General features: G+C 67.8%; 198 protein-coding genes, 4 tRNA genes, 1 other RNA gene and 3 pseudogenes (1 of these 206 only partly in view). 116 read left to right on the top strand and 90 right to left on the bottom strand.

Annotation, left to right across the window (positions count from 1 at the left end; translation table 11 throughout):
- Both C474_RS04050 and C474_RS04045 read left to right on the top strand, forming a co-directional pair.
- On the top strand, nucleotides 1-1,054 hold a 1,054-nt coding region (locus C474_RS04050; protein WP_008384183.1), incomplete at its 5' end, for a hypothetical protein.
- A gap of 84 nt (nucleotides 1,055-1,138) precedes the next feature.
- Complete coding sequence (locus C474_RS04045) at nucleotides 1,139-1,876, top strand: CPBP family intramembrane glutamic endopeptidase (protein ID WP_239640372.1); 738 nt, start codon at nucleotides 1,139-1,141, stop codon at nucleotides 1,874-1,876.
- 91 nt (nucleotides 1,877-1,967) lie between these two features.
- On the opposite strand, the gene C474_RS04040 is transcribed toward C474_RS04045, so the two are convergent.
- Both C474_RS04040 and C474_RS04035 read right to left on the bottom strand, forming a co-directional pair.
- A complete protein-coding gene (locus C474_RS04040; protein ID WP_008384181.1) occupies nucleotides 1,968-2,426 on the bottom strand; it encodes an NOB1 family endonuclease in 459 nt (152 codons plus the stop codon).
- A 22-nt stretch (nucleotides 2,427-2,448) separates the two neighbouring features.
- Nucleotides 2,449-2,694, bottom strand: a complete 246-nt coding sequence (locus tag C474_RS04035; RefSeq protein ID WP_008384180.1) for a PRC-barrel domain-containing protein — start codon at nucleotides 2,692-2,694, stop codon at nucleotides 2,449-2,451.
- Nucleotides 2,695-2,965: 271 nt separating this feature from the next.
- Here C474_RS04035 and infB point away from each other — a divergent pair, with 271 nt between their 5' ends.
- Both infB and C474_RS04025 read left to right on the top strand, forming a co-directional pair.
- Complete coding sequence (infB, locus tag C474_RS04030; protein ID WP_008384179.1) at nucleotides 2,966-4,786, top strand: translation initiation factor IF-2; 1,821 nt, start codon at nucleotides 2,966-2,968, stop codon at nucleotides 4,784-4,786.
- Between the two features lie 124 nt (nucleotides 4,787-4,910).
- Entirely contained in the window at nucleotides 4,911-5,177 is a 267-nt protein-coding gene (locus C474_RS04025; RefSeq protein WP_049916690.1) for a hypothetical protein, read from the top strand.
- Between the two features lie 9 nt (nucleotides 5,178-5,186).
- Here the strand turns inward: C474_RS04025 and C474_RS04020 are convergent, their stop codons facing one another.
- From C474_RS04020 to C474_RS03995, 6 genes are all read right to left on the bottom strand, one after another.
- Nucleotides 5,187-5,567, bottom strand: a complete 381-nt coding sequence (locus tag C474_RS04020; RefSeq protein ID WP_049916689.1) for a DUF5811 family protein — start codon at nucleotides 5,565-5,567, stop codon at nucleotides 5,187-5,189.
- A gap of 89 nt (nucleotides 5,568-5,656) precedes the next feature.
- Nucleotides 5,657-6,127 (bottom strand): pyruvoyl-dependent arginine decarboxylase, encoded by a 471-nt coding sequence (locus tag C474_RS04015; RefSeq protein ID WP_008384176.1) that lies wholly within the window; start codon nucleotides 6,125-6,127, stop codon nucleotides 5,657-5,659.
- 103 nt (nucleotides 6,128-6,230) lie between these two features.
- The gene (gene pan2 / locus C474_RS04010) at nucleotides 6,231-7,460 is read right to left on the bottom strand and encodes a proteasome-activating nucleotidase Pan2 (RefSeq protein WP_008384175.1); all 1,230 of its coding nucleotides are present in this window, start codon (nucleotides 7,458-7,460) and stop codon (nucleotides 6,231-6,233) included.
- 206 nt (nucleotides 7,461-7,666) lie between these two features.
- A complete protein-coding gene (locus tag C474_RS04005; protein WP_008384174.1) occupies nucleotides 7,667-8,716 on the bottom strand; it encodes a PAS domain-containing sensor histidine kinase in 1,050 nt (349 codons plus the stop codon).
- A gap of 53 nt (nucleotides 8,717-8,769) precedes the next feature.
- Nucleotides 8,770-9,246 (bottom strand): deoxyuridine 5'-triphosphate nucleotidohydrolase, encoded by a 477-nt coding sequence (locus tag C474_RS04000; RefSeq protein WP_008384173.1) that lies wholly within the window; start codon nucleotides 9,244-9,246, stop codon nucleotides 8,770-8,772.
- Between the two features lie 79 nt (nucleotides 9,247-9,325).
- Nucleotides 9,326-9,730, bottom strand: a complete 405-nt coding sequence (locus tag C474_RS03995; RefSeq protein ID WP_394295413.1) for a hypothetical protein — start codon at nucleotides 9,728-9,730, stop codon at nucleotides 9,326-9,328.
- Nucleotides 9,731-10,014: 284 nt separating this feature from the next.
- Here C474_RS03995 and C474_RS03990 point away from each other — a divergent pair, with 284 nt between their 5' ends.
- The 9 genes from C474_RS03990 to C474_RS03950 all read left to right on the top strand — a co-directional run bounded on the left by C474_RS03990 (nucleotide 10,015) and on the right by C474_RS03950 (nucleotide 19,971).
- Nucleotides 10,015-11,994 carry an aconitate hydratase gene (locus tag C474_RS03990; protein WP_008384170.1) on the top strand — a complete coding sequence of 660 codons (1,980 nt, stop codon included), beginning with the start codon at nucleotides 10,015-10,017 and terminating at the stop codon, nucleotides 11,992-11,994.
- A 229-nt stretch (nucleotides 11,995-12,223) separates the two neighbouring features.
- Nucleotides 12,224-12,685, top strand: a complete 462-nt coding sequence (gene rimI / locus C474_RS03985; RefSeq protein ID WP_049916705.1) for a ribosomal protein S18-alanine N-acetyltransferase — start codon at nucleotides 12,224-12,226, stop codon at nucleotides 12,683-12,685.
- Between the two features lie 111 nt (nucleotides 12,686-12,796).
- Entirely contained in the window at nucleotides 12,797-15,970 is a 3,174-nt protein-coding gene (locus C474_RS03980) for a bacterio-opsin activator domain-containing protein (RefSeq protein ID WP_049916688.1), read from the top strand.
- A gap of 125 nt (nucleotides 15,971-16,095) precedes the next feature.
- The gene (locus C474_RS03975) at nucleotides 16,096-16,470 is read left to right on the top strand and encodes a HalOD1 output domain-containing protein (RefSeq protein WP_049916687.1); all 375 of its coding nucleotides are present in this window, start codon (nucleotides 16,096-16,098) and stop codon (nucleotides 16,468-16,470) included.
- A gap of 105 nt (nucleotides 16,471-16,575) precedes the next feature.
- Nucleotides 16,576-17,040 carry a DUF5810 domain-containing protein gene (locus C474_RS03970; RefSeq protein WP_049916686.1) on the top strand — a complete coding sequence of 155 codons (465 nt, stop codon included), beginning with the start codon at nucleotides 16,576-16,578 and terminating at the stop codon, nucleotides 17,038-17,040.
- A 223-nt stretch (nucleotides 17,041-17,263) separates the two neighbouring features.
- A complete protein-coding gene (locus C474_RS03965) occupies nucleotides 17,264-18,256 on the top strand; it encodes a hypothetical protein (RefSeq protein ID WP_049916685.1) in 993 nt (330 codons plus the stop codon).
- A gap of 153 nt (nucleotides 18,257-18,409) precedes the next feature.
- The gene (locus tag C474_RS03960; protein WP_008384158.1) at nucleotides 18,410-18,928 is read left to right on the top strand and encodes a DUF5809 family protein; all 519 of its coding nucleotides are present in this window, start codon (nucleotides 18,410-18,412) and stop codon (nucleotides 18,926-18,928) included.
- Between the two features lie 26 nt (nucleotides 18,929-18,954).
- Nucleotides 18,955-19,518: an NUDIX hydrolase gene (locus tag C474_RS03955; RefSeq protein ID WP_008384156.1), complete on the top strand. Its 564-nt coding sequence runs from the start codon at nucleotides 18,955-18,957 to the stop codon at nucleotides 19,516-19,518.
- Nucleotides 19,519-19,593: 75 nt separating this feature from the next.
- Nucleotides 19,594-19,971, top strand: coding sequence for a rhodanese-like domain-containing protein (locus C474_RS03950; RefSeq protein WP_008384154.1), 378 nt, complete (start codon nucleotides 19,594-19,596; stop codon nucleotides 19,969-19,971).
- A gap of 97 nt (nucleotides 19,972-20,068) precedes the next feature.
- Here C474_RS03950 and yciH read toward each other — a convergent pair whose 3' ends face one another.
- The 4 genes from yciH to C474_RS03930 all read right to left on the bottom strand — a co-directional run bounded on the left by yciH (nucleotide 20,069) and on the right by C474_RS03930 (nucleotide 24,708).
- Complete coding sequence (gene yciH, locus C474_RS03945) at nucleotides 20,069-20,362, bottom strand: stress response translation initiation inhibitor YciH (RefSeq protein WP_008384152.1); 294 nt, start codon at nucleotides 20,360-20,362, stop codon at nucleotides 20,069-20,071.
- Between the two features lie 140 nt (nucleotides 20,363-20,502).
- Complete coding sequence (locus tag C474_RS03940) at nucleotides 20,503-22,737, bottom strand: transglutaminase TgpA family protein (protein ID WP_008384150.1); 2,235 nt, start codon at nucleotides 22,735-22,737, stop codon at nucleotides 20,503-20,505.
- Nucleotides 22,734-23,729, bottom strand: coding sequence for a DUF58 domain-containing protein (locus C474_RS03935; protein ID WP_008384149.1), 996 nt, complete (start codon nucleotides 23,727-23,729; stop codon nucleotides 22,734-22,736). The genes C474_RS03940 and C474_RS03935 overlap by 4 nt, the downstream gene beginning before the upstream one ends.
- Before the next feature lie 4 nt (nucleotides 23,730-23,733).
- Complete coding sequence (locus C474_RS03930) at nucleotides 23,734-24,708, bottom strand: AAA family ATPase (protein WP_008384147.1); 975 nt, start codon at nucleotides 24,706-24,708, stop codon at nucleotides 23,734-23,736.
- Nucleotides 24,709-24,900: 192 nt separating this feature from the next.
- Here C474_RS03930 and mutS point away from each other — a divergent pair, with 192 nt between their 5' ends.
- Nucleotides 24,901-27,726 carry a DNA mismatch repair protein MutS gene (gene mutS, locus C474_RS03925; protein ID WP_008384144.1) on the top strand — a complete coding sequence of 942 codons (2,826 nt, stop codon included), beginning with the start codon at nucleotides 24,901-24,903 and terminating at the stop codon, nucleotides 27,724-27,726.
- Nucleotides 27,710-29,470, top strand: coding sequence for a DNA mismatch repair endonuclease MutL (gene mutL, locus C474_RS03920; RefSeq protein WP_008384142.1), 1,761 nt, complete (start codon nucleotides 27,710-27,712; stop codon nucleotides 29,468-29,470). Before mutS ends, mutL begins: the two co-directional genes overlap by 17 nt.
- A gap of 524 nt (nucleotides 29,471-29,994) precedes the next feature.
- Here mutL and C474_RS03915 read toward each other — a convergent pair.
- On the bottom strand, nucleotides 29,995-30,351 hold the full coding sequence (locus tag C474_RS03915; RefSeq protein WP_008384141.1) for a DUF7573 domain-containing protein: 357 nt from the start codon (nucleotides 30,349-30,351) through the stop codon (nucleotides 29,995-29,997).
- A gap of 130 nt (nucleotides 30,352-30,481) precedes the next feature.
- On the opposite strand from C474_RS03915, the gene C474_RS03910 reads away from it, so the two are divergent.
- Entirely contained in the window at nucleotides 30,482-30,727 is a 246-nt protein-coding gene (locus C474_RS03910) for a hypothetical protein (RefSeq protein WP_008384139.1), read from the top strand.
- On the opposite strand, the gene C474_RS03905 is transcribed toward C474_RS03910, so the two are convergent.
- From C474_RS03905 to C474_RS03895, 3 genes are all read right to left on the bottom strand, one after another.
- Nucleotides 30,672-31,703, bottom strand: coding sequence for a 5,10-methylenetetrahydromethanopterin reductase (locus C474_RS03905; RefSeq protein WP_008384138.1), 1,032 nt, complete (start codon nucleotides 31,701-31,703; stop codon nucleotides 30,672-30,674). The genes C474_RS03910 and C474_RS03905 overlap by 56 nt on opposite strands.
- Nucleotides 31,696-32,454 (bottom strand): coenzyme F420-0:L-glutamate ligase, encoded by a 759-nt coding sequence (locus tag C474_RS03900; protein WP_008384135.1) that lies wholly within the window; start codon nucleotides 32,452-32,454, stop codon nucleotides 31,696-31,698. Before C474_RS03900 ends, C474_RS03905 begins: the two co-directional genes overlap by 8 nt.
- A gap of 113 nt (nucleotides 32,455-32,567) precedes the next feature.
- Nucleotides 32,568-33,074: a metallophosphoesterase family protein gene (locus C474_RS03895; RefSeq protein ID WP_008384132.1), complete on the bottom strand. Its 507-nt coding sequence runs from the start codon at nucleotides 33,072-33,074 to the stop codon at nucleotides 32,568-32,570.
- A gap of 58 nt (nucleotides 33,075-33,132) precedes the next feature.
- Between C474_RS03895 and C474_RS03890 the strand changes: the two genes are divergently transcribed.
- Both C474_RS03890 and C474_RS03885 read left to right on the top strand, forming a co-directional pair.
- Complete coding sequence (locus C474_RS03890; protein WP_008384130.1) at nucleotides 33,133-34,401, top strand: NUDIX domain-containing protein; 1,269 nt, start codon at nucleotides 33,133-33,135, stop codon at nucleotides 34,399-34,401.
- A 384-nt stretch (nucleotides 34,402-34,785) separates the two neighbouring features.
- Nucleotides 34,786-35,895 (top strand): PAS domain-containing response regulator, encoded by a 1,110-nt coding sequence (locus tag C474_RS03885; RefSeq protein WP_008384128.1) that lies wholly within the window; start codon nucleotides 34,786-34,788, stop codon nucleotides 35,893-35,895.
- 16 nt (nucleotides 35,896-35,911) lie between these two features.
- On the opposite strand, the gene engB is transcribed toward C474_RS03885, so the two are convergent.
- Complete coding sequence (engB, locus tag C474_RS03880) at nucleotides 35,912-36,532, bottom strand: GTP-binding protein EngB (RefSeq protein WP_008384127.1); 621 nt, start codon at nucleotides 36,530-36,532, stop codon at nucleotides 35,912-35,914.
- 130 nt (nucleotides 36,533-36,662) lie between these two features.
- On the opposite strand from engB, the gene C474_RS03875 reads away from it, so the two are divergent.
- Together C474_RS03875 and C474_RS03870 are read left to right on the top strand one after the other, a co-directional pair.
- Complete coding sequence (locus C474_RS03875) at nucleotides 36,663-37,367, top strand: 5-formyltetrahydrofolate cyclo-ligase (protein WP_008384124.1); 705 nt, start codon at nucleotides 36,663-36,665, stop codon at nucleotides 37,365-37,367.
- Between the two features lie 250 nt (nucleotides 37,368-37,617).
- Nucleotides 37,618-39,318, top strand: coding sequence for a BCCT family transporter (locus C474_RS03870; RefSeq protein WP_008384122.1), 1,701 nt, complete (start codon nucleotides 37,618-37,620; stop codon nucleotides 39,316-39,318).
- Between the two features lie 27 nt (nucleotides 39,319-39,345).
- Here C474_RS03870 and C474_RS03865 read toward each other — a convergent pair whose 3' ends face one another.
- Complete coding sequence (locus C474_RS03865; protein WP_008384120.1) at nucleotides 39,346-39,918, bottom strand: hypothetical protein; 573 nt, start codon at nucleotides 39,916-39,918, stop codon at nucleotides 39,346-39,348.
- 86 nt (nucleotides 39,919-40,004) lie between these two features.
- Here C474_RS03865 and C474_RS03860 point away from each other — a divergent pair, with 86 nt between their 5' ends.
- The 3 genes from C474_RS03860 to C474_RS03850 all read left to right on the top strand — a co-directional run bounded on the left by C474_RS03860 (nucleotide 40,005) and on the right by C474_RS03850 (nucleotide 42,921).
- Nucleotides 40,005-40,703 (top strand): ERCC4 domain-containing protein, encoded by a 699-nt coding sequence (locus C474_RS03860; protein ID WP_008384118.1) that lies wholly within the window; start codon nucleotides 40,005-40,007, stop codon nucleotides 40,701-40,703.
- Between the two features lie 77 nt (nucleotides 40,704-40,780).
- The gene (locus tag C474_RS03855) at nucleotides 40,781-42,091 is read left to right on the top strand and encodes a TIGR00341 family protein (RefSeq protein ID WP_239640370.1); all 1,311 of its coding nucleotides are present in this window, start codon (nucleotides 40,781-40,783) and stop codon (nucleotides 42,089-42,091) included.
- A gap of 71 nt (nucleotides 42,092-42,162) precedes the next feature.
- Nucleotides 42,163-42,921: an SIMPL domain-containing protein gene (locus C474_RS03850; RefSeq protein WP_008384115.1), complete on the top strand. Its 759-nt coding sequence runs from the start codon at nucleotides 42,163-42,165 to the stop codon at nucleotides 42,919-42,921.
- A gap of 75 nt (nucleotides 42,922-42,996) precedes the next feature.
- Here C474_RS03850 and C474_RS03845 read toward each other — a convergent pair whose 3' ends face one another.
- A complete protein-coding gene (locus C474_RS03845) occupies nucleotides 42,997-43,971 on the bottom strand; it encodes an NOG1 family protein (RefSeq protein WP_008384113.1) in 975 nt (324 codons plus the stop codon).
- 165 nt (nucleotides 43,972-44,136) lie between these two features.
- Between C474_RS03845 and C474_RS03840 the strand changes: the two genes are divergently transcribed.
- Complete coding sequence (locus C474_RS03840) at nucleotides 44,137-44,505, top strand: DUF5518 domain-containing protein (protein WP_008384111.1); 369 nt, start codon at nucleotides 44,137-44,139, stop codon at nucleotides 44,503-44,505.
- A 17-nt stretch (nucleotides 44,506-44,522) separates the two neighbouring features.
- Here C474_RS03840 and C474_RS03835 read toward each other — a convergent pair whose 3' ends face one another.
- Complete coding sequence (locus C474_RS03835) at nucleotides 44,523-45,053, bottom strand: DUF367 family protein (protein ID WP_008384109.1); 531 nt, start codon at nucleotides 45,051-45,053, stop codon at nucleotides 44,523-44,525.
- A gap of 110 nt (nucleotides 45,054-45,163) precedes the next feature.
- Between C474_RS03835 and C474_RS03830 the strand changes: the two genes are divergently transcribed.
- Entirely contained in the window at nucleotides 45,164-45,592 is a 429-nt protein-coding gene (locus C474_RS03830) for a nuclear transport factor 2 family protein (protein ID WP_008384107.1), read from the top strand.
- A 66-nt stretch (nucleotides 45,593-45,658) separates the two neighbouring features.
- On the opposite strand, the gene serS is transcribed toward C474_RS03830, so the two are convergent.
- The gene (gene serS, locus C474_RS03825; protein ID WP_008384106.1) at nucleotides 45,659-47,041 is read right to left on the bottom strand and encodes a serine--tRNA ligase; all 1,383 of its coding nucleotides are present in this window, start codon (nucleotides 47,039-47,041) and stop codon (nucleotides 45,659-45,661) included.
- A 341-nt stretch (nucleotides 47,042-47,382) separates the two neighbouring features.
- Between serS and C474_RS21185 the strand changes: the two genes are divergently transcribed.
- From C474_RS21185 to C474_RS03805, 4 genes are all read left to right on the top strand, one after another.
- Nucleotides 47,383-47,874 (top strand): CHRD domain-containing protein, encoded by a 492-nt coding sequence (locus C474_RS21185; protein ID WP_083861940.1) that lies wholly within the window; start codon nucleotides 47,383-47,385, stop codon nucleotides 47,872-47,874.
- A 188-nt stretch (nucleotides 47,875-48,062) separates the two neighbouring features.
- On the top strand, nucleotides 48,063-48,977 hold the full coding sequence (locus tag C474_RS03815) for an MBL fold metallo-hydrolase (RefSeq protein ID WP_008384102.1): 915 nt from the start codon (nucleotides 48,063-48,065) through the stop codon (nucleotides 48,975-48,977).
- 90 nt (nucleotides 48,978-49,067) lie between these two features.
- Nucleotides 49,068-51,101, top strand: coding sequence for an AMP-dependent synthetase/ligase (locus tag C474_RS03810; protein ID WP_008384101.1), 2,034 nt, complete (start codon nucleotides 49,068-49,070; stop codon nucleotides 51,099-51,101).
- A gap of 135 nt (nucleotides 51,102-51,236) precedes the next feature.
- A complete protein-coding gene (locus tag C474_RS03805) occupies nucleotides 51,237-53,099 on the top strand; it encodes a cation:proton antiporter domain-containing protein (RefSeq protein ID WP_008384099.1) in 1,863 nt (620 codons plus the stop codon).
- A gap of 39 nt (nucleotides 53,100-53,138) precedes the next feature.
- On the opposite strand, the gene C474_RS03800 is transcribed toward C474_RS03805, so the two are convergent.
- The 4 genes from C474_RS03800 to nasA all read right to left on the bottom strand — a co-directional run bounded on the left by C474_RS03800 (nucleotide 53,139) and on the right by nasA (nucleotide 57,401).
- Nucleotides 53,139-53,738 (bottom strand): hypothetical protein, encoded by a 600-nt coding sequence (locus tag C474_RS03800; protein ID WP_008384097.1) that lies wholly within the window; start codon nucleotides 53,736-53,738, stop codon nucleotides 53,139-53,141.
- A gap of 134 nt (nucleotides 53,739-53,872) precedes the next feature.
- Nucleotides 53,873-55,006: a thiolase family protein gene (locus tag C474_RS03795; protein WP_008384095.1), complete on the bottom strand. Its 1,134-nt coding sequence runs from the start codon at nucleotides 55,004-55,006 to the stop codon at nucleotides 53,873-53,875.
- A gap of 88 nt (nucleotides 55,007-55,094) precedes the next feature.
- Complete coding sequence (locus C474_RS22295; protein ID WP_160166817.1) at nucleotides 55,095-55,244, bottom strand: hypothetical protein; 150 nt, start codon at nucleotides 55,242-55,244, stop codon at nucleotides 55,095-55,097.
- Between the two features lie 33 nt (nucleotides 55,245-55,277).
- Entirely contained in the window at nucleotides 55,278-57,401 is a 2,124-nt protein-coding gene (gene nasA / locus C474_RS03790) for an assimilatory nitrate reductase NasA (protein WP_083861943.1), read from the bottom strand.
- A gap of 278 nt (nucleotides 57,402-57,679) precedes the next feature.
- Between nasA and C474_RS03785 the strand changes: the two genes are divergently transcribed.
- Genes C474_RS03785 through C474_RS03775 form a run of 3 tightly spaced genes read left to right on the top strand, consistent with a single transcriptional unit; the run spans nucleotide 57,680 to nucleotide 60,171 of the window.
- Nucleotides 57,680-59,068, top strand: coding sequence for an ATP-binding protein (locus C474_RS03785; protein ID WP_008384092.1), 1,389 nt, complete (start codon nucleotides 57,680-57,682; stop codon nucleotides 59,066-59,068).
- 58 nt (nucleotides 59,069-59,126) lie between these two features.
- Nucleotides 59,127-59,951: an MBL fold metallo-hydrolase gene (locus C474_RS03780; RefSeq protein ID WP_008384090.1), complete on the top strand. Its 825-nt coding sequence runs from the start codon at nucleotides 59,127-59,129 to the stop codon at nucleotides 59,949-59,951.
- A gap of 7 nt (nucleotides 59,952-59,958) precedes the next feature.
- Nucleotides 59,959-60,171: a hypothetical protein gene (locus C474_RS03775; RefSeq protein WP_008384088.1), complete on the top strand. Its 213-nt coding sequence runs from the start codon at nucleotides 59,959-59,961 to the stop codon at nucleotides 60,169-60,171.
- Nucleotides 60,172-60,199: 28 nt separating this feature from the next.
- Here the strand turns inward: C474_RS03775 and C474_RS03770 are convergent, their stop codons facing one another.
- Nucleotides 60,200-61,183, bottom strand: a complete 984-nt coding sequence (locus C474_RS03770) for a DUF5787 family protein (protein WP_008384087.1) — start codon at nucleotides 61,181-61,183, stop codon at nucleotides 60,200-60,202.
- A gap of 105 nt (nucleotides 61,184-61,288) precedes the next feature.
- Between C474_RS03770 and C474_RS03765 the strand changes: the two genes are divergently transcribed.
- From C474_RS03765 to C474_RS03720, 10 genes are all read left to right on the top strand, one after another.
- Nucleotides 61,289-62,143, top strand: coding sequence for a DUF6517 family protein (locus C474_RS03765; protein ID WP_008384085.1), 855 nt, complete (start codon nucleotides 61,289-61,291; stop codon nucleotides 62,141-62,143).
- Nucleotides 62,144-62,287: 144 nt separating this feature from the next.
- Complete coding sequence (locus C474_RS03760; RefSeq protein WP_008384083.1) at nucleotides 62,288-63,517, top strand: translation initiation factor IF-2 subunit gamma; 1,230 nt, start codon at nucleotides 62,288-62,290, stop codon at nucleotides 63,515-63,517.
- Between the two features lie 65 nt (nucleotides 63,518-63,582).
- The gene (locus tag C474_RS03755; RefSeq protein ID WP_338035535.1) at nucleotides 63,583-63,957 is read left to right on the top strand and encodes a PIN domain-containing protein; all 375 of its coding nucleotides are present in this window, start codon (nucleotides 63,583-63,585) and stop codon (nucleotides 63,955-63,957) included.
- 7 nt (nucleotides 63,958-63,964) lie between these two features.
- Complete coding sequence (locus tag C474_RS03750; protein ID WP_008384079.1) at nucleotides 63,965-64,543, top strand: DNA-directed RNA polymerase; 579 nt, start codon at nucleotides 63,965-63,967, stop codon at nucleotides 64,541-64,543.
- Nucleotides 64,544-64,741, top strand: coding sequence for a transcription elongation factor subunit Spt4 (gene spt4 / locus C474_RS03745; protein ID WP_008384077.1), 198 nt, complete (start codon nucleotides 64,544-64,546; stop codon nucleotides 64,739-64,741).
- 6 nt (nucleotides 64,742-64,747) lie between these two features.
- On the top strand, nucleotides 64,748-65,281 hold the full coding sequence (locus C474_RS03740) for a GTP-dependent dephospho-CoA kinase family protein (RefSeq protein WP_008384074.1): 534 nt from the start codon (nucleotides 64,748-64,750) through the stop codon (nucleotides 65,279-65,281).
- 165 nt (nucleotides 65,282-65,446) lie between these two features.
- Nucleotides 65,447-65,764: a 30S ribosomal protein S24e gene (locus C474_RS03735; RefSeq protein WP_008384072.1), complete on the top strand. Its 318-nt coding sequence runs from the start codon at nucleotides 65,447-65,449 to the stop codon at nucleotides 65,762-65,764.
- A gap of 31 nt (nucleotides 65,765-65,795) precedes the next feature.
- The gene (locus C474_RS03730) at nucleotides 65,796-67,487 is read left to right on the top strand and encodes a bifunctional N(6)-L-threonylcarbamoyladenine synthase/serine/threonine protein kinase (RefSeq protein ID WP_008384070.1); all 1,692 of its coding nucleotides are present in this window, start codon (nucleotides 65,796-65,798) and stop codon (nucleotides 67,485-67,487) included.
- An 89-nt stretch (nucleotides 67,488-67,576) separates the two neighbouring features.
- On the top strand, nucleotides 67,577-67,864 hold the full coding sequence (locus C474_RS03725; protein WP_008384068.1) for a DUF5808 domain-containing protein: 288 nt from the start codon (nucleotides 67,577-67,579) through the stop codon (nucleotides 67,862-67,864).
- Nucleotides 67,865-67,930: 66 nt separating this feature from the next.
- Nucleotides 67,931-68,569: a non-canonical purine NTP pyrophosphatase gene (locus tag C474_RS03720; RefSeq protein ID WP_008384066.1), complete on the top strand. Its 639-nt coding sequence runs from the start codon at nucleotides 67,931-67,933 to the stop codon at nucleotides 68,567-68,569.
- 161 nt (nucleotides 68,570-68,730) lie between these two features.
- Here C474_RS03720 and C474_RS03715 read toward each other — a convergent pair whose 3' ends face one another.
- From C474_RS03715 to C474_RS03705, 3 genes are all read right to left on the bottom strand, one after another.
- Nucleotides 68,731-69,213, bottom strand: coding sequence for a DUF7384 family protein (locus C474_RS03715; RefSeq protein WP_008384064.1), 483 nt, complete (start codon nucleotides 69,211-69,213; stop codon nucleotides 68,731-68,733).
- A 458-nt stretch (nucleotides 69,214-69,671) separates the two neighbouring features.
- Nucleotides 69,672-70,346 carry a potassium channel family protein gene (locus C474_RS03710; protein WP_008384062.1) on the bottom strand — a complete coding sequence of 225 codons (675 nt, stop codon included), beginning with the start codon at nucleotides 70,344-70,346 and terminating at the stop codon, nucleotides 69,672-69,674.
- 89 nt (nucleotides 70,347-70,435) lie between these two features.
- Nucleotides 70,436-71,074 carry a hypothetical protein gene (locus C474_RS03705; protein WP_008384060.1) on the bottom strand — a complete coding sequence of 213 codons (639 nt, stop codon included), beginning with the start codon at nucleotides 71,072-71,074 and terminating at the stop codon, nucleotides 70,436-70,438.
- A gap of 116 nt (nucleotides 71,075-71,190) precedes the next feature.
- Between C474_RS03705 and C474_RS03700 the strand changes: the two genes are divergently transcribed.
- Nucleotides 71,191-71,814, top strand: coding sequence for a metal-dependent hydrolase (locus tag C474_RS03700; RefSeq protein WP_008384058.1), 624 nt, complete (start codon nucleotides 71,191-71,193; stop codon nucleotides 71,812-71,814).
- 65 nt (nucleotides 71,815-71,879) lie between these two features.
- Here the strand turns inward: C474_RS03700 and C474_RS03695 are convergent, their stop codons facing one another.
- On the bottom strand, nucleotides 71,880-72,737 hold the full coding sequence (locus C474_RS03695) for an MBL fold metallo-hydrolase (protein WP_008384056.1): 858 nt from the start codon (nucleotides 72,735-72,737) through the stop codon (nucleotides 71,880-71,882).
- Nucleotides 72,738-72,911: 174 nt separating this feature from the next.
- On the opposite strand from C474_RS03695, the gene C474_RS03690 reads away from it, so the two are divergent.
- A complete protein-coding gene (locus C474_RS03690) occupies nucleotides 72,912-73,919 on the top strand; it encodes a tyrosine-type recombinase/integrase (protein WP_008384053.1) in 1,008 nt (335 codons plus the stop codon).
- A 61-nt stretch (nucleotides 73,920-73,980) separates the two neighbouring features.
- Here C474_RS03690 and C474_RS21950 read toward each other — a convergent pair whose 3' ends face one another.
- Nucleotides 73,981-74,379: a hypothetical protein gene (locus tag C474_RS21950; RefSeq protein ID WP_152421587.1), complete on the bottom strand. Its 399-nt coding sequence runs from the start codon at nucleotides 74,377-74,379 to the stop codon at nucleotides 73,981-73,983.
- 435 nt (nucleotides 74,380-74,814) lie between these two features.
- Between C474_RS21950 and C474_RS03685 the strand changes: the two genes are divergently transcribed.
- Both C474_RS03685 and C474_RS21945 read left to right on the top strand, forming a co-directional pair.
- Nucleotides 74,815-75,516 (top strand): hypothetical protein, encoded by a 702-nt coding sequence (locus C474_RS03685; protein ID WP_008384051.1) that lies wholly within the window; start codon nucleotides 74,815-74,817, stop codon nucleotides 75,514-75,516.
- A 101-nt stretch (nucleotides 75,517-75,617) separates the two neighbouring features.
- On the top strand, nucleotides 75,618-76,013 hold the full coding sequence (locus tag C474_RS21945; protein ID WP_152421586.1) for a hypothetical protein: 396 nt from the start codon (nucleotides 75,618-75,620) through the stop codon (nucleotides 76,011-76,013).
- Nucleotides 76,014-76,230: 217 nt separating this feature from the next.
- Here the strand turns inward: C474_RS21945 and C474_RS03680 are convergent.
- Nucleotides 76,231-76,302: transfer RNA gene (locus C474_RS03680), tRNA-Thr, on the bottom strand.
- 82 nt (nucleotides 76,303-76,384) lie between these two features.
- Entirely contained in the window at nucleotides 76,385-77,062 is a 678-nt protein-coding gene (locus tag C474_RS03675; protein ID WP_008384048.1) for a DUF7114 family protein, read from the bottom strand.
- 60 nt (nucleotides 77,063-77,122) lie between these two features.
- On the opposite strand from C474_RS03675, the gene C474_RS03670 reads away from it, so the two are divergent.
- The gene (locus C474_RS03670) at nucleotides 77,123-77,836 is read left to right on the top strand and encodes an enoyl-CoA hydratase/isomerase family protein (protein WP_008384046.1); all 714 of its coding nucleotides are present in this window, start codon (nucleotides 77,123-77,125) and stop codon (nucleotides 77,834-77,836) included.
- A gap of 154 nt (nucleotides 77,837-77,990) precedes the next feature.
- On the opposite strand, the gene C474_RS03665 is transcribed toward C474_RS03670, so the two are convergent.
- The gene (locus C474_RS03665; RefSeq protein ID WP_008384044.1) at nucleotides 77,991-78,818 is read right to left on the bottom strand and encodes an NAD+ synthase; all 828 of its coding nucleotides are present in this window, start codon (nucleotides 78,816-78,818) and stop codon (nucleotides 77,991-77,993) included.
- Between the two features lie 257 nt (nucleotides 78,819-79,075).
- Here C474_RS03665 and C474_RS03660 point away from each other — a divergent pair.
- A tRNA-Gly gene (locus C474_RS03660) sits at nucleotides 79,076-79,146 on the top strand.
- A 258-nt stretch (nucleotides 79,147-79,404) separates the two neighbouring features.
- Here the strand turns inward: C474_RS03660 and C474_RS03655 are convergent.
- The 4 genes from C474_RS03655 to C474_RS03640 form a co-directional block, all read right to left on the bottom strand.
- The gene (locus tag C474_RS03655) at nucleotides 79,405-79,866 is read right to left on the bottom strand and encodes a hypothetical protein (RefSeq protein WP_008384043.1); all 462 of its coding nucleotides are present in this window, start codon (nucleotides 79,864-79,866) and stop codon (nucleotides 79,405-79,407) included.
- A gap of 66 nt (nucleotides 79,867-79,932) precedes the next feature.
- Nucleotides 79,933-80,679: an Nmad3 family putative nucleotide modification protein gene (locus tag C474_RS03650; RefSeq protein ID WP_008384042.1), complete on the bottom strand. Its 747-nt coding sequence runs from the start codon at nucleotides 80,677-80,679 to the stop codon at nucleotides 79,933-79,935.
- Between the two features lie 77 nt (nucleotides 80,680-80,756).
- Nucleotides 80,757-81,074, bottom strand: coding sequence for a DUF7577 domain-containing protein (locus C474_RS03645; RefSeq protein WP_008384041.1), 318 nt, complete (start codon nucleotides 81,072-81,074; stop codon nucleotides 80,757-80,759).
- A gap of 65 nt (nucleotides 81,075-81,139) precedes the next feature.
- Entirely contained in the window at nucleotides 81,140-82,072 is a 933-nt protein-coding gene (locus C474_RS03640; RefSeq protein ID WP_008384040.1) for an acyltransferase, read from the bottom strand.
- A 167-nt stretch (nucleotides 82,073-82,239) separates the two neighbouring features.
- Here C474_RS03640 and C474_RS03635 point away from each other — a divergent pair, with 167 nt between their 5' ends.
- A complete protein-coding gene (locus C474_RS03635; protein WP_008384039.1) occupies nucleotides 82,240-83,538 on the top strand; it encodes a glycoside hydrolase family 68 protein in 1,299 nt (432 codons plus the stop codon).
- A gap of 15 nt (nucleotides 83,539-83,553) precedes the next feature.
- On the opposite strand, the gene C474_RS03630 is transcribed toward C474_RS03635, so the two are convergent.
- Nucleotides 83,554-85,716: a GH32 C-terminal domain-containing protein gene (locus C474_RS03630; protein ID WP_008384038.1), complete on the bottom strand. Its 2,163-nt coding sequence runs from the start codon at nucleotides 85,714-85,716 to the stop codon at nucleotides 83,554-83,556.
- A gap of 139 nt (nucleotides 85,717-85,855) precedes the next feature.
- Between C474_RS03630 and C474_RS03625 the strand changes: the two genes are divergently transcribed.
- Genes C474_RS03625 through C474_RS03615 form a run of 3 tightly spaced genes read left to right on the top strand, consistent with a single transcriptional unit; the run spans nucleotide 85,856 to nucleotide 87,973 of the window.
- On the top strand, nucleotides 85,856-86,932 hold the full coding sequence (locus C474_RS03625; RefSeq protein WP_008384037.1) for an aldo/keto reductase: 1,077 nt from the start codon (nucleotides 85,856-85,858) through the stop codon (nucleotides 86,930-86,932).
- A 4-nt stretch (nucleotides 86,933-86,936) separates the two neighbouring features.
- On the top strand, nucleotides 86,937-87,125 hold the full coding sequence (locus C474_RS03620; RefSeq protein WP_008384036.1) for a hypothetical protein: 189 nt from the start codon (nucleotides 86,937-86,939) through the stop codon (nucleotides 87,123-87,125).
- A 59-nt stretch (nucleotides 87,126-87,184) separates the two neighbouring features.
- The gene (locus C474_RS03615) at nucleotides 87,185-87,973 is read left to right on the top strand and encodes a GHMP family kinase ATP-binding protein (RefSeq protein ID WP_008384034.1); all 789 of its coding nucleotides are present in this window, start codon (nucleotides 87,185-87,187) and stop codon (nucleotides 87,971-87,973) included.
- Between the two features lie 394 nt (nucleotides 87,974-88,367).
- On the opposite strand, the gene C474_RS03610 is transcribed toward C474_RS03615, so the two are convergent.
- Nucleotides 88,368-89,963, bottom strand: coding sequence for a heme-binding protein (locus tag C474_RS03610; RefSeq protein ID WP_008384032.1), 1,596 nt, complete (start codon nucleotides 89,961-89,963; stop codon nucleotides 88,368-88,370).
- Nucleotides 89,964-90,106: 143 nt separating this feature from the next.
- On the opposite strand from C474_RS03610, the gene C474_RS03605 reads away from it, so the two are divergent.
- On the top strand, nucleotides 90,107-90,628 hold the full coding sequence (locus C474_RS03605; RefSeq protein ID WP_008384030.1) for a PadR family transcriptional regulator: 522 nt from the start codon (nucleotides 90,107-90,109) through the stop codon (nucleotides 90,626-90,628).
- Nucleotides 90,629-90,652: 24 nt separating this feature from the next.
- Here C474_RS03605 and C474_RS03600 read toward each other — a convergent pair whose 3' ends face one another.
- Both C474_RS03600 and C474_RS03595 read right to left on the bottom strand, forming a co-directional pair.
- Nucleotides 90,653-92,464 (bottom strand): site-2 protease family protein, encoded by a 1,812-nt coding sequence (locus C474_RS03600; protein WP_049916682.1) that lies wholly within the window; start codon nucleotides 92,462-92,464, stop codon nucleotides 90,653-90,655.
- Between the two features lie 45 nt (nucleotides 92,465-92,509).
- Nucleotides 92,510-92,773, bottom strand: coding sequence for a DLW-39 family protein (locus tag C474_RS03595; RefSeq protein WP_008384027.1), 264 nt, complete (start codon nucleotides 92,771-92,773; stop codon nucleotides 92,510-92,512).
- Nucleotides 92,774-92,934: 161 nt separating this feature from the next.
- On the opposite strand from C474_RS03595, the gene C474_RS03590 reads away from it, so the two are divergent.
- On the top strand, nucleotides 92,935-93,471 hold the full coding sequence (locus C474_RS03590; RefSeq protein WP_008384025.1) for an LURP-one-related/scramblase family protein: 537 nt from the start codon (nucleotides 92,935-92,937) through the stop codon (nucleotides 93,469-93,471).
- A 43-nt stretch (nucleotides 93,472-93,514) separates the two neighbouring features.
- Here the strand turns inward: C474_RS03590 and lysS are convergent, their stop codons facing one another.
- Together lysS and pyrH are read right to left on the bottom strand one after the other, a co-directional pair.
- Nucleotides 93,515-95,218 carry a lysine--tRNA ligase gene (gene lysS, locus C474_RS03585; RefSeq protein ID WP_008384023.1) on the bottom strand — a complete coding sequence of 568 codons (1,704 nt, stop codon included), beginning with the start codon at nucleotides 95,216-95,218 and terminating at the stop codon, nucleotides 93,515-93,517.
- Nucleotides 95,219-95,222: 4 nt separating this feature from the next.
- On the bottom strand, nucleotides 95,223-95,942 hold the full coding sequence (gene pyrH, locus C474_RS03580; RefSeq protein WP_008384022.1) for a UMP kinase: 720 nt from the start codon (nucleotides 95,940-95,942) through the stop codon (nucleotides 95,223-95,225).
- A 146-nt stretch (nucleotides 95,943-96,088) separates the two neighbouring features.
- Between pyrH and C474_RS03575 the strand changes: the two genes are divergently transcribed.
- The 3 genes from C474_RS03575 to C474_RS03565 all read left to right on the top strand — a co-directional run bounded on the left by C474_RS03575 (nucleotide 96,089) and on the right by C474_RS03565 (nucleotide 98,782).
- Nucleotides 96,089-96,868, top strand: a complete 780-nt coding sequence (locus tag C474_RS03575) for a molybdopterin synthase (RefSeq protein ID WP_008384021.1) — start codon at nucleotides 96,089-96,091, stop codon at nucleotides 96,866-96,868.
- 317 nt (nucleotides 96,869-97,185) lie between these two features.
- On the top strand, nucleotides 97,186-97,443 hold the full coding sequence (locus C474_RS03570; RefSeq protein WP_008384020.1) for a DUF7123 family protein: 258 nt from the start codon (nucleotides 97,186-97,188) through the stop codon (nucleotides 97,441-97,443).
- Between the two features lie 199 nt (nucleotides 97,444-97,642).
- Nucleotides 97,643-98,782, top strand: a complete 1,140-nt coding sequence (locus tag C474_RS03565) for a site-2 protease family protein (RefSeq protein ID WP_008384019.1) — start codon at nucleotides 97,643-97,645, stop codon at nucleotides 98,780-98,782.
- 17 nt (nucleotides 98,783-98,799) lie between these two features.
- On the opposite strand, the gene thiL is transcribed toward C474_RS03565, so the two are convergent.
- On the bottom strand, nucleotides 98,800-99,678 hold the full coding sequence (thiL, locus tag C474_RS03560) for a thiamine-phosphate kinase (protein ID WP_008384018.1): 879 nt from the start codon (nucleotides 99,676-99,678) through the stop codon (nucleotides 98,800-98,802).
- A 117-nt stretch (nucleotides 99,679-99,795) separates the two neighbouring features.
- Between thiL and C474_RS03555 the strand changes: the two genes are divergently transcribed.
- The 7 genes from C474_RS03555 (at nucleotide 99,796) to C474_RS03525 (ending at nucleotide 106,376) form a co-directional block, all read left to right on the top strand.
- A complete protein-coding gene (locus C474_RS03555) occupies nucleotides 99,796-100,830 on the top strand; it encodes a lysylphosphatidylglycerol synthase transmembrane domain-containing protein (RefSeq protein ID WP_049916681.1) in 1,035 nt (344 codons plus the stop codon).
- Between the two features lie 87 nt (nucleotides 100,831-100,917).
- Entirely contained in the window at nucleotides 100,918-101,373 is a 456-nt protein-coding gene (locus tag C474_RS03550) for a 30S ribosomal protein S19e (RefSeq protein ID WP_008384016.1), read from the top strand.
- A gap of 109 nt (nucleotides 101,374-101,482) precedes the next feature.
- The gene (locus C474_RS03545) at nucleotides 101,483-101,842 is read left to right on the top strand and encodes a DNA-binding protein (RefSeq protein WP_008384015.1); all 360 of its coding nucleotides are present in this window, start codon (nucleotides 101,483-101,485) and stop codon (nucleotides 101,840-101,842) included.
- 5 nt (nucleotides 101,843-101,847) lie between these two features.
- Nucleotides 101,848-102,438 (top strand): DUF7411 family protein, encoded by a 591-nt coding sequence (locus C474_RS03540; RefSeq protein ID WP_008384014.1) that lies wholly within the window; start codon nucleotides 101,848-101,850, stop codon nucleotides 102,436-102,438.
- A 55-nt stretch (nucleotides 102,439-102,493) separates the two neighbouring features.
- Nucleotides 102,494-103,423: an EamA family transporter gene (locus tag C474_RS03535; RefSeq protein WP_008384013.1), complete on the top strand. Its 930-nt coding sequence runs from the start codon at nucleotides 102,494-102,496 to the stop codon at nucleotides 103,421-103,423.
- Between the two features lie 72 nt (nucleotides 103,424-103,495).
- Nucleotides 103,496-104,791 carry a histidine--tRNA ligase gene (gene hisS / locus C474_RS03530; RefSeq protein ID WP_008384012.1) on the top strand — a complete coding sequence of 432 codons (1,296 nt, stop codon included), beginning with the start codon at nucleotides 103,496-103,498 and terminating at the stop codon, nucleotides 104,789-104,791.
- A gap of 154 nt (nucleotides 104,792-104,945) precedes the next feature.
- Nucleotides 104,946-106,376, top strand: a complete 1,431-nt coding sequence (locus C474_RS03525) for a sulfatase-like hydrolase/transferase (RefSeq protein WP_008384011.1) — start codon at nucleotides 104,946-104,948, stop codon at nucleotides 106,374-106,376.
- A 4-nt stretch (nucleotides 106,377-106,380) separates the two neighbouring features.
- Here the strand turns inward: C474_RS03525 and C474_RS03520 are convergent, their stop codons facing one another.
- Nucleotides 106,381-107,829 carry a sulfatase gene (locus tag C474_RS03520; protein ID WP_008384008.1) on the bottom strand — a complete coding sequence of 483 codons (1,449 nt, stop codon included), beginning with the start codon at nucleotides 107,827-107,829 and terminating at the stop codon, nucleotides 106,381-106,383.
- A 175-nt stretch (nucleotides 107,830-108,004) separates the two neighbouring features.
- On the opposite strand from C474_RS03520, the gene truA reads away from it, so the two are divergent.
- Complete coding sequence (gene truA, locus C474_RS03515) at nucleotides 108,005-108,823, top strand: tRNA pseudouridine(38-40) synthase TruA (RefSeq protein WP_049916701.1); 819 nt, start codon at nucleotides 108,005-108,007, stop codon at nucleotides 108,821-108,823.
- 9 nt (nucleotides 108,824-108,832) lie between these two features.
- Here truA and C474_RS03510 read toward each other — a convergent pair whose 3' ends face one another.
- Entirely contained in the window at nucleotides 108,833-110,167 is a 1,335-nt protein-coding gene (locus tag C474_RS03510) for a M28 family peptidase (RefSeq protein ID WP_008384005.1), read from the bottom strand.
- Between the two features lie 145 nt (nucleotides 110,168-110,312).
- Between C474_RS03510 and C474_RS22500 the strand changes: the two genes are divergently transcribed.
- Nucleotides 110,313-110,468, top strand: coding sequence for a DUF7563 family protein (locus C474_RS22500; RefSeq protein ID WP_008384003.1), 156 nt, complete (start codon nucleotides 110,313-110,315; stop codon nucleotides 110,466-110,468).
- A gap of 526 nt (nucleotides 110,469-110,994) precedes the next feature.
- Nucleotides 110,995-112,800, top strand: coding sequence for an oligoendopeptidase F (gene pepF / locus C474_RS03505; RefSeq protein WP_008384001.1), 1,806 nt, complete (start codon nucleotides 110,995-110,997; stop codon nucleotides 112,798-112,800).
- Nucleotides 112,801-112,825: 25 nt separating this feature from the next.
- On the opposite strand, the gene C474_RS03500 is transcribed toward pepF, so the two are convergent.
- From C474_RS03500 to C474_RS03480, 5 genes are all read right to left on the bottom strand, one after another.
- The gene (locus C474_RS03500; protein WP_008384000.1) at nucleotides 112,826-113,818 is read right to left on the bottom strand and encodes a hypothetical protein; all 993 of its coding nucleotides are present in this window, start codon (nucleotides 113,816-113,818) and stop codon (nucleotides 112,826-112,828) included.
- A gap of 14 nt (nucleotides 113,819-113,832) precedes the next feature.
- Nucleotides 113,833-114,651, bottom strand: coding sequence for a hypothetical protein (locus C474_RS03495; protein ID WP_008383997.1), 819 nt, complete (start codon nucleotides 114,649-114,651; stop codon nucleotides 113,833-113,835).
- The gene (locus C474_RS03490) at nucleotides 114,648-114,986 is read right to left on the bottom strand and encodes a hypothetical protein (RefSeq protein WP_008383995.1); all 339 of its coding nucleotides are present in this window, start codon (nucleotides 114,984-114,986) and stop codon (nucleotides 114,648-114,650) included. The genes C474_RS03495 and C474_RS03490 overlap by 4 nt, the downstream gene beginning before the upstream one ends.
- Nucleotides 114,983-115,867: a hypothetical protein gene (locus tag C474_RS03485; protein WP_008383993.1), complete on the bottom strand. Its 885-nt coding sequence runs from the start codon at nucleotides 115,865-115,867 to the stop codon at nucleotides 114,983-114,985. The genes C474_RS03490 and C474_RS03485 overlap by 4 nt, the downstream gene beginning before the upstream one ends.
- Before the next feature lie 247 nt (nucleotides 115,868-116,114).
- Nucleotides 116,115-116,188: transfer RNA gene (locus C474_RS03480), tRNA-Lys, on the bottom strand.
- A gap of 123 nt (nucleotides 116,189-116,311) precedes the next feature.
- On the opposite strand from C474_RS03480, the gene C474_RS03475 reads away from it, so the two are divergent.
- Nucleotides 116,312-117,607: a M20/M25/M40 family metallo-hydrolase gene (locus C474_RS03475; protein ID WP_008383992.1), complete on the top strand. Its 1,296-nt coding sequence runs from the start codon at nucleotides 116,312-116,314 to the stop codon at nucleotides 117,605-117,607.
- Between the two features lie 83 nt (nucleotides 117,608-117,690).
- Here the strand turns inward: C474_RS03475 and C474_RS03470 are convergent, their stop codons facing one another.
- Together C474_RS03470 and C474_RS22290 are read right to left on the bottom strand one after the other, a co-directional pair.
- A complete protein-coding gene (locus C474_RS03470; protein WP_008383991.1) occupies nucleotides 117,691-118,428 on the bottom strand; it encodes a DUF7119 family protein in 738 nt (245 codons plus the stop codon).
- Nucleotides 118,429-118,551: 123 nt separating this feature from the next.
- Nucleotides 118,552-118,722, bottom strand: a complete 171-nt coding sequence (locus tag C474_RS22290; RefSeq protein WP_008383989.1) for a hypothetical protein — start codon at nucleotides 118,720-118,722, stop codon at nucleotides 118,552-118,554.
- Between the two features lie 313 nt (nucleotides 118,723-119,035).
- Between C474_RS22290 and C474_RS03465 the strand changes: the two genes are divergently transcribed.
- From C474_RS03465 to C474_RS03455, 3 genes are all read left to right on the top strand, one after another.
- A complete protein-coding gene (locus C474_RS03465) occupies nucleotides 119,036-119,347 on the top strand; it encodes a hypothetical protein (protein WP_008383988.1) in 312 nt (103 codons plus the stop codon).
- A 92-nt stretch (nucleotides 119,348-119,439) separates the two neighbouring features.
- Nucleotides 119,440-121,212 carry a nitrite/sulfite reductase gene (locus C474_RS03460; protein WP_008383986.1) on the top strand — a complete coding sequence of 591 codons (1,773 nt, stop codon included), beginning with the start codon at nucleotides 119,440-119,442 and terminating at the stop codon, nucleotides 121,210-121,212.
- A 95-nt stretch (nucleotides 121,213-121,307) separates the two neighbouring features.
- A complete protein-coding gene (locus tag C474_RS03455; RefSeq protein ID WP_008383984.1) occupies nucleotides 121,308-121,613 on the top strand; it encodes a DUF6360 family protein in 306 nt (101 codons plus the stop codon).
- Nucleotides 121,614-121,920: 307 nt separating this feature from the next.
- Here C474_RS03455 and C474_RS03450 read toward each other — a convergent pair whose 3' ends face one another.
- Both C474_RS03450 and C474_RS03445 read right to left on the bottom strand, forming a co-directional pair.
- A complete protein-coding gene (locus tag C474_RS03450; protein WP_008383982.1) occupies nucleotides 121,921-122,118 on the bottom strand; it encodes a heavy-metal-associated domain-containing protein in 198 nt (65 codons plus the stop codon).
- A 121-nt stretch (nucleotides 122,119-122,239) separates the two neighbouring features.
- On the bottom strand, nucleotides 122,240-123,451 hold the full coding sequence (locus C474_RS03445) for a PKD domain-containing protein (RefSeq protein WP_008383980.1): 1,212 nt from the start codon (nucleotides 123,449-123,451) through the stop codon (nucleotides 122,240-122,242).
- Between the two features lie 244 nt (nucleotides 123,452-123,695).
- On the opposite strand from C474_RS03445, the gene C474_RS03440 reads away from it, so the two are divergent.
- Nucleotides 123,696-124,289 (top strand): AsnC family transcriptional regulator, encoded by a 594-nt coding sequence (locus tag C474_RS03440; RefSeq protein WP_008383978.1) that lies wholly within the window; start codon nucleotides 123,696-123,698, stop codon nucleotides 124,287-124,289.
- Nucleotides 124,290-124,341: 52 nt separating this feature from the next.
- Here C474_RS03440 and C474_RS03435 read toward each other — a convergent pair whose 3' ends face one another.
- Nucleotides 124,342-124,986 (bottom strand): archaellin/type IV pilin N-terminal domain-containing protein, encoded by a 645-nt coding sequence (locus C474_RS03435; protein WP_008383976.1) that lies wholly within the window; start codon nucleotides 124,984-124,986, stop codon nucleotides 124,342-124,344.
- A gap of 492 nt (nucleotides 124,987-125,478) precedes the next feature.
- Here C474_RS03435 and C474_RS23480 point away from each other — a divergent pair.
- From C474_RS23480 to C474_RS03420, 4 genes and pseudogenes are all read left to right on the top strand, one after another.
- Nucleotides 125,479-125,571 (top strand): annotated as a pseudogene (locus C474_RS23480) (hypothetical protein); the annotation flags it as partial.
- A 77-nt stretch (nucleotides 125,572-125,648) separates the two neighbouring features.
- Nucleotides 125,649-127,108 (top strand): annotated as a pseudogene (gene glpK / locus C474_RS03430) (glycerol kinase GlpK); the annotation flags it as partial.
- 103 nt (nucleotides 127,109-127,211) lie between these two features.
- Nucleotides 127,212-128,282, top strand: a complete 1,071-nt coding sequence (locus tag C474_RS03425; protein WP_049916680.1) for a hypothetical protein — start codon at nucleotides 127,212-127,214, stop codon at nucleotides 128,280-128,282.
- A gap of 60 nt (nucleotides 128,283-128,342) precedes the next feature.
- Complete coding sequence (locus C474_RS03420) at nucleotides 128,343-129,509, top strand: Cdc6/Cdc18 family protein (protein ID WP_008383971.1); 1,167 nt, start codon at nucleotides 128,343-128,345, stop codon at nucleotides 129,507-129,509.
- 188 nt (nucleotides 129,510-129,697) lie between these two features.
- On the opposite strand, the gene C474_RS03415 is transcribed toward C474_RS03420, so the two are convergent.
- From C474_RS03415 to C474_RS03405, 3 genes are read right to left on the bottom strand one after another with little or no spacing between them, the layout of a single operon-like run.
- Nucleotides 129,698-130,912: an ABC transporter substrate-binding protein gene (locus C474_RS03415; protein ID WP_008383969.1), complete on the bottom strand. Its 1,215-nt coding sequence runs from the start codon at nucleotides 130,910-130,912 to the stop codon at nucleotides 129,698-129,700.
- 49 nt (nucleotides 130,913-130,961) lie between these two features.
- The gene (locus C474_RS03410) at nucleotides 130,962-131,804 is read right to left on the bottom strand and encodes an ABC transporter ATP-binding protein (RefSeq protein WP_008383967.1); all 843 of its coding nucleotides are present in this window, start codon (nucleotides 131,802-131,804) and stop codon (nucleotides 130,962-130,964) included.
- Nucleotides 131,804-132,946, bottom strand: a complete 1,143-nt coding sequence (locus tag C474_RS03405; RefSeq protein ID WP_008383965.1) for a FecCD family ABC transporter permease — start codon at nucleotides 132,944-132,946, stop codon at nucleotides 131,804-131,806. The genes C474_RS03410 and C474_RS03405 overlap by 1 nt, the downstream gene beginning before the upstream one ends.
- A gap of 169 nt (nucleotides 132,947-133,115) precedes the next feature.
- On the opposite strand from C474_RS03405, the gene C474_RS03400 reads away from it, so the two are divergent.
- Complete coding sequence (locus C474_RS03400) at nucleotides 133,116-134,303, top strand: AI-2E family transporter (RefSeq protein WP_008383963.1); 1,188 nt, start codon at nucleotides 133,116-133,118, stop codon at nucleotides 134,301-134,303.
- A 78-nt stretch (nucleotides 134,304-134,381) separates the two neighbouring features.
- Nucleotides 134,382-135,476 carry a YihY/virulence factor BrkB family protein gene (locus tag C474_RS03395; RefSeq protein WP_008383961.1) on the top strand — a complete coding sequence of 365 codons (1,095 nt, stop codon included), beginning with the start codon at nucleotides 134,382-134,384 and terminating at the stop codon, nucleotides 135,474-135,476.
- A gap of 16 nt (nucleotides 135,477-135,492) precedes the next feature.
- Here C474_RS03395 and C474_RS03390 read toward each other — a convergent pair whose 3' ends face one another.
- Complete coding sequence (locus tag C474_RS03390) at nucleotides 135,493-136,725, bottom strand: MBL fold metallo-hydrolase (RefSeq protein WP_008383960.1); 1,233 nt, start codon at nucleotides 136,723-136,725, stop codon at nucleotides 135,493-135,495.
- Nucleotides 136,726-136,849: 124 nt separating this feature from the next.
- On the opposite strand from C474_RS03390, the gene C474_RS03385 reads away from it, so the two are divergent.
- Nucleotides 136,850-138,742, top strand: a complete 1,893-nt coding sequence (locus C474_RS03385; protein WP_049916700.1) for an ABC transporter ATP-binding protein — start codon at nucleotides 136,850-136,852, stop codon at nucleotides 138,740-138,742.
- A complete protein-coding gene (locus tag C474_RS03380) occupies nucleotides 138,735-139,037 on the top strand; it encodes a hypothetical protein (protein ID WP_008383956.1) in 303 nt (100 codons plus the stop codon). The genes C474_RS03385 and C474_RS03380 overlap by 8 nt, the downstream gene beginning before the upstream one ends.
- Before the next feature lie 78 nt (nucleotides 139,038-139,115).
- Here C474_RS03380 and C474_RS03375 read toward each other — a convergent pair whose 3' ends face one another.
- From C474_RS03375 to rnpB, 5 genes are all read right to left on the bottom strand, one after another.
- Nucleotides 139,116-139,418, bottom strand: a complete 303-nt coding sequence (locus C474_RS03375; protein WP_008383954.1) for a hypothetical protein — start codon at nucleotides 139,416-139,418, stop codon at nucleotides 139,116-139,118.
- A 49-nt stretch (nucleotides 139,419-139,467) separates the two neighbouring features.
- The gene (locus C474_RS03370; protein WP_008383951.1) at nucleotides 139,468-140,337 is read right to left on the bottom strand and encodes a hypothetical protein; all 870 of its coding nucleotides are present in this window, start codon (nucleotides 140,335-140,337) and stop codon (nucleotides 139,468-139,470) included.
- A 57-nt stretch (nucleotides 140,338-140,394) separates the two neighbouring features.
- On the bottom strand, nucleotides 140,395-141,468 hold the full coding sequence (locus tag C474_RS03365; RefSeq protein WP_049916679.1) for a matrixin family metalloprotease: 1,074 nt from the start codon (nucleotides 141,466-141,468) through the stop codon (nucleotides 140,395-140,397).
- 112 nt (nucleotides 141,469-141,580) lie between these two features.
- Nucleotides 141,581-144,250: a heavy metal translocating P-type ATPase gene (locus C474_RS03360; protein ID WP_008383948.1), complete on the bottom strand. Its 2,670-nt coding sequence runs from the start codon at nucleotides 144,248-144,250 to the stop codon at nucleotides 141,581-141,583.
- A gap of 110 nt (nucleotides 144,251-144,360) precedes the next feature.
- Nucleotides 144,361-144,887: RNase P RNA component (rnpB, locus tag C474_RS04055), an RNA gene on the bottom strand.
- 154 nt (nucleotides 144,888-145,041) lie between these two features.
- On the opposite strand from rnpB, the gene C474_RS03355 reads away from it, so the two are divergent.
- Complete coding sequence (locus C474_RS03355; protein WP_008383946.1) at nucleotides 145,042-145,644, top strand: TIGR00296 family protein; 603 nt, start codon at nucleotides 145,042-145,044, stop codon at nucleotides 145,642-145,644.
- A gap of 116 nt (nucleotides 145,645-145,760) precedes the next feature.
- On the opposite strand, the gene C474_RS03350 is transcribed toward C474_RS03355, so the two are convergent.
- The 3 genes from C474_RS03350 to C474_RS03340 form a co-directional block, all read right to left on the bottom strand.
- Nucleotides 145,761-146,912: a nicotinate phosphoribosyltransferase gene (locus tag C474_RS03350; protein WP_008383945.1), complete on the bottom strand. Its 1,152-nt coding sequence runs from the start codon at nucleotides 146,910-146,912 to the stop codon at nucleotides 145,761-145,763.
- 79 nt (nucleotides 146,913-146,991) lie between these two features.
- Nucleotides 146,992-147,405, bottom strand: a complete 414-nt coding sequence (locus C474_RS03345; RefSeq protein WP_008383943.1) for a hypothetical protein — start codon at nucleotides 147,403-147,405, stop codon at nucleotides 146,992-146,994.
- A 96-nt stretch (nucleotides 147,406-147,501) separates the two neighbouring features.
- Nucleotides 147,502-148,872 carry an Hvo_1808 family surface protein gene (locus C474_RS03340; protein WP_008383942.1) on the bottom strand — a complete coding sequence of 457 codons (1,371 nt, stop codon included), beginning with the start codon at nucleotides 148,870-148,872 and terminating at the stop codon, nucleotides 147,502-147,504.
- An 88-nt stretch (nucleotides 148,873-148,960) separates the two neighbouring features.
- Here C474_RS03340 and C474_RS03335 point away from each other — a divergent pair, with 88 nt between their 5' ends.
- A complete protein-coding gene (locus C474_RS03335) occupies nucleotides 148,961-149,665 on the top strand; it encodes a hypothetical protein (protein WP_008383941.1) in 705 nt (234 codons plus the stop codon).
- 52 nt (nucleotides 149,666-149,717) lie between these two features.
- Here the strand turns inward: C474_RS03335 and C474_RS03330 are convergent, their stop codons facing one another.
- Complete coding sequence (locus tag C474_RS03330) at nucleotides 149,718-151,184, bottom strand: Hvo_1808 family surface protein (RefSeq protein ID WP_008383940.1); 1,467 nt, start codon at nucleotides 151,182-151,184, stop codon at nucleotides 149,718-149,720.
- A gap of 148 nt (nucleotides 151,185-151,332) precedes the next feature.
- Between C474_RS03330 and C474_RS03325 the strand changes: the two genes are divergently transcribed.
- Nucleotides 151,333-151,914: a cysteine hydrolase family protein gene (locus C474_RS03325; RefSeq protein ID WP_008383939.1), complete on the top strand. Its 582-nt coding sequence runs from the start codon at nucleotides 151,333-151,335 to the stop codon at nucleotides 151,912-151,914.
- Nucleotides 151,915-151,924: 10 nt separating this feature from the next.
- Here the strand turns inward: C474_RS03325 and C474_RS03320 are convergent, their stop codons facing one another.
- Nucleotides 151,925-152,428, bottom strand: a complete 504-nt coding sequence (locus tag C474_RS03320; RefSeq protein WP_049916678.1) for a PaaI family thioesterase — start codon at nucleotides 152,426-152,428, stop codon at nucleotides 151,925-151,927.
- A 147-nt stretch (nucleotides 152,429-152,575) separates the two neighbouring features.
- Between C474_RS03320 and C474_RS03315 the strand changes: the two genes are divergently transcribed.
- On the top strand, nucleotides 152,576-153,034 hold the full coding sequence (locus C474_RS03315) for a DUF4385 domain-containing protein (RefSeq protein ID WP_008383935.1): 459 nt from the start codon (nucleotides 152,576-152,578) through the stop codon (nucleotides 153,032-153,034).
- Nucleotides 153,035-153,051: 17 nt separating this feature from the next.
- On the opposite strand, the gene C474_RS03310 is transcribed toward C474_RS03315, so the two are convergent.
- Entirely contained in the window at nucleotides 153,052-153,978 is a 927-nt protein-coding gene (locus tag C474_RS03310; protein WP_008383934.1) for a hypothetical protein, read from the bottom strand.
- Nucleotides 153,979-154,031: 53 nt separating this feature from the next.
- Here C474_RS03310 and C474_RS03305 point away from each other — a divergent pair, with 53 nt between their 5' ends.
- Nucleotides 154,032-154,748, top strand: coding sequence for a lipoate--protein ligase family protein (locus C474_RS03305; protein WP_008383933.1), 717 nt, complete (start codon nucleotides 154,032-154,034; stop codon nucleotides 154,746-154,748).
- A gap of 58 nt (nucleotides 154,749-154,806) precedes the next feature.
- Nucleotides 154,807-156,099 (top strand): dihydroorotase, encoded by a 1,293-nt coding sequence (locus C474_RS03300; RefSeq protein WP_049916699.1) that lies wholly within the window; start codon nucleotides 154,807-154,809, stop codon nucleotides 156,097-156,099.
- 127 nt (nucleotides 156,100-156,226) lie between these two features.
- On the opposite strand, the gene C474_RS03295 is transcribed toward C474_RS03300, so the two are convergent.
- Nucleotides 156,227-156,562 (bottom strand): DUF7268 family protein, encoded by a 336-nt coding sequence (locus C474_RS03295; RefSeq protein ID WP_008383930.1) that lies wholly within the window; start codon nucleotides 156,560-156,562, stop codon nucleotides 156,227-156,229.
- 90 nt (nucleotides 156,563-156,652) lie between these two features.
- On the opposite strand from C474_RS03295, the gene C474_RS03290 reads away from it, so the two are divergent.
- Nucleotides 156,653-157,189: a DUF7529 family protein gene (locus C474_RS03290; RefSeq protein WP_008383929.1), complete on the top strand. Its 537-nt coding sequence runs from the start codon at nucleotides 156,653-156,655 to the stop codon at nucleotides 157,187-157,189.
- 11 nt (nucleotides 157,190-157,200) lie between these two features.
- On the opposite strand, the gene C474_RS03285 is transcribed toward C474_RS03290, so the two are convergent.
- Nucleotides 157,201-157,950: a DUF5806 family protein gene (locus C474_RS03285; RefSeq protein WP_008383927.1), complete on the bottom strand. Its 750-nt coding sequence runs from the start codon at nucleotides 157,948-157,950 to the stop codon at nucleotides 157,201-157,203.
- Between the two features lie 121 nt (nucleotides 157,951-158,071).
- Between C474_RS03285 and C474_RS03280 the strand changes: the two genes are divergently transcribed.
- Together C474_RS03280 and C474_RS03275 are read left to right on the top strand one after the other, a co-directional pair.
- Nucleotides 158,072-158,440, top strand: coding sequence for a universal stress protein (locus C474_RS03280; protein ID WP_008383918.1), 369 nt, complete (start codon nucleotides 158,072-158,074; stop codon nucleotides 158,438-158,440).
- Complete coding sequence (locus tag C474_RS03275; protein WP_008383913.1) at nucleotides 158,437-158,976, top strand: GNAT family N-acetyltransferase; 540 nt, start codon at nucleotides 158,437-158,439, stop codon at nucleotides 158,974-158,976. The genes C474_RS03280 and C474_RS03275 overlap by 4 nt, the downstream gene beginning before the upstream one ends.
- Before the next feature lie 36 nt (nucleotides 158,977-159,012).
- On the opposite strand, the gene C474_RS03270 is transcribed toward C474_RS03275, so the two are convergent.
- The gene (locus C474_RS03270; RefSeq protein WP_049916676.1) at nucleotides 159,013-159,471 is read right to left on the bottom strand and encodes a universal stress protein; all 459 of its coding nucleotides are present in this window, start codon (nucleotides 159,469-159,471) and stop codon (nucleotides 159,013-159,015) included.
- Nucleotides 159,472-159,597: 126 nt separating this feature from the next.
- Here C474_RS03270 and C474_RS03265 point away from each other — a divergent pair, with 126 nt between their 5' ends.
- Nucleotides 159,598-160,059 carry a universal stress protein gene (locus tag C474_RS03265; RefSeq protein WP_008383911.1) on the top strand — a complete coding sequence of 154 codons (462 nt, stop codon included), beginning with the start codon at nucleotides 159,598-159,600 and terminating at the stop codon, nucleotides 160,057-160,059.
- 27 nt (nucleotides 160,060-160,086) lie between these two features.
- On the opposite strand, the gene C474_RS03260 is transcribed toward C474_RS03265, so the two are convergent.
- A complete protein-coding gene (locus C474_RS03260; RefSeq protein ID WP_008383909.1) occupies nucleotides 160,087-160,548 on the bottom strand; it encodes a hypothetical protein in 462 nt (153 codons plus the stop codon).
- A gap of 235 nt (nucleotides 160,549-160,783) precedes the next feature.
- On the opposite strand from C474_RS03260, the gene C474_RS03250 reads away from it, so the two are divergent.
- Nucleotides 160,784-162,019, top strand: coding sequence for a DHH family phosphoesterase (locus tag C474_RS03250; RefSeq protein WP_008383908.1), 1,236 nt, complete (start codon nucleotides 160,784-160,786; stop codon nucleotides 162,017-162,019).
- 142 nt (nucleotides 162,020-162,161) lie between these two features.
- Here C474_RS03250 and C474_RS03245 read toward each other — a convergent pair whose 3' ends face one another.
- Nucleotides 162,162-163,238 (bottom strand): hypothetical protein, encoded by a 1,077-nt coding sequence (locus C474_RS03245; protein ID WP_008383907.1) that lies wholly within the window; start codon nucleotides 163,236-163,238, stop codon nucleotides 162,162-162,164.
- A gap of 183 nt (nucleotides 163,239-163,421) precedes the next feature.
- Here C474_RS03245 and C474_RS03240 point away from each other — a divergent pair, with 183 nt between their 5' ends.
- Together C474_RS03240 and C474_RS03235 are read left to right on the top strand one after the other, a co-directional pair.
- On the top strand, nucleotides 163,422-163,811 hold the full coding sequence (locus tag C474_RS03240; RefSeq protein ID WP_008383906.1) for a hypothetical protein: 390 nt from the start codon (nucleotides 163,422-163,424) through the stop codon (nucleotides 163,809-163,811).
- A 175-nt stretch (nucleotides 163,812-163,986) separates the two neighbouring features.
- Entirely contained in the window at nucleotides 163,987-164,184 is a 198-nt protein-coding gene (locus tag C474_RS03235) for a DUF4177 domain-containing protein (RefSeq protein ID WP_008383905.1), read from the top strand.
- Nucleotides 164,185-164,248: 64 nt separating this feature from the next.
- On the opposite strand, the gene C474_RS03230 is transcribed toward C474_RS03235, so the two are convergent.
- From C474_RS03230 to C474_RS03220, 3 genes are all read right to left on the bottom strand, one after another.
- The gene (locus C474_RS03230; RefSeq protein WP_008383903.1) at nucleotides 164,249-164,746 is read right to left on the bottom strand and encodes a DUF5807 family protein; all 498 of its coding nucleotides are present in this window, start codon (nucleotides 164,744-164,746) and stop codon (nucleotides 164,249-164,251) included.
- A gap of 78 nt (nucleotides 164,747-164,824) precedes the next feature.
- Nucleotides 164,825-165,259: a DUF7112 family protein gene (locus C474_RS03225; protein ID WP_008383901.1), complete on the bottom strand. Its 435-nt coding sequence runs from the start codon at nucleotides 165,257-165,259 to the stop codon at nucleotides 164,825-164,827.
- 13 nt (nucleotides 165,260-165,272) lie between these two features.
- Nucleotides 165,273-165,689, bottom strand: coding sequence for a 30S ribosomal protein S6e (locus C474_RS03220; protein ID WP_008383899.1), 417 nt, complete (start codon nucleotides 165,687-165,689; stop codon nucleotides 165,273-165,275).
- Between the two features lie 134 nt (nucleotides 165,690-165,823).
- Here C474_RS03220 and C474_RS21940 point away from each other — a divergent pair, with 134 nt between their 5' ends.
- Nucleotides 165,824-165,958, top strand: coding sequence for a rubrerythrin-like domain-containing protein (locus C474_RS21940; RefSeq protein WP_008383898.1), 135 nt, complete (start codon nucleotides 165,824-165,826; stop codon nucleotides 165,956-165,958).
- Nucleotides 165,959-165,992: 34 nt separating this feature from the next.
- On the opposite strand, the gene C474_RS03215 is transcribed toward C474_RS21940, so the two are convergent.
- Together C474_RS03215 and C474_RS03210 are read right to left on the bottom strand one after the other, a co-directional pair.
- Nucleotides 165,993-167,090: an aminopeptidase gene (locus C474_RS03215; RefSeq protein WP_008383897.1), complete on the bottom strand. Its 1,098-nt coding sequence runs from the start codon at nucleotides 167,088-167,090 to the stop codon at nucleotides 165,993-165,995.
- A gap of 49 nt (nucleotides 167,091-167,139) precedes the next feature.
- On the bottom strand, nucleotides 167,140-167,538 hold the full coding sequence (locus C474_RS03210; protein WP_008383896.1) for a CBS domain-containing protein: 399 nt from the start codon (nucleotides 167,536-167,538) through the stop codon (nucleotides 167,140-167,142).
- 108 nt (nucleotides 167,539-167,646) lie between these two features.
- Here C474_RS03210 and gnd point away from each other — a divergent pair, with 108 nt between their 5' ends.
- Nucleotides 167,647-168,543, top strand: a complete 897-nt coding sequence (gnd, locus tag C474_RS03205) for a phosphogluconate dehydrogenase (NAD(+)-dependent, decarboxylating) (protein ID WP_008383895.1) — start codon at nucleotides 167,647-167,649, stop codon at nucleotides 168,541-168,543.
- Between the two features lie 55 nt (nucleotides 168,544-168,598).
- On the opposite strand, the gene C474_RS03200 is transcribed toward gnd, so the two are convergent.
- Complete coding sequence (locus tag C474_RS03200; protein WP_008383894.1) at nucleotides 168,599-168,778, bottom strand: hypothetical protein; 180 nt, start codon at nucleotides 168,776-168,778, stop codon at nucleotides 168,599-168,601.
- A 99-nt stretch (nucleotides 168,779-168,877) separates the two neighbouring features.
- Between C474_RS03200 and C474_RS03195 the strand changes: the two genes are divergently transcribed.
- On the top strand, nucleotides 168,878-169,648 hold the full coding sequence (locus tag C474_RS03195) for a sulfite exporter TauE/SafE family protein (protein WP_008383893.1): 771 nt from the start codon (nucleotides 168,878-168,880) through the stop codon (nucleotides 169,646-169,648).
- A gap of 16 nt (nucleotides 169,649-169,664) precedes the next feature.
- Here the strand turns inward: C474_RS03195 and C474_RS03190 are convergent, their stop codons facing one another.
- Entirely contained in the window at nucleotides 169,665-169,862 is a 198-nt protein-coding gene (locus tag C474_RS03190; protein WP_008383892.1) for a hypothetical protein, read from the bottom strand.
- A 101-nt stretch (nucleotides 169,863-169,963) separates the two neighbouring features.
- A complete protein-coding gene (locus tag C474_RS03185; protein WP_008383891.1) occupies nucleotides 169,964-170,740 on the bottom strand; it encodes a sulfite exporter TauE/SafE family protein in 777 nt (258 codons plus the stop codon).
- A 279-nt stretch (nucleotides 170,741-171,019) separates the two neighbouring features.
- Here C474_RS03185 and C474_RS03180 point away from each other — a divergent pair, with 279 nt between their 5' ends.
- The 3 genes from C474_RS03180 to C474_RS03170 all read left to right on the top strand — a co-directional run bounded on the left by C474_RS03180 (nucleotide 171,020) and on the right by C474_RS03170 (nucleotide 174,747).
- The gene (locus C474_RS03180) at nucleotides 171,020-172,294 is read left to right on the top strand and encodes an NRAMP family divalent metal transporter (protein WP_008383890.1); all 1,275 of its coding nucleotides are present in this window, start codon (nucleotides 171,020-171,022) and stop codon (nucleotides 172,292-172,294) included.
- Nucleotides 172,295-172,413: 119 nt separating this feature from the next.
- Nucleotides 172,414-173,001 carry a 2Fe-2S iron-sulfur cluster-binding protein gene (locus C474_RS03175; RefSeq protein WP_008383889.1) on the top strand — a complete coding sequence of 196 codons (588 nt, stop codon included), beginning with the start codon at nucleotides 172,414-172,416 and terminating at the stop codon, nucleotides 172,999-173,001.
- A gap of 327 nt (nucleotides 173,002-173,328) precedes the next feature.
- Nucleotides 173,329-174,747, top strand: a complete 1,419-nt coding sequence (locus C474_RS03170) for an MATE family efflux transporter (RefSeq protein WP_049916698.1) — start codon at nucleotides 173,329-173,331, stop codon at nucleotides 174,745-174,747.
- A gap of 63 nt (nucleotides 174,748-174,810) precedes the next feature.
- Here the strand turns inward: C474_RS03170 and C474_RS03165 are convergent, their stop codons facing one another.
- A complete protein-coding gene (locus C474_RS03165) occupies nucleotides 174,811-176,463 on the bottom strand; it encodes a DNRLRE domain-containing protein (protein WP_083861939.1) in 1,653 nt (550 codons plus the stop codon).
- 209 nt (nucleotides 176,464-176,672) lie between these two features.
- On the opposite strand from C474_RS03165, the gene C474_RS03160 reads away from it, so the two are divergent.
- Nucleotides 176,673-177,671: a DUF3466 family protein gene (locus C474_RS03160; RefSeq protein WP_008383886.1), complete on the top strand. Its 999-nt coding sequence runs from the start codon at nucleotides 176,673-176,675 to the stop codon at nucleotides 177,669-177,671.
- A gap of 81 nt (nucleotides 177,672-177,752) precedes the next feature.
- Nucleotides 177,753-177,825, top strand: a tRNA-Arg gene (locus tag C474_RS03155).
- A gap of 380 nt (nucleotides 177,826-178,205) precedes the next feature.
- Here the strand turns inward: C474_RS03155 and C474_RS03145 are convergent.
- Nucleotides 178,206-180,218, bottom strand: coding sequence for a PA domain-containing protein (locus tag C474_RS03145; protein ID WP_160166816.1), 2,013 nt, complete (start codon nucleotides 180,216-180,218; stop codon nucleotides 178,206-178,208).
- A gap of 424 nt (nucleotides 180,219-180,642) precedes the next feature.
- Between C474_RS03145 and C474_RS03140 the strand changes: the two genes are divergently transcribed.
- From C474_RS03140 to C474_RS03125, 4 genes and pseudogenes are all read left to right on the top strand, one after another.
- Nucleotides 180,643-180,846 (top strand): hypothetical protein, encoded by a 204-nt coding sequence (locus C474_RS03140; protein WP_008383882.1) that lies wholly within the window; start codon nucleotides 180,643-180,645, stop codon nucleotides 180,844-180,846.
- Nucleotides 180,839-181,319: pseudogene (locus C474_RS03135) on the top strand (hypothetical protein). The gene C474_RS03140 and the pseudogene C474_RS03135 overlap by 8 nt, the downstream one beginning before the upstream one ends.
- A 393-nt stretch (nucleotides 181,320-181,712) precedes the next feature.
- A complete protein-coding gene (locus C474_RS03130) occupies nucleotides 181,713-182,099 on the top strand; it encodes an ArsR/SmtB family transcription factor (RefSeq protein WP_008383877.1) in 387 nt (128 codons plus the stop codon).
- A gap of 275 nt (nucleotides 182,100-182,374) precedes the next feature.
- Complete coding sequence (locus C474_RS03125) at nucleotides 182,375-183,328, top strand: permease (protein WP_049916673.1); 954 nt, start codon at nucleotides 182,375-182,377, stop codon at nucleotides 183,326-183,328.
- Between the two features lie 387 nt (nucleotides 183,329-183,715).
- On the opposite strand, the gene C474_RS03120 is transcribed toward C474_RS03125, so the two are convergent.
- Nucleotides 183,716-184,531 carry a DUF7839 domain-containing protein gene (locus C474_RS03120; protein ID WP_008383874.1) on the bottom strand — a complete coding sequence of 272 codons (816 nt, stop codon included), beginning with the start codon at nucleotides 184,529-184,531 and terminating at the stop codon, nucleotides 183,716-183,718.
- Between the two features lie 148 nt (nucleotides 184,532-184,679).
- Here C474_RS03120 and cbiT point away from each other — a divergent pair, with 148 nt between their 5' ends.
- The 11 genes from cbiT to C474_RS03065 are packed head-to-tail and all read left to right on the top strand — an operon-like array spanning nucleotide 184,680 to nucleotide 193,658.
- A complete protein-coding gene (cbiT, locus tag C474_RS03115) occupies nucleotides 184,680-185,252 on the top strand; it encodes a precorrin-6Y C5,15-methyltransferase (decarboxylating) subunit CbiT (protein ID WP_008383873.1) in 573 nt (190 codons plus the stop codon).
- Nucleotides 185,249-186,064, top strand: coding sequence for a cobalt-factor II C(20)-methyltransferase (locus tag C474_RS03110; protein ID WP_008383872.1), 816 nt, complete (start codon nucleotides 185,249-185,251; stop codon nucleotides 186,062-186,064). The genes cbiT and C474_RS03110 overlap by 4 nt, the downstream gene beginning before the upstream one ends.
- Nucleotides 186,057-186,923: a cobalt-precorrin-4/precorrin-4 C(11)-methyltransferase gene (locus C474_RS03105; RefSeq protein WP_008383871.1), complete on the top strand. Its 867-nt coding sequence runs from the start codon at nucleotides 186,057-186,059 to the stop codon at nucleotides 186,921-186,923. Before C474_RS03110 ends, C474_RS03105 begins: the two co-directional genes overlap by 8 nt.
- 2 nt (nucleotides 186,924-186,925) lie before the next feature.
- Nucleotides 186,926-187,963, top strand: a complete 1,038-nt coding sequence (cbiG, locus tag C474_RS03100; RefSeq protein WP_008383869.1) for a cobalt-precorrin 5A hydrolase — start codon at nucleotides 186,926-186,928, stop codon at nucleotides 187,961-187,963.
- A 1-nt stretch (nucleotide 187,964) separates the two neighbouring features.
- Nucleotides 187,965-188,867 (top strand): precorrin-3B C(17)-methyltransferase, encoded by a 903-nt coding sequence (locus C474_RS03095; RefSeq protein WP_008383867.1) that lies wholly within the window; start codon nucleotides 187,965-187,967, stop codon nucleotides 188,865-188,867.
- A 2-nt stretch (nucleotides 188,868-188,869) separates the two neighbouring features.
- Nucleotides 188,870-189,865 (top strand): precorrin-3B C(17)-methyltransferase, encoded by a 996-nt coding sequence (cobJ, locus tag C474_RS03090; RefSeq protein WP_008383865.1) that lies wholly within the window; start codon nucleotides 188,870-188,872, stop codon nucleotides 189,863-189,865.
- Nucleotides 189,855-190,106: a ferredoxin gene (locus C474_RS03085; RefSeq protein ID WP_008383863.1), complete on the top strand. Its 252-nt coding sequence runs from the start codon at nucleotides 189,855-189,857 to the stop codon at nucleotides 190,104-190,106. The genes cobJ and C474_RS03085 overlap by 11 nt, the downstream gene beginning before the upstream one ends.
- A complete protein-coding gene (locus tag C474_RS03080; RefSeq protein ID WP_008383862.1) occupies nucleotides 190,099-190,815 on the top strand; it encodes a hypothetical protein in 717 nt (238 codons plus the stop codon). Before C474_RS03085 ends, C474_RS03080 begins: the two co-directional genes overlap by 8 nt.
- Nucleotides 190,812-192,038 carry a CbiX/SirB N-terminal domain-containing protein gene (locus tag C474_RS03075; protein ID WP_008383854.1) on the top strand — a complete coding sequence of 409 codons (1,227 nt, stop codon included), beginning with the start codon at nucleotides 190,812-190,814 and terminating at the stop codon, nucleotides 192,036-192,038. The genes C474_RS03080 and C474_RS03075 overlap by 4 nt, the downstream gene beginning before the upstream one ends.
- 14 nt (nucleotides 192,039-192,052) lie before the next feature.
- Nucleotides 192,053-192,424: a DUF3209 family protein gene (locus tag C474_RS03070; RefSeq protein WP_008383852.1), complete on the top strand. Its 372-nt coding sequence runs from the start codon at nucleotides 192,053-192,055 to the stop codon at nucleotides 192,422-192,424.
- Nucleotides 192,417-193,658, top strand: coding sequence for an outer membrane protein assembly factor BamB family protein (locus tag C474_RS03065; RefSeq protein WP_008383850.1), 1,242 nt, complete (start codon nucleotides 192,417-192,419; stop codon nucleotides 193,656-193,658). The genes C474_RS03070 and C474_RS03065 overlap by 8 nt, the downstream gene beginning before the upstream one ends.
- A 169-nt stretch (nucleotides 193,659-193,827) precedes the next feature.
- On the opposite strand, the gene C474_RS03060 is transcribed toward C474_RS03065, so the two are convergent.
- Both C474_RS03060 and C474_RS03055 read right to left on the bottom strand, forming a co-directional pair.
- On the bottom strand, nucleotides 193,828-194,193 hold the full coding sequence (locus C474_RS03060; protein ID WP_008383848.1) for a (2Fe-2S) ferredoxin domain-containing protein: 366 nt from the start codon (nucleotides 194,191-194,193) through the stop codon (nucleotides 193,828-193,830).
- Nucleotides 194,193-194,281: the final stretch of a CbtA family protein gene (locus tag C474_RS03055; protein ID WP_008383847.1), read on the bottom strand. Its footprint extends 655 nt past the window's final position; the window shows 89 of its 744 coding nt (coding positions 656-744); its start codon lies off the right edge, out of view; its stop codon occupies nucleotides 194,193-194,195. Before C474_RS03055 ends, C474_RS03060 begins: the two co-directional genes overlap by 1 nt.

Here is a 194,281-nt window from a genome sequence, read left to right as displayed (position 1 = left end):
CGCCCTCGGCGCGGCGACGCTCTCCTCGGCGCTGTCGGAGCCCTCGGACCCGGACGCCTACTACCTCGACAACGTCGACCCCGAACGCGTCACCCGCCTGCTGTCGACGCTCGACCTCTCGGAGACGGTGGTCAACGTCGTCTCGCGGTCGGGGACGACGGCCGAGACGCTGGCGAACTTCCTCGTCGTCCGCGAGGCGATGGACGACGCCGGCGTCGACTGGACCGACCGGACGTTCGTGACGACCGGGGAGGAGGGGAACCTGCGCAATTTGGCCGCGAAACACGACCTGCCGTCGCTACCGGTGCCGGACGGCGTCCCCGGCCGGTTCTCCGCGCTGTCGACGGTCGGACTCGCAGTGTCCGCGATTCAGGGCCACGACCTGGACGCCCTCCTCGCCGGGGCGCGCGCGGAGTCCGACCGCCTCTCGGGGTCGCTGTTCGAGTCGCCCGCCTACGCCTACGGCGCGGCGTCGTACGCCCTCGCCAACCGCGGCGCGCTGACGAACGCGATGATGCCCTACAGCGAGGACCTAGAGTACTTCGCCGAGTGGTTCGCGCAACTGTGGGCCGAGAGCCTCGGGAAGGACGGACTGGGACAGACGCCCGCGCGCGCACTCGGCGCGACGGACCAACACTCCCAACTCCAACTCTACCGGGCGGGGCCGCGGGATAAACTGGTGACGCTCGTCCGCCCGACCGACCGCGACGACCGAGCGATTCCCGAGACCGACCTGGAGGGCCTCTCCTATCTCGGCGGGTCGTCGCTCGGCGACCTTCTGAACGCGGAGTTCGAGGCGACGGAGGCGAGTCTCGCGGCCGCGGGCGTCCCGAACGTGCGCGTCGAGATAGACGCGGTGGACGAGCGAGGACTCGGGGAACTGCTGTACGGGATGGAGGCGGCCTGCGTGCTGTACGGCGAACTCGCCGCCGTCTCGACGTTCACCCAACCGGCCGTCGAGTGGGGCAAGCGCGCCGCGCGCGGACTGCTCGGCGGCGGCGACTTCGAGGAGGCCGACGCGGTGTCCGAGAAGACGCACCTCGTCGTCGAGTAGCCGGCGGAAGTGGGACGGGTGACCGGGGACCGGCATCCCTATCCGCCGCCGCCGCATATCGCCGGCAACGAAATGGCATCCGACGTGTCCTCCGCTACCCGCTCGGACCTCCGGACGGCCCTCCGCGCGTTCGGCGGCGTCGTCGTCGTCGTGCTCCTCGTTCTCGTCTGCGCCACGATATTCGTCTCGCTGGCGACGGCGCTCCTCCGGGCCGTCGGTATCGACCCGGACGGAGCGCTCGGGACGGCGCTGGTCAGCGCCTCCCAGTTCGTCGGGTTCGGCGTCGCCGCCGGGGGCTACCTCACCGCGACCGACCAGTGGGGGCTGATACACCGCCGCCTGCCGTCCGGCCGGGACCTGAAGTGGACCGCCGTCGGACTGGGAGTCCTCGTCGGCCTCTATCTGCTCATCAGCTTCGGTCTCACCCGGTTCGGCATCGACAGCGGCGACAGCGCAGTCGCGGCGACGGCGGAGGGCCAACCGGTCCTGTTTCTCTACTACATCCCGGTGACGCTGCTGCTCGTGGCGCCGACGGAGGAACTCGTCTTCCGCGGGGCCGTCCAGGGGCAGTTCCGGCGCGAGTACGGCGTCCCGTTCGCCGTCGCGGCGTCGAGCGCGGTGTTCGCGTCCATCCACTTCACCTCCTTCACCGGGTCCGGCGCGTTAGTGTCGCTGGCCGTCGTCCTCGTCCTCGGCGGGGTGCTCGGCGTCGTCTACGAGAAGAGCGAGAGCCTGCTCGTCCCCGTCGCGGCCCACGGCCTCTACAACACCGTCCAGTTCGCCGTCAGTTACGCGCTGGCGGTGGGACTGATTTCGGGCTAGGGGAGGGGGCGCCGCACCACCTCCCGACGCGTCGCTCGGGGATCGAAAAGCGGGAGAATCGAACCGCACGGCACCGCACCGCGGCGGTCGGTTACGCGGGGTTCTTCCGAGCGAGTTCCGTCCCGCAGATGGGACAGCGCTCCTTGTGCTCGTCGAACTCGCGGCCGCAGCCCTGACACTGGAACCGCCAGTTGCGCTGTTCGTCGATACCGTCCTGGGCGATGACGTTCACCGTCACGTTGACCCGTTGGGCGACGTTCTGCATCGCGTAGTCGTCGGTGACGAGGGTGGCGTCGAGTTCGAAGGCGGCGGCTAAGAGGCGGATGTCGGTGTCCGAGAGCGTCTCCCGGTCGCCCGTCTCCTCGGCGGCGCGGCGAATCTTCTCGACGGTACCCGACGCGGGGATGTGGATGTGCATCCCCGCCCCCTCCATCGCGTCGAAGCGGAAGGAGGCCTCGCCCTCCAGTTCGTCTGCGACGAGGGGAATCGAGGCCGTCTGGTCGTCGGTGTGGTACTCGTGGATGAACGCGGAAGAGTCGAGAACCTGCATCGGCACGTGTCTGTATTACTGCTTAACGCTGGACGACGATGTAGTCTTTTACGGCCTGAACGCTGGAGACGGGGACGTGGAACCGCCCGTCTTCGTCCTGTTCGAAGGCGACTTTGTCCGCGCGGACCTCCTCGTGCGGCGAGACGAGCAAGTCGTGCAGCGTCCCGGTCTTCAGATTCATCGTGATGTTGTACAGCATTCCGAGTTCCGTCCCGTCGGCCCCCATGACGGCCTTCCCGGAGAGGTTTTCGGCGAGTACGTCGGCCATGACCGGAGATATTCGACTACGGTTACATAAGTGCCACGGGGTTCGTCCGCCGGCCGTCGGACGGCGCGGCGGGCGAGCGACGCCGTACGGGACCCGAGTTCGCCGCGTCGGACCCCGACGGCGGCGGTTCCGAGGCGAGTCCGCCGCACCTCGATTCGGCCGAAATCGGCGGACTCCCCGTGTCTCGCGTTCACGCGCGTCCGCCCGTGACGATGGACTTAACTTCGACGCACCCCGCCTATCAGTACAGAACTTCTCGGAGTGACTTTTCATGTCTGACACCGACGCCGACGCTGACGCCTCTCCCGCAACCGAATCGAACGCACTCCGGACACCCATCGTCGCAGTGCTCGGGCACGTCGACCACGGCAAGACGACGCTGCTCGACAAGATACGCGGCTCGGCCGTCTCGGAGGGCGAAGCGGGCGCCATCACCCAGCACATCGGCGCCACGGCGGTCCCCCTCGAAACCGTCTCGCAGATGGCCGGGAGCCTCGTCAAACCGGAGGACTTCGACCTTCCGGGGCTCCTGTTCATCGACACGCCGGGGCACCACTCGTTCTCGACGCTCCGTTCGCGCGGCGGCGCCCTGGCCGACATCGCCATCGTCGTCGTCGACGTGAACGACGGCTTCCAACCGCAGACGCTCGAGGCCCTCGACATCCTCAAGCGGACGGGGACGCCGTTCGTCGTCGCCGCGAACAAGATAGACACGACGCCCGGGTGGAACCCGCAGGACGGGTCGCCCATCCAGGGCTCCTACGATAGCCAGTCCGATAGCGCCCGCGGACGACTGGACGAGAACCTCTACGAGATAATCGGCAACCTCTCGGACGAGGGCTTCTCCGCGGACCTCTACTGGCGCGTCCAGAACTTCCAGAAGAACGTCGGCGTCGTCCCCCTCTCGGCGATGACCGGCGAGGGCATCCCGGACCTCCTCGCCGTCCTGATGGGCCTCTCCCAGCGCTACATGAAAGAGGAGATGGAAATCGACGTCTCCGGCCCCGGCGCGGGGACGGTCCTCGAAGTGAAAGAGGAACGCGGGTTCGGCGCGACCGTCGACGTGGTGCTGTACGACGGGAGCGTCCGCGAGGACGACGTCATCGTCGTCGGCGGCGTCAACGGACCGATAGTCACCGAGGTGCGCGCCCTCCTGCAACCCCGCCCGAACGCGGAGATTCGGACCGAAAAGCGGTTCGACAAGGTCGAAGAGGTGCGCGCGGCGGCCGGTATCAAGATAGCCGCGCCGGACCTCGACGACGCGATGGCGGGCGCGCCCATCCGCGTCGTCCGCGACCGGAGCGAGGAGGAGGTCATCGAGGACGTGACCTCCGAACTGGCCGAGATAGAGGTCGACACCGCCGACGAGGGCGTCGTCGTCAAGGCCGACACGCTCGGCAGTCTGGAAGCGATGGCGAACGCCCTCAAGGAGGCGGAGGTGCCCATCCTCCGCGCCGAGGTGGGCGACGTCGCGCCGCGCGACGTGGCCGTCGCGTCGACGGCCCGGGAGATGGAGAACAAGGTCATCCTCGGATTCAGCGTCGACGTCCTCCCGAACGCCGAGGACGAACTCGAGACCAGCGAGGTGCGCCTGTTCCGCGACGACGTGATATACCAACTCGTCGAGGAGTACGAGGAGTTCATCGACGAACGCCAGCGCGCACAGCAGGAGACGGTGATGGACAAGATAATCCGCCCCTGCCGGTTCCGCATCCTCGAGGACCACGTCTTCCGGCAGTCCGGTCCCGCCGTCGTCGGCGTCGAGGTGATGTCGGGCACGCTGAAGAACAACACGAACGTCGCCAAGTGGGAGGGGAACAAGCCCACCCGCGTCGGACAGCTTTCGGGCATCCAAGAGCAGGGCGAGGACGTTTCGGAGGTCCGCGCCGGCAACCGCGTCTCCATCGCCATCGACGGCCCCACCGTCGGTCGGCAGATAGAGGAGGGCGACGAACTGTGGACCGAACTGCCCGAAAAGCACGCGAAGATACTCGAACAGGAACTGTCCGACGAGATTCCGGCCGACGAACTCGAAGCGCTGACCGGGTATCTGAACAAACACCGGCGGCGCGACCCCTTCTGGGGGAAGTGAGGACGCAGGAACCGGACCGAAGCCGAACCGGACCGGACCGGAACTGGGCGGACGCCGGCGACAGTCCCCTCAGGAGTAACGTTTAGTACGAATCCGCCGGTAGTGGTTCGTGACGGTGAGTACAATGAATGTCAAAAACACCCCCAGCGGCGCGACTACCGGACCGACTCTCGCATCGCGGTACGATTGGCTCTTGCTGCTGCTCCCGGTTCCGATGCTTCTCGGCGCCGTCGTCGCGGCGGCCGTCGGCGTCCGCACCGCGTTCGGCGTCAGCGTCGGCGGACTCCCCTCCACGGCGATGCTGGCGTACGCGCTGTTCGTGGACCCGCCGCTCTCGAACGTCCCGAACGGAGAGCGCGGGAGAGAGCGGGGCGGGACGGCGCGGAACTGAAAACGCGTCTTATCGCGCGGTCGGCGTCAGGTCGTCGCCGACGGCGTTCATCACCTGAAACGCCGCGGAGGCGGCGAGGCCCCGGGCGACCTCGTCCCGATCGTCGTCGGTGAGACCCGACTCCAGGTCCTCCTCGTCCGGGGTGAATCCGGCGCTGATGGGCCGACCGACCGGCGGGCGGACGGCGACGGTGGCCTGCGGGCCGTTCGACCCGTAGGAGAGTTCCGAGCCGACGGCGTAGCCCTCCGGAAGGTACGTCTGCGTGCGCGAGACGATTCCGGCGACGGCCTCGCGGAGGTGCCGTACCTCCGACGTCGAGAGTTCCGATTCCTCGGGGTGACCCGCGTCCACCACACCGGGCGCGCCTGCGTAAGGGTTGTTTCCGTTCATGAGGATGAGTCGTGGAGGCTACGGGAACGCGAAAGATAAAGCCGTCGGAGGGGGCGGAGAACCGCCGTCGTCGGAAGGGCGAGGCGCGGTCAGAAGACGGACTCGCTCGGGCCGTAGGCGGCGAGTGCGACGGCGGTGGTGTAGCCCTCCCCGTCGTTCTCCGCGGTCGCCAGCGAGACCCGCTCTTCCTCGAACGTCCACTCGCGGAGGCCGCGGCCCGCGTCGAGGCCCTCCTCGACGGCGCGGCGGACCGCGTCGGGGTTCTCGCCGGACGCCTCGTAGAACAGGCCCGGACCGGGGCCGGTCGTCCACCCCAGGCCCGCCGAGACGGTGCCGACGCCGCCGGTGGTCGCCCGCGCCTGCACGACGGTGAGTCGGTTGCCCGCCGGACCGAGGTCCGGGGCGACGTCGACCTCTTCCACCGTCGCCTCCGCGGGGATGACCGAGGAGACGGTAACGAGGTTGTAGTTGTGGACGTTGGCCGCCGCGAGCGCGGCGTCGTAGGACGCCATCTTCGTGGGGGCGGTTCCCACGCCACGAACGACGTAGATGGTGCTCATCGTCGGAGAACGTCGCCGCGGAGAATAAGGGGTTACGGAACGCCGGTCGGCGCGAACCGCGGGGACGCGGCGCGCCGGTGATGCCCCTCGGACTCGGCGTCAGCTAGTACTGGTAGTCGGTGAGGCCCGGAATCGACGTCGACTCCTCGGAGTCACGCAGTTTCTCGAGGGCGTCGTCGAAGTCCTCGCGGCGGACCTCGGTGCGTTCGTCGCGGATGGCGTACATGCCCGCCTCCGTCGTCAGCGAGGCGATGTCGGCGCCGGAGTAGCCGTCGAGTTCCTCCGCGAGTTCCTCGAAGTCCACGCCGTCGGCGACGTTCATGTCGCGCGTGTGTATCTCCAGGATCTTCACGCGACCCTCGGGGCCGGGGTTCGGCACCTCGATGAGGCGGTCGAAGCGGCCCGGTCGAAGGATGGCTTCGTCCAGCATATCGAAGCGGTTCGTCGCCGCGATGATGCGGATTTCGCCTCTGTCGTCGAAGCCGTCCATCTCCGAGAGCAGTTGCATCATCGTGCGCTGGACCTCCGCGTCGCCGGACGTCTTCGAGTCCGTGCGCTTGGAGGCGACGGCGTCTATCTCGTCGATGAAGATGACGGCGGGTTCGCGGTCGGCCGCGAGTTCGAAGAGGTCGCGGACGAGGCGGGAGCCCTCGCCGATGAACTTCCGGACGAGTTCGGAGCCGGCCATCTTGATGAACGTCGCGTCCGTCTCGTTGGCGACGGCCTTCGCCAGCATCGTCTTCCCGGTTCCCGGCGGGCCGTGCAGGAGGACGCCGGACGGGGGTTCGACGCCGACCTTCTCGAACATCTCGGGGTTCGTGAGGGGGTCCTCGACGGCCTCGCGGACCTCGCGGACCTGCTCGTCGATGCCGCCGATGTCGTCGTAGGTGACGTCGGGAGAGGCGTCGACTTCCATCGCCTGCGCGCGGGAGTCGGTCTCGTCGTCGAGGACGGACTGGATGGCGAAGGAGTCGTTGATGGCCACCCGGTCGCCCGCCTCCACCTGCGATTCGAGGTGCGGCGAGGTGTCGGTGAGGACTTCCTGGTTGTTGCCGTGTTGCTTGATGACGACGCCGTCGTCGGTGGCTTCCTCGACCGTCGCGATGTAGAGAGACGAGGTCTTCAGCGTCTCGTTGCGACGCTTCAACTGGTCGACCTCGTCTTGAAGGTCGTCCCGACGGTCTGTCGCCTCCGAGAGGCGGTCGTCGAGTTCTCGGTTGACCTCGGTGAGACGTTCGAAGTGCTGCCGGAGCGCAGACAGCCGTTCGGCGTCCGACATCTCGGGGTCGAGGTCGAGCCGAGGACGTTCGGGAAGCGAGGGGCTTCTGGACATCTGCTATCGAGACTTGGAGGTGCGCATAAATGTGCCTTTGGGTACCCCGGCGGTTTTGTGACCGCGCGTCTCCGAGGGCGAACGTCCGAAACCGTCAAGTAGCGCCGCAGCGGCGCCCCGTCGCGACCGACCGTCTGTGGGAGTTCGCGACGGTTATGGATACGCGTGCAATCGGTGACGTGCGCGTTCGGCGCGCGCGGGGAGGTTTAGAGAGGCGAGTCGACGCGCCGAAATCGGAGTTCGAAGACGCTGCCCGTCGGGTCGCGCGGCCGGTAGTTCACCGACCCGCCGTAGAACGCCAGCAGTCGGTCGACGAAAAAGAGGCTGAGTCCCTGTCCGTGCCTGAGTTGGGACTCCTCGGTGCGGCCGAACAGGTACTCCGACCGATCGGCGTCGATTCCCGGCCCGTCGTCCTCGACGGTCAGCGTCACCGCCGCGTCCGTCGCCGTCGCCGAGAGCCACACCATCGCCTCCTCGGCGTCGTTGTACTCGACGGCGTTCTCCACGACGGCGTCGACGGCGCGGGGGAGCGCCTCGTCCGCGAGCACCCAGAGGGGGACGTCGGGGAGGTCGAGGTGGAAGGCGACTTCGTCGTCGGCCCGCGCCGCGTGCGCCGCGACGCTCCCGTCCCCGACGCCGTCGACGACCGCTTCCACCGTCTCCCCGAGGTCGACGGGGGCGAGCACCGCCGAGGAGCGTTCGAGGAGTTCGTGCAGGTCGCGGGCCGTCTCGGCCCGTTCGAGCAGTCGGTCGACGCGGCGAATCGCCCGGTCGACGAGTTCGCGCTCCTCGGGCGGGACGGCATCCCTGACCGTCGAGAGCACGCCGCCGACGACGTTCGCGTCGTTCCGGACGTTGTGTCTGAGCACCCGGTTCAGCACGTTGACCGTCTGCTCGCTCCGGCGACGTTCCGAGAGGTCGATGAAGATGCCCGTGTAGCCGAGCAGTTCGCCGTCGTCGAAGAGCGGAAACGTCGTGCCGCGGCCGTAGACGCGTTCGTCCGACTTCGTGACCGCCTCCAGTTCCCCCTCCCACGGTTCGCCGGCGGCCAACCGGGCGGTCATCGACTCGTACGTCTCGGGGTCGTCGACGAGAAACAGCGGAAGCGTTCCAAGCATCTCCTCGCGGGAGTAGCCGGTGAAGTCCAAGCAGGCCTGATTCACGTCGACGATGGCGAACGACTCGTCAGTCACTACCGTCGGGTTGGGCGTCTCGTGGAGTATCAGCGGGTAGACTTCTGGCGGTGGCGATCTCATATCATGTTGCGGACCTATCGAGGACTGAACGTATCGAGGGGATAGACCCGAATCTATCTTTCGGTGGAACCGACGCGTTCGCCCTGGTAGCTACCGTCGTACACGCCGTCGTGGTTCGCCCGCCCGAGGACCAGTTGGGCGACGCGCGCGCCGGGTTCGAGTTCGACGTCGTAGTGGACCTGCAGCAGACCCTCCCCGCGCCCCTCATACCCGGCGTCCCAGACGGCCGTGTTGAGCATGCAGGAGTTGCGCATGAGCGACGACCGGGGGTAGAGAAACCCGACGTGTCCCTCGGGGATTGTTATCGTCTCGGCGTACTGGAGGACGTACCCGCCCGGCGGGAGGGCGTAGGCGCCGTCGGTGAGCGAGATGTGCTCGCGGTCCCCGATTCGCTTTCCGTCGACGCCGAGTCGCCCCGGTTCGACCTGTTCGAGCACCGACTCCAGCGTCAGGTCGACGCCGTTCGGTTGGACCTGCGAGTCGGCCGTCGGTTCGACGTGGTCGGCGACGAACGCCCCCGAGCGGAACATACCAGGGGGCGTTCGAGGAGACGCAAAGCGCTGTCGTTCCGCGTCGCGGACGCCGGCGCCGAAGCGGCCGACGACCGAATCACCCCGTGCGGGGCGCAATCTCCGTATCGAGGTAGTCGATGCACCACTCCAGGTCGTCCATCGACGCCGTCTCGCCGTCCCGGTCGATGGAGACGATGAACCCCGACTTCTCTCGGAGCGACTTCGTCCACGCCAGGACCCACGAATCGTCGAAGACGCGGATGAACGCCCGCAGTTGACCCGCCTTGAACGCCCCCTCGGTAGTCCGACCGCTCAACTGGTGGACGATGGTGTCGTCGACGATGGACTGGCTCTCGCCGGGGTCGTACAACTCGCTCATGTCCTCGCGCATCCGCGCTTCGTGCTCCGTGGCCCTGTACTCCGTGACCACCCGCAGGTCGTCGCCGACCCGGTCTGAAATGTCGTCCCACACGGTATCCACGAGCGAATTCTCCACGTTCATTCGTCGGACGAGAGCGAGGATATCATGGTTTTCTATCCTCGTCGCGTCCGACACCGGTCGGAGAACGCGGGTCACCGTCTACATCGTCGTTCGGACAGTTCTGCCGCGACGGCGACGATTCGCGGGGGTTCGAGGTGGAACCGCTCCCGGCGCCGGGAGTGCGACCGCCCGACGCCGCGTACGTCCATCATTATCTAAGGCGGATTGAATATGTGTATAAGGAACATACCTCCGACCTCAAACACGCGGGATTTATAATCGTAGACGGTCGAAATTAGGACGATATGGGACAGACGCTTACGGAAAAAATTCTCGACGATCACCTCGTCGAAGGGGAACTCGAACCCGGAGAGGAGATCGGAATTGAGATCGATCAGGTCCTGACACAGGACACGACGGGTACGATGGTCTGGCTTCAGTTCGAGGCGCTCGAACTCGACGAAATCCAGACGGAACTGGCGGCGCAGTACTGCGACCACCAGACCTACCAGTTCGACTTCAAGAACACGGACGACCACCGCTTCCTCCGCTCGGCGGCGGGGACGTACGGCGCGCACTTCTCGCGCCCCGGCAACGGTATCTGTCACAACGTCCACAAGGAGAACTTCGCCGCGCCCGGCAAGACGCTCCTCGGGTCGGACTCGCACACGCCAACACCCGGCGGCCTCGGCGAACTCGCCATCGGCGCCGGCGGTCTCGACATCTCCGTCGCCATGGGCGGCGGCGCGTACTACGTCGAGATGCCGGAGGTCGTCAACATCCGTCTCGAAGGTGAGCTCCCCGAGTGGGCCACCGCGAAGGACGTCATCCTTCACCTGCTCCGCGAGCTCTCCGTGAAGGGCGGCGTCGGCAAGGTGTTCGAGTACACCGGTCCCGGCGCGGACTCGCTGACCGTCCCCGAGCGGACGACCATCACCAACATGGGCACGGAGCTCGGCGCGACCTCGTCCATCTTCGGCACGGACGAGAAGACGAAGGACTACCTCGCCCGGCAGGACCGCGAGGACGAGTACGTCGAACTCTCGCCCGACGAGGACGCCGAGTACGCCGACCAGATCACGGTCGACCTCTCGGATCTGGAACCCCTCATCGCCAAGCCGTCGATGCCGGACAACGTCGTGCCCGTCAGCGAAGTCGCGGGCGAGTCCGTCGACCAGGTCATCGTCGGTTCCTGTACGAACGGTGGCTACGAGGACATCCTCCCGGCCGCGAAGATGCTCGAGGACCGCGAGATCAACAAGAAGACCGAGATGATCGTCGCGCCCGGTTCGAAGCAGGCCTCCGAGATTCTCGCGCGGCAGGGCTGGACGGCCGAGATGATGGCCGCCGGGGTCAACTTCTCCGAGGCGACGTGCGGTGCCTGCATCGGCATCGGTCACGTTCCCGCCTCCGACTCCGTCTCGCTGCGGACGTTCAATCGGAACTTCGAGGGTCGCTCCGGTATCGAGGACGACTCCGTCTACCTCTGCTCGCCGGAAGTCGCCGCCGCCGCGGCGCTGAAAGGCGAAATCGTCGACCCGCGCGACCTCGCCGACGAACTCGGCGACATGGAAGCGCCGGGCATCGAACTGCCCGACCAGTACGACGGCTCGAAGGCAGACCTCATCTCGCCCGACGAGGCCGTCGACGACGAACTCATCAAGGGGCCGAACATCGGCAACGCACCCATCGGCGAACCGCTGGGCGCCGGTATCCACGGTGAGGCCCTCCTGAAGATGGAGGACAACATCACCACGGACCACATCATCCCGGCCACCTCGGACATCCTCAAGTTCCGCTCGAACATCGAGAAGCTCTCGGAGTTCACGCTCTCGCGCGTCGACGACACGTTCGCGCAGCGAGCGATGGACTCGGACGGCGGCGTCCTCGTCGCCGGCGAGAACTACGGTCAGGGGTCCTCCCGCGAGCACGCCGCCATGTGCCCGCAGTTCCTCGGTATCGATGCCGTGCTGGCGCAGTCGTTCGCCCGCATCCACAAGGCGAACCTGTTCAACTTCGGCATCCTGCCGCTCGCCATCGACGAGGAGACCTACGAGAAGATAGAGCAGGGCGACGACATCGAAGTCGTCACCGACGTCTCCGAGGCCGTCGACGCCGGCGAGACCGAGTTCACCGTCCGCGTGAACGACGACTGGGAGGCCACCGCGACGCTCAACGCCTCCGAACGCGAGCGAAGAATCCTCTCGGCCGGCGGCAAGCTTCGCCTCACGAAGGAGCAGTACGCCGACGAGGGCCGAGGCGGCGCGACGCCCGCCGACGACTGAGCCCGAAGACCGAGCGGTACCCGACGCACCCGGATTCTTTTTCGACGCCCCGCCCGGAGAGCGGCGTCGCCGTCCGCGTCCGTCCCCCGGCGGATGCGAGCGACCACCGCACTTTTGCGCACTCCCCGCCTACCGACAGAGAGTGAGCGAGGGAACTCCGAACGCGGGACGCGACGCGACCAACGGGTCGGCCGATACCGACGCCGACGTCGACGCGGCGAGCGACCCGCTGGTGGACGTCACGGTCCGTCGCGTGGAGCGCGCGGACCTGCTCGACGTGCTCCGAATCGAGAAGCGCTGTTTCACGGAGCCGTGGCCGTACGCCGCCTTCGAGTCGTTCCTCGACGAACCGGGCTTTCTCATCGCCGAACGCGAGGGGAGCGTCCTCGGTTACGTCGTCGCCGACGTGATGCCGAACCACGGCCGCGACATCGGCCACATCAAGGACCTCGCCGTCGCCCCCGAGGCGCGCGGACTCGGTCTCGGGCGGCGCATCCTCCGGCGGGGACTTCTCTCGCTGTCGTTTTCGGGAGCCGCCGTCGTCAAACTCGAGGTCCGCGTCGAGAACGAACCGGCGCTGTCGCTGTACCGGGAGGTGGGGTTCGACCCCGCTCGGCGAGTTCCCTCCTACTACGCCGACGGCGAGGACGCCTACCTCATGGTGCTCGACCTGAGCGAGTGGCAGGGCTGAGGTCCGCCGTCGCTCCCGTTTCCGTCGCCCGTCCCACCTGCTCGGTCCCCGCGTCCGACCGCCGCACCGTCCTGCGACAAGGTGATAGTTCTCGGTCACGAGTACCCGCCAGTGAGCGATTCGTACACCGTCCGCATCGTCGGCACACTCCCCGAGGCGTTCGACGTCGACGGCTTCGAGTCGGAGTTCGACGCCGTGACGCTCGAGTGGGGTCTCAACCCGGGGGGCGACTCACTCGACGACGGCGTCGACTGCATAATCGCGTCCCCGGCGGCGGTCACGACGTTCGACCCGGGGGCCGTCGCCGCGCCCGTTCTGCTCGTCGGAGAGGATTCGGACGGACTCGCCGAGAGAGCCCTCTCGGCCGGCGTCGCGGACTATCTCACCGTTTGCGGGACGGACGCGGAGGTGACGTGGTTAGCCTACCGCGTGCGGACCGCCGCCGACTCCTACCGCACCGACGAGAAGCGCGCGCGACTGGACAGACAACAGCAGGCGCTGTCTGACCTCGGGGCGTTCGCCCTCTCGGGACCGGGGCGCGAGGAGGTGTTCGACGAGACGGTCCGCTGTGTCTCCGACGCCCTCGGCGTCGACAGGGTGGCGCTCTTCCGCTCGCGCGTCGAGCGGGGAGACCTGTCGGTCGTTGCCGCCGAGGGGTGGCCGCGAGCGTACGTCGGCGGCGTCGCCGTCGGCCTCGACTCCGGACCGGGGCGGGCCCTCGCCGAACGGCGGTCCGTCGTGGAGAACGACCTGGCGGGAGGGGAGACGGCGCTGACGGCGAACTTCGACGCGCGGAGCGAGTTGAACGTCGTCGTCGGCGGAGCCAACGAGCCGTGGGGCGTGCTGTCCGTTCACAGCCCGACGCCCGGCGCGTTCGACGGGACGGACACGCGGTTCGTCGAGAACGTCGCCGCACTCATCGCCGCCGTCATCGAACGGGAGACGCTGCGGACGACGCTAGAGGAGACGTTCGTGCGGATGGACCAAGGGTTGCTTGGCGTCGACGAGGAGTGGCGCGTCACCTACGCGAACCCGGAGGCGGAGCGACTGCTGGACCGCACGCGGCGGGACCTGGTGGGCGAGCAGTTGTGGGAGGTGTTCGGCGAGGAGTCCGAACCGCTCCGCGACCGGTACGAGGAGGCATTGCGGACGGGCGAGAAGGCGTCGTTCGAGTGGTACTATCCGCCGCACGACCGGTGGTACGAGATGGAGGCGTACCCCTCCTCGGCCGGCCTCTCCATCTACTTCGCCGACGTGACCGACCGGGTCGAACGCGAGATGGAACTGCTCCGCTACGAGCGGATGGTCGAGGCGGCCACCGACGGCGTGTACGCCCTCGACGCCGAGCAGTACGTCGTGCAGGCGAACGAGGCGTTCGCGAAGATGTTCGAGTGGGACCTCGAGGACCTCATCGGGACGCACGTCTCGGAACTCACCGGCGCGGTGGCGGCCGAGGCGGGGGCGAACGCCCGGCAGGAGACCGGCGCGATGGGCGAACCTCAGCGGATGGAGTTCGAGGTCGAACTCGGGGACGGCAAGGAGATGTGGGTGGAGACTCACTTCTCGGCCATCGTCGAAGAGGAGACGGGACAGTTCGTCGGTACGGTCGGCGTGACCCGCGACGTGACCGACCGGCGACACCGCGAGCGCTCGCTCACGACGCTCCACGAGTGGACGCGCGAAATCGCACAGGCGGACGACGCCGGCGACGTGGTCGAACGCGCCCTGGAGGCCAGTCACGAACTGTTCGGTCCGTGCCGCGCGGCGTTCTTCGACTACGAGGCCGCGACGAGGCGACTCGTCCGACGCGAGGGGTCCGACCGCCTGCACGGGCGCGAGTCGGTCGAACCCGGCGAGGACCCCTGCTGGGTCGCCTTCACCGAGGAGCGGACGACCCGGACGGAGGCCGACGGGGACGTCGTCGAGTTCGCCCCGGTCGGCCAGTACGGCGTCCTCGCCGTCGAACGCACCGCAGAGGCGACGCAGCGGGAGACGGACAGGGAGGTGCTCAGACTGCTGGCGGCGACGACGAGCGAACTGCTCGGGAGCGTCGAAGCGAAGGAGGCGCTCCGGGACCGAGACCAGCGCCTCGGACAGCAGAACGAGCGGCTGACGCAACTGAACCGCATCAATCGGACGGTGAGGGGAGTGACCCGCTCTGTCGTCCACGCGGCGACGATGGAGGAGGCGACGGCGCGGGCGTGCGAACGGTTGGTCGAGGCCGAACCGTACCAGTTCGCGTGGCTCTGCGAGTACCGCGAGTCGGCCGCCGGGGACGAACCGTCGATGACGCCCGTGACGACGGCGGGCGTCGAAGACGGCTACGCGGCCCGCCTTCCGGAGGTCGCGCGAACGTCGCCGTTCCCCGAACTGCTCTCGCAGGTGGCTTCAACCGGTCGCCGCGCCGTCGTCGACGACGTGCTGAACGACCCGGCGTGGGAACCGCACCGACGCGACGCCCTCTCGCGGGGGTTCCGGTCGCTCGCCGTCGTTCTCGCCGGCGAGGACAGACTGCTCGTGGTCCACGGCACGCGCCCGGAGACGTTCGTCGGCGAGGACGGCGACGTGCTCGTCGAGTTGGGCGAGACGCTCGGCGCCGTCATCGACCAACTGGGCCGGTCTCAACCCATCCTCGGCAACCAGCAGACTGAGGTCGAGTTGGAGATTCGCGACGACCGACATTTCCTCATCCGCCTCTCGGAGGCGACGGGGCACCCGGCGACGGTGACGGGCGTCGTCCCGACGACGGAGGGGGAGTACCGAGCGTTCGTCCGCACCGTCGCCCCGCGGGAGGCGGCGACGGACGCGCTTCCCGCCGGAACCGTCGTCCGCGAACTGACCGACAAGGACGACGGCGAACACCTCTACGAGATTCGGCCGTCGGACACGACGCCGTTCGAGACGCTGTACGCCAAACGGGGGAGACTCCACGAGATGCAGGCCGACGGCGACGTCTGCACGGTGACGCTGACGATACCCTCCGACGTGAGCGTCAGATCGGTCGTCGAGACGTTCGACGCCGTCTACCCGGGGACGACGCTCGCCGCCCGACGGACCGTGACCGAGACGCCGGAGACGAGGCAGGGCTTCCGCGCCCACCTCGACGAGGTGTGGACCGAGCGTCAGCGCGAAGCCATCTCGGCCGCCCTCCACGGCGGCCTCTACCAGTGGCCCCGGAAGACGTCCGTCTCGACGCTCGCGGAGGCGTTCGATATCTCCTCGCCCACGTTCCAGTACCACCTGCGGGCGGCCGAGAGAAAACTGCTCGAACTCGTATTGGAGTGAGAGACGAACGTGAGGTACTATTCGAATAGAGTCGTCACTGGAGTACACTATACGATAGTAGTGACGAAGACTATTACCCGAGAAGCTAACAGTGATATGTCGGCGTGGGGGCCGACGAGCAAACTATGGATGACACAATGACGCACGAGGCGGAACCGAGACTGAACGAAACGTCCAAGATAGTCGTCGAGCACGACTGGGACGGAGGGGACTGCCTCGCGGTCACGATCGCCCGCGCCGCCGCCGAAGCGTGGACCGGAAACCCGGACGACGCCATGACGCTCCCGCCCGTCGGGAGCGTCGTCGACCCCGACGCGCTGGAGTCGCTGTTCGCGCCGACGCGCAACCGCGGCCGCCCCGCGACGGACGGCGGTCACCCGACCGCCGACGAACACGCGTCACCGTCCCGCGTGCGCTTCACGTACGTGGGTTACAACGTCACGATATCCGAAGACGGCGTCGTCGTCGTCGAGGACCCGACCTCGCCGAACGAAGCCTGATTCGCGTCCCCACCCGCTGACGCTCCGGGGGGAGCACGGGGGAAAGGGAGGGAACTCGACCGACCGACCGCACGACCCTTGTACCGCGACGCCCAACCGACGAGCATGGGCTACGCGTGTCCCGTCTGCGACGTGCCGCAACAGGACGGAGAGCACTTGGCGGACCACATGGCGTTCACCGCGATGACCTACGGCGACGAGCACGAGTCGTGGTTGGACGAACACGTCCCCGACTGGTCGTCGTCGGGGACCGCCGAACTCGCCCCGCGCGTGACCGAGATAGCCGAGGAGGCGCCCTACGAGACGGTGTTCGAGGACACCGTCCACGACCACGCCGACGCGCACGAGCAGAACTCGCTGTTCGACGACGAGGCGACCGCCGGGGGGAAAGGCGTGAACGCCGCCGACGCCCGAGATCGGGGGTCCGGAGCGCTCGACGCCGAGGCGCAGGCGGTCCTCGAGGAGGCGCGGGAGATGACCCGCGAGATGCTCGACGGCGAAGAGGAGGGAGACGCCGACTCCGACGACGGAGAGACAAAGGGCGACGAGTCGGACGGCACCGATTCGTGACGACCGACGACGACCCGTGAGTGAGGGCTTCTGAGGGTAGTTATCTCGGTTACAGCGTAGTCGCGAGCGAATCAGCCACTCGAGAGAGTCAGCGTACCGACCGTCGTTTTCAATCGAATCGCCAACTGGCCCCTCGTATTATGCTTCCGTGACGCCTTCGTCCTTCGAGAGATGAGATTCGAATCGTCTTCCCCTCGCAACTCGCCCGCAGATCTGGAATATAATGACTGACGGGCGATCGGTCAGAGACTGGTTCTTGTTCGATGCGACCCGCGTAACCGTCGCCGGAGTTCTGACGGTCGCCTGTTTTGTTCTCCTTACGGCTTTCAGTATGCTCAACATACCGTTCCTGTCGGTATTGGGCGAGGGCGACACGATCGAAACGCTGTTTCAGACCCTCATCGGTGTTCTAATCACTGGAATGACGCTCGTCGTTTCGATCAATCAACTCGTACTCTCCGAAGAGTTCGGATCGCTGGGGCGACAGCGTGAGCGAATGGATAAATCGATGGCGTTCAGGAAAGACTCCGAGCGAGAGTTCCAGTGGACCGGGCCTCCAGAGCCAGAGCGGTTCCTCAGTACGCTTATCAACACGAGCGTCGACCGGGCTAAGGCGGTTCAGGAAGCCGTGAAAGGGAGCTCCGATCAACGTCTTCGGAGTCGGGTCGATCAACTAGTCGACCGGATCGCTACGAGCGCCGACGAAATCACCGACGAGTTGGAAGACGCACCGTTCGGGGAGTTCACGATCATGCAGGCCGCCCTCTCGTACAACTACTCGTGGAAGATCTACCTCGTCCGTCGACTGTACTGGGAGCACCAAGAGCATTTGAGCGAGAACGAACGAGGAGCGATCAACGACCTAGTCGATATCTTGGAACTGTTTGGCCCGGCGGAGGAGTTTTTCAAGGCCCACTACCTCCAGTGGGAACTGGTCAACCTCTCTCGACGAATCCTCGTAACGGGACTCCCCGCACTCATCGTCTCGATTTTCGGTGCGCTCTATCTGAAACCCGATATCGTCTCGGGAACGGTACTCGGCGTTCCCGTACTCGTTTGGCTGATCAACGGCGGAGTCACGTTCGCGCTGATTCCGTTCTTCATCTTTACCGCGTACGTCCTTCGGACGGCGTCGATCGCGAAGGAATCGGGGGCCATCGGCCCGTTCGTCCTCCACGAATCGGAGCGAGCGCCCCTCATCGACTGGGATGAATAACGCTTCGCGACGTCACGTACAGCCCTCGTTCGGTCCGGGTTCGCTCGGGAGCTGAATCGAAGGTCAGCCAGTCTCCAGAACGGGATACCCGCGCCGCGTCGAACGGAGGCGTCGACCGAAAGCGGTTCCACTTCTCGGCGGGATTCGGTGACCATGGAGACAGAGGGTTCGTTCGCCCCCGAGAGCGAAGAGGAGGCGCGCGCGGCGTTCGAGTCGGCCGGACCGACCGCACGGCAGGTCGTCCGCGAGGCGGCCAAAGCGATGTCGTTCGACCGCGAGGAGTACCGAGAGCGCGTCACCAGCGACGTGGTGGAGACGGCACGAAACGTCCTGTTCGCCGACCGACTGGCCGTCCGCGTCGGCACGCGCGAGGAGTTCGAGACGTGGACCGACGAGCACCCCGAGTACGAGGTGACGGAGGTGGGCAGTCCGAACGTCGAACGCGTCGTCTGGCACGCCGCCCCGTTCTCGAAGGAAGCCGTCGCCGCGACGTACCAGAACGAACGAGAGGCGGCCGTCGGGACCCTCCGCAGACAGGCGTTCTCGCGACTCTACCGGCCGCGGTTCGAATCCGAGGAGGAGAACACGGAAACCGAGGCCGGGGACGACACCGAAAGCGGTGCGGAGGACGGAGTCGGGGAGGCGGACGAGGAGATCGGTCCGGGGAGTTAAGCCGCGAGCGACCGCACCGTCCCACGATGAACGGAGACGGACGCCGACACGAGGAGTTGCCCGACCCGGAGTGGCCCGTTCTGGAGTCCGAAATCGAGTACGAGACGGGGTGGTTCACCGGCGGGTACGACCTCGTCGAGCAACCGAACGGGAGCACGAAGCGTTACTACTGGGCGGAACTCGCCTCGGCCGTCGTCATCCTCGCCGTGCAGGACGACCGGATGGTGTTCGTCGAGCAGTACCGCCCGACGGTCCGGGAGACGCAGTTGGAACTGCCCGCCGGCATCGTCGAGGGCGGGGAGTCGTACACGCAGGCGGCCGAACGCGAACTCCGCGAGGAGACGGGGTTCGAGGCGTCGAGCAGTTCGCTCGTCGAGGACTTCTGGTGTTCGACGGGACTACTCCGACATCGACGCGCGTTCGTGTTCTGCGAGGGCCTCTCGCCCGTCGACCGGGAGTTGGACGACAACGAGTTCCTGTCGGTCCGGTCGGTGTCCATCGAGGACGCCCTCGACGTGGCGCGGGGGGACCCGACGAACGACGCGACGATAGAGGGCGTCCTCCTCGCGCGCGAGGACGGACTGCTTTAGAGTGCGGACGCTACGATAGCCGACGCCCGGACCGCCACCCGCACGCTTATCTCTCGGCGTCCGCTCTGCCCCGACGTGGACGACGAGATAGACCCCGCGGAAGTCGAATCGTTGCTCGACGGCGCGGACGCGCCGCGCGTCGTGGACATCCGGTCGCCGGACGCGTTCGCCCGCGGTCACATCCCCGGCAGCGAGAACGTGCCGTTCGCGGAGTTGTCCGACCGCGTCGCCGACTTCGAGGGCGAAGAGCGCATCGTCACCGTCTGCCCGCACGGGAAGGCGAGCGTGCAGGCCGCCCGCCTCATCGGTTCGTACGAGGGGACCGCGGACGCCCGCGTCGAGAGCATGCGCGGCGGCCTCGAAGCGTGGGAGGGACCGCTCGACGAGAGGGAGTCCGAAACCGAGACCGAAATCGGAACCGAGGCCGACGAAGGACCGAACGCGCCGTTCTGAACCGAACCGCGCCGAACCGGGCGACGCACTCGTGGCCGTCGCTCGCGGCGGAGAAATACGGAGAATCGGAACGCTCGGAGTCCAGAGGTACGGTCGGTTAGGCGACGTTGAAGCCCTTGTTGCGGAGGAAGTCCTCCACGCGTCCGGTGTGATTGCCTTGGAGTTCGATGGAACCGTCCTCCACCGTCCCGCCGCAGGCGAACTTCGACTTCAGGTCGGAGGACAAGCTGTCCATATCGACGTCTCGCGGGTCGAACCCTTCGATGACCGTTACCTCTTTTCCGTAGCGGCGCTCGTCGATGCGGATGGTGATCTCCTGGGACTCTTTGGCCACGTCCTCGCAGACGCAGAGTTCCTCAGGGAGCCCGCACGTCGAGCAGACTTCCGACATTACAATCCGAACGTACAAGATGGGGATATTAAACAGTATCGGGAGTTCGCTCGGCGCGCACACTCGTCCCCGACGGCGATTTCGGCCGTTTGGCGGCGGGGACGCCGGCAACGAGAACGGGCGGAGCGTGCGACCCCCGGTCAGTCGAACAGTCGGCCGACCACCGGCGTCGACCGGCGCACCAGGCGGTCCACGACGGCAGCGGCCTCGTCCGCCTCCGCGCGCGAGACGCCGTCGCCGTAGCGGGCGCGCTCGTACGCCTCGCCGACCCGGGCCGCCTCGTCGCCGAGACCGACCCGGGAGAGCGAGCGGAGGTACGCCCGCGGCGTCTCCCCCGTCCGTCGCGGGCGGTACTCCCGTTCGAGCAGGTACTCCAGCCGTCGGTACGCGCGGACCGCGTCGTCCTCGGGCGTCTGCCCGCCGCCCTGATACCGGAGCCACAGCGACCGGTACGCGCGGTCGGTCAGCCCCGTCCGCCGCGCGCCCGCGGCGAGTCCCGCGAGGGCGACCAGACCGACGACGAGCGTCCGCCGCGGCGGCAGGTCGGGGACCGGCGACCCGCCGCCGTCGGCGGTGGTCGTCGCGCCGGCGCCGGGAATCGACCCGTCGCTCGGCGTCGTGATGCCGTCGGGGGCGACGGCGGTCGAAGAGTCCGGCGTGTCGTTCGCGTCGGCGCCGGCGTCTTCCGTCTCGGCCGTGGGCGTCGGCGTGGGCGTCGGCGTCGCCGTCTCCTCGGATTCCGCCACGTCGACGCCGGGTTCCTCGTTCTGCCGGGCCTCCGCGAGGCGGGCGCTCTCGGCCGTCTCGCGGGGACCGCTCGGCGTCGGGTCGAACCGGACCCAGCCCACGTCCTCGAAGTACACCTGGACCCACGCGTGCGCGTCGAGGCCGCGGACGACGTACTCGTCCTCGGCAACCTGCTGACCGGTCGTGTAGCCCGTGACGAGTCGGGCGGGCACGTCCTGCGCTCTGAGCATGGCGACCATCGTCGTCGCGTAGTAGGTGCAGTAACCCGCGTCCATCTCGAACAGGAACGTGTCCGCGATGTCGCCCGAGGGCTCCGGCACCGACAGCGAGTAGCGCTTCTCGGACTCCAGATACTCCTCGACGGCGACGGCCTTGTCGTAGGGGTTGTCCTCGCCGCCGGCGACCTGCGCGGCCCGCTCTCGCACCCGGTCGGAGGTGCTGTCGGGGAGTTGGAGGTAGCGTTCTTCTATCTCGTCGGGGTACTCGGTGCCGGAGCGGCGCAGTTGCTCGGTCGTGTGCAGGGGCACCTCGCTGGTGACGCGGTAGGACTCGCCCGTCCGCAGCGATATCGTCGGGCGGAGGTTACCCTGCGTGGTCACCTCGGTGTTCTCGGCGACCGGACCGTCGAGGGAGACGGGCTTCCACGCCGCCGGGACGATAGACAGAGAGCCCTCTGCGGTGACCTGTTGCTCGACGGTTCGGGAGGCCCCGGGCGGCCCGCGCAACTGCCCCTCGTAGGGGTTCGTGTTACCCGTTCTGACCCAGCCGTCGCCGGTGTATCGGTCGTAGGCGGCCGTCTGCCAGTAGGAGGGTCGCGGGCTGTCGACGGTGAAGCGGACCTGCGGCGAGAGCCTGATGCTGCCGACGACGTTCAGTCGGTCCTGCGCGTCGACGAGGCTCCCCTCGACGGTGGGCGACCCGCGGTTCGGAAGCAACGGCGCGGCGCCCGCGCCGGGGACGACGGACACCGTCGCCGAGAGCACGATCATCGCCGCCAGCACCATCGTCAGCACGTCCAACTGGGCGACGCCCGCGTCGTAGCGGTCGAGCGTCGCCGCCGCGACGGCCACCGCGCCGCCGGCGACGCCGACGAGCGTGGTCACCTGTCCGGCGTCGCTCGTGAGGACGAACAGGCCGAGGGCGACGCCGCCGGCGGCGACGGCCCCGACGTAGCGGCGGCGGACGGCGAGGTACCAGGAGAGAAACACCGGTCCCGGCGCGACGGCCGTCGCCCAGACGCCCGCGCCGGTGAGACGCAGGATGGAGAGGCCGGTGAGCAGTGCGACGGTGTCCGAGAGGAAGCGGTCGGGCGTCAGCAGTTGGAGTTGGCTCTGCGGCAGCGTCAGCACGTAGACGGCGAACCCCCCCGCGAGGAGGACGCCGGTAACGGCGACGGCGGTTCTGAGGCCGACGAACGAGCCGACGACGGTCGCGAGGAGCAGCGACCCGACGACGACGAGCAGCAGTCGCGAGCGGCCGCCCACCACGTCCGTGACGTAGAGCAGGACGCTCACGTACGACCACGTGAGGGCGAGGACGCCGAGCAGGGCGACGGCGCGCGAGGCGCCCGCCGAGTCGAGGAGCGCGCCGAACCGGCCGCCGGCGCCGGCATCGGTGTCGGCGCTCACGCGACCGCCCCCTCGGTTCGTTCGTCGGCCGAGCGGTTCGACTCCTCGACGACGAGGCGGTCGAACGTCGTTTCGGTGTCGCCGAAGCGGACGCGGGTGGTCGACCCGTCCGCCGAGACGACGATGTCCGCCCCCTCGTCGGGGACGGGGCCGCCCCTGGCGCGGGCGAGGTGTTCCAACAGCGGTGTGTCGTCGCCCGCGGCCGCCTCGACGACGCCGGACGGCGTCGACAGCGTGACGGGGACGCCCGACCTGACGAAGGCCAGACAGAGCGTCGCCGCGGCCTCTGCCATCTCGTCGCCGGCGGCGCGCGCGCCGCCGGCGGCGACGCGGACCGCGGAGGCGTCCGCCTCGGCGACGAACTCCTTGACGATGAGGTCGCCGCGCTTCGCCGAGGACTTCCAGTGCACGTCGCGCAGGGAGTCCCCGCGGACGTACTCGCGGAGCCTGTCGAACTCCTCGCGGCGCGAGGAGAACTCGGCGTCGTGCAGCGTCCAGAGGTCGTGACGGGCCCCGGCAGAGAGGCGGCGGACGCGGGGGAACACCAGCACGGCGTCGGTGCCCGAAGCGACGAGTTCCCGTTCCGCCAATCCGAGCACGTCCGTGGCGACGACGGCGGCGGGGCCGAATTGGTGCTCGCCGCGCGACCGGTAGGTCACCGCGTAGGAGACGGGGTCGCCGCCGACGAGGGCGTCGATTTCGGCGTCGCCGCTGACGCCGGGCGGGAGCGAGTCGACGACGTGCGCCGGGTACGGGCGGCCGACGTCGAACGAGAGCGTCACCTCGCCCGTCTCGTCGGGGAAGCCGTCGGCGGGAAGCGTTCGCTCGACCGTCGGCGTCGAGGCGAGACGGACCTGGAGGAAGGCGGCTACGAGGGCGACGCCGGTCGGAAGGACGAGAGCGTTGAGGGCGCGCGGTCCGAAGCGGAGGCCGAGGGCGAAGCCGACGACGACCACGCCGCAGACCGCGTACCCGCGTCGAGTCAGTCGCATCGGGTCACTCGACCGCCACCGTGTCGAGTGCGCGGTCGACGACCGAGGCGCCGGTGTCGTCCCCGTCGGTGCGGATGCGGTGCGCCCAGACGCTCCGCGCTTCGGTCTGCACGTCGTCGGGGATGACGTAGTCGCGGCCCTCGAAGACGGCGCGGGCCTGCGCGGCGCGGACGAGAGCGATGGCGCCGCGCGGACTCGCGCCGAGTTGGGCGTGCTGGCGCGTGTAGCCCGCGAGGCGAGAGACGTAGGCGCGCACGGGTCGGCGGACGGTCACCTGCGAGACGGTCCGGCGGGCCTGAAGCACGTCCTCGACGGAGGCGACGGGGTCCAGCGACTCGATGGGGTGGTCGCCGGTGACGCGGCCGAGCAGTTCCGTCTCGTCGGCCTCCGAGGGGTAGCCGAGGCGGATTTTCTTCATGAAGCGGTCTATCTCGGCGATGGGGAGTTCGTACGTCCGACCCGGTTCCACGTCGTTCTGCGTGGCGATGACGGTGAACGGGTCCGGCACTTCGCGGGTCGTCCCGTCGACGGTCACCTGCTCTTCTTCCATCACTTCGAGGAGGGAGGCCTGCGTCTTCGGCGGCGCGCGATTTATCTCGTCGCCGAGGACGACGTTGGCGAAGACGGGTCCTCGCTGGAACTCGAACTCGCGGCTCTGCTGGTTGAACACGTTCACCCCGGTCACGTCGGAGGGGAGGAGGTCCGGCGTGAACTGCACGCGCTTGAACGACCCGCCGAGCGACACCGCGACGGACCGCGCGAGCATCGTCTTCCCGACGCCCGGCACGTCCTCCAAGAGCAGATGACCCCGAGCGAGGACGGCGAGAAGGATATCCTCGATGGCGTCCCGTTGGCCGACGATGACGCGTTCGACGTTCTCGGTGATCCGATTCGCGAGGTCGGCGGCGTCTTCGACCGGGAGCGGAGAGACGGCTGTTGCCTCCGGTTTCGAGTCAGGTACGGCGTCTGCGTCGGTCATGTATCAGGTTGAGAAGGCGGCGAACCGGCGAGGAGACTCTCGCCCCCTCAGAACGCACCTGTGAACGGTTCGCACGCACACAGTACACGCGTAAGACCCCGGCACACGTAACTTTGCTGGGTGGTCGAAAACGGACCGGTCGCCGCGCCGTCTTCCCGTCCGCTTTTGTCCGTCGGCCGCCCTCTACGGGACATGGAACACGCGGACGGGACGGAGACGCCGGACGCCGAGGCGGCGGGGAACGACCCCGACGCGGCGGACGGGCGGGACGACGCCCCGCGACCGGAGGGTCCGCCGCGCACGATGCTCGACGCCCGGGAGGAACTCACGCCGATGCTGTCGCAGTATCTCGACCTCTGTGAGACCCATCCCGACGCAGTCGTCCTGTTTCAGGTGGGCGACTTCTACGAGGCGTTCTGCGAGGCCGCAGAGGAGGTGGCGCGGGTCTGCGAGGTGACGTTGACCAAGCGCGAGGACTCGACGGGGACGTACCCGATGGCGGGCATCCCCATCGACAACGCGGCGTCGTACCTCGAAGCCCTCCTCGACGCGGACTACCGCGTCGCCATCGCCGACCAAGTCGAGGACGCCTCGGAGGCGTCGGGGCTGGTCGATAGAGCGGTGACGCAGGTAATCACCCCGGGGACCGTCGTCGACGACGAACTGCTGTCGGACGCGACGGCGACGTACCTCGGCGCGGTGACCGGGTCCGGCGAGAAGACGGCGCTGGCGACGGTGGACGTGTCGACGGGCGAGTGTCAGGTGACGAGCGGGTCCGAGCGGCGAATCGGCGAGGAACTGGACCGCCTCGCCCCCGCGGAACTGCTCTGCGCTCCCGACGCGCCCGCCTTCGAACTCGGGTTCGAGGCGATGGCGACGGACGCCGACCCCGAGGCGTTCGCGGCCGACGCCGCCCGCGAGACGCTCTCGGCGTACGTCTCCGCGCCCGATTCGGTCGTCGAGTCCGAGTCGGAACTCCGCGCCGTCGGCGGCCTCCTCGACTACGCGGAGTACACGCAGGGCGACGACGGCCCCCTCGAGTACGTCTCCCGCGTCCGCCGGTACGACCCCGAGCGGTCGCTGCAACTGGACGCGACGGCCATCCGGAGCCTCGAACTGTTCGAATCGCGGAGTCCGCGGTCCGGCGACACTCTGATAGCGGTGATAGACGAGACGGCCTGCGCCCTCGGCCGGCGGCGACTCGCCTCGTGGCTCCGCCGACCCTCGGTGGACGAGGCGGAGATTCGGCGGCGGCACGACGCCGTCGGGGAACTGCTGGACCGGCCGATGGCCCGCGAGACGGTGCGGGAGCATCTCTCGGAGGTGTACGACCTCGAACGCCTCGTCTCCCGCGTCTCGCGGGAGCGCGCGAACGCGCGCGACCTGCGCGCACTGAAGAACACGCTCGACGCCGTCCCCGAGGTGAAGGCGGCGCTCTCGGAGGTGGAGAGCGACCCCCTCCTGGACCTGCGCGACTCGCTCGACGAACTCGCCGACGTGCGCGAGTTGGTGGGCGAGGCGGTTCGGGCCGACCCGCCGCAGGAGATTACGGAGGGCGGCGTGATTCGGGAGGGGTTCGACGCCGAACTGGACGAGGTGCGCGCCACCGAACGCGAGGGGCGCGAGTGGGTGTCGGCCCTCGAAGAACGGGAGCGAGAGCGGACCGGCATCGACTCCTTGGACGTGGGCTACACGCAGGTCCACGGCTACTACATCGAGGTAACGAACCCGAACCTCGACCGGGTGCCGGACGACTACACGCGCCGGCAGACGCTGAAGAACTCCGAGCGGTTCTACACTCCCGAGTTGAAGCGACGCGAGGACGAGATACTCTCGGCGTCGGAGCGAGCCGACGCCTTAGAGTACGAGGTGTTCGCCGAAGTCCGCGCCGACGTGGCCGAGGAGGGAGAGCGCCTCCAAGCGCTCGCGGACTCACTGGCGACGCTGGACGTGCTGGCGGCGTTCGCCGCCGTCGCCGCGGCCAACGACTACGTCCGCCCCGAGATGGGCGCCGACGCCGTCGAGATCGAGGGCGGGCGGCACCCGGTGGTCGAACGCACGCAGGGGGAGTTCGTGCCGAACCCCGCCGACTTCTCCCGCGGGAACGTGGCGGTCATCACCGGCCCGAACATGAGCGGGAAGTCGACGTACATGCGGCAGGTGGCCCTCGTCTGCGTCCTCGCGCAGGCCGGGAGTTTCGTCCCGGCGCGGGCGGCGCGCCTGCCGATTCTCGACCGCATCTTCACCCGCGTCGGCGCCTCCGACGACATCGCCGGCGGCCAGTCGACGTTCATGCGCGAGATGGCCGAGTTGACCGACATCCTCCACAACGCCACCGGAGATTCGCTCGTCCTGTTGGACGAGGTGGGACGGGGAACGTCGACGACGGACGGCCTCGCCATCGCCCGCGCGACGACGGAGTTCGTTCACGACGAGGTGGGCGCGACGACCCTTTTCGCGACGCACTACCACGACCTGACCGCCCTCGTCGAGGACCTGTCGGACGCGTTCAACCTCCACTTCACCGTCGAGAAGACGGAGGGAGACGGCGGCACCCCCGACGTGACGTTCCTGCACCGCGTCGCCGACGGCGCCTCCTCGTCGTCGTACGGCGTCGAGGTGGCCGAGTTGGCGGGCGTGCCGCCGGCGGTGGTCGAACGCGCCCGCGAGTACGTGGGCGAGGGAGGCGGGACGATAGGGGCCGACGGGGACGAAAACGGAGACGAAACCAGCGGAGTCGAGGCACGGACCTCCCCGGACGACGACGCCTCGGCCGGCGAAAGCGATACCCCCGTCGACCCCCAAGCGTCGACGAACGGCCGGGCCTCCGAGGACGGGACGCTCGCCGCCTACGTCGACGGTATCGACGCGGACGGCGCGGCGGGCGGAGCGGCGACGGCCGACGCGGAAGCCGACGTGCTGTCGGAACTCCGCGAGCTGAACGTCGCCAAGACGACGCCGCTGGAGGCCCTGAACGCGCTCGACGAACTGAAACAGAGACTTGACGAGAGAGACTGAGACCGAGGCTGAAGCGGGGACCGGACGCGTCCGCCCCCTGGACGAGGAGACGGTGGCGAGCATCGCCGCCGGCGAAGTCGTCACGCGCCCGGAGGACGTCGTCGTGGAACTCGTGGAGAACGCCCTCGACGCCGGCGCCTCGCGGATAGAAGTGACCGTCGTCGGCGACGGCACGCCCCTGCTCCGCGTCCGCGACGACGGCCGGGGGATGAGCGAGGCGGACGCCGCGCGCGCCGTCGACCGACACACGACGAGCAAACTCGGCGACGCCGACGACCTGCGGACGGTGTCGACGCTCGGCTTCCGCGGCGAGGCGCTCCCGAGCATCGCCGCGGCCGGGACGCTCGAACTCGTGACGAACGACGGCGGCGCGCGGGGGACGCGGGTCCTCGTCGACGGCGAGAAGCGCGTCGAACCCGCGGGGCGGGCGCGCGGGACGACCGTCGAGGTGCGCGACCTGTTCGCGGAGATGCCCGCCCGCAGGCGGTCGCTCGCCTCCTCGCGCGCCGAGTTCGCACGCGTCTCCGACGCCGTCTCCCGCTACGCCCTCGCGCGTCCGGACGTGGCGTTCTCCTTGGTCCACGAGGCGGCGGAGGCGGACGAGTCCGGCGGCGGAGCGTCCGACGGCCGGCGCGGACGCGAGGTGTTCTGCACGTCGGGCAGCGGTGACTACGCCGACGCCGTCCTCGGCGTCTACGACCGCGACGTGGCCGGGCGGAGCACGACGTTCGAGTCCGAGCGAACGGTCGAGGACGACGGCGAATCCGCGACGGTCCGCGTCGAGGGCCTCCTCGCGCACCCCTCCGTCACCCGCGCCCGCCGGGACCACGTCTACACCGCGGTGAACGGCCGCGCGTTCCCCTCGGAGGCGCTCCGCCGGGCCGTCGTCGCGGGCTACGGCGACCTGTTGCCCGACGGCCGCGCGCCCGTCGCCGTCGTCAGCGTCTCCCTGCCCGCCCACTGGTGCGACCACAACGTCCATCCGGCCAAGCGCGAGGTACGACTCCGCGCGCACCGGGCGGTCGAACGCGCCGTCCGCGAGTCGGTGCGCGACGCCCTCTCGACGGCCGACCTGCGTCGGAGCGAGGAGGTGGCGATGGACCTCGACTCGACGTTAGAACCGGTCGACGGCGAGGCGTCCCGGTTCGACGACGTGCGCGTCATCGGTCAGTTCCGCGAACTCTACTTGCTCTGCGAGGCCGACGACGACCTGCTCGTGATAGACCAGCACGCCGCCCACGAGCGCGTGAACTACGAGCGCCTGCGGGCGGCGCGGGACGGCGAGGACGGCGATTCGGAGCCGTCCGTATCGGCCGACGTGGACCCGCCGGCGGCGGTGTCGCTGTCGCCCGCGCAGGCCGCCGCGGCCGACGAGTGGCGCGCGGAACTCGCTCACCTCGGCTTCGCCGTCGACCCGTTCGGCGGCGGCACCGTCCGGGTGAGCGCGGTGCCCGCGCCGATGGGTCGGGCCGCCGCGCCGGAGAGCGTCCGCGACGCCCTCGACGCGCTCAGAGGGGGGGAGACGCCCGGGGACGCGACGGACCGCCTCCTGAAGGACCTCGCCTGTCACCCGTCGCTGAAGGCGGGGGACGGACTCAGTTCGGCGGAGGCGACGCGACTCGTCGAGCGACTCGGCGCGTGCGAGACGCCGTACGCCTGCCCGCACGGCCGACCGACGGTGCTGTCCATCGAGGAGGAGACGTTCGTCCGCGGGTTCGAGCGGCGTTCGACGCGGATGGACTGAACTCCGTCGGGTCAGCCGTTCGTCGTCTCTTCGGGGTGAACCCACCCGAACTCGCGGCGGAGGCGCCCCCACCCGCCAGACGAGCCAGTAGCCGGGAACGCCGCCGAGTGCGAAAAAGAAGAGATACGAGCCGACGCCGAGGAACGGACGCTCGACGGGGAGCCACGGGGCGTTCGACCACACCGTGAAAGAGCGGAGCAGGACGGCCGTGAGGTGCGCGACGACGAACGTTCCGACCGCCCGTTCGGTCAGTCCGACGGGGTCGGGACGGCCGCCGATTTCGCTCCGGTAGAGGAGGTAGCCGAGGACCAGCGGTTGGACGACGACGCACCCCAACGACCACAGCAGCGCCGCGTCGCTCCCGTGCGCGTCGGCGTCGAGATAGATCCAGTAGCCGAGAAGCGCCGACATCAGGAGATGCGCGGCGGAGAACGGCGAGGTGAGGGCGTTCGAGAGCATCCGTCTCGGCAGTCGAATCGGCTGTTCGAGACATCAACTGTCTCCTCGTCGGGGAGGCCCCCGACTCACCACTCCTTACACGCTTCGCACACCTGCTCGCCGTCGTCAAGCCACAGGCGGTTAACCGTCTCGCCGCAGGCGGCGCAGGCGACGCCCTCGGGGTCCCAGCGGTAGGTTCCGACCGCGGGGTCGACCGAATCGGACGGCGCGGCCGAGTCAGTCGTCGGCGGTGCCGACTCGCCGGCGGCGTCGGTGCCGTCCGCCCGGTCGTGCGAGTCCGAATCGGAGTCTGAGCTCGAATCCCCGGTCGCGTCGACCGTCTCGGCGGTTTCCGCGCCGTCGCTCCCGGCTCCGCCGTCGCTTTCGTCGTCTCCGTCGCTCTCGCCGCCCAGGAAGTCGTCCAGCGAGCGGTCTTCTGTCACGTGGGGAGTGAGCAGACGGTCCGACTTAGCCGTACCGACGGCCGTCGCGGGCGCGGACGACGCCGACGACGGACGGCGGCGCCGTGCGCGAATCCTCAACACACAAGTACGGGGATTCCGAACGGGGCGTATGGTCACAGTCATCGACTTCGTCGTGGAGTTGCTCTTCAGCATCCTCGACCTCATCACGACGTTCGTTTTCGACATCTTCCTCTCCGGCGACCCGCTCACCGCCTTCTCGTTCCTGATGGGGGCGGCGTTCGTCGGCGTCTCGAGCCTCGTCTTCGGGTACCTCGTCCTCGGCGCGGCGGTCAACGCCGTCACGGGTCTCGGTTCGAGCGCCCCCGACGACGCGAAGCCGATGCGGCGAGTCTGATCGCCTCGTCGGGGTCCGGCCCGAGGGGCGACCCGACGACCACGCCGTCCGCGTGCTCGAACACCGCGTCCATCCGGTCTGCAACCGTTTCTTCGGTGCCGGCCATCGAGAACGCGTCTATCATCGCCGGCGTGACGAGGTCGAACGCCTCGGTGAACTCGCCCGCCGAAATCTTCTCTCCGATCTCTCCCGCGAGCGAGCGGTCTATCCCGTGCCTGTCGAGGGCCGGCGGCGCGGCCCCCGCGGCGATGAACGCAACCGGCGGACGGGCCGCCTCCCGGGCCGCCTCGCGGTCCGTTCCGACGCTCACGCTGGCGTACGCGAGGAGTTCGAACTCACCGCGGGAATCGGGACGGTCCTCGACCCCCTCGTCGACCCGGTCTCTGGCCCACGCCACGTCGTCGGGGTGCGAGCCGTTGAACAGCAGGCCGTCGGCGTGCTTGCCCGCCATCCGGCACATGTGCGGCCCCTCGCCGCCGACGTAGACGGGTATCTCGCCGGGCACCTCGAAGTTCGCGCCCGCGTCGTTCGCCTCGAAGGTGCCGTCGTGGCTGACGCGCTCGCCGTCCCAGATTCGCTGTGCGACCTTGAACGCCTCAAGCACCGATCGGAGGCCGCGTTCGTCGTCGAGACCGAGGTTCCGAAGGGTGGATTTGTCGCCCGGCCCGATACCGAAGGCGGCGCGGCCCTCGGCGAGTTCCGCGACGGTGGCCGTCTTCGTCGCCAGCGTGACGGGGTGCATCTCGTAGGGGTTGGCGACGCCGGGGCCGAGCCGAATCGACTCCGTCTCGCGCGCGAGACGCGCGAGGACGGCGAACGGGTCGCGGTTGTTGTAGTGACAGGAGACGAACGCCGCGTCGTAGCCCGCCTCCTCGGCGAGGACGCCGCGGCGAACGACCTCGGGAACGGGGTGTTCGGGCGTCAGTTCGACGCCGAGGGTGGGTGCGTCGTCAGGCCGGTCGGCGTCGTCACTCATGCTCGTACCCCCAGGCGCGCACGGCCTGCCGGACGAAATCGCCCTCGACGTCCCGGTAGAGGTTGTCGCTGCCGCCGTGGTCGCCCCACTCGAAGTCGCGGACGACGACGACGGGGGTGCCGCCGTCGCCCTCCCCGACGAGGAGGTTCGCGGCCGCGGCGAGTTCGTCCACGACGCTCTCGACAGTGACGCCGAGTTCCCGGCCGTCGCGGTCGGACTCCCCGCGCCAGTCTCTCGACGCCTGCATCCCCGCCCACCCGAGGGCGACGCCGCGTTGCCCGTGACGGAACGGGCGCCCGCAGGTGTCGGTGACGATTACTCTGTCCGCGGGCAAGTCCGCGCGGAGTCGCTCGGCGCTCTCGGACGGTCGCTTCGGCAGGAGCAACAGGTCGTGGTCCGGGACGTTCGAGCGGTCGATGCCGGCGTTGACGCCGACGTGGCCGAAGCGCGTCTCGGTGAGGAGGAAGGGCGACTCCATCAGGAGGTCGACGCTCTCTTCGAGAACGGCCTGCGCGAAGCGCGGGTCCTTCTCCTCGCCCGCGACCGCTTCGAGGTTCGCGGCAATCTCGCGGGCGCGCGGACCCGCCGGGAAGTCCGCGAGGTCGAACAGTCGGCCCTCGGCCTTCGAGACGACCGTCGAGGCGACGCAGACCACGTCGTCTTCGTGCAAATCGACCCGGTCGCGAATCGTCGCCGCGAGGTCGTCGCCCGGCCGGACCTCCGGCACGTCGGGGACGGCGAACAGTTCCATGTCCGTCGGTCGGAGCGAGGGCGTAAAAAGCGGACAGATGTTGGTGAGTGCGGCCGGTTCCTCGGACGCCCGAGGAACCTCGCATTCGGGGGTCAAGCCCGCCGCAAGCGACGCTACTCGTGGTGCAACGTCACGGAGACGTCCGACCCGTCGACGGTCAGTCGATACATCGTCGTCTCGGCGGCCGGTTCGGCCCCCGTCGCGCTCCCGGGGTTGAGGAGGCGGACGCCGTCGACGAACTCGTCCATCACGTCGTGGGTGTGCCCGCAGATGCCGACGGCGTCGGGCCCGCCCTCCTCGCGGACCACCTCGACGACGCGTTCCTGGTAGCCCTCCAGCGGCCCCGACCCGTGGGTGACGACGAACCGCACGTCCTCCGCGTCGAGCGTCGCCGCCTCCGGGAGGTCGAAGCCGCGGGGGTCGATGTTGCCGGCGACGGCCGTGAGGTTCGCCTCGCCGCCGGCGAGTTCGACCACCCGGTCGTACGCCGCCTGGGAGTCGAAATCGCCCGCGTGGACGACGTGGTCGGCCGCGCGGATGCGCCCTTCGACCCACTCCGGGATGCGCTCCTCGCGCGAGGGGACGTGCGTGTCGCTGACGACGGCGAGGTCCACGGACATACGAGGAGGTACGACCGTCGACCCAAAAACCGTTGTCCCGAGGGACGTAGGGTGTCGCATGGACCACGTCGTCACCTGTTTCGTCCGCAACCGCGGCGAAGTGCTGTTCACCCGCCGCAGCGACAGAGCCGGGACCTACTCCGGCCGTTGGGCGGGCGTCTCCGGCTACGTCGAAGAGGACAACGACGAAGCCGAGTTCGACGCGCGCCGGGAACTGCGCGAGGAGACCGGACTCGGTGGCGCGAGCATCCGACTGCTCAGAATCGGAGAGACGCTGACCGTCGAGGACGAGGAGGGGTCGTTCGTCGTCCACCCCTTCCTGTTCGAGTCGACGACGCGGGAGGTGCGGCCGAACGAGGAACTCGCCGCGGTGGAGTGGGTCGACCCGACGGCGATGCGGGACCGCGAAACCGTCCCCCGCCTCTGGGAGACGTGGCGGCGCGTCGCGCCGCGAGTCGACGACGTGCGGGACGACCGGACCCACGGGTCGACGTGGATTTCGGCGCGGGCGCTGGAGGTGCTCCGGGACGCCGCCGTCGAGGCCGACGACTGGGAATCGGTCGCCGGGGTGGGGCGTGACCTCCGCGACGCGCGCCCGAGCATGGCCGCCGTCGCGAACCGCGTGAACCGCGTCCTCGCGACGGCCGAACGCCGTCCCGAGGCGGTCTCCGCCGCGGCGGTCCGCGCGCTCTCGGACGCGTACGCCGCGAACGAGGGGTCGTCGTCGACGGTGGTCGAACGCCTCCGCGACGCCGGGGCGACGGGCGTGGCGACGCTCTCGCGGTCGGGGACCGTCGCCGAGTGCCTCCGCGAGTTCGACCCCGACTCGGTCCTCGTCGCGGAGTCCCGTCCCGAACGCGAGGGCGTCGGCGTCGCGGAGACGGTGGCCGAGGAGACGGCGGCGGCGGTGACGCTGACCACCGAGGCGGCGCTACCGGCGGCGTTGGCCGACGGCGACGTGGCCCCCGACGCCGTCGTCGTCGGCGCGGACGCGGTGCTCCCGGACGGGAGCGTCGTCAACAAGACGGGAACGACGGGTCTCGCGCTGGCCGCGCGGGAGGCGGGCGTCCCCGTCTACGTCGTCGCCGCGCGCGACAAGATTCGCTCGACGGGCGACGAACGGGTGGCGACGGAGGCGTCGCCGGCGGAGTCCGTGTACGACGGCGAGGAGAGCATCGGAGTGTTCGCGCCGACGTTCGAGCGGGTGCCGGACCGACTCGTGGACGGCCTCGCCACCGAGGACGGACTGCTCGACGGCGACGGCGCGCGGCGCGTCGCCGCCGAACACGCCGAACACGCGGCGTGGGACCGGCGGAACGACGAGTGACGGCGACCGGAGAGCGGCGGATAGGAGCGGAGATGCGGACGGGGGCGCCGGGCGGGCGCCGGAACGGCGATGGCAAGCGTGAAATGCGACGGTCCGCTACCGAGAGGCGGGCGACTGTGACGAGGGTTACCCCCACCGAGCCCCGTGTGACGAGGCAGTTAACGCCCGAGTCGCCCTTCCGAAACGGACGCGTTCTCGCGCTAACGCGACGATACCACAGTAGTGAGCGTCCGCGACGGTCGAGGGATGTACTTCTGAGTATCTGACAATTATCCGCTCAACTCCCGCCGGTTAACGCCGTCGTAAAACGAAACAGTGCGAAACGCAACGGTTCTGAAGAAATGGTCGCGGTGATTTAAGCAGTTCCCATCCCCGCACGGAAGCGTGAGCGAGCACGACCCGAGTTCGGACGAGGGCGTAGGGATACTGCTCGTCGACGACGACCCGGCGTTCGTGGAGGCGGCGGCGACGTTCGTCGGCCGCCACCTCCCGCGGGCGCGGACGTACACCGCCGGGTCGCCGGCCGACGCGCGCGAATTCATGGCGTCGCGCGGCGACGACGTCGACTGCGTCGTCAGCGACTACGAGATGACGCGCGAGAGCGGCATCGACTTCCTCCGGAGCGTCCGGGAGACGCGCCCGGATCTCCCCTTCATCCTCTTCACCGGAAAGGGCTCCGAGGAGGTGGCGGGCGAGGCGTTCCGGGCGGGCGCGACGGACTACCTGAAAAAGGAGATGGGAACCGAGCAGTTCGAGGTGCTCGCCCGGCGAATCGACCAGGCCATCACCGCCGTGTGCGCCGCGCGAGAGTTGGCGCGGAACCGCAAACTGCTCCACGCCGCCGTCGACGCCGTGGACGACCCGTTCTACGCGTTCGACACCGCCGGGCGATTCCTCCGATGGAACGACGCGCTGGTGACGCAGACGGGCTACTCCGACGAGGAGGTGGCCGAGATGCACCCGACCGAGTTCTTCGAGGGGGCGGACAGAGAACGGGTCTCGGAAGCCATCGACGCCGTCGTCGACGGGGAGGACGCGACCGTCGAGGCGTCGGTCCGGACGAAGGGCGGCGACAGCCGTCGGTACGAGTTCACCGGGTCGCCCGTCGTCGACGAAGCGGGCGAACCGTTCGCCGTCTGCGGCGTCGGCCGCGACCGCGTCGAGGAACTCGAAACCGTCCTCGACCGCCTCGGCGTCCCCGTGTTCGACGTCGACGCCGACGGGACGCTGGCGGGCGCGAACGCCGCCTGCGAACGCCTCGGGGTCGACCCCGACGACGCGGGCGGGTCCGCGTGGACGGTCTTGCCGTGGAGCGCCGACTCTCCGCTCGCGAAGGCCGTGGCCGAAGCCGTCGAGACCGGCGCGCCCGTGGAGACGACGGCGACGCTCCCCGAGGGGGGTTCCGCTCGGGCGGTGTGCGACCCCTTGGGGCCGGGGGGACCCGTCCGCGTCTCCCTCGGCGGCGTCGCGGACGCGTCGGCGGCGCGGAACTGAGTCGAATCTCGACGCCTCAGCTCACGAACTTCAGGAGGTCGTCGCGCTTCTGCTCGTGGAAGTGGGTCCGCAGCGCTTCTTCGAGGGCGTCGAGGTTCCCCCGCTTGGCGCTGATGGGCGCGACGATATCGGACCACTGCTTCCACGGCGGCATCAGCCCGAGTCGGTCGCAGAGGTCGTCCAGTCGCTCGTCCCGGTCGTCCACCTTGTCCATCTTGTTCACCGCGACGACGACGGGGATTCCGAGTTCGCGCAGGAAGTGGAACATCTCCACGTCGTGCGGTATCTCGTCCGGCCCGGAGTGTCGGTCAATGATGTCGACGACGCTCTTACCGTCGACGACGAGGACGCCCGCGAGGATGTCGTCGGCGTTCGACTCGATGTAGCGGACGATGGCCGTCTTTATCTCCTCGCGGCGGTCCTCCTCGACGCCGGACATGAATCCGAACCCCGGCAGGTCGGTGAACATGAAGTCGTCGCCGGCCCAATCGAAGTGGTTCGGCTGCCGGGTCACGCCGGGTTTCTTGCCCGTCGTGAACTTCGAGTGGCCCGTCAGCTCCCGCATCAGCGTCGACTTGCCGACGTTGGAACGCCCGACGAGGACGACCTCCTGTCGGTCCGGGCGGTCTTCGAACATGTGCGAGGGGACGCTATCGCGGCGGTTAACGCTGACGTTGCGGCCCCGAGCGTCTCGGTCCGTGGAGGAGTCGGGGCCGTGTCCGCTGCGAGGTGATGAGGTACTAGTACGCGGCCTCGTAACTGCCGGCATGGAAAAGCAGGAGCTTCGAGAGCGCGTCTGGGACGAGTTAGAGGAGAGCGGAGAGGCCCGGTTTCCCTATCCGCCGCACGGGAGAATCCCCAATTTCAACGGTGCTGACGAGGCGGCGGAGCGATTGGCGGCGAACGAGGCGTGGCAGGAGGCGGACGTAATCAAGTCCAATCCCGACTCCCCGCAACTTCCTGTGCGGCGAGCGGCGCTGCGACAGGGGAAGACGGTGTATATGGCCGTGCCTCGCCTGCGAGACGAGAAATGTTTCCTTCGGTTGGACCCCGCCGAAATCGAGGACATCGATCACGCGACGACGATCGGCGGGTCGTCGGAGGTCGGCGTGCAGGTCGGTCCCGACGAGATGGAACCGATCGACCTGATCGTCTCGGGGAGCGTCGCGGTGAACGACGAGGGTGCGCGCGTCGGGAAGGGTGAGGGATACAGCGACCTGGAGTTCGCCGTCCTCCGGGAGTTCGGACTCGTCGACGACGAGACGACGACGGTCACGACGCTTCACGAGACGCAGTTCGTCGACGAAGTTATTCCCACGACGCCGCAGGACGTGCCCATCCAGCGAGTGTGTACTCCGAAGCGGGACGTTCGGACGGACGCACCGAGCGAAAAACCCTCGGGAATCGCCTGGGGGGTTCTGACCGAGGAACGAATGAACGAGATACCGATTCTAAATCGCCTGAAGCGTTAGTTAGCGAGCGTCCTCGGCGGGCGTGTGTATCTCTCCTGTGTCGGCGGCGGCGCCGCGTCCGTCCGCACTTCGACCGACTGACCGGCGTTCGGCGGGGAACAAGACAGAAATCGTATATGACTGAGCGTGTGAAAAACACTTATCCAATTCTCTGCCGACATGAACGTCATGCTATCACCTAGCATATGGTGCGGGAGGCCGGCCCGTGGTCGAACGCCGTGTCGTCACTCGATTCAGGGGGTGAGACAGCATGAGTGACGGTAAAGGGGGACTCTTCGACGAGTTCCTCGAGGAAATCGACCCGACGGTCTTCCTGTTCGGTGCGTTGTTGACGGTGGGGGTCATCGTCGCCTTCTTCGTCAGCCCGAACGCGGTCGAAAGCGGGATTTCCTCGCTGAACAGTACGATGCTCGGGATGTTCAACTGGGCGCTCCTGCTGATCGTGTTCCTCGTCGTCATTTTCCTGTTGTTCCTCATCGTCGGCCCGTGGGGGGCCATCAAAATGGGGGACGAACCGCCGGAGTACAGTTTCTTCTCGTTCTTCTCGATGCTCTACTCCGCGGGCTTCGCCGCCGGCGTGGTGTTCTGGGGTCCGACCGAGGCGCTGTTCTACTACGCGAACCCCTCGCCGTTGTTCGAGGGCGTACAGGGGAGTTCGGCCGAGGCGATGACCATCGCTGTCCAGCAGACGATGTTCCACTGGGCGCTCCCCCAGTTGGCTGTGTTCACGATCATGGGAATCGCCATCGGCTACTTCGCGTACAACTACGAGAACGTCCCGCTGCGCGTCTCCTCGGCGCTGACGCCCATCATCGGCGCGGACAACCTCGACGGTCCGCTGGCGAAAGTCGTCGACATCCTCGCCGTCTTCGCAACCATCGGCGGGGTGGCGACGTCGCTGGGCTTCATCGGCAGCCAGTTCGTCACCGGGTTGGACTACCAGTGGGGAATCAGCATGGGGAACCTCGGCATCCTCCTCGTGGTGACGTTCATGACGCTTCTGTTCACGACGTCGATGGTGCTGGGCGTCGACAAGGGCATCCGCCGGCTCTCGAACTTCAACATGATTCTCTTCGTCGTCCTCATGCTCGCGACGTTCCTCGTCGGTCCGACGCTGTTCTTGCTGCTGCTCGGCACGCAGGCGTTCGGCGGGATGCTCTCCGATTTCGTCTCGATGAGCCTCTTCACCGGCGCGGGACCGATGGGCGCCGGGAACCCGGCGGAGACGAACTGGATGAACGCGTGGACGGTGTTCTACTGGGCGTGGGCGCTCTCGTGGTCGCCGTTCGCGGGCCTGTTCATCGCCCGCATCTCCAAGGGTCGCACCGTCCGCGAAGTCGCCTTCACCGGAATCGTCGCGACGTCGGCGGCGACCATCCCGTGGTTCACGTTCATCGGCGGCACCGCGGTCTGGGCCCAACACAACGGCGTCGCGGACTTCGGCGCGGTCATCTCCGGGGAGGCGGGCGCGGAGGTGGCCGGCTTCATCCTCTTCGAGGCGCTGCAGTTCACGCTGAACGTGGGCGGTACCTCGGTGACGCTCCCCGTGGGCACGCTCCTGATGTACATGTTCCTGCTGCTCGTGACGACGTTCTTCGTCACGTCCGCGGACTCCTCGACGCTCGCCGTCTCGATGATGACGACCGGTGGGAAGGCCCAACCGTCGACCATCAACCGCATCTTCTGGGGCGTCGTCCTCGGACTGACCGCGGCGATACTGATGATTCTCGGCGGCACGGGGAGCGCGAACACGCTCCAGCAGGCGGCTATCATCACCGGCACGCCGTTCGCCTTCGTCTGTTTTCTCGCCCTGCTGTCGTTGATAAAGGACTTCGGTTCGAACTACGGTCGCGTGCTCCTGCAGGACGAGACGGTCCTCGTGGGTTCGGGCCGAAAGAGCGAACGGGAGCCGTCCGGTCCCGGCGAACCGGCCGACTCGGACGACGACTGAGCGACGCGGTCCCGTCCCGGCGAGACCCTACTCGCCGTCGGCGTCCGCGGCGTCTTCGTCCTCCGGGGGAACGCGGTTCGGGTGTTCGTCGACGTCGGCGTCGACCGTGTACTCGGCCAGCCACGGCGGTTCGACGCGGTCCTTCGCCCACTCGAACAGGTGCGATTTCTCGTTGGCGTAGTAGTAGCGGTAGGCGTCCACGTAGTCGGCCGCCTTCCACCGTCCGGTCACCTGCGGCGGGTCGGAAGCGGCGTCGTTCGGCCAGTCGAAGCCGCGAACCCGTTCGGGGGCGAGCGTCTCGACGGTCGCCCAACAGCCGTGTCGCTCCTCGGGGCCGTGGTCCCACCGGTACCGCCACTCGCGATGCGCCGCCTCGGTGTACGCTCGGAGAGAGCGCCAGTTCTCGTACGCGTCCGCGGCCCACCGGGTGAGCGGGTGATTCTCGTGCGTGTAGTAGAGACGTTCCCCCGTCGCCCCGTTCAACTGCGCCGCGGTCGTCAACACCATCGAACACTCGAAGACGCTGCTCATCACGTGGTCGTCGACGAGCCACCTGGCCGCGGTGTCGACATCGCGGTCGAGCCAAAACGCGTTGACCATCCCTCGGAACGCGGGGCCGGCGGCAGTTAGTCTCTCGGGCGAACGGGCACCGGACTCATCACCGTCGCCCGCGTACCGCCCCACCGATGTCGCTCTCGGTGTTCGTCGACGACAGGGAACCGCCGGCCGTCGCGGAGGCGGTTCGAGCGCACGGGGACGTGGACGCGACCGAGGTCCGCCGACTCGACGCCGGCGACTTAGTGATGGGCGACGTCGCCGTCGAGCGGAAGACGCTCGCGGACTACGTGAACACGCTCGTCGGACGCCCCTCGCCCGACCTCTACGACCAGGTCCGTCGGCTGAGCGCGGCGTTCCCGTACTCGTATCTCCTCTTGGAGGACGAGTTCCCCGCGGATGTCGCCGAGGGACGCTCGGCGGCCCACCGGACGCAGTCCGGTGACGGCGACGGTGATGAAGGCGTCCCGGCGGCCGCCGTCCGCGGGTCGGCGGCGTCCATCACGGTCCGGTTCGGCACGCCGGTCATCCCCTGTTCGGACCTCGACCGCCTCGTCGACATCGCCGTCCGCCTGGGTCGAAAGCACGTCGAAGCGCCCGGCGCTCGGGCGCTTCCGAACGGGTCGGTCACGAGACGCGATGCGCCGACCGCCGAGCGGATGTACGGCTGTATCGACGGAGTCGGCACCGCCACGGCCGAACGACTGTACGAGTCGTACCCCGCCGTGGCCGACGCCGTCGCGGCGTCGCGGGAGGAACTGACGAGCGTCTCGGGCGTCGGACCGAAGCGGGCGGACGCGATACGCGCGGCGCTTCGAGACGGGGAGTGAGTCCGGTTCGGGAACGCGCGGAGTCCCCCGCCTCGAGGGCGTCGGGATTTTTACCGCACCCCTCGGAACGGTCGTGCGTGCGACTCGTACAGGTGATGGTGCCGACCGGCAAGCGCGACACTATCTTGCAGACGTTGGACGAGGAGGGCATCGACTACGCCGTCTCGGACGAGACGAGCGGACGCGGATACACGGCGCTCGTCTCCTTTCCCCTCCCGGCGCAGGCCGTCGAGCCCGTGCTGGAGCAACTGCGCGAGGTGGGTATCGAGCGCGACGCCTACACCGTGGTCGTGGACGCCGAGACGGTCGTCTCCAAGCGGTTTCAGGACCTCGAAGAGAAGTACGAGGAGGAGAACGAAGATAGCAACCGAATCGCTCGCGAGGAACTGGCCGCCAGCGCCGGCGAGTTGGCGCCGCCGTTCTCCTCGTTCCTGCTCATGACCATCGTGAGCGCGGTGGTCGCAACCGCGGGCGTCCTCCTCGATTCGCCGGCGGTCGTCGTCGGGTCGATGGTCATCGCCCCCCTCGTCGGCCCGGCGATGTCGACCAGCGTCGGCACGGTCATCGACGACCGCGAGATGGCGTTCAAAGGCATCAAACTGCAAGTCATCGGCGTCACTATCGCCATCGCGGCGGCGGCAGTCTTCGCTACGCTGTTGCGCGTGCTGGGTATCGTCCCGATGACGGCCGAGGAGGTGTTCGCCCTCGGGGAGGTGCACGAGCGACTCGCCCCGGACGTGCTGTCGCTGGTCATCGCCCTCGGCGCGGGCGCCGCGGGCGCCGCGGCCGTCTCCACCGGCGTCTCCGCCGCCCTCGTCGGCGTCATGATCGCCGCGGCGTTGGTACCGCCCATCGCCGTCGTCGGCGTCGCCCTCGCGTGGGGAGAGCCCGTGGCGATGCTCGGCCCGCTCGTGCTGGTCCTCGTGAACATCCTCTCGATCAACTTCGTCGCCCTCATCGTGCTCTGGCAGATGGGGTACCGCCCGCGGTTGTGGTTCCGCGAGGACGAGGCCCGGTCGACGACGGTGTCGCGGGTCGCCGCCATCGGCGCCATCCTCCTGCTGCTGTCGTCGGTGCTCGTCGGCGTCTCCTACGGCACCTACCGCACCTCGACGTTCGAACAGGAGACCGAACAGGTCATCATGAGCGAACTCCCGGCGGACGCCTCGCTGGTGTCGATGCACGTCGAGTACGAGGGGTTCCCGTTCCAGACGCCGAGTCGCGTCATCGTCACCATCGGCTACCCCCCGGGCGGGACGCCGCCGGACCTCGGCGACGACATCCGCCCCCTCATCGACGAACTCGCACCGAAACCCCTCGGACCGCTCGGAAGTCAGCACGTGACGGTCGAGATACGGTACATCGTGGTCGACGACCCCAGAAGGTGACCGCTCTCGAAGACTGAAAGAGCTCTTTGCGATTACGCGGGCTTGATATTCTGAGCCGACGTGTAAGAGGTATGCAACGTAGCTTCAGAACGTTCGTTCTCCCGCTCACCGTCGCGGCACTCGTCCTGCTGACCGGCTGTCTCGCCCCCCTGCAGGTCGACGGCGGAACCGACTTCGCCAACCAGGTCTCCAACGCCGACGCCGACGTCGGTCGCACCATCAGCGTCTCCGGGAACGGCGAGGTGACCGCCGACGCCGACCTCGCCGTCGTCACCGTCGCCGTCACCGCCACCGCGTCCTCGGCCGACGAGGCCCGCGCGCAGGTGGCCAACGACTCCGAACGGATGCGCCAAGCGCTCCGCGATGCCGGCGTTCCCGACGACGCGGTGTCGACCGCCTACTTCCGCGTCGGCCCGCAGTACGACTACAGCGGACAGGAGCGCAATAGGACCGGCTACCAGGCCGTCCACGCCTACACCGTCGAAGTCGCCCCCGAAGAGGCGGGCGAAGTGATAGACGTCGCCGTCGGCAACGGCGCCAGCGAGGTCCAGCAGGTCACGTTCACGCTCACCGACGAGACCCGCGCCGACCTGCGCGAGGAGGCCCTGAACGCCGCGATGGACTCGGCCCGCACCGACGCCGACACGCTGGCTGAGGCGGCCGACCTCTCCATCGCGGGCGTCCGCTCCGTCTCGACGACGGGCGGCTACCAACCCATCGACACCCGCGTCGCCTACGAGAGCGCCGACTCGGCCGGCGGGAGCACCTCCTTCGAACCCGGCCCGGTGACGGTCACCGCGACGGTCAGCGTGACCTACGACGCGGAGTAACGCCCGAACCGCTCTTCGGCTTCGACCCTCATTCTTCGTTCATCGCCCGTCATCCATCGCGCCGACCGTTCGGTTCTACTCCTGCCGCGACGGGGGGATGTCCGGACTCCACCCGACGGCGTCGACGGCCGCGTCGAGTACCTCCTCGACGCCCTCGTCCGTCTCGATGCTCATGTAGTAGTCCGCCTCCGCGTCCGTCGAACGGTCGCTCTTGTTGCAGACGGTGATGACGGGAACGTCCCGTTCGGCGAACCGCGCCGCCACGGCGTCGCGGAGTTCCATCTGCACGTCGAGGGGGTAGCCGCAGGCGCCGCTGGCGTCGACGACGAACAGGACGGCGTCCGCGAGGTGTTCGAGGGCGCTGGCAGCCTGCTTCTCGATGTCGTTTCGGTCCTCTTCGGGTCGGTCGAGGAGGCCGGGAGTGTCGATTATCTGATACCGTATCCGGTCGCGCTCGAAGTGGCCTATCTGGACGCCCTTCGTCGTGAACGGGTAGCGCGCTATCTCGTTGGAGGCGCGCGTGACGCGGTTGACGAACGACGACTTGCCGACGTTCGGGTAGCCGGCGACGACGATGGCGGGTTCGTTCGGGCGGATGTCGGGCAGGTTCTTCAGCGAGTCGCGCGCCTCGCCGACGCGCAGGAGGTCATCGGCTATCTCCTCGACGATGTCCGCCATGCGGGCGAACGCCTGCTTGCGGTGTTTCCGCGCCGTGTCGGGGTCGGACTTCCGCATCTTCGATTGGTACTCGCGGCGAATCTCGGCGATCTGACGGCTCGCCCACGTCACCTCCGAGAGGCTCTGCCGGAGTTCGTCGACGTCCACGATGGCGTCGGCGAGTTCGTAGTAGAACGGGTCGACGGTGCCGAAGTCGGGCCACTCGGTGACGACGTTTTCGAGGTTATCCGAGAGGATGGAGGAGGCCGTCTGAAGCATCGACTCCTGGGCTTCCAACCCGGACTTCGCCCGGCCGGACCGGGCCGCACGCGAGAACGCCTTGTCGAGAAGTTCCTCCGACCGCGGCGTCGTCGGTAGGGACTCGAAAATCATGTTAACAGTACTATTCGGCCGAAGCGTAAAAGCGCGTCCGTTCGGCGCTCGCGCGTCATCGTGGTCGCGTCCGGAGGGTCGCGGGCGGTCCGGCCGCACGATTCGAGTCGGGTGCGGGACCGTTCGGACGCGAGGTTTTTGCCCGCGAGGGACCTACCCGAGTACATGAATACGGACTGGCGCGCCGTCGGCGTCGGCTTCATCCTGATACTCGTCGTCGGCGCCGTCGGCCTCACGCTACCGGTGCTCGGCCAGATCGGCGCGGGCCTCATCGGGGGGTTCGCCGCGGGCTACCTCGCGGGCGGGAGCCTCGGCGACGGCGCGTGGAACGGCCTCCTCGCGGGGTCCATCTCGGGCGTCGTGCTCACGCTTCTCCTGAGCCTCGTGGGCGGCGTGCTCGGACTCGCCGGCGGCCCCCTCGGGGCGTTTCTCGGCGGCGCGGGCGTGTTCCTCGTCGGCCTGTTCGTCACCCTCGTGTTCGCCGTCGACAGCGCGATTGCTGGGGCGGTCGGGTCGTGGGTGAAGGGGCGCTGAGAGGCCGCGGAACCGAACTATTCTCGGTCCAGATACTCCTGCTGAATCTCGACCACCTCGGCCGAGTCCGCGCAGTCGGCGTATCTGCGGAGGGGCTCCTCGTTCAGTTCGAGAAACGTGTGTCCCCAGGTGAACTTCGAGAGCAGTTCCTCGGCGCGGTCCTCGCGCCCGAAGATGCACAGCGCCGCGGCGAGAGCCTCGACGGTGGTCAACTGCATCGGTCGCCCGAAGTTGACCGGGTTGCCCGCGACGAGGTACGGGAGCGCCCGGTGTTCGCCCGGGAGGGAGAACATCGCCTCGCCCGCGGACTCCCACGAGCAGTCGAGGGCGACGACGTTCGAGGCGTCCGCGTCGGCCGGCGAGAGCGCTCTGTCGGCGTGCGGGTTGAGCACGACGCCGTACGGCGTCGCCCGGTCGGAGCGGTGGAGTTCCGCGAGGTCGAACGACGCCAGCTTTCGGGCCGTGCACTTCTCCGGGTCGTCGTCGCCCTCGTAGCGGACGTGCACGCCGTACTCGACGGCGGCCGTCTCTGTCGTGTCCGCGGTCACGTCCGCCGGGAGGGTTCGCGCCGATAAAAGCGGTTCGTCGCGCGCCGTCGCTCCGCCGGGGACGCGCCGCGACCGAAGGAGGCAGGGACCTCGGGACCGGAAGCGAGAGTATGGACGCGCAGGACCCCGCCGAGGTCGGAGACGAAGCGAACGGAGAGCGAGCGGACCGCGAGGCACTCGTCCGCGGCTACTATGAGTCCGTCGACGACGGCGACTACGACCGTCTCGCGTCGCTGCTCGCCCCGGAGTTCGTCCACGACCGACCCGACCGGACGCTGTCGGACCGCGAGGCGTTCGTCTCCTTCATGCGCGAGGACCGCCCGGAGAAGGACACGGAACACGACCTGACGGCGGTGTACCGCGCCGTCGACGACGACGGAAACGGGGACGGCGACGGCGACGGCGACGCAGCAGAGGGATGGGTCGCCCACGGCCGACTCGTCGGCGCGGACGGCCGCGTCCGCTTCGAGTTCGTGGACGTGTTCGCCCTGAGCGACGACGGCGTGACGCGCATCGAGACGTTCGCCCGCGAGGGGTGACTGCTCCCGAACCGCGACGCCGCGGGTACGGCCGGCCGCGTCCGCTCGGGTCGAGTGGGCGTCGGGTCAGTCGCGCTTGCCCGCGCCGACGGCCGACTCGCCGACCGGTTCGTGCCCCTCGATGGTCTCCAGACCGCCCATGTACGGTCGGAGCGCCTCCGGCACCTCGACGGTGCCGTCGTCGTTCTGGTAGTACTCCAAGATGGCGACGACGACGCGCGGGACGGCGAGACCCGACCCGTTCAGCGTGTGCAGGTACTCCGCGGGTTCGTGTCGCTCCGGGCGGTAGCGCAGGCCCGCGCGGCGCGCCTGAAAGTCCTCGAAGTTCGACACCGACGACACCTCCAACCACCGGCCGCCCTCCTCGGGGCCGTCCTCCATGTCGTCGCCGGGCGCCCACACCTCGATGTCGTACTTCTTCGCCTGCGTGAACCCGAGATCCCCCGTGCACATCTCCAGAATTCGGTAGGGGAGTCCGAGGCGGCGGAGCACCTCCTCGGCGTCGTCCAGCAGTTCGTCGAACCGCTCGTAGGACTCCTCGGGGCGGACGAAGTTGACCATCTCGACTTTGTTGAACTGATGGACGCGAACGATTCCTCTGGTTTCGGTGCCGTGCTCGCCCGCCTCGCGCCGGAAGTTGGGGGTGTACGCCTGGTGTTTCACCGGCAGGTCGTCGTCGAGCAGAATCTCGTCGCGGTACATGTTCGTGACGGGCACCTCCGCGGTGGGGAGGAGCCACAGGTCCTCGTCGTCCCACTCCTCCTCGTTGGACTCGCCGATACGGTAGGCGTCGTCGGTGAACTTCGGGAACTGGCCGGTGCCGACCATCGACCGCGAGTTGACCGGAATCGGGGGGAAGATGTCGACGTAGTCCTGTTCGCGGTGCACGTCCATCATGAACTGGACGAGGGCGTGTTCGAGGCGCGCGCCGTCGCCCTTCGCGAAGTAGAATCCGCCGCCGGTGACCTTCGCGCCGCGCTCGAAGTCCAGGATGTCGAGGTCCTCACCGATGTCGTAGTGCGGGACCACCTCCTCGGGCAGTTCGCGCGGGTCGTCGAACCCCTCGCGGCGGCGTTCGACGTTGTCGGACTCGTCGTCGCCGACGGGGACGTCCTCGTGCGGAATCTGCGGGAGTTCGAGCAGACTCTCCTCCAACTCGGCTTCGAGTTCGTCCGCGCGGTCCTCGACCTCCGCTAACTCAGATTTCAGCTCCTGGGAACGCTCGATGGCCTCTTGGGCCTCCTCGTCTTTCCCCTCGGCCTTCAGGTCGCCTATCTTCGAGGACGTCTCGTTGCGCTCGTGCCGCAGGTCGTCGCCCTCCTGCTTCAGCGACCGCCACTCCTCGTCCACCTCGAGGATGCGGTTTAGGTCCACGTCCTCGATGCCCTTGTTCCGGAGCGCCTCCCGAACCGTCTCCGGGTTCTCGCGGAGGAACTGCCTGCTTATCATTGCGAAGTGCTACTGAAGGGGGCGCAAAAACCGTGTCGCATCCGCGTCAGGCGGCGAGGCGTCGACCGAGCGAGGTCGGACGCGCGACGGCGGCCGACCAAGGCCGCCGGAGCGAACGAGCGCAGCGGAGTTCCCGTGAGCGACGAGAACCGTGCTCGGAAACCGCTTCGCGATTTCGGCATCCAGAAGAGCTTCGCTCTTGCGCGACAGCGAGGGTTCCAGACCTCGACAAGGAATGTATAATACACACAGGTGTTCTGCTCATCAAACTAATCTACAGACGGATTTGGGTCGAAGTTTGGAAAATTGTTATTTGTGCTGTCATCCGTCTGTATCATGGTATGTTACCACACAGCATGACGAGACGGCGATTCGGAACCGCTGTTGGCCTCGGCGGACTCACACTCTCGGGTACCGGCGTAGCGACTGCCCGCAGCCATAACCGTAACTTCCGGGCACATCTCTCGGGGGAGAACGAGGTCCATCCCGTCGAGACGAACGCGCAAGGACAGGCCAACTTCCAGCTCGACAAAGCAGGCGGTGAACTGGACTACAAGTTGATGGTTGCAAACATCGACGACGTAGTCGCTGCGCATATCCACTGCGCTCCCGTGGGCCAGAATGGTCCAGTCGGTGTCACACTCTTTAGCGGTGGGCCAACCAGCGACAACGGAATCCTTGCAGAGGGAACGATAACGGCGCCGGACGACCGAAACGGTTGTGGATGGGAAACCCTCGCCGATGTCGTCGAGGCCGTGAGAAGCGGTAATGCCTACGTGAACGTCCATACCTCGGCACACCCAGCAGGGGAGATCCGCGGGCAGGTTCACTAACAGGGACATCCCCCTTCCCCGTGTGGACTCTCCCTGAATCAGTATCCTGCTGCAAGAGACGCGCGCTCTATTCAGCACGGTCTCGATAAACCACCGACGGCTGGGGATTTCAACGGAGCCGTTCGCGCCAGTTTCAGGCGATAGCCAGCAGCCGAACGCTTTTCAGCACGCGCGTCGGCCATCCGCCCATGACACGCGGCGACGTTTCGGCGGTGCCCGGCGCGGAGGACGTCCACTACGTCGACACCGGAATGTACGACACCGAGCAGTACGGCTCCGTCTACCTCCTCGACGCCGAGCGACCGGCGTTCGTCGACACCGGTATCGGAACGAACCGGGAGTTCCTCCTCGACGCCCTGGACGAACTCGACATCGCCCGCGAGGACGTGGCGTACATCCTGCCGACGCACGTCCACCTCGACCACGCGGGCGGCGCGGGCTACCTCGCCGAGGCGTGTCCGAACGCGACGGTGATGACCCACGAAATCGGCGTTCCGCACCTCGCCGACCCCGAGCGACTGGTCGAGGGGACGAAGGCCGCCGTCGGCCGGCAGTGGGAGTACTACGTCGAACCCGAACCGGTGCCGGAGGACCGCCTCGAACCGCTGAGCGACGGCGACGAGGTGGACTTGGGCGACCGGACGCTCTCGGTCATCGAAGCTCCCGGGCACGCCCCCCACCAGACGATGTTCCGCGACTCGGCCGACGACGTGCTGTTCACCGGCGACGCGGCGGGCATCTACGTCCCGCAGCAGGGAGCGATACGTCAGACGTCGCCGCCCTCGCAGTTCGACTTGGAGCGGTGTCTGTCGGACGTGCGCACCATCGAGGACATCGAACCCGAGACGCTCTGCTTCGGTCACTTCGGTCCGGTCGAGTACGACGAGGCGCTGATGGAGTCGTACAAGCGGACGCTGGTGGAGTGGGTCGAAGCGGTGCGGCAGAAGCGCGAGGAACTGGACGACGACGATGCCGTGGTCGACTACTTCGCCGAGCACACCCGGATGGACGAGGTGTGGGACGACCGGAAGGCCACCGAGGAGGAGAAACTGAACGCGCGCGGCGTCCTGGGCTACCTGGACTATCTGGCGAAGCAGGAGTGAGGGCGCACGGGTTCGGGCGCTCGGTCGAACGCTCGACGGCGTCGTTTTCGAACGTATATTCTTTTAAATTGTGAACGAATACGTAGTTGTATGAACTGGCGGGACTCCGAAGCGACCTTCGAGGACGAAGTCGTCGGCGACGGGACGCTGGCGCGGATGTTCGAGGACAGCGCGGCTCGAAACGCCGACGAACCCGCTCAGCGGTACAAAGGCGGCATCTACGACCGTTCGCTCGTCGGCGCCGGCGTCGTCCCCGCGGCGCCGGACGGCGAGTTCGCGTCGCTGACGTACGGGGAGATGCGCGACGTCGTCCGGAACCTCGCCGCCGGCTTCCGCGAACTCGGCGTCGAGGACGGGTCGCGCGTCGGCCTCCTCTCGCACACCCGGATGGAGTGGGCGCAGTGCGACTTCGCCCTCCTCGCGGCCGGCGGCGTCGTCACCACCGTCTACACCTCCTCCTCCGAACGCCAGGTGAAGTATCTGCTCTCGGACCCCGGGGCGTCCGGCGTCGTCGTCGAGAACCCCGAACTCCTCCGGCGCGTCCTCGCCGTCGAGGACGAACTCGATTTGGAGTTCATCGTCCTCGTGGACGACCCGGCCGACGGTAGCGGGATGGGCGGCGCCGTCCGCGACCGCCCGGACGTCTACACGCTCGGCGAGGTGCACGAACGGGGCGCGGCGTCGTTCGACGAGGCGGCGTACGAGTCGTGGGTCGACGGGAGCGACCCCGCGGACCTCGCCTCGCTCATCTACACCTCCGGGACGACGGGACGGCCGAAGGGCGTGAAGCTCACCCACCGCAACTTCCGCTCGAACGTGAACCAGTGTTACAAGCGGTTCGCCGCCCGACCGGACAAGGGCGACGACGTGCCGGTCATCGGTCGGGGGTCGGTCACGCTGTCGTTTCTCCCCTTGGCGCACGTCTTCGAGCGTCTCGCCGGGCACTTCATGATGTTCGCCGCGGGCGCCTGCGTCGCCTACGCGGAGAGCCCCGACACCCTCCGCGAGGACTTCGGACTCGTCCGGCCGACGACGGGGACGAGCGTTCCGCGGGTCTACGAGAAACTGTACGACGCGATTCGGGCGCAGGCGAGCGAGTCGGAGACGAAAAGACGCATCTTCGAGTGGGCCGTCGGCGTCGGCCGCGAGTACCACGAGGCGGACGCCCCCGGCGTGCTCCTCTCGGCGAAACACCGGGTGGCGGACCGACTCGTCTTCGAGCAGGTCCGGGAGGCGCTCGGCGGCCAAATCGACTTCTTCATCAGCGGCGGAGGCAGCCTCTCGCCGGACCTGTGCGCGCTGTACCACGCGATGGGGCTGCCGATTCTGGAGGGGTACGGCCTCACCGAGACGTCACCCGTCGTCGCCGTCAACCCGCCCGAAGAGCCGAAGATAGGCACCATCGGCCCGCCGGTGACCGACGTGGAGGTGCGACTGGACGACACCGTCGTCGGCGACGTGACGGGCGAGGCGGGCGGCGAGGTGGGCGAACTGTTGGTGAGAGGACCGAACGTCACCGAGGGCTACTGGAACCGCCCCGAGGAGACCGAGGCCGCGTTCACCGACGACGTCCCCGGCGACGACGCGAGCGAGGCGTCCGAAGGAGAGAACGGTCCGTGGTTCCGCACGGGCGACGTGGTGGAACTCCGCCCGGACGGATACGTCGCGTTCCGCGAACGCGCAAAGCAGATTCTCGTGCTCTCGACGGGCAAGAACGTCGCTCCCGGTCCCATCGAGGACGCGTTCGCCTCCAGCGACGTCATCGAGCAGTGCATGGTGCTCGGCGACGGCCGAAAGTTCGTCTCGGCGCTCGTCGTGCCGAACGTCGACGGCGTCCGCGAGTGGGCCGACCGCGAGGGGTACGACCTGCCGGACGGCCTCCGCTCTCTGTGCCGCGACGACCGCGTCCGCGACCGAATCCAAGCGGAGGTGGACGAGGTGAACGAGCGCTTCGAGCCGTACGAGCGGATCAAGCAGTTCCGGGTGGTGCCCGAGGAGTTCACCGAACACAACGACCTGATGACGCCGACGATGAAGAAGAAGCGCCGCAACATCCTCGACCGGTACGCCGACCAGGTCAAAATGCTGTACGACGAGCCCTCAGCGGACGTCAGCGGACGCTGACCGCATTTCCACAGGATATTCGTCACTTGTCCCATTTTCCGAACGATTGTTCAGTTTTACCCCGGAAAAGGGCGCCGTGAATGTGGGGTTTTATGTTCATTCGCCACATGACCGAAGATACATGGAGGAGATATAATGGCCGCCGGCTCGAATCTCATCTACATCGTCGCGGCCATCATCGGTATCGGCGTCGTCTCGCAGGTGCTCTCCGACCGGTTCCAGGTCCCGAGCGTCCTCTTTCTCATCGCCTCGGGTATCGTGCTCGGGCCGGAGGTGCTCGGCGTCGTCAACCCCGACTCCTTCGGCGGCGGTCTCTCGGCCATCGTCGGCCTCTCGGTGGCGATCATCGTCTTCGAGGGGGCGTTCCACCTGCGTATCCAGAAGCTCAGAGAGGCGCCGGCGGCGACGATTCGCGTCGTCACCGTCGGAGCGGTAATCGCGCTCGTCGGGACGGCGGCCGCGATTCACTACCTCCTCGGGTCGCCGTGGCCCCTGTCGTTCCTCATCGGCGCCCTGCTCGTCGCCACGGGGCCGACGGTCATCGCCCCCATCCTCGAAGTCGTCCCGGCGCGCGACCGCGTCGAGGCGCTGTTGGAGACGGAGGGTATCGTCAACGACGTGACGGCGGCCATCCTCGCCGTCGTCATCTTCGAGGCCATCATCGAGGGCGTCACCGAACCCGGCGCGCTCCTGACGCTGTTCGCCGAGCGACTCGGCGTCGGCGTCATCGTCGGCGCCCTGGTCGCCGCGGCGATGTTCTACGCCCTCCGGTACGTCGACCTCTCGCCGGGCAACGCGCCGCAGAACGCGCGCCTGCTCGTTCTCGCCGGAGCGCTCGTCGCCTACGGCGCCGCGGACTTCATCGCCACCGAAGCGGGCATCGCCGCCGTCGCCACGGCCGGCATCCTCCTCGGCAACGCCGACATCCCCTACGAGGAGGACATCTCGGCGTTCAAGGGCGACATCACCCTCATCGTGCTCTCGTTCGTCTTTATCGCCTTGGCGGCGCTGTTGGACTTCGGGACGCTCATCCGCCTCGGCCTCGGCGGCCTCGGCGTCGTCGTCGTCGTCGCCCTCGTACTCCGGCCCCTCCTCGTGTTCCTGTCGGCACGGGGCGACCGGTTCACGACGGGCGAAAAGTGGTTCATGAGCCTCGTCGGCCCGCGCGGCATCATCCCCGCGTCCGTGGCGACGCTGTTCGCCATCCAACTGCGAGCGGAAGGACTGACGCAGGCGGCCGACACGCTCGTCGGCACCGTCTTCCTCGTCATCCTCGTGACGGTCGTCTTCGAGGGCGGCCTCGCGCGACAGATAGCGGAATACCTCGACGTCATCCCAATGCGTGTACTCATCGTCGGAGGCGGTAAGGTGGGCCGGACGCTCGCCGAACGCCTCGAAGACCGCGGAGAGAACGTAGTGCTCATCGAACATGACCCGGATATAATCCAGATCGCCCGCAACGCGGGCCACACCGTCCACCAAGGTGACGGCACCGACACCGACGTGTTGCGCTCGGCGGGGGCGGGGAACGCGAAGATAGTCGTCGCCGCCACCGGCGACGACGACGTGAACCTGTTGGTCGCCCAACTGGCGAACTCGAAGTTCGACCCCGAGACCATCATCGCCCGCGCGAACAACCCGAACAACGTCGACGCCTTCGAGGAACTCGGCGTGCGCACCATCTCGTCGGTGCTGGCGACGGCGCAGGCCATCGACAACTACATCGAACGGCCCGCGATGATGAACTGGATGGGCGAGATCGGTCGCTCGGGCGACGTACAGGAGATAGAGGTCACCTCCGAGGAGATAGTCGGGCGGACCGTCCGCGACATCGGCCCGGAACTCCCGGAGGGATGTCTCATCGCACTGGTCGCCCGCGACGGGCAGACCAGCGTGCCGAGCGCCGACTACACCATCCAGCACGGCGACCGGATAACCGTCATCGGCGGCCACGACGCCGTCCGCGAAGCGATGGCGTTCGTCCACCCCGACGGCTGAACGGGGGAGAGTCCCGGACCGACTCGGAGAACCGTCGTCTCAGTCGTCCGACCGGGCGGCGGCCGCGCCGGCCGCCCCCAGTCCGAGCGCACCGGCGAGGAAGCCGAAGCCAGGAATCGATGACCCCGAACCCGACCCGGTCGAACCGGGCGTCTCGATGCTGCTGCTCCCCACTTCTTCGAGTTGCAGACTCACGTACCCCCCGCCGCAGGACGACTGGTCGTTCACCACGAACAGCTTCCCGGGTTGGACGGGGTTCTGCGTGACCGCGAACAGCACGATGGACTCGGACTCGTGGTTGTCGTTGTAGGTATCGATCATCTCGGCGTCGTAACCCGTCACGCTGTCCTCGCTCTGCACGAACGCGCAACTGCCGACGCCCTGGCTATCCGCGTCCCGGTTGTACCCCGATATCTGCACGAACAGTCCCACGTAGTCGCTGTTGCCGAACGTCGGCGCCGTGTTCTGTACCGCCGCGGACGGCGTCACGGACTCCTCGTCGTCGCCCGATTGGGCCGTCGCCGAGTCGGCGAACGCGGGCGTCAGCGCCGCCGTCCCGGCGGCCACGGTGCCGGCGAGGAGGCGACGACGGCTGAGCGTTCGGTCGCTGTCAGCGTCGAGTGAGAAGTCGCTCTCCATGAATATCTCGTACCTTGCACGGGGGCTCAAAAAGCGTCGTGGCCGAACGGCCGTTCGGAAATCCGCCGGCCCCCGAAGCGCGATGCACCTCGGGGGCGGGACGAGGCGGCGGAGCGAAGGAGGGTGCGACTACCCTACCGGCTGAACTCTATCGCGGCGCCCTGTCCGAAGCCGACGCACAGCGTCGCGAGTCCGCGCTCCTCGTCGCGCTTTATCATCTCGTGGATGAGCGCCACGGGCAGGCGGGCCCCCGAGGCGCCGAGGGGGTGTCCGAGGGCGATGGCGCCGCCGTTGACGTTGTACCGCTCGGGGTCGACGCCGAGTTCGTCCCGCGCGTAGACGCACTGGCTGGCGAACGCCTCGTTCAGTTCGACGAGGCCGTAGTCCTCGACGTCGCGGCCGTTGCGTTCGAGGAGGTTCCGCGTCGCCGGGACGGGACCGATGCCCATCACCGTCGGGTCGACGCCCGCGACGGCGTTCGCGCCCACCTCTGCGAGGACGTCGAGGCCGTTCTCCTCGGCGAACTCCCGGGAGGTGACGAGGACGGCCGCCGCGCCGTCGGTTATCTGCGAGGAGTTGCCGGCCGTGACCGTTCCGTCGCCGGTGAACGCGGGGTCGAGGCCGGCGAGCGTCTCCGCGGAGGTGTCCCGGCGGATGCCCTCGTCCTCGGTGACGACGCCGTCGTCGGTTTCGATGGGGACTATCTCGTCGTCGAAGCGGCCGGAGTCGGTCGCCTCGGCGGCGCGTTCGTGGCTCCGCGCGGCGTACTCGTCCTGTTGCTCGCGTGAGACGCCGTACTCCTCGGCCACCTTCTCGGCGGTCATCCCCATCTGCAGTTGGAAGACGTTGTACTTCTCGGACAGTTCGGGGTGGAGGTGCTCGTAGGAGTCGCCGTCCATCGGCACGCGACTCATGCTCTCGACGCCGCCTGCGAGGACGCAGTCGCGGTTGCCCGCGGCGACGGCGTCGGAGGCGGAGATGATGGCCTGCATCGAGGAGGCGCACCAGCGGTTGATGCTCGTCGCGGGCGTCCCCTCCCCGAGTTCGGAGAGGAGGGCGATGACGCGGGCGACGTTGTTGTCCTGTTCGCCGCGTTGCTGGGCGACGCCCCACATCAGGTCGTCGACGTCCTCGCCGTCGAGGTCCGTCTCGTCGAGGATGTGGTCGATGAGCGCCACGGAGAGGTCCTCGCTCCGGACGTCCTCGAAGACGCCGCCGGCCTTGCCGAACGGGGTGCGGTACGCGGCCGCGATGACTGGCTGAGGCATGTTCGTTCCTCGGGCGTCCGTGGTGATAAATGGGGCAGAACTTCGAGACACGGGCGCGGAGTTTCACGGGCTTGCGAGACGACGCGGGTCAGGGGTCGACGCCGGAGAGGTCGGCGCGGGGGACGGCGTCGGGGAGGTCGGTCCGAACGTCGACGTCTCGGAGGATGGCCGGCGCGCCGTGGGCGCGGGCGACCCGTTCGTCGACGACGACCCCCGTCCGGCGGACGTCAGCCGTCATCGGAGGGGCGTGCGGGCGTTCCGCGGGGGACCATCAGTCGCTCGCCTCCGCGACGGCGGAGGGTTCGGGGCGGTCGTTCGAGGGGTGTCGCAGTCGGACCGCACACTGCTTGACGTTCGCCTCCTTCGAGTGCGGGTCGACGGCGTCGACGGTGAGGCGGTTCGTCTCGGGGTGGTGGACGGAACACCACAGCAGACCGGCGGGGACCGTCTCGTCGGCCTCGACGACGGCCGGGACGGTGCCGCGGCGGGTGTCCAGCAGGGTCCGCGCGGGGCCGTCGCCGTCCGCGTCGGCGCCCTCGTTCCCGTCGGCGTCGACCGCGAGGGCGTCCGCGTGGGCGTCCAACGTCTCCGGGGCGGCCCGGACGACGAGCGGTTCGGGGTCGTCGCCGCGGGAGCGGACGCCGGTGTTGTAGCCGTCCTCCTCGCGGCCCGTGGTGAGGACGAGGTCGTACGCGTCGTCCGGTTCCTCGGGAAGCGCCGGGGCGTCGAAGGCGGGGGTCGAGACGCGCGCCAGACCCGAGGGCGTCTCGAAGGACCACGAGCCGTCGTCGTTCAGGTAGCGGTAGGCCGTGCTGTCGGTCGGTCCCTTCGCGGGCCAGCGGACGGCGTACTCCGCGTCGAGGCGGTCGTAGGTGATGCCCGCGCAGTCGGCCTTCGTGCCGGCGGTGAGCCGTCGGAACTCGTCGAACAGTTCCGCGGGGTCGGCCGGCGGGGAGGGCAGGAGACCGGGGACGACGCGGCGCGCCACGTCGCAGATGATGTCGAGGTCCGTGTGGACGTTCGTCGGCGGGTCGGTGGCCGCGCGGACGCGCGAGACGGTCCGCTCCATGTTCATCGCCGTCCCCTCGGTCTCGCCCCACGTCGCCGCCGGCAGCACCACGTCGGCGTACTCGACCGTTTCGGTCCGGAAGGCGTCCTGCACGACGAGGAACGTCCCCTCCAGGGCGTCGCGGACGGCCTCGCCGTTCGGGTAGCCCGCGGCGGGGTTCGTCGCTATCGTCCACAGCACCGTCGGGTCCGAGCGGAGTACGTCGACCGGACCGGGACCGGGGTCGTCGGGCAGTCGCTCGACCGGCACGTCCCACTCGTCGGCGATATGAGTCCGTTCCTCGGGGTCGTCGAAGGCACGGTGGCCGGGCCAGGAACCCTTCGAGGAGCAGACGCGCGTGCCCATCGAGTTCGCCTGCCCGGTCAGGGAGAACGGGCCGGAACCGGGGCCGAGGTTGCCCGAGGCGAGACAGAGGTCGACCAACGCGCCGGCGGTAGCGCTCCCGCGGACGCTCTGGTTGACGCCCATCCCCCAGTAGACGAGCGTCCTCGACTCGAACGCCGTCGCCAGTCGCTCCACGGCGTCGAGGGAGACGCCCGCGGCCTCGGCGGCGTCCTCGACGGTCGGCAGCGACCGGCGGAGGGAGTCGAAGCCGACGACGTTGTCCGAGACGAACGCCTCGTCCACCCGGTCGGTGTCGACGAGGCGGCGGAGAACCGCCTGCGCGAGGGCCAGGTCGCCGCCGGGGTCGAGAGCGACGTGTTCGTCGGCCAGCGCCACCGACTTCGTCTCGACGGGGTCGACGACGACCAGGTCGCCGTCCCGCGCGCTGTCGGTTATCCAGCGGAACATCACGGGGTGGGCGACGGCCGGGTTCGCCCCCCACACGACGTGCGACTCCGCCTCCGGGATGTCGTCGTACGACGGAGGCGGGGCGTCGCTGCCGAACGCGCGGTAGTACGCCGTGACCGCCGAGGCCATGCACAGCGTCGTGTTCGCGTCGTACATCCGGGTCCCGAGTCCGCCCCGCGCGAGTTTCCCGAGGGCGTACGCCGCCTCGTTCGTCTGCTGACCGCTTCCGAGGACGGCCACCTCGTCGGGGTTCTCCGCGGCGGCATCGGAGACGGCGCCGGCGACGAGACACATGGCGTTCTCCCACGTCGTCGGCACGAGTTCGTCGTCGCGTCGGACGAGCGGTCGTGTGAGCCACTCCCCCTCCGGATTCGCGGACTCGCGGATGCCCCGGCCGCAGGCGAGGCCCTGCGACACCGGGTGGGCGGGGTCGCCGGTGACGCGTTCGATTCCCATCCCCGATTCGACCTCGCGGTGGACGTGCCCGCACCCGACCGCACAGCGCATACACGTCGTCGAGACCTGTCTAGCCACGGACGCCACCTCCCCCGCCGAGAGTAGACAGTTCGCCACCGAAAGAGCGGATTTGCCGACCGCTCGAAATCTGAATCACGATACTTTGTGAAATACGACAGTACTTAGAGCTAATCGTTGGACAGATAAGCCTATAATTGATACTACACAACATCATCAAACACCTAATACAGTAATAGGTGTTCGTTCGTTTTACTCGGCGTCCGAATCAGTGGCTCCCCCCGCGCCGTCGGCAGTATTCGACGGTCTTATGCCGTCCGGACGGTAACGTTGTTGGGATGAGTGACCCGGCTCTCGAGGTGGTCGAGTTCCTCCTCACGGCGAATCTGTACACCGAAAACCGTGAGTTAGATGAGAACGACCTCCCGCCGCGGTATCGCCGCGTCTTTTGGACGGATCCGCCGGACGACGACGACGAGGACGACAACGACGAGACGGCCCCTATCGGCATCGAACGCCCCCTGGTGGTGACCGACAACATCGCCCGCAAAGCGACCGGTGTCGAACGCCCGTGGGAGGCGGTCTCGGGCCTCATGTTCACCCAGCGTGAGGATTTCTCCGGACGCATCTCTCTCACGCAACCGGACATGGCGGTCGATTGGTTCCTCGAACGCGCCGACCACGAGCGGTTGTCGACGAACCCGACGGTCGCCGCCGCCGTCGAGGGCCGCGACGACGTCGACGTGACCCACGCGGAGGCGCGCGAACAGACACGCTCCATCCAGGCCGACCGGGTCTGGATCGACAGTCTCCTCGATCAGTACTTCGACGAGGAGGAGGACGCCGAGATGCTGGATCTCGTGCAGGTCCGCGCGCCCGAGGAGATAGAGATGACTCTCACGGACCTCGTACTGACGCAGGACCAGGAGGGGGAGATTCAAAAGCTGATGAAGGCCATCGAACACCGCGAGTATCTCGCGGACATCGGCCTCCGCGAGATAGGCAAGATACTGTTCGTCGGCCCACCGGGGACCGGGAAGACGACCGTCTCTCGCGCCCTCGCGCACGAACTCGGCCTCCCGTTCGTCGAGGTGAAACTCTCGATGATAACGAGCCAGTATCTCGGCGAGACCGCCAAGAACGTCGAGAAGACGTTCGAGGTGGCCAAACGGCTCTCCCCCTGTATCCTCTTCATCGACGAGTTCGACTCGGTGGCGAAGACCCGCCGGTCGGACGAGCACGCCGCCCTCAAGCGCGCCGTCAACACCCTCTTGAAGAGCATCGACGACATCTCGCTCATCCGCGACGAGGTCATCCTCATCGGGGCGACGAACCACCCCGACCAACTCGACGCGGCGGCGTGGCGGCGTTTCGACGAGATTGTCAACTTCCCCAAGCCGGACCGCCAGATGCGCTCGGACATCCTCCGCATCATCACCAAGCGGATGGACGTCGCGGAGTTCGACCCCGACTCCGTCGCCGAGAGGACGGAAGGACTCACCGGGTCCGACCTCCGGATGGTCCTCCGCGAGGCGGTCCTCGAAGCCCTCACCGAAGAGCGGATGTCGCTCACGCAGGAGGACATCCTCGACGCCGTGGAGGACTTCGAGGAGCGGGACAACCTCAAGAACATGGACATGATGTCCGACGGCGAGCAGTTGGTGGCGGGCGACGGCGGCGGCGAGAGCGGTGACGGACACTCCCACGACCACGCCCACGACGACTGAGGGTCGCGGCCTTCTCCTTCGACTACCCTTATCACCCCGCCGTCCCCTACACCCGACGATGCGCGTCACCCTCCTCGGAACGGGCGACACCACGGGCACGCCGACCGTCGGGTGCGACTGCGACACCTGTCGCGAGGCGCGCGCCCGCGGCGTCGAGCGGTCGCGCTTTTCGGTCCACGTCGAGAACACGCGGACCGGCGAGTCGCTGCTCGTCGACTTCAGCCCGGACTTCCGCCAGCAGTTCCTGACGCACGACGTTCCGCTCCCGGACGCGGGACTCGTGACGCACGTCCACTTCGACCACGTCGACGGCCTCGGGAACGCCTACCGGGTGTTCGACGACCTGTCGGTCAACGCGGCCGACGAGGTGGACCCGAAGACGGGACAGAGCGTCGCCGGGACCATCGCCGAGAAGTACGACTACCTCGACCGAATCACGGTGCGCGAGCGGACTCCCTTCGAGACGTTCCGGACGTGCGGTCTCGACGTGACGCTCGTACCGGTCGACCACCCGCCCCTCGTCTGCTACGGGCTGGCCGTCGAGGACCCCGAGACGGGCGCGAAGCTCTCGCTGTCGGGGGATACGAGCTACGGCGTCCCCGAGGAGTCCAAGGAGGTGCTCGCGAACTCCGACCTCTTTCTGGCGGACGCCATCGTCCCGGCGTCGCTCTGCGAGCACCACCCGCTCGGCGGCAAGCACCACGACGCCGAGGGCGTCCCGCGGACGTTCGGCACGAAGCACATGACGCGGGAGGGGGCGCTGGACCTCGCCGAGGACGTCGGCGCCGAGCGAACCCGACTCGTCCACACGGCTCACTTCTACCCGGTCGAAGAGGCGTTCGAGGAACCGCTGGCGCTCGACGGCGAGCGCTACGAGCTCTGAATCGACCGTGGAGACCCCGCCCGGCCTCCCGTACGCCGTCGGCAGCGCCGTCGTGGGCGGCGTCGTCTACGCGGCCGTCTCGGTCGCACTGACGGGTCGCGTCGACTTCGTCGGCGGCGCCATCTTCGTGCTCGTTCTCGGATTCGTCGTGACCGTCGGCCTCGTCTACACCGACCGGAGGGAGCGCGCGGACGAACGCGAAGAGGACGAGGAGAACTGACCGGGTCCGAGTCCGAACCCGACACCGCTCAGAGAAACCGGTCCAGCCCGCTCTGTCGGCGCGCGACGCCCGCGGGGTCCGCGACCCACGGCGTCCGGTCGTCCCGGAGCGCAGCGACGTCGACGGCGGGCGAGTCGCCCGCCTCGAACGCCGGGCAGTCGCCGCCGCAGTCGCGGGCGGGGTCGACAACGCGGCCGAAGTGCGTGCAGTAGGGGCGGCCGTCGTCGGTGGCCCGCGCGTCGGCGCACGGGGGGAACTCGTACGTCCGCCAACCCTTGCCGTAGGTCCGCTCGGCGACGCGGAGTCGGGCGCGGCGCTTTTCTTCTTCCGAGACGACTGCCACGTCGGTCCGAAGGGGGTGCTCGGCGACGAGTTCGACGCCCGGAGCGGTCGTCTCCAGCGGCGTCGCTTCGCGGACGACCGTTCGCTCGCCCGCTTCGGGGTCGAACCGCCAGACGCCGACGGCATCGGGGAGGCGGTTGAGGTGCGCGCGGGTGACGTAGCTCTCCGTGGCGAGCACCACCTCGTCGAACAGGCCGAGCGAGACGTCCGTGCGGAGTTGGCGTTCGAGGTCGCCGGGGACGTCCAAGTCGGGTTTGTTCTCGACGCCGACGAGCGACGCGAACCAGTCCTCGGGATAGCGCGTCGTCCGTCGGACGTACTCGCGGCCGCCGCGGACCTCCGAGTCGAAGAAACCCGCCTCGACGGCGGCGTCCACCGTCTCCCGCGCCGTCTCGCGGTGGCAGTCGAAGGCGTCGCGCCAGAACACCGCCTCGCCGACGCCCACGTCGCTGGTCACCACGCGGACCGGAATCGTCCGCGCGGAGACGGCCGCGCGGTCGTCGAACGCCGGGCCGGGGACGAGACCGCACACGTCGACGATGCGGCGGGCGGGCGCGGCGACGGCGGCGCCGAGTTGCCGGCCGAGCACCCAGTCGGTCGCCTCCTCGAGGTGCGAACAGAGGGCGAGTTCGAAGGCGAACTCCCGCGGTCGGTCGGGGTCGGCGTGCACGTACGGGACTGTGGACGCGGAGCGGCAAAAAGCGACTCGCACGTCGTATATCAAATCAGATAATTCGCGGGAAGATACTTTAACGAACGGGGGCGAGAGGCGGCTATGGACGGGGACACAAAATCGGGTATCGAGACGAACGGATCGAACGGACCGAACGGACGGGAGGGGGCGACTCACCGACGGCGCGCGTTCCTCGGCCTCGCGGCCGCGGCGGGAACCGCGGCCCTCGCCGGATGTAGCGGCGCGTCGGGAACCGTCAGCGCGGCGCGGCGGCCGCCGGTCGTGCCGGAGCAGCGACTCTCCGAGGGCGGATGGGAGCAGGCGGACGACGTGACGCAGGACCCGGCGTTCGAGCAGGATGCCGGGCCGGTGACGGTGACGGCGTCGACGCGAACGCTCCTCTACGAGGACGCCGAACTGCGCACCGAGATAGCCGAGAAGACGCTCGGGCAGGCGTCCGGTCAGTTCGCCACGTTCTTCGCCTCGCGGGTGACGTTCGACCCCGACCTGACGAGTCTGCCCGCCGGCGCGGGCCGGAAGGAACTGCTCGGTCAGGTGGAGTCGCAGTCGCGGGCGCAGTTCGAGGCGCGCCTGAAGGAGGCCGGCCTCGGGCCGGTCGAACAGGTCGACACGGGGACGTTCGAGGTGGCCTCGGGCGCCTCGGCCCGCCTGACGGAGTACGAGGCGGCGTACGCCTTCGAGGGCTTCAGCGTCGACGTCGGCGCGGAGCCGATAACCATCGAGGGCGGCGAGATACCCGTCGCGGGCCACCTCGCGGCGTGGATAGCGAGCGACTCGGTGCTCGTCGCCGGCGGCGCCTACCCGGCGGCGAACTTCGCGCGCGAGGTGACGGAGTCGCCCTCGGCGGCCATCGACCTCAGCGTGGACATCGACCTCGGGTTGACGCCCGACGCGTACCGAGAGGAACTGTTCGGCCTGATGCGCCGCGTCGAGTAACGTCGGGCGGGGGACGCTGACGGGACGAATCGCGCGTTAATGCGTGTCTCGGTGGCACGCGACGCACTCGAACGGCACGAGAACAGCAACTTTATCAGTCGTTCGGGGCGAAACTTCCCCAAGATTACTCTCAGGAGGTCAATGGTGACACAAAATCCACAGCAACCGGAGGTGAACATCGGACTCGTCGGTCACGTCGACCACGGAAAGACGACGCTCGTGCAGGCGTTGTCGGGGTCGTGGACCGACCAGCACTCCGAGGAGATGAAACGCGGCATCTCCATCCGCCTCGGTTACGCAGACGCGACGTTCCGACAGATTCCCGGCATCGATCCGCCGGAGTGCTACACCGTCGAGGAGACGGACGAAGACGGCGAGGAGACCGACGTTCTCAGAACCGTATCGTTCGTCGACGCGCCCGGCCACGAGACGCTCATGGCGACGATGCTCTCGGGCGCGGCCATCATGGACGGTGCCGTCCTCGTCGTTTCCGCGACCGAGGAGGTCCCGCAGGCGCAGACCGAAGAGCACCTGATGGCGCTCGATATCATCGGCATCGACAACATCGTGGTCGCCCAGAACAAGGTCGACCTCGTCGACCGCGACCGCGCGGTCGAGAACTACGAACAGATCCAGGAGTTCGTGAAGGGCACGGTCGCCGAGGACGCCCCCATCGTCCCCATCAGCGCCCAGCAGGAGGTCAACATCGACCTCCTCATCGACGCCATCGAGCGCGAGATTCCGACGCCCGAGCGCGACGAGACGGAGGCCGCGCGGATGTTCACCGCGCGGTCGTTCGACATCAACCGACCCGGCACGACGTGGGAGGATCTCTCCGGCGGCGTCATCGGCGGGTCGGTCGTCGAAGGGAAACTCTCGCAGGGCGAGGAGATCGAACTCCGCCCCGGCCGCGAGGTCGACGAAGGCGGACAGACCGAGTGGCGACCCATCACGACCGAAATCCGCTCGCTGCAGGCCGGCGGGCAGATGACCGACGAGGTGCGACCCGGCGGCCTCTGCGGCGTCGGGACCGGTCTCGACCCGAGCCTGACGAAAGGTGACGCCCTCGCCGGACAGGTCGCGGGCGAACCCGAGACGCTACCGCCGACGCGCGAGGAGTTCACGATGGACGTGGAACTGCTCGAACGGGTCGTCGGCGAGGACGAGGAGACCATCGACGAGATATCGACGGGCGAGCCGCTGATGCTCACCGTCGGCACGGCGACCACCGTCGGCGCGGTGACGAGTGCGCGCTCGGGCGAGGCCGAAGTCTCGCTGAAGCGCCCCGTTTGCGCCGCCGAGGGTGCGAAGATAGCCATCAACCGCCGCGTCGGCGCTCGATGGCGCCTCATCGGTATCGGGACCCTCAAGTGACGACGGAGACACGACACCGGACGGACTCGGAGACGAACCCGGGCGCAGAGCGGGCAGCGACGACGGTGCTGCTCGACACGAACGCGCTGATGATGCCCGTGGAACTCGACGTCCGGGTGTTCGAGGAACTCGACCGACTGCTGGCCGCGAACGCCGACCTCGTGGTCCCGGAACCCGTCGTGAGGGAGTTGGAGAAACTCTCCGCGGGGGGCGGGACCGAGGCCGTCGCGGCGAGCGTCGGGTCGGACCTCGCCGCCGACCGATGTCGTGTCGTCGACGCCGAGGAGACGTACGCTGACGACGCCGTGGTGGAACTCGCAGAGCGCGGGGTCGACTACGTCGTCACGAACGACAGACCCCTTCGCGACCGACTGCTCGAACGCAGCGTACGGGTAATCGGTATAAGGGGGCGCAACAAACTGGACATAACAGAGCCTTAGCACTACGATGTACAAACGGGTACGACTCAAAGACACAGTGGAGGTTCCGCCGGAGCATCTCGCTGACGTGACCCCCTTACGGGTCAGGCGACTCCTGCAGGACAAGCTGGAAGGACGGATGGACGAAGAAGTCGGGAGCGTCGTGAGCGTCGTCGACGTACACGACATCGGCGAAGGGACGGTGCTGCCCGGACGGGCAGGCGTCTACTACGAGGCGGAGTTCGACGCCCTCACCTTCGACCCCGACATGCAGGAGGTCATCGACGGGCAGGTCGTCGAGGTGGTGGAGTTCGGCGCCTTCGTCGGCATCGGACCCGTCGACGGTCTGCTGCACGTCTCGCAGATATCCGACGAATACCTCGCCTACGACGGCGAGAACCAGCAGCTCGCCTCGACGGAGTCGAACCGAACGCTCGGCGTCGGCGACTCCGTGCGGGTGCGCGTCGTCACGAAGAGCATCGACGAGCGCAACCCGCGCGACTCGAAGATCGGACTCACGGCGAAACAGCCCGGTCTCGGCAAACACGGCTGGCTCGAGGCCGACCGCCAGACCACCGAGGCGACGACGGAAGCGGAGGGTCAGTAGATGGCCAAGCCGCGTCTCGCCTGCCGCGAGTGCCACTACATCAACATGCCCGACTCGCAAGCGTGTGAGAACTGCGGCTCGTCGAGCCTTACGGAGGACTGGGCCGGCTACGTCGTCATCACGCACCCCGAGACGAGCGAGATAGCGACCGAGATGAACGTGGACGAGGCCGGCGGCTACGCGCTGAAGGTTCGCTGACGGGCGATGCTCGAACTTCCGGCGGACCTCAGAGGCGAGTTCAAAGAGCCGTTCGGCCCCCTCCACACCGACGTCGAGCGACTGCTCGACGCGGCGGACGCCGAGGCGCCCCTCGTCGCCGTCGGCGACGTGGTCACCTACCACCTCCGCGAGTTCGGCCGCGCGCCGGACGTGGCCGTCGTCGACGGCCTGACGAAGCGGAGCGCCGTCGCAGAGGAGATACGGCGCGCGCTGTCGGACCCCGAGTCGCGCCGCGACGTGAGCAACCCGGCCGGCGAGATAACCGAGGCGCTGGTCGTCGCCGTCCGCGACGCGTTGGACGAGACGGGTCCCGTCACCGTCGTCGTCGACGGCGAGGAGGACTTGGCGACGCTGCCGGCGGTGCTCTCGGCGCCCGTCGGCGCGAGCGTCGTCTACGGCCAACCCGACGAGGGCATGGTGTTGGTCGAGGTGACCGCTGAGTCGAAGGCCGAGATGCGGTCGCTGCTGCGGCGGATGAACGGCGACGCCGACGCGCTCATCGCGCTGGCGGAAGGGTGAGTCGCGGGCGCGGGAGACGGGCGTCGAGAGCGGACTGACGCCGATACCACCGACGCTTCTCGCGAACGGGTCGACGGCCGAGAGCGGTGCAAACGTCTCCGTACCGGTATCTCGGCCCTTCGAAATCCTTTTACTCCTTTCGAGAGGATTCTAGCCCAACTGACTATGGAAATCGAAGTCATCTCCGAAGAGGAAAATCCCATGTTGCACCGGACGGACGTTCGGTTCGAGGTCACCCACGAGGACGCCACCCCCTCCCGTCTGTCGGTCCGCGACAGCCTCGCGGCGAAACTGAACAAAGACTCCGACGAAGTCGTCATCCACGCGCTGAACACGAAGTTCGGCATGCGGAAGACGGCCGGCTACGCGAAGGTGTACACCTCGCCGGAGTTCGCCCGCGACGTCGAGCAGGACTACATGCTCGACCGGAACAAGATCGAAGCGGACGAGGGCGACGCCGAAGCGGAAGCCGAAGAGGCCTGATTCGGCCGCCCCGAACGCGAACGTATTCTCAATGCGCATCGTAGGTATCGAAGGCACCGCCTGGGCCGCCAGCGCCGCGCTCTTCGACTCGGAGACCGGAGAGGTGTTCATCGAGTCCGACCCGTACGAACCCGACAGCGGCGGCATCCACCCGCGCGAGGCGGCCGAGCACATGGGCGACGCGATTCCGGAGGTGGTCTCGACGGTGCTCGAACGCGCCGCGGAGACGAACGACGGCGACGGCGCGGGCGTAGACGGCGTGGCGTTCTCGCGCGGCCCCGGACTCGGCCCCTGCCTCCGCATCGTCGGCACGGCCGCGCGCGCCCTCGCGCAGACGCTCGACGTTCCCCTCCTCGGCGTCAACCACATGGTCGCACACCTCGAAATCGGCCGCCACGGCTCGGGGTTCGACTCGCCGGTCTGTCTGAACGCCTCGGGCGCGAACGCCCACCTACTCGGCTACCACAACGGCCGCTACCGCGTCCTCGGGGAGACGATGGACACCGGCGTCGGCAACGCCATCGACAAGTTCACCCGCCACGTCGGGTGGACCCACCCCGGCGGTCCGAAAGTCGAGGAGGCGGCCGCCGAGGGCGACTACCACGACCTGCCGTACGTCGTGAAGGGGATGGACTTCTCCTTCTCGGGCATCATGTCCGCCGCGAAGGACGCCTACGACGACGGCGTCCCCGTCGAGGACGTCTGCCGCGGCCTGCAGGAGACGATATTCGCCATGCTGACCGAAGTCGCCGAGCGAGCGCTGTCGCTGACGGGGACGGACGAACTCGTCTTGGGCGGCGGCGTCGGACAGAACGCGCGCCTGCGGGAGATGCTCGCGGAGATGTGCGAGCAACGGGGCGCGGAGTTCTACGCGCCCGAACCGCGCTTTCTCCGCGACAACGCGGGGATGATAGCCGTCCTCGGCGCGCGGATGCTGGCCGCCGGCGACACGCTCTCGGTCCCGGAGTCGGCCGTCGACCCGAACTTCCGGCCGGACCGGGTGCCGGTGACGTGGCGCGACGACGAGGAGTCCGTCGCCCGCGACCCGGCGACGGCGAATCCGTCGGCGACCGGAGCCACGGCGCCCGGCGGAAGCGAGGTGCGCGGCGCCGAGGCGACGGTGACGTTCGAGGCCGACAGCGTCGTCAAGCGGCGCGTCCCGAAGACGTACCGGCACCCCGAACTGGACGACCGGCTCCGGACGGAGCGGACCCGGGCGGAGGCGCGCCTGACGAGTCTCGCGCGCCGGGCGGGCGTCCCCACGCCCGTCGTCCGCGACGTGGACCCGACCGAGGGCACCATCGTGTTCCAGTACGTCGGCGAGTCGGACCTCGCGGAGGCGCTGACGGCCGAGCGCTGCCGGACGATGGGCGAACATCTCGCGGCCGTCCACGGGGCGGGGTTCGTCCACGGCGACCCGACGACGCGGAACGTCCGCGTCGACGGCGACCGGGTGTACCTCCTCGACTTCGGACTCGGCTACCACACCGGCCACGTCGAGGACCACGCGATGGACTTGCACGTCTTCGAACAGAGCGTCGAGGGGACCGCCGACGAACCGGAACCGCTGTGTCGGGCGTTCGAGGCGGGCTACGCGTCCGTCGCGCGCGGAGACGACGGCGACGTCGATGGGCGACGGTCGGCCCATCGGACGCAGTCCGGCGACGACGAGGACGCCCTCACGCGCCTCCGACAGGTCGAGGGGCGCGGTCGGTACCAATAGAGGGTCGGGCCCGCGAGTAGAATCGCACGGCGCGAACGCACTCCGTTCGGACCAAAACGATTTATCCGGCGCGGCTGTACCGAACTCACATGGCAGACAAGCCGCAAAAAGGCGAGATTCTGGGCGTGCCGTACAACTTCGAGCGTCCGTCGCTCGGTCGGATGCTGTCGTCGTACTGGAAGCCCGGGCAGAAGATGCTCGTGAAGAAGCCGTTCGGCGTCGGCTACACGCTGAACCTCGCGAACTGGCGGTCGTGGATCGTCGTCGCCGTCGTCGCCGTCCTCCTCTGGCAGGAGCGGAGTTCCTCCGCGCCCGGTTCGGACCTCGAAGACGACGACGACGAGGACGACGGCCCCGTCGAAGTCATCGTCGACTGAACGCGAGACAGTCGGAACGACCGACACCGACGCATCTTTCTCCGAACCGCCGCGACTCCCCGGTAGATGCTTCGATACGTCACGACGAACCCGGGGAAGGTGCGGGAGGCGCTACAGTATCTCGAGGGACCCGTCGAGCAGTTGGACTACGACTACACCGAGGTGCAGGCGGCGGAACTCGGGCCCATCGCGGCCCACGGCGCGCGCGAGGCGTACCGCCACGCGGGCGAACCGGTGCTCGTCGACGACGCCGGCCTGTTCATCGACGGCTTCGGGGGCTTTCCCGGTCCATACTCCTCGTACGCGGAGGACACCCTCGGCGTCGAGGCGGTGCACCGACTGGCCGACCGCGAACTCGACGACCCGCGCCGCGCGGCGTTTCGCTGCGTCCTCGCGTACTGCGACGGCGGGGGGTTCGAGGCGAGTCCGGACCCCGTCGACCGAGACGACCGGACGGCCGCCGCCGCGCGCGGCGCCAAACGGGGCGAAGAGGAGACGGAGACGCTGCCGGTGAAACTGTTCGCGGGGACCGTCCGCGGGCGCATCGTCCCGCCGCGCGGCGACGGCGGATTCGGTTACGACCCCGTCTTCGAACACGAGGGGACGACGTTCGCGGAGATGGACTCCGAGGAGAAGAACGCGGTGTCGCATCGGGGACGAGCGCTGGCGAAGTTCGGGGAGTGGTTTGCCGAGCGAACGGAGTGAGCGAGGCAAACCTCGATAGACGAGCGATGCGAGTCTATCGGCGGTCCGAGCGGGAGCGCAGCGAGCGTTCGGAGTCAGTCGAACGCCTCGCATTCGACGATAGTTCCGTAAGCGAGTCCCGAGATCGACGCGGCTGATACCGCCTCCAGCGAACGCGAGTGCTACGCCCGCGGGTCGCGGTCGGGGCCCTCGTACTCGCCGCCGACGACTTCCTCGTACAGGCTGGCCGCGTCGAACAGCGAGGCGAACGCCTTCGGTTCGCGGACGCTGACCGGGAAGCGGGTGCCGAGTTCGGCCGCCGCGCGGGCGGAGGTGAGGCGGTCGTCGAACGAGAGGACGTGCATCGCGCCGCCGCGGTAGGCGGAGGCGAGGGCGGGGTGGTCGCCGTCGGGATGCTCGACCGGTTCGCGCCACGCCGCGACGCGGTCGCGCCAGTCGGCCGCGAGGTCGGCGTCGGCGAGGTCGGCAACGACGGCCTGGGCGTCGTCTAAGAGCGGGTCGCTCGCGACCAGCGTCGTCCAGGAGTGCTCGCGGAGGCGGTCGAGCGCCTCGCGCGCGTTGCCGCCGACGAGGAGGTCCGCGGCTAACACGTCCGCGTCGGCGACGACGCGGGCCGGTGAAGGGTCGGGGGTCGGGTCAGTCATCGCCCTCGCGCCGCGAACCGAGCGTCTCCCGTATCGCCTCCTCCTCGACGCCGTACGTCGCCGCGCGTTCGAACAGCGCGTCCCACGTCTCCATGAAGTCGAGTTGCGGCGACGCGCACAGAAGTGTGACGGTCGGGGGACGCGGACCGACGCGAGAGGTCCGCGGCGGTCGGGGACGGCAGTCGGAGCGAAGTGATTCTCGCGGCAGCGCGGCGTCTCCCGTCCGTCTGACGCGGATTTAAGTTTCGGGACGAGCACCCTCCGGCGGGCGCGCCACCGCGGCGTCCGCACGTCTGCTCCCTCGACCGCGCGATACCGCGCGGTCGGACGGACATCTACTGCGGACACCGACGGCTGACGGCCTCAGTTCCCATCCCCCCACTCGCGCGCCCGACTCACCGCCGTCGGTCGGCACTCCGACGGTGGGCGCGGCGTCGCACCCCCGTGGCGCCGCGCGTCTACACGTTCCCCTTTCTCTCTTCACCCAAGAGGACGCGCCGGACGTCTTCGAACTGGTCGCGGTCCGCGACGAGGGCGAGTCTGTCGCCCGCCTTGACGGTCGTCCCCGGCAGCGGGATGGTCATCGGCTCTCTGGACCTGCCGTGCGCGTAGATGCGTCCGTCGGCGCCGAGGTCGATGTCCGCGACCTTTCGGCCGACGACGGGTGACCCCTCGGGGACGACGAGCATCGAGAGGCGCAACTGCTCGGTCAACTCGCCGATGGCGTTGAAGTCGCCGCCGAGGAGCGCCGTCTTCGCGCCGGCCGCGCCGAGGCGTTCGGGGTAGACCACGTCGTCCACGTCGTCGGCGTAGCGTTCGTATATCTCCTGCCGGTAGTCCTCGCTGACGCGCATGACCGCCCGACAGCCGAACTCCTTGCCGATCATGCAGGCCGCGAAGTTGACGTTCGGGTCGCCGGTCAGTCCGCCGACGGCGTCGGCGTCCTCCACGCCCGCGCGACGGAGGACGGCCTCGTTGCTCCCGTCGCCCTCGATGACCTCGAACCCGGCCTCTTCGGCCCGTTCGACCTTCCGTTCGTCGTTATCGACCACCGTCACGTCGTGGCCTTCCTCTCGCAATACGAGCGCGGTCCGCGCGCCGACACGACCGTACCCCACGATAACAACCTTCATACACGTACTTGACGGCGGCGGAGGATAAAAGCGTAGACCCGACGGGAGGTGCGACGGGAGACGCGTCAGGAGACGACCGCGGGAGGACGCTACTGAGGGCGTTCGGTCCGGGCGTCCTCCAGACGCTGGTGGAGGGCGTCGACGACGCCCGACAGCGTCTTCGTCCCGAACAGGGCGACGATGAGGGCGCCGACGGTGTCGAACACCAAGTCGACGATGGTGTCCGAGAGGCCGTACTGGACGAGGACGGCCTCGATGCCGAAGTAGTCGGCCGCGAGGCGGGTGAAGAACTCCAGCACCTCCCAGAGGACGCCGACGGCGAGCGTGAACGTCAGGATGAAGACGAACAGGAACCGGTGCGGGAGGTAGACGGCGTCGCTGTACTCGTCGACGGCGCGCGTCGCCGCGTAGCCCACGGCGGCGACAAGCATCGCCGACAGCGTGTGCGTGAGGTGGTCGTACCACCACAGGTCGTCGTACAGACCCAGCATGCCGAGGGCGTGAAGCAGGACGGCGGCCGTCACCCACAGCGTGAGCGACGGGGAGAGGCGGATACCCCAGTCCCGACTCAGAAACGCCGGGAGGTAGGTGATGGCCAGTGCGCCCGCGGCGTTGATGACGATGCTGGCGTTCAGCGTAGCGAGGCCGACGCCGAGGATACCCGCGATGGCCAGTCGCATCCCTCCCGCGGCCAGCGAACCGACGTTCGGCGGAAGTCGCCACCTCATGCCCCGTCCTTCGCGAGGGGTGCCGATAAACCTCGCTTTACGTCGATAGCCGCTCACTCGGCGTGCTAACACGGGACGCGAAACTGTTTTTCCGTCCTTCGGCATAGGTCAGTCCAATGATGGCTACCACGCACGCCCTCGCCGGGGTCGTGCTCGCGGTCGTCGTCGCCGCAGTGTTCCCCGAGAGCGCCGCCGGCACGACGCCGATTCCCGTACTCGCCGCCGCGCTCGGCGGGCTGTTTCCCGATTTCGACCTCTACGCGGGGCACCGCAAGACGCTACACTTTCCGGTCTACTTCAGCGCCCTCGCCGCGCCCGCACTGCTCGTCGCGGCGTTCGCGCCGACGACGCTGACGCTGTCGGTGGCGCTCTTTCTCGCCGCCGCGGCGCTACACTCGGTGATGGACGCCTTCGGCGGCGGCCTCGAACTCAAGCCGTGGCTCGGCACCTCGGAGCGCGCCGTCTACAGCCACTACCACAAGCGCTGGATTCCCCCGCGCCGGTGGATCCGCTACGACGGCGCCCCCGAGGACCTGCTGGCGGCGACGCTGTTCGCCCTGCCGGCGATATACGCCTTCGACGGCCCCATCCAGACGGGCGTCTACGTCGCCCTCGGCGTCTCGGCCGTCTACGTGCTGCTCAGAAAGCCGATGGTCGTCGTCGCCCAGACGACGGTGGACGCGATGCCCGAGGACGTGGTCGAACGGATGCCCGAACGGTTCGTCGAGGACTTTCGGTAGACGGGTGGCGTGCCGGCGGTTCGGTTTTTCCTCTCGGGAGTTCGGTTTCGAGAGCGCGTCTCTCTTCAGTCGGACGCCTCGAACCGATAGGTGTCCCCGCGGTCCACGTACGCCACTCTGTCTTCCAGACCCGCCGCCTCGACGGCCTCTTTGAAATCGGACAGCGGCGACCGGAACACCTCGTAGTCGTCGTAGTGGATGGGGACGTTCTCGTCGGCGTCGAACAGTTCGACGGCCTCGACGCCCTGTTCGGCGTCCATCGTCAGGAGGACGCCAAGGATTTCGGTCCCGCCCAGGTGCAACAGCGCGAGGTCGATGTCCGGGAACCGCTCGGGAATCTCCTCCAACTCGTCGTACATCACCGTGTCGCCCGAGACGAACAGGCGAAAGGAGGGTCCCTCGCCCGCCCCCGCCGGGCGAAATTCGAGCACGCTGCCCATGACGGGCGGGAGGGCCTTCTCGACCACCCGCGGGCCGTGTCGGCCTGGCGTCGACGTGACGTCGAGTTCCGCCTCGCCCTTCCGGACGGTCACCTCCTCCCAGGTGTCCATGGCGTACGTCTTGCGGAACCCCTTCTCCGCGAGTTCCTTGGACGCGTGCTCGGTGGTCACGATGGCGAGGTCCTTGTCCAATTTCTCCTCGACGATTCGGTCGAAGTGGTCGCCGTGGTAGTGCGACAGCAGGACGAAATCGAGGTCCTCCGGCAGGTCCTCGATGTCGATGGCTGGGTCGGTCTTGCGTTCCGAGCGGATGCCGTAGCCGAGGTGGACGTGGTCGCCGCTGTGCAGGAAGTTCGGGTCCGTGAGGATTGTGAATCCGGCGTAGCGGACGATGACGGTGGCCGTCCCGACGAAGAAGATGGAACCGCTTTCGGTCTCTTGTGGTTCCGATTCGGATTCGGGGAGTTCGAGGGTCTGGCTCACTTCTCGTGGTTGCGTTCGAGGAGGGTTAGTGGTGGTACTTGCTTATTCAACGGAAAGCCAAAAACGGGGAAAAAAGAATACGGCCGGGATTTGAATCCGGGGTCTCGTCCACCGGGCGTTTCACGCCCTGTGTACCCGGACGACCCGTTTACGCAGGCTGTACCCAGACAGCCTATGAGCCTGAAACCAACGCCGCCGCACGAAGCCAAGAACCGATTCCTCAACGACAAGAAGCCGGGCGTCACCCGGAAGACGCTCAAGAACTACCGCACGTCCCTGCGCCAGTTCTGCGACTGGCTGGACGACCAGCAACTCACGAACCTGAACGACCTCGACAGCGAACTCATCCAGCGGTACAAGGAGTTCCGGCTGTCCAAGGTCAAGGTCATCACGGCACGGCAGGATATGATGACCATCAAGCAGTTCATCGAGTTCTGCGAACACATCACGGCTGTCCCGCGCGGGATGGCGGATATGGTTCGGATTCCCTCTGTCAGCGAGAACGACGAAATCTGTGACGACCTCCTCACGCGGGACGAAGCCTCCGAGTTGTTGGACTTTCTCGGGAAGTACGAATACGCCAGCAACCGGCACGTCACTCTGCTACTGCTCTGGAAGACCGGGATGCGTCTTAGCGGTCTTCGGGCGCTTGACCTCGGAGACTTTGACGAAGGCCGTCCGGCGCTGGAACTCCGCCACCGACCCACAGAGGGGACGCCGCTCAAGAACAAGGAACGGAGCGAGCGGGACGTGCTGATAACCCCAGAGGTGGCCGACGTCGTCCGCGACTACATCGATATGAACCGGAAGGACGTCACCGACGACCACGCCAGAGAGCCGCTCCTGACGTCCAAGAGTGGGCGCATCGTGGAGACGACCATTCAGCGGTACGTCTACACGGCGACTCGTCCCTGCTACTACAACGGCGGGAACTGCCCGTTCGACCGGGAACCCGAGACCTGCGAGGCTATGTCGTGGAATGGCTCGTGTAAGTGTCCCGGCTCGGTCAGCCCCCACGCCCTACGTCGGGGCTATGTCACGGCGGCGCGGAACGCGGGACAGCCTAAGGACGTGACTGGGGAGCGAGTCAATATGAGCGGGAAGGTGCTGGATAAGCACTACGACAAGGGTTCAAGCGCCGAGAAGGCGGAACGACGGCGAGACTACGTCAAGGACATTTAGGCCCGTATCCCCCTTCACCCCGTTAGCAAAGGGGGAATCTGAACAGCGGCCCGATATGTGTTCAGGCACAGGCGTTTCGTATGTTCTCTGTGATTGTCGTGACGGAAACGGTGGAATCAGTCACTTGATAGACCACGTTCGTTTTCAGACCGTCAACCGCCCCGCTGGAACCGCTCTCACAACTGTATTCATACGAATACGGCATTTTCACCCGAACTTCGACGCCCGAACTGTTGCTGTTCACGACGGTTGCGTTGGGTTCGGCGTAGGTACCGACGCTACTGCTGGTGACGTAACTCGCGTTCTCCAACGCTTGGGTTACACGAGTTTCTTCAGCGCTGAGCGCTTGTTCTCTCGCTTCTTCCTCGGTAACGTCAGGGCCGGTGCTACCAATCCCTGCACAGCCGGCAAAAGTGACCAGCAGGGCAAGTAGCAACAGGGAACCAATTCGTGACTTCACGGGCCACACAACTAAGAGAGTCATTAAGTGTTTTCTGATGGCTAAAGACTATGAACACTACAAGGCGGATTTCGCTCAGTTCACCTACCCAACGCCCGACTACCCGCAATCCTTCATAGGCAAAGGACTGCGCTCAACCGAGTCGAACCCAGCGGGAACGCCGGGCCGGTTATTACACCACTCTGGAAGGGGGCTTCCTGACCTACGTTACCTGCCTCGCGGTGATGGGAATTTCTTCGGGCGCGTAAGGGCTTCTCGGCGTGCTATATGCGGCGGGAAGGCGTTATTCGTCCGGAGAGACGGTGTTGGTTCGGCGTCCAGATGCCCGGCTCCGGTTGCCTACTTCAGCAGGGCTATATCCGCTGACGCAGTCGGGAGGGGGGAACTACCGAGAGAACGGTGCTGAGCGGCGCGTCCCGGTGGCCCCGGAGTACTATGTCCATAGCAACCACAGACACAGCGACGCATCTCGTCAAGACCGACACCCGCAGAGAGACCAGAATCGGCTACGAGGGTTGGTCGGAAGCGAACGACTACTTCCGAGCGGACTATCTCTACCTTCGGAAGGGGGCTTACTGGAAGTATCAGGACGAGGTCGATGCCGGGAAACGGAACGGGCCGAAGTGGTACAACGGCTCGTACTACACCTACGTCGAGAACCGAAACCTCATCGAACACTACGCCGCTCGCCTCGAACTGAGCCGGATTCAGCGGGAACGCGCTGTCTCCTTCTTTCTCTCCCAAGACCTCCGCAAGTGGGGTATCGACAAGCGGTTCGTAGCGTGGGCCATCTGTACGTACCTCGTCCACTCTGACGAGAGAGATATTCGACAGACTCACCCTGCCTGTGGTGAGGCGAACGCGGAAATTTCGTTCCGAGAACTCGCAGACGGACTTGGCCTGACGGAGCGCCAGCGGCACCGACTCTATGGCAAGGTACAGAACCGGTTTGCACGGAGCCGGTGGGGGGAGGGGTATATAAACCGTCCAGTATTATCTATGGTGGAGAAGGAGGACGAAGAGGAACTGGTGGTAGGGACGTTGACACCCCCCGAATACGACGACCCAGAAGCCTCAGACGGCTTCGAGGGTTCGGACGTATTGGATGCCCAAGTATCCCTTCAGGAGGCCATCTGAGCCACGGAGCGTCCTATTCGGGATTGACGGCGCGTTCCCGCAGGATTGGGCTACCGAACACGAGACAGGCTTATGTCCGCTACCCACCGAGAGCGACCCCAATGATTGAACCCATCCCCCATCGGTGGCGGTCGGTTCGGGCCACCGTGGGAGACACCGTCAAGATACCCATTGACGCCGATAGCGTGAGCCTCCTTCCCGCAGAATATGACTCCGACGAAGTGACCGTATCCTTCTTCGTATCAGATGTGACCGGCGAGTTCGACACCGAACCCGAGATGGAATCCCGACCGATAGAGGTAGAGACGATAGGCAAAGGCGAGACCTCTCTAAACGCCTTCTGTTATCACCCTACTATCGTTCCCGCTCCCGATGGCGAGTCTGCAAGAGTCTACTTCTTGGGTCAACTACAGAGGAACAATTCACGTTGTGGTGACGTTTTCCGTCCGATTCAGCGATTCCGACAAACCGACCCTATAGGGAATGCGCCACAGTAATAACCAAAAGTAATATCTTGCTATGAGATTCGGTCACACCGGCTCATTCTCTGAAACCACCGCACGCAGACGGGTGACTGCGCTCACGGGTGTCCTTTCCCGGCACCGTTTGCCGGTGAAACGTGCCGGAAAACGGGTGGCCTTCCTGCCGCTAATAGGCGATAAACTTATGCTAGAAGGGCGCTGTCTGCCAATTACAGTCTGCGCCGCAGGCGCAAGCCTAGGCCGGGATTTGAACCCGGGCTCTCGTCCTTACCAAGGACGCGCTTTACCGCTAAGCTACCCAGGCACGCATACAGTCGTTGTCCGGATTCGTCTTTAGGCGTTTCGATTCGACCCGCCTACGTCACGGAGTTCCACGCGACCGAGAGTCACCGGTCCGCCGACGACGGCACCCGGTCGTCCGTGGTGCTGGTGACCGACAGCGACGCGATTCGCTCGGTGGTGGCATCGGAGAACGCCGTCGTCGCGGGCGGGAGGGTCTCCTCGGCGTCGCACTCGCGGGCGAGTTCGGCGGCGTATTCGAGCAGTGCGGGCGGGGCGTCGCCGCCGACGGCCGTCGTCCCGGCGACGACGGCGAGGGTGAAGATGTCCGCTTCGAGGTTCCGGTCGGCGGTATTGGCGGCGTCCTGCTTCCGGCGGAGCGTCTGATCGCGGCCGAACGCGCGGACCACCTCGACGGCGCGGTCGGCGGCGTCGGTCCGAGCGAGCACGTAGAATCCCCGGGAGACCAGCACGTCGGCGGCGACCACGTCCAAGTCGCCGGTGATGTCCCCGTCGTCGCCGCTGAGCCACGGTTCCTCGTGCGCTAAGGTGCGCGTGAGTCGGAGGCCCTCGTAGATGAGTTGGACGCCCGCGGCGCGTTCGGCGAGGCCATCGGCGTCGGCGTCCGCGCCGGGTTCGAGCGCACGGGCGCTCAGAATCGTCAGCGCACCCGGCGTCATCGAGGCGTCGGCGAGGCGGTCGAACAACACCTCACGGAGGCGGTCTGGCTCGATATCGTCGAGCGCCTCACGCGCGGCATTGCGGGCCCGCACGGCGTCGTCCATTAGCCGAGAGTTACGGCGGGAAGGGCAAAGACCTTTGGAAAACGCGCAGGAGGGACGCCTATGATTCGAACGACGGCGGACGGACCGGTTCGCGTCGTGACGGTCGACCGACCCGAGCGACGGAACGCGCTTCGGCCCGCGGACCTCGACGAACTGGCGGCGGCCGTGGCGGGCGCGGACCCCGAGGCGACGCCGGTGGTCTACCTCCGCGGGGCGGGCGGGCATTTCTCGGCCGGCGCGGACCTCGACAGCGTGGCGACCCTCGAGGCCCCTGAGGCGTTCGCCCGCCGCGGCCAACGGGTCGCGACGGCCATCGCCGACGCGCCGGCCGTCGTCGTCGCCGGAATCGACGGCGCGGCCCGCGGCGGGGGCGTCGAACTCGCCCTCGCCTGCGACGTGCGCGTCGCCACCCCGCGGGCGACGTTCGCGGAACCGGGCGTCCGCTTCGGCCTGTTCGGCGCGTGGGGCGGCACCGTCCGCCTCCCCCGAATCGTCGGCGAGGGCGAGGCGCTGGACTTCGCGCTCTCGGGCCGCGCCGTGGACGCGGAGGAAGCCCGGCGGATGGGACTCGTCTCCCGCGTCGTCGACGACCCGCGGTCCGTCGCCGACGAGATAGCCGGGAACCGCCCGGACGCGCTCAGAGCGATAAAGGAACGCCTGCGCGACGACGCGGACGACGAGACGCGCGAACGGGCCGAGGCCGAGGCGTTCGCTCGACTACACGGGCGATACGTCGACGACATCCGGGAGACGAGAGAGGGCGGGCGAGAATGAAAGAGAACTGAGTGGGTAGTCGGTCGAGAAACAATCGCTCGAAGCCGTCCCGGACCGCGAGCGAGAGACGACGGGGGATTCGCGCCGTGTGACGGCACGTTCGCGTCCGGTGCGGGTCGTCGCCGTGTCCGGGAGGCGCGGGAGGCGCGCCCGCTCAGATGTCGAGCGGTTCCGGCGCGGGCGGCATGTGCCGTTTGTGCTCGCTTCTCTCGTACAGTTCGACGACCCTGTCGACCTGGTCGTCGGTCACGCCGAGGTGGTCGACGGTGGCCGACTTCGAGAGCGGTCCGTCGACGTGCATCGCGAGGATGGCGTCGAGCGTGTCGTAATCCAGCCCCATCTCGCTCTCGTCGCTGTGGCCTTCCCACATCTCCGCGGACGGCGTCTTCATCACGAGGTCCTCGTCGACGCCCATCGCGGCGGCCAACTGCCGCACCTGCTGTTTGTAGAGGTTGCCGATGGGGTTGCAGTCGACCGCCTGATCGCCGTACTTCGTGAAGTAGCCCGTCAACCCCTCGGAGCGGTTGCCAGTCCCGAGGACGACCTTGTCCTCGGCGTTGGCGACGAAGTAGTTCAGCACGCCGCGCGTTCGGACGTAGACGTTTCCGGCGGCGAGTCGGTCGTCGGCCGCTTCGGGGAACGCGTCGAAGAAGGCCTCAGCGATGGGCTGAATCTCGACCACGTCGTACTCGATACCCAGGTCCTCGGCGACGCGTTCGGCGTCGCTCATGTTTTGATCCGTGTTCACCTCGCTCGGCATCACCACCCCGTGAACGTTCTTCCGGCTGAGGGCGTCGACGGCGAGGTGGGCGACGGTCGTGCTGTCGATGCCGCCGGAGAGGCCGAGAACGGCGCCCTCGGCGCCGGCGTCGTCCACGATGCTCCGGAGGAATTCGAGGATGTGGTCGCGCGTGGTCTCCAGTTCGTCCGGCGAGAGGCGGAGGTCCAACGGAGCAGTGTCGCTCAGCACGGTGGTTTCCATAATCAGGCGAGGCTACCACCTCGGAGAACTAATAAACACCCGTCGACGGAGTTCCGTGGACGCGCGTTCAGTTTCCGGTCCCGCGGCGGGACGGAGGTCGGTGAAACGCTACGTTGAAGTGTGACCGGAGAACTATCTACAGTTGCGCGCCGATGCGTCACCGAACGCAGTGAGGTGATGCACGGAGCGAACGAAGTGAGCGCCGATGGTCAAGCGAGCGAAGCGAGGTTGACCCCGAAGCGCGAGTGAAACGAAGCGCGCCGATGGTCCAATGGTAGGACATTAGCTTCCCAAGCTAATAGTCCGGGTTCAATTCCCGGTCGGCGCACTCCCCCCGCTTGTCGCATCTTCTGAACGGAATCGGACGAGGAGCCGAAGGCTCCGAGTCTACTGGAGCGAAGAGATGCGGGCCGAGGGAATCGAATCAGGGAGCGAGCGAAGCGAGCTACTGGGGTTCAATTTCCGACGGACTCGCCTCGGTCCTCCGTCGACGTTTCGGTCACTCGCTCCGCTCGTTTCCGAAACTCCCGGTCGGCGCACTCCCTCCGGTCGTCGCATTACTCCCGGACGCTCCCACCCCGAGTCGCTACTCGGTGGTCGTCTCCGTCCGGCACACCGCCGGTTGCTGTTCGGTCCACAGGCCGAGGCCGTCGTCCTCGATGCGCACCTCCAACCCGTAGCAGTCGGAGTCGGTGCTCGCGGTGTCGAACGTCGTCCACTCCTCGCCGTCGTCGAGGCGGAAGTACAGCGTGTACGCGCCGCCGTCGTCGACCCACGGCCCCTCCACCGGAAGCGGCGAGGAGGCGCTGGTAGCCCGGCCGAGGTCGTACGACGACCAGAACGCCACCTCCTCCTCCCGTTCGGCCATGACGTGCACCGTGTGGTCCGTCGCGTCCTCGTTCACGACGCGGACGTACCCCATGCTCTTCCGGGCCGCGGCCCGTTCGTTTCGCGCGTTCGTCCCCCCGCACCCCGCGATGGCCGCCGCGCCCGCCGCGGTGGCGGCGAGGAGGCGACGGCGCGAGAGCGGGGACTCCCATCCATCCATGACGGGGACTCCCCGCCGGAGGACAAAAGCATTCGCTTTGGAGAATGTTTACTATCTAGACACTATTCAGTCGAGATACGGTCCGAACTCCCTCGACTCGACCAGTTCGAGGAGCGTCGCCGTCGCCTCGGCGTCGAAGCGGAGGACGCGCCGCCACCACGGGCCCTTCCCGGAGTCGTTCGAGAGGTCGGTGACGATGCGGTTGGCCTCGGCCCCTGCTTCGGGCGAGGAGAAGGGGACGACGCGGTCAAACAGCCCCGAGCGGTCGGTGCCCGCGACCAACACCTCGGCGTCGAACGTCTCCCGCTTGACGTGCGCGTTGTTGGCGAAGCGGGCGCGCTCCGACTCGGGGAGCGACTCGTACTCCTCGGGGGTGAGCGCGAGGTCCACCTCGAAGCCGCCGATGACGTACGCGCCCCACTCCGGCGCGAGGTAGTCCGCGGCGTCCGTCGCGTCGGCGGCGTCGGACGGGTCCGCATGGAAATCCAGCGTGGCGTAGAAGAACAGCCAATCGCCCGCGTCGAGGCGGGAGAGCGGACCGGCCTTCACCCCATGCTCGTCGCCGTAGGTGTGGCGCTCGCAGTGGGGGTAGCCCGCGAACTCCGGGTCGAGGTGGACGCGGGCGTCGCGGACCGACTCGGGGAGTTCGACGGGCGGGTCGAGGTTCGCGTACGTCGGCACCGACGCGTCCGGGCGCGTCGGTTCTCGCTCGGGAATGGGCACGTACGCGAACGTCCCGTCGGGGTAGACGGGGCCGCGGACGCCCGGGAGCGTGCCGTTGGCAGCGACGTTGATGGCGACGGCTCTGGTCACGAGCGTTTCGGCGCGCCCCGAACGGATAAGCGCGTCTCGTTGGTCGCCGGACAGGGCCGGGAGATTGGCCCGTCGAGTCAGGCGAGTCGATTCGAGCAGTTCCAGCAGCGGTCGAACGTCGGGTCCGGTTCGTTCATCGTGCCGCACCGGGGGCAGTACCGGCCGTCGGCGTCCTCGCCGGGGCGTTCGCTACGGGTGGGCGCCGCGAGGCGGGCCGCGCGGGTCGGACCGCCGCGGTCGCTTCCGGAGGCGACGGAGTCGGGCCGGTCGTCCCTGTCACCGAACACCCGGTCGTACCCCACCTCGTCGTCGCCGTTGAGCAGGTACCGATACACCAGTAGCTGGAGTATCGCGAGGCCGACGGCGTAGACCACGATCCATCCCCACGGGTCCATATCGTGCTATTCGTTGCCAAGGCACTTTACCTTTCGGGAGCCCGCTCGGAGTCGGGCGGCGACCGTCAGTCGGTGGACTCGGTGCCGGGCGCGTCGGGGACGTCCGGCGGCGTCAGCGTCCGACCGAACTCGTCGAACGCGTCGAGGTCTTCTGGCAGGTCGTACTCGATTTCGCGTTCGTCCTGCCGGTTGACGAGGCGGTCCTCGACGGCGTCGGCGACGGACTCCCACCCGGGCTTGACGCGGATGCTCTTGGCCGGCGTGCCCGCGACGATGTGGTGGGCGGGCACGTCGCCCTGTACGACCGAACGCGCGCCGACGACGCTGTTGGTCCCGACACGGATGCCCGCGCGGACCATCGCGTCGTAGGTGACGCGCGCGTCGTCCTCGACGACGGTGTGGAAGTTCCGTATCTCGGTCTGGTCGACCACGTCGTGGTCGTGGCTGTACAGGTGGACGCCGTCCGAGATGGAGACGCGGTCCCCGATTGTGAGTTTCCCCCGGTCGTCGAGGTGGACGTCGTCGTGGACGACGGTGTTGTCCCCGACGGAGATATTGTGCCCGTAGGTGAACGAGATACCCTTGAAGAACCGGCAGTTCTCCCCGCACTCCTCGAACAGGTGGTCGGCGAGCATCTGCCGGAATCGAAGCGCGAAGTGGATGTTGTCGGCCATCGGCGTCGCGTCGAACTGCCGCCAGAGCCACTGGAGATACTTCGACTCCTCGAACCGCTCTTCGTCCTTCTCGGCGTAGTATTCCGACTCCAGCGTCGCGTTACAGGGGTCGTACCCCTGCAGGCGGACGCGTTCGGCGGCCGAGAGGTCCTTCCCGGCCTGCCACCGTTCGTACGCCGCCCGGTCGCCGTGGAGGTCCACGAGCGTCTCCGTGACCACTTCGCACGTGTCCTCCGCCGAGGAGAGTCGTTCGTCCACCTCGTCGATGAACGCCTGCACGTTCCGTTCCGCCTCCGCGGGGAGAGAGACGTGGACTTTCGTCATGGAACGTCGCTTCGTCCCCATCGAACTAATCCGTTCGGTTGTGTGTACACATCGGCGAACCGCGGAAAGTCCATTTCAACGGACTGAGCGTCCGCAAAGAATCACCACTGGTGTAGTAAACGAGTGGATACCGACGGTCACTTCACGGAGTTACGGGTAGTAGCGGTATGAGCGGCGACGACGGTCCGAACGCGCCCGACGGTCGGTCGGCGTGGACGCGCGACCACGCGACGGCGTTGCGACGCGAGGAGACGAACGTAGCACCGATAATCTACCCCCCGTCAGAGCGTTTAGACGAAGGCCTGCACGTCTGGGACACCTGGTGGCTCCGCGACCGGGACGGGTCGCCCGCGGAGGTGAACGGCTGCCGCGTTATCGTCGCGCTGACGTCCTCGTCGGACCTCCTCCCGGGGAAACGGCACGACGTGGCGACGCTGCGATACTTCTACTCGGCGGACGGAGAGTCCTGGGAGACGGGCGGCCGCGTCTTCGAGACGGGGATGCTCGGCTCCCGGCAGTGGGCCGGGTCGGCCCTCCACGATGACGGGGACGTGTACGTCTACTACACGGCCGCCGGCGAGGCCGACGAGGCGGACCTGTCGTACTCCCAGCGCATCGCTCTCGCGGAGGGCGGGACGATTTCGCCCGGCGACGACGGCGACGGCGTCGAACTCGACGGTCCGTGGGAGCACTCGGTGCTCCTGGAACCCGACGGCGAGTGGTACGAACGGGAGGCGCAGAGTCGCGGGATGACGTACACGTTCCGCGACCCGTGGTTCTTCGAGGACGAGGACGGGGAAACGTACCTGCTGTTCGAGGCGAACACGCCCGTCCCCGAGGGGTCGGACGCCTGCGGCGGCGACGCGGCGCAACAGGAGTTCAACGGCAGCGTCGGCCTCGCGCACTCGCCGACGGGCGACCCCACCGACTTCGAACTCCGGCCGCCCCTCCTCGACGCCGTCTGCGTCAACCAGGAACTCGAACGGCCCCACCTGGTCGTCCGCGACGGGACGTACTACCTGTTCGTCTCCAGCCACCACCACACGTTCGCCCCCGGCGTCGAGGGCTACGACGCGCTGTACGGATTCGTCGCCGACGGACTGCGGGGCGACTACGAACCGCTGAACGGGCACGGGATGGTGCTGACGAACCCCGCGAACGCGCCGTTCCAGGCGTACTCGTGGCTCGCGTACGACCACGGCGACGAACTGCTCGTCACCTCCTTTTTCAACTACTTCGACTACGACCGACCGTCGATGGACGACGTGGCCCTCCTCCCGGAGGACGAACAGATGCGACGGTTCGGCGGGACGCTCGCCCCGACGGTGCGCGTGGGGGTGGACGGCACGCGGACGCGGGTGCTCGGAACGCTCGGGCACGGTCACCTCCCCCTCGCCCGGGAGTCGCTTCCGTCCGACCCGTTCGAGGGTGCGGCCGACGACGCCGACGGCTTCCGGTACTACTGAATCGGTCGCGGCCCGCTACTCGCCCGCCGGGAACGTCGCGTCGAGTTCCCACGCGTTCGCCGAGGCGAGTTCGACGCCGCCGCCGACGGCCCGGAGCGAGACGCCCTCGGCGTCCGCGCGGGTGGGGTACACCCGACTCGTCAGACACCGGCGCTCGTTCGCGTACAGTTCCACGACGGACCCGTCCACTAACGCTCGGAGCGACAGCGAGTCGCCGTCGATGGGCATCGACTGCTCCTCCGCGTCGGGCACGCCGTCGAGGGCGCTATCGGTCCGGTCCACCGTCACCGCATCGCCGTCGTATCGCACGACGGTCCGCTCGTTACCCGCGGGCGACTCGAACAGGCCGAGTTCGAGCGTCGCGCCATCGGCGACGCGCGCGTCGAACCCGAGTTCGTAGGCGTTGCCCGTCAGGTCGAGCGTGCGCGACGCCCCGGCGGCGAGAGAGACCGCCTCATCTCCGGCGAGGGCGTCGCGGCCGCGGAGCGATTCGAGTTCCCGCGCGGGTCGCTGGCGGAGTTCGCCGTCCTCGACGGACAGTTCTCGGGGCACCGTGAGGAGGCCGGACCACCCGGCGTGCCACTGCGCCTCCACGTCACGCGCCTCGGGCGCCCACCCCCACGTGAGCACGCGGCCGTCGTCCGCCCGCGTCGACTGCGGCGCGTAGTAGTCCCCGTAGTCGAGTCGCTCGCGGTGCTCCACGTCGAAGGCGGGGTCGTCCACGTCCGCCGTTCCGAGGAAGTACTCCACGTGACTGTAGTTCGAGACGTGCAACACCTGTTTCTCGCCGAAGTCCAGCAGTTCGGGGCACTCCCAGACGACGCCGTGGCCCTCCCAGTCGCCGACGAGGAGGGGGCCGACGTACTCCCACTCGCGGAGGGTCTCCCCCCGGTAGAGGAGGGCCGCCCCGCCGGTGTCGGCGACGCCCGCGCCGACGAGGTGGTACCACGTCTCTCCCTCCCGCCAGACGTTGTGGTCGCGGAACTCCGCGCGCCAGTCGTCGGTCTCCAAGAGGTCGAGGTCGACGTGTTCGCCGGGGTCGACGATGACGGGGTTGTCGCCGTGCTTGGTCCACGTATCGAGGGAGGGGTCGTCCGTCGTCGCCAGACACGGGAGTTGGTCGCGGCCGCGGCCGCCGGTGTAGACCAGCGTCGGCGTACCGTCGTCGACGACGGCGCACCCGGACCAGACGCCGTCGCGGTCCGGGCCGTCCGGGTCCGGCGCGAGGGCGACGGGGCGGTCCTCCCAGCGGACCAAATCGTCGCTCGCCGCGTGCCCCCAGTGGATGGTGCCGTGGAACGGCCCGCCGGGGTTGTACTGGTAGAAGACGTGGTAGGTGCCGTCGTACCGGACGATGCCGTTCGGGTCGTTCAGCCACCCGCCGGGAGCCGCGAGGTGGTAGCGCGGCCGGCGGTGGTCGTCCGCGATTTCGCGCCGAAGCGCCGCGAACCCGGACGCGTCGTCGGGGCGGTCGGTGAACCGCGGGCGGCGGCGTTCGTCGCCGCCGAGGAGGGCGAGGGCGTTGCGGACGATTCGGCGCTGGGCTTCCGCCGCCTCGAAGTCCGACGCGGGGAGGAAGGCGACTTCGGAGCCGATTCCGTACGCGTCTCCTCCGCCGACGCGCCACGCGAACGCCGCCTTCTGCGCGACGTGGAACGCCTCGCCCCGAATCGTCGAGGCGATGACGTCCCCCGACTGCGGGAGCGACGCCTCGTACCGGGCGTACGGTCGCGTCGCGTCCGCCGGTTGGGTGTGGAGTTCGCGGAGCGGGAACCCCTCGAACAGGGGGTGGCCGTCGTAGACGCGCTTTTTCACCAGGCCGCTCGACTCGGCGGGCGTCTCGACGCCGACGGCGTCCGGTGCCACCTCGTCGACGCCGAACGGGACGACGGCCGGGAGGGCGCGGAGCGTAAGCAGGAGGCCGTTTCCGTCTTCGAGAAACGCCGAGACGGCGTCGGCGCAGGCGGCGGCGTCCGCGCGGGCGTCGTCGACGAACGGTTCGTCGCGGTGCCACCACGCCACGTCGTAGTCGGCGAGCGAAGCGGTTCCGTCGGCGAGTTCGGCGAGGGAGACGTCCGCCACGTCCGCGACGCCGTCGCACCAGTTACGGGCGGCGCGTTGTTCGTCCGTCAACTCGGTCGCAGAGAGGAACGCGACGCTGACCGGCAGGTCGTCCATTGGTACCGGGGTTCGAGGTCATCAAATATTAACTCGGGGTTTCGTACTTGGGCGGTCGTGGACGGGGATGGTTCGGGGTCCGGGACCTTTCGACCGCCGAACCGTTCGGGCTAAGTGACCGGGCGTCCAACCCCGAAACATGCACTATCGGACGCTGGGCGACTCGAACGTCGAAGTCAGCGAGGTCGGGTTCGGCGCGTGGGTCGTCGGGACCGACTGGTGGGGCGACCGGACGAAGCAGGACTCCATCGACCTCATCCACCACGCCATCGAGGAGGGGATCACCTACTTCGACACCGGCGACGTGTACGGCCACGGCGAGAGCGAGCGGGTGGTCGGGGAAGCGGTGTCGGAGTACCGCGACGAGGTGACGCTGGGGACGAAGGTGGGCTACGACTTCTACAACCACCCGCAGGCGGGCCACGGCGAACTCCCGAAGGAGATGACGGGCGAGTGGGTCCGTTCGGCGACGGAGAAGAGCCTCGACCGTCTCGGCGTCGGCCACGTCGAACTGCTCCAACTCCACAACGCGAACGTCGATGAAGTGGACGAGGACGTGTTGGAGGCCCTCGACGAACTGAAAGAGGAGGGCCTCGTCGACGCCGTCGGCTGGGCGCTCGGTCCGTCCATCGGCTGGTTGGCCGAGGGCGATATGGCCATCGCCGAGGAGTTCGACTCCCTGCAACTCGTCTGGAACGTCTTCGAACAGGAGGTCGGCGAGCACTTCCTCGACACCATCGAGCGCACCGACTCCTCGACGAGTCTCATCCCGCGCGTGCCGCACTCCTCGGGCCTCCTGAACGAGCAAGTGACGCCCGAGACGGGTCACGACTTGGACGACCACCGCGGCTTCCGCCCCGACGCGTGGTACGAGACGGGCTGGGAGAAACTGGAGACCCTGCGCTTCCTCGAACGGGATGGCGAGCGCACGATGGGACAGGCCGCCATCGCGTTCCTCCTGAGCCACGACGCCGTCGCGAGCGTCACGCCGACGTTCCACACGCGCGAGGACATCACCGAGTGGGCAGCCGCCTCCGACGTGCCGAAACTGAGCGACGAGGAGCTGACCCGCGTGAAGGACCTGTACGCCGACAACTTCGGCATCGGCCGCGAGGACGGGATGGACTCGCTGCGTTCCTCGGTGGACGGCGACGACATCGCCGCCGCCGGCATCGACAAACAGCCCTCGGCGGGACCGCGGAACTCGGCGGACTGACGCCGTGACCGCACGCCGAGCGGCGAAGGCGTTCGTCGGACCGACCGTCGTCGTCCACGTCGCCCTCGCGGCGTGGGTGCGACGCGACGCCGACGGACGCGGCGTCGACCCCGCCCCGTGGGACCGCCTGACGCTCCTGACGGGGCTGTTCGGCGTCGTCGGCTACCTGCTGTCGCGGCGCGCCGCGGCGTAGACGGTCGGAACTTCGCCGACTGCGGCACGCTTACCAGCGCTCCGTTCGACCCCGACACCATGCCGACAGCGTACGCGCCGGGGAGCGTCACCACCGTCTTCGCCCCGCGGGAGGACGGCGAGGGGTCGTTCGGCGTCAGTTTCGCCGTGGAGGACGGCGTCCGCGCGACGGTCGAACCGGCCGCCGAGACGACCGTCCGACTCGACGGCAAGGCGACCGACTTCGAACCGGTCGAGGGAGTCCTCGACTCGCTGAACGTCGCGGCGGTGGTCGAACTCGACGCCGAGATTCCCGTCGGTCGCGGGTTCGGCGCCAGCGGTGCCGCCACGCTGGCGACGGCCCTCGCCGCGAACGCCGCCTTCGAGTTGGGCCTCTCGCGCGAGGCGGCCGTCGACGCCGCCCACCGCGCGGAAGTCGCCGCCGGCACCGGCCTCGGCGACGTGTTCGTACAGGACCGCGCCGGCCTCGCGTGGAACACCGGCGACGGGGACGGGCGCAACCGCGTCGAACGGGACGACCGAATCGAGTACGTCTCGACGGGCGGAATCGCCACGGAGTCCGTCCTCGGCGACGAGGCGTCGATGGCGCGGGTCGCCGACGCCGGACGCGGCGCCCTCGCGTCGTTCGACCCCGAGGAGCCCTTGGAGACGTGGTTCGAGACGGCGTGGACGTTCGCCCGGCGGACCGGACTACCGACGCCCGCCGTCGAGGAGGCGGTCGGACGGGTCGCCGAGGCGGGCGGCGCCGCGACGATGGCGATGGTCGGCGAGACGGTGCTCGCGACGGGCGTCGAGGGCGTCCTGCCCGAGGAGACGCGGATTACGAACGAGGGCGCACACCTCCGCTGAAACCGGGTGTAATGGGTCGTTACGCCCGTTAATGGTCCGATTCAGCCCGACGTACGCGCCCCATAGCTAAGTCGGCGGGACGCCTCGTACCGAGTACGCCTCCCGGCCCGAGGCCGGGGGCGCGAGAGACCAGCGGTAGGCGCCGCCCGCGGTAGGCATCAGTCGGGCGGTAGGCATCGTCTCGGCGGTAGGCGCCGGTCGGACGGTAGGCACTTCACTGCGCGGTCGTCTCGACTTCGAACATCTCCAGTGTTCCCCCCGCGGCGGCCCACCCGCCGCACCCCCCGTTTCTATTCGAACCAACTCCACCGTAGAGCGCGACGCCGCGAAAAATTCAGGCGTCCGAGCGTCTCGCACGAACGGCGTGCGCGGCTGAGAGTTCCGAAAACTCCGACTACGCGAGGAAGACGTGGCGCGGTCGGTCGGCGAGGACGTCGCGGCCCCACTGGACCGTGTCGCGGAAGGCGTCCGACCGGAAGAAGCCCATCGCGTCCTCTTGGGAGGTCCACTGGCTGGCGATGAACATGTCGTTCTCGTCCTCGACGTTGACCATCAGGTCCGTCTCCTGGTGGCCCTCGGTGTCGGCGAGGACGCCGCCGACGGTGTCGAACTTCTCGACGAAGTCATCTCTGTAGTCGGGTTTGACCGTGTAGAACATCCCCATCGTCCCGAACCCGGACTCCTCGCCCGCGCGGGAGACGATGTTCGGGAGTTCCGAGAGGAACCCGGCGGCCGTCTCCGCGGCCGACTGCGTGTCCCAGATGGAGACGACGGCCGTCCGGTCGCCCCCGCGGGCCTCGTAGAGCGCCGTCTTGACGTGCGTGCCGTAGTGGTCGAAGTTGCCCCGCAGACCGTCCACCTCGTCGAACAGTTCGTCGGTGTCGGCCTCGGAGTACAGCACCGTCGCGTACACGTCCTCGCCGTGCGGCTTGCCGGCGTAGATGTTCAGGTCCTCCAGTTCGCCGCGGATGCCGTCGTCGACGGTGTCGGCGTTCCGATCGGACGACTCGGACGATTCACCGTGCGGCGCGTCGCCGTGTGCGTGTCCGCCGCCTCCGCCGCCGTGCGAACCGCCGTGGCCCCCGTCGTGGGGGCCGTCGCCGTGCGCGTGGCCGTGTGCGGACCCGTGGCCGTGGCCGGGTTCGCCCTCCGCGTGCGCGCCGTGGGCGCTCTCGCCGTGCAGGGAGTCGCCCGCCCGTTCGGCCTCGGCGGTGGGGACGGACTCGCCTTCGAGATAGGCGCCGAGGTCCGCGGGCGGGAATCGGCGGCCGACGTAGAACTGCCCGAACTCGCCGTACTTCGAGGACGCCTCGTCGAAGCGCATCTCGTAGACGATGTTCTTTATCTCGGCGGGGTCCTCGGCGAACAGCGTCACGCCCCACTCGTGGTCGTCGAATCCGACGGAGGAGGCGATGACCTGCTTTATCTTCCCGGCGTACTCCCGCCCCGTGTCGCCGTGCTCGGACATCATCTCCGCGCGCTTCTCGAAGGCGAGGTCGTACCAGTTGTGCGTCTCGCCGCGGCGCTTCGACATCGGGTAGAAGGAGACGTACTGGTCCTCGGGAATCTCGGGCGTGAGTTTCCCCTCGATGTAGCGGCGCAGACCCTCGTCGATGTCGGCGTCCTCGTCCTCGAAGTACTCCCGCGAGACGTACCCCGACACCTCGGTGACCGAGACGTACGAGGTCGCCTGCTCGGTGAACGACGCCAGCGAGGTGCGCTCGAACCGGCGCTCCGCCCGCGAGAGGTCGTCCAGCGTCGGTCGGAAGTGGACGACGAGCAGGTCCGCCTTGTGACCGAGAACCGAGAAGACGGCCGAGTCGCCCTCGGTGGCGTCCTCGACGGCCTCGTGCGCGCGGAGGTACTCGACGCCCTCGCCCACGGCGCGGTCCCGTTCGTGCTCGGGCGCCTCGCGCCACGCGTCCCAGTCCACGCTTCGGAAGTCGTGCAGGACGTACCAACCCTCGTCCGTCGGTGGGGCTTCTGGCATGTGCGAGAGTTGGGGTTTCTCCCGTATGGGAGTTGCGAGTCCGCCCGGCGTCCGACGCGCGTACCCGCCCGAAACCTGACACAAACCGGAAATTTCACTCGTGACCGAAACCCTTTCACAGAGCGACCCGGAACTGACGCTTCATGCGGAAGAGTGGTCCCCCGAAGGGACTCATCTCGTACCTCGTGCTCGAACTCCTAGAGGAGAAGCCGCGGTACGGCTACGAGATACTGAAGGAGATAAACGACATCAGCGGTGGCCACTGGGAACCCTCGTACGGCTCGGTGTACCCCATCCTCTACAAGTTCGAAGAGGAGGGGTGGGCCGCTCGAATCGAACGCGAAGAGGAGTCCGACCGGAAGTACTTCGAGCTCACCGACGCCGGCCGCGAGGAACTCGAAGGGAAGCGGCGCGAGTCGGGCGGAAAGGCGGCCGAGTTCGCGGACATCATCCTCGGGTTCTACCACGTCTACGTCGCCTTCGCCACCGACGACCGCTTCGAGGTGGAAGCGCCCGAGGGGGCCTGGCGCTTCGATGAGACGTTCAGTTCGTGGATCATCGAACAGCTCATCCGCCACCACGAACGCGACTTCGGGACGTTCGAGCGAATCGACGGGACGCCCGAGGAGTTCTACGAGAAGCAGGGAATCGAGTCCGAGGACTGAGCGCCTCCGCTCACCCCCGCCGCGTCAGTTCAGCACCGTCGGCCCGAACACGAGCAACAACAGCGACAGCAGCATCGTGACGCCGACGCCCGTGGTGATTGTGCGGACGACGGTGTAGGGTTCGGAGACGGGCAGGCGGGAGACGAGGGCCTCCGCGCTGGTTCTGAGGATGCGTCCGCCGTCCAGCGGGTAACCCGGGATGCAGTTGAACATCCCGAGTTGGAGGTTTATCCACGCCATCCAAAAGCAGATGTTTGCGAGGAGGAAGACGTTCGACCCGAGGAAACCGAGCGGCCCGGACACCGAGTAGAAGTTGGAGACGCTGGCCGTGAAGCCCGGGAAGTTCGGGATGCCGAGGACGAGAGAAGCGAGGGGCAGGATGAGCGCCACGTACACGGCGCTGAGCGGCGACTCGGCGAGGGCGCCCGAAACGCTCCCCGCGCCGGGGCCGCCGTCGCCGCCGAGGAGGGCGACGTACGTGCCCGCGGGGTACGGCTGTACGCCGAAGTCGGTGAGGAGCAGTCCGCTCGTCCCCGGGAAGAGGCCGACGCCGAGGAACCCGCCGCCGTCGTTGGGGTTCTCACCGAGCGTCACCTGATACGTCGACAGTTCGCCGTCGTCGTAGAGTTCGACGGGCACCGTCTCGCCGGGTCGCGTCCCGTCGAGGACGCGGTCCAAGTCCGACGAGGAGGTCACGCGCTCGCCGTCGATGGCGGTGACGATTGCGCTCCCGTCCGTCGGCGCGCCCGCGTTCGCCAGCGGTCCGTCCGCGGACACCCGCGTGACGTACGCGCCAACGGGGATGGTGACCGTGCCGCGCGAGGTGGTGAGGGTGGCGAACTTACTCCCGCCGACGGCTTCGGAGAAGCCCGACTGCGTGTGGACGGGCGTGCCGTTCACCTCCGAGACGGTTATCGGCTCCTCGCCGACCGAGAGGTTCGCCGGGTTGTCCGCGACCGAACCCGCGACGATGAGCGACCGCTGGACCGTCGCCGTCCGCGTCTCGCGGTCTGCGGCGCTGTCACCCCCGTTCAGTTCGACCTGAACGGTCCGCTCGTCCGTCGAAGCGAGCGCCGCATCCAGCGTCGACTCGTTGGTCACGGGCGTCCCGGCGACGCTCGTGACCCGGTCGCCCTGTCCGATTCCGGCCGCGGCGGCGGGCGACCCGTCGTAAGAGCCCTGCACCGCCATCCCGGGCGCGACGGCGATAGAGCCGATGACCGGTCCGAAGAGGAGGGCGAACGCGACGATGGTGACCGCGAAGTTGTTCGTCACGCCCGCGGCGAACATCCGGGTTTTGCCGCCGCGGTCGGCGTTCTGCTGGCTCTCCTCGTCGGGTTGGACGAACGCGCCGAGGGGGAGCAGCGTGAAGAGGAAGATGCCCATCGAATCGATGTCGATGCCCTCGACGCGGCAGAGGATGCCGTGGCCCCCCTCGTGGACGACGAGTCCGACGAGGAGGCCGAACACGATTTCGGGGGCGACGGACAGGGGGAGAAAGTCGTTGACGCCGGGGATGACGAGGAAGTTCTGCGGCTGGTTGACGGCCGAGGGTTCCGGCGGGTTCTGCAGGATGAACAGCCCCTGCAGGAGGAGGAAGAGGAACATCCCGACCATGATGACGAGGGTGACGCCGAGTCCGAAGTTCGTCCACGCCCGCCAGAAGCGCTTGGGCGTGGCGACCCAGTCGATGAAGTCGCGCCCCCGTTTCGTGTGCACGGTCGTGAACGGGCCTTGGATGCTGACCGAGGAGGGGAGCAGACCGTACCGACGCAGGAGGAGGGCGGCGGCGGAGTACGCCAGGATACCGAGGAGAACCCACACTAGGGTGTTCATCGTCGGAAGAAGGGAGTCAGCGCTGAAAGACGTTCGGGTTGGTCGCTACTCTTCGCTGGATTCGACCGCTTCCGTCGCCCCGTCGTCGAATTCTATCTCGGCGAACTCCGAGTCGTCCCGCATCGCGCGCCGACGGCGATACGCCGCGTAACCGGCGCCGGCGGCGACGGCGACGACCAACGCCCCGCCGAGCAGTCGTCGCCCGCGAGACGATGTCGACTCTTCCGCCCCGTCGGGTCGCGCCTCGGCCGCATCCCCGCTGTCTTCGTCGCCCTGTCCGCGCCCCAGGTTGAGTTCGATGAGTGCCATCTGTGTCGTCCTCCGCGCCGGCGTGCGAACGGGGAACCGAAGACGCCCGCTCCCGTCCGAAAGCCCGGCACAGGTCAGACCGTACGCGAGAGGCCGCAATAAATCTGCCCGCGCTCCTCCCCGAAACACTATCCCCGAGAGCGACGAATCTCTCCGGACGAATGTTCGACGGCACCCACTACGAAGTGCGACAGAAGCTTCGGCTCGGTAACAAGTATCGCATCTACGAGGGCGACACGGCGATTCTGGAGTCCGCGCAGAAGCGGTTCCGCCTGAAGGAGGATTTCCGATTCACGGACCCCGACTCGGACGAGGAGCGCTTCCGCGTGAAGGCCGGAAGCATCCTCGACATCGCCTCGGCGTACGACGTCGTCGACTCGGAGACGGGCGAGCGAATCGGCTCCGTCAGGCGGAGCGTGATGTCCTTTTTCAAACACGAGTACGAACTGCTCGGACCGGACGGAGACACCGTGGCGACGGTCACCGAGGACAACGCGGTGATGGCGTTAGCGCGCCGGCACGTCACGACGCTCATCCCGTTCAACTACGACATCGTCTCGCCGTCCGGGGAGAAACTGGGCGACGTGAGCGAGTCGCTGTCGTTCCGGGACAAATACAACATCGACGTCACGGGCGACATCGACCCCCGACTCGCCGTCGTCGGGATGGTCGTCATCGACGCCATCGAGGAGAACTGAGGCGCGTCGCGCCCGTTCGACCGGGCGTTCCGGGAGGCCGAAACTACTCCGCGCGCCGGAGTCGCTTCACGACGAACGTCCGGTCTAAGTCGCCGAGGAACTCGCCGAGGCGGGGGCCCTGCGGTTGGTCGAAGAACAGGCGGTAGCCCGCGCCGAACAGGTCGCTCACTTCCAGGTCGTGCCGCTTCGCCGTTTCGTATATCTCCCCCTGAATCTCGTCGCCGTCGTGGCCGGCGTCGACGAAGTCGGCGAGTTCGTCTAACGCCGTCTCCACGTCCGATTCGAGGTGGACGTCCGGCATCTCGACCTGCAGGCGGTAGTTGTACGCGTTGTCCATCCGCTCGGCCCACGCGCGGGCCTTCTCGACCCGTTCGAGCGCCTCCTCGATAGCCCACTCGGGGGTGTCCTCGGCGAAGTGACCCTCGTTGCGCGCCATCTCGACGCGCACCTCCCGGTCGTCGGTCATACCGAGGACGGCGGCGAACGTGTACGGGAGGCGGACGCGTTCCTCGCGCACCTCCTCGACCACGAACGGGTACGCCCGTTCGGCGAAGGCGGTGAGAGTCTCGTCGTCCACCCCGCCGAAGTACGCGCGTTCGAAGCGGTCGAAGTCGTCGACCAGTTGGTCCAATCGAGATAAGTCGAGGTTACGCGCCTTCCGCGGGTCCAGGGCGAAGAAGTACCGGAGAACCTCGGGTTCGAGCAACTCCAGAATTTCGGGCACGGTGACGATGTTGCCGGCCGACGAGGAGAGCGCCTCGCCGTTCAGCGTGAACCACTCGTAGGTCATCGGGACGGGGGGTTCGATTTCGAGGACGCTGCGCGCGATGTCCTCGCCGGAGGGCCACGACCCCTCGGCGTGGTCCTTTCCGAAGGGCTCGAAGTCGACGCCGAGCACCTGCCACTGGCCGGGCCACTCGAAGCGCCACGGCAGTTTTCCTTCTCTGAAGGTCGCGGTCCCCTCGTGGCCGCACCCGTCGATGGTTTCGTCGCCGACGGTGAGGTCGGTGCAGACGTAGTCGACCGTCCCCGCGTCGGGGTCGATGTCCGTCACCGTCTCGGTTATCTTCCCGCACTCCCCGCAGACGGGATTGAAGGGGACGTACTCCCCGTCGACCTTCCGCTGGTACTCGCTCAGCACCGCGCGGGCGTTCTCGATATCGGAGAGGACGCGTTCGACGACGGGGTCGAACGCGCCGTCGGCGTACAGCTCGGTGTTGGATATCATCTCGACGGGGACGCCGAGTCGGTCGGCGTCGGCCTTCAGCAGGTTCGCGAAGTGGGCGGCGTACGAGTCGGCCTCGCCGAACGGGTCCGGGATGGCGGTGTAGGGCTTGCCGAGGTTGCGCCCGAGGGCGCCGGCGTCGACGTCGCCGAGGCCGACGATGTTGCCCTCGGTGTCCGCGAGTTTGCGGGGGAGCTTTCGGAGCGGGTCCTTGTCGTCGCTCGTGAACACCTGTCGGACCTCGCGGCCGCGTTCGCGGAGCACCTCGGCGACGAAGTAGCCGCGCATTATCTCGTTGAAGTTGCCGAGGTGGGCGACGCCCGACGGGGAGACGCCGCCTTTGATCACTATCGGTTCCTCCGGGTCGCGCGCCTCTATCTCGTCGGCGACGCTGTCGGCCCAGAACGCGCGGTGCTCGGTGTCGTCGCCGTCGGTCGGTTCGGTCGCGTCGGGGACGCCGGCGGCGTCCGGCGCGTCGTCGCCGTCGGACTCGGCGGCGTCGCGGGTGGAGTCGTCGCTCATCTCTCTATCGCTGCGCCCAGTAGCTCGGTTCGTCGTCGGTGCCGTCGGGGATGATGTCGGTGCCGGAGTGGTCGCCGCGCATCACCGCGTGTTCGATGCGCTCGGGGTCCGTGCCGTCCAAGACGATGGTTCGCATCCGCGAGCGCTCGATGAGTTTGGCGGCGAGGAGGTCGACGGGCGCGGAGGCGCCGGCGTCGCGGCTCAGCGGCGCGATGACGTCGACGAGTTCGGAGGCGGAGAGTTGGTCGTAGCGCGTCGCGCTCTCGTCGGTGTTCGGGTCGGCGTCGAACACGCCGTCGGCGCTGGTCGCGTAGACGAGCAGGTCGGCGTCGACGTACTCGGCGAGGGCGGCGGCCACGGCATCGGTGGTCTGCCCGGGCATGATACCGCCCATGACGGAGATGTCGCCGCGGCGGATGGCGTCGCCGGCTTCCTCGTAGTCGTGCGCCACCTTCGGGTCCACCTTCGGCCCGAGGGCGGCGATGAGGAGGCGCGCGTTGATGCGCGTCACGTCGATACCGATCTGGTCCAGTTGGACCTCGTTCGCACCGAGGTTCCGCGCCGCGGTGATGTAGTCCCGGGCGACGCCGCCGCCGCCGACGACGGTCCCCAGTTCGACGCCCTCTCTGGCGAGTCTCTCGATGACCTCGGCGTGACCCTCGACGCGCCGAGCGTCTAAGTCCGGCGCGAGCACGCTACCTCCGATAGAAACGACGACTCTCATTGGACCGTCGTTGCCGCGAATCGGGCTTAAGGGTTGTCAACCGAGACGGTCGGCGGGTCGGACGGGTGTTCGGCGAGTGGTAAGTCACCGGGAGCGACGGAAGGGGAGTCGACAGCGTAAAGCACGTCGCACGCCGGGTGTCGAGTATGCACGTGCTCGGAGCCGTCGGTCCGGGGGCGACCCCGCTCCTCGAACGGGTCGCCCCTCGTCTCGACGGCCGCGTGGCGACGGTCGAATCGTCCGACGGGGCAGAGATGTCCCCCCGTCCGGACGGCGTCGACGGCGCCTACGCGCTGAGCGAGGACTCGTGGCGCGCCGCGGGTGCGGACCCGGACCTCGAGCGACTGCTGGACGACCTGTCGGCGCGACACGACTACGCCCTGCTCTCGGGCTTTCCCGAGGCCGCCGTTCCCACCGTCGCTATCGGGGGCGCGGACGCGGCGAACGTCGTCCTCGAAGCCCCCGACGCGGACAGGGTCGACGTCGACGAGGCGGTCTCCGCCGCCGAGGCGAGCGACCCGCACGTCACGCTGTCGACGCTCGTCGAACGGGTCAAGCGGTCGCCGCGGGCCGACCGCGCCGGCGCGATAGCGACGTTCACCGGGCGCGTCCGCGCGAAGGACGCCGAGGACGACGCGCGGACGACGCGGCTGACGTTCGAGATGTACGAGGGCGTCGCCGAGGAGAAGATGCGCGAAATCGAGTCCGAGATAGCCGACCGCGACGGCGTCTACGAGGTGACGATGTTCCACCGGACGGGAGTCGTCGAGGACGGCGAGGACATCGTGTTCGTTGTCGTCCTCGCGGGTCACCGCGGCGAGTCGTTCCGCGCCGTCGAGGACGGTATCGACCGCCTGAAGGACGAAGTGCCCATCTTCAAAAAGGAGACGACCGTCGAGGAGAACTTCTGGGTCCACGACCGGTGACGACCGCCGCGGACGCGTCGGACGAACGACTGACGCGCGTCGCCGCGGCGGTCCGTCCCCGGCCACCAACAGGAAGGTTTTGCCTACTGTAGTCCGGTAACATCCGGATGACACCCGAATTCCGGTCCGGTGAATATCATCCAGTGTGAGGTCGCAATAAAGAGTTAGAAGCGGTTGTGAACTATCTGCGTCCTCCTGAGCGAGTTTTGGAGCGACGCTTTTCGACGGTTTACGGTTGAAATCGGCCGAATTACCCCTAGCGTTCACCACTTTATATTCTCCCCCGACGGCTTACGGAGAAGTGAGGTGACACAAAGATGAGCGCAACTGCGAACCCCTCCCACGACGCCGCGAACGAGCTCTCGAAGGAAGACCGTCTGAAGCAGTACCTTCAGGAGAAGGCACAGGACGGCGAGATGTACTTCAAATCCAAGTTCATCGCGGACGAAGTCGATCTCTCCCCGAAGGAGATCGGCGCGCTGATGGTGAAGCTCACCGACTCCGCGACCGAACTCACCATCGAGAAGTGGTCGTACACGAGTGCGACCACGTGGCGCGTGGCCCCCGCGGCGTAGCCGCACCGCCCTGCGGAACTCGCGGATAGCAACAGTCGTTCGGTCGACGCTCCGCTCGACCCGGACTCGAATCGGCGCTCGAACTCGGCGTCGGTGGCCGCCCCCGCCGCCGATACCCGACGGTCCCCGACCGTCACCCACCTTCCTCCGCATTCCCCCGGCACGAAGTTTATACGAGAGAGCGACGTATCCCGTTTCGATGGATTCTGGCGATTCGGTGGAACTCCCGCCGGTCGAGGCCCTTCAGTCGGTCTTCAACCTCCACGAGACCCGCCGCGACGGGGAGCACGTCCTCTACTACGGCGAGTCGCTGGTGCCGGAGCGCATGCTCGTTCGGGAGGTGTGGCCGGCGTTTCGGAACGCGGGATACGAGATTCACGTCACCAGTGCGCCGTCGGGCCGCGAGGACGTGGTCGTCGCCCGCCCCGTCACGCCCGGCGTCGACGGCATCCCCTGGAAAAACGTCGCGCTGTTCCTCGCGACCGTCGTCTCGACGATGGTCGTCGGCGCACTCATGTGGTACCACATCCCGTTCGCCGAGGTTCGGGCGAACCCCCTCGCTGTCCTCCAGGCGTGGCCGTTCACGGCCGCCGTTCTCGGCGTGCTGACGACGCACGAACTGGGCCACTACGTCGCCAGCCGCTACCACGGCGTCGACGTCTCGCTACCGTATCTGGTCCCGTTCATCTTCCCGTTCGGGACGATGGGCGCCATCATCCAGATGCGCGGGCAGATGCCCGACCGGAAAGCGCTGTTCGACATCGGCGTCGCCGGCCCCCTCGCCGGTCTGGTCGCCACCGTCGTCGTCACCGCCGTCGGCCTCTTACTGGCGCCGATGAGCGTCCCCGAGTCGCTGGTGCGCGAAGGTGGACAGGTCATCGTTTTCAACAATCCGCCGCTGCTGGACCTCATCGCCGCGGCGCTCGGTCGGCCGACGGGCTACGACGACCCGACGGTGGCCGTCCACCCGGTGGTCATCGGCGGGTGGGTCGGGATGTTCTTCACCGTCCTGAACCTCCTGCCGGTCGGCCAACTCGACGGCGGCCACATCGTCCGCGCGATGTTCGGCGAGGCGCAGGAGCGAATCGCGGCGGTCGTGCCCGTCGTCCTGTTCGGACTCGCCGCCTACCTCCACTACGTCCGCGGGTACACCCTCAACGAGTCGGTCGGCCTGTGGGCGTTCTGGGGACTGCTCTCCGTGGCTATCGCCTACCGCGGCCCGGCGAACCCCGTCGACGACTCGCCCATCGGCACCTCACGGATGGCGCTGGGCGTCCTCACGTTCGTGCTCGGCGCGCTCTGTTTCCTCCTCGTCCCCATCGAGATAACGACGATGTGACGCCGAGGGGGAGTGACTCAGTCGTCCGCGTGCGTGTACCCCTCGTCTCGGAGGGGATCGCCGTCGGCGACGACGCCGCCGTCGGTCACGTCGCCCAGAACCGTCAGCGGCACCGAGAGCGCCGACCGCGCCGCCCCGACGGCGTCCGCGGGGAGCGTGAACACGAGTTCGAAGTCCTCGCCGAAGGCGGCGGCCATCTCGCGTTCGTCGGCGGCGTCCGCCGCGTACTCGGTCACGGCGTCGTGAACCGGGAGGCGGTCCCACTCGACGGCGAACCCGCAGTCGGAGGCTTCCGCGAGTTGGTGTAGCGAGCGGGCGAGGCCGTCCGAGGAGTCCATCATCGCTGTCGCGTACGGGCGGAGGGCGACGCCGGCGCCGACGCGGGGGGCGAACCGGAAAAGGTCGTTCGCCCGTTCGTCGTCGTCCGCCTCGAACGCGCGGAGGGCGGCCGCGCTCCGACCCAGAGCGCCCGTGACGCACACCACGTCGCCGGGCGATGCTCCGGCCCGGCGGAGGGGGGTATCCGTCTCGCCGAGGGCGGTGGTCGCGACGGTGAACTCGTCGTGGATGTCCAAGTCGCCGCCGACGTAGTCGGCTCCGACCGACTCGCAGACCTCGCGCGCGCCGGTGACGAAATCGCGTAACTCCATCTCGTCGAGCGACGGCGCGCCGTAAGCGGCGACGGCCGCCGTCGCGTCGGCGCCCATCGCGGCCACGTCCGACAGCGAGGCGGCGACGGCGCGCCACCCGGCGGTGTAGCGCGTCGTCCCCGCGGGGAAGTCCGTCGAGTCGTGGAGCATATCGGTGGTTATCACCAGTCCGTCCACGACGGCGGCGTCGTCGCCCGCATCCGGGAGGTCCGCCGCGAGAAGGCGGAGCGCCGAGCGTTCGTCCATGTGCGGTCCTCCGCGTCGACGAACAAAAACCTCGCCGTCGCGGAGCGTGCGTCAGTCGTTCGCACGCCGGCGTGCGGTTTCGATGGGTTGATTGCGTTCTCCCCCGAGGTACGGGACATGGCTCGCGAGAACCTCCGCGCCACGATTCTGGGCTTTCTCGGCGCGTTCGCGGTGTTCGCGCTGCTGTTCTACTTCGCGGGCGTCGACAAGTTGGTCGACACGCTGCAGATGGCCGACTACTCCATCGTCGCCCTCGTCGTCGTCGCGACGCTGGCGTGGTTAGTAGCGTGGAGCTTCGCGCTCCGGACCGTCCTCGGCGTCCTCGGCGTCGAACTCTCGCTGGCGAAGTCGTTTTTCGTCTTCTCGGGGGCGATGTTCTCGAACAACATCACCCCGTTCGGGCAGGCCGGCGGGGAGCCGGTGACCGCCTACCTCATCTCGCGGTCGGCCGACGCCGAGTACGAGACGAGCCTCGCGGCCATCGCCAGCGTGGACACGCTGAACTTCGTCCCCTCCATCACCATCGCCCTCGTCGGCGCGGCCTACTACGCGAGCGAGATTACGCTCGGGACGAACCGCGACCTGCTGCTCGCCCTCGTCGTCGTCGTCGTCCTCGCGGTGACGGTGCCGGCCGCCGCCTACCTCGCGTGGCAGCGACGCTACCGGCTCGAATCCCGCGCCGTCTCGGCGTTCACCCCCGCCGTCCGGACGGTGGCGAAGTACGTCCCGCGCGTCCCGGTACCGACCGAAGAGGGCATCGAGCGCCGCGTCAACGGCTTCTTCCGCGCCATCGAGCGCATCGCGACGAACCCGCGGGGCCTCGCGTTGGCGCTCGGCGCCTCGACGTTCGGATGGTTCTGCCAGATGGTCGGACTGTGGCTGGCCTTCCGGGCTATCGGGGTTCCCATCCCGCTGTCCGTCGCGATGCTCGTCGTCCCCATCGGCGCCATCGCGGGCGTGACCCCCCTTCCCGGGGGCGCCGGCGGCATCGAGACGGTTCTCGTCGCTCTCCTCCTCGCCGCGCCGTTGCCGGCCGTCACCAAATCCATCGCGGCCGCCGCCGTCGTCGTCTTCCGCGGGGCGGTGTACTGGGTGCCGACGCTGCTCGGCGGGGGCGTGATGGGGTGGATCAGTCTCCGGAGTTCGTCGTGAGGCGTCGTCCGGCGTGAGACGGTGCCACACCCGCCGTAGCGGCGATACGATGGCTTTAAACGACGCCATCCAGAATATCGACGCAAGATGGTAACCCTCTACGACGTTCCGGCCGACGACCTCATTGAGGACGTCGCTGAGCGCCTCGAAGACCGCATCGAAGCAGCCGACTGGATGAACTACGCGAAGACGGGACAGACCAAAGAGCTCCCGCCCCAGCAGGAGGACTTCTGGCACGTCCGCGCGGCGTCGCTGCTCCGCAAGGTCGCCATGAACGGGCCGGTCGGCGTCGACCGCCTCTCGACGGAGTACGGCGGCCGCAAGCGCGGCTCGAACCGCTACGTCGTTTCGGGCAAGCACGCCGACACCGGCAGCAAGAACATCATCCGAACCATCCTCCAGCAACTCGAAGAAGAGGGACTCATCCGCACGGCGCAGGGCGAAGGCCGCCTCGTCACCGACGAGGGTCGCAGCTTCCTCGACAACGCCGCCGCCGACGTGTTCGAATCGCTCGACCGGCCGGAACTCGAACGCTACGCGTAGTTCTCCGAGGGCCGCGACGCCCGATTTTCAGAATCACGAAGGCCGAGAGTGTCAGCTTCGCCGCGTCTCGTCCGTAATCGTTTTCAAAAACGCGAGCGAATCTGTACGTATGAGCGGGAACCCAGACGACGAGCGATTGGAGAAGCTCCGACAAGAGAAGATGCAGGAACTGCAGGAGCAGGCCGGGGGGCAGGGCGGTCAGGGTAACGAGGCCGCACAGGACGCCGCCCGCGAACAGGCGGAGGCCCAGCAGGACGCCCTGCTCAAGCAGCATCTCACCGACGGCGCCCGCCAGCGACTCAACGCGGTCGAGATGTCGAAGCCCGAGTTCGCCGAGAAGGTCAAAAAGCAGCTCACCGCCCTCGCACAGAGCGGACGCATCCAGGACCGCATCGACGAAGAGCAGATGAAGGGGCTGCTGAAGGAGCTCCAACCGGACTCGAAGAGCTTCAACATCCGGCGGCGATAGGCGGCGTGGACCTCGCGCTCCTCTACAGCGGCGGGAAGGACTCGACGCTGGCCGCCCTCCTACTCGATTCGTTCTACGACGTGACGCTCGTCACCGCCCGGTTCGGCGTCACCGAGGACTGGATTCACGCGCAGGACGCCGCGGACCGACTCGGCTACGAGTTCGACAGCGTCGAACTGGACCGCGAGGTGGCCGAGGAGGCCGTCGCGCGGATGGTCGAGGACGGCTACCCCCGCAACGGCATCCAACGCGTCCACGAACACGCTCTCGAACGCGTCGCGGAGTTGGACGTCGTCGCCGTCGCCGACGGAACGCGCCGCGACGACCGAGTGCCGACCGTCTCGCGGGCGCAGGCCCAGAGCCTTGAGGACCGTCACGACGTGGACTACCTGGCCCCCCTCTCGGGGTTCGGCCGGCGCGCCGTCGACAGGATGGTCGACGCCACCCTCGACGTGGAGAGCGGCCCCTCAGAGGAGATATCGAAGGGTGACTACGAGGGCGAACTCCGCGCGCTCATCGCCGAGGAGCACGGTCAGGAGACGGTCTCGCACGTGTTTCCCGACCACAACCAGACGTACGTCCGCGGGCTGAAGTGAGCCGCCGAGACGCGAGTCGAACGACTCTTGGCCCGAGAAGGGTACCGACCCCGTAATGGTCGCTCTCGAACCTGGTATCCTCTACTCCGTGGTCGCCGCCCTCATATGGGGCGTGTACATCTTCCTCCTCAAACAGCACTTCGGCGGCTACCCCGGTCCCGTCGTCACCGTCGTCGTCAACGCGTTCGCCATCCTCTGGTATCTGCCCGTCACCGCGACGCAGACCGACTTCGGGTCGGTACCGACGCTCGGCGAACTGGGCCTCTTCGGCGTCAGCGTCGTCGCCGGAACGGGCGCCTTCGTCGGCCTCGCGTTCGTCCTGTTCTTAGATGCGCTGGCGGACGGGGACGTCTCCTACGTCGCGCCCATCAACAAGCTCGCTCCCGTCTTCGTTCTCCCCATCGAAATCGTCCTCCTGAACCAGTTTCTCGGACCGCTCCAGATCGCGGGCGTCGTCGTGGCGACGCTGGCCGTCTACGTCGCCAACTACCGGGGCGGGTCGCTCGCGGACCCTCTCCGACGGGCCGTTCACTCCCGACCCGCGCAACTCGCCCTCGCCAGCGCCGCGTGCTACGCCGTCAGCGACGTCGGAAAACGCGTCGCACTGCAGGAACTCGCCATCCCCACGACCGCCTGGGTGCCCGCCGTTTTGGTCACCGCCGGGGTGGCCGTCCTGCCCGTCGCGCTCCGCCGGTGGACGAGCGTTCGCGACGCGCTACCGCGGTTCGCCGCCATGGGAGCCCTCGTCGCTCTCGGCGAACACATCACCTCGGCGGCGTTCGCGCTCGTCCCCGCGAGCGTCGCCTCGCCCATCATCAACACGCAGGCCATCGTCGCCGTGATTCTCGGGGGCGTACTCCTGCGCGAACGCGACTTCGGCATCCGACTCGTCGCGGCGGTGCTGGCCGTCGCGGGCGTCTCCCTCATCGCCGTCGGCGGCGGCTTCCGCTCCCTCGGCGACGTCGCGGCCGCGCTCCCGTTCTGACGGTCGGTCAGCGGCCGGGCGGCGGCGTCCGCGTTCAACAGTTTCAAGCGCGCGACCCCCGAATCGCCGCCCATGTACGACCGACTCAAGGGATTTCGCGACTTCTACCCCGAGGAGATGTCCGCCCGGCGGCGGACGTTCGACGCCGTCGAGGACGCGGCGGCACGGTACGGTTTCCGCGAGATAGGGACGCCGACGCTCGAACGGACGCAGATGTACGTCGACAAGAGCGGCGAGGAAATCGTCGAGGAACTGTACGCCTTCGAGGACAAGGGGGGCCGCGAGGTATCGCTGACGCCGGAACTGACGCCGACCGTGGCCCGGATGGTCGTCGCCAAGCAGCAGGAGTTGTCCAAGCCCATCAAATGGGTCTCCACGCGTCCGTTCTGGCGCTTCGAGCAGGTTCAGCAGGGGCGCTTCCGCGAGTTCTACCAGACGAACGTCGACGTGTTCGGCTCCTCGGAACCCGAGGCGGACGCGGAGGTGCTGGCCGTCGCCGCCGACGCCCTCACCTCGCTGGGTCTCACGGGCGAGGACTTCGAGTTCCGCGTCTCCCACCGCGACATCCTCGGCGGCCTGCTGGACTCCTTCGACGCCGACGTCGACACCCGCGAAGCCGTCCGCGCCGTCGACAAGCGCGCGAAGGTGGAGGACGAGGAGTACCTCGGTCTGCTCTCGGACGCCGGCCTCTCCTACGATCAGGCCCGCGAGTTCGACGACCTCATCGCCGCGGGCGACCTCGACGAAATCGCCGAGTTCGGCGGCGACGACGTGGCCGACGCCGTCGAGAACCTCCGGAACGTGCTCGCCGCCGCCGAAGACTTCGGCGCGGGCGAGTTCTGCGAGGTGTCGCTGACGACGGCCCGCGGTCTGGACTACTACACGGGCGTCGTCTTCGAGTGCTTCGACTCCACCGGCGACGTCTCGCGCGCGGCGTTCGGCGGCGGCCGCTACGACGACCTCATCGAGGAGTTCGGCGGTCAACCGACGCCTGCCGTCGGCGTCGCCCTCGGCGACGCGACCCTCCAACTGCTCTGTGAACGCGCGGGCGTCTGGCCCGACGAGGAACTGCGGACCGACTACTACGTGCTCACCGTCGGCGACACGCGCGGCGTCGCCTCCCGGGTGGCCCGCGACCTGCGCGACGGCGGCAACGTCGTCGAGACGGACGTGGCCGGCCGCAGTTTCGGCGCGCAGATGGGCTACGCCGACTCCGTGAACGCCGAGACGGTCGTCATCGTCGGCGAACAGGACTTAGCGAACGACGAGGTGACGGTGAAGGATATGGAGAGCGGCGACCAGACCACCGCGCCCGTCGAGGACTTCCCGGGCGACCGCGAGCGACCGACGTACGACGACTTCGCGTGAGCGACTGAGTCGGACGCGCGCGACAACGAACGAAGAACCACCGCGGGCGGGACTTTCGAGGTTATTCTCGGCCGCACGCACGGGAGAGCCGTGACTGCTTAGTCCGGCTAATCGGCCGTCAGATATACCACGAGCCGCGGATTCGTCATTGAGTATGACCGACACGCGCCCCAACGTGTTGTTCCTTCTCACGGACCAAGAGCGCGCGGACCTCCTCGCCCCGGACGGCCTTCCCGTCGAGACGCCGAACCTCGACCGACTCCGCGACGAGGGGACGTGGTTCGACCGGGCGTACACGCCCGTGAGCATCTGTACCAGCGCGCGGGCGTCGCTTCTCACCGGTCTGTACCCGCACGCCCACGGCATGCTGAACAACAGTCACGAGGCCGACGCCGTCCGGACGGACCTGCCGGAGGACCTCCCCACGTTCGGCGAGTTGCTCGCCGAGTCGGGGTACGAGAACGGCTACGCGGGCAAGTGGCACGTCGGGCGGACCAGGGGCCCCGAGTCGTTCGGCTTCGAGTACTTCGGCGGGAGCGACGACCACCACGACGAGGCGTTGGACACGCGCTACAAGCGCTACCGGGAATCGCTCGACGTCGGCGAGGAGACGGTCGAGGACGCCGTCTACGCCGACGACGGGGAGGGCGGGATGGTCGTCTCCGGAACGACGTCGCTCCCGCCGGAGGCGACGCGGACGTACTTCCTCGCGGAGTTGACGATAGACGCCATCGAACGCCGGGCCGAAGGGGGCGACGCGCCGTTCTTCCACCGGACGGACTTCCTCGGCCCGCACCACCCGTACGTGGTGCCCGAACCCTACGCCTCGATGTACGACCCCGACGACATCGACCCGTGGCCCTCCTACGCCGAGACGTTCGAGGGGAAACCGCGGGTCCACGAGGAGTACACCCGGTACCGCGGCGTCGAGGAGTTCGACTGGGAGACGTGGGCCGAACTGGTGGCGAAGTACTTCGGCTTCATGACGTTCATCGACGACCAGGTCGGCCGGATACTCGACGCCCTCGAAGCGCACGGCCTCGACGAGGAGACGGCGGTCGTCCACGCCGCCGACCACGGCGACTTCACCGGGTCGCACCGCCAGTTCAACAAAGGGCCGCTGATGTACGAGCAGACCTATCGGATTCCGCTCGTCGTCCGCGACCCCACGCGGGAGACGGTCGACGAGATCGACGCGTTCGTCCGCCTGCAGGACCTGATGCCGACGTTCCTCGAGTGGGCCGACGCCGAGGTTCCCAGTGAACTCCACGCGCGCAGCCTCCTCCCCCTCCTCGCCGGCGACGAACCCGACGACTGGCCCGACTCCGTCTACGCGCAGTACCACGGCGACGAGTTCGGCCTCTACTCCCAGCGGATGCTTCGAACGGAGCGCTACAAGTTCGTCTACAACGGGCCCGACAGGAACGAACTGTACGACCTGCGAACGGACCCCCACGAACTGCGGAATCTCGTGGACCACCCGCACTACGAGGACGAGAAGCGGGAACTACAGGAGACGCTGGCGGAGTGGATGGACGAAGTTGCGGACCCGCTCGGAAAGTGGGTACCGAAGACGTTCCGCTGAGAAACTACAGGTAGCCGAGGTCCGAGAGTCGCTCCCGGGTCGAGTCGGTCATCGACACCTCGCCGCTCTGCTCCGCGTGGTCGAACGAGTCCAGCCACTGGTCGAGTCGGTCCGAGAGCAGTCGGGTCCGCTCCTCGTTGCCCGACGCGCGGTTCCACGTCTCGTCCGGGTCGCGGTCGACGCGGTAGAACCACTCGTTGCCGTCGGAGGCCTGCACGTACTTCTCCTCGTCCGTCCGGACCGAGCGGAGCGAGCGGTCGAACTCGCGGACGCGGTCGGGAATCTCGTCGAATCGCTCCGCGAGTCTGTCGGGCGACGGTTGCGGGGCGACGTACTCCGCGAAGACGGCGTCCCGCGGGTCCGAGTCGGCGTCGGGGTGGAGCGACCGAGCGTGCATCTGTCGGCGGAACTCGGGCGCTTCGACGCCCGCGGCGTCGAGGAGCGTCGGCGCGGCGTCGAGCGTCTGGACGAGGCCGTCGCGCCGTCCCTCCTCGAACGGCCCGCCGTGGAACACCATCGGGACGTGCAACAGCGAGTCGTACAGGTTGTACTGGTGGCCGAAGAAGCCGTGGTCGCCGATGTTCTCGCCGTGGTCGCTGAGGACGACGAATATCGTGTCCTCCCACTCGCCGGCGGCCGTGAGGGCGTCGCGGACGCGGGCGATGTGGTCGTCGGTGTAGGCGAGGGAAGCCCGGTAGAGCGCGTGGAGTATCTCGAACTCGCGGTCGTTCAGTCGGTACTCTCCCACGTCGTACGCCCGGGGGTCCTGCCGGAGCGTCATCGCCTCGTCGTACGTCGTATCGGGGGGGAGATACCGCTCGGCGTACTCGCGCGGCGGGCGGTACTCGACGTGCGGTTCGACGTAGTTCAAAAAGAGGAAGAACGGCGGCTCCGCGTCCCGGCCGCCGAGCCACGACTCCACCCACGAGGTGGCGCGTTCGGCGCCGTCGCCGTTGGCCAACTCGTCGTAGACGAGGTTCACCGCGTTGACCACCGGGTTGCCGTCGAACAGGCGGTCGCTCGCGGCGCGGAGTTTCGCCATCGGGTGTTCGGCGCGGGTGACCGTCCCGAGGTCGGTGTCCGACTGGATGTACTGCCAGCCCTTCCGGAGCGTGTCGAACCCGCGGTGGAAACCGAACTCCTCCGTCACCCAGGTGTTGTTCGAGACGCCGACCGTCTCGTAGCCGTCGTCGCGGAACGCCTCCGCCAGCGTTCGCAGGGAGTCGTCGAGGTAGGTGTGGTCGCCGTGCGCGCCGTGCTGGGAGGGATAGACGCCGGTAAACAGCGAGGCGTGCGAGGGGAGGGTCCACGGCGCCGCGGAGAAGGCGTTCGTGAATTCCGTTCCTGACGCCGCAATGTCCCCGAGCGTCGACATCGGGGACGACGACGCGGGCACCGTGTCGCGGCCGCGGACGGTATCGACGACGGTGACGACGACGTTCGGTCGGCTCATCCGCCGCACCTCTCCGCCCCTCCGCCCGACTCGGACGGCGGAGTGTAACCGAGACGTAACTTTCGAGCCATTATGATGGGAAAATTAGTTCAAACGCGGTTTGTTCTTTGGGCTGTATATACAACCTCACGCCGAAATCGTGGAGAATAAGGCCGAACGACGCCGAGCGGAGTTCGTGCGCGCCTTCCGAATCGCCTACGACGGCCGCCCGTTCTACGGCTTCCAGCGTCAGCCGTCGGTGCCGACGGTGGAGAACGAACTGTTCGACGCCCTCGACCGATTGGGCGCGTTCGACGCCGAGGCCGACCGGAAACCGCCCGGCTACGCCGCCGCCGGTCGGACGGACGCCGGCGTCTCCGCCCTCGGCCAGACCGTCGGGTTCGACTGCCCGGAGTGGTGCACGCCGCGCGCGCTGAACGCGGAACTGCCCGCCGACGTCCGCGCGTGGGCCGCCGCCGACGCCCCCGAGGACTTTCACGCGACCCACGACGCGGTCCGCCGCGAGTACGTCTACGACCGGTACGCGCCGGACGCGGACCCCGCACTCGCCCGTGCGGCGGCCGACGCCCTCTCCGGCGAACACGACTTTCACAACCTCACCGGCGACGACGACGGGACGGTCAGGGACCTCTCGGTGGACGTCGACCCCGACGGGGAGTTCCTCGTCGTGCGCGTCGCCGCCGACGGATTCTCCTACGAACTCGTCCGCCGCCTCGTCAGCCTCGTCCACGGCGTCGCCGCGGGCGACCGGTCGCCGGCCTCCGTCAAGGACGTTCTCGGCCCCGAACCGCTAACGGGGGCCGAGGCCGTCCCCGCCGCGCCGCCGGAACCGCTCCTGCTCGAACGGGTGGTCTACCCGGCCCTGACGTTCGAGCGCGACCCGCAGGCCGCCGAGAGCGCCGTAGACATCTTCGAGTCGCGACGCCGAGACGGACTCGTTCGCGCCCGCGTCGCCGGGCGGATTCGCGCGGGCGTCGGGGAAGGCGAGGAGTGAGTCCCGGCTCTACTCCCACTCGGCCGGCCAGAGGTCCGCGGCGCGCATCCCCGTCTCGAAGTCGGCCGCGCGGAAGGCGTCGGCGAGTTCGTCGGCGTCGAGTCGGGGGAGTTTCTCGAAGTCTCTCCCGGCTAGTTCCTCGACCAAGAGCGCCGCGAGCATGGCGTGCTCTCGGATGTTCCGGTCGTCCACCTTGTCGCGAGTGTCGGCGTGGGTGTGGCCCCACCCGCGACCGCGTTCGCCGCTGTCGCTGTGGAGTTGGAGGGCGGGGACGCCCGCTCGGACGAACGGCCACTGGTCGCTGAACGGGTGGGGTTCGGACTGCACCTGAATCGGGTGTCGGGTCTCGTCGGCCACCGTCCGGGCGACGTCCGCCGTCGCCTCCGAGGTGTGCGCCATCGCCACCAGGTCGCGGAACCGCCCCGCACCGTCGACGTTCACCACGGCTTTGATGCGGTCGCGGTCGAGATCCGACGCGAGGTGCTCCGCGCCGGTCAGCCCCGTCTCCTCGCAGCCGACGCCGGCGACACGGACGCCGACCGGGAGGTCGAGTTCGGCCAGGATTCGCGCCGCAGTGACGACGGTGGTGATGCCGCACCCGTTGTCGAGGGCGCCCTCGGCGATGTCGTGGGCGTCGTAGTGCGCCAGCAGGACGACCTCTTCGTCGGTGTCCGGTCCGAGTCGTCCGACGACGTTTCGGCTCTCGCCGTCGGCCGTCTCCGCCTCGACGGTCAGGCGCGCCTCGGCGCTCTCTTCGGCGTAGTCGGTCAACCAGCCCCCGGACTCCTTGCTGACGCCGACGGCGGGGGCGGCCGCCTCCCCGTCGAACTTCAGCGACCCGGTCGGCGGGAGTTGCCCGGGGACGTGGTTGACGAAGACGAACGCCTCCGCCCCGCGTTCGACGGCGTAGCTGAACTTCTCCATGCGGTGGACGAACCGGCCGCCCGGCGGCGTCGTCGTTGAGGCGACGGCTATCTTCCCCGCCACGTCCCGTTCGTCCACCTCGTCGGGCGTGCCGTGACCGACGTCGACGAGTTCGCCCGTCACGTCGCCGGACGGCGAGTACGGCAGGGCGACGGTCTCGAACTCGCGGTCCTCGGTCGTCACCGCGAGCGCCGACGACCCGCGAGTCCACGCCTGCATCTCGAAGGACTCCTCGCGCACGTCGCGGACGCCGGCGTCGCGGAAGGCGTCGGCGACGAGTTCGGCCGCGCGGCGTTCCCCCTCGCTACCGCCCATCCGGTCGCCGAGTCGGGTCAGTCGGGTCAGAAACTCCCACGGTTCGTCGTCGGTCCACGTCCGTCCGAGCGCGGCGTCTCTCGCAGTCTCGTCGTGGTCGTCCATACCACGCCGTCGCCGGAGAGGGCGAAAGAGGTTGTGGAGACGGCCGGACGGGCCGGAGGCGTCGCCGACCGACGGCTCCGAGAAGCACAGCTCATACGGGTAATGGCCCTAAATTTTATCCACAATTGCTGCTAAAAACAGGTCGATGCCGAAGTGTGATAACTGCGGTTCGTTCGTGACGACGGAGTACGTCCGCGTGTTCGCCCCAGAGGACATGAAGAATCCGCGGGTGTGCCCGAGTTGCGAGGACAAGGTCAGAGACGGTGGTGACGTGCGGGAGGCCCGCGCGACGCGCCACTGATCGCTGCCCGGTATCGAGACGCGACCGTTCGATCGGTTTTTGACGGACGGGCGCCGTGGCGGGCGCCCGTCGACCCCACCCTCTCACCGTCGAGCGACTGCCGTCTTTGAGGGGTGTTTCCGCTCGGACCCAAACCACTTAGGCGACACTGATAGGATGTTATCGACAGTAGGTATGAGTGCGGCACGGGCGTGACGGCGTTCGTGCCACGAAACGTGCCGGCGTTCGTCGGAACGTTGCGGACCGGTCTTCCCCGACGCGGTTCGCAGGTAGGCACCCTCGACACCCCACCACCCCCACCCCCACCCACCCCGACCCTGAAACCCCGCCTGCATGCGGCCTGCGGCGCCGTCCCCCCCACCACGGCGCCTCGGTCGTCCGCGGTCCCTCCTTCCCACCCCACCCCCACTCCCTTTCGCGTGACACTACCCCCGTAGCCGAGCGGTTGCGCCGTCGAGACCTGCGACAAGCGGCAGGCGCGGTGGAATCGACAAAGCTTACCACGACACCGTCGCTCTCAGGAGGTATGAGTTCGGTTCCCGAGCGGAGCGACATCGACGCCGAGTACAAGTGGGACTTAGAGAGCATCTACGCGAGCGACGAGGACTGGGAGGCGGCGTTCGAGGACGTACAGAGCCGGCTTCCGGATATCGCCGCCTACGAGGGGCGCGTGACCGAGAGCCCCGAAACGCTGTTGGAACTGCTCGAACTGGAGGAGGAGCTGATGCGCGACGTCTCGAAAGTTGCGAGTTACAGTAGCCTGCGGAGCGCCGAGGACACGCGGAACCAGGAGTACCAAGCGCTGCAGGCGAAGGCGGAGTCGCTGGCCTCCGAGGCGCGGTCGACGGCGAGTTTCGTCGAACCGGAGCTACAGGAACTGAGCGAGGAGAAACTATCGGAGTTTCTCGAGGTGGAACCCGAACTGCACGAGTACGAGCACTACTTCGACGACGTGCTCCGGATGAAACCGCACACCCGGTCGGCCGAAGTCGAGGAACTCCTCGCGGAGTTGGGCGAAGTCGCCAGCGCCCCGAGCGACATCTACGGCATGCTGTCGAACGCGGATATGACGTTTCCCACCGTCGAGAACCCCGAGGGCGAGGACGTCGAGATATCGCAGGGTAACTTCACGAAACTGCTGAAACACCCCGACCGCGAGTTCCGCCGGACGGTCCACGAGGAGTTCTACGACGAGTGGGCGGACGTGCGCAACTCGGTCGGTACCGCGCTGAAAAACAGCGTGAAGAAGGACGTGAAGTACGCCAACGCCCGCCGCTACGACACGGCGCGGGAGGCTGCCCTCGACGGTCCGAACGTCCCCGTCGAGGTGTACGACAACCTCGTGGAGACGGTCCGCGACAACCTCGAGTACCTCCACCGTCACGCGGAACTGAAGCGGCGAGCGCTCAACGTGGACGAACTGGAGATCTGGGACCTCTACATGTCGCTGACGGGCGAAGAGGGACCGGGAGTCACCTACGAGGAGGCCAAAGAACACATCGTCGAGGCCGTCGCTCCCCTCGGCGAGGCGTACCAGTCGCGGGTCGAGGAGGGACTGGAGGACCGCTGGGTCGACGTCTACGAGAACCGGGGCAAGCGCTCGGGTGCGTTCTCTTCGGGCACCTACGACACCCAGCCGTTCATCATGATGAACTACCAGGACGATATCGCCTCGATGTTCACCCTCGCGCACGAACTCGGCCACTCGCTGCACTCCGAACTGGCCAAGGACGAACAACCCTGGCAGTACGCCGACTACACCATCTTCGTCGCGGAAGTCGCCTCGACGGTGAACGAGACGCTCCTCACTCACTACCTCTTGGAGAACGTCGAGGACGACGAGTTCCGCACGCACGTCCTCGACGAGTACCTCGAACGCTTCCGGTCGACGCTGTACCGCCAGACGATGTTCGCCGACTTCGAACATCAGATACACTCGATCTCAGAGGACGGGGGCGCGTTGACGCCCGACCGCTTCGACGAACTGTACGGCGACCTGAAAGGGGAGTTCTACGCGAACGCGAACGTCGACGACAGGATAGCCCGCGAGTGGATGCGCATCCCTCATTTCTATTATAACTACTATGTATATCAGTACTCGACGGGTATCTCCGCCGCCGTCGCCATCGTCGAACGCATCCTGAGCGAGGGCGAGGACGCCGCGGCCGACTACCGCGAAGCGCTGGCGCTCGGCGGGTCGAGGTACCCAATCGAGGTGCTGGAGACGGCCGGCGTCGACATGGCCTCGCCCGAACCCATCGAGTCCGCGCTGTCGGTGTACGGCGAGTACCTCGACGAGGCGGCCGACCTGCTGGACCTCGAAGACGAGTAGAACGAGTAGCAGAATCGGGGGCCGGTTACCGCTTGCCGCGCGCGGTGGAGAAGCGCCCCGCCTTCCCCATGTCCGACCGCGAGGAGGGGACCGTCGAGAGTCGGCCCCGGGACCCGGATGTCGACTGCCTCGGACTGTCCTCCCGCTTTTCGTCGTCCTCGGCGTCCTCGACGGCGTCCGCCTCCGCGGCCTCCTCGTCGACGTCCGCGGCGTCCGCTTCGGCCTCCGCCGCGTCCGCTTCGGTCTCTCTCTCGTCGTCGCCGACGAGTTGCCGCAGACGATTGACGTGGTCCTCCAGTTCGAGGAGTTCGTCGTCTCCGTCCTCGCCGTCCGAGCCACCGGAGTCGTCCGACTCACCGTCGCGTTCGGCGTCGTCGGAATCCTCGTCGCTCACCGCCTCGGCGGCGGCGTCGACGACGGCTTCGACCGTGCCCGCGTCCTCGTCGTCCTCCTCCGCCGCGGACTCCTCGTCGGGGTCGTCGTCGGACAGTTCGTCTTCGCTCTCGTCCGAGCCCTCATCGGGCAGTTCGCCCTCGTTCTCGTCCGCCCCGTCCTCGGCTCCCTCGTCCGCTCCGTCGCCGCCGAGGATGTGGCCGAGTCGGTCGATGTACTCCTCGAGGGCGACGCCGTCGTCGGCCGCCTGCGCGTCGCCGGCGATCCGGTCCACGCGTTCGGCCCGTTCCTCGGCGGACAGATCGGACCACGACTCGCCGAGGTCGGCCAGTTGAAGCAGCGTCCGCAGTTCGACGATGGCGTCGGCGTCGGCGTCGCGGATGGCGGCCGGGAGGTCGACCGGTTCGGCGTCGTCGGGGACGTTCTCGAATCCAGCGACCTCGAGCAGTTCCTCCAGCGACGCTTCCGAGAGGGCGTCCGCGAGTCGCTCGACGGGGTCGCGGAGCGTCTCCGCTTCCTCTCCGTCGAGTTCGTCGTCGCCGCTCTCGGCGTGTACCTCCTCGGCCGTCGCCGCCGCTTCTTCGAACGCGCCGGCGAGTTCGGGGTCGGAGTCTGAGTCGGTCATGGTGTCTCCCGTCGCTACGACGATTCGTCGTCGTCGCTCTCGTCGCTTTCGCTCTCGTCCTCGCTCGCTTCCTCTGCGTCGTCCGAGTTATCCTCACCCTCGGACTCGGAGTCTTCGGCGTCCTCGTCGGCGTCGAAGTTGTCGACGATGGCGTCTATCATCTCGTCTCGCTGCTGGTTGGCTTTCACGCCGGACTGCTTGGCGATGGACTGTATCTTCGAGTATTCCATCATCTCCAGCAGTTCGCGGTAGGTCTCCTTGCGGAGTTCGTCCATGTCGCCGGCGGCGAGTCTCTCGGCCGCGCTCTCGGCTTCCTCCGCGACGGCGTCGGCCGCGTCTCCGGCCGCGTCCTCCGCGCTCTCGGCGGAGTCCTCCGCTTGCTCTGCGGCATCGCTGGCGGTCTCTTTCGCCTGCTCCGCCGCGTCACCCGCTGTCTCCTTCGTCTCCTCTCCGGCGTCCGCCGCCGCGTCCTTGGCCGCCTGCTGTCGCTCTTCGAGTTGGTCGACGAGGCCCCGGAACGCGTCGCCGAGGGGCTGTTTGAACTCGGGTTTCTGAAGCGTCCGGCCGAGCGCAACGACCAGCGAGCGACCGATCTTACCCGCGAGCGACGGGTCCTCGTCGTCCCAGAACGTCAGTTTCGAGAGGGTCCACCGTACGACTCCTCGGCCGACGACGCGCCCGAGAGTCTCACCGACAGTCTCGCCGATGGAACGACCGAGCGACTCTCCGTCCAAGTCCTCGGTTACGTCGCCGCCCGTGAGCGCCGACCCGACGTCGATTTCGTCTACGACGTCGTTGGCGATTCGATTCGCCATCTCCGAGGAGTCGGTCACGACTCCTCACCCCTGTCGGTAGACGAGTCCGTCTCGTCGCTGTCGCCGTCGGAGTCGTCCTCGTCGTCGTTGTCGTCATTGTCGTCCGCGTTCTCAGCCTCCGAGTCGTCGTCTGCCGACTCCTCCTCGTCGTCGCCGGACAGAAGCGGCTGGATAACCGCCGTGCCCACGACGCCGCCGACCCAGGCACCGACGTGACGGCCGACGAACGCGCCGATGGTTTCGCTGGCGGTCGACTCCCCGTCGAACTCGTCCGCCAGGGGCGTGTCGGAGAATACTTCCGCGAAGTCGACGTTCTCGAACGCGCCACTGACGGCCGGCGTCTCGTCGCTCATGCTTCAGACCCCGAACTCGACTCCGATTTGTCGGAGCCGTCGGAGCCGTCGGAGTCGTCGAACAGTTGAGTGACGAGTTCTTTGAGCACCGACGTCAGGATTTCGTCCATCGGGATGTCGGCGAAGGCGTCGCTCAGGCTCTCTTTGATGGAACCCGCCCCCGACGCGAGCGCGTTCTGAGAGTTACCTTCGCCCTCACCTTCGCCGTTGCCCTCGCCCTCGCCCTCTCCCGACGACCCGCCACCGAGTCCACCCAGCAGGTCGCCGAGGAGTCCTTGGAGTCCGCCTCCGAGGTCGCCGAGGAGTCCTTGGAGTCCGCCTGCGAGGCCGCCGTCGAGAAGCCCCGCAACGGACGACAGCAGATTGCCGAGGAGGTTGCCCGAACCGGGCGTCGCCTCCAGTTCGAGGACGACCCGTTCGAGGTCGACTTCCAGACCGAGGAGTTCGAGGAAGAGCCCCTTCAGGTCGAGGAACAGAATGGAGGTAGAGCCCTCCGTGTCGGGCGACGGCGGGGACTCGTCACCGGGGTGGAGCGCTCCGTCCTCGCTCTCGCCCTCCTCGTCCGACTGGTCACCTTCGGCCGCGTCTTCGCCTTCTTGAGACCCGTTATCGCCGGACTCCGCCTCTTCCTCCTCGGACTCGTCGTCGCCGGATTCCGTCTCTTCCCCCTCGGACTCGTCGTCGCCCTCCGACTGGTCGTCCTGTGACCCCTCGCTGCCGGAGTCGGAGTCAGAGTCAGAGTCGGACTCCGACTGGTTGTCCTCCTCATCCTCCGCCTGTCCGCCGTCGGTGACGAGGCGCTCCTCGTCGAGGACTCGGCTGTGGTTCGGTCGTGCCGTCGCGAGAGCGTCGTCGTCGGTGTGGTCGCGTGTGTCTGACATTGTTCCTGTACTCACATCCCGCGTTGCGCACAAAGGATTTCTGGCTGATTTCGTCTTAAACCGTCCGAACCCTGGATTTCAAGGAAGCTACAAGACACGAGAGCTGAAATTTTTATCTGATCGTGGATGAATTAATTCGGGCTCGAAGTAACGAAGACAGACCGACGAACCACGGGAAGCGCCGCGCCCCGGTTCAGTTCTCCCTCCGGGTTACGACACCGCTCGCTATCGCTCGCGGGTCTCAAAACGGGCCGGGAGGGACTTGAACCCCCGACCGTCTGGTTAAAAGCCAGACGCTCTGCCAAACTGAGCTACCGGCCCTCGAAAACACCTAACTGGCGGGCGGTGATAAGCGTTTACAAATAAAGGGAAGCGGGCGACTTCACGGCGAACGAATCGCCCTCGCGTAGGCTCTTGTACCGTGACACCGTGGGTCGAAGCACCATGGATGAACATCCCGCCGACACCCCGATGGGGGCGTTCGTCGGCCGACTGCTCCGCTTCGAGACCACCGACGGCGAGGAGGCCGAGGCGCAGGCGTGGCTCCGCGAGAAGTTCGAGGAGTTCGGCCTCGACGTCTACGAGTGGACCGCCGACGCCGAGACGCTCGCCTCGCACACGTCGTTCCCGGACGACCCCGACGTGATAGACGTGACCGACCGACCCAGCGTCGCCGGCGTCGCCGAGTTCGGCGACCCCGACGCGGGGCCGACGCTCGTGCTGAACGGGCACACCGACGTGGTGCCCGCGGACACGGAGAACTGGTCGTCGGACCCCTACGAACCGGTCTGGTCCGACGGGAAACGCGGCGCCGAACTCACCGCCCGCGGCGCGGCAGATATGAAGTCCGGGCTGAGCGCCTGCGTCTTCGCGGCGCGCGACTTACTCGAACGAGACGAGAACGGCGAGTTGGACGGCGCGAACGGACGCGTGGTGGTAGAAGCCGTCGTGGGCGAGGAAGAGGGCGGCATCGGGGCGGCCGCGGCCGCGCTCGACAACCCCTATCCGTTCGACCGCGACGCCGCCATCGTCGCCGAACCGACCGAACTGCGCTGCATCACGGCGACGGAGGGGACGGTGATGAAGCGCCTGCGCGTCCGAGGACGGGCGGCTCACGCGGCGACGCGGTGGAAGGGCGAGGACGTACTCCCGCACTTCGAGCGCATCCGACAGGCGTTCTTCGAGTTGGAGACAGAACGCGGCGAGTCCGTCTCGCACCCCCTGTACGAGGAGTACCCTATCCCGTGGCCCGTCGTCGTCGGCATCGTGCGCGCGGGGTCGTGGTCGTCGTCGGTGGCCGGGACGCTCACCGCCGAGTGGCGCTTCGGCGTCGCCCCCGGCGAGACGGTCGAGGAGGTGGAGGCGCAGTACGAGGAGCGGTTGGCCGAAGTCGTCGCAGAGAGCGACTGGCTCTCCGAGCATCCGCCGTCGTTCGAGCGGTTCACCATCCAGTTCGAACCCGCCGAGATAGACGCCGACGAACCGGTCGTGGAGTCGCTCCGCGCGGCGATGGCCGAGACGGGACACGACGACACCGACCCGACGGGCGCGACGTACGGCGCGGACTCGCGGCACTACGTGGCGGCCGGCATCCCGACCGTGGTGTACGGTCCCGGAACGGTCGAACAGGCGCACTTCCCCGACGAGACGATTCCGTGGGGCGAAGTAGAGACGGCGAAGGAGACGTACGTCGAGGCGGCGACGCGGTTCCTTCACACTGCCGGCCGTAAGAGCGAGTAAGTCGTCTCTCGGAACCAGCAGTTTCACTCGCACGAACACCGCTGTCCGTCGTACCTTCGTTCGATAGATTACGGCCGACAGTATCAGTCGAAGTAGTCCGCGAGGGCGTCGTCGACGATATCGCCCGGCGACCGATTTTCGAGCGAGGCCCGACGCCGGAGTTCGCGGTACTGGTCGGGCGAGAGGCGGAGTTCGACGCGACCGAAGCGCACGCCGCGTTCGGTCAACGCCTCCCCGACCGGACGGCCGTCGTTCACCTCGCTTGCGACGCGGCGGACCTCGCGGACGGTCAGATCCCCGTCGAGGACGGCCCACGCGAGGTCGAAGCGGTCGGGACCGGCGACGCGGGCGATGTGCTTTGCGGCCGTCGGCGCGATGCGCCCGCGGGCGACGTATCTACGGACGGCCTGCGGGAGGTCGTGCACGCGCGCCCACTTGCGGATGAACGCGACGGAGACGTCGCCGCCGGCGCGTTCGGCGGCCGCCTTGTACGACCCGACGCCGCGGACGAGGGCCGCACAGGCCGCCGCGCCGCGGAGCATGTACACGTTGTCCTCGTCGCCGACGGTGTTCTCCGAGAAGGCGCGGACCGTGTCGGCCGCCTCCGCGACGCTGTCGGGGTCCTCGGGGTCGAAGCCGACGGCTTCGTCCGCTCTGTCGCCGGTGATGGCGGGGTCCGCGCGGACGACGGGCCGGCCGACCGGTTCTTCGCGGTCCGCCGGCAGCGGTCGTCGCCCCCCGTCGGTCTCGGGGGAGACACCCGCCGCTCGACCGTCCTCGGCAGTGTGGTCGTCGTTGGCTGGCCGCTCGTCGTCCGTCATTCGTTGATTCGAGTAACGGTCCGGTCGGCAAAAGCCTCTCCCTGCCCGGCAACGTCTGCGGTCGGTGGAGAGAGGCGGGGAGACATCGTGAACTGAGGGACGGACCGAGTGTCCGTCACCGGGTTACTCGTCGCGGCCCTCGGAGAGGTGTTCCCAGATTTCGGTGCAGCCGGCGCCGTCGTCGAGCGACTTCAGGTGCTCGTAGTCGTCTTCGGTCTCCTCGTCGCCGTCGGGCGAGTCGGAAAGCTCCTCGTCGCGGGTCGTCTCAGTGTTGGATTCGAGGTCGGGACTCATTCGTGGAGTAGAGAGGTGCGGGAGTACAGTTCGGGCGCGACGTCCGCCGAGACGTGCTGTCTTCGACCAGATGGTCGGTCTATCGTGTCGGTCATCAAGTAGTCGAACGGGCGGCACGCGGATAAGCGCCTCTTCGGGAGTAATCCGTACCTTTACTCCGGGAAAGGGGAATCGATTGCTGGTAACTCGGATGCGGGAAGCAGTTCGAAATCGGCCGACGTAGGTCGATTTCTCCGTCGATCCACCGTCACTGACGGAGTCGTCGTTTGCTCGCGCCGTCAGAGTGGGGTGGCGCGCCCCCGTACCGACGACGATGGTAGTTGCCCTTCGCATCCTGGACGACGGCGCGTGGGTGTCGGTCAACGACGACCGGAAGGTGAGCGTGAGCGAACTCTGGCGCTTCCCGGGCCGCGAATTCTGCAGATGCGACCTGACCGACATGGTCGTCGAGGGGTTCGTCGACGTCGGCGTCGACGGCCGGACCGTCGAGGTTCGGGCCTACGGCCAGTGCATCGCCTGCGGGGAATCCGCGACGACGAAGTGGATGCCGGTCGGTCGCATCGTCGACGGCGCGTTCCGTCACATCGACCGCGAGGGCGTCCTCCGCCCGGTAATCGGCCAATAACCGGCAATATATTCTCCTATGTGAAAGCACCGGGAAGGGTTGACGTGAGGAAGCGTTCTTTGGGGACGCCGCGCTAGGGGTGGAACAAGACCATGCCAACGGACGTAGAGCGGTGGAAATCTGAGGTGTACGGCAACGAGATTCGGGAACATCTGTACGAGTTCGCCGAGGAGGGCTGGGAGAGCATCCCGGAGGACGAACACGACGCCTGGTTCGAGCGCTTCAAGTGGTGGGGGCTGTACCACCAGCGGAACGGACAGGAGTCGTACTTCATGATGCGCATCGGCACGCCGAACGGCGTCCTCGAACCCGGGCAACTCCGCGTCGTCGGCGAGATAGCCGACGAGTACGCTCGCGGACCGGGAACGAACCCCATCTTCGGCGACGCCTACGCGGACTGGACGACGCGGCAGTCCATCCAACTGCACTGGATCCGCATCGAGGACGTGCCCGAGATATTCGAAAAGCTGGAGGAGAACGGCATGTCGACCCAGCAGGCCTGCGGGGACTCCTGGCGAAACATCGTCGGCAACCCCGTCGCCGGCAAGGACGCCCAGGAGGTCGTCGACGCGTGGCCCGTCATCCACGAACTCAACGAGACGTTCAAAGGCGACGAAGACCACTCGAACCTCCCCCGCAAGTGGAAGGTATCCGTCACGGGGTCTGCCGACGGGTCCGGACAGGGCGACATCAACGACCTCGCCTTCGAGCCCGCCTACAAGGAAGTCGACGGCGAGGAGCAGGTCGGTTTCAACGTCCGAGTCGGCGGCGGCCTCGCGCGCAACGAGGAGCGCTTCGCCCGCGACATCGACGTGTGGGTGCCCCCGGAGAACGTCTCCGACGTGGCCGGCGGCCTCTCGGCGCTGTTCCGCGACAACGGCGACCGCGAGAACCGCTACAACGCCCGCATCAAGTTCCTCGTCGACGAGTGGGGCCCGGAGAAGGTCCGGAACACCCTGCAGGAGGAGTACGTCGACTTCGAGTTGGAGACGGCCGGTCGCGACGTCCGCGAGGAGTACACGTATAACGCCGGTAACGGCGGCCGAAACGACCTCATCGGCGTCCACGAACAGAAGGATGGCAACTACTTCGTCGGTCTGAACGTCCTCGTCGGCCGCATGGGCGCCGACGACGTGCTCGAACTCGCCGACATCGCCGAAGAGTACGGCTCCGGCGAGGTCCGCCTCTCGCAGCGACAGAACGTCATCGTCACCGACGTCCCCGAGGAGGACCTCGACGCCCTCCTCGAGGAGGACCTGCTGGACCACTACTCGCCCGACCCCTCGCCGTTCATGCGCGGGTCGGTCGCCTGCACGGGGACCGAGTTCTGTTCGCTCTCCATCGTGGAGACGAAGAACCGACAGGTCCGCTACGCGCGGTGGCTCAAGGAGAACGTCGACCTTCCGGACGATATCGACCAGTTCCACATCCACCTCTCGGGCTGCACCGCCTCCTGCGCTCAGCCGCAGATAGCCGACATCAGCCTGCGCGGCATGAAGACGCGCAAGGACGGCGAACCCGTCGAAGCGCTGGACATCGGTCTCGGCGGCGGCCTCGGCGAGGAACCGGAGTTCGCCCGCTGGGTTACCCAGCGCGTCCCCGTCGACGAGGTGCCCGGTGCCATCTCGAACCTCATCGGTCGCTTCGCCGAGAACCGCGAGGACGGCGAGAACTTCCGCGAGTTCGTCGGCCGCCACGACGACGACGAACTCGACGAGTACGTCGAACCCGAGGAGACGGACTACGAGGACCCGATGATGCACAACACGAAGATGACGTGGTACCCCTACTCGGACGACGACGATATGGACTCCAGTCCGGCCCCGGCGTACCCCGACGACACGCCGATGTCGGCCGACGACTGAAGCGGGTCGACTCGGTTCGACGCCTCGATTTTTTCCCGGACGCGACACCGCTCTCGGAGCGTCACGCACATGCCCGCCCGCGGACAATGGGGGGTATGCCCAACAGACTGCTGCGCGTGAACGCGTACACGACGTTCGATATGGTAGACGCCGAAGCCGTCAGCCACGAGTTCACCGAGGAGGCGTTCGCCGTCCTCAACGTCACCGCGCCGCGGAAGAACCCCGACCACGTCCGCCTCGAACTCGAACTCGACAACAGTCAACTCGAACACCTGCCGGCCCACGCCGAGAAGGTGACGCTCACGGCCGAACAGGCCCGAGAGCTGGCCGGCGAGCTAGAGGAGTACGCGGGACGGGTGGAGGCGGCGCAGAGCGAGGGAGAGGACGACGACGAAGAGTAATCAGCAGTATCTCGAACCGGACCCGGCGCTCGACGGGTGAGTTCTCGAAAGGTATCGCGTCGAAATCGCGACGGAATGTGGGGGGGGAGTTCCGGGGGGGGAGATGGAACACCGTCGCGAATGGTGGGTGTCACTTCGACGCGCAGTGTTTCCTACGGTCCGGACGTACATATAACCAATAGATATCTGGTCTGTATCCGGACAGTATGTGAGTTCGTAGCGAGGGGGGTCGAGAGTTCGGCGGCGCGGGCGACTCGGCGCCGCAACCGCAGGGCCGCCGGCTTATCCGCAAGACGAGCCAACCGAGTCAGGCGGAGGCGTCGTACCCGGCGTCTTCGACGGCCGCAACTAGGTTACGGGCGTCCGCGTCGCCCTCGACCGTTGCGGACGCGGCGTCTCGGTCCGCGGAGGCCGATTCGACGCCGTCGACGCCCGAGAGCGCTTCTTCGACGGTCTGTTCGCAGTGCTCACAGCTCATGCCTTCGACGGTGAGTGTCTGAGTCATCGCACGTCGTACTTATCGTTTGAGTCTTATCTCGCTTTCTTTTACGGAACCGTACCTCTGTCGCGTCTCCAACCGAAGAAATGAAATTTCCTGAAGGGGTAGACCGGCGAGGTTCGTTGCGCTACTCGGTATCGAACTGGGCGTTGTAGCGACGCTCGATGTCGAGTCGCTGTTCGCGCGTCAGTCCCTCGAGCGGGGCGTCGTAGCTGGTGTCGTAGATGCGGTACGCCAACTGCCCGCGGGTGGGCATGTGCTCGTTGTCCTCGTTGACCCACGGCTGTCGGTCGTACAGTTCCACGATCTGACCGGCGGAGTCGACGCTCAGGTTGTGGAAGTCGTGGCCCCACTTCGCCTGCGATATCTCGTCTTTCGAGAGCGCGCCGCCCGTGTCGCCGAACTGGGCGTCGAAGCTCTCCTGGACGTCGACGCGGGCCTCGAAGCTGAGGTTCTCGAAGGAGTCGCCGTACGTCTCTTGGGCGAGTTCCTCGCGGGTCTGCACCGACGCGGGGTCCCAGTCGCCATCGGGTTGGCGCAGATAGAGTTCGTACACCGTCGCCGCGTCCTCGGCGTTCAGTTCCTCGAAGTCCGAACCGAACGTGGCCCGGGCGATGGTGTCATTGCCCACCTTCTCGGAGGCGCCGTCGTCGGCGTCCGAACCGCCGTCGTCGACGGTCGAGTCGTCGCCCGTCTCCGAGTCGTCCTCGGCGGTCTGGTTGCCGTCAGCGGTCTGGTTGCCGTCCTCGGTGGCGTTCGTCGTCGTCTCCTCGTCGTCGTCTTTCGACTCGGTGACGGTGATGACGACCGTATCAGTCGCGGAGGCCCCGTCTGAGTCGGTGACGGTGACCTCGAAGGTGAGTTGGGTGTTCAGTTTCGACTCGGGAGGGAAGAACTTGGGCGTCGCCGTGTCGGCGCCGCGGAGTTCTACCTGCTCGCCTGCGACCTGCGTCCACTCGTAGGTGAGGTTCGCGTCGTCGCCGTCGGGGTCGGTCGACCCGGTGGCGTCGAGGGTGGTGAGCGTCCACTCGCGGGCGGTCACGTCCTCGCCGGCGTCGGCCGTCGGCGGTTCGTTGGCGCGCGCGACGGACCCGTCGTCCGCGTCGCTGGCGGCCGTCGCATCGGATTCGGTCGCCGTGGTGGCGTCCGTCGCCGTCGGTTGTTCGGTCGGTTCGCCCGGTTGTGACGTCGGAGTCGACTGCTCGACGGCCGCGGCCGCATCGTCCGAGGCGGGGGCGACGCTCGCTCCACCGCTCTGCCCGGTGAAGAGGAACGCACCGCCCGCGAGGGCGACGATGCCGACGACGGCGACGAGTACGACTGTCAGTTGACGGTTCATTGTGTTCTTCGTGACCTCTACGAATACGTGTACGATACAGTGGTTTCGTTATAGAGTACCGAAAACGGGAGGTAGAAGCCGTGTAACGCCGTAGATTCGGTACTGTGGAAAGCGGGGGGGACGTGAGTGAAGCGTCGGTCGGCCGTTCCGGAGCCTTCGAAACCAAAGTTTGTCCCGGTATCGGACGCATAACTCTCGGCTAGGGTGAGCAAAACGCTATGTACTCCGAAAGTCGACTGTGGGTATGCGCGAACTGGACGACACCGACCTCCGGATACTCGAACTCCTGACCGAAGACGCGCGACGCCCGTTCAGCGACATCGCAGAGCGGGTCGACCTCTCTCCGCCCGCGGTGTCCGACCGGGTAGACAAACTCCGTGAGTCGGGCGTCATCAGGCGGTTCACGGCCGACCTCGACCGTTCGAAGCTTCGGTCGGGAGTCCCGGTGTTGGTCCGCCTCGAACTCCCCTCGACGGAGATGTCCGCCGTCAGGGACTCACTGCGCGCCTCGGAAGCGGTCGAACACGTGTTCGCCACCGTCGAGGACGAACTCCTGTTCTCCGCGCGGTTCCCTGCGAACCGGGTCCGCGACGCCCTCGGTGAGACGGTGGACCTCGCGCGCGTCGCGGACTACGAGGTGACCGTCGTCGCGGACACCGAGTGGACGCCGAGCGTCGGCGGAACCGAGTTTGCACTCACCTGCGCGGAGTGCGGCAACACGGTGACGAGCGAGGGGGAGACCGACCGCTTCGGCGGCGAGCGCTACCACTTCTGCTGTTCGTCCTGCACGGCGCGCTTCCGCGAACAGTACGAGCGTCTCAGCGCGGGCGCCGAGTGACCGTCGAGAAACAACGGGCGCGCGGCGAGTGAGGTGCCGAACGCGGATCGCCTCAGAGGGGAACGTACGTCTCGTTTCCGGCGTAGTTGGGAACGCGCAGGTACGTGACGGAGGTACTGCCGCCCGAGACGGTCGTTTCCACGATGACCTCGTCGCCGCGTTCGAGCGTCGCCGACTTCCCGCCTTCTATCTGCGAGGCGTTGAGGTAGAAGACGAACTCCTCGCCGGTTTCGAGCATCAGATCGCCGTCGCCGAGGCTCTGGCTGGCGTTGAACGCCTCGTGTACGTCGCCCGTCGACGGCGCGGCGGCGCCGGAACCGTCGAACGTGAGCGTCTCGGCGGCCTGCGGCCCGACCCACTTGATAGTGAGGTCAGAGACGTTCACGTCGCCCGCGGCGGCGCGGGGGCGTACCCAGAGACGGACGGTGTCGATCGTGCGGTTAGGCACCCCGTCGTCGGCCTGGCCGGTGACGTGACCGGTGGCGCTGACGACCTCGACGCCGTTGACCACGCGGTCGACGCTCTGTCGGCCGACGTCCTCGGCCGTCGCCTGCAGCGACGCGGCGGTGTTTATCAGCACGCCGGCCGCGACGGCGGCGACGAGGACCATCGCGATGAAGACGACGAGGGTTCCGATTCCGACCTGCCCTCGGTCCCTCGGTTCGACGCACGACGACCGCTGGCGCACTCGGTTCATATCTTATTCACACACATTCACGGAATATTATTCTAGGGTTCTCAATATCAATAACGATATTACGGAGTCCAGAAATCCGGAGAGCAGATACCGAGATGGCTTCGGGCGCCGTGCCGGAACGTACGTTCGAACCCCGTTCGCGATTCCGAGACGCACCCATCGGATTCGAGTCGGAACCCGAGGCCGGACTCGCTCTCGAACGAACCACTGGACGATTCTCTATCTGTACCTCCAACTCTCGAATGAAAAAGGGGTGAAGTACGCTCGCGAACATCGCAACCCCCGACTAGAGACCTAACCGGTCGTTCCCCGTCGGGTCGTTCGTGAGACCTTCAACGGACTTTCTCCGCCTGAGGTCGCTTCTTGGCGAACGAAAAGCGCTCTCCGCCGGTCGTGTCAGCCACTGACGCAGAAGAAAAGGTTTATCATGAACATATGAGATTCTTATGCATAGAGCGGCACCGTGAGTAAAATTCGTGCCGCGACCGAACCATGACAGAAAACACATACGTCGGTGCGATCGACCAAGGTACGACCGGAACCCGTTTCATGGTCTTCGACCACGACGGGCGAGTCGTCGCGAACGCCTACAAAAAACACGAGCAGATCTATCCGGAACCCGGCTGGGTCGAACACGACCCCGAGGNACCGGAACCCGTTTCATGGTCTTCGACCACGACGGGCGAGTCGTCGCGAACGCCTACAAAAAACACGAGCAGATCTATCCGGAACCCGGCTGGGTCGAACACGACCCCGAGGAGATTTGGGAGAACACCCAGGCGGTCATCAAGGACACCCTCGAAGAGGGCGGACTCGACGCCGAGCAGTTGGAGGCCATCGGCATCACCAATCAGCGCGAAACCACCCTCGTCTGGGACCGCGAGACCGGTCGCCCCCTCGCCAACGCCATCGTCTGGCAGGACCGACGCACCACCGACCGCGTCGANACGAGGGCAAAGAGGAGTGGGTCCGCGAGAAGACCGGCTTAGAGCCCGACGCGTACTTCTCGGCCACGAAAGCCGAGTGGCTCCTCGACAACACCGACCAGATCAAACTCGCCCGCATGCGCCCCGACGACGTGCGTGACCGCGCCGAGGCGGGCGAACTCATGCTCGGCACCATCGACTCGTGGCTCATCTACAACCTCACCGGCGAGCACATCACCGACGTCACCAACGCCTCCCGGACCATGCTGTTCAACATCCACGACATGGACTGGGACGACGAACTCTTAGAGGAGTTCAACGTCCCCGACGCGATGCTCCCCGAGGTCCGTCCCTCCTCCGACGAGGAGTTCTACGGAACTACCGACGCGGAGGGGTTCCTCGGCGCGGAGATTCCGGTCGCGGGCGCGTTGGGCGACCAGCAGGCCGCGCTGTTCGGCCAGACCTGCTTCGAGGCCGGCGACGCCAAAAACACCTACGGCACCGGCTCGTTCATGCTCATGAACACCGGCGAGGAGGCCGTCGCCAGCGAGAACGGCCTGCTCACCACGGTCGGTTTCCAGCGCTCGGGCGAACCCGTCCAGTACGCGTTGGAAGGTTCGATCTTCATCACGGGCGCCGCAATCGAGTGGCTCGAGGACATGACGCTCATCGAGGACGCCGCCGAGACCGAAGAACTCGCGCGGTCGGTCGACTCGACGGACGGAGTGTACTTCGTGCCGGCGTTCACGGGGCTCGGTGCGCCCCACTGGGACCAGCGCGCACGCGGCACCATCGTCGGGATGACCCGCGGCACCCGCCGCGAACACGTCGTTCGCGCCACGTTAGAGTCCATCGCCTTCCAGACGCGCGACGTCGCCGAGGCCATGGAGTCCGACAGCGGAATCGACCTCTCCTCGCTGCGCGTCGACGGCGGCGCGGTCAAGAACAACTTCCTGTGTCAACTGCAGTCGAACATCGTCGGGTCCGAAATCGTCCGACCGCAGGTCGACGAGACCACGGCGCTGGGGTCGGCGTACGCGGCGGGACTGGCCGTCGGCTACTGGAGCGACCTCGAGGAACTCCGCGACAACTGGCAGGTCGACCGCGAGTTCTCCCCCGACGGCGACGCGAAAAACGTCGAGGAACGCTACGGCCGCTGGACCGACGCCGTCGAACGCTCCCGCGACTGGGCCCGGGANAGTTCTCCCCCGACGGCGACGCGAAAAACGTCGAGGAACGCTACGGCCGCTGGACCGACGCCGTCGAACGCTCCCGCGACTGGGCCCGGGAGAACTGACCATGAACGGACTCGCATTGCAGATTCCGCTCATCGGGATGGGAACCGAGGAGTTTCTCATCCTGCTCATCACGGCCCTCGCAGGCGGTGCGTTCGGGGCCGCCTTGGGCGCGCTTCCGGCGTTCATCTTCACGGGGTTCGTCGTCTTCCTCGGGGAGGGGCTGGCGATACTCGAAGGGAACCTCGGCGGCGTCGGCGGGATTCCGGCCGGCGAGATAGCGACCGGAATCACGGGCGTCATCGGGTTCGGCGCCATCACCGGCCCGCACATCGCGTTCGCGGGCGGCGTCGCCGCCTCCGCCTACGCGGGTAAGAAGTACCCCGAGATGGGGCCCAAGGAGGGCTACCACTTCGGGAAGGACATCACCTACGCCTTCGGGACGAAGCCCGACATCCTCGCCGTCGGCGCCGTGTTCGGCGTCGTCGGCGTCCTCATCAACCAGCTAGCGGCCGGATTCGGACTTCCGCTCGACACCATCGCGCTGACGGTGTTCCTCTCGGCGCTCTTGGCCCGAGGGGCCTTCGACTACCCGCTGATCGGCAAACCCGCCGGGAAGGGCTACCTCGACATGTCGCCCTTCGAACGCGGCGAGGAGCAAACGATGGTCGATGACGGCGTCGAGCGCATCAGACCGGCGACCGAACCGTGGCTCCCCCACCAGTACAAGTGGCCCGGCGTCACCGTCATCGGACTCGTCGGCGGGATACTCGGCGCCTACATCTGGCTCGAAACGGGGAGTTTCTTCCTCGGCTACGGCATCTCCGCGATGAGCCTGCTGTTCCTCAACCTCGGCGTCGAGAAGATTCCCGTCACGCACCACATCACGCTCTTGGGCTCCAGCGGCGCCGCCATCGGAGCCGCCGCCGTCGGCAGTCCGCTCGTCGCACTGCTCGTCGGGGGCATCTTCGGCGCGCTCGCCGGACTGCTCGGCGAGGTGACCCAGCGCGTCTTCTACTCGCACTCGGGGACCCACGTCGACCCGCCGGCGATGTCGATTACGGTCATGACGGTGCTCATCGGCGTGCTCTACCTGATCGGCATCTTCCCGAACTCGGCCTATCTCGGTCTCTGAACCGCCCGCAAACGACACCCGCTCTCTCGAACGCCCTCGCCCGATTCGGGCGGTACCCGGATGAACCTCGAAGAACGAATCCTTCAGCGTAAACGTCGCCGCGACAGGCGACAGTTGTTGCTCGAAGAGGCGTCGCTGAGCCCGGTTTGGCACCCCGAAGAACCGACCGGTCGCGGCCCGACCGTCGAACGACTCCTCGACCGACTGGAACCGGTGTTCGACCACCGCACGCCGGAGAACGTCTACGTCCGGGGGCCGGCGGGGTCGGGCAAATCCGCTGTCGTGACGGCGTTGTTCGCCCACCTCGCCCGACTGCTCTCCTCGCCGGAGGACTCCATCGTGACGACGACGCGCGGGGGGAGCGCCGAGAACCGCTCGTTCGCGTACGTCGACCTCCGCGAGACGACGAGCGAGTTCGAGTTCTACCACGCCGTCCTCGACGCGACGACGAGCGAGTCGGTTCCGCGGCGGGGGTTGTCGACCGCCGACCTCCGCGGGCGCGTCGACGACCACCTCCGCGGCGGCCGCGTCCTCGTCGTCGCCCTCGACCACGTCGATGAGGGCGGGACGGACCAACTGGCGTCGTTCACCGGCGAACTCGCGAGCCTCGGTTACCGAACCTCGTGGGTCGCCGTCGGCCGCGCGGCGCCGGAGGACGTGCTCCCCGACCCGCGGGCGACGAGCGAGGTCACCGTGAAACCGTACCACCGCGCGGAACTGGCTGACGTGCTGACCGCGCGCCTGTCGACGGGCGTGACGCGAGACGCGACGACGCACCAGCAGGTCCGTCGCCTCGCCGCGTGGGCCGAGGGCGACGCGCACGACGCCCTCGCGGCCCTCCTCGGTGCGGTGGACGCCGCCCTCGAAGCGGACAGCGACGTGATAGAAGACGAGCACTTCGACGCCGGGATGGCCTCGGTCCCGCGGCCGTGCGTCTCGCTCGGGCGCGTGCTGGCCCTCTCGGAGAACCGGCGGGCCGTCCTCAGACACCTGGTGACGCTCCCGCCCGACGAACGCGCCTCGGTCGGCCGCGCCGCCTCGGCCGTCGCGTCGTCGTCGTCGCTCTCCGAGAGCACCATCACCCGGTATCTCTACGAGTTCGCGGAGGCCGGCATCGTCGAACGCGTGCCAGTCGAGGGCGCACACGGGGCGGGTCGGCCGCCGAGTCGCGTCGAGACGCGCGTGCCGACGCGGGCGTTCCTGCGACTCACGCGCGGCGAGGACTGATGCCGAGAGCGCCGTCCCGTCGTTCGCCACCGTCGGACGGTTCGACAGCCTCTTAGGCCGGCGGCGCGCATCCACGAACGGAGCGGGCGGTCTGCGACGTAGGATACCGGAGACCTCCCCCGTTCCTTCTGAGAGAATACATTCGAATCGTATAGCGTGCCGACCCGGGAGCGTCGACGGTTATCCGTTCAGAAGTTACCGTTGACGATGTCGGAGACGCGCTGGCGGTCGAACAGTTTGCCCTCGGCGCCGTACAGGTCCTTCGCGCCGCGTTCGGTGACGACGAGATTCGAGATGGGGCCCTGATACAGGGGACCGCCGCGGTAGACGTCGCCGTTCTGCACGGCCGTGAGCGCGCTCGCGGTCTGGTGGTCTTTCATGAACTGGACGACGGTGTTCTGGAACTCCTGGGCCGTCTTGCTCTCGTGTCCGCGGAGGAGGAGCACGTCGGGGTCTATCTCCAAGAGCGTCTCGTAGTCGATTTTTCCGCGGGACTTGTGGAAGTCCTTCACGTCCGTCTCCGCGAGGGCGTCGCGGACCTTCAGGTCGCGCCACTGTTTGAAGCTCGTTCCCTCGCTGATGACGTACGGGAGGAACGACTCGGGTTCGTCGCCCGTCGCCCAGAGGACGGCGACGGCGGGGCGGTCGGACTTCGCGGACGGGACGACCGAGGCGACGTTCGATTGGAACTGCTCGTGCAACGACGAGAACGCCTCGTAGCGGTCCTGCCGCTGGAACACCTGCGAGAGCTTCTCGAACGCCTCGTACAGCGTGAGGTACGGGTAGTCCTTGTGCCACTCGTAGCCCCGTGAGAAGATGCTGTTGCCGAAGAACGGGGCGACCTTCTGGGAGATTTCGTCCACGTCGGCCTGTTCCCAGCCCTTGTAGCGGTTCAACAGGAAGTTCGGGTCGATGACGTGCACGTCGCCGTCGAGTTGGTAGAACACCTCCTTGCTCACGCCGTCGGAGTAGAGGTCGACCATCCCGCTCTTATCGACGGAGACGTTCGGAATCTCGTCGTAGTACTGGGTGTGGTAGCGCGAGGTGAGCCAGACGCCCTTCGGCGGTTCGACGCCGAGGGCGACGCCCATGTCGGCCCAACTGCCGTTGTTGGCGACCCACGTCTGCGGCACCGAGTCGAACTCGACGGTGCCAACGGGCGGCATCGTCACGGAGTAGGACTCGCCGGCCGATTCCTCCGTCCCTTCTTCGGTTTCCGCCGTGGACTCCGTCGCCGACTCGGTGGCCGCCTCGGTTCCGGTCGCCGACTCGGTCGCATCCGCGCCGGTCGTTCCCTCGCCGGACCCGCCGGAACACCCCGCCAGCAGTCCCGTCGTCGCCAGTACGCCGCTCGCCTTCAGTACGTCCCGCCGAGTTCGAGACCGCGAACCGTCTGATGTCATTACGTTTTAGGCTTGCCTAAACGTTCAAAGGTGTTTCGAAGTCCCGCGGTCAGAGTGAGTGTTTCGGGACGATTTCGGGGTCGGGAGTGTAGTTGACGGCCGCCTCGACGCGGAATACGTCCGCGAGGAGGTCCTCGGTGACGACCTCACGCGGCGGGCCCCAGTCGTACACTTCGCCGTCCTTGAGGGCGATGAGGTAGTCGGCGAACCGAGCGGCCTGGGCGATGTCGTGGAGGACGACGGCGACGGTCACGTCCCGCCGCTCGTTCAACTGTCTGACCGTCTCCATCACGCGGAGTTGGTGGTGGAGGTCGAGGAAGGTCGTCGGTTCGTCGAGGAGGAGCACGTCGGTGTCTTGGGCGAGCACCATCGCGATCCACGCGAGTTGTTTCTGCCCGCCGCTGAGGTTGCCGAGCGTCTTCTCGCGCAGGTGGTCGACGCCCGCGAGGTCGATTGCGCGTTCGACCGCCGCGTGGTCCTCCTCTCCGGCCTGCTCGAAGAACCCGCGGTGGGGGTAGCGTCCGTGGTACACCAGTTCCTCGACGGTGAGCGACCCGGGAGACTCGTTCTCCTGGGAGAGCAGGCCGAGTTCGCGCGCGAACTCCTTGTCGTCGTACTCCTGGATGGTTTTGCCGTCGAGGAGCACCGACCCCGAGTCGGGCGTCAACTGCTTGGCGAGCGACTTCAGGAGCGTGCTCTTCCCGCTCCCGTTCGGTCCGACGAGCGCGGTTATCTCCCCGCGCGGGATGTCGATCCGGTCGCACTCGACGACCGGTCGTTCGCTCGTGGGGTACGACAGCGTGAGGCCGTCGCCGACCAGCGCGCCGTCCCGCTCTTCGCCCTGTTCTCCGTCCGTCGTCGCGCTCGTGTGCTCGTGTTCACTCTTGGCCATCAGACATCACCCAAGTTCTGCTGTTTCCGCATGAGATAGAGGAAGTAGGGGCCGCCGATGAGACCCGTGACGATGCCGACGGGCACCTGCACGGGGTTCAAGGCGAGTCTCGCGCCCACGTCCGCCACCACCATCAGCGCGGGGCCGACGAACAGACAACCGACGGTCAGTCGCTTGTAATCGCTCCCGACGAGGTTCCGAACGACGTGCGGGACGATGAGACCGACGAAGCCGACGATGCCCGCGACGGCGATGGCGGCGCTGGCCGCGAGGATGGCGACGCCCGAGAGCATGAAACGCGTCCGCTCGACGGACATCCCGAGCGACCGGGCCGTCTGCTCGCCGAGGAGGAGCACGTTCAACTGCCGCGCGCCGAGCACCGCCAGCACGACGGCCAGCGTCGTCGACGGCAGCGCGAGGCGGACCTGCTCCCAGTCAACGCCCGTCAGCGACCCCGTGGTCCACGCGATGGCGCTCTGGACGACAGCGAGGTCGTCCGCGAAGAAGAACAGGCCGGTCTGCAGCGACTGGAACACCGTCGAGACGATGACGCCCGCGAGGACGAGTCTGACCGGGGAGGTGCCGTTCTGCCAGGCGATGACGTAGACGAGGAGGAACGCCAGCGCGCCGCCGAAAGCGGCGATGAGCGGCAGGAACGGCGCGAGTCCGCTGAAGACGACGAGCGTGAGGAGGATGGCGAGGCCCGCGCCGGAACTCACGCCGAGGATGTAGGGGCTGGCGAGTTCGTTTCTCGTCACCGCCTGAAAGATAGCGCCCGAGATGGCGAGGTTCGCGCCGACGAGAACGGCGACGAAGACGCGCGGGAGGCGGATGTTCCAGACGATGAGCGTCGTAGTCGGGAGTTCCGGAAGTTCGCCCCGAAAGCCGGTGACCGCCCGCATCAGGTCCTCGCCGAGCAGGAAGTTGAGCATCCAGTGGGGGTCGAACAGGACCGCGGTGTCGAGGACGGCGCGCCACGCCTGTCCGAGCGTCATGGAGTAGGAACCGAAGCTCACCTGCACCAGTCCGCCGAGAATCACGATGAGAACGCTGCTCAGACAGACCGACACCAGCGTCGCGTCGACCCATCCGAGCAGCCGCTCGCCGCCCGCGAACCGACCGGTTCCCGCGTCTCCAGACATCTTCGCTTTAGGTATACCTAAACGATGGGTAAATCACTTACGACATCGACACCGTTACCAGGATTCCCCTCTGGAGGGGTGTCGGCGGGGCTGTCGGGCGATATCGGGTATTACGGCGGCCGTCGGGCCGGGGAAAGGGGTTTTGTCCCCGTCTCCCCAAACCACGACGATGCAGTTCGGCTTCACTTCGACGGTCGACCGCTCCCGGGCCATGTGGTGGCTGCTCGGGCTCGCCATCTTCCTCGTCCTCGCGTTCGTCGCGGAGGCGTACCTCGGGACGTTCATGCTGGGGCTGTTTCTGTACTACGCGACGCGTCCCGTCTACAACCGGATTCGGGACCGCGTCGGCCAGCAGAGCCTCGGCGCCGGCATAGCGCTGCTCGTACTGTCGCTCCCCATCGTCATCCTCGTGGGGTACACCGCGCTGGTCGCCTTCCAGGAACTGAGCGCGTTCGTCGGGCAGAATCAGGACGGACTGTGGACGGCGCTGGAACCGTACCTCGGGTCGTTCGACGCGGTTCGGAACCCCAACGAACTGCTCGGAACGCTGCTGGAAGACCCGCGCGCCCTGTTCGACGCGGCCGACACGGCGACGGTGAGCACCCTCCTCGCCTCACTCGCGGGGACGGCGTCGTTCGTCCTCGGCGCGGCGCTGCAACTGTTCATCGCCTTCGCCTTCGCGTTCTACCTGCTGCGCGACGACCGACGTCTCGCCGCGTGGACGCGCGAGAACCTCTCGGGCGAGGGCGGCACGGTCAACGCCTACATGACCGCCGTCGACCGCGACCTGAAGACCATCTACTTCGGCAACATACTCAACGCGTTCGCCATCGCCGTCATCGCCGCCGTCTCCTACAACGCCATCAACCTGTTTGCGCCCCCCACGATGTCCATCCCGTCGCCGACGCTCCTGGGCGCGCTGACGGGCGCGGGCAGCCTCATCCCCGTCGTCGGGATGAAAATCGTCTACGTGCCGGTAACGATTCTCCTGGCCGTCGAGGCCGCCCTGACCGACCCCGCGACGCTGTGGGTCGCGCTGGTGTACGGCGGCGTCTCGCTCGTCATCGTCGACACCATCCCGGACTTCCTGCTCCGCCCGTACGTCTCGGGGCGCAACCTCCACACCGGGACGGTGATGTTCGCCTACATCATCGGTCCCGCGCTGTTCGGCTGGTACGGCCTGTTCTTGGGACCACTGCTCCTCGTCATCGCCGTGCACTTCGTCCGCATCGTCCTGCCCGAGTTGGTCACCGGGGAACCGCTGGACCCCGACGCGCGCGGCGACAACCCGCTCCGCACCGACGACGACCAGCGGACCTTCTCCGAGTTCGAGGCGACGAGCGCGAACGACGACTGAGCGACGGGACGCACTCGCTCCCGCGCCGAAACTGCCCCGGCCGTCGCATCCATCATCCCCCGCTCCTAACGACCCGCAATGAGATTCGAGGGCGGGGAGACGACGGCGGTGGTCCGGACGGTCGTGGCGCGCGTCCGCGAACAGAACCTGACGTTCCTCGCCGGTAGCCTCGCGTACAACGCGTTCGTCTCGCTCATCCCCCTGTTGCTCCTCGTCCTCCTCCTCGTCAGCACCGTCGGCAGCGAGGTGTTCGCCGCCACGGTCGCGGACCTCACGGAATCGTATCTCACGCCCGGCGCGCAGACGGAGGTTCACGCCGCCATCGACAACGCCGGCGGAGAGGTCGGTCTGTCGGTGACGGGGACGCTCATCCTCCTGTGGGGGGCCTTGAAACTGTTCCGCGGGCTCGATACCGCCTTCGCGGAGGTGTACGATACGACGAACGACGGCAACATCCTCAAGCAGTTGCGCGACGGACTCGTCGCCTTCCTCGCCATCGTCCTCTCGGTGGCCGCCCTCTCGCTGGCCGGCAGCGCGTTCGCCTACTTCCGCCTCCCGCTCCTCCACGTGCTGAACCCGCTGTTCCTCCTGTTCGGCCTGAGTCTCGCCTTTCTCCCGATGTACTACGTCTTCCCGGACGTGGAGATGACCGTCCGCGAAGCGCTCCCCGGCGCCGTCGTCGCCGCCGGCGGGTGGGCGCTGCTCGAAGTCGGGTTCCAAGTGTACGCGGACGCCGCCTCGCAGTACGAGGCGTACGGCGTCATCGGCGGCATTCTTCTGCTCCTGACGTGGCTGTACTTCGGCGGGTTCGTCCTCCTCGTCGGCGCGACGGTCAACGCGGTCATCCGCGAGCGAGAACACGAACGCCTGTCCGCGGCCGAGGAGGCCGACGACCCCTTCGCGGCGGACGACGAGAGCGAGAAGACCGTCGACACCGGCGGCGAGGACGCCCCCGTCGGGACCAAGCCGAGGAATACCGCGATACAGACCGAACCGAGTCGGCCGCCCGGGTCCGCGGAGTCGACACCGTCCGGCGTCTCGGCGTCGTCCGATGCGTCCGGCGACTCGTCGGGCGGGTCGCTCCGGAACGTCGGCGCGGCGTTCCTCGCGGGCGTCGTCGTCGGTCTCGTGACCGTGACGGCGGCGGCGGTGCGCCTCGCCGCCGACTCGTGACGCCGGTTCCGACGCTTCAAACCTCGACCGTCTCGCCGAGTTCGGGCGCGCGGGCGTCGAAGCCGTCCGCCCGAAGCGTCTCGGCGAACCCGGCGCAGTCGTCGCCGTGGTTGACCAACACCTCCGCGCCCTCGTACTCGCGCAGGAACGCGCGGAGACCCTCGCGGTCGGCGTGCGCGGAGAAGTCGTACATCTCCGCGCGGGCGGCGACGGGCATCGTCCGGCCGTCTATCTCCGCCCGCCCGCGCTCTATCAGGTCGCGGCCGGGCGTCCCCTCCACCTGGTAGCCGGTGAGCGTTATCTTGTTCGTCGGGTCGCCGCTTATTTCGGGCACGTACGTCATCGCCGGGCCGCCCGAGAGCATCCCGCTGGTCGTCACGATGGCGGTGTTCTGCGAGGCGATGCGCCGCCGTTGCCCGTTCCGCCCGGTGACGAACCGCGCGTGCGACTTCGCCCGCCGGAGGGCCTCGCCGTCGCGGACGAACTCGGGGTGTCGGAGCAGCATCTTCGTCACCCCCTTTCCCATCCCGTCGACGTAGCACTCCACGTCGTGGGCGTCGAGGACGAGCAGCATCTCCTGGGTGCGGCCGATGGCGAACGCCGGCACGACGACGGTGCCGCCCTCCCAGATGGTCCCGCGAACGGACTCGACGAACCGCTCTTCGACCGCCGCCCTGTCCTCGTGTTCCACGTCGGCGTAGGTGGACTCGCAGACGACGACGTCCGCGTCCGGGCGGTCGGTGCTGGCTCCGACGATTCGCTGGTCGTCGGTGTGGAAGTCGGCCGTGTACAGCAGTCGCGTCTCGCCGTCGTCGACGAGAACGTGCGCGCTGCCGGGGATGTGCCCGGCGTCGTACAGCGTCACCTCGTAGCCCGCCGCCTCGAACGCCTCGCCGTAGCCGTGCGGTTCCGACACCTGCGTCATCCGCCGGACGTGCGTCTCGGTGAACGGGCAGTCGTACCTGCCTCCTTGGAGTTTCAGCGTGTCGCGCGCCAGCGTCCCCGCGAGTTCGGCCGTCGGCGGCGTCCAGTGAATCGGCGGGCGCCGGTCGCCGGAGAGGAGGGCGGGGACCATCCCGACGTGGTCGAGGTGGCCGTGCGAGACGACGACGGCGTCGGGGTCCGGCGAGGAGACGGGGAACTGCGGGGGGTTGCCCGTCAGCATCCCGTAATCGAGGAGTAGCGAATCGTCCACGAGAATCGCCGAGCGTCCCACCTCGCCGACGCCCCCGAGGAACTGGAGCTTCATGCGGAGAGTCTACCGGCCCGAGACGCTTTTCGTCGTCGGTTCCGCCCCGACGCTCGAACGCTCCGTCCGTTCCCGATTCGCCGTTTCCATCGGCTTCATGTCGCGAGGGGCGCTCTCGGGACCAATGAGTCACGCCGACGAGAGCGCCTTCGACCGCTACCGCGCCGACGTGACGCGTCCGCTCGCCCGCCTCTTCCGCGAGTACGGCACGTCGCGCGCGCGGTGGCTGACTATCGGCCTCCTCGCCAACCTCGTCGCACAGGCCGCCTCGCTGTTCCCGCCCGTCGTCCTCGGCACGGCCATCAACGCGCTGTTCCAGTCGGGCGACGGCGCGTACACGCTCCCGTTCGTCCCCGCGGCGTGGGTCCCGGCGACGCCGCAGGGGCAGTTCTGGTTCTCCGTCGCCCTCATCGCAGGGTCGTTCGTCGTCACCGGCGTGTTCACGTGGGTGTACGGTATCTCCGCGAACCTCTTCGCTCACGAGGTGATGCACGCGGTGCGCACGGACAGTTTCACGAAGCTGATGCGACTCGACATGACGTTCTTCGACGACAAGCAGACGGGCGAGGTGATGGCCATCCTCAACAACGACGCGGGGAATCTGGAGATGTTCCTCGACAACGCCCTGATGAACTCCCTCCGCCTCCTCATCATGGTCGGCGGTATCGCGTTCGTCCTCTTCGCCCTGAACTGGCAGTTGGCGCTCGTCACCCTCGTGGCCGTCCCCGTCATCGTCGCCTTCACGTGGTGGTTCATGCGCGTCGTCGCGCCGCGCTACCGCGCGCGCCAGTCGGCCGTCGCCGGCTTCAACACCCGCATCGAGAACGGCATCGGCGGCATCGAACTCGTGAAGACGACCAACAGCGAGGGGTACGAACGGAAGCGCGTCCGCGACGCGTCGCGGAACCTGTTCGAGACGACGATGTCGGTGCTGCGACTCAGCTACTTCTACCGCCCCGGGATGGAACTGCTCGCCGGCCTCTCGTTCACCGCGACGTTCCTCGTCGGCGGCTACTGGCTGTTTACCGGCACCGCGCCCGGCCCGCTCACCGGCACGCTCGAAGTCGGGACGTTCGTCACGTTCATCCTCATGACCCAGCGGTTCGTCGCCCCCCTCGCCGAGGTGTCGAACATCGTCGACCAGTTTCAGAACGCCCGCGCCTCCGCGGAACGGGTGTTCGGCCTCTCGGACATCCCGGTTAACATCGAGAGCGACGAGGACGCCGTCGTTCTCGAGGACCCCGAGGGCGTCGTCTCCTACGACGGCGTCTCCTTCGCCTACCGCGACGTGTTCGGCGAGGTAGCGAGCGAGCCCATCCTGCGCGACGTGTCGTTCGACGCCGAACCCGGCGAGACGGTGGCCGTCGTCGGCGAGACGGGCGCGGGAAAGTCCACGCTGCTGAAGCTCCTGCTCCGCCTGTACGAACCCACCGAGGGGACGGTGCGCGTAGACGGCTACGACGTGGAGGACCTCACCCTGAGCAGCCTCCGGGACGCCGTCGGCTACGTCTCGCAGGACACCCACCTGTTCGACGGCACCATCGCGGAGAACGTCCGCTACGGGCGGTTCGAAGCCGACGACGAGACGGTCCGCCGCGCGGCGAGAGCCGCCGAGGCGCACGGGTTCATCACGGACCTGCCGAACGGCTACGAGACGCGCGTCGGCGAACGCGGCGTGAAGCTCTCGGGCGGGCAGCGCCAGCGCGTCTCCCTCGCCCGCGCCGTCCTCCGGGACCCGCCGGTGCTCGTCCTCGACGAGGCCACCTCCGCCGTCGACACGGAGACCGAACGCGCCATACAGCGCTCCTTGGACCGCCTCTCGGAAGACCGGACGACGCTCGTCGTCGCCCACCGCCTCTCCACCGTCGTCGACGCCGACGAGATTCTCGTGTTGGACGACGGCGACGTCATCGAACAGGGCAGCCACGACGAACTCGTCGACGGCGGCGGCGCGTACGCGGCGCTCTGGCGGGCGCAGACGGGCGAGGAGACTGACTGGGGGGGAGACGATGACTGACGGGAACGGCGGAGACGAAGTGGACGAGGAGACCCGAGAACGGCTTCGGGCGCTACACGAGCACCTCGCGGCGACGGCCGAGCGACCGGTCGAGCGGACCGCGAGCGCGCATCTCGGGGAGGCGGAGGCCGTCGCCGGCGACGTGGCCGAGGACCCGACCGTCGCGCCGTCGGTCGTTCGCTCGCGCGTGGTGACGGTGTCGGATCTGCTCTCGCACGTCGACGGCACCGACGACGCCGAGGCGGACGAACACGTCGAACGGGCGCGGGAACTCGCCGCGGAGATTCTAGAGTAGCGTCCGCGCGTCTCCGCTCGCTCGACCGCACGGCGTCGTGCGGTCGGATGCGTACTCGGTTGCGGGCGCTATGATAGCTTAGTCGCCGGTCGAAACGCGCGTCACCTGGAAGTCGCGGTAGCCGCCGTGGGCCGCTTCGAGCGCCCCGAGCCACCAGTTCCAGCGCTCGGCGAGCGTCGAACCGTCGGGAGCGTCGCGCAACTGCCGCACCACCTCTTCGACGGTGAGCGGTTCCCCGCGGTCGCGTCGGGGCTTGCCGGAGTCGGCGAGGTCGCGAGCCTGTCGGGCGACCACGCGCCGCTCCGGTTCCCTGCCGCCGAACTCCTGTCTCAGGGACGTCATCAGCACCTCGGGATCGAACGACGACGCGGCACCGTTCATGGTCTCCGTTTGGGCTCGAACCGCAAGAAGGCGCCGGCAGACGGACGTCTCACGCCAGCCACGCCAACGCGACGAACAGGAGACCGAAACAGGCCATCAGCAGCGCGGGCATCAGCGCGCGCGAGAGGCCGTCGGTCGCGACGACGAGACCGGCGGCGACGGCGACGAACAGGAGGCCGAAGCCGACGAGGAACGCCTTCGCCCCGCGGGAGGTCCTCCGCACCTTGACCCCGTAGTCGCGCGACTCGATTTCGGAGAGCGCCGCATCGACCGCCGAGTAGTCCCCGTCGGGAACGAGGAGCAGCGGCGGGCGCGAGAGCACCGCCGACCCGTCGTACCGGAGGCGGACGAGGCGGTAGCCGCCGAGACCCAACGAGGCGTGTGCCCGGAGTTGTCGCACGTCCCGCGGTCCCCGGTCGGCGGTCGCGGCGGTGCCGTCGTCCACCGTCAGCGTGCCCGCGTCGACGTCTATCGCCCCCGCCGCCTCGCGCGCGGCGAGGAGACCCCAGAGAAACGGTCCGGCGACCAGGTAGGCGAACCCGAGGGGCGGAAAGCGGACGAACCCGTAGATGAGCAGGAGGGCGACGGGCGTCGCGAGGAGGACGTACCGGGGGTACAGGTTCAACTCGTACGGGAGCAGCTCCGAGGGCGAAAGCTCCTCCCGGAGCGCCACGAGGTAGAGCAGCGCGAACGGCCCGCCGAAGAGGACGGCGACGAGGAACACGACGAACGTCTCGGCGGCGGCGCCCGTGAGCGTCAGGTAGCCGAAGTAGAGGAGGGCGAATCCGACTATCGCCCCGAAGGTGAGGAACGCGCTGGCGACGACGTGGCGGAGGGCGGTCCGGAGTCGTGAGTCGGCCTCGCCCCGCCAGCGAACCACGGTCGAGTCGGAGGAGTTCCCGTCCGTCGCGGAGACCATAGGCGAAGCAGGGGCCCCGACGATATCAACGCCCACCCGTGACAGTCGCGACGGTCCCTACTCGTCCCCGGTCTCCCACCACTCGCTGCGCCGGTCGCGGTAGGAGGCGTCGCGGAACGGGGGCGGCATCTCCGCGGGGTTCTCCGCGCCGAGGCCGAACGCCATCCAGTAGCCGACGTGCCACCCGACCGCCTCCGTGTCGAGGTCCACGAGGACGACTTCGAGGTCCGAGTACGTCTCGACGGCGCCGTCGCCGTCGGGGTCCCACCCGCGCGTCGCACCGCAGGAGGCGGCGTTCGGCGAGCACGGGGGTTCATCGGCGAACTTGACGACAACGTCCGCGTTCGCGGGGTCGTCGACGAACTCGAACGTGAGGTTGTCGGGCATCCCCGGCGCGCCGCGTTCGTAGTAGTCGAAGGCGTGTCGCACCTGTTCGCGCGCCCCCTCGGGGTCGGAGGCGTTCGTCGCGTCGACGTACACCGAGAACTCGGGGTCGTTCCACGGGAACTCGCGGTCGGTGGCGTTCGGCCGCGCCGTCGTGTAGAGGACGGACTCGCTGGCCATCACCTCGCGGGGGGCGTTCTCGTGGTCGAGGCCGAGCGTGTGCCCGAGTTCGTGTTCGACGACGAGCACCGTCGACTCGTCGGAGAAGGACGTGCGGACGAAGACCGTCTCGGGGCGGTCCACCTGTCGCCGGTCGGTGATGAGCGGCGCGCATCCGGCGGCGTCGGCGGCGCCGTCGCACTCGGGGACCGTCGGGACGAACTGAATCACGAGGTCTGGGTCCGTCGCGTTCGGACGCACCTCGTAGTCGACCCCGTACCCCGCGTAGCGTTCGGCGTGCTCCTCCCAGTAGGCGGTCGCTTCGCGAACGAGGGGCTCCCAGTCGCGGTCGGTACCAGCGGCGTCCTCGATACCGACGACGATGGGGTCCGACCCCCACGGGTTCTCCCCGTCGGCGGCGACCACGGCGGTGCCGGTCACCCGTTCGACTCGCTCTCGCTGGGCGGCGTTCGCCGTCGTCTCCGGGTCGTCGACCGACGCGGGCGGGTCGTCCGAGAGCGGAGAAATACAACCGGAGAGCAGTACGAGGAGGGCGAGCGTCACCGCCGAGGACCTGCGAGACGGCATCGGTTCGGCTGACGCCCCCCGGGGGAAAGAACGTTTGCCCCGGACGGGCGGTCACGCCGATGGCGCGTCCGGTCGTTCCGAGCGTCTCAGTCGTCTCGGGCGTTCGGGCGTTTCAGTCGTCGCGGCCGTCCCAGTCGGCGGCGGCCGCGTCGGGTTCGACGCCCGCGAGTCGAAGCGCGTTCGAGGTGACGCCGAGACTCATCCCCATGTCGCCGACGACGATGGCGGTGGCGACGGTGATGAGACCGAGGGGCGCGGCGACGGTGAGGACGCCCTTCACGGCGAGCGACGCCCAGATGTTCTGCCGGATGACGCCGGCCGTCCGCGAGGAGAGATCGACGAGGTACGGCAGGCGCGTCAGGTCGTCCGAGAGCAGGGCCACGTCGGCCGTCTCCAGCGCCGTGTCCGTGCCCGCCGCGCCCATGGCGATGCCGACCGTCGCGGCGGCGAGGGCGGGCGCGTCGTTGACGCCGTCGCCGACCATCGCCACCGACTCGTGCTCGTCGGTGAGTTCGCGGACGGCGTCGACCTTCTCCTCGGGGAGGAGGTCCGCGCGCACCTCGTCGACGCCGACGCGCGTGCCAATGACGTCCGCCGTGCGCTCGTTGTCGCCGGTGAGCATCACGACCCGGGAGACGCCGAGTTCGCGGAGGCGCGAGACGGTCCACTCGGCCTCCGGGCGGACGGTGTCCGCGACCGCGACGACGCCCTCGATCTCCGCTTCGGTGCCGACGAGGACGACCGACTTCCCCTCCGACTGGAGGCGCGGGATGACCTCGTTCGTCAGGTCGAGATAGCTGCCGTGGTCGCAGTCGCGGGCGTCCGTGACCAGCGTTCCCCCGTCGGTTCGCTCGCCGCCGTCCGTCTCGACGTGCGCGTGTTCGAGGTCGAACCCGAGGTCGGCGAACAGGCCGGGCTTACCCGCGTAGTGCGTCTCCCCGTCGAGGACCGCCTTCACGCCCTTACCGGTGATGGACTCGAAGTCCCGAATCTCCCGGTCGGGCACGTCGCGGTCGGCGGCGTGGGCCGTGATGGCCTGCGCGATGGGGTGTTCGCTGCGCGATTCGATGGCGGCGGCGCACCCGAGCACGTCGGTCTGGTCGTTGCTGTTGAGGGCGACGACGTCGGTGACGCCGAGTTCGCCCGTCGTGAGCGTGCCCGTCTTGTCGACGGCGACCACGTCCACGTCGCTCATCGCTTCGAGGTGCTGGCCCCCCTTCACGAGGACGCCGTTGCGCGCCGCCGACGTGATTCCCGAGACGACGGAGACGGGCGTCGAGATGACGAACGCGCAGGGGCAGGCGACGACGAGGAGCGTCAGGCCGCGGACGAACCACTCGCGGAAGGGGTCGCCGAACAGGAGGGGCGGCACCGCCGCCGTCAGCAGGGCGCCGACGACGATGACCGGCGTGTAGTAGCGCGCGAAGCGGTCGATGAACCGCTCGGCCTCGGTCTTCTCGCGGTTGGCGTCCTCGACCATCTCGACGACGCGCGAGAGCGTCGAGTCGCTCGCGGCGGACGTCGCCTCCACCTCGAGGTAGCCCTCCTCGACGATGCTGCCGGCGAACACCTCCTCGCCGGACGATTTGTCGACGGGGACGGACTCGCCGGTGATGGGCGATTCGTCCACCGCCGAGGTGCCCTCGGTGACGACGCCGTCGAGCGGGATTCGGTCGCCGGGGCGGACGAGCACCGTCTCGCCGACGGCCACGTCCTCGGCGGGGACGACCGTCTCCTCGCCGTCGCGCCGGACCGTCGCCGTGTCCGGAGAGAGCTCCATCAGTTCGCGCATCGAGTTGCGCGCGCGGTCCATGGAGAACCGCTCCAGCAACTCGGCGACGCTGAACAGCACCGCGAGCGTCGCCGCCTCGAACGGCATGTTCACCGCCATCGCGCCGAGGATGCCGGCGGACATCAGCAGGTCGATGTCGAGGCTCGCGTTCTTCGCGGAGTAGTAGCCGTTCCGCAGGACGGGAATTCCCGCGAGGAGGACGGCCAGCGTGTGGGACACCCACGCGACGCTGATCTCGTAACCGGCGGGCGCGGCGAGGAGAACGTCGAGTCCGGGCAGGAGGAACTCCAGGGCGAGGCCGACCGCGAGGAAGGCGGCGCCGGCCCACGTCTTCAGCGCGCGCGGACCGCGCCACACGTCGCGCGGCGAGTCGCCGCCCTCGTCGTCCTCGACGGCGTAGCCCGCCCCCTCGATGGCGGCGACCAACGCGCCGCGCGAGGCCGCGTCGGGGTCGAACGTGACCGTGACCGTCCCCGTCGTCGGTTGCGTCTCGCGTTCGAGGACGCCGGCCACGCCGTCCAGCGAGTTCTCCACCTTGCCGGCGCAGGAGGCGCAGTCCATGTCGGGGACGGAGAACGTCGCCGTCTCGGTGTCGGCAATGGCGTACCCCGCCGCCTCGACGCGCGACCGGACGGCGTCCTCGTCCGTCTCCGCGTCGTCGAAGCCGACGTACAGCGTCCCGGTGGTCGGTTGCGCGTCCACGTCGCGGACGCCCGCGTCGCCGCGGATGCTCTTTGTCACCTTCTCCGCGCAGGAAGCGCAGTCCATGTCGGGAACGGACAGGCGGAGCGTCCGCCCCTCGTCGTCTCCGTCGAGCGACGCCGACTCCGCGTCGGGGGCGGCGGCGTCGCCGCATCCGTCGTCGCACCCGCAGGCGTCGGCGGCGTGGTCGTGACCGCGACCGCGGTCACTCCCTTCGTCGTGAGAGTGGCCACTGGCGTGGTCGCGGTCGTGACCCGCATCGTCCTGGTCGTGGCCGTCCCGGTTCATACGAGAGGCTAGTCGACTCGCGGTTATTAATCCACCTGCGAATAGAGGCCGATTTGGTGCAAGAGATTATTAACAAAATCGGCCTGAGATAATATCTCGGCGCTCGAAGCGGCTGAGAGGAGTAAGCCCCCTTCTGTTTCGACCCGGCATTCGGCTGAGCGTCCGCGTCCTCCCCTCTCGGGGGCGCGCCGGGCGAACCCGAACGCGCTGTCCGAACTACCTTAGCGGCGCGGACTTGCACCGGTGAGGTTTCGCCGTTCCACCCGTTCTCGGCCGTCGTTCGCGCGGCCGCGGTGCGGCCGCGCGGAGGAGGCACCGCGCCTCCACGACTCGCGGGCGCGTCGCGCCCGTTCGTCGCTCCGAGACGGCTGTCGCCGTCTCGCTACCCTCGACGGGTCAACTCCCTTCCCTTGCGGGTCGGTTCGCGCGCGGGCGGCGGTAGCCGCTCGCGCCGTCGGCGGAGGACTCCGCCGGACGCGTCTCATCGGTCGGACCGAGGGGTCTCGTTTCTGTTCCAGAGCCAGTCGTCTCCGACTCCGGGCTTGCGCCCGGTCACCCGTTCGGACGGTGGGGGGACTTTCCTCATGTCCACGGCCGGTTCGGACCGGCGGGACACGGGAACCGGGCTCTCTCTGCCGTTTTCGTCTAATTCGGAGGGTCGCATAAGATGTTCGATTCGACCGAAACGGTCGGATACCGTCTCAGATTCACCGCGAGCGGGCGTAAATGAAAAACTGCTCAGAACCATGATAAGGGAAGCGTTCAAGTTTAGTGAGTGCTTCAATAGGAGTATGTCCGAGGCGCAGACCGTTCGGCTCTCATACGACGATGGGTCTCGAGCGGTCGAACTGGCGCGTGAGTCGGTCGAATCGTACGTTCTCCACGGCCAACGGGAACAACCCGGAAGCATGCGAGACGCGTTCTACGCTCGCACCGGGGCGTTCGTCCGAATCCAATCCACACGGGGTCGCGGCCGCCTACGGGGGTGCGCCGGGGCGTATCGAGGGAAGGACCAACTCGGCCACGCCATCGTCGACGCGGCAATTCAGGCCGCGTCCGGCGATTCATGTGGCTCCGAAATCGAACCGCCCGAACTCCCGAATCTCAACATCTCGGTCTGCATCGTCTGCAATCACGTTCTCACCAACGACCCCGTCGCCGACCTCGAACTCGGCACCCACGGCGTCGCGATAGACAAAGACGGCAGCCACGGCTGGCTCTACCCGACGATTCCCGTCGAGAACGGCTGGTCCAAAGAGCAGTTCCTCACCCACGCCTGCCGGAAGGGAGGTCTGCCGCCGCTGGCGTGGCAGGACGAGGACGCGATGGTGACGCTGTTCGAGGGACAGGTGTTCCGCGAGCGATCCGACGGCGGCAGCGTCGAAGAACTGTAAGACGAGACCCGCGACCGCACGCTTTCGGAGCGGGACGGTTCCCCGCTCGACTACCGCGAAACGAACTTCTGCGCCTCTCTTCGCCGCCGAGAAACAACGAGTAGCGCCTCCTGGCGCTACCGCGCCCCGTAGCCGCAGGCGTCCGCGTCGTCGGCCGCCCGCGCCGCCGCCGCGTCGATATCGAACCCGTCGGCGACGAGTTCCCCGTCCCGGAGCAGGGGTTCGAGCAACCGCTCCGCGTCGTCGGGGGCGTCGGTCCCCGCCAGCGCGACGTGGTGACCGCCGTCGGCCGTCCGGTAGACCTCCTTCACGCCGGCGAGTTTGCCGCGCTTGGCCGTCGGTTCGCCGTCGATTTCGACGATGTCCAGCGCGAAATCCACCGGGTCGGCGTTCGAGACGTAGCCGCCGACGCCGAAGCCGTCGGCCGCGTCGCGGAGGTGCCGCAGGTCCGCGGGGCCGAGGCCGCCGGAGACGAACACGTCCACGTCCTCGTGACCCTCTGCCGCGAGGGTCCACTGCACCTCGCGGATGATGTGCCGGAAGTCGCCGCGCCGCGAGGAGGTGGTGTCGAGGCGGACGCTGTCGAGGTCGTCGCCGAGGGTCTCGACGGCGCGAAGCACCTCGTCGGTCTCGTCGCTGTAGGTGTCGCAGAGGGCGACGCGGGGGACGGACTCGTCGACCGCCTCGTCGAACGCCGTCCACGCCTCCTCCTGGTTGCCGCGTCCGAAGCAGATCAGGAGGGCGTGCGGCATCGTCCCGGACGCCTCGCGGCCGAGTATGTCGCCGGCGGCGACGTGCGAGATGCCGTCGAGGCCGCCGACGAGGGCGCTCCGTTCGACCATCGCCGCGACGGAGGGGTGGACGTGGCGCGCGCCGAACGACAGCACCCTCGAATCGGGCGCGGCGCGGCGCACGTCGAGGGCGGCGGTGGCGACGCCAGAGGCGTGCGAGAGAAAGCCCAAAAGAGCGGTCTCCAGACGGGCGAAGTCGAGATAGGAGCCCTCGATGCGCATCACGGGGCCGCCGTCGAACAGGCGGCCCTCGGGAATCGCGTCCACGTCCACGTCGCGGCCTTCGAGAAGGGCGGCGGCGTCTTTCACCCCCGCGAGCAGTTCGTACTCGCCGTCGGGGAACTGGTCGGCCGTCACCTCCGCGACCACGTGCGGGTTCTTACCGACGTGTCGGAGCGTCGTCTCCGTCCGCTCGAAGTAGGCGTCGGTGGCCGACCCCTCGCGGATGGCGTCGGCGCCGACGATGTCGAAGTCCATGCTCGGCCGTTTCGGCGGCGTCGTGAAAAACGCGTTCGTTCAGGCGGGGCGGCCGGAGAGAATTCCTCTTCGAAGTCGCTCAGCAGACGGCGACGACCGCTCGGTAGACGGTGCCCTCGTAGCGGACGTACGGTCGGTCCACCCAGAATCCGTAGCCCTCGCCGCCGTCCTCGATTTCGGCGTGGCCCTCCGACAGCGCCGTCCGGAACTCGGCCTGCCGTTCCGCCGAGAGATCCCCGTAGGGTATCACCGTCGCGTCGTCGGGCACGTCGTCGACGGGGTCCACGGAGACGAAGGCCGGACAGTCGGCGGTCGAGGGGGGTTGCCCGGTGGCCGTCGGGGTCGGCGTTCCGGGGGCCTCGGTCGCGGTTTCGGTCGACGTCGTCGCCGTCGCGGACGGGTCGGGCGTCGGCGTCGTCCCGATGCCCCCGAGGCACCCGGCGAGGACGACGAGGGTCAGGAGGGCGGGAAGGGCGAGTCTGCGCGAGTGCATGGGTTCCGGTGCCGGCGAGAGGGTAAGTGTTTTGTCACGATTCGGGTCGGCGGTCGCGTCGACGGCGCCGACGCGGCGGCGCGGGAGCGAACGCGCTCACCCGGCCGCGCGCACGCCGTCCAATCGCCCGACTGTCGGCGCGTTGACGACGGTGACGCGCGTGCCGGACCGGCGGACGCGGAAGGCGTCGGCGAACGGCCCATCTTCGACGACGTAGACGTTCGGACCGACCCGGGTGGCGTTTAGATTCCCGACCAGCAGCGACTCCACGTACCGGGTTCGGAACTCCCGGGCGTCGCGTTCGGTGTCCCACTCAGTCGCCCAGACGTACCCGAACTCGCCGTCGCCGCTCCGGTACGGGACGAGTTCGTCACCGCCCCATCCGGCCGACGCGTTCGATGTGTAGTTGTACCGCGAGTACGGCCCGACCTGCTGCCGGAGCGACGAGCGGTCTATCGCGTCGGTGTCCCAGAACGCGGTGTAGATGAACACCTCGCCGAGTCGGTCGGTCGACCGGTCGCGGTCGAACCGCGACCACGCCGCCGAGGAGCGGTCCCGGACGGTCACGTCGGCCGGCCCCTCGTCGGGGTACGCCTCGGGGTGGAGAATCTGCTCGGCGGTGATCGGCGCGTCCTCGTAGGCAGCGTTCACGGCGTCCCACCCGCCGCGCCGCCTGAGCGAGTGGACGAACTGCGGTCCCTCGCTGTACGGCGCGTAGACGGTGAGGTAGACGCCGAAGTCGAAGTCGGACCCGCCGCCGGCCTCAGTGTCGGGCGCCGTCACGCAGTCCCACTCGGCCGAACAGCGCTCGTCGTACAGCGCCTCGACGTAGTTGGCGTCGCCCTCGGAGAGCCCGTTGGCGGCGATGCGGCCGTCGTGCGTCGGCGGCGTCGACGCGAAGCCGAAGTGCTGGTCCTGGAGGGCGTGGACGAGTTCGTGCGCCAGCGTCGCCCGACTCATCGTCGGCGTTTCGCCGTCGCTGACGACGACGATTCGGTCGTCGCTCGGTGTGTAGTAGCCCGCGATGGCCCCGCCGTACAGTTGGTTGAGCACGTCGCTCACCGACTCGTTCTCGCCGACGAGGAACGCCGCCTCGTACACCTGCTCCTGCCACGGGTCGGGGTCGCTCCGGAAGGCGTCCGACTCGCTGCGGTACCGCTCTCGGGAGATGATTTCGACGGGTACCGCCTCCCGGAACTCCAACCCGCGAATGCGCTCGACGCGGGCCATCGTCCGCGCGACGAACGCCTCGCGTTCGCTCGCGTTCAGGCCGTCGGACTGGTCGACGGCGATGGACTCGTTGTACCAGTAGCCCGCCTCCCAGCCGATGCGGTCGGTCGGCGGGTCGTCGGGCCACGACCACGACGCCGGCATCGCCGACGGGTCCGCGACGGGCGCCGCGCACCCCGAGACGACGACGAGGGCGGCGAGAGCAACCGAGAGGAGAGTAGACTGAGAGAGGTTCACACGGGAGAGTGGGAACGGTCGTAGAAAACAGTCTCGGCGCAGTCGTGTGAGACAGAAAACATATGCCGAGTCTCGAAGAGCTATCGGCGTGTCCCCCGAACGTCCCCTCCTCGGTCAGAGCAGTCGACGTCGCACTCGCGCCCGCACCCGTCGCGGGCTTCTCGTCGCCTCGTCGGCCGCGTTGCTCGCCGGGTGTTCGAGTCGAAACGGCACCGCGGCCGACCGAACGCCGACCGAAACCGACGCGAAGGCACGAACGACGACATCGGCGGGGGCGGCACCGTCGACACCGGCTGTCACCGCCGACGACTTCCCGTTCGAAGCGAAGGTGCTGGCACAGGCGACCGAGGAATCGCCCGCGCGACTCGAACTCTCGCTGACGAACGACGCCGAGCGAACGGTCGAGTTAGGCTTTCAACCCCGACCGCCGTTCGGCGGTGTCGTCGGCGAGAACGACGATGGGGCGGAACTCGTCATCGTCCCTGACAACGACACCGTGTCACCCGGCGGCGCAACGTGGACAGGCGAGTGCTGGGTGCGGGAGGGCGAGGTGCTAGTCATCGAGTTTCTGGACTGGCGAACCGCAGAACCGGGGACGACGTTCACCGAGAGATACAGCACGTACGGGCGCCACGACGGAGACGGTGACGGCGGATGTGCACCCGACGGGACGTACGTCTTTGAGAACATGGTGATGGGCGACGGCGGTCAGTTCCTCGCGCTCTCGCTGTCGCTGGAACTCGCGGACGGCCGGCTGTCAGTCGGCGCGGTGGACGTGGAAAAACCGTGGTGAGCGAAGTAGAGAGAGAAGAGACGGGAAGCGAGGACCGAGCGCGATTCGCGTCTCAGTTCCGCGGCCGGATGTCGTTCACGTCCTCGACGGTTGGTCCGTTGACGACGACGACGCGGGTGCCGTCGATTCGGACGCGGAAGGCGTCCGCGAACGGACCGTCCTCGATGACCCACGTGTTCTGCCCCTGCTTGGCCGCATCGTGTGCAGCGAGGATGTTCAGGTACGCGTCGCGGAACTCCCGTGCGTCGCCCTCGGTGTCCCACTCGGTCACCCAGACGTAGCCGTACTCCTCGCCGCTTCCGGTCGATTTCTCGTACGGGAACAGGCGGTCGTTCGCCCACCCGTTCGACGGCACGGCGTCGTAGTTGTACGTGTCGTACCGGCTCTCCGTCTCGGAGATGTCCCGCACGGGGACGGTGTCGGCGTTCGCGGTGCGCGCCTGGTACCAGAACATCGTAAATATCGACGCCTCGCCGAGCGTATCGGAACCGCCCTGCCCCTGCTCCGAGAACGTCGACCAGCCGTTCGTCGCCCGACTCCGGAACGATATCGGCACGGGTTCCTCGTCGGTGGAGTGGATGGTCTGTTCGGTCGAGGCGGGCGGGTTCCGCATCATCTCGTCGAGCGCGTCCCAGCCGCCGCGTTCGAGCACGTCGTGGACGTACACCGGGCCGTCGGAGTAGGGCTGGAAGATGGTCAGGAAGATACCGTAGTTGATGGACCCGCCGGAGCCGCCCGAACCGCCCTCCGCCGTCGGGGTGGGGACGCACGCCCACTCGCCGCCGCACATGCTCGCATACCGGAGTTCGACGTACTTCGCGTCGCCCTCGATAGCGCCGTCGACGGCCAACTCGCCGTCCTGCGTCTCGGCGCTGTACTTCTCGCTCGTCAGGTCGTAGTGTTGGTCCTGAAGGGCGTGCGTCAGTTCGTGGACCAGCGTCGCGTTATCGATGGTGGGCGAGTCGGGCGAGTTCGTGATGATGGTGATGGCGTCGTTGCGCGGCGAGTAGAAGCCCGCGACCGAACTGCCCTGCGTCCCGCTGATGGCCTCCTGGCTATCGTTTTCCTCGCCGGTGACGAACAGCGCCTCCCACACCTGGTTGTTCCACTCGTCGAACGCCGCGGCTTCGGCCGACTGATTCGCCGACCTGTTCGCCGACCGCTGGCGGTACTCCGTGCGGGTCAGCACGTCGACAGAGACGTTCTCCGTGAACTCCTCGTGCCGGAGGTACTCGACGCGCGCCATCGACCGCGCCATGTACCGATCCAGTTCGGCGTCGGAGAGCCCGTCGGACTGGTCGATGCGCAGCGATTCGTTGTACCAGTATCCCTCCTCCCAGCCGAGGGGGTCGTCGTCGGGGTCCGAGAAGTTCGCGTCCGGCGAGGCGATGTCGGAGGTGTTCGAGACGGCGCCGGCGCCGCCCTCGGCGAGGGAGGGTTCGTCCGCCGGCGCCGCACAGCCCGAAAGGACCAAGAGCAAAGAGAGGGTGACGGCACCGATTCCGTGTCGCGTTAACATACTATACCGTCCGGTTGGGCCGCGCGCGGAAGTAGCTTTTTCCACGGCGGCGGGTCCACGAACGCGTCGACGGCGGCAGGTCCGCGAACGCGCCGACGGCGGCCCCGGCCGAGGTACCGTTTTGGTGCCGGCGCGGGTTCGAAGGCGTATGAGCGAGTACGCGTTCGACCCCGACCGCACCGCCGTCGTCGTCGTCGACCTCCAGAACGGCTTCTGTCACCCGGACGGGAGCCTGTACGCACCATCGAGCGAAGCCGTCGTCGACGACGCGGCCGCGCTGGTCGAGGACGCGCGGGAGGCGGGGGCGTCGATAGTGTACACGCGGGACGTGCACCCGCCCGAGCAGTTCGACGGCGCGCACTACTACGACGAGTTCGAGCGCTGGGGCGAACACGTCCTCGAAGGGTCCTGGGAGGCCGAACTCGCCGAGGGCATGGACGTACGCGAGGAGGACCACGTCGTCGCCAAGCACACGTACGACGCCTTCTACGGGACGGAGTTGGACGGGTGGCTACGCGCGCACGGTATCGACGACCTGCTGTTCTGCGGGACGCTGGCGAACGTCTGCGTCCTCCACACCGCCGGGAGCGCCGGTCTCAGGGACTATCGACCGGTCCTCGTCGAGGACGCCATCGGCGCCATCGAGGACGGCCACAAGGAGTACGCGCTCGACCACGCGTCGTGGCTGTTCGGCGAGGTGACGACGCGGGGGGAAGTCCGGTTCGAGTAGCCCAAGAGTCTCAGTCCCGGAAAAGGCGGAACGCGCCCTGTCCGGTGGCGACCGCCTCCTCCTCGGTCGTCCCCTCCCACCGCTCGAACGCCTCGTTGTCCTCCCGCACCCGGTCCGGAATTTGGCTGACGACGGTGACCGTGCTGACGCCGATGGTGCCGCCCGACCGGACCACTTCGGCCGTCGCGCGCAGGTCACCCGCGGCGCGCCGGAGGTAGTTCACGTTCAGGTTCACCGTCGCCACCCCGCCGTTCAACGGGACGTCGAGCATCGTCCGCTGGGCGATGCCGCCTGCGGTGTCGATGAGCGTCGCCGCGATGCCGCCGTGGACCGTCGGCGGATTCGTCGTGTTCGTGAGTTTCTCGTCGTACGGCACGGTCATCACGACGCGCCCCGATTCGAGTTCGTTCACTTCGGTGCCCAGCCACGAGAGGTAGCCGTGCTCCTGTTCGATGTACCGCTGAACGAATGCGGCGGCGTCGTCAGGAAGCCCGTCCGCTTCGTCGTCGCTCATGTACTCGTACCCGGCGGCGGAACGTATGTAGCCACCGGTGACGCGTTTACAGTTTCTTCGCGCGGCCGGGCGTCGACGGTCCCGTCCCGAGACGGCAATCCGACCGGCGGCCGTCAGAGGCAACCGCGGCCGGTCCGGAGCGAACGCATGAGCGACGGCGAAGGGAGCGACGACGGCCCCGAGTACGACGTCGACTTCCGCGAACACCCCGAGGAGTACGAGATAGGCCGCGGCGAGGAGGGCGTCTTCAAGGTCGAACCGTACAAGTCCGAACTCCTCCCGCACTGGTCGTACGCCGACGAGGCGTCCGCCGAGGAGTCGGCGCGGGCCATCCGGGACCGCTACGAGGAGTACCGGGCGGCGGGCGACTTCGTCGGGATGGACATGGCCCGGAAGTACCTCCAGATGGGGTACACCCGGTCGATGCGCTACGCGAAGTACCCCGGCGGGCAGAAGTACGAGGGGGGCGAGGAGCGCGAACCCGAGGAGTGGGCCGACGAGGAGAAACGCGCCGCGGCCCTCGTCTTCGAGGAGTATCTCGAACGCGTCCGCGACGACGCAACGTACCGAGAGCGGAAGGAGGCGCACCGCGAGCGACGCGGTTGAGACGAAGAAGGAGCGACTCAGCCGAGTCGAATCGGGTCGTCGGTGTCTCGGACCGCGACGCGAACCTCCTCGCCGACGGCGAAGTCGCGGCCGGGACAGACGAGTTTCGCGCCGAACTCCGGGTCGACGGCGGCGAACAGCGAGAGACCGGTGATTCGCTCGCCGTTCGCCAGCACCTCGATATCGCGCCAGGCCACGTCGCGGCCCGTCGCCTCGCCGACCGAGTGACCGAGGAAGGGGACGGGACCGGTCGGGATGTCCGACCCGTCCGAACACCCCGTACCGCCCTGCCCGCGGGCGAGGACGCCGCCGCCGGCGTAGTGGGCGAGTCCGCCGTCGAGGACGCGGCCGTCGTCGGTCGCGATGCCGGCGAACATCTCGCCCGGCGCGGGGTGTTCGGGGGCGTCAAGCAGCGCGTACGTTTCGGCCGTCTCGACGACGGTGCCGACGCCGTCCCACGCCAGCGGTTCGACCGGCACGTCGGCGACGACGGGGAGCGACCCGGCGGCGCGCCGGAGGTTCTGGTCGGGGCGTCGGAAGCCGGCGTGGACGTGGTTGGCGACCCACGGCGCGAAGAATCCCGAACGAATCATCGGCCCCAGCGAGTCGCCGACGACCACCCGGTCGCCGGCCTCGACGGCGGGTTCGACGTGGAGGATTCGGGCGATCCGGTCGCCGGCGTCGATCAGAATTAGGTACTCGGCCTCGTGCGCGTACGGTTTCGGCGGCGCGCGGACGGTCCGCGTCTCCAACACCTCCCCGGCGACCGGCGAGAGACCCTCGTTCGTCGCCGGGTAGAGGTCGACGGCGCGCCCGCGGTCGTGCGCCGGGTACGGCGAGTTGTACAGCGAGAACCGGCGGTACCGGCGCAGCGTCGACTCCGGGAGCGTCACCGCCTCGTCCGCGTCGGTCGGTGAGCCTCCGGTCCGTTCGTCGCCGTCCATGCTCGGACCGGGGGACCGAGAGGGCTTAGGCGCGTCGGGACCTGTCTCGACCAATGAGCGGTGAGGACACCGACGCGACCGTCCGCGTCGTCCGCGGGCGCGCGGCGACACGGGAGGCCGACCGGACGGCGACCGAACGGTTGCGCGAGGCGACCGGCGAGACGGGCGAACCAGCGTTCCGCGCGTGGACGCCGCACCGACTGGTGGCGTTCGGCCGTCGGGACGCGCGCGCCGAGGGGTACGACCGGGCCCGCGAGGCGGCCGAGTCCCGCGGCTACCCGACGGTCGAACGGAGCGTCGGCGGCCGCGCCGTCGCCTACACCGGGCGGACCGTGGCGTTCGCCTCCGCGGTCCCCTCCGGGGAGGGACGAACCGGGATGGACGACCGCTACGAGACGGCGACGACGGCCGTCGTCCGCGCCCTCCGCGGACTCGGCGTGGCCGCGCGGCGGGGCGAACCGCCGGAGTCGTTCTGTCCGGGCGCCCACTCCGTGCAGGCGCACGGGAAGATATGCGGCATCGCTCAGCGCGTCCGTCGCGACGCCGCCCTCGTCTCGGGCGTCGTCGTCGTCGCCGACCACGAGGAACTCGCGGCCGTGCTCGGACCCGTCTACGAGGCGCTGGACGTGCCGTTCGACCCCGGTTCGGTCGGCAGCGTCGCGCGCGGCGGCGGCCCGGCCGATTCCGAGCGCGTCTGTCGGGCCCTCGAAGACGCCTTCGTCGGCGACGCGGAGCGACGAGTCGAGGACGTCGAGAGCGTCGCGGGGTAGGCCGCCGCCGGCAACCGCGGGGCTTACCGTCCCCCGCGCGGGACGGACTGGTATGTCACTGCTCGTCACCGACGCGACGCTGGCCGACGGCCGCGTGCGCGACGTTCGAGTCGAAGGCGAGAGCATCGCCGCCGTCGAGGAGTCGCTCGACCCGCGCGAGGAGGACCGCATCCTGAACGCCGCCGGGAAGATGCTGTTCCCGGGCGCCGTCGACCCGCACGTCCACTTCCGCGAACCCGGGTTCTCGCACAAGGAGACGTGGGGGACGGGGTCGAAGAGCGCCGCCGCCGGCGGTGTCACCGTCGTCGCCGACCAACCGAACACGACGCCGCCGACCATCTCGGGCGAGGCGTTCGACGAGAAGGAGGCGCTGGCGGCCGAGTCCGCCGTCGACTTCGGAATCAGCGGCGGCGTCACCGCCGACTGGGACCCCGACTCGCTGTTCGACCGGCCGCTGTTCGCACTCGGCGAGGTTTTCTTGGCCGATTCGACGGGCGATATGGGCATCGAGGCGGACCTGTTCGCCGACGCGGTGGAACGGGCCGCCGAGGCGGACGTGACCGTGACCGTCCACGCGGAGGACGCCGACCTGTTCGACGAGTCGGCGAGAGAGAGAGACGCCGGCGGGACGGGTCGGACCGCCGACGCCGACGCGTGGAGCCAGTACCGCGCCGCCGAGGCGGAGGCGGCGGCCGTCGAACGCGCCGTCGAGGTGGGCGCCGACTCGAACGCGGACGTCCACATCGCGCACACCAGCACGCCCGAGGGAGTCGACGCCGCGAAGGCGGGCGGCGCGACGTGCGAGGTGACCCCGCACCACCTGTTCCTCTCGCGCGCCGACGCGACCGAGTTGGGGACGTACGGTCGGATGAACCCGCCTCTCAGGAGCGAAGAGCGCCGCGCGGCGATGTGGGAGCGACTCGTCGACGGCGAGATAGACGCCGTCGCCACCGACCACGCGCCGCACACGCGCGCAGAGAAGGACGTCGGTCTGTGGGAGGCGCCGAGCGGCGTCCCCGGCGTCGAGACGATGCTTCCGCTCCTGCTGGAAGCGGCGCGGAAGGGCGAGATATCGTACGAACGCGTCCGCGACGTGACCGCCGCGAACGCCGCCGAGATATTCGACCTACCGTCGAAGGGTCGAATCGAAGTCGGCGCCGACGCGGACCTCGTGCTGTTCGACCCCGAGGAGAGCCGGGAGATTCGGGGGGAGGACCTCCACTCGAACTGCGGGTGGACGCCGTTCGAGGGAATGGGCGGCGTCTTCCCCGAGACGACCGTCGTTCGCGGACGCGTCGTCTACGAGAACGGGTCGTTCGAGGACGTGAGCGGCGAGAACGTCCGCGACTGAGCGCGGCGAGACGGGAGGGTGAACTGCCGGCGACCGCAGGGCCCCGAGTCGGGTGCCGGACTGCCGCGGACGACTCGGGGGCGAAGCTACGTCACGGCGGGGAGTGGCCCCGTCTCCCCATATGAACTTACGCGAGAAGCGCGCCGAGTGTCGCCGCCGCGGCCATCACGCCCGCGCCGAAACCGCCGACGCGGGCCATCGACCGACGGAAGTTCGCTCCGGTCCAAGCCAATCCGGCGTCGGGACGTTTCCCCCCCGACCCGACTCCGCGGGCGGCGAGCGCCGACCCCGACCAGCCGAGGAAGCCGACGCCGAAGAACAGGGCACCGAACCGGAGCGCCGTGTCCGCGCCGTCTGCGACGCCGGAGAATACGGCGGCGACGACGAGGGCCGCGACGCCGGCGAGGAGGCCGACGAGGAACCCCCCGCTGGCGACGCGCGCGCGCCGAGGGAGCGGTATCACGGTCAGAATTCCCCGTCCTCGCGCCCAAATACGTTTTTACTTCTATCCGGAGCGGGAACGTTTTCGTCCCTCGGGGGCCGAAACGAGAGCGTGGACGACCCGAACCGAGGACCCGACCGCGGGCGGAGTTCGTCCGATTCGCGCCCGCGTTCCGACGTGAGGGCGTTCTTGGACACCGTCGTCGGGGAGACGGAGGCGACGGCGGCGTCGTACCGCGACGCCGGATGGGCCGTCACCGAACTTCACCCCGGCGACGTGAGGCCGGTGCCCGCATATCTCGACACGGGCGGGACGGATCGCGCCGGACTCGACGTACTCGTCCCCGACGGCGAGTTCGAGGCTGTCGAGCGACTGGTTGAGGAGGGAAGCTTCGGCGCCCACGACACCTACGGCGCCCGCCGCGCCGAGGGGGACCAGACGGTGTTCGCCGTCGTGGTGATGAGAGACGAGTCGGCCGCCGAGGCCGTCGCGATTCCGGTGTACTACGCGGTGGCGGAGGCGGCGCCGATGCTCGAACGGGTCGACGCGCGCGGCGAGATGCGCCTGTACGTGCGGCCGCCGTCGACCGACCGGCGGGTCGAGTTCGCACAGGAGAATCCGGAATCGCTGCTACCGGACGGAGCGTGAGACGCGGTCGCTCAGTCGTCGTCGGCGGCGTCCGTATCCGTGTTCGTGGCCGTGCTCGCATCCTCGGACGTCTCCTCGCGCCGCAGGTCCGCGCTGGCGTCGCGCACCTCGCGCATGACGCTGGAGATTCGCTCCTCGGCTTCGAGTTCGTCCTCCACCGAGAGGTCGACGCCCTCGACTTCGAGGAGGAACTTCGCCACCTCGGTCACCTCGTACATCAACTCGTCCAGTTCCTCGGCCGTGAAGAAGCCCGACATCGCGCCGTAGAGGAACGTCGCGCCCGCCTTCTGGACCTTTCCCTCGAACGACGACCGAGCCTGGTTGACCGCCTGCGGCGTGTAGGTGTCAGTCATGAACGGAACGAGTTCGGGCAGGTTCTCGCCTATCTTCGTCATCTCGACGCCCGTCTCGGTGCGGAAGTCCGAGCAGAGGCGCGCGATGGCCCACTCGCGGGCGGTGATGTACGTCCGGTCGCGCAGGAACTCGTTGACGCGGTCGTACTGCGCGCCGTCCATCTTCTTGAAGCGCGCGTACTTCTGCACGTCGCGCGGAATTTCGGGGTCGGCCGCCCCGTCGGTCGGCCCTCCGGGCGTCTCCTCGGGGACGGACTCGTCGGCGGGGTCGCTCTCGGCGTCCGCCGCCGTCTCCGTCGCCCCCGTCTCCGAATCGGACGCCGCGTCGCGTCCCGTCTCCTCCGTCCCCCCCGCCTCGGCGTCGGCCCGGTCCTCGCGGTCCGCCGCCGTCGGGTCGTCCTCGGTCATACCGCGGGGTATCCCTGCGCGGCGGAAAAGCGTTCCGTCGGGCGACGCTCGGGCGGCCAATCGCCCGAACGCCGGACGAGACGGGCAACTGTTTTTTACCGCGGCCACGACACCACGTCCCATGAAGGTGCTCTTGGGCGTCGGCGGGAGCGAAGATTCGATACGGGCCGTCGAGCGGACCGTCTCGCGGGCGGCGGCCGCGGGCGACGAGTTGACCGTCGCCATCGTCGAGAACGACGACGCCGACCGGACGCGCGAGGAAGTCGAAGCGCGGGTCGAGGAGATTCTCGCCGACGCGGGCGTCGAGGCCGAGATACGCCACCTGGAGGGCGACCCCGGGAGCCGACTGGTCGACACCGCGGAGGAGGAGGACTTCGAGCAGATCGTCATCGGGGGCGGACAGACGAGTCCGATGGGGAAGATAAACCTCGGGAGTATCTCCGAGTTCGTCCTCTTGAACTCGCACGTGACGGTGTCCCTGGTCCGATGAGCGAGTCACGCCGCTACCCCGAGGAGATCGCCGGGCCGTTCGAGGCCCCGCCGTTCGCGTTCGAGGACCGCGAGGGACGCGAGATCGAGATCCGACCGCACGACGGGAGCGACGAGGAGTTCGAGGCGCTCGTGGAGATGTACACCGCGTTCGACCCGGCCGACCGGGCGCAGGGCATCCCGCCGGGGCAGGAGCGCCGCATCCGAGATTGGCTGGACAACATCCTCGCCGAGGGCTGTCTGAACGTCATCGCGTGGGACGGCGAGGACGCCGCCGGGCACGCGACGCTCGTTCCCGACGGCGACGCCTCCGAACTCGCCATCTTCGTGCTGCAGGCGTACCAGGAGGCCGGTATCGGGACGTACCTCATGGAGGTGCTGTTGGGTCACGGCGCCGAGAACGACGTGGAGAAGGTGTGGTTGACCGTCGAGCGGTGGAACCGCGCCGCCGTCGGTCTCTACAAGAAGATGGGGTTCGAGACGAGCGATTCGGAGAGCTTCGAGTTGGAGATGACGCTCCGCCTCTCCGACGGCTGAGACGGGCCAAGGCCAAAGCGCCCGCCCGAGCGTCGTCTACACCGACAGGACGGGCTGGCTGGCGTAGAGGAGGACGTACTCGGCGGCCTTCGCCAGCACCTCGCCGGGGTCGCCCGACATCGGTTCGCGCGGGACGACGATGAAGTCCGCGTTCAGCGCATCCGCCGTGTCGAGGATGACGCTCCCCGGGTGGCGGAGTTTCGACTGCGTGGAGAAGCCGTAGGCGACCGAGGTGGCGACCTCGACGCCGTAGCGTTCGGCGAGGTCGCCGGCGGTCCGCTCGATAACCGCGCTGTCGGCCGCGACGTCGTCTTCGTCCACGGCGCCGTTCTCGATGGCGCGGACCACGTCCTCGCCGAGGACGTGGACGGCGTGGACCGTCGCGTCGTACTTAGCGGCGACGGCGGTGGCGTGTTCGACGGCGTTCGTGGACTCCTCGCTCCGGTCGACGGGGACGAGGACGAGGTTCACGTCCAACGGACGGCGGTCAGTCATACGGGAGGATGAGACGGCCGCCGTCAAAAAGACCCACCCCGCGGGCTGCCGGTTCGGACGCGCGGTCGAGCGGGGACCCGCGGACGCGACTATGGTTTTAAGCCGCCCACCGCCGTAGCGCCGCGCATGTTCGACACCATCGTCATCGCGACCGACGGGTCCGAGAGCGTCCGCCGGGCCGTCGGCGTCGCCCTGGACCTCGCCGACCGCTTCGACGCGTCGGTCCACGCGCTGTACGTCGTCGACGCGGGCGAGGTGGAGTCCTCCCCGGATCGACTCCGCGAGGAGATGAGCGAGGCCCTGACCGAACGCGGCGAACGCGCCCTCTCGGAGGTCGAAACCGAGACCGACCGGGCGGTGACCACCGCCGTCCGCGAGGGGCGTCCGGCCACCGTCGTCGGCGACTACGCCCGCGAGGTGGACGCCGACGTGGTGGCGATGGGGACGCGCGGCCGACACGGCGAGAACCGCTTTCTCATCGGGTCGGTCGCCGAACGCGTCGTGCGCACCTGTCCGGTCCCGGTGCTGACCGTCCGGCAGTTGGCGGAGGACGAAGAGGGACCGACCGGGACGCCCGAGTCGGTCTGAGCGCGACGGCGTGCGACCGCGGCCGCGCTATTCCGAGGGCACGTCGCCGTCGACGGCCGACTCCCTCGCCGGGAGGTACAGCGACCGCGCGGCGACGTGCAGCAGTCCGCATCCGACGCCGGCCGTCGCCAGCCACCGAAGGATTCGAATCCCGCCGCCGCCGTACCGACCGTCGGCGTAGCCGGCGAGGACCGCCACGGCCGCGAGGGCGAGGAGCGTCCGCGTCGCACCGAGCGTGAGTCGATCAGCGCTCGGTATCGGCAGGGCGCGGTAGCGGAGGAGTTTGCCGACGGTGTCGAGGCCGAACGCCCCCGCGACGATGACGACGCCGCCCCAGACGACGGGAGCGATGCCGACGGCTTCCCCGAGGGCGAGCCACCACGCCCCGCCGAACAGGACGAGTCGACCCCGCCCCTCGACGAAGCGCGGGTCGATTCGGCGCGCCGGTTCGTCGTCGGTCGTTCGGGGGACCGCGTCTGTCTCGGTCATGGATGGTGGGGTGCGGGAGTCACGGACGCGGCGAGCGTTCGGTGACGGCGTCGGACGACCGCCTCCGAGCGGCCGCGCCGGTCGTCTCGACACGCGGCGGCACGGAGGATGAACGCTGCTATGAGCGGTACGGAGCGGTACGTACGTCTCGCGAATCCGCCTCCGGGCCTCGGGAACGTCGCGGCGTCGTCGCGTAGACCACCGGCTCTTTCACCCCCGCTCCCCTCGCCCCGGTATGGAAGACGAACTCATCGACAGTTCCCGCCTGTCGCTGTCGCGGAAGTCGCAGTTGCCCGGCGCGGGCTTTTTCTACCCGGACTCGCTGGACGAGGACCGCGCCGAGGAGAGAGTCGCGGAGGCCGTCGAGGACGCCGAAGCCGTCGTCATCGCCGACACCGACGCGGACGGACTCGGTTGCGTCGCGCTGATACGCGAGATGTACGGCGCCGCCCTCGACGTGGCGACGTTCGAGGACGACGTGGCCCGCCGCGTCGAACGGTGGGAGTCCGAGGGGCCGATGGACGACGAGGAGGAGGCCGAAGAACCCGAGGACGAGGAGACCCCCCGGTCGACCGTCGCGCTGGTCGGCGCGGGCCCGTACTCGCTGGACGAGGCGCTCGAACGAGTCGCCGAGTACGCCCCGGACGGCATCGACGCCTACGTCTGCGACCTCTGCCCGGACGAGTACGAGTGGGTCGAAGCGGAACTGGACGCCCTCCTCGACCGCGCGGGGTCGGTGTCGTGGTACGACCACCACCAGTGGAACGAGGAGGCGGCCGCGGCCGTCCGCGAGGCGGGCGTCGACCTCGTGGTCGGCGAGTCCGACGAGGAGTGCTCGACGGACGTGACGCTCCGGTCGCTCGACTACGAGTTCGGCGAGCGGTGGACCGACCTCGCGGAGGTGACCCGCGACCACGACCTCTGGCAGAAGAACATCCCCGAGAGCGACGACCTCTCCGACTACGCCTACTGGGTCAGCCCCGAGGAGTACGTTGCCGTCGTCGGCGCCTACGGCGTCGACCTGCCCGAGATAGTCGAGCAGTTCATCGAACTCCGCCGCGTGGAGAAACAGCAGCTCATCGACGCCGCCCTCGACCGCGCCGAGATGAAGCGCGTCGGCCCGTGGACGGTCGGCGTCACCTACGGCCGGTGCTCGCAGAACGAGGTGGCCGAGGGGCTGCGCGAACGCGGTTCCGACGCCGCCGTCGTCGTCAAGCCAGCCGGGAGCGCGAGCATCCGCGGCTCCGACGACTTCGAGCGCGCCCACGAGGTGGCCCGACAGGTGAACGGCGGCGGCCACCCGAAGGCGGCGGGCTGTAAGCCCGACATCTACGACGACATGCTCGACTACGCGCACCACTGGACGACGAACGGCGCGGCGACGAAGCGCGTCATCCTCGCGGCGTTCGAGCGCGTCGCCGAAGCGGTCGAGGAAGACGCGGACGACGAGGGCGTCGAGACGGACCGGTAACGTCGCCGACTCGGAGAAGAGAGCGTCGGTGAAGGCGACCGTTCACGGCGAGAGGGACGCCCGCTCGTCGATTGACGCCAGCGGGAGCAGTCGGCGGCGACGCGTGTGCGCCGGCAGCGTCGGAGAGACGGCCGACGGTGCGTCATCGCTGCGAATCCCGGAGGATGAACGGGCCGATGGCGAGCGTCCGCTTGGCGATGGTCGCGATGCGCGCGATGTAGGAGATGAGGAGCAGGAAGGGAAGCGTCGTGATGGCGAACGCCGCGGAGGTGACCCAGATGAGGTTCGGAACGCCGAGCACCGTCCCCGAGAGCGCGCTCCCGCCGAGGTACGTCGTCACGAAACCGGCGGTGATGAGCGCGGGCACGGAGAGATAGAGGATGTTCTGCGAGAGACTGATGAGTTCCCACTCGAAGTACAGCGTCTTGATGTGCTCGCGGGCGGGTCCGAACATCGAGAGCGCGGTCTTGAGATCGTCGAGGATGATCTCCGTCTCCTCGGAGATGACGTCTTTGTGGTCGTCCGCGATGCGTTCGATCTGGAATATCTTGTAGCCGTAGTTGTAGTCGAGGGCCGCCGAGACGACCGTGTACGACCCGAACTTCCGCCCTTCGAGCTTCTGCTCCGCGGCGTCGGCGTTCTCGACGAGGCTGCTCGTGAACTCGCCGACCTCCGCTCGGAGGTCCTCGTCGCCGCTGTCGGCGACCGATTCGCGGAGGGTCTTCGCGTAGTCCTTGCTCTCTAAGATGAGCGCGCGCAGAAACGCCGAGGGGTCGGCGGGCGTCGGCGACCCGGTTATCTCCTTCGTGTACTCCCGGAAATCCATCGTGTTACTCATCCGCTCGCGCTGGTCGCCCAGCGGGCCGTTCTCCTGCGAGATGATGATCTGCGAGATGGTCAGGGTGAGCGTGACGCCGGTGACGATGACGCTGATCATCGTCGAGAACACCGTCTCGACGGTGTCGGCCGTCAGGGCGTCGGTGAGGTAGTACTGGTAGTAGAACATGCCCCCGAAGACGAACACGCCGAAGATGAGCGACGCCAGCATCGCGGTGACGAGGAGGCGACTGCCGTCGAGCACCAACCACGTCTTGATGCGCGTCTCGCCGCCGCGTTCGCGCATCGTGTTCGCCGTGCCGATGTCGTCGTCGATATCGGACTGGTCGAGGTTCGGGTCCTCCTCGCGCGTGTCGATGGTGTCCGACGGCTCGTCGGTCATCGCGGCGTCGCCTCGCGACGCTCTCGTCTGTGTTCGCACATGGCAGTAGAAGTTAGTAGACCCGTCGTCAGTCACCGACTTTACCGTTGTCGCTCAGGCACCGTTCGCCGGTTTTTTCAGACCGGAATTTTGCTTACATTAAGGTCGAAGGAGTGATATGAGTGTCCTGCGAAGGGCCGAGCGATGAATCCGAACCGACGACTGTGCGTCATCGCCGCCGTCGCGCTGTTGGTCGTCACCGCGGGGTGCGTCACGGTGAGTCCGTCGATCGGGTCGTCCGAGGACTCGGCGGTGTTCGAGCGGGTGTCGACGGTCAGCGAGTGGGGGACGTCGTCCGTACAGGCGTCGGTGACGCTCGCGCCCGCGGCGACGACCGAGATGGGCGTCACGCGCCTCAACGTCATCACCGACAGCGGGTCGTCGTTCTACACGACGACGGTCGACGCCGGGCAGACGTCCGTCTCCCTCCCGATACCGACCCAGACGCGGTCACAGATCGTGGCGGTGAACACCGTCAACGGAACCGTCGTCGACACGTACAACGTGACCGTTCGCGGGTCTAGATATCCGTAGGCGGTCGCGTTCGCGCGGCGGTCAAACCGGCACTCGGCCGCGGGTCGTCGTCCGGTCAGAACAGCTATCGTAGCGTTCACAGGTCCTCACTCACTCGACCGCACGACGTCGTGCACCGGATAAGTACTCGGTTGCGAACGCTACTCTATATCTGCCTCCGGCCGCACGTTCACACGTGACTCGACAGGGAGACGACCGATGGGAGTACGAGACGCTTCGGGTGCCGCGCGAGGCGCTGAAAAAGGAGTCCGCGAACCCGAAAGACGAGATAAACGAGTTGGCCGCCGACGGCTGGCGACTCATCGAGACGATAGATTACTCCGGCGGCGGGACCAAGTTCCTCGTCTTCGAGCGTCGGGTCAACGCCGCGTGAGTTACCGGAGAATCGACGCGCCGCCCGAATCCGAACGCTGCGCTCTGCCGGCCCGCGTCGGCGGCTACTCGTTCGCGTGGGCGGGGTCGGAGTCGCCGGGTTGCACGCCGGTCTCCGTCTCCTCGCCAACGACCCACTTGTCCGAGTAGTTCGCGCCGCAGGCGCAGTGGGCGTACGCGTGGACCACCTCGCCGCGGGCGTAGAGGCCGCCGACTTCCTCGTTTTGCGCCTCCGAGAAGGCGAAGATGAACTCGGCGCGGTGGTCGCCGTCTTCGTCCTCGTCTCCGTCGTCGTCCCTCTCCGGGCACTCGCCGCCGCCGAGGTCGCGGTCGACGTGCCCCGTCTCCTCCATCGCCGTGCGGGAGAACTCCATGGGGTCCATGCCGGTACCGGCGGCGAACGCGCTTCGACCGTCGTCGCCGTCGACGACGAGGACGTAGCCGTCCTCCACTTCCTCGCCCAGACGAGAGAGCTTACCGTCGCTGTCGAGGTACTCGTGCGTCAGAAACAGCGCCACGTCGTCGTGGCGGTCGCCCGCGAGGAACTCGTCGAGTTTGCTCATGCCGTGAGAGTGCCGGCGGAACGGTAAAAGTCGCCTGAACTCCGTCGCTCGCCGTCGCCGCTCCCGGCCGGTCCCGCCTCACTCGTCGCGCCCGAGGGTCTCGGCGATGTCCGCTAACGACTCGTTCGGCCGGTCGGGAACGGAGTAGACGACGCGCTTGCCGGGTTCGCGGATGCCGTAACAGTAGCCCGCGTCGAGTTCGTCGACTTCGACGGCCGACCCGGGGTCGCGGCCCGTCTCCTCGCACCACTCGACGAGGCGGTTCTCGCCCTCGCCGGGCGTCCGCGCGAGGCGTTTGTTGTCGTAGGCGCCGCGGAGGAGGCGGCCGGAACTGTCGGCGTCGACGCGGGCGTGGTACAGGTCGCCGCCGAGCGAGAGTCGAATCAGGTCGCCGTCCTCGACGGCCGCCTCGTCGGGGAAACGGAGGCAGGGACGGCGAGTGCCGCCGCTACGCGCGATTTTCGCGCGGTAGGACGACACCGAGTCGTGGTCGCTGGGGACGCGTTCCGACACGGTGGCGGAGGTGTTACTCGTCGTCGTCTTCGGCGTCCGCGTCCTCGTCCTCGTCGCCCTCACCGAGGGCCGCGGCCACGTCGCCGCCGTCGAGAACCTTGGCGTTGACCTGCGCCGTCTCGTCGGAGACCTGCCGACCGCGGACGGTAACGCGCTTTCGCTCGCCGTCGCGGGAGGGCTTGTAGCCGACGCCGCCCTCGAGGAGGAGTTCCTTGAGGTCCGACCCGGCGATGTTCGCGCGCATCGGGCGGCCCGCCTCGTCGGACCCGCCCGTGATTTCGAGCGTGAAGCCGTCGAGGCCGACGGCGCCGCCGTCGACTTCGTCGCCGATGTCTCGGCCGAGGAATCGGTTCGCGTCCTGTCCGTCGACCTCGAACTGGTGGGTGTCACCCGCGTCGGGGTCGGAGACGACAACCTGGAATTCTGCCATGGGTGGATTCAAACGACAGCCGGTAAAAAGTACGTCGAAAGCGCTTGCGCCGTCTCAGCCTCGGTTCGTGGGCCGGGTGAACGTCTAGTGTGAGACTAGATAACATTCAACAAGGATGGGCGCGTACGATCCGTATGAACGAGTCGTTCGACCGGTCGCAGTGGTACGAGTGCACGCGGTGCAGTTTCCGGTCGGAGCCGGGGGACCCGACGACGATGTGCCCGCGATGCGGCAAACGGATGCACAACGTCGCTCGGGCGCAGGAGTAACGCGGCGCCTCCCCGACGGACGCCGGTCCGAGCGTCAGCCCTCGAATCCGTCCTCCCACGGGAAGACGCCGTTTCGCTGGACGACGTCGCCGTCCACCTCGATGCGGGAGTCCTCGCTCACGTCCGTTATCATGTCGACGTGGACGGCCGAGTCGTTGCCCGCCTCCCCCTCGGGCAGACAGGCGTCGTAGGCGCGGCCGACCGCGAGGTGGACGGTGTCGCCCATCTTCTCGTCGAAGAGGACGCTGTCGGTGAAGCGGTCGATGCCGCGGTTCATCCCGATGCCGAGTTCGCCGAGGCGGCGCGCCCCTTCGTCGGTGTCGAGCACGTCCGAAAGCGCGTCCTCGCCGGACGCCGCCGAGAAATCGACGACTTCGCCGCCCTCGAAGGTCAGGCGGACGTCCCGCACGCGCGTCCCCGAGAGGGTCATCGGCACGTCGAAGCACACCGCTCCTTCGGGGTCGTACGGGGCGGTGAACACCTCGCCCGAGGGGAGGTTGTGCGAGTCGTAGGCGACGGAGGCGGCGGAGTTGACCGCTCTGCGACCCTCGATCGACATCCGGAGGTCGGTGTCCTCGCCCTTCACCAGACGGACCTCCGACCCCTCGTCGAGAATCTCCTTCATCCGCGCCATCTCCTCGGCGAGTTCCGCCCAGTCGCGGAGGACGGCGTCGTAGACGAACTCGCGGTACGCTTCGTAGGACATCCCCGCCTGTTGGGCGAGCGACCGCGTCGGGTGGACCGTCGACACCCAGTCGGTGTCCATGCGCGCCTCGCGGACGGGTTCGGCGGCCCGCGCGGCGGCCTGCCGCGTCTCGCCGGGCACGTCCGCGGTGGCGAAGGTGTTGCGGCCGCCGCCGAGAAAGAGGACGGAGTCGGCGTTCTCGTACAGGGCGAGTTCGTGTTCGCCCGTCTCGAACGCCCGGTCGTGCGCGCGGAGGTAGGCGCGGGAGACTTCGTCGGAGGCGTAGGTGGTGACGACGTTCGCGCCGCGTTCGCCCAGTTTCTCCGCGACGGCGACGGCGAGTTCGTGCGCCCCCTCGGCGACGCTCACGACCACGTCGTCGCCCGCCTCGATTCGGGCGCTCCAGTCGACGAGCACCTCGGCGTGTTCCCTGACTTTCGGGTCCATAGCGGCGGTTCGGGGACGAGCGTGAAAACAGCCGCGTCTGCGAGTCCGCTCACACCACCAGGTCGAGGAGGGCGTCGAACTCCCGGGCGTAGGCGGCCAGCACGTGGTCGAAGGTGACGATGCCGACGTACTGGTCGGCGTCGTCGACGACGACGGCCTCGCGGACCCCCTCCCGACCGAAGAGGGTCACGAGATCCGCGCGCGTCGCGACGCGCCGAACCGTCACCGGGTCTCCCTCCAAAAGTTCGCCGACGAGTTCCTCGCTCAGGTCGTCGCCGGCGACGACGGCCCGACCGAGCGTCGCGGGGGTGACGACGCCGCGGGGGCGGTCCTCGTCGAGGACGACGACGGCGTCGTCGCCGCGTCGGCGCATCGCCGCCGCGACGTCCGCGACGGGCGTGTCCGGTGCAGCGGTCGGTGCGTCGGTTCTGAGGAGTTCGTCGAGCATCGTTCGTGTGGTACGGTGGCGCGATACATAGACGCGTCGGGGGTCGTCGAGAGCGGGGGCGTCCGTCGAATCGGAACCACTACCTCCCCCGCGGGTGGACGCCCACGCATGCAGATAGGCGTCGTCGGACTCGGTCGGATGGGACAGATAGTCGTGAACCGCGTGCTCGACGCCGGGCACGACGTGGTGGCGTTCGACCTCTCGGAGGAGGCGACGGCCGCGGCGGCCGGGGCGGGGGCGACGGCCGCCGACAGCCTCGAAGACGTCGCGGACCGACTGGGCGAGGAGAAGCGAATCTGGCTCATGGTGCCGGCGGGCGACGCGGTGGACGCAACGCTCGACGAACTCGCGCCCCACCTCGACGGCGACGACGTGGTCGTCGACGGCGGCAACTCCCACTTCGAGGCGTCCGTCCGCCGCGCGGAGACGGTCGAGGCGGCCTACCTCGACTGCGGCACCTCCGGCGGGCCGGCGGGCGCCGACCTCGGCTTCTCGCTCATGGTCGGCGGCCCCGAGTGGGCCTACGAGGCGATGACGCCCGTCTTCGACGCGGTGGCGACCGGTCCCGACGGCCACGACCGGATGGGACCGGCCGGGTCGGGTCACTACGTGAAGATGGTGCACAACGGCGTCGAGTACGCCCTCATGCAGGCGTACGGCGAGGGGTTCGAGTTGCTGGCGAACGGCCGCTACGACCTCGACCTCGAATCCGTCGCCGAGACGTGGAACAACGGCGCGGTCATCCGCTCGTGGCTGCTGGAACTCTGCGAGGAGGCCTTCCGAGAGGAGGGGACCGACCTCGGAACCGTGGCCGACCACGTCTCCGGGGGGTCGACGGGCACCTGGACGGTACAGGAAGCGCTCGAACAGGAGGTCCCGGTGCCGCTCATCTACCAGGCGCTCGCCGAGCGGTTCGGAAGCCGCGACGAGGCGCGGTTCTCGCGTCGGTTGGCGAACCGCCTGCGCTACGGATTCGGGCGGCACGAAATCGTTCGGGAGGAGTAGCGGTCGACCGCGGGCCGGCGGTACGGTGACGCGTCTTCGCGCCGCCTCCGCGTCGTTACGACCCCCTACCGCCGCGCTTCTCCACCCGGAACACGCGCGTCTCGGGGACGTAGATGGTGACGGGCGGCTTCCCCTCCTGTCGAATCGCCCACGCGCGCCGGCTTTTATCGTACTCGACGGTCTCCGCCTCGTACTCGACCACGTCCGACCCGTCGTCGTAGACTATCTTCGCCATGGAGGTGGGACGGCGAGCGAGGAGAAAACGGTTCGGTCGGTACCGACCGCTCGACGGAGATCAGGAACGCCTTTCCGCGGGAAGCGTTTGAGAGGGGACGTGTTCTTCGGTCTCGCCGCGTCCGCGGCGCTGTTATTCGTCGTCGTCGGGTTCCTCGCCGGCGTCGGCATCACGGCCATCGGACCGGGCGGCGTCTTCATCACCATCGCCCTCGCGCTGACGGCCGCGTCCCCGGCCGTCGTGGCGGGGACGGCCGGCGCGACGAACATCGCGGCGGGTCTGCTCGGCACCGCGGTGTACGTTCGGTCGGGCGAACTCCGGACCGCGGCGGGAAAGCGGATGGCGGTCGCGCTCAGCCTCCCGGGCGGAATCGGCGCCCTCGTCGGCAAACGCGTCAACGCGCTCGTCTCCGCCTCCGAGTTCTCCTTCCTGCTCGGCGCGTTCGTCGTCTTCGCGGGCCTGCTGACCTGGTACCGCGAGCGCTACGGCGTCGGTCGGTCGTTCGTCGACCCCACCACCCGGTCGGGGACGCTCGCGGTCGGCGCCGTCGGGTTCGCCGTCGGCGTTCCCGGCGGACTGCTCGGCGTCGGCGGCCCGGTGTTGGCCGTTCCGCTGCTGATAGCGCTCGGCGTCCCCCTGCTGCCGGCGGTGGCCGCCGCGCAGGTGCAGTCGGTGTTCGTCGCCGGTCCGGCGACGGCCGCGTACCTCCTCGACGGCGCGGTGTCCGTCCCGCTGGTGGCGCTCATCGCCGTGCCCGAACTCGCGGGTATCGTCGTGGGGTGGGGCGTCGCCCGGCGGACCGAGCCGCGGACGCTGAAAATCGCGCTCGGCGGCGTGCTCGTCGTCCTCGGGGCGTACCTGATGGCCTGACCGCGCGCCGCCTCGGTCACTCCTCTTCGGTGTCGTCCCCGTTCGGGAGGCCGCTCACGGTGGCGTCGGTCCCGTCGTACGGTTTCGGCGGGAGCCCGGTCCGCGAGAGTCGGTGGGGGGAGTCGACGGTTCGCGCCCGGAGGCGCGTTCGGACGTGTCGCCCGACCGCGGAACGCGCGCTCCGAACGGAGCGCATCCACGAGAGGAGTTTCATCGTTCGTTCGACCGTCGCTCTCCATCCCACGAGAATCTATCGGATGGATGCACTCGGCGCCGCATCCGCCCCGACGGAGCGCCGCCGGCGAACGCGAGCGCTCACCCGAGGAGCACGTACGCCCCGGACAGGACGAGGGCGACCGAGAGAGCCAGCGAGAGCGGACGCTCCGGGAGAACGTGGGCGACGCGCCACCCGACGACGGCACCCGCGAGTTCCGGGACGCCGCCGACGAGGACGAGTGCGGGTTCGACGGCGCCGCGGAGCGCGAACCCGGCCGCGCCGACCAGCGAGAGCAGTCCCGAGACGACCTGTCCGACGCCGATGGCGACGAGCAGGGGGACGCCCAGCAGCACGAGGGCGGGCACGACGGCCGCGAGGCCGCCGATGCCGAGGAGGCCGCTGACGAGGCCGACGCCGGCGCCGATGACGACGAACGAGGCCCGGCCGGTCGTCGCGTCCGGGTCCAACTCGGCGACCGGTCGGAGCCCCTCCAGTTCGCGGTAAGCGACGACCGCCCCGACGACTGTGACGGCCGCGCCGAACAGCGTCTCGACCGTCGCGGTCGGAAGGAGGTCGTTGAGCAGGACGCCGCCGAGGACGCCGACGCCGCTGCCGACGCCGAGGAGCACCGCGAGGAGACCCCCCTCGCCCCGCAGTTCGCCCGACCGGACGTACGAGTAACTTCCGAGCGCACCGGTCGCCGCGAACGTCGCGAGCGCGGTCCCGGCGACGGTCTCGGAGGGCAGATCGGTGAACACGTAGAGCGCAGCGGTGACGAAGACGCCGCCGACGCCGATACCGGTGTTCCCGACGCCCGCCAGGAAGGCGACGGCGGCGAGCGAGGCGAGTATCGGAAGCGCGAGCGAGGCAACCATCGGGGAACGGCGTTGGACCGTGCACCGGGAAAGGGCGGCGGCCGACCGACTCGAACGGCCGAGAGCGGCTGTAAGTCACTCGCACGCCTCTCGGCCCGTGGATTTAACCCTCTCAAGAGACACTATATTTTGTAGTGATTTCGCGGGAATATATGCAATTAGTCAGTCGTAGCGCTGAGCGTCGGTTCCGCCGAGCGTCGCTCCATCGAGGGTCACGGTGGGGCGGACGCCGAATCGAACACCGACGAGGAACGGCGCGGAAGCGACGGGGAAGCTGAGATGGCAGCGACGTCACAGAGCGGACTGCGAGACACCGTGAGCGGGTTCTTCCAAGAGTACGGGCTCGCGTTCGTCATGGTGGCGAGCTACTTCGGTTCCGGGTCAGTCTTCATCGCCTCCTCGGCCGGCGTCCGGTACGGCTACACCCTCGCGTGGGCCGTCGTCGGGGCGGCCCTGCTGGGGTTCATGGGACAGGACATGAGCGCTCGGCTCGGCATCTTCGGCGAGTCGCTGATGTCGTTCATCCGGGCGAAACTCGGACAGACCGGGGCGCTCGTCGTCTCGGTGCTGTTGTCGGTCGGGTGCGTGGCGTGGGCGCTCGAACTCACCGCCGCCGTCGGGAAGGGCATCTCCATTCTCATCGGCGGCGCCGTCGGCTGGATGCCGCTGGCCGTCCTCACGGGTCTCGCGGCCATCGTCACGGGTATTCTCAACTACGAGGGCATCGAGCGCGTCATGACGGCGATGATGCTCGGCCTCCTCGTCATCTACCTCGTCGTCGCCGGCGCGAGTCAACCCGACCTCGGGGCTCTCGCCTCCGGCTTCGTCCCCGGAGTCGACATCCTCGGTCAGGCGGGTGCGCTGACGTTCGCCGCCGGTATCGTCGGCACGACGGCACTGTGGCCGAACTTCTTCCTCGAATCCAACCTCGTCTCGGAGAAGGGTTGGACCGAGAAGGCCGACGTCTCGACGATGCGGCGCGACCTCGGAATCGGCTACACCGTCGGCGCCGTCACCACCGTCGCCATCCTCATCGCCGCCGCGGCGGTCCTCCGACCGGCCGGCTACACGTCGCTGGAGACGTTCATCACCCCCGGTCGCGCGCTCGCCGACGTGCTCGGGCAGTGGGCGATGACGCTCTTCCTGCTCGGCGCCGTCGCGGCCGCGTTCAACAGCATCATTCCCATCATGTGGGCGCCCGCGTACATGATCCAGAACGCCCGCGGGAAGGACGTCGACAGCGGGAGCCGCGACTTCAAGATCATCTACGCTATCGGGACGGGAATCGGCTGTCTGTCTCCGCTCGTCACGATATTCTTCGGGCTGAGCGTCGTCGACATGATACTACTGTTCCCGGCGTACAACGGTATCGTCGGGCTACCGGTGACGGTCATCTTCCTCTTCTGGGCGCTCAACGACTCCGAGACGATGGGCGAGGAGACCAATAGCCTCGCGCTGACGGCGGCGAACCTGGTTCTCGTGGTGTTGGCCATCTTCCTCTCGGCCACCTCCGCCCCCGGGTTCTTCGAGACGCTCACCACCGGCGGCTTCTGACCCGCCGGTCGCGTCTCCGAGTCGTCACACCTCGCCGCAGTCTAAGTGTCGAACGCCCGCGGACCGTCCGGGTGAGGACAATCAAAATCCCCTTAACCCATGACTCCGTAGCCGCCGACATGGTCGAAATCAGTCTCTTGGGGCTGGGTCTCGGCGTGACCCTGACGCTCCTCGCCGTCGCCCTGCACTTCTCGCGCGGGACGGCGTGGACGCCCAGCGCGGACATCTCGCAGGACGTCCTCGAACGCCGGGCGAGCACCGTCCCCGAGACGGACTTCCCCGAACCGATGAACCGCTCTATCGGCGGCGGCGGCGTCGCCGCTGGCGCCGTCGGCGGCGGCGAAGAGGGCGGGGAACTCGAAGGCGAGGCCGAGGAGGAGTCGACGAGTCCCGCCGACATCCCCGAGGACGAAGTCGAGTACTTCGAGGTGGAGTACGCAAAGCAGGGAAGCACCGTCGAAGTCGCCAACAACGAGACGCTCCTGGAGGCCGGCGAGGACGAGGGCTGGGACCTGCCGTACGCCTGCCGGCAGGGCCAGTGCGTCTCCTGCGCCGGGCAGGTCACCTCCGGCGGCAACTCCGAGGACTACGTCGTCCACGACGACCAGCAGATGCTCGACGACGGCGAACTCGGCGAGGGCTACACGCTCACCTGCGTCGCCTACCCGAAGTCGGACCTCACGCTCGAAACCGGCGAAGCGCCCTGAGACTCGGTTCCCACGCGTACACTCGTTCTCGCGGTGCAGTGCCCCCTCGGAGGTGTTCCGAGACTCCGTTCGGTCTCCGCCGGTTGACGAGACGTACCGCTTCTAACGCCGCTCATCCGTATTTCCGCGAGTTACGCTCCGAGCCGCCGGTTTTCGGCCGCCTCGGCGCGGAGCGGTCGACGCGCGAGGAGGGTATTTCGGTTCGAAACATCCGGCCGTCCGTTCCCGTTTCGACGGGTTAACAAGAAGTTACGTTGTGCTACACGTTCAGTGCCTCCAACATTGCCCGAAGGTGGGTCGCTCACCGAGGGCGACCTGAAGCGACCGATGTTCGCGCTCGCGTGGCCCATCATCGTCACCGAGTTGCTGCAGGTCGCCTACAACCTCGCCGACACCATCTGGCTCGGCCGCCTCTCGACGGACGCCGTCGCCGCCATCAGCCTCGCCTTCCCCCTCATCTTCCTGCTCATCTCCATCGGCGGCGGCTTCACCGTCGCGGGCACCATCCTCGTCGCGCAGTACACCGGCGCGAAGCGGGAGGGCTCCGCCGGCACCGTCGCCGGGCAGACGTTCTCGTTCATCATCGCCATCGCCGTCGCCGTCGGCCTCCTCGGGTTCTTCGCGACGGACCTGATGCTCGGCGTCCTCCCGAGTTCCGCCGCGACGGCCGGGCAGGTCATCCCGCTGGCCGGGGACTACATGCGGGTGTTCTTTCTCGGTCTCCCCTTCCTGTTCGGCTTCTTCGTGTTCTCCTCGCTCATGCGGGGGTACGGGAACACGCGCGCGCCAATGGTCGTGATGTTCATCAGCGTCGCCATCAACGTCGTCGTCGACCCCGTCTTCATCTTCGGCTTTCAGAACAACCCCCTGTTCGGGATGCTCGGGGTTCCCGGTCTCGAAGCCTCGCTGTTCGCCGTCACCGGCTTCGCGGGCTACGGGGTGACGGGCGCCGCCGTGGCGACGGTGCTCTCGCGTCTGGTGGCGACCGTCATCGGCCTGTACGTCATCTTCTGGACCGACGCCGGACCGGACATCTCGATGGGCGATTTCGTCCCCCAACGCGAGTACATCGAGAAAATCGTCCGCCTCGGCGTCCCCAGCGCCCTCGAACAGTCCGCCAGCGCGCTCGGGTTCATCACCCTGACCGCGATGGTCGTCACGTTCGCCCCCGAGGTGGTCGCCGCCTACGGCCTCGGCAACCGCCTCACCACGCTCGTCTTCCTCCCCGCTCTCGGGTTGGGTCGCGCGACGGACACCATCGTGGGGCAGAACCTCGGCGCGGCCAAACCCGACCGGGCCGAACGGGCCGTCTGGTTGGCCGCGAAAGTCGGCGCCGCCGTCATGCTCGCTATCGGCGTCGTCGCCTACGTCTTCGCCGAGCCCATCGTCGGCGTCTTCATCGGCACCGGCACCGAGTCGGCGGCGAGAACCATCGAACTCGGCGCGGAGTACGTCCGCATCCGTGCCTTCGAGTTCGGCTTCATCGGCGTCCTCCAGACCGTCCTCGGCGCCTACCGCGGCGCGGGCAACACGAAGACCGCGCTGGCGTTCTCGCTGTTCGCCCTCTGGGTCGGCCGCGTCCCCATCGTCTACTACCTCTCTTTCGTCCGGGACTTCGGCGAGACGGGCATCTGGATCGGGATGGCCGTCGGGCAGATTCTCGGCGCCGTCGCGGCCGCCGCGTGGTTCACCCGCGGGACGTGGAAGCAGTCCGTCATCGACCGCAGCGACGCCGCCGCGGAGTGACGAACGAGCGTCGGCCCGCGGGTGTCGCACCGCGGTTCGGTTTCTCCCCCGTTTCAGTCGGCATCACGGACGTTGATAGGTGACGGTGAGTTTCGGCGGCGTCGACCCCTCCGAGGAGTAGAAGTCCCAGCCGTTACCGCCGCTCAGGGGGATGAACGCCCAACCGAGGTTGGCCGCGCCGCCGACCCACGCCTGAACGCTCTTCGTCACGTCGACGGTCGTGGTGCCGGTGCTGGTCGCCCCCGTCTTCGCGTCGGCGGTCGCGGCGGCCTCCGCGTCGTTCGTCTGCACGCCGCTACCGAGCGACGACCACGTCGACGACTCGCTCCACGTCGTCCGCATCCGGTGGAGCGACGCCCCGTTGCCCGGGTCGACCGTCCGGAGCGACAGGGTCGCGGACGTGACTGTCGCGCCCGTCGGAATCTGACCGGTCCCGGTCCCGACGATGCCGTCGAAGCGCAACAGGCCGTGGGTCTTGCGCCCCGATTTCGACGGTTCGTCAGTGTCGACTACGAGCGTCGTCGCGGAGCCGTACCCGGTGGTCGGGGAGGACTCCCGGAGGTAGGTGTCCTGCGTCCCCGCGTAGCCGCCGGACCCCTGCTGGAACGTCGCGGTGCCGGTGGTTCCGCCCGTGGACCCCGAACCGGACGACGGCTGCCCGAACCGACTGGCGAAGCTGAAATCGAAGGAGAACTGGCTCCGCCCGTCGGTCTTGTACTGCTTGCGACTCGGCGAGTACGTCCGCACCGAGACGCGGTCCAGCGACCCGGACCCGCCGTCGGGGATGAACTTGATCAGTCGCATCCAACCGTCGCCGCCGTTGGCGTAGTGTTGGTAGTCCGCGAGCATCTCGTATATCGCCGTCCCGGCGGTATTCGTCGAGGTCTGTTTCCACTGCCCGTCGGTGTAGTGGAAGTGTCCGCCGAGCACCATGAACACCTGCGGGTGCCGCCGAACGAGGTTTCGATAGATGTCCAAGCCGGAGTTGGCTCCGCTCCGCTGTCCGGCGTGCCCCTCGACGCCGGATTTGTCCCAGAGGTACGAGTGCGTGGTGACGATGGTCGGCGTCGTCGCGTACTTCGAGAGCACGTCGTCGGCCCACCCCATCACCGTCCCCGAGTCCGAGACGGTGCCGGGGACGCCCCACTCCAAGTTCACGTGTAGGAAGGTGTACCCGCCCGCCGAGAACCGCTGGTAGTGCGCCCGCTCGCCCGGTCCGGCGCCGAGATACCAGCTCTTCCCCGAGTAGCGCGACTTCCCGAAGTACTTGACGTAGTTCGCGAGGCTGGACGACCGGTTGCTGGTGGTCGCGTAGTCGTGGTTTCCGATGGTCGTCCCGTACGGCACCACCCCGTCGAGTTTGTCCATCACGGCGTCCATCCGCTGCCACTCGGTCGTGCTGCTGCCGTGTTCGACCAGGTCGCCCTCGTGGCTGACGAAGGCGATGTTCTCCGCGCTCCTGTTCGCGCGAATCCAGTCCGTCTGTGCGTGCGCCCGGGAGATGAGCGACGAACTCTCCGCGTACTTCTGCGTGTCCGGGATGGCGACGACCGTCCACGGACTCGCCGCGGCCGCCCCAGCGCTACCGGCGCGGACGCCGAGTCCCGCGACGCCGACAGCCCCCACCGCCCGGAGGTAGTTCCGCCTGGAAACCGGATGCGAATCGTTCGTCTTCGGGCGTGAACCGTCCGCATCCCTGCGAGAGTGTTGAGGCATATACGTACTCCTTCACGAGAACTCTCCACTTGCGAAAAGCTCTTTTTCAGTTGATACGAGAACGTCGTCATTGTGTGAGAATATCAACCATTATGTGGGCGTGCGGAGTCGGGTAGGGGGATGAGCGGAGATCTACGTCGAGGAGTCGAACGCCGGCCGGGTCGGTCGGACGGTCCGAACGGCGTCCCGAAAGCGGCACAGGAGTCACGGTGGACCTCGTAGACCTCGGAACGCTGGAAGGCGGGACGGTCAGCGATGCGGCGGACCTGAACGAACGCGGCACCGTCGTCGGGTCGAGCGAAGTTCAGGTCGACGCGGCGGTGTTCACGCGGGCGGTCCGTTGGGCGGCCGACGCGAACCTCGACCCGGACGAGGCGCCGACGCCCGCCCCCCTGCCGACGCTCCGTTCGGACGGGCGGGGCAACAGCGAGGCGACCGCCGTCGACGCCCGCGGCACCGTCGTCGGGAGCGCACAGGACGCCGACTGGGAGTGGCGGGCGGTGCGCTGGGTCGACGAAGAGACGGTCGAATCCCTCGGGTCGCTCGAGGGCGGACCGGCGAACAGCCGCGCGCACGACATCAATAATCGCGGGACCGTCGTCGGACACGCCAGCGCAGAGGACAACGTCGTCCGCGCGTTCCGCTGGACCGAGAAGGAGGGGATGCACGGCCTCGGAACGCTCCGCTCGGACGGCGGGGGCCGGAGCGTCGCCACGGCGGCGGTCGACGACGGAAGCGTCGTCGGGTACAGCGAGACGAACGACGGTCCCGTCCACGCCTTCCGGTGGACCGAACGGGAGGGGATGGTCGACCTCGGAACGCTCGACGGCGACGACGCCAGCGCCGCGTTCGGCGCCACCCCGACGACGGTCGTCGGTCGAAGCCTGTGGTCGAGCGACTTCGCGACGCGGACGGCGACAATGTGGACCGACGGCGAACCCGTCGAACTCGGGACGTTCCGCGCCGACAACTCGGGCTACAGCGACGCGTACGGCGTCGACTGCGACGTCGTCGTCGGCGAGAGCCAAGTCGACGCGGGCGTCGGCCACGCGTTCTACTGGGCCGACGGTCGGCTGAGCGACCTCGGGACGCTCCGCCCGAACGGGACCGGCCGGAGTCGGGCCTCGGCCGTGAACGCCGGCGGCGTCGTCGTCGGACAGAGCGGGACCGACGACGACGAACTGCACGCCGTGCGGTGGACGCTCTGAGGGGACGGCGTTCCGCGGCGCGTCGGGACCGTTCGAACGGTTCACAATCGTTATACGCCGGCGGCCGGTAGGTCAGTTCGAGGGCCCGTAGCTCAGTGGACAGAGTGCTTGGTTCCGGACCAAGATGTCGCGGGTTCAAATCCCGTCGGGTCCGCTATTCTATCGCGAACGGAGCGAGCGTAGAATAGCGACAGCCGCGAGATTTGAACCGGGGAGCGAACGGAGTGAGCGACCGGGGTTCAAATCCCGTCGGGTCCGTTCGCTTCGCTCCCCCGACGTAGTCACACTCGCTGACGCTCGCGTGACTCCCGTCGGGTCCGTACTCCCGCTTCTCGTCGCGCATTGACCGCACAGCGACCTCGTGCCGCTTTCGGCGGGTTTGTCGGCGAGGGATTTCGACACGCGACAGACCGGTCGTCGACACGTGCGAGCAGTGACGGGTGACGATTGACCCGAGTCTCGGGGTACGACCGTCGACCATGCAGTGTCCGGTGTTCCAGTCGCGTGGGCCGTCCACGCGATCGGGAGGTGAACCTACTCCTGGCGGTTTTCGGACCCGGACCCGAGTTCTTTGAGGACGTACAGTCCACCGTTGCGGTCGGAGGCGTAAATCCAGGGCTCCATGGGGTCCTTATAGACGCCCCAGACGTCCTGAATACCGCCGTTCCGTTCCTCGAACTTCGTCCCGGTTTCGTTGTATCGGGCGACCTCGACGGGGTTGTACGGGTCGCTGATGTCGACGACGAGCACGCCGTCGGAGTACCAGGAGATGTACACCTCGTCCCCGTCGACCACGACGTTGTGCACCGAGTAAGTGCCACGTGGGTCACAGCTCTCGTCGGTGGGGTTGGCGCTGCAGACGGTGTCGAACTGGCTGGCGAGCACCGGATTCTCCTCGTCGGCGTAGTCCCAGATTCGGACGTTCCCCCAGCGGCCGGGGGTGGCCTCGACTTCGATGGATGCACCGGTGTCGTCGACCGCGAGGTCATCAGCACTGGCGGCGCCCATAATCGCCAGTCCCGTGGAGCGGCCGACGAACACACCTGGAATGTCGCGCGACTCGCCACCCATTATCATCACTTCGTCACCCTCAGCCGCGCTGTTGAACACCACGATACCGGCGTACCCGGCGTCGATGGCGTTCTGGGCTTTCTCGTCGAACCGGCAGTCTCCGCGCTGGATGACCGCGATGTGGTCAGAGGAGGGGGCGGACGGGACGGTGGTGCCGTCACATGCCAGTCCCGCGTACACGGTCGGACCACTCATCGTTCGTCCGGGAAGGGTGAAGATGGGTGTCGTGAACGACCCCTCTACGGCGTCGTATTCTCCCGCGTGGGGGCCACTGGTAATCTCGAACTCGGTCTCGAAGGCGTCGAAATCCTCCTCAGTTTCGACGACGACGCTCCCGTCCGAGGTCGGCCACGCCTGGTGACTGTTGACTTCGCCGTCGCCCGCGTTCGGGTCGATCGCCTGGGAGACGAGCGTCGGAGTCGTCGGGTCACTGATATCTAACAGGACCAGTCCGGCGTCCCAGTTTGCGAGGTAGGCGCGGGTACCCTCCTCGTTGATGGTGACGTCGTGCAGGAAGCGGTTCCGAGAGGTCCCGAACCCGTCGAGCAGGTAGGCGTCCGCCTCGAGTATCTGACCGAAGTCGGAGGTGGCGAACCAGTCCACGGTGGGGTCGAACAGGCTTTCGGCCCCCCAGGCACTCACGAACTCCGGACTCGTGGGGTCGGTGATGTCGAATATCTGGAAGTTCCCGAACTCGCTCTCGACGACCGCGGCGACGTAGTCTTTCTCGCCCTGGGTGAACAGCCACACGTTGTGGACGCCGAAGTCGGCGAAACCGAAGTTGTCACGCAGGAACTCGTTGGGGTCGTCGGTCTGGACCGAAGCCAGGTGTACCGGGGCGGTCGGGTCGTCGACGTTGTAGAGTTCGAACCCGCCGGGCCCGCCATTACAGGGCTCGTTCGAATGGGCCAGAACCGCCCCCGAGTTCATGTCTGCGACCTTGACGTCGTTCGTCCGACTGTTCGCAACGGACGGGATGTTTCCGACGTACTCCGGCCTGTTGTTGTTGTGAACGTCGAAGACGACGATGCCGGGCGCTTCGACGTCGTCGACGAGGCTGACCTCGCCGACGCCCGGGATGTAGCCGGTGCCGGTGCCACAGGGCTCGTTGAACGTACCCATGTACGCGTAGCCGTCGTGGGCCCACACGTCCGTGGTCCCCTCCGGGAGCAGACGTTCGCCGCGACCCGCGACGGCGAGGTTCTTCGTGACCTTGGCCGATGGTCCGCTGCTGACGACGTCGCTGGTCGCGGCGTCGTGTTCGATGAGTGGCTGGCTGGGGTCCGGTGCCGAGTGAAGTTCGTCCTCACCCAAGGTGTCGGTCGTTCCCTGATCGTGGTGCGCACTGACCGGACGTGACACCGAGCTTAGGCCGCTGGCGCCGAGCAGTGCAAGCACGGTTCGGCGGGAGACGCCGGTCAGCGTTCGAGAATCGGTCGGTCGTTCGTCGCTGTCTGGGTGATTGTTTGTTGGCATGAGTCTCAACACCAGTGGACCGCTCGTGTGAGTGCCCACAAAGCGTTGTGAACGAATTGACACCATAGTGCAATATAATTTTGTGTATAAATCATGTACAATGTACTTGTATCATTATTTTATATACTGTTTCTGTTTTATAGGTGACCGACGTGGCGTTCGTGCGCCACCGGGTCCCGTTCCCAGAACTCGTAGCTCGCCCACGCCCGAACGGCGTTGAGTCCACCTGACGCGCGTAGTTGGGGTCGCGTTCGGTCACTCCATCGTCGTAGTCCGCCCACATCTGGTAGGCAGTGAACGCGCGCGCTGGGATGTACATCGCCCCCCGGACGTCGATGGAGCCCGGCGTTTCCGTCGGCGAACCGCCCTCGCAGTTTTCCGCGCCCGGAATGGGTCTGGAGAGGTTTCCTTCCGGGTCGTCCTCGTGACGGCCGGGAGACCGTTCGCCGCTGGCACTCCCCGCGGCAACCCCGAAGCCGACCGATACACGTTCGAGCCGTTCGTCGAGTCCGGCGAGAGCGCTCGCCGTACAGGGGGAAAACTACGCGAGATATTCCGTGAAGGAATCACCGTCTACGGCGGCGACAAGTTCCAACAGATCCGAACCGAGGTGGTGAGTAGTGAGTAGCAACCGAATCGAGACGCTTGTAGACGAAGTGCAGGCCGCCTTCGACCGACGACCCGACGAGATAGAGGATGGCTTGGAGACGAACGAAGCGGATGTGCTTCAACTCCGTAAGTCGCGTCGACTGCTCGCTGGTGCGGAGACGCTACTGGAACAGGGACACCTTGATTATCGAAGCGTCGTTCGTGCCCGTCGAACGCGCCGTCGAATTCAAACTGCTCGAAGGTGGCGTCGAACCACGAAACCTGCCCGGAACGCACCCGAGCGTGTACACCGAAGCGACGAGACGTGGTATCCTCTCGGAACACGTTGTCGAGAATCTACAGGACCTCTGGCGAAACCACCGAGCCAGGACGTACTATCAGGACGGCCTCGCTACCAGAGAGCGTGCGGAGAGGACGTACGAACTCGCGTCGGAGACACACGAGTACGTCGTGAACCAACCTGCGAAGAAGCACGAATGCATCGGCGGATGAGCACCGTTCAGCGAGTGGTCGAAGTGTTCGATTCCGTGACGAATGATAATAGTGCCATATTCGGGGTTCAGAGCGTTTGAGGCCTCCGAAATGTCGATCTCGTTCACCCGTTGACCGACCGCCCGTCGGGTCCGTCCGGCGATTTCGACGTATCCAAACCGGGTGGAACGGGGGGTGTTCCAGGGAGTTTGGATGTGGCTTCTATCGGGTCGAATCTGCCGGGCTCGCCCCCCTGTATCCCTGGGCGGTTAGCGTGCGTATCCTGCGGTAGGCTATCTGCGAGTAGTTGGTACCGCGTTTACCGACGGTCGGTCGTTCCCCTACCGACGCGTTCTCTGACCGTGACTAACGGGCCACAGTGAGTTTTATATCGTTGAATTGTGTCTATGCGATATGGTAGACGCGGATGCGCAAATCTCGGAAAACGTGAAGTGGGAAACGCTCGAGCGATTGTACGACAACCCGGACGAGCAGATTTCTAAGCTGTTAGAGGATCGTCCGGAGGAGGGCACCGTTGAGAACGAACATACCGTATTTCGGGCGTTGGCTAACGAGGATCGTCTCCGATTGCTGGAGGCGCTTCGACAGGCCGAACGATGCGGCTGTGAGTTGATAGCGATTCTGGACGCTCCGCAGTCCACCGTTGCGACGCATCTGCGTAAACTCAGAAAGGCCGGCCTCGTGAAGAGCCGAAAAAGCGGGAAGTGGAACTATTATCGAATCGCGGATACGGCAGTTATGGATATTCTTGATTTAGCGGCGTCGATCGATCAGGAATAAGTTCTCCCCCGCCTCCCCGGCCCGTTCGACGCCGAATTCTGTCGTCTACTGAGGACACCGGACGAAACATATTGTATTATCCCAATTTCAATAACCTTATTTGAATCGGGGTAGTACAATACGATGTGATGCCCGAGAGCGTGATCGACCGTGTCTGGAACCGGCTCGCCGATCGTTACCGGACCAACGACGGCTGTGAATGCGCCCCCGAAATCGGGAAAGGCCAATCCAATTCCGAATCGAGCGAACCCGATTGCGGCAGCTAAGAGCACTCGATGATTCCAGAGATTCCACCCGCAGTGGCCGAATCGTGGGCCTTCTTCGTACACCTCGCAATCACGCTCATCCCCCTATTCATCGGCGCGTCGTTCGTAGTGGGGTTGGCTCAGGAATACGTTCCTCCCGAAAAAGTCGAGCGAGAACTCCAAGGCTACGACGAAGGTGCGGGTAATGTGATGGCCGCGGGGTTCGGAGCCGTCACACCGTTTTGTTCCTGCTCGACGGTCCCAGTATTAGGTGGCCTCCTCCAAGCGGGTGCACCGCTGGGTCTGTCATTCTCCTTTCTCCTTGCTTCGCCGATGGTCAACGAGATCGCGGTGGTCCTGCTTCTCGGAACGTTCGGTTTCGAGGTGGCGCTCTGGTACGTCGTCACGACGGTCGTTGCTGCCATCGTCGGCGGCATCGTCATCGGCCGGCTTGGACTCGCTGACGACGTCAAAGACATCCAGTTGAACGACGAAACGAGTCAACCAGTGGCCACAGACGGCGGGACGGTCGAGTGCTGTGCGCCTTCGCCAGAAACCCAGACAACGCACCGCGAGCACTTCGAGACGGCCGCACGTGAGGCGCGGACCTTCTTCATCGACACGCTCCCGTACCTCATCCTCGGTATGACCATCGGGGCCCTCGTGCACAGTGTTGTCCCCGTCGGGATTCTACAAGCCGTCCTTGGGCCACAGAATCCCCTCGCGGTGCCGCTCGCTGCCCTCTTTGGGGCACCAATCTACGTTAGCATGAGCGCGATGCTCCCCATCGCTGGAGCGCTTCACGAGCAGGGAATCGCCATCGGCACCGTGTTAGCGTTTATCGTCGGCGGCGCGGGTGTTAGCATTCCGAACCTGATCCTCCTGAACAAACTGTTCAAACGCCGCCTGCTACTCATCTACGCGGGAACGGTTGTCGCGACCGGTGTCGTCGTCGGACTGAGCTTCAACGCGTTCCTCGGGTAGCCCATTAACGGCGAAGTAGAAGCTCGCAACAGCCGGAGTTACGGAACACATCGAAGATAAGACTCGTCGAGATGTGAGCGACAAAGAACGGGTGGAAAACTGCACGGACGGCGGAAAGCTATCCGAAATCCGCGATGCAGTAGGGAGGACGGCGACCCTCGAATGGGGACCCAAATTCCTGATCGAATCACTTCGGGTCCGTCCCGCTTCGTACCGTTCCGAATCCGGCAGGCGGCGTTGGCTTCCTCGTAGATTAGTCGCCGGCGCGTCGGGGAGTTTCGGTACGTCTCGTATCGCGAGTCAACGCCTTCACGCGATTTTATCGAATCAGACGCGAGGAAAGTAGGAACGGACGCACTGTGATAGCCGCCGAGGGGTACAGCGAACTCACTCTTCGGCGGTGTCGACGACCTCGTAGCTGATGTTCCCCTCGCGGAGTTTGTCCGTGTGTGGCGAGAGCACGTCCGTCGCGGCGACCAACAATACGTCGAGCCCTTTGGTGGCCGCCTCGTGGACGGCCGAGGCGCTCCCGAATCGGATATCCGGGTCGAGGTTCGCCGCGTTCACGGCGGCCAGGCCCTCTGCTCCGGCGACGGCAACCAGATCATGCGACGTCGCCATGTCGGCCAACTGCTCGCGGACCACCACAGAACTCCCGCCCTTCTGGACCTGTGGAACGGAGAGAATCGTCACCGTCCCCAACTCGTAGTCGACGACCCCGTCGAAGTTCGTGATACCGACGTCCGCCCCGGCCGACGCGCCCGTGACTGCAACTGCGGTTGCGCTTCCGGTCCCGCCGGACACCGCCCGGAGGACGCCGTTCTGCATCGACAGCGAAACCGTCTCGCCTTCGGCGATGTCCGTCGTCGCGATGGCCGTCTCGATCTCTACTTGTCCGATGACGTCCTCGGAGACGTGTCGGACGAACGTGCGAAGTTCGTCGGTCTGGGAGATCAGCCAGTCGACGCCTTCCTTCGTGACCTCGTAGCGGCCGCGACCGTGCTTGTTGACGTACCCCTCTTCGGACAGATCTCGAAGGTAATCGCTCACCGCCTGCGAGGTGACGCCGATGGCGTCGGCGATTTCCTGTTGGTTGACCGCGGGTTGTCGCTCGGCGATCTGGACCAGGATCTGATACCGGGTCGCGTTGCGTTTGCTTCGAAGAACGCCGAACTCGTCGGCCTCGTCCGCATCCTTTGCCATTATTCGGTGTCGAGGGTCCGGAGTAAAGTAATTTTGCCTTAGTTCATGCCAACTTGGCGTATTTGCCCCGTCATCGGCCCTTTTTACAATTCTATTTGGTGTAATACAACCAAAATTGTTTTGTGTGTCAGTAGAGTTGTACACGCTGATGGCGCACGTCTCGCTCCCGCACGACGCAAAGGCCGGTCCGACGAAGTCGGAGGTCAGAGCCGTCCTCTCGAACAAACTCGACCTCGGGCCGACCGACCACTTCGCGGAGGTCGGTTCGTGTACCGGCGCCGTCACCATCGAAGCGGCGCGGGCCGCGGGTCGGGTGACGGCACTCGAACGGAAACCGAACCGACTGGAAGTCACCGAAAAGAACCTCGCCGCGAACGATACGACCGCGGAGGTGGAACTCCGCGAGGCGGAGGCGCCGGAGGGACTCCCGGACGACGTCGACGCTCTGTTTCTCGGGGGGAGCCGCAACTACCACGCGGTGTTAGATCACGCGGTCGAGACCGACATCGACCGCGTCGTCATGAACGTCTCCCGACTCGAAGTCGCGGGCGCGGCCACCGAGGCGTTCCGCGAACGGGGCCTCCTCGAAGAAGTCGTACAGTTCCAGGTGAGCCACGGCTACGAACTCGCCGGGGCGACGAGTTTCGATTCGGACAACCCGGTGTACATGCTCGTCGGCGGAACGAACCCCGCTGCCGCCGACGGCGGGAGGGAGCGATGACTCTCCACGGCGTCGGACTCGGTCCCGGTGACGCCGACCTCGTGACCGTCAGAGGACGCCGGGTGCTCGAGGAGGCGGACGTGGTGTACTCGCCCGGCCGACTCTCCCGGTCCGTCGCGACGGAACACGTCCCGGACGACCGCATCGGCGACCTCGAGTTCCCGATGACGCGCGACGAGGACGAACTCCGACGCGCGTGGAGGGAGGCGGCCGCGGAGATTGCGCCGCGCGCACGCGACGGCGCCGTTGCCTTCGTCACCCTCGGCGATCCGAACGTCTACTCCACGTTCGGTCACCTCCGGCGGACGCTCACCGCGTTCCACCCGGACGTGGACGTCGAGGTCGTTCCGGGCGTGAGCGCGGTCACCGCCTTCACGACCGCACTCGGCGTCGAAGTCGCGGCGGGGGCGAATCTGACGCTCCACGAGGCCGCTCGCGGAACGGCGCCGACCGGTCCGGACCGCATGGTGCTGTTCAAAGTCACCGACGTTCCGGCAACTCACGAGGGACTCGTCGACGCCGGCTACGACGTGGTGTACGGTCGCCGTCTGTACATGGAGCAGGGCGAGACGGTCGTCACGGACGACCCGCAGGAGTTGACCGACCGCGACTACTACACGCTGGCCTACGCGGAGAAGCGCGGCCTCGACGCGGAGCCCGCGACGGCGACGTTCGGCGACGTCGAGGCGACGAACGGAGACGAGTCGAATGGGAAGGTGAGCACCGACGGCGGCTCCGAAATCGGACGCACCGAACGGGCCGTCGGCGAAGCCTGCGGCGACGAGCTACCGGGGGTGGACGGTGATGACTGACCCGCAGGAGGCCATCGACGCGGAGGCGGCCATCCGTGCGAAAGAGCGGGACGCCAGAGTCGGCGACCGAACCGCCGGTGAGGTTCAAGACGGAATCCCGTTCATCGGTGCCGGGCCCGGCGACCCGGGGCTACTCACGGTCACCGGAAAGGAACTGGTCGAGGCCGCGGACCTCGTCGTTCACGCCGGGTCGCTCGTCAACAGCGAACTCCTCGAGGAGTACTGCGCCGACGCCGAACGGGTGTCGAGCATCGGGAAGGACCTCGAGGAACTGGTGCCGTTGATGCGGGACGCGTACGAGGCCGGACGGGACGCCGTCCGACTCCACAGCGGCGACCCGGCGATTTACGGGGCCGCCCTGGAGCAGATGGACGCGCTGGAACACGAGGGCGTGCCGACCTACCTCGTCCCGGGCGTGACCTCGGCCTTCGCGGCCAGCGCGACGCTCCGAACCCAACTCACGCTGAACGGCGTGGCCAACCACGTCGCGTTCACCCGCCCCCGGGGGAAGACGCTCGACCCCGAGGACGACCACATCGGCGAGTTCGTCGAGATGGGCGACGTGACGACCTGTATCTACCTCGGAACCCACGCGGTCGGGGAGACGATGGACCGCCTCCTGGAGGAGGGCCACGACCCGCAGACGCCGGTCGCGGTGGTCTATCACGCGTCGTGGCCGGACGAGGAGGTCATCGAGGGGACCATCGAAACCATCGGCGACCGCCTCGAGGCGGCGGGGTACCGTGCGTCCGCGATGGTCGTCATCGGCGACGCCGCGCGGAAGGCGGGATACGAGCGGTCCTATCTGTACGACGGCTGGGCGAATCGCGGCTCGACAGAGAGCGAGGCGGACGACTAATCATGAGTACCGAAACGAACGATACGGACACGGACGCGGACGCGGGCGAATCGGGCGGAGACTGTTCCACGCCGGACTCGGACGCCGCCGGGCGAAGCGCGGCGAGCTGCGAGCCGTCGTCTCGCAACGGCGAGGTGGCCGAAGAAATCGCGATCATCAGCTTCGAGCGAAAGCTCGACACCGCACGCGACATCAAGGACGGCCTCGGCGACGGCTACGAGCGAGTGGACATCGTCGAGTACCACGGTGACGTCTTCGCGGAGCACTGGGGCGAGTACGACTGCTTCGTCGGGTTGATGGCCTCCGGCATCGCGATGCGCAAGACCGCGCCGTTGCTCGACGACAAGTGGGACGACCCGGCCATCGTCGTCGTCGACGAGGAACTCACGTGGGCGATTCCGATTACGGGCGGCCACCACGGCGCGAACCAGGTCGCCCACGACCTCTCGCGACTGGGCGCGGTCCCGGCGATGACGACCGCGAGCGAAGCGGCGGGAAAACAGGGCGTCGAGAGCAAGGCGAAGGCGCTGGACGCGCACGTCGTCAACGGCGATTCGACCGTCGCGACGAACCTGGCGGTTCTGAACGACGAACTCGGAGCCGTGGCCCGTCTCGACGGCCCCCGCGCGGTCCTCGTCGGCGACGACGTGACCGTCCTCAAGCGCAACGCCGACGACGGCGTCGTCCTCGGAACCGGCACCGTCTCGGGGGTGAACGAGAGCCAAGTGGTCGACGCCTGGGAAGACGCCCTCGACGACCTGGGATTGGAGTTCTCGGACGTCGACTTCGTCGCCACCGGCACCCGTAAGGAGGGCGAAGCGGGCCTCTACGAGGCCGCCGAGAGAATCGGAGTCGGAGTCGTCCTCTTCGAGAAAGAGACGCTCGAAGAGTTCGAGGGACCTTCTCCCTCGCGGTCGAAAGAACTCATCGGCTGGCCGGGCATCGCCGAAGCGTCGGCCATCGCCGGCGGTCGCGACCACGAACTCGCCCGGACGAAAGAACGGTTCGACGACGCCGTGACCGTCGCGGTGGGGCGATAACATGTCGGAAACGGACCCCGCCGCCGACGGCGCGATGGGGACTCTCTACGTCGTCGGCATCGGTCCCGGACTGCCGCACGCGATGACGCAGCGAGCCAAGGACGTCGTCGCGACGGCCGACTGCGTCATCGCGTCGAACCTCTATCAGGAGTTCCTCCGACGTGACGGGACGCTGCCGCCGGAGGACGCGGAGGTGGAGGCGGCACCCGACGGAGGAACGACGGCCGAAGCGGGTCCCGGGACGGTCTTCGAACGGCGCGGCGGAGTCCGACAGACGCTCGTTCGCTCGACGATGGGCCAGCAGATAGAGTTGGCGCGCGAGGCGTTCCAGCGCGTCAGAGCGGGCGAGGACGTCGCTCACGTCTCGGGCGGCGACCCGAACGTCTACGGGAAGAGCGACCTCCTGTTCACGATGGCGGAGGAAGACGAGGCGTACGACGTCCCCATCGAAGTGGTCCCCGGCGTGACGGCCGCGCTCGGCGGGGCGGCGAACCTCGGCGCGCCCCTGTCGAACGACTTCTGTACCGTCTCGCTGTCCGACAAGTGGCGCGGATGGGACGAAATTGAGGAGAAGCTCCGCGCCGCGGCCATCAGCGGCTTCGTCATCGTCCTCTACAACTGCTGGCGGGACTACCAGCGGGCCGTCGACGTGATTCGCGAAGAGCGAGCCGACGACGTCCCCGTCGGCATCTTCAACGACGCCGGCCGAGGCGACGCGGGCCGAAATCTGGAGGACGAGACGCACACCATCACCACCCTCGGCGAGGCGAACGACCACGAAGACGAAGTCGGCGGGATGGGCACCTCCCTCCTCGTCGGCACCCACGAGACGACGGTCTGGGAGAACGACCACGGCAAACACCTCGTCACCCCGCGCGGCGGGCGTGACGTCGACGATTTCTGATAATGAACACTGACGACACCACCGAGAGTAGTACCGACACCGAAACTAGCTGCGGCGCGAGTACGGGCGATACGAGGACGGACGGTGAATCGAGTTCGAGGTGCGGCGCGTCGAACTCGTCGTTCGGGGCCGAGTCCAACTCCGAGTCGGGGTCGAAATGCGGCGCCTCGAAGAAGTCGGCGACCGACGAGAAGGTCGAGGCGCGCGCCGACGACTTCGACGCCGAACCCGGTCGGCTCGTCGCTGTGGGGCTGGGTCCCGGACGGCCCGAGGAGATGACACAGCGGGCCCGGGGCGCACTGCTGGAGGCGGAGCACATCGTCGGCTACACGACGTACGTCGACCTGCTTCCGGAGGAAGTCACGGAGTCGGCGGAGGAACTGTACGACACGCCGATGTGCGGTGAGGTGTCCCGCACCGAGGAGGCCATCGACCGCGCCCTCGCCGGAAACGACGTCGCGATCATCGGGAGCGGTGACCCGAACGTATACGCGCTGGCCGGATTAGCACTGGAAATCCTCGAGTCGAAAGAGGCGACCGCGAGCATGGTCGACTTCGAGGTCGTTCCCGGCGTTCCCGCGGCGCAGTCCTGCGGGGCCCGACTGGGGGCACCGCTCGTGAACGACACCGTGAGCATCTCCCTGTCGGACCACCTGACGCCGATGCCGACCATCGAATCCCGACTCCACGCGGCGGCCAAGGAGGGCTTCACCATCGCCATCTACAACCCGTGGAGTCGCAAGCGTCGGGAGAACTTCCGGAAGTGCTGTGAGGTTCTCATGGAGCACCGCGCTCCGGACACGCCGGTGGGTATCGTCCACGGCGCGGGCCGAGACGACGAACAGGTCGACATCGTCGAACTCCGGGAACTGGAGGAACTCGGCGAGACCGACCTCGTCGACATGACGACGACCATCCTCGTCGGGAACGAGGAGACGTACGTCTGGGACGGTCGGATGGTGACGCCGCGGGGGTACGAGTCCAAATATGACTACTGAGTATCAGATTCGGCTCGACCGCGATGCCTGCGACGGCATCTTCGCCTGTCTCGTCCGCGACGACCGATTCGTCGAGGCGTCGGACGGTTTGGTGACGGTCGAGGGCGGCCGCGCGGAACAGGACGGCGACGGAAGCCAACTCGTGAGTTTCAACGACGACCGACTGGCGGACGCGAGACAGGCCGCTCGTTCCTGTCCGGTCGGCGCGATCGACGTGCTGACGGAGGTGGACGATGAATGACGCGGGGCGGCGGCCCTCCCCGCCCGAACCCGTCGAGGACCTGCTCACCTCGACACCGGCCACGGCGTACTTCTGGGGACGCGTGGCCGGCGACGGGGAGTTGACGCGGGACTGCGTGACGGTTCGGACGGCGGACGAGACGGCCGCCGACGCGCTGGCGGCGATTGCCGGCACCGACCGGACGGGTAGCGAGCACCGCGTCGCCGCGCACGAATCGGCGCACGACGCCTCCATCGTCCGGTTCGAGGACGAGTTCGAGTTACAGGTGTTCGGCACGCCCGCCGCCCGTGCGGGCGCCGCGCTCGGCCTCCCCGTCGACGGACAGCCTGGCGGGTACCGGTTCGACACGTTCGCCGAGTCCCGTCCGCAACTCGTCCGGGGACTGCTCGAAGCCTGCGGCACCGTCTGCTTCCGGGAGTCGTCGGAGTCCGTCGGCGTCTCGTTCGTCCACGACGACGAAGCCTTGCTCCGGACGGTTCGGTCGCTCCTCGACGACGCCGAACCGTCGGTTCCGACCGACGACCTCTCCGAGACGTCCTCCGGTGGCTACTGGTTCGGACTCGCCTCGGACGCGGATGCGACCGCGTTCGCCGACTGGGTGTACGCCGGCAGTGACGACTCGGGACTGTATTCGGCCGACCGACGGCGGAAACTTCGCCGGAGCGTCGAACGCGCGACCGGAGGCGAGGTGGGCGACCTCTCGTCATGAGTTCCGACGCGCAAGCGACTCCGGCCGGACTGGACGACGAGGCGGTGCTCCTCGTCGGACACGGCTCGCGCCGCGAGAAGTCGAACGAACAGGTCCGCACCCTCGCCGCCGAGTTAGAGGGTCGGCTGGGCGTCCCGGTCGACGCCGGGTTCCTCGAACTCGCGAAGCCGTCGATACCCGACGCGATCGCGGGACTCGCATCGACGGTTTCGCGCGTGACGGTCGTCCAACTCTCGCTCTTCGCGGCGAGTCACGTCAAAAACGACGTCCCGTTCGCCGTCCAGCAGGCGCGAAGCGAACACGCCGAACTCACCGTCCACAACGGCGCACACCTCGGCGTCCACCCCGCCATCGTCGACCTGCTCGACGAACGTGCCGCGGCGGTCGAAGCGGAACTCGGGGTCGACCGGACGTCAGAGGATATCGCGGTCGTCCTCTGTGCGCGCGGCTCCAGCGACCCGGACGCGAACAGCGACGCGCACAAACTCGCCCGACTCCTCTACGAGGGACGGGCGTTCGACCGCGTCGAAGCGTCGTTCATCGGCGTCACGGAACCGAAACTCGAAGAGACGCTGCACGCGGTGGCAAAACACCGCCCGGACGCGGTCGTCGTCCTCCCCTACATGCTCGGCGACGGCGTCCTCACCGGCCGGATTCGCGACGGCGCCGCCGAATTCGACGAGGCGTATCCGTACGTCGACGCGGCGGCCGGCGACCCGCTCGGGACCGATACGCGGCTCTTGGACGTGCTCGGCGACCGCTGGCAGGAAGCCCGCACCGAGAGCGTCGACATGCCCTGCGACACCTGCAAGTACAAGGTCGAACTGGACGGCTACGAGGAGGACGCCGGCGGCGCACGGGCGATGCTCCGGGCGCTGACGCACCAGGAATCACACGCCGACCGCGACGACGTCGGCGAGGACCCCCACACCCACGACGCCCCCGAGAAACACGTCGCCGTCTGTACGAACCAGACCTGCGCCGCCGACGGCGCTCCCGCGGTCCTCGAGCGACTGCGACAGGAGGCCCGCGACTCCGACGCCTGCGACGTCCGCATCACGCGCTCGTCGTGTCTCGGACGCTGTGGCGACGGGCCGATGGTCGCCGTCTACCCGGACGGAGTCTGGTACGGTGGCGTCGGTCGGGCCGACGCGGAACGAATCGTCTCGTCCCACCTCGACAGGGACCGAATCGTCTCGAACATCGTCGATCAGACGCTGTAACCGTACACATACCCATGAGCTGCTACGAAATCGAAGCCCTACGACTCGGACTGATGAACGTGCTTGGCACCGAAGACCGGAGCGCGCGCGAACACGCCGAAAAGGAACTGGACGGGCACCTCGACGGGCCCATCGAGGCCCTGGCGAACGCGGAGACGCTCTCGGCGGTCGAACGCCACCTCGACGCCGCACTCGTCGACCTCGAAGAGGAAATCGCCGCAACCGACGAAGACGACCCGGAGTACGACTACATGCGCGGACGGCTGGTGGCAGTCCGCGACGCCGAGCGCGCGGTTCACCGACTGACCGACCAGGGCGAGAGCGTGCTCGGCGGACTGGCGGAGGCGCACGACACCCTCCACGAAACTTTCCCGGTCGATGAGTGACGCGCTGGAACGTCGAACAGTCGACCTCGGCGACCCGACGCCGGCCCGGTCCCGGCACGCGGGACAGCGCTCGACCGTCGCCGTCACCGACGAGGTGGTCGTCGCCGGGACGGCGTCCGGAGACATCCGCGCGTACGACCGAACGACGCTCGAGGAACGCTGGCGGGCCAGCACGGAACGCGAGACTGCATCCGTCGTGTCGGCGACCCCGTTCGGCGAGAGCGTCGCCGTCGGCGAGCGAAGTCCCGACGGAGTCGTTCGGGTTTACGACGCCGGCACCGGTCGACTCCGCTGGCGGTACGCCGCGGCGACGGACGTGGGAGCGCCGCAGAAACCGTCGCGGTTCTTCCTCCCCTACGTCGTCGGTATCCGGAGCCATCGGGACCGCCTCTACGTCGCTGCACGTCGGTACGAGAGAGACGGGGAGGCACGGTCGTTCGAGAGCGTCGTCTACGCCTTCGAGGACGACGGCGACCTCGCCTGGACGCATCGAACGGACGCGTCCCCGATCAGCCTCGACGTGCGAGACGAACGGGTCGCGGTCGCGTACAACCGCTGCCCGGGGGAACAGCAGCACGGGCTGGTCGTGCTCGACACCGCTGACGGAACCGTTCGGTACGACTGGGACCCCGGTTCCGAGGGGCAGCGACGGGTCGGCGACGTGTCGCTCGCGAGCGACGGGGCGTTCGTCGCCAGCCACGGAGACTATCGGGGGTATCGCCTTCGAGACGGTGGGACCGAGCGGTGGTCGGTCGAGTTGGCGACGCCGACGGAAGTCGGCGACGAGACGCTGTACGCGTATCCGAATCACGTTCACGCCGCCGACGGCGAGGCGCTCTTCGTCACCGGGAACACGTACGCCGAGGAGAGCCGTGAGAGCGAATCGCTCCACCCGAACGAACACACGGTGTTCGGGTACAGTTCGGACGGCGAGCGGCGGTGGTCCGCACCGACCGGCGGTTTCGCCGCTGAACTCGGCGCCGACGGCGACGCGGTCGTCGTCCCCGGTGCGCAGCATTTCCGAGTACGCGACGCGAGTTCCCACGGCTTCAGCGTGTTCGACCGCGACGACGGACTCGTGACGAGATTCGAAACGGACGGGGTGGTCACCGCCGTCAGCCGCGAGAGCGGCGTGACCGCCGCCGTCGAAGAACCGGTCGTCTACCACGACGACGGGACGGAGCGCGGTTCGTACCGGTTGCACGTGACGGGGAGCGACGAACGCGTTCGCTGACGGTGAGCGATTGAGGCCGGACCGGCGGTCGTTCGTGTTCGTCAAAAGCGGCTTGGGACCCGCGCGCCAGGCGGCTGACGCGGGTTAATCCGGACGGGGCGACTCGTTCGTCTTCTCGGGGAATTTGACGCCGTCGTCAACGAACGCCGGCGACGACGCCACTTACCGACTACTCACGCGGCGTGCGGGCGGAGCCGTCGCGTTCGTCCAGTCCCAGCCGCGAGCCGTCGGGACCGAACTCGCTTTCCAGCAGTTCCGGCACGTCTTCGGGCGTGACGTCCGAGTACCACCGACTGCGGGGGTGGATGGCGAGGGCCGTCCCCTCGGCGCTACAGAGTCCGAGACAGCCCGTCTCGGCGACGTGGACCCGCGACCAGAAGACGTCGCGTTCTCGGAGCCACGCTTTCACCGCCTCGTAGACGTCCTCCCCGCGAGCGTCCGCACAGCACGCGTACTCGGAGTCCCGGTCGTTCGTACAGACGAGGACGTGGTCGGAGAACCCGTTCTCGCGCACGTCCCGCGTTCGGTGCTCCATCAGTCAGCAGCCACCGTTCCGGAGGCGTCCGTGAGCGCCGTCTCTTCGTCGTCGTCGTCGTCCGGCGTATCGAACCGGTCGCGGCGAA

Source organism: Halogeometricum pallidum JCM 14848 (assembly GCF_000337095.1).
Lineage (GTDB): Archaea > Halobacteriota > Halobacteria > Halobacteriales > Haloferacaceae > Halogeometricum > Halogeometricum pallidum.
Note: the sequence above shows the minus strand (reverse complement) of the source record. Positions and strands in the feature narration are given on the sequence as shown.

Coding starts and splice junctions, on each gene's coding strand:
- C474_RS03220 (WP_008383899.1), bottom strand. CDS start 165,689: ATGGCAGAATTCCAGGTTGTCGTCTCCGACCCCGACGCGGGTGACACC.
- C474_RS03275 (WP_008383913.1), top strand. CDS start 158,437: ATGAGCGAGTCACGCCGCTACCCCGAGGAGATCGCCGGGCCGTTCGAG.
- C474_RS03405 (WP_008383965.1), bottom strand. CDS start 132,946: ATGTCTGGAGACGCGGGAACCGGTCGGTTCGCGGGCGGCGAGCGGCTG.
- C474_RS21185 (WP_083861940.1), top strand. CDS start 47,383: ATGTTACCACACAGCATGACGAGACGGCGATTCGGAACCGCTGTTGGC.
- C474_RS03245 (WP_008383907.1), bottom strand. CDS start 163,238: ATGACCGACGAGCCGTCGGACACCATCGACACGCGCGAGGAGGACCCG.
- C474_RS03415 (WP_008383969.1), bottom strand. CDS start 130,912: ATGACATCAGACGGTTCGCGGTCTCGAACTCGGCGGGACGTACTGAAG.
- yciH (WP_008384152.1), bottom strand. CDS start 20,362: ATGTCGGAAGTCTGCTCGACGTGCGGGCTCCCTGAGGAACTCTGCGTC.
- C474_RS03170 (WP_049916698.1), top strand. CDS start 173,329: ATGTTCGCGCTCGCGTGGCCCATCATCGTCACCGAGTTGCTGCAGGTC.
- C474_RS03180 (WP_008383890.1), top strand. CDS start 171,020: ATGGCAGCGACGTCACAGAGCGGACTGCGAGACACCGTGAGCGGGTTC.
- C474_RS03710 (WP_008384062.1), bottom strand. CDS start 70,346: ATGAAGGTTGTTATCGTGGGGTACGGTCGTGTCGGCGCGCGGACCGCG.
- C474_RS03210 (WP_008383896.1), bottom strand. CDS start 167,538: ATGCTCGACGAACTCCTCAGAACCGACGCACCGACCGCTGCACCGGAC.
- gnd (WP_008383895.1), top strand. CDS start 167,647: ATGCAGATAGGCGTCGTCGGACTCGGTCGGATGGGACAGATAGTCGTG.
- C474_RS03095 (WP_008383867.1), top strand. CDS start 187,965: ATGTCGGAAACGGACCCCGCCGCCGACGGCGCGATGGGGACTCTCTAC.
- pyrH (WP_008384022.1), bottom strand. CDS start 95,942: ATGAGAGTCGTCGTTTCTATCGGAGGTAGCGTGCTCGCGCCGGACTTA.
- lysS (WP_008384023.1), bottom strand. CDS start 95,218: ATGAGCGACGACTCCACCCGCGACGCCGCCGAGTCCGACGGCGACGAC.
- C474_RS03565 (WP_008384019.1), top strand. CDS start 97,643: ATGGATTCTGGCGATTCGGTGGAACTCCCGCCGGTCGAGGCCCTTCAG.
- C474_RS03410 (WP_008383967.1), bottom strand. CDS start 131,804: ATGGCCAAGAGTGAACACGAGCACACGAGCGCGACGACGGACGGAGAA.
- C474_RS03305 (WP_008383933.1), top strand. CDS start 154,032: ATGAGCGGTGAGGACACCGACGCGACCGTCCGCGTCGTCCGCGGGCGC.
- C474_RS03460 (WP_008383986.1), top strand. CDS start 119,440: ATGCCAACGGACGTAGAGCGGTGGAAATCTGAGGTGTACGGCAACGAG.
- C474_RS03400 (WP_008383963.1), top strand. CDS start 133,116: ATGCAGTTCGGCTTCACTTCGACGGTCGACCGCTCCCGGGCCATGTGG.
- C474_RS03995 (WP_394295413.1), bottom strand. CDS start 9,730: ATGAACGTGGAGAATTCGCTCGTGGATACCGTGTGGGACGACATTTCA.
- C474_RS22500 (WP_008384003.1), top strand. CDS start 110,313: ATGCCGAAGTGTGATAACTGCGGTTCGTTCGTGACGACGGAGTACGTC.
- spt4 (WP_008384077.1), top strand. CDS start 64,544: ATGGCCAAGCCGCGTCTCGCCTGCCGCGAGTGCCACTACATCAACATG.
- C474_RS03280 (WP_008383918.1), top strand. CDS start 158,072: ATGAAGGTGCTCTTGGGCGTCGGCGGGAGCGAAGATTCGATACGGGCC.
- C474_RS03895 (WP_008384132.1), bottom strand. CDS start 33,074: ATGTCCGTGGACCTCGCCGTCGTCAGCGACACGCACGTCCCCTCGCGC.
- C474_RS03570 (WP_008384020.1), top strand. CDS start 97,186: ATGAGCGCAACTGCGAACCCCTCCCACGACGCCGCGAACGAGCTCTCG.
- C474_RS04020 (WP_049916689.1), bottom strand. CDS start 5,567: ATGAACGGAAACAACCCTTACGCAGGCGCGCCCGGTGTGGTGGACGCG.
- C474_RS21945 (WP_152421586.1), top strand. CDS start 75,618: ATGATTGAACCCATCCCCCATCGGTGGCGGTCGGTTCGGGCCACCGTG.
- C474_RS03455 (WP_008383984.1), top strand. CDS start 121,308: ATGCCCAACAGACTGCTGCGCGTGAACGCGTACACGACGTTCGATATG.
- C474_RS03550 (WP_008384016.1), top strand. CDS start 100,918: ATGGTAACCCTCTACGACGTTCCGGCCGACGACCTCATTGAGGACGTC.
- C474_RS03640 (WP_008384040.1), bottom strand. CDS start 82,072: ATGACGAAAGTCCACGTCTCTCTCCCCGCGGAGGCGGAACGGAACGTG.
- hisS (WP_008384012.1), top strand. CDS start 103,496: ATGTACGACCGACTCAAGGGATTTCGCGACTTCTACCCCGAGGAGATG.
- C474_RS03500 (WP_008384000.1), bottom strand. CDS start 113,818: ATGACCGACTCAGACTCCGACCCCGAACTCGCCGGCGCGTTCGAAGAA.
- C474_RS03850 (WP_008384115.1), top strand. CDS start 42,163: ATGCAACGTAGCTTCAGAACGTTCGTTCTCCCGCTCACCGTCGCGGCA.
- C474_RS03870 (WP_008384122.1), top strand. CDS start 37,618: ATGAGTGACGGTAAAGGGGGACTCTTCGACGAGTTCCTCGAGGAAATC.
- C474_RS03060 (WP_008383848.1), bottom strand. CDS start 194,193: ATGGAGCACCGAACGCGGGACGTGCGCGAGAACGGGTTCTCCGACCAC.
- C474_RS21940 (WP_008383898.1), top strand. CDS start 165,824: ATGAACGAGTCGTTCGACCGGTCGCAGTGGTACGAGTGCACGCGGTGC.
- C474_RS03390 (WP_008383960.1), bottom strand. CDS start 136,725: ATGAAGCTCCAGTTCCTCGGGGGCGTCGGCGAGGTGGGACGCTCGGCG.
- C474_RS03165 (WP_083861939.1), bottom strand. CDS start 176,463: ATGCCTCAACACTCTCGCAGGGATGCGGACGGTTCACGCCCGAAGACG.
- C474_RS03525 (WP_008384011.1), top strand. CDS start 104,946: ATGACCGACACGCGCCCCAACGTGTTGTTCCTTCTCACGGACCAAGAG.
- C474_RS04025 (WP_049916690.1), top strand. CDS start 4,911: ATGAATGTCAAAAACACCCCCAGCGGCGCGACTACCGGACCGACTCTC.
- C474_RS03715 (WP_008384064.1), bottom strand. CDS start 69,213: ATGACTGACCCGACCCCCGACCCTTCACCGGCCCGCGTCGTCGCCGAC.
- C474_RS03310 (WP_008383934.1), bottom strand. CDS start 153,978: ATGGACGGCGACGAACGGACCGGAGGCTCACCGACCGACGCGGACGAG.
- C474_RS03075 (WP_008383854.1), top strand. CDS start 190,812: ATGAGTTCCGACGCGCAAGCGACTCCGGCCGGACTGGACGACGAGGCG.
- C474_RS03470 (WP_008383991.1), bottom strand. CDS start 118,428: ATGACGGACGACGAGCGGCCAGCCAACGACGACCACACTGCCGAGGAC.
- C474_RS03465 (WP_008383988.1), top strand. CDS start 119,036: ATGGTAGTTGCCCTTCGCATCCTGGACGACGGCGCGTGGGTGTCGGTC.
- C474_RS03350 (WP_008383945.1), bottom strand. CDS start 146,912: ATGGACTTCGACATCGTCGGCGCCGACGCCATCCGCGAGGGGTCGGCC.
- C474_RS03900 (WP_008384135.1), bottom strand. CDS start 32,454: ATGGAACTGTTCGCCGTCCCCGACGTGCCGGAGGTCCGGCCGGGCGAC.
- C474_RS03425 (WP_049916680.1), top strand. CDS start 127,212: ATGAACGGACTCGCATTGCAGATTCCGCTCATCGGGATGGGAACCGAG.
- C474_RS03865 (WP_008384120.1), bottom strand. CDS start 39,918: ATGGTCAACGCGTTTTGGCTCGACCGCGATGTCGACACCGCGGCCAGG.
- C474_RS03260 (WP_008383909.1), bottom strand. CDS start 160,548: ATGACCGAGACAGACGCGGTCCCCCGAACGACCGACGACGAACCGGCG.
- C474_RS03830 (WP_008384107.1), top strand. CDS start 45,164: ATGGACGCGCAGGACCCCGCCGAGGTCGGAGACGAAGCGAACGGAGAG.
- C474_RS22295 (WP_160166817.1), bottom strand. CDS start 55,244: ATGACGGCTGACGTCCGCCGGACGGGGGTCGTCGTCGACGAACGGGTC.
- serS (WP_008384106.1), bottom strand. CDS start 47,041: ATGATAAGCAGGCAGTTCCTCCGCGAGAACCCGGAGACGGTTCGGGAG.
- C474_RS04035 (WP_008384180.1), bottom strand. CDS start 2,694: ATGGCCGACGTACTCGCCGAAAACCTCTCCGGGAAGGCCGTCATGGGG.
- C474_RS03970 (WP_049916686.1), top strand. CDS start 16,576: ATGGGCTACGCGTGTCCCGTCTGCGACGTGCCGCAACAGGACGGAGAG.
- C474_RS03645 (WP_008384041.1), bottom strand. CDS start 81,074: ATGGACCCGTGGGGATGGATCGTGGTCTACGCCGTCGGCCTCGCGATA.
- C474_RS03840 (WP_008384111.1), top strand. CDS start 44,137: ATGAATACGGACTGGCGCGCCGTCGGCGTCGGCTTCATCCTGATACTC.
- C474_RS03625 (WP_008384037.1), top strand. CDS start 85,856: ATGCACTATCGGACGCTGGGCGACTCGAACGTCGAAGTCAGCGAGGTC.
- cbiG (WP_008383869.1), top strand. CDS start 186,926: ATGAGTACCGAAACGAACGATACGGACACGGACGCGGACGCGGGCGAA.
- C474_RS03955 (WP_008384156.1), top strand. CDS start 18,955: ATGAACGGAGACGGACGCCGACACGAGGAGTTGCCCGACCCGGAGTGG.
- C474_RS03375 (WP_008383954.1), bottom strand. CDS start 139,418: ATGAACGGTGCCGCGTCGTCGTTCGATCCCGAGGTGCTGATGACGTCC.
- C474_RS03130 (WP_008383877.1), top strand. CDS start 181,713: ATGGTAGACGCGGATGCGCAAATCTCGGAAAACGTGAAGTGGGAAACG.
- C474_RS03370 (WP_008383951.1), bottom strand. CDS start 140,337: ATGGTCTCCGCGACGGACGGGAACTCCTCCGACTCGACCGTGGTTCGC.
- C474_RS03555 (WP_049916681.1), top strand. CDS start 99,796: ATGGCTCGCGAGAACCTCCGCGCCACGATTCTGGGCTTTCTCGGCGCG.
- C474_RS03635 (WP_008384039.1), top strand. CDS start 82,240: ATGAGCGGCGACGACGGTCCGAACGCGCCCGACGGTCGGTCGGCGTGG.
- C474_RS03545 (WP_008384015.1), top strand. CDS start 101,483: ATGAGCGGGAACCCAGACGACGAGCGATTGGAGAAGCTCCGACAAGAG.
- C474_RS22290 (WP_008383989.1), bottom strand. CDS start 118,722: ATGAGTCCCGACCTCGAATCCAACACTGAGACGACCCGCGACGAGGAG.
- C474_RS03965 (WP_049916685.1), top strand. CDS start 17,264: ATGACTGACGGGCGATCGGTCAGAGACTGGTTCTTGTTCGATGCGACC.
- mutS (WP_008384144.1), top strand. CDS start 24,901: ATGGAACACGCGGACGGGACGGAGACGCCGGACGCCGAGGCGGCGGGG.
- C474_RS03240 (WP_008383906.1), top strand. CDS start 163,422: ATGAATCCGAACCGACGACTGTGCGTCATCGCCGCCGTCGCGCTGTTG.
- C474_RS03930 (WP_008384147.1), bottom strand. CDS start 24,708: ATGACCGACGCAGACGCCGTACCTGACTCGAAACCGGAGGCAACAGCC.
- C474_RS03845 (WP_008384113.1), bottom strand. CDS start 43,971: ATGATTTTCGAGTCCCTACCGACGACGCCGCGGTCGGAGGAACTTCTC.
- C474_RS03315 (WP_008383935.1), top strand. CDS start 152,576: ATGAGCGACGGCGAAGGGAGCGACGACGGCCCCGAGTACGACGTCGAC.
- C474_RS03905 (WP_008384138.1), bottom strand. CDS start 31,703: ATGAGTGACGACGCCGACCGGCCTGACGACGCACCCACCCTCGGCGTC.
- C474_RS03145 (WP_160166816.1), bottom strand. CDS start 180,218: ATGCCAACAAACAATCACCCAGACAGCGACGAACGACCGACCGATTCT.
- C474_RS03065 (WP_008383850.1), top strand. CDS start 192,417: ATGAGTGACGCGCTGGAACGTCGAACAGTCGACCTCGGCGACCCGACG.
- C474_RS03990 (WP_008384170.1), top strand. CDS start 10,015: ATGGGACAGACGCTTACGGAAAAAATTCTCGACGATCACCTCGTCGAA.
- C474_RS03395 (WP_008383961.1), top strand. CDS start 134,382: ATGAGATTCGAGGGCGGGGAGACGACGGCGGTGGTCCGGACGGTCGTG.
- C474_RS03655 (WP_008384043.1), bottom strand. CDS start 79,866: ATGGATGGATGGGAGTCCCCGCTCTCGCGCCGTCGCCTCCTCGCCGCC.
- C474_RS03440 (WP_008383978.1), top strand. CDS start 123,696: ATGCGCGAACTGGACGACACCGACCTCCGGATACTCGAACTCCTGACC.
- C474_RS03200 (WP_008383894.1), bottom strand. CDS start 168,778: ATGGCGAAGATAGTCTACGACGACGGGTCGGACGTGGTCGAGTACGAG.
- C474_RS03575 (WP_008384021.1), top strand. CDS start 96,089: ATGCACGTGCTCGGAGCCGTCGGTCCGGGGGCGACCCCGCTCCTCGAA.
- C474_RS03190 (WP_008383892.1), bottom strand. CDS start 169,862: ATGAAACTCCTCTCGTGGATGCGCTCCGTTCGGAGCGCGCGTTCCGCG.
- C474_RS03800 (WP_008384097.1), bottom strand. CDS start 53,738: ATGGAGAGCGACTTCTCACTCGACGCTGACAGCGACCGAACGCTCAGC.
- C474_RS03935 (WP_008384149.1), bottom strand. CDS start 23,729: ATGCGACTGACTCGACGCGGGTACGCGGTCTGCGGCGTGGTCGTCGTC.
- C474_RS03860 (WP_008384118.1), top strand. CDS start 40,005: ATGTCGCTCTCGGTGTTCGTCGACGACAGGGAACCGCCGGCCGTCGCG.
- C474_RS03670 (WP_008384046.1), top strand. CDS start 77,123: ATGATTCGAACGACGGCGGACGGACCGGTTCGCGTCGTGACGGTCGAC.
- C474_RS03110 (WP_008383872.1), top strand. CDS start 185,249: ATGACTCTCCACGGCGTCGGACTCGGTCCCGGTGACGCCGACCTCGTG.
- C474_RS03185 (WP_008383891.1), bottom strand. CDS start 170,740: ATGGTTGCCTCGCTCGCGCTTCCGATACTCGCCTCGCTCGCCGCCGTC.
- C474_RS03590 (WP_008384025.1), top strand. CDS start 92,935: ATGTTCGACGGCACCCACTACGAAGTGCGACAGAAGCTTCGGCTCGGT.
- C474_RS03485 (WP_008383993.1), bottom strand. CDS start 115,867: ATGTCAGACACACGCGACCACACCGACGACGACGCTCTCGCGACGGCA.
- thiL (WP_008384018.1), bottom strand. CDS start 99,678: ATGGACGAACGCTCGGCGCTCCGCCTTCTCGCGGCGGACCTCCCGGAT.
- C474_RS03600 (WP_049916682.1), bottom strand. CDS start 92,464: ATGAACACCCTAGTGTGGGTTCTCCTCGGTATCCTGGCGTACTCCGCC.
- C474_RS03605 (WP_008384030.1), top strand. CDS start 90,107: ATGCGGAAGAGTGGTCCCCCGAAGGGACTCATCTCGTACCTCGTGCTC.
- C474_RS03320 (WP_049916678.1), bottom strand. CDS start 152,428: ATGAGCGACGACGAAGCGGACGGGCTTCCTGACGACGCCGCCGCATTC.
- infB (WP_008384179.1), top strand. CDS start 2,966: ATGTCTGACACCGACGCCGACGCTGACGCCTCTCCCGCAACCGAATCG.
- C474_RS03610 (WP_008384032.1), bottom strand. CDS start 89,963: ATGCCAGAAGCCCCACCGACGGACGAGGGTTGGTACGTCCTGCACGAC.
- C474_RS03595 (WP_008384027.1), bottom strand. CDS start 92,773: ATGGCACTCATCGAACTCAACCTGGGGCGCGGACAGGGCGACGAAGAC.
- C474_RS03705 (WP_008384060.1), bottom strand. CDS start 71,074: ATGAGGTGGCGACTTCCGCCGAACGTCGGTTCGCTGGCCGCGGGAGGG.
- C474_RS04000 (WP_008384173.1), bottom strand. CDS start 9,246: ATGTTCCGCTCGGGGGCGTTCGTCGCCGACCACGTCGAACCGACGGCC.
- C474_RS03875 (WP_008384124.1), top strand. CDS start 36,663: ATGGAAAAGCAGGAGCTTCGAGAGCGCGTCTGGGACGAGTTAGAGGAG.
- C474_RS03125 (WP_049916673.1), top strand. CDS start 182,375: ATGATTCCAGAGATTCCACCCGCAGTGGCCGAATCGTGGGCCTTCTTC.
- C474_RS03815 (WP_008384102.1), top strand. CDS start 48,063: ATGACACGCGGCGACGTTTCGGCGGTGCCCGGCGCGGAGGACGTCCAC.
- cobJ (WP_008383865.1), top strand. CDS start 188,870: ATGAACACTGACGACACCACCGAGAGTAGTACCGACACCGAAACTAGC.
- C474_RS03270 (WP_049916676.1), bottom strand. CDS start 159,471: ATGACTGACCGCCGTCCGTTGGACGTGAACCTCGTCCTCGTCCCCGTC.
- C474_RS03475 (WP_008383992.1), top strand. CDS start 116,312: ATGGATGAACATCCCGCCGACACCCCGATGGGGGCGTTCGTCGGCCGA.
- C474_RS03690 (WP_008384053.1), top strand. CDS start 72,912: ATGAGCCTGAAACCAACGCCGCCGCACGAAGCCAAGAACCGATTCCTC.
- C474_RS03105 (WP_008383871.1), top strand. CDS start 186,057: ATGACTGACCCGCAGGAGGCCATCGACGCGGAGGCGGCCATCCGTGCG.
- C474_RS03420 (WP_008383971.1), top strand. CDS start 128,343: ATGAACCTCGAAGAACGAATCCTTCAGCGTAAACGTCGCCGCGACAGG.
- cbiT (WP_008383873.1), top strand. CDS start 184,680: ATGGCGCACGTCTCGCTCCCGCACGACGCAAAGGCCGGTCCGACGAAG.
- C474_RS03700 (WP_008384058.1), top strand. CDS start 71,191: ATGATGGCTACCACGCACGCCCTCGCCGGGGTCGTGCTCGCGGTCGTC.
- C474_RS03175 (WP_008383889.1), top strand. CDS start 172,414: ATGGTCGAAATCAGTCTCTTGGGGCTGGGTCTCGGCGTGACCCTGACG.
- C474_RS03805 (WP_008384099.1), top strand. CDS start 51,237: ATGGCCGCCGGCTCGAATCTCATCTACATCGTCGCGGCCATCATCGGT.
- C474_RS03355 (WP_008383946.1), top strand. CDS start 145,042: ATGTCCGAGGCGCAGACCGTTCGGCTCTCATACGACGATGGGTCTCGA.
- C474_RS03630 (WP_008384038.1), bottom strand. CDS start 85,716: ATGGACGACCTGCCGGTCAGCGTCGCGTTCCTCTCTGCGACCGAGTTG.
- C474_RS03510 (WP_008384005.1), bottom strand. CDS start 110,167: ATGGACGACCACGACGAGACTGCGAGAGACGCCGCGCTCGGACGGACG.
- engB (WP_008384127.1), bottom strand. CDS start 36,532: ATGTTCGAAGACCGCCCGGACCGACAGGAGGTCGTCCTCGTCGGGCGT.
- C474_RS03740 (WP_008384074.1), top strand. CDS start 64,748: ATGCTCGAACTTCCGGCGGACCTCAGAGGCGAGTTCAAAGAGCCGTTC.
- C474_RS04040 (WP_008384181.1), bottom strand. CDS start 2,426: ATGCAGGTTCTCGACTCTTCCGCGTTCATCCACGAGTACCACACCGAC.
- C474_RS03735 (WP_008384072.1), top strand. CDS start 65,447: ATGGAAATCGAAGTCATCTCCGAAGAGGAAAATCCCATGTTGCACCGG.
- C474_RS03975 (WP_049916687.1), top strand. CDS start 16,096: ATGGATGACACAATGACGCACGAGGCGGAACCGAGACTGAACGAAACG.
- C474_RS04005 (WP_008384174.1), bottom strand. CDS start 8,716: ATGAGATCGCCACCGCCAGAAGTCTACCCGCTGATACTCCACGAGACG.
- C474_RS03810 (WP_008384101.1), top strand. CDS start 49,068: ATGAACTGGCGGGACTCCGAAGCGACCTTCGAGGACGAAGTCGTCGGC.
- C474_RS03435 (WP_008383976.1), bottom strand. CDS start 124,986: ATGAACCGAGTGCGCCAGCGGTCGTCGTGCGTCGAACCGAGGGACCGA.
- pan2 (WP_008384175.1), bottom strand. CDS start 7,460: ATGTCCAGAAGCCCCTCGCTTCCCGAACGTCCTCGGCTCGACCTCGAC.
- C474_RS03795 (WP_008384095.1), bottom strand. CDS start 55,006: ATGCCTCAGCCAGTCATCGCGGCCGCGTACCGCACCCCGTTCGGCAAG.
- C474_RS03215 (WP_008383897.1), bottom strand. CDS start 167,090: ATGGACCCGAAAGTCAGGGAACACGCCGAGGTGCTCGTCGACTGGAGC.
- C474_RS03450 (WP_008383982.1), bottom strand. CDS start 122,118: ATGACTCAGACACTCACCGTCGAAGGCATGAGCTGTGAGCACTGCGAA.
- C474_RS03080 (WP_008383862.1), top strand. CDS start 190,099: ATGAATGACGCGGGGCGGCGGCCCTCCCCGCCCGAACCCGTCGAGGAC.
- C474_RS04015 (WP_008384176.1), bottom strand. CDS start 6,127: ATGAGCACCATCTACGTCGTTCGTGGCGTGGGAACCGCCCCCACGAAG.
- pepF (WP_008384001.1), top strand. CDS start 110,995: ATGAGTTCGGTTCCCGAGCGGAGCGACATCGACGCCGAGTACAAGTGG.
- C474_RS03960 (WP_008384158.1), top strand. CDS start 18,410: ATGGAGACAGAGGGTTCGTTCGCCCCCGAGAGCGAAGAGGAGGCGCGC.
- C474_RS03365 (WP_049916679.1), bottom strand. CDS start 141,468: ATGCCGTCTCGCAGGTCCTCGGCGGTGACGCTCGCCCTCCTCGTACTG.
- C474_RS03675 (WP_008384048.1), bottom strand. CDS start 77,062: ATGGACGACGCCGTGCGGGCCCGCAATGCCGCGCGTGAGGCGCTCGAC.
- C474_RS03360 (WP_008383948.1), bottom strand. CDS start 144,250: ATGAACCGGGACGGCCACGACCAGGACGATGCGGGTCACGACCGCGAC.
- C474_RS03120 (WP_008383874.1), bottom strand. CDS start 184,531: ATGGCAAAGGATGCGGACGAGGCCGACGAGTTCGGCGTTCTTCGAAGC.
- C474_RS03725 (WP_008384068.1), top strand. CDS start 67,577: ATGGCAGACAAGCCGCAAAAAGGCGAGATTCTGGGCGTGCCGTACAAC.
- C474_RS03230 (WP_008383903.1), bottom strand. CDS start 164,746: ATGAGCAAACTCGACGAGTTCCTCGCGGGCGACCGCCACGACGACGTG.
- C474_RS03330 (WP_008383940.1), bottom strand. CDS start 151,184: ATGTTAACGCGACACGGAATCGGTGCCGTCACCCTCTCTTTGCTCTTG.
- C474_RS03250 (WP_008383908.1), top strand. CDS start 160,784: ATGGAAGACGAACTCATCGACAGTTCCCGCCTGTCGCTGTCGCGGAAG.
- C474_RS03325 (WP_008383939.1), top strand. CDS start 151,333: ATGAGCGAGTACGCGTTCGACCCCGACCGCACCGCCGTCGTCGTCGTC.
- C474_RS03380 (WP_008383956.1), top strand. CDS start 138,735: ATGACTGACGGGAACGGCGGAGACGAAGTGGACGAGGAGACCCGAGAA.
- C474_RS03285 (WP_008383927.1), bottom strand. CDS start 157,950: ATGACCGAGGACGACCCGACGGCGGCGGACCGCGAGGACCGGGCCGAC.
- C474_RS03385 (WP_049916700.1), top strand. CDS start 136,850: ATGAGTCACGCCGACGAGAGCGCCTTCGACCGCTACCGCGCCGACGTG.
- C474_RS03665 (WP_008384044.1), bottom strand. CDS start 78,818: ATGGAAACCACCGTGCTGAGCGACACTGCTCCGTTGGACCTCCGCCTC.
- C474_RS03720 (WP_008384066.1), top strand. CDS start 67,931: ATGCTTCGATACGTCACGACGAACCCGGGGAAGGTGCGGGAGGCGCTA.
- C474_RS03615 (WP_008384034.1), top strand. CDS start 87,185: ATGCCGACAGCGTACGCGCCGGGGAGCGTCACCACCGTCTTCGCCCCG.
- C474_RS03685 (WP_008384051.1), top strand. CDS start 74,815: ATGTCCATAGCAACCACAGACACAGCGACGCATCTCGTCAAGACCGAC.
- C474_RS03490 (WP_008383995.1), bottom strand. CDS start 114,986: ATGAGCGACGAGACGCCGGCCGTCAGTGGCGCGTTCGAGAACGTCGAC.
- C474_RS03535 (WP_008384013.1), top strand. CDS start 102,494: ATGGTCGCTCTCGAACCTGGTATCCTCTACTCCGTGGTCGCCGCCCTC.
- C474_RS03345 (WP_008383943.1), bottom strand. CDS start 147,405: ATGCACTCGCGCAGACTCGCCCTTCCCGCCCTCCTGACCCTCGTCGTC.
- C474_RS03910 (WP_008384139.1), top strand. CDS start 30,482: ATGGTCACAGTCATCGACTTCGTCGTGGAGTTGCTCTTCAGCATCCTC.
- C474_RS03520 (WP_008384008.1), bottom strand. CDS start 107,829: ATGAGCCGACCGAACGTCGTCGTCACCGTCGTCGATACCGTCCGCGGC.
- C474_RS03890 (WP_008384130.1), top strand. CDS start 33,133: ATGGACCACGTCGTCACCTGTTTCGTCCGCAACCGCGGCGAAGTGCTG.
- C474_RS03750 (WP_008384079.1), top strand. CDS start 63,965: ATGTACAAACGGGTACGACTCAAAGACACAGTGGAGGTTCCGCCGGAG.
- C474_RS03265 (WP_008383911.1), top strand. CDS start 159,598: ATGTTCGACACCATCGTCATCGCGACCGACGGGTCCGAGAGCGTCCGC.
- C474_RS03785 (WP_008384092.1), top strand. CDS start 57,680: ATGAGTGACCCGGCTCTCGAGGTGGTCGAGTTCCTCCTCACGGCGAAT.
- C474_RS03070 (WP_008383852.1), top strand. CDS start 192,053: ATGAGCTGCTACGAAATCGAAGCCCTACGACTCGGACTGATGAACGTG.
- C474_RS03730 (WP_008384070.1), top strand. CDS start 65,796: ATGCGCATCGTAGGTATCGAAGGCACCGCCTGGGCCGCCAGCGCCGCG.
- C474_RS03765 (WP_008384085.1), top strand. CDS start 61,289: ATGGACGGGGACACAAAATCGGGTATCGAGACGAACGGATCGAACGGA.
- C474_RS03085 (WP_008383863.1), top strand. CDS start 189,855: ATGACTACTGAGTATCAGATTCGGCTCGACCGCGATGCCTGCGACGGC.
- C474_RS03780 (WP_008384090.1), top strand. CDS start 59,127: ATGCGCGTCACCCTCCTCGGAACGGGCGACACCACGGGCACGCCGACC.
- C474_RS03445 (WP_008383980.1), bottom strand. CDS start 123,451: ATGAACCGTCAACTGACAGTCGTACTCGTCGCCGTCGTCGGCATCGTC.